Annotated in this window: 213 protein-coding genes, 1 tRNA gene, 1 other RNA gene, 3 riboswitches and 2 other annotated features (2 of these 220 cut by a window edge); of the genes, 173 read left to right on the top strand and 42 right to left on the bottom strand. The window is 27.8% G+C overall.

Annotated elements, in window-relative coordinates; all coding sequences use genetic code 11:
- The 14 genes from cobT to ACFYH6_RS13740 form a co-directional block, all read left to right on the top strand.
- Window positions 1-979, top strand: partial view of a nicotinate-nucleotide--dimethylbenzimidazole phosphoribosyltransferase gene (cobT, locus tag ACFYH6_RS13805; RefSeq protein ID WP_316342398.1) — the 3' portion only. Its footprint begins 125 nt before the window's first position; 979 of the gene's 1104 nt are visible here — the last part of the coding sequence; its start codon lies beyond the left edge, outside the window; the stop codon is at window positions 977-979.
- A 17-nt stretch (window positions 980-996) separates the two neighbouring features.
- Window positions 997-1548 carry a bifunctional adenosylcobinamide kinase/adenosylcobinamide-phosphate guanylyltransferase gene (locus tag ACFYH6_RS13800; RefSeq protein ID WP_316342397.1) on the top strand — a complete coding sequence of 184 codons (552 nt, stop codon included), beginning with the start codon at window positions 997-999 and terminating at the stop codon, window positions 1546-1548.
- Window positions 1545-2297 carry an adenosylcobinamide-GDP ribazoletransferase gene (locus ACFYH6_RS13795; protein ID WP_416178343.1) on the top strand — a complete coding sequence of 251 codons (753 nt, stop codon included), beginning with the start codon at window positions 1545-1547 and terminating at the stop codon, window positions 2295-2297. Before ACFYH6_RS13800 ends, ACFYH6_RS13795 begins: the two co-directional genes overlap by 4 nt.
- A 15-nt stretch (window positions 2298-2312) precedes the next feature.
- A complete protein-coding gene (locus ACFYH6_RS13790) occupies window positions 2313-2705 on the top strand; it encodes a bifunctional adenosylcobinamide kinase/adenosylcobinamide-phosphate guanylyltransferase (protein WP_416178344.1) in 393 nt (130 codons plus the stop codon).
- Window positions 2698-3309 (top strand): histidine phosphatase family protein, encoded by a 612-nt coding sequence (locus ACFYH6_RS13785; RefSeq protein ID WP_416178345.1) that lies wholly within the window; start codon window positions 2698-2700, stop codon window positions 3307-3309. The genes ACFYH6_RS13790 and ACFYH6_RS13785 overlap by 8 nt, the downstream gene beginning before the upstream one ends.
- A 17-nt stretch (window positions 3310-3326) precedes the next feature.
- On the top strand, window positions 3327-4268 hold the full coding sequence (locus tag ACFYH6_RS13780) for a cobalamin biosynthesis protein (RefSeq protein WP_416178346.1): 942 nt from the start codon (window positions 3327-3329) through the stop codon (window positions 4266-4268).
- Window positions 4269-5342, top strand: a complete 1074-nt coding sequence (gene cobD / locus ACFYH6_RS13775; protein ID WP_416178347.1) for a threonine-phosphate decarboxylase CobD — start codon at window positions 4269-4271, stop codon at window positions 5340-5342.
- A 54-nt stretch (window positions 5343-5396) separates the two neighbouring features.
- Window positions 5397-5577: riboswitch (cobalamin riboswitch) on the top strand.
- A 165-nt stretch (window positions 5578-5742) separates the two neighbouring features.
- Entirely contained in the window at window positions 5743-6660 is a 918-nt protein-coding gene (locus ACFYH6_RS13770) for an ABC transporter substrate-binding protein (protein WP_416178348.1), read from the top strand.
- The gene (locus tag ACFYH6_RS13765; RefSeq protein ID WP_416178349.1) at window positions 6647-7681 is read left to right on the top strand and encodes a FecCD family ABC transporter permease; all 1035 of its coding nucleotides are present in this window, start codon (window positions 6647-6649) and stop codon (window positions 7679-7681) included. The genes ACFYH6_RS13770 and ACFYH6_RS13765 overlap by 14 nt, the downstream gene beginning before the upstream one ends.
- An 8-nt stretch (window positions 7682-7689) precedes the next feature.
- Entirely contained in the window at window positions 7690-8445 is a 756-nt protein-coding gene (locus ACFYH6_RS13760; protein WP_416178350.1) for an ABC transporter ATP-binding protein, read from the top strand.
- Between the two features lie 3 nt (window positions 8446-8448).
- Window positions 8449-9114 carry a diphthine--ammonia ligase gene (locus ACFYH6_RS13755; RefSeq protein ID WP_416178351.1) on the top strand — a complete coding sequence of 222 codons (666 nt, stop codon included), beginning with the start codon at window positions 8449-8451 and terminating at the stop codon, window positions 9112-9114.
- Window positions 9107-10600 (top strand): cobyric acid synthase, encoded by a 1494-nt coding sequence (locus tag ACFYH6_RS13750; protein ID WP_416178352.1) that lies wholly within the window; start codon window positions 9107-9109, stop codon window positions 10598-10600. Before ACFYH6_RS13755 ends, ACFYH6_RS13750 begins: the two co-directional genes overlap by 8 nt.
- 112 nt (window positions 10601-10712) lie before the next feature.
- Window positions 10713-11420 (top strand): phosphatase PAP2 family protein, encoded by a 708-nt coding sequence (locus ACFYH6_RS13745; protein WP_416178353.1) that lies wholly within the window; start codon window positions 10713-10715, stop codon window positions 11418-11420.
- Window positions 11421-11621: 201 nt separating this feature from the next.
- The gene (locus ACFYH6_RS13740; RefSeq protein WP_316342385.1) at window positions 11622-12170 is read left to right on the top strand and encodes an NADH peroxidase; all 549 of its coding nucleotides are present in this window, start codon (window positions 11622-11624) and stop codon (window positions 12168-12170) included.
- A gap of 40 nt (window positions 12171-12210) precedes the next feature.
- On the opposite strand, the gene ACFYH6_RS13735 is transcribed toward ACFYH6_RS13740, so the two are convergent.
- Window positions 12211-12684, bottom strand: coding sequence for a DMT family transporter (locus tag ACFYH6_RS13735; protein ID WP_316342384.1), 474 nt, complete (start codon window positions 12682-12684; stop codon window positions 12211-12213).
- A 16-nt stretch (window positions 12685-12700) separates the two neighbouring features.
- Entirely contained in the window at window positions 12701-13123 is a 423-nt protein-coding gene (locus ACFYH6_RS13730) for a DMT family transporter (RefSeq protein ID WP_416178354.1), read from the bottom strand.
- A 257-nt stretch (window positions 13124-13380) separates the two neighbouring features.
- On the opposite strand from ACFYH6_RS13730, the gene yeiL reads away from it, so the two are divergent.
- The 3 genes from yeiL to trmB all read left to right on the top strand — a co-directional run bounded on the left by yeiL (window position 13381) and on the right by trmB (window position 15567).
- The gene (gene yeiL, locus ACFYH6_RS13725) at window positions 13381-14067 is read left to right on the top strand and encodes a transcriptional regulator YeiL (RefSeq protein ID WP_416178355.1); all 687 of its coding nucleotides are present in this window, start codon (window positions 13381-13383) and stop codon (window positions 14065-14067) included.
- Window positions 14068-14160: 93 nt separating this feature from the next.
- On the top strand, window positions 14161-14808 hold the full coding sequence (locus ACFYH6_RS13720; RefSeq protein WP_416178356.1) for a hypothetical protein: 648 nt from the start codon (window positions 14161-14163) through the stop codon (window positions 14806-14808).
- A gap of 105 nt (window positions 14809-14913) precedes the next feature.
- A complete protein-coding gene (trmB, locus tag ACFYH6_RS13715; protein WP_316342380.1) occupies window positions 14914-15567 on the top strand; it encodes a tRNA (guanosine(46)-N7)-methyltransferase TrmB in 654 nt (217 codons plus the stop codon).
- A gap of 28 nt (window positions 15568-15595) precedes the next feature.
- Here trmB and ACFYH6_RS13710 read toward each other — a convergent pair whose 3' ends face one another.
- On the bottom strand, window positions 15596-16882 hold the full coding sequence (locus ACFYH6_RS13710) for an aminotransferase class V-fold PLP-dependent enzyme (RefSeq protein ID WP_416178357.1): 1287 nt from the start codon (window positions 16880-16882) through the stop codon (window positions 15596-15598).
- 142 nt (window positions 16883-17024) lie between these two features.
- Here ACFYH6_RS13710 and ACFYH6_RS13705 point away from each other — a divergent pair, with 142 nt between their 5' ends.
- On the top strand, window positions 17025-18059 hold the full coding sequence (locus ACFYH6_RS13705; RefSeq protein ID WP_416178358.1) for a hypothetical protein: 1035 nt from the start codon (window positions 17025-17027) through the stop codon (window positions 18057-18059).
- 2 nt (window positions 18060-18061) lie between these two features.
- Window positions 18062-18688 (top strand): DUF4397 domain-containing protein, encoded by a 627-nt coding sequence (locus ACFYH6_RS13700; protein WP_316342377.1) that lies wholly within the window; start codon window positions 18062-18064, stop codon window positions 18686-18688.
- 249 nt (window positions 18689-18937) lie between these two features.
- On the opposite strand, the gene zupT is transcribed toward ACFYH6_RS13700, so the two are convergent.
- Window positions 18938-19714, bottom strand: coding sequence for a zinc transporter ZupT (zupT, locus tag ACFYH6_RS13695; protein WP_416178359.1), 777 nt, complete (start codon window positions 19712-19714; stop codon window positions 18938-18940).
- Window positions 19715-19837: 123 nt separating this feature from the next.
- On the opposite strand from zupT, the gene ACFYH6_RS13690 reads away from it, so the two are divergent.
- The 4 genes from ACFYH6_RS13690 to ACFYH6_RS13675 all read left to right on the top strand — a co-directional run bounded on the left by ACFYH6_RS13690 (window position 19838) and on the right by ACFYH6_RS13675 (window position 23097).
- Window positions 19838-20662, top strand: a complete 825-nt coding sequence (locus ACFYH6_RS13690) for an alpha/beta hydrolase (RefSeq protein ID WP_416178360.1) — start codon at window positions 19838-19840, stop codon at window positions 20660-20662.
- On the top strand, window positions 20650-21672 hold the full coding sequence (locus ACFYH6_RS13685; protein ID WP_416178361.1) for an acyltransferase family protein: 1023 nt from the start codon (window positions 20650-20652) through the stop codon (window positions 21670-21672). The genes ACFYH6_RS13690 and ACFYH6_RS13685 overlap by 13 nt, the downstream gene beginning before the upstream one ends.
- A gap of 179 nt (window positions 21673-21851) precedes the next feature.
- Entirely contained in the window at window positions 21852-22358 is a 507-nt protein-coding gene (locus ACFYH6_RS13680) for a hypothetical protein (protein WP_316342373.1), read from the top strand.
- A 217-nt stretch (window positions 22359-22575) separates the two neighbouring features.
- Window positions 22576-23097, top strand: coding sequence for an ECF transporter S component (locus ACFYH6_RS13675; RefSeq protein ID WP_316342372.1), 522 nt, complete (start codon window positions 22576-22578; stop codon window positions 23095-23097).
- Between the two features lie 282 nt (window positions 23098-23379).
- On the opposite strand, the gene ACFYH6_RS13670 is transcribed toward ACFYH6_RS13675, so the two are convergent.
- Complete coding sequence (locus tag ACFYH6_RS13670) at window positions 23380-23901, bottom strand: dihydrofolate reductase family protein (protein WP_416178362.1); 522 nt, start codon at window positions 23899-23901, stop codon at window positions 23380-23382.
- A gap of 154 nt (window positions 23902-24055) precedes the next feature.
- Between ACFYH6_RS13670 and ACFYH6_RS13665 the strand changes: the two genes are divergently transcribed.
- From ACFYH6_RS13665 to ACFYH6_RS13650, 4 genes are all read left to right on the top strand, one after another.
- Window positions 24056-24541 carry a GNAT family N-acetyltransferase gene (locus ACFYH6_RS13665; RefSeq protein ID WP_416178363.1) on the top strand — a complete coding sequence of 162 codons (486 nt, stop codon included), beginning with the start codon at window positions 24056-24058 and terminating at the stop codon, window positions 24539-24541.
- 153 nt (window positions 24542-24694) lie between these two features.
- On the top strand, window positions 24695-25543 hold the full coding sequence (locus ACFYH6_RS13660) for a patatin family protein (protein WP_316342368.1): 849 nt from the start codon (window positions 24695-24697) through the stop codon (window positions 25541-25543).
- 18 nt (window positions 25544-25561) lie between these two features.
- Window positions 25562-26728 carry an exonuclease SbcCD subunit D gene (locus tag ACFYH6_RS13655; protein ID WP_416178364.1) on the top strand — a complete coding sequence of 389 codons (1167 nt, stop codon included), beginning with the start codon at window positions 25562-25564 and terminating at the stop codon, window positions 26726-26728.
- Window positions 26729-29860 (top strand): AAA family ATPase, encoded by a 3132-nt coding sequence (locus tag ACFYH6_RS13650; protein ID WP_416178365.1) that lies wholly within the window; start codon window positions 26729-26731, stop codon window positions 29858-29860. It begins immediately after the preceding gene.
- 105 nt (window positions 29861-29965) lie between these two features.
- Here the strand turns inward: ACFYH6_RS13650 and ACFYH6_RS13645 are convergent, their stop codons facing one another.
- A complete protein-coding gene (locus tag ACFYH6_RS13645; RefSeq protein WP_416178366.1) occupies window positions 29966-30859 on the bottom strand; it encodes an AraC family transcriptional regulator in 894 nt (297 codons plus the stop codon).
- A gap of 137 nt (window positions 30860-30996) precedes the next feature.
- On the opposite strand from ACFYH6_RS13645, the gene ACFYH6_RS13640 reads away from it, so the two are divergent.
- The 8 genes from ACFYH6_RS13640 to ACFYH6_RS13605 all read left to right on the top strand — a co-directional run bounded on the left by ACFYH6_RS13640 (window position 30997) and on the right by ACFYH6_RS13605 (window position 40191).
- Window positions 30997-32337, top strand: a complete 1341-nt coding sequence (locus tag ACFYH6_RS13640) for an MATE family efflux transporter (RefSeq protein WP_416178367.1) — start codon at window positions 30997-30999, stop codon at window positions 32335-32337.
- Window positions 32338-32578: 241 nt separating this feature from the next.
- A complete protein-coding gene (gene hcp, locus ACFYH6_RS13635) occupies window positions 32579-34219 on the top strand; it encodes a hydroxylamine reductase (RefSeq protein WP_416178368.1) in 1641 nt (546 codons plus the stop codon).
- Between the two features lie 151 nt (window positions 34220-34370).
- A complete protein-coding gene (locus ACFYH6_RS13630; protein WP_316342362.1) occupies window positions 34371-35039 on the top strand; it encodes a Crp/Fnr family transcriptional regulator in 669 nt (222 codons plus the stop codon).
- Between the two features lie 188 nt (window positions 35040-35227).
- Window positions 35228-36655 carry an NAD(P)/FAD-dependent oxidoreductase gene (locus tag ACFYH6_RS13625; RefSeq protein ID WP_416178369.1) on the top strand — a complete coding sequence of 476 codons (1428 nt, stop codon included), beginning with the start codon at window positions 35228-35230 and terminating at the stop codon, window positions 36653-36655.
- Between the two features lie 10 nt (window positions 36656-36665).
- Complete coding sequence (locus ACFYH6_RS13620) at window positions 36666-37919, top strand: NAD(P)/FAD-dependent oxidoreductase (RefSeq protein ID WP_416178370.1); 1254 nt, start codon at window positions 36666-36668, stop codon at window positions 37917-37919.
- Window positions 37920-37931: 12 nt separating this feature from the next.
- A complete protein-coding gene (locus ACFYH6_RS13615; RefSeq protein WP_416178371.1) occupies window positions 37932-38285 on the top strand; it encodes a DUF1667 domain-containing protein in 354 nt (117 codons plus the stop codon).
- Window positions 38286-38543: 258 nt separating this feature from the next.
- Window positions 38544-38813, top strand: a complete 270-nt coding sequence (locus tag ACFYH6_RS13610) for an ACT domain-containing protein (RefSeq protein ID WP_316342358.1) — start codon at window positions 38544-38546, stop codon at window positions 38811-38813.
- A gap of 22 nt (window positions 38814-38835) precedes the next feature.
- A complete protein-coding gene (locus ACFYH6_RS13605) occupies window positions 38836-40191 on the top strand; it encodes a PFL family protein (RefSeq protein WP_316342357.1) in 1356 nt (451 codons plus the stop codon).
- Window positions 40192-40387: 196 nt separating this feature from the next.
- On the opposite strand, the gene ACFYH6_RS13600 is transcribed toward ACFYH6_RS13605, so the two are convergent.
- Window positions 40388-40714, bottom strand: coding sequence for a hypothetical protein (locus ACFYH6_RS13600; RefSeq protein ID WP_416178372.1), 327 nt, complete (start codon window positions 40712-40714; stop codon window positions 40388-40390).
- Window positions 40715-41266: 552 nt separating this feature from the next.
- Between ACFYH6_RS13600 and ACFYH6_RS13595 the strand changes: the two genes are divergently transcribed.
- Entirely contained in the window at window positions 41267-42517 is a 1251-nt protein-coding gene (locus ACFYH6_RS13595) for a hypothetical protein (protein ID WP_416178373.1), read from the top strand.
- A gap of 153 nt (window positions 42518-42670) precedes the next feature.
- On the opposite strand, the gene ACFYH6_RS13590 is transcribed toward ACFYH6_RS13595, so the two are convergent.
- Window positions 42671-43306, bottom strand: a complete 636-nt coding sequence (locus tag ACFYH6_RS13590; RefSeq protein WP_416178374.1) for a TrkA C-terminal domain-containing protein — start codon at window positions 43304-43306, stop codon at window positions 42671-42673.
- A gap of 253 nt (window positions 43307-43559) precedes the next feature.
- Here ACFYH6_RS13590 and helD point away from each other — a divergent pair, with 253 nt between their 5' ends.
- From helD to holA, 12 genes are all read left to right on the top strand, one after another.
- Window positions 43560-45845 carry an RNA polymerase recycling motor HelD gene (gene helD / locus ACFYH6_RS13585; protein ID WP_416178375.1) on the top strand — a complete coding sequence of 762 codons (2286 nt, stop codon included), beginning with the start codon at window positions 43560-43562 and terminating at the stop codon, window positions 45843-45845.
- Between the two features lie 133 nt (window positions 45846-45978).
- Complete coding sequence (locus tag ACFYH6_RS13580) at window positions 45979-47151, top strand: FprA family A-type flavoprotein (protein ID WP_416178376.1); 1173 nt, start codon at window positions 45979-45981, stop codon at window positions 47149-47151.
- 316 nt (window positions 47152-47467) lie between these two features.
- Window positions 47468-49762, top strand: coding sequence for an AAA family ATPase (locus ACFYH6_RS13575; protein WP_416178377.1), 2295 nt, complete (start codon window positions 47468-47470; stop codon window positions 49760-49762).
- 168 nt (window positions 49763-49930) lie between these two features.
- Window positions 49931-50266 (top strand): anti-sigma F factor antagonist, encoded by a 336-nt coding sequence (gene spoIIAA, locus ACFYH6_RS13570; RefSeq protein WP_316343522.1) that lies wholly within the window; start codon window positions 49931-49933, stop codon window positions 50264-50266.
- A gap of 13 nt (window positions 50267-50279) precedes the next feature.
- On the top strand, window positions 50280-50711 hold the full coding sequence (gene spoIIAB / locus ACFYH6_RS13565) for an anti-sigma F factor (protein WP_316343523.1): 432 nt from the start codon (window positions 50280-50282) through the stop codon (window positions 50709-50711).
- Window positions 50712-50720: 9 nt separating this feature from the next.
- The gene (sigF, locus tag ACFYH6_RS13560) at window positions 50721-51476 is read left to right on the top strand and encodes an RNA polymerase sporulation sigma factor SigF (protein ID WP_316343524.1); all 756 of its coding nucleotides are present in this window, start codon (window positions 50721-50723) and stop codon (window positions 51474-51476) included.
- 228 nt (window positions 51477-51704) lie between these two features.
- Complete coding sequence (gene spoVAC, locus ACFYH6_RS13555) at window positions 51705-52175, top strand: stage V sporulation protein AC (protein WP_316343525.1); 471 nt, start codon at window positions 51705-51707, stop codon at window positions 52173-52175.
- Between the two features lie 14 nt (window positions 52176-52189).
- The gene (gene spoVAD / locus ACFYH6_RS13550; protein WP_416178378.1) at window positions 52190-53209 is read left to right on the top strand and encodes a stage V sporulation protein AD; all 1020 of its coding nucleotides are present in this window, start codon (window positions 52190-52192) and stop codon (window positions 53207-53209) included.
- Between the two features lie 15 nt (window positions 53210-53224).
- Complete coding sequence (gene spoVAE, locus ACFYH6_RS13545) at window positions 53225-53578, top strand: stage V sporulation protein AE (RefSeq protein ID WP_316343527.1); 354 nt, start codon at window positions 53225-53227, stop codon at window positions 53576-53578.
- Between the two features lie 113 nt (window positions 53579-53691).
- Complete coding sequence (locus ACFYH6_RS13540) at window positions 53692-56187, top strand: hypothetical protein (RefSeq protein ID WP_416178379.1); 2496 nt, start codon at window positions 53692-53694, stop codon at window positions 56185-56187.
- A 23-nt stretch (window positions 56188-56210) separates the two neighbouring features.
- The gene (locus tag ACFYH6_RS13535) at window positions 56211-57899 is read left to right on the top strand and encodes a ComEC/Rec2 family competence protein (RefSeq protein ID WP_416246463.1); all 1689 of its coding nucleotides are present in this window, start codon (window positions 56211-56213) and stop codon (window positions 57897-57899) included.
- A gap of 15 nt (window positions 57900-57914) precedes the next feature.
- On the top strand, window positions 57915-58946 hold the full coding sequence (gene holA, locus ACFYH6_RS13530) for a DNA polymerase III subunit delta (protein ID WP_316343530.1): 1032 nt from the start codon (window positions 57915-57917) through the stop codon (window positions 58944-58946).
- A gap of 109 nt (window positions 58947-59055) precedes the next feature.
- On the opposite strand, the gene rpsT is transcribed toward holA, so the two are convergent.
- On the bottom strand, window positions 59056-59319 hold the full coding sequence (rpsT, locus tag ACFYH6_RS13525) for a 30S ribosomal protein S20 (protein ID WP_191748197.1): 264 nt from the start codon (window positions 59317-59319) through the stop codon (window positions 59056-59058).
- A gap of 176 nt (window positions 59320-59495) precedes the next feature.
- Between rpsT and gpr the strand changes: the two genes are divergently transcribed.
- The 4 genes from gpr to lepA all read left to right on the top strand — a co-directional run bounded on the left by gpr (window position 59496) and on the right by lepA (window position 64086).
- Complete coding sequence (gene gpr / locus ACFYH6_RS13520; protein WP_316343531.1) at window positions 59496-60470, top strand: GPR endopeptidase; 975 nt, start codon at window positions 59496-59498, stop codon at window positions 60468-60470.
- A 71-nt stretch (window positions 60471-60541) separates the two neighbouring features.
- Window positions 60542-61654: a stage II sporulation protein P gene (locus ACFYH6_RS13515; RefSeq protein ID WP_316343532.1), complete on the top strand. Its 1113-nt coding sequence runs from the start codon at window positions 60542-60544 to the stop codon at window positions 61652-61654.
- A 65-nt stretch (window positions 61655-61719) separates the two neighbouring features.
- On the top strand, window positions 61720-62157 hold the full coding sequence (locus tag ACFYH6_RS13510) for a hypothetical protein (protein WP_316343533.1): 438 nt from the start codon (window positions 61720-61722) through the stop codon (window positions 62155-62157).
- A gap of 120 nt (window positions 62158-62277) precedes the next feature.
- Window positions 62278-64086 (top strand): translation elongation factor 4, encoded by a 1809-nt coding sequence (gene lepA / locus ACFYH6_RS13505; RefSeq protein ID WP_316343534.1) that lies wholly within the window; start codon window positions 62278-62280, stop codon window positions 64084-64086.
- Between the two features lie 146 nt (window positions 64087-64232).
- Here the strand turns inward: lepA and ACFYH6_RS13500 are convergent, their stop codons facing one another.
- Window positions 64233-65141 (bottom strand): patatin-like phospholipase family protein, encoded by a 909-nt coding sequence (locus ACFYH6_RS13500; RefSeq protein WP_416178381.1) that lies wholly within the window; start codon window positions 65139-65141, stop codon window positions 64233-64235.
- Between the two features lie 130 nt (window positions 65142-65271).
- Here ACFYH6_RS13500 and ACFYH6_RS13495 point away from each other — a divergent pair, with 130 nt between their 5' ends.
- The 23 genes from ACFYH6_RS13495 (at window position 65272) to ppdK (ending at window position 89652) form a co-directional block, all read left to right on the top strand.
- Window positions 65272-65541 carry a hypothetical protein gene (locus ACFYH6_RS13495; protein WP_416178382.1) on the top strand — a complete coding sequence of 90 codons (270 nt, stop codon included), beginning with the start codon at window positions 65272-65274 and terminating at the stop codon, window positions 65539-65541.
- Window positions 65542-65753: 212 nt separating this feature from the next.
- Window positions 65754-66890, top strand: a complete 1137-nt coding sequence (gene hemW / locus ACFYH6_RS13490) for a radical SAM family heme chaperone HemW (protein WP_316343539.1) — start codon at window positions 65754-65756, stop codon at window positions 66888-66890.
- Between the two features lie 185 nt (window positions 66891-67075).
- Window positions 67076-68107 (top strand): heat-inducible transcriptional repressor HrcA, encoded by a 1032-nt coding sequence (gene hrcA, locus ACFYH6_RS13485; protein ID WP_416178383.1) that lies wholly within the window; start codon window positions 67076-67078, stop codon window positions 68105-68107.
- Between the two features lie 16 nt (window positions 68108-68123).
- Window positions 68124-68777: a nucleotide exchange factor GrpE gene (gene grpE, locus ACFYH6_RS13480; RefSeq protein WP_416178384.1), complete on the top strand. Its 654-nt coding sequence runs from the start codon at window positions 68124-68126 to the stop codon at window positions 68775-68777.
- Window positions 68778-68835: 58 nt separating this feature from the next.
- Window positions 68836-70692 (top strand): molecular chaperone DnaK, encoded by a 1857-nt coding sequence (dnaK, locus tag ACFYH6_RS13475; RefSeq protein WP_416178385.1) that lies wholly within the window; start codon window positions 68836-68838, stop codon window positions 70690-70692.
- A 91-nt stretch (window positions 70693-70783) separates the two neighbouring features.
- Window positions 70784-71923, top strand: coding sequence for a molecular chaperone DnaJ (gene dnaJ, locus ACFYH6_RS13470; protein ID WP_316343542.1), 1140 nt, complete (start codon window positions 70784-70786; stop codon window positions 71921-71923).
- A gap of 196 nt (window positions 71924-72119) precedes the next feature.
- Window positions 72120-73670 carry a nitrite/sulfite reductase gene (locus ACFYH6_RS13465; RefSeq protein ID WP_416178386.1) on the top strand — a complete coding sequence of 517 codons (1551 nt, stop codon included), beginning with the start codon at window positions 72120-72122 and terminating at the stop codon, window positions 73668-73670.
- Between the two features lie 150 nt (window positions 73671-73820).
- Complete coding sequence (gene tpx, locus ACFYH6_RS13460) at window positions 73821-74318, top strand: thiol peroxidase (RefSeq protein ID WP_316345165.1); 498 nt, start codon at window positions 73821-73823, stop codon at window positions 74316-74318.
- Window positions 74319-74562: 244 nt separating this feature from the next.
- On the top strand, window positions 74563-75504 hold the full coding sequence (gene prmA / locus ACFYH6_RS13455) for a 50S ribosomal protein L11 methyltransferase (RefSeq protein ID WP_316345166.1): 942 nt from the start codon (window positions 74563-74565) through the stop codon (window positions 75502-75504).
- A gap of 18 nt (window positions 75505-75522) precedes the next feature.
- Window positions 75523-76278, top strand: coding sequence for a 16S rRNA (uracil(1498)-N(3))-methyltransferase (locus ACFYH6_RS13450; protein WP_316345168.1), 756 nt, complete (start codon window positions 75523-75525; stop codon window positions 76276-76278).
- A complete protein-coding gene (mtaB, locus tag ACFYH6_RS13445) occupies window positions 76278-77582 on the top strand; it encodes a tRNA (N(6)-L-threonylcarbamoyladenosine(37)-C(2))-methylthiotransferase MtaB (RefSeq protein ID WP_416178387.1) in 1305 nt (434 codons plus the stop codon). Before ACFYH6_RS13450 ends, mtaB begins: the two co-directional genes overlap by 1 nt.
- A 153-nt stretch (window positions 77583-77735) precedes the next feature.
- Window positions 77736-78077 carry a histidine triad nucleotide-binding protein gene (locus ACFYH6_RS13440; protein WP_316345171.1) on the top strand — a complete coding sequence of 114 codons (342 nt, stop codon included), beginning with the start codon at window positions 77736-77738 and terminating at the stop codon, window positions 78075-78077.
- A 118-nt stretch (window positions 78078-78195) separates the two neighbouring features.
- Window positions 78196-78372: a 30S ribosomal protein S21 gene (gene rpsU, locus ACFYH6_RS13435; RefSeq protein ID WP_003441547.1), complete on the top strand. Its 177-nt coding sequence runs from the start codon at window positions 78196-78198 to the stop codon at window positions 78370-78372.
- Between the two features lie 438 nt (window positions 78373-78810).
- Window positions 78811-79089, top strand: coding sequence for a sporulation protein YqfC (gene yqfC, locus ACFYH6_RS13430; protein ID WP_316343842.1), 279 nt, complete (start codon window positions 78811-78813; stop codon window positions 79087-79089).
- Window position 79090: 1 nt separating this feature from the next.
- Window positions 79091-80230, top strand: a complete 1140-nt coding sequence (gene yqfD, locus ACFYH6_RS13425) for a sporulation protein YqfD (RefSeq protein ID WP_416178388.1) — start codon at window positions 79091-79093, stop codon at window positions 80228-80230.
- 26 nt (window positions 80231-80256) lie between these two features.
- A complete protein-coding gene (locus tag ACFYH6_RS13420) occupies window positions 80257-82323 on the top strand; it encodes an HDIG domain-containing metalloprotein (protein WP_316343840.1) in 2067 nt (688 codons plus the stop codon).
- 184 nt (window positions 82324-82507) lie between these two features.
- Window positions 82508-83008 (top strand): rRNA maturation RNase YbeY, encoded by a 501-nt coding sequence (gene ybeY, locus ACFYH6_RS13415; protein ID WP_316343839.1) that lies wholly within the window; start codon window positions 82508-82510, stop codon window positions 83006-83008.
- Window positions 83009-83029: 21 nt separating this feature from the next.
- The gene (locus ACFYH6_RS13410; RefSeq protein ID WP_416178389.1) at window positions 83030-83731 is read left to right on the top strand and encodes a diacylglycerol kinase; all 702 of its coding nucleotides are present in this window, start codon (window positions 83030-83032) and stop codon (window positions 83729-83731) included.
- Between the two features lie 120 nt (window positions 83732-83851).
- On the top strand, window positions 83852-84745 hold the full coding sequence (gene era, locus ACFYH6_RS13405) for a GTPase Era (protein ID WP_316343837.1): 894 nt from the start codon (window positions 83852-83854) through the stop codon (window positions 84743-84745).
- A gap of 4 nt (window positions 84746-84749) precedes the next feature.
- On the top strand, window positions 84750-85499 hold the full coding sequence (recO, locus tag ACFYH6_RS13400) for a DNA repair protein RecO (protein WP_316343836.1): 750 nt from the start codon (window positions 84750-84752) through the stop codon (window positions 85497-85499).
- Window positions 85500-85501: 2 nt separating this feature from the next.
- A complete protein-coding gene (locus tag ACFYH6_RS13395) occupies window positions 85502-86128 on the top strand; it encodes a DUF4342 domain-containing protein (RefSeq protein WP_316343843.1) in 627 nt (208 codons plus the stop codon).
- Window positions 86129-86308: 180 nt separating this feature from the next.
- Complete coding sequence (locus tag ACFYH6_RS13390; RefSeq protein WP_316343835.1) at window positions 86309-86947, top strand: helix-turn-helix transcriptional regulator; 639 nt, start codon at window positions 86309-86311, stop codon at window positions 86945-86947.
- Window positions 86948-87021: 74 nt separating this feature from the next.
- Window positions 87022-89652 carry a pyruvate, phosphate dikinase gene (ppdK, locus tag ACFYH6_RS13385; RefSeq protein ID WP_316343834.1) on the top strand — a complete coding sequence of 877 codons (2631 nt, stop codon included), beginning with the start codon at window positions 87022-87024 and terminating at the stop codon, window positions 89650-89652.
- Window positions 89653-89813: 161 nt separating this feature from the next.
- Here the strand turns inward: ppdK and ACFYH6_RS13380 are convergent, their stop codons facing one another.
- On the bottom strand, window positions 89814-90875 hold the full coding sequence (locus tag ACFYH6_RS13380; RefSeq protein ID WP_316343833.1) for a CotS family spore coat protein: 1062 nt from the start codon (window positions 90873-90875) through the stop codon (window positions 89814-89816).
- A gap of 144 nt (window positions 90876-91019) precedes the next feature.
- On the opposite strand from ACFYH6_RS13380, the gene ACFYH6_RS13375 reads away from it, so the two are divergent.
- The 13 genes from ACFYH6_RS13375 to ACFYH6_RS13315 all read left to right on the top strand — a co-directional run bounded on the left by ACFYH6_RS13375 (window position 91020) and on the right by ACFYH6_RS13315 (window position 104320).
- A complete protein-coding gene (locus ACFYH6_RS13375) occupies window positions 91020-92051 on the top strand; it encodes a deoxyguanosinetriphosphate triphosphohydrolase (RefSeq protein ID WP_316343832.1) in 1032 nt (343 codons plus the stop codon).
- A gap of 174 nt (window positions 92052-92225) precedes the next feature.
- Window positions 92226-93983, top strand: coding sequence for a DNA primase (gene dnaG, locus ACFYH6_RS13370; RefSeq protein WP_316343831.1), 1758 nt, complete (start codon window positions 92226-92228; stop codon window positions 93981-93983).
- 45 nt (window positions 93984-94028) lie between these two features.
- Complete coding sequence (gene rpoD, locus ACFYH6_RS13365; protein WP_316343830.1) at window positions 94029-95135, top strand: RNA polymerase sigma factor RpoD; 1107 nt, start codon at window positions 94029-94031, stop codon at window positions 95133-95135.
- 44 nt (window positions 95136-95179) lie between these two features.
- Window positions 95180-95872: a tRNA (adenine(22)-N(1))-methyltransferase gene (locus ACFYH6_RS13360; RefSeq protein WP_416178390.1), complete on the top strand. Its 693-nt coding sequence runs from the start codon at window positions 95180-95182 to the stop codon at window positions 95870-95872.
- 12 nt (window positions 95873-95884) lie between these two features.
- Window positions 95885-96676, top strand: a complete 792-nt coding sequence (locus tag ACFYH6_RS13355) for a Nif3-like dinuclear metal center hexameric protein (RefSeq protein ID WP_416178391.1) — start codon at window positions 95885-95887, stop codon at window positions 96674-96676.
- A 194-nt stretch (window positions 96677-96870) separates the two neighbouring features.
- Window positions 96871-97122 (top strand): hypothetical protein, encoded by a 252-nt coding sequence (locus ACFYH6_RS13350; protein ID WP_316343827.1) that lies wholly within the window; start codon window positions 96871-96873, stop codon window positions 97120-97122.
- 54 nt (window positions 97123-97176) lie between these two features.
- An RNA gene (gene rnpB / locus ACFYH6_RS13345) (RNase P RNA component class A) lies at window positions 97177-97591 on the top strand.
- A gap of 607 nt (window positions 97592-98198) precedes the next feature.
- A complete protein-coding gene (locus tag ACFYH6_RS13340) occupies window positions 98199-98480 on the top strand; it encodes a hypothetical protein (protein WP_316345469.1) in 282 nt (93 codons plus the stop codon).
- A 301-nt stretch (window positions 98481-98781) separates the two neighbouring features.
- The gene (locus tag ACFYH6_RS13335; protein ID WP_416178392.1) at window positions 98782-99825 is read left to right on the top strand and encodes an NADH:flavin oxidoreductase/NADH oxidase; all 1044 of its coding nucleotides are present in this window, start codon (window positions 98782-98784) and stop codon (window positions 99823-99825) included.
- A gap of 9 nt (window positions 99826-99834) precedes the next feature.
- On the top strand, window positions 99835-100170 hold the full coding sequence (locus tag ACFYH6_RS13330; protein ID WP_416178393.1) for a DUF1653 domain-containing protein: 336 nt from the start codon (window positions 99835-99837) through the stop codon (window positions 100168-100170).
- Window positions 100171-100406: 236 nt separating this feature from the next.
- Window positions 100407-101165 carry a class B sortase gene (gene srtB / locus ACFYH6_RS13325; protein ID WP_416178394.1) on the top strand — a complete coding sequence of 253 codons (759 nt, stop codon included), beginning with the start codon at window positions 100407-100409 and terminating at the stop codon, window positions 101163-101165.
- 150 nt (window positions 101166-101315) lie between these two features.
- Window positions 101316-102101: an ion channel gene (locus tag ACFYH6_RS13320; RefSeq protein WP_416178395.1), complete on the top strand. Its 786-nt coding sequence runs from the start codon at window positions 101316-101318 to the stop codon at window positions 102099-102101.
- Window positions 102102-102166: 65 nt separating this feature from the next.
- Window positions 102167-104320, top strand: coding sequence for a YhgE/Pip family protein (locus ACFYH6_RS13315; RefSeq protein WP_416178396.1), 2154 nt, complete (start codon window positions 102167-102169; stop codon window positions 104318-104320).
- 225 nt (window positions 104321-104545) lie between these two features.
- Here the strand turns inward: ACFYH6_RS13315 and treR are convergent, their stop codons facing one another.
- On the bottom strand, window positions 104546-105259 hold the full coding sequence (gene treR / locus ACFYH6_RS13310) for a trehalose operon repressor (RefSeq protein ID WP_416178397.1): 714 nt from the start codon (window positions 105257-105259) through the stop codon (window positions 104546-104548).
- Between the two features lie 177 nt (window positions 105260-105436).
- Between treR and treP the strand changes: the two genes are divergently transcribed.
- Window positions 105437-106873 (top strand): PTS system trehalose-specific EIIBC component, encoded by a 1437-nt coding sequence (treP, locus tag ACFYH6_RS13305; RefSeq protein ID WP_416178398.1) that lies wholly within the window; start codon window positions 105437-105439, stop codon window positions 106871-106873.
- A 54-nt stretch (window positions 106874-106927) separates the two neighbouring features.
- On the top strand, window positions 106928-108592 hold the full coding sequence (treC, locus tag ACFYH6_RS13300; protein WP_416178399.1) for an alpha,alpha-phosphotrehalase: 1665 nt from the start codon (window positions 106928-106930) through the stop codon (window positions 108590-108592).
- Between the two features lie 83 nt (window positions 108593-108675).
- Here the strand turns inward: treC and ACFYH6_RS13295 are convergent, their stop codons facing one another.
- Entirely contained in the window at window positions 108676-109197 is a 522-nt protein-coding gene (locus ACFYH6_RS13295) for a hypothetical protein (protein WP_416178400.1), read from the bottom strand.
- Between the two features lie 115 nt (window positions 109198-109312).
- On the opposite strand from ACFYH6_RS13295, the gene ACFYH6_RS13290 reads away from it, so the two are divergent.
- Window positions 109313-109398: transfer RNA gene (locus ACFYH6_RS13290), tRNA-Leu, on the top strand.
- Between the two features lie 111 nt (window positions 109399-109509).
- Here the strand turns inward: ACFYH6_RS13290 and ACFYH6_RS13285 are convergent.
- Window positions 109510-110595 (bottom strand): serine hydrolase domain-containing protein, encoded by a 1086-nt coding sequence (locus tag ACFYH6_RS13285; protein ID WP_416178401.1) that lies wholly within the window; start codon window positions 110593-110595, stop codon window positions 109510-109512.
- Window positions 110596-110945: 350 nt separating this feature from the next.
- Between ACFYH6_RS13285 and ACFYH6_RS13280 the strand changes: the two genes are divergently transcribed.
- Entirely contained in the window at window positions 110946-111089 is a 144-nt protein-coding gene (locus tag ACFYH6_RS13280) for a MerR family DNA-binding transcriptional regulator (RefSeq protein ID WP_416178402.1), read from the top strand.
- Between the two features lie 25 nt (window positions 111090-111114).
- The gene (locus ACFYH6_RS13275; protein ID WP_416178403.1) at window positions 111115-111735 is read left to right on the top strand and encodes an L-2-amino-thiazoline-4-carboxylic acid hydrolase; all 621 of its coding nucleotides are present in this window, start codon (window positions 111115-111117) and stop codon (window positions 111733-111735) included.
- A gap of 115 nt (window positions 111736-111850) precedes the next feature.
- Here ACFYH6_RS13275 and ACFYH6_RS13270 read toward each other — a convergent pair whose 3' ends face one another.
- Window positions 111851-112372 carry a DUF3592 domain-containing protein gene (locus ACFYH6_RS13270; protein ID WP_416178404.1) on the bottom strand — a complete coding sequence of 174 codons (522 nt, stop codon included), beginning with the start codon at window positions 112370-112372 and terminating at the stop codon, window positions 111851-111853.
- 257 nt (window positions 112373-112629) lie between these two features.
- Between ACFYH6_RS13270 and ACFYH6_RS13265 the strand changes: the two genes are divergently transcribed.
- The 9 genes from ACFYH6_RS13265 (at window position 112630) to leuA (ending at window position 121572) form a co-directional block, all read left to right on the top strand.
- Window positions 112630-113568: a DUF561 domain-containing protein gene (locus ACFYH6_RS13265; RefSeq protein ID WP_416178405.1), complete on the top strand. Its 939-nt coding sequence runs from the start codon at window positions 112630-112632 to the stop codon at window positions 113566-113568.
- Window positions 113569-113844: 276 nt separating this feature from the next.
- Window positions 113845-114315: a YbaK/EbsC family protein gene (locus ACFYH6_RS13260; RefSeq protein ID WP_416178406.1), complete on the top strand. Its 471-nt coding sequence runs from the start codon at window positions 113845-113847 to the stop codon at window positions 114313-114315.
- A gap of 110 nt (window positions 114316-114425) precedes the next feature.
- A complete protein-coding gene (locus ACFYH6_RS13255; RefSeq protein WP_416178407.1) occupies window positions 114426-114911 on the top strand; it encodes a hypothetical protein in 486 nt (161 codons plus the stop codon).
- Window positions 114912-115087: 176 nt separating this feature from the next.
- Window positions 115088-115984: a helix-turn-helix transcriptional regulator gene (locus ACFYH6_RS13250; protein WP_416178408.1), complete on the top strand. Its 897-nt coding sequence runs from the start codon at window positions 115088-115090 to the stop codon at window positions 115982-115984.
- A 70-nt stretch (window positions 115985-116054) separates the two neighbouring features.
- Window positions 116055-116708, top strand: a complete 654-nt coding sequence (locus ACFYH6_RS13245; RefSeq protein WP_416178409.1) for a GyrI-like domain-containing protein — start codon at window positions 116055-116057, stop codon at window positions 116706-116708.
- Between the two features lie 88 nt (window positions 116709-116796).
- On the top strand, window positions 116797-117687 hold the full coding sequence (locus ACFYH6_RS13240) for a radical SAM protein (RefSeq protein ID WP_416178410.1): 891 nt from the start codon (window positions 116797-116799) through the stop codon (window positions 117685-117687).
- 211 nt (window positions 117688-117898) lie between these two features.
- On the top strand, window positions 117899-118531 hold the full coding sequence (ppaX, locus tag ACFYH6_RS13235) for a pyrophosphatase PpaX (protein ID WP_316344648.1): 633 nt from the start codon (window positions 117899-117901) through the stop codon (window positions 118529-118531).
- An 18-nt stretch (window positions 118532-118549) separates the two neighbouring features.
- Window positions 118550-119509 carry a D-2-hydroxyacid dehydrogenase gene (locus tag ACFYH6_RS13230; protein WP_416178411.1) on the top strand — a complete coding sequence of 320 codons (960 nt, stop codon included), beginning with the start codon at window positions 118550-118552 and terminating at the stop codon, window positions 119507-119509.
- A 120-nt stretch (window positions 119510-119629) separates the two neighbouring features.
- Window positions 119630-119827, top strand: a binding site (T-box leader).
- Between the two features lie 71 nt (window positions 119828-119898).
- Window positions 119899-121572 carry a 2-isopropylmalate synthase gene (gene leuA / locus ACFYH6_RS13225; protein WP_416178412.1) on the top strand — a complete coding sequence of 558 codons (1674 nt, stop codon included), beginning with the start codon at window positions 119899-119901 and terminating at the stop codon, window positions 121570-121572.
- Window positions 121573-121615: 43 nt separating this feature from the next.
- Here leuA and aspD read toward each other — a convergent pair whose 3' ends face one another.
- Window positions 121616-123274, bottom strand: coding sequence for an aspartate 4-decarboxylase (gene aspD / locus ACFYH6_RS13220; RefSeq protein WP_416178413.1), 1659 nt, complete (start codon window positions 123272-123274; stop codon window positions 121616-121618).
- 323 nt (window positions 123275-123597) lie between these two features.
- A riboswitch (glycine riboswitch) is annotated at window positions 123598-123698 on the top strand.
- A 73-nt stretch (window positions 123699-123771) separates the two neighbouring features.
- On the opposite strand from aspD, the gene ACFYH6_RS13215 reads away from it, so the two are divergent.
- Complete coding sequence (locus tag ACFYH6_RS13215; RefSeq protein ID WP_416178414.1) at window positions 123772-125154, top strand: alanine/glycine:cation symporter family protein; 1383 nt, start codon at window positions 123772-123774, stop codon at window positions 125152-125154.
- 152 nt (window positions 125155-125306) lie between these two features.
- Entirely contained in the window at window positions 125307-126272 is a 966-nt protein-coding gene (locus ACFYH6_RS13210; RefSeq protein ID WP_416178415.1) for a glycoside hydrolase family 73 protein, read from the top strand.
- A gap of 213 nt (window positions 126273-126485) precedes the next feature.
- Here the strand turns inward: ACFYH6_RS13210 and ACFYH6_RS13205 are convergent, their stop codons facing one another.
- On the bottom strand, window positions 126486-126755 hold the full coding sequence (locus ACFYH6_RS13205) for an acylphosphatase (RefSeq protein WP_316344824.1): 270 nt from the start codon (window positions 126753-126755) through the stop codon (window positions 126486-126488).
- Window positions 126756-126892: 137 nt separating this feature from the next.
- Here ACFYH6_RS13205 and ndk point away from each other — a divergent pair, with 137 nt between their 5' ends.
- Entirely contained in the window at window positions 126893-127303 is a 411-nt protein-coding gene (ndk, locus tag ACFYH6_RS13200) for a nucleoside-diphosphate kinase (RefSeq protein ID WP_416178416.1), read from the top strand.
- Between the two features lie 61 nt (window positions 127304-127364).
- Here ndk and ACFYH6_RS13195 read toward each other — a convergent pair whose 3' ends face one another.
- From ACFYH6_RS13195 to ACFYH6_RS13175, 5 genes are read right to left on the bottom strand one after another with little or no spacing between them, the layout of a single operon-like run.
- Window positions 127365-128426 carry a spermidine/putrescine ABC transporter substrate-binding protein gene (locus ACFYH6_RS13195; protein WP_316344826.1) on the bottom strand — a complete coding sequence of 354 codons (1062 nt, stop codon included), beginning with the start codon at window positions 128424-128426 and terminating at the stop codon, window positions 127365-127367.
- Window positions 128413-129222 carry an ABC transporter permease gene (locus ACFYH6_RS13190; RefSeq protein ID WP_316344827.1) on the bottom strand — a complete coding sequence of 270 codons (810 nt, stop codon included), beginning with the start codon at window positions 129220-129222 and terminating at the stop codon, window positions 128413-128415. The genes ACFYH6_RS13195 and ACFYH6_RS13190 overlap by 14 nt, the downstream gene beginning before the upstream one ends.
- Window positions 129216-130070: an ABC transporter permease gene (locus ACFYH6_RS13185; protein ID WP_316344829.1), complete on the bottom strand. Its 855-nt coding sequence runs from the start codon at window positions 130068-130070 to the stop codon at window positions 129216-129218. The genes ACFYH6_RS13190 and ACFYH6_RS13185 overlap by 7 nt, the downstream gene beginning before the upstream one ends.
- Window positions 130063-131112 (bottom strand): spermidine/putrescine ABC transporter ATP-binding protein, encoded by a 1050-nt coding sequence (potA, locus tag ACFYH6_RS13180; protein ID WP_316344831.1) that lies wholly within the window; start codon window positions 131110-131112, stop codon window positions 130063-130065. Before potA ends, ACFYH6_RS13185 begins: the two co-directional genes overlap by 8 nt.
- Before the next feature lie 23 nt (window positions 131113-131135).
- Window positions 131136-131675 (bottom strand): XRE family transcriptional regulator, encoded by a 540-nt coding sequence (locus tag ACFYH6_RS13175; protein ID WP_316344832.1) that lies wholly within the window; start codon window positions 131673-131675, stop codon window positions 131136-131138.
- A 452-nt stretch (window positions 131676-132127) separates the two neighbouring features.
- Here ACFYH6_RS13175 and ACFYH6_RS13170 point away from each other — a divergent pair, with 452 nt between their 5' ends.
- Window positions 132128-133207 carry a GNAT family N-acetyltransferase gene (locus ACFYH6_RS13170; protein ID WP_316344833.1) on the top strand — a complete coding sequence of 360 codons (1080 nt, stop codon included), beginning with the start codon at window positions 132128-132130 and terminating at the stop codon, window positions 133205-133207.
- Between the two features lie 91 nt (window positions 133208-133298).
- Window positions 133299-134012: a pyruvate formate-lyase-activating protein gene (gene pflA, locus ACFYH6_RS13165; protein WP_316344834.1), complete on the top strand. Its 714-nt coding sequence runs from the start codon at window positions 133299-133301 to the stop codon at window positions 134010-134012.
- A gap of 221 nt (window positions 134013-134233) precedes the next feature.
- Here pflA and ACFYH6_RS13160 read toward each other — a convergent pair whose 3' ends face one another.
- Together ACFYH6_RS13160 and rocF are read right to left on the bottom strand one after the other, a co-directional pair.
- On the bottom strand, window positions 134234-134860 hold the full coding sequence (locus ACFYH6_RS13160) for a 3'-5' exonuclease (protein ID WP_316344836.1): 627 nt from the start codon (window positions 134858-134860) through the stop codon (window positions 134234-134236).
- A 206-nt stretch (window positions 134861-135066) separates the two neighbouring features.
- Window positions 135067-135972, bottom strand: coding sequence for an arginase (gene rocF, locus ACFYH6_RS13155; RefSeq protein ID WP_316345679.1), 906 nt, complete (start codon window positions 135970-135972; stop codon window positions 135067-135069).
- A gap of 332 nt (window positions 135973-136304) precedes the next feature.
- Here rocF and ACFYH6_RS13150 point away from each other — a divergent pair, with 332 nt between their 5' ends.
- Window positions 136305-137033: an alpha/beta family hydrolase gene (locus ACFYH6_RS13150; RefSeq protein ID WP_416178417.1), complete on the top strand. Its 729-nt coding sequence runs from the start codon at window positions 136305-136307 to the stop codon at window positions 137031-137033.
- Between the two features lie 67 nt (window positions 137034-137100).
- On the opposite strand, the gene ACFYH6_RS13145 is transcribed toward ACFYH6_RS13150, so the two are convergent.
- Window positions 137101-137718 (bottom strand): hypothetical protein, encoded by a 618-nt coding sequence (locus ACFYH6_RS13145; protein ID WP_416178418.1) that lies wholly within the window; start codon window positions 137716-137718, stop codon window positions 137101-137103.
- A gap of 225 nt (window positions 137719-137943) precedes the next feature.
- On the opposite strand from ACFYH6_RS13145, the gene ACFYH6_RS13140 reads away from it, so the two are divergent.
- A complete protein-coding gene (locus tag ACFYH6_RS13140; protein WP_416178419.1) occupies window positions 137944-139365 on the top strand; it encodes an LCP family protein in 1422 nt (473 codons plus the stop codon).
- Between the two features lie 106 nt (window positions 139366-139471).
- The gene (locus tag ACFYH6_RS13135; protein WP_316344636.1) at window positions 139472-140116 is read left to right on the top strand and encodes a site-2 protease family protein; all 645 of its coding nucleotides are present in this window, start codon (window positions 139472-139474) and stop codon (window positions 140114-140116) included.
- A gap of 56 nt (window positions 140117-140172) precedes the next feature.
- On the opposite strand, the gene ACFYH6_RS13130 is transcribed toward ACFYH6_RS13135, so the two are convergent.
- Complete coding sequence (locus tag ACFYH6_RS13130; protein ID WP_316344635.1) at window positions 140173-141681, bottom strand: Ppx/GppA phosphatase family protein; 1509 nt, start codon at window positions 141679-141681, stop codon at window positions 140173-140175.
- 144 nt (window positions 141682-141825) lie between these two features.
- Window positions 141826-142027 (top strand) — a binding site (T-box leader).
- Window positions 142028-142161: 134 nt separating this feature from the next.
- Here ACFYH6_RS13130 and argS point away from each other — a divergent pair.
- Window positions 142162-143853, top strand: coding sequence for an arginine--tRNA ligase (gene argS, locus ACFYH6_RS13125; protein WP_316344634.1), 1692 nt, complete (start codon window positions 142162-142164; stop codon window positions 143851-143853).
- 216 nt (window positions 143854-144069) lie between these two features.
- Window positions 144070-145122, top strand: coding sequence for an AI-2E family transporter (locus ACFYH6_RS13120; RefSeq protein ID WP_416178420.1), 1053 nt, complete (start codon window positions 144070-144072; stop codon window positions 145120-145122).
- Between the two features lie 26 nt (window positions 145123-145148).
- On the opposite strand, the gene ACFYH6_RS13115 is transcribed toward ACFYH6_RS13120, so the two are convergent.
- Window positions 145149-145322, bottom strand: a complete 174-nt coding sequence (locus ACFYH6_RS13115) for a FeoB-associated Cys-rich membrane protein (protein ID WP_316344632.1) — start codon at window positions 145320-145322, stop codon at window positions 145149-145151.
- A gap of 377 nt (window positions 145323-145699) precedes the next feature.
- Between ACFYH6_RS13115 and ACFYH6_RS13110 the strand changes: the two genes are divergently transcribed.
- Entirely contained in the window at window positions 145700-146491 is a 792-nt protein-coding gene (locus tag ACFYH6_RS13110) for a ribonuclease H-like domain-containing protein (RefSeq protein ID WP_416178421.1), read from the top strand.
- Between the two features lie 73 nt (window positions 146492-146564).
- On the opposite strand, the gene ACFYH6_RS13105 is transcribed toward ACFYH6_RS13110, so the two are convergent.
- Complete coding sequence (locus ACFYH6_RS13105) at window positions 146565-147437, bottom strand: ComEC/Rec2 family competence protein (RefSeq protein ID WP_416178422.1); 873 nt, start codon at window positions 147435-147437, stop codon at window positions 146565-146567.
- Window positions 147438-147586: 149 nt separating this feature from the next.
- On the opposite strand from ACFYH6_RS13105, the gene ACFYH6_RS13100 reads away from it, so the two are divergent.
- Window positions 147587-148294: a lysophospholipid acyltransferase family protein gene (locus ACFYH6_RS13100; RefSeq protein WP_316345417.1), complete on the top strand. Its 708-nt coding sequence runs from the start codon at window positions 147587-147589 to the stop codon at window positions 148292-148294.
- Between the two features lie 357 nt (window positions 148295-148651).
- The gene (locus tag ACFYH6_RS13095; protein WP_416178423.1) at window positions 148652-150400 is read left to right on the top strand and encodes a phosphoenolpyruvate carboxykinase; all 1749 of its coding nucleotides are present in this window, start codon (window positions 148652-148654) and stop codon (window positions 150398-150400) included.
- A gap of 134 nt (window positions 150401-150534) precedes the next feature.
- On the opposite strand, the gene ACFYH6_RS13090 is transcribed toward ACFYH6_RS13095, so the two are convergent.
- Together ACFYH6_RS13090 and ACFYH6_RS13085 are read right to left on the bottom strand one after the other, a co-directional pair.
- Window positions 150535-150744: a DUF378 domain-containing protein gene (locus ACFYH6_RS13090; protein WP_316345414.1), complete on the bottom strand. Its 210-nt coding sequence runs from the start codon at window positions 150742-150744 to the stop codon at window positions 150535-150537.
- A 60-nt stretch (window positions 150745-150804) separates the two neighbouring features.
- Complete coding sequence (locus ACFYH6_RS13085; RefSeq protein ID WP_316345418.1) at window positions 150805-151272, bottom strand: Lrp/AsnC ligand binding domain-containing protein; 468 nt, start codon at window positions 151270-151272, stop codon at window positions 150805-150807.
- 238 nt (window positions 151273-151510) lie between these two features.
- On the opposite strand from ACFYH6_RS13085, the gene ACFYH6_RS13080 reads away from it, so the two are divergent.
- Window positions 151511-151846 (top strand): hypothetical protein, encoded by a 336-nt coding sequence (locus ACFYH6_RS13080; RefSeq protein WP_416178424.1) that lies wholly within the window; start codon window positions 151511-151513, stop codon window positions 151844-151846.
- A gap of 64 nt (window positions 151847-151910) precedes the next feature.
- On the opposite strand, the gene ACFYH6_RS13075 is transcribed toward ACFYH6_RS13080, so the two are convergent.
- Complete coding sequence (locus tag ACFYH6_RS13075; protein ID WP_416178425.1) at window positions 151911-152924, bottom strand: histidinol phosphatase; 1014 nt, start codon at window positions 152922-152924, stop codon at window positions 151911-151913.
- Window positions 152925-153045: 121 nt separating this feature from the next.
- Between ACFYH6_RS13075 and ACFYH6_RS13070 the strand changes: the two genes are divergently transcribed.
- Both ACFYH6_RS13070 and ACFYH6_RS13065 read left to right on the top strand, forming a co-directional pair.
- Complete coding sequence (locus tag ACFYH6_RS13070) at window positions 153046-153546, top strand: gamma carbonic anhydrase family protein (RefSeq protein WP_316344997.1); 501 nt, start codon at window positions 153046-153048, stop codon at window positions 153544-153546.
- A 14-nt stretch (window positions 153547-153560) separates the two neighbouring features.
- Window positions 153561-154403 carry a S1 RNA-binding domain-containing protein gene (locus ACFYH6_RS13065; RefSeq protein WP_416178426.1) on the top strand — a complete coding sequence of 281 codons (843 nt, stop codon included), beginning with the start codon at window positions 153561-153563 and terminating at the stop codon, window positions 154401-154403.
- A 272-nt stretch (window positions 154404-154675) separates the two neighbouring features.
- On the opposite strand, the gene ACFYH6_RS13060 is transcribed toward ACFYH6_RS13065, so the two are convergent.
- Window positions 154676-156115: a DDE-type integrase/transposase/recombinase gene (locus tag ACFYH6_RS13060; RefSeq protein ID WP_416180558.1), complete on the bottom strand. Its 1440-nt coding sequence runs from the start codon at window positions 156113-156115 to the stop codon at window positions 154676-154678.
- Window positions 156116-156291: 176 nt separating this feature from the next.
- Here ACFYH6_RS13060 and ACFYH6_RS13055 point away from each other — a divergent pair, with 176 nt between their 5' ends.
- Genes ACFYH6_RS13055 through ACFYH6_RS13045 form a run of 3 tightly spaced genes read left to right on the top strand, consistent with a single transcriptional unit; the run spans window position 156292 to window position 158475 of the window.
- Window positions 156292-157098 carry an amino acid ABC transporter substrate-binding protein gene (locus ACFYH6_RS13055; RefSeq protein WP_416178835.1) on the top strand — a complete coding sequence of 269 codons (807 nt, stop codon included), beginning with the start codon at window positions 156292-156294 and terminating at the stop codon, window positions 157096-157098.
- A 29-nt stretch (window positions 157099-157127) separates the two neighbouring features.
- A complete protein-coding gene (locus ACFYH6_RS13050) occupies window positions 157128-157769 on the top strand; it encodes an amino acid ABC transporter permease (RefSeq protein WP_416178840.1) in 642 nt (213 codons plus the stop codon).
- A gap of 10 nt (window positions 157770-157779) precedes the next feature.
- Window positions 157780-158475 carry an amino acid ABC transporter ATP-binding protein gene (locus tag ACFYH6_RS13045; protein ID WP_316344993.1) on the top strand — a complete coding sequence of 232 codons (696 nt, stop codon included), beginning with the start codon at window positions 157780-157782 and terminating at the stop codon, window positions 158473-158475.
- Between the two features lie 108 nt (window positions 158476-158583).
- Here the strand turns inward: ACFYH6_RS13045 and ACFYH6_RS13040 are convergent, their stop codons facing one another.
- Window positions 158584-161214, bottom strand: a complete 2631-nt coding sequence (locus tag ACFYH6_RS13040; protein ID WP_416178834.1) for a calcium-translocating P-type ATPase, PMCA-type — start codon at window positions 161212-161214, stop codon at window positions 158584-158586.
- 140 nt (window positions 161215-161354) lie between these two features.
- Here ACFYH6_RS13040 and ACFYH6_RS13035 point away from each other — a divergent pair, with 140 nt between their 5' ends.
- From ACFYH6_RS13035 to ACFYH6_RS13015, 5 genes are all read left to right on the top strand, one after another.
- On the top strand, window positions 161355-161777 hold the full coding sequence (locus ACFYH6_RS13035) for a YaaR family protein (RefSeq protein ID WP_316345120.1): 423 nt from the start codon (window positions 161355-161357) through the stop codon (window positions 161775-161777).
- A gap of 81 nt (window positions 161778-161858) precedes the next feature.
- Window positions 161859-163571: an ABC transporter ATP-binding protein gene (locus ACFYH6_RS13030; RefSeq protein ID WP_316345118.1), complete on the top strand. Its 1713-nt coding sequence runs from the start codon at window positions 161859-161861 to the stop codon at window positions 163569-163571.
- Between the two features lie 110 nt (window positions 163572-163681).
- Complete coding sequence (trxA, locus tag ACFYH6_RS13025) at window positions 163682-163996, top strand: thioredoxin (RefSeq protein WP_316345116.1); 315 nt, start codon at window positions 163682-163684, stop codon at window positions 163994-163996.
- A gap of 13 nt (window positions 163997-164009) precedes the next feature.
- Complete coding sequence (locus tag ACFYH6_RS13020; protein ID WP_316345115.1) at window positions 164010-164876, top strand: NAD(P)/FAD-dependent oxidoreductase; 867 nt, start codon at window positions 164010-164012, stop codon at window positions 164874-164876.
- Between the two features lie 146 nt (window positions 164877-165022).
- Window positions 165023-166759 (top strand): oleate hydratase, encoded by a 1737-nt coding sequence (locus tag ACFYH6_RS13015; protein WP_416178833.1) that lies wholly within the window; start codon window positions 165023-165025, stop codon window positions 166757-166759.
- 192 nt (window positions 166760-166951) lie between these two features.
- On the opposite strand, the gene ACFYH6_RS13010 is transcribed toward ACFYH6_RS13015, so the two are convergent.
- The 4 genes from ACFYH6_RS13010 to uxuA form a co-directional block, all read right to left on the bottom strand.
- The gene (locus ACFYH6_RS13010; RefSeq protein WP_416178832.1) at window positions 166952-167773 is read right to left on the bottom strand and encodes a VanW family protein; all 822 of its coding nucleotides are present in this window, start codon (window positions 167771-167773) and stop codon (window positions 166952-166954) included.
- A gap of 83 nt (window positions 167774-167856) precedes the next feature.
- Window positions 167857-169260, bottom strand: a complete 1404-nt coding sequence (gene uxaC / locus ACFYH6_RS13005; RefSeq protein WP_416178831.1) for a glucuronate isomerase — start codon at window positions 169258-169260, stop codon at window positions 167857-167859.
- A gap of 10 nt (window positions 169261-169270) precedes the next feature.
- Complete coding sequence (locus ACFYH6_RS13000) at window positions 169271-170881, bottom strand: mannitol dehydrogenase family protein (protein ID WP_416178830.1); 1611 nt, start codon at window positions 170879-170881, stop codon at window positions 169271-169273.
- A 1-nt stretch (window position 170882) separates the two neighbouring features.
- Complete coding sequence (uxuA, locus tag ACFYH6_RS12995) at window positions 170883-171950, bottom strand: mannonate dehydratase (RefSeq protein ID WP_416178829.1); 1068 nt, start codon at window positions 171948-171950, stop codon at window positions 170883-170885.
- 133 nt (window positions 171951-172083) lie between these two features.
- On the opposite strand from uxuA, the gene ACFYH6_RS12990 reads away from it, so the two are divergent.
- Window positions 172084-172956 carry a helix-turn-helix domain-containing protein gene (locus tag ACFYH6_RS12990; RefSeq protein WP_416178828.1) on the top strand — a complete coding sequence of 291 codons (873 nt, stop codon included), beginning with the start codon at window positions 172084-172086 and terminating at the stop codon, window positions 172954-172956.
- 115 nt (window positions 172957-173071) lie between these two features.
- Here the strand turns inward: ACFYH6_RS12990 and ACFYH6_RS12985 are convergent, their stop codons facing one another.
- Window positions 173072-174130, bottom strand: coding sequence for an NAD(P)H-dependent flavin oxidoreductase (locus tag ACFYH6_RS12985; RefSeq protein WP_416178827.1), 1059 nt, complete (start codon window positions 174128-174130; stop codon window positions 173072-173074).
- A 182-nt stretch (window positions 174131-174312) separates the two neighbouring features.
- Between ACFYH6_RS12985 and ACFYH6_RS12980 the strand changes: the two genes are divergently transcribed.
- From ACFYH6_RS12980 to ACFYH6_RS12925, 12 genes are all read left to right on the top strand, one after another.
- Window positions 174313-174864, top strand: a complete 552-nt coding sequence (locus ACFYH6_RS12980; protein ID WP_416178826.1) for a biotin transporter BioY — start codon at window positions 174313-174315, stop codon at window positions 174862-174864.
- Window positions 174865-174932: 68 nt separating this feature from the next.
- On the top strand, window positions 174933-175910 hold the full coding sequence (locus ACFYH6_RS12975) for a beta-ketoacyl-ACP synthase III (protein WP_416178825.1): 978 nt from the start codon (window positions 174933-174935) through the stop codon (window positions 175908-175910).
- Between the two features lie 12 nt (window positions 175911-175922).
- The gene (acpP, locus tag ACFYH6_RS12970) at window positions 175923-176144 is read left to right on the top strand and encodes an acyl carrier protein (RefSeq protein WP_416178824.1); all 222 of its coding nucleotides are present in this window, start codon (window positions 175923-175925) and stop codon (window positions 176142-176144) included.
- Window positions 176145-176180: 36 nt separating this feature from the next.
- On the top strand, window positions 176181-177107 hold the full coding sequence (fabK, locus tag ACFYH6_RS12965; RefSeq protein ID WP_416178823.1) for an enoyl-[acyl-carrier-protein] reductase FabK: 927 nt from the start codon (window positions 176181-176183) through the stop codon (window positions 177105-177107).
- A 13-nt stretch (window positions 177108-177120) separates the two neighbouring features.
- A complete protein-coding gene (fabD, locus tag ACFYH6_RS12960) occupies window positions 177121-178077 on the top strand; it encodes an ACP S-malonyltransferase (RefSeq protein WP_416178822.1) in 957 nt (318 codons plus the stop codon).
- Complete coding sequence (fabG, locus tag ACFYH6_RS12955) at window positions 178067-178810, top strand: 3-oxoacyl-[acyl-carrier-protein] reductase (protein ID WP_316344012.1); 744 nt, start codon at window positions 178067-178069, stop codon at window positions 178808-178810. The genes fabD and fabG overlap by 11 nt, the downstream gene beginning before the upstream one ends.
- Before the next feature lie 14 nt (window positions 178811-178824).
- The gene (fabF, locus tag ACFYH6_RS12950; RefSeq protein ID WP_416178821.1) at window positions 178825-180066 is read left to right on the top strand and encodes a beta-ketoacyl-ACP synthase II; all 1242 of its coding nucleotides are present in this window, start codon (window positions 178825-178827) and stop codon (window positions 180064-180066) included.
- 1 nt (window position 180067) lies between these two features.
- Window positions 180068-180559: an acetyl-CoA carboxylase biotin carboxyl carrier protein gene (gene accB, locus ACFYH6_RS12945; RefSeq protein WP_316344010.1), complete on the top strand. Its 492-nt coding sequence runs from the start codon at window positions 180068-180070 to the stop codon at window positions 180557-180559.
- Window positions 180560-180985, top strand: coding sequence for a 3-hydroxyacyl-ACP dehydratase FabZ (gene fabZ, locus ACFYH6_RS12940; protein WP_416178820.1), 426 nt, complete (start codon window positions 180560-180562; stop codon window positions 180983-180985).
- A gap of 15 nt (window positions 180986-181000) precedes the next feature.
- Window positions 181001-182344 carry an acetyl-CoA carboxylase biotin carboxylase subunit gene (locus tag ACFYH6_RS12935; RefSeq protein WP_416178819.1) on the top strand — a complete coding sequence of 448 codons (1344 nt, stop codon included), beginning with the start codon at window positions 181001-181003 and terminating at the stop codon, window positions 182342-182344.
- 13 nt (window positions 182345-182357) lie between these two features.
- Window positions 182358-183215, top strand: a complete 858-nt coding sequence (gene accD / locus ACFYH6_RS12930) for an acetyl-CoA carboxylase, carboxyltransferase subunit beta (RefSeq protein WP_416178818.1) — start codon at window positions 182358-182360, stop codon at window positions 183213-183215.
- A gap of 2 nt (window positions 183216-183217) precedes the next feature.
- Entirely contained in the window at window positions 183218-184009 is a 792-nt protein-coding gene (locus ACFYH6_RS12925) for an acetyl-CoA carboxylase carboxyltransferase subunit alpha (protein WP_416178817.1), read from the top strand.
- Window positions 184010-184145: 136 nt separating this feature from the next.
- Here the strand turns inward: ACFYH6_RS12925 and ACFYH6_RS12920 are convergent, their stop codons facing one another.
- Window positions 184146-184910, bottom strand: coding sequence for a biotin--[acetyl-CoA-carboxylase] ligase (locus ACFYH6_RS12920; RefSeq protein ID WP_416178816.1), 765 nt, complete (start codon window positions 184908-184910; stop codon window positions 184146-184148).
- Window positions 184911-185088: 178 nt separating this feature from the next.
- On the opposite strand from ACFYH6_RS12920, the gene ACFYH6_RS12915 reads away from it, so the two are divergent.
- The 27 genes from ACFYH6_RS12915 (at window position 185089) to ACFYH6_RS12785 (ending at window position 220337) form a co-directional block, all read left to right on the top strand.
- A complete protein-coding gene (locus ACFYH6_RS12915) occupies window positions 185089-185583 on the top strand; it encodes a deoxycytidylate deaminase (RefSeq protein ID WP_291708172.1) in 495 nt (164 codons plus the stop codon).
- A gap of 153 nt (window positions 185584-185736) precedes the next feature.
- Window positions 185737-186432: a response regulator transcription factor gene (locus ACFYH6_RS12910; protein WP_416178815.1), complete on the top strand. Its 696-nt coding sequence runs from the start codon at window positions 185737-185739 to the stop codon at window positions 186430-186432.
- Window positions 186419-187867, top strand: coding sequence for an ATP-binding protein (locus tag ACFYH6_RS12905; protein ID WP_416178814.1), 1449 nt, complete (start codon window positions 186419-186421; stop codon window positions 187865-187867). The genes ACFYH6_RS12910 and ACFYH6_RS12905 overlap by 14 nt, the downstream gene beginning before the upstream one ends.
- A gap of 43 nt (window positions 187868-187910) precedes the next feature.
- Window positions 187911-189155, top strand: a complete 1245-nt coding sequence (locus ACFYH6_RS12900; RefSeq protein WP_416178813.1) for a hypothetical protein — start codon at window positions 187911-187913, stop codon at window positions 189153-189155.
- A 186-nt stretch (window positions 189156-189341) separates the two neighbouring features.
- Window positions 189342-190745, top strand: coding sequence for an APC family permease (locus ACFYH6_RS12895; protein WP_416178812.1), 1404 nt, complete (start codon window positions 189342-189344; stop codon window positions 190743-190745).
- Between the two features lie 326 nt (window positions 190746-191071).
- The gene (locus ACFYH6_RS12890; RefSeq protein WP_416178811.1) at window positions 191072-191719 is read left to right on the top strand and encodes a YitT family protein; all 648 of its coding nucleotides are present in this window, start codon (window positions 191072-191074) and stop codon (window positions 191717-191719) included.
- Window positions 191720-191894: 175 nt separating this feature from the next.
- Complete coding sequence (locus ACFYH6_RS12885; protein WP_416178810.1) at window positions 191895-193601, top strand: LytS/YhcK type 5TM receptor domain-containing protein; 1707 nt, start codon at window positions 191895-191897, stop codon at window positions 193599-193601.
- Window positions 193582-194310: a LytTR family DNA-binding domain-containing protein gene (locus ACFYH6_RS12880; protein ID WP_316345153.1), complete on the top strand. Its 729-nt coding sequence runs from the start codon at window positions 193582-193584 to the stop codon at window positions 194308-194310. The genes ACFYH6_RS12885 and ACFYH6_RS12880 overlap by 20 nt, the downstream gene beginning before the upstream one ends.
- A 166-nt stretch (window positions 194311-194476) precedes the next feature.
- Window positions 194477-195898, top strand: a complete 1422-nt coding sequence (locus ACFYH6_RS12875) for a carbon starvation protein A (RefSeq protein WP_416178809.1) — start codon at window positions 194477-194479, stop codon at window positions 195896-195898.
- A 359-nt stretch (window positions 195899-196257) separates the two neighbouring features.
- Window positions 196258-197475: a flagellin lysine-N-methylase gene (gene fliB, locus ACFYH6_RS12870; RefSeq protein ID WP_416178808.1), complete on the top strand. Its 1218-nt coding sequence runs from the start codon at window positions 196258-196260 to the stop codon at window positions 197473-197475.
- Between the two features lie 181 nt (window positions 197476-197656).
- Entirely contained in the window at window positions 197657-198406 is a 750-nt protein-coding gene (locus ACFYH6_RS12865; RefSeq protein ID WP_416178807.1) for a TatD family hydrolase, read from the top strand.
- A gap of 155 nt (window positions 198407-198561) precedes the next feature.
- Window positions 198562-198669, top strand: a riboswitch (TPP riboswitch).
- Window positions 198670-198793: 124 nt separating this feature from the next.
- On the top strand, window positions 198794-199084 hold the full coding sequence (locus ACFYH6_RS12860) for an MTH1187 family thiamine-binding protein (RefSeq protein ID WP_416178806.1): 291 nt from the start codon (window positions 198794-198796) through the stop codon (window positions 199082-199084).
- Window positions 199056-199838, top strand: a complete 783-nt coding sequence (locus ACFYH6_RS12855; RefSeq protein WP_416178805.1) for an ABC transporter permease — start codon at window positions 199056-199058, stop codon at window positions 199836-199838. Before ACFYH6_RS12860 ends, ACFYH6_RS12855 begins: the two co-directional genes overlap by 29 nt.
- A 15-nt stretch (window positions 199839-199853) precedes the next feature.
- Window positions 199854-200858, top strand: a complete 1005-nt coding sequence (locus ACFYH6_RS12850; protein ID WP_416178804.1) for an ABC transporter substrate-binding protein — start codon at window positions 199854-199856, stop codon at window positions 200856-200858.
- Window positions 200839-201561 carry an ABC transporter ATP-binding protein gene (locus ACFYH6_RS12845; protein ID WP_316343488.1) on the top strand — a complete coding sequence of 241 codons (723 nt, stop codon included), beginning with the start codon at window positions 200839-200841 and terminating at the stop codon, window positions 201559-201561. The genes ACFYH6_RS12850 and ACFYH6_RS12845 overlap by 20 nt, the downstream gene beginning before the upstream one ends.
- A gap of 277 nt (window positions 201562-201838) precedes the next feature.
- Entirely contained in the window at window positions 201839-202504 is a 666-nt protein-coding gene (locus ACFYH6_RS12840) for a deoxynucleoside kinase (protein ID WP_416178803.1), read from the top strand.
- A gap of 250 nt (window positions 202505-202754) precedes the next feature.
- Window positions 202755-204050 (top strand): MFS transporter, encoded by a 1296-nt coding sequence (locus ACFYH6_RS12835; RefSeq protein ID WP_416178802.1) that lies wholly within the window; start codon window positions 202755-202757, stop codon window positions 204048-204050.
- A 203-nt stretch (window positions 204051-204253) separates the two neighbouring features.
- Window positions 204254-206353, top strand: a complete 2100-nt coding sequence (locus ACFYH6_RS12830) for an alpha-glucuronidase family glycosyl hydrolase (RefSeq protein ID WP_416178801.1) — start codon at window positions 204254-204256, stop codon at window positions 206351-206353.
- A gap of 144 nt (window positions 206354-206497) precedes the next feature.
- A complete protein-coding gene (locus ACFYH6_RS12825; RefSeq protein WP_416178800.1) occupies window positions 206498-208186 on the top strand; it encodes a sugar ABC transporter substrate-binding protein in 1689 nt (562 codons plus the stop codon).
- Between the two features lie 68 nt (window positions 208187-208254).
- Window positions 208255-209214: an ABC transporter permease gene (locus ACFYH6_RS12820; RefSeq protein WP_416178799.1), complete on the top strand. Its 960-nt coding sequence runs from the start codon at window positions 208255-208257 to the stop codon at window positions 209212-209214.
- Window positions 209215-209226: 12 nt separating this feature from the next.
- Entirely contained in the window at window positions 209227-210129 is a 903-nt protein-coding gene (locus tag ACFYH6_RS12815) for a carbohydrate ABC transporter permease (RefSeq protein WP_416178798.1), read from the top strand.
- Window positions 210129-211241, top strand: a complete 1113-nt coding sequence (locus ACFYH6_RS12810; protein ID WP_416178797.1) for a glycosyl hydrolase family 8 — start codon at window positions 210129-210131, stop codon at window positions 211239-211241. Before ACFYH6_RS12815 ends, ACFYH6_RS12810 begins: the two co-directional genes overlap by 1 nt.
- A gap of 22 nt (window positions 211242-211263) precedes the next feature.
- On the top strand, window positions 211264-212811 hold the full coding sequence (locus ACFYH6_RS12805; RefSeq protein WP_416178796.1) for a glycoside hydrolase family 43 protein: 1548 nt from the start codon (window positions 211264-211266) through the stop codon (window positions 212809-212811).
- A 20-nt stretch (window positions 212812-212831) separates the two neighbouring features.
- Entirely contained in the window at window positions 212832-214697 is a 1866-nt protein-coding gene (locus tag ACFYH6_RS12800; protein WP_416178795.1) for a sialate O-acetylesterase, read from the top strand.
- Between the two features lie 66 nt (window positions 214698-214763).
- The gene (locus tag ACFYH6_RS12795) at window positions 214764-216554 is read left to right on the top strand and encodes a sensor histidine kinase (protein WP_416178794.1); all 1791 of its coding nucleotides are present in this window, start codon (window positions 214764-214766) and stop codon (window positions 216552-216554) included.
- Complete coding sequence (locus tag ACFYH6_RS12790; protein ID WP_416178793.1) at window positions 216551-218146, top strand: response regulator transcription factor; 1596 nt, start codon at window positions 216551-216553, stop codon at window positions 218144-218146. The genes ACFYH6_RS12795 and ACFYH6_RS12790 overlap by 4 nt, the downstream gene beginning before the upstream one ends.
- 61 nt (window positions 218147-218207) lie before the next feature.
- Window positions 218208-220337, top strand: a complete 2130-nt coding sequence (locus tag ACFYH6_RS12785) for a glycoside hydrolase family 3 C-terminal domain-containing protein (RefSeq protein ID WP_416178792.1) — start codon at window positions 218208-218210, stop codon at window positions 220335-220337.
- Between the two features lie 117 nt (window positions 220338-220454).
- On the opposite strand, the gene ACFYH6_RS12780 is transcribed toward ACFYH6_RS12785, so the two are convergent.
- Window positions 220455-222359: an NAD(+) synthase gene (locus ACFYH6_RS12780; RefSeq protein ID WP_416178791.1), complete on the bottom strand. Its 1905-nt coding sequence runs from the start codon at window positions 222357-222359 to the stop codon at window positions 220455-220457.
- Window positions 222360-222639: 280 nt separating this feature from the next.
- Between ACFYH6_RS12780 and ACFYH6_RS12775 the strand changes: the two genes are divergently transcribed.
- From ACFYH6_RS12775 to ACFYH6_RS12750, 6 genes are all read left to right on the top strand, one after another.
- Window positions 222640-223071 carry an NfeD family protein gene (locus ACFYH6_RS12775; protein WP_416178790.1) on the top strand — a complete coding sequence of 144 codons (432 nt, stop codon included), beginning with the start codon at window positions 222640-222642 and terminating at the stop codon, window positions 223069-223071.
- Window positions 223072-224028: an SPFH domain-containing protein gene (locus ACFYH6_RS12770; RefSeq protein ID WP_416178789.1), complete on the top strand. Its 957-nt coding sequence runs from the start codon at window positions 223072-223074 to the stop codon at window positions 224026-224028.
- Between the two features lie 175 nt (window positions 224029-224203).
- Window positions 224204-225031 carry a hypothetical protein gene (locus ACFYH6_RS12765; protein WP_416178788.1) on the top strand — a complete coding sequence of 276 codons (828 nt, stop codon included), beginning with the start codon at window positions 224204-224206 and terminating at the stop codon, window positions 225029-225031.
- A 65-nt stretch (window positions 225032-225096) separates the two neighbouring features.
- Window positions 225097-226014: an amidase domain-containing protein gene (locus ACFYH6_RS12760; protein WP_416178787.1), complete on the top strand. Its 918-nt coding sequence runs from the start codon at window positions 225097-225099 to the stop codon at window positions 226012-226014.
- Between the two features lie 246 nt (window positions 226015-226260).
- Window positions 226261-226716: an IS200/IS605 family transposase gene (gene tnpA, locus ACFYH6_RS12755; RefSeq protein ID WP_416178786.1), complete on the top strand. Its 456-nt coding sequence runs from the start codon at window positions 226261-226263 to the stop codon at window positions 226714-226716.
- Window positions 226717-226998: 282 nt separating this feature from the next.
- Window positions 226999-227154 (top strand): zinc-ribbon domain-containing protein, encoded by a 156-nt coding sequence (locus ACFYH6_RS12750; protein WP_316343507.1) that lies wholly within the window; start codon window positions 226999-227001, stop codon window positions 227152-227154.
- A gap of 38 nt (window positions 227155-227192) precedes the next feature.
- Here the strand turns inward: ACFYH6_RS12750 and ACFYH6_RS12745 are convergent, their stop codons facing one another.
- Window positions 227193-227384 (bottom strand): hypothetical protein, encoded by a 192-nt coding sequence (locus ACFYH6_RS12745; protein ID WP_316343508.1) that lies wholly within the window; start codon window positions 227382-227384, stop codon window positions 227193-227195.
- A gap of 14 nt (window positions 227385-227398) precedes the next feature.
- The gene (locus ACFYH6_RS12740) at window positions 227399-227587 is read right to left on the bottom strand and encodes a hypothetical protein (protein ID WP_316343509.1); all 189 of its coding nucleotides are present in this window, start codon (window positions 227585-227587) and stop codon (window positions 227399-227401) included.
- 302 nt (window positions 227588-227889) lie between these two features.
- Here ACFYH6_RS12740 and ACFYH6_RS12735 point away from each other — a divergent pair, with 302 nt between their 5' ends.
- A protein-coding gene (locus ACFYH6_RS12735; protein ID WP_416178785.1) for a phosphoribosylformylglycinamidine synthase crosses the window boundary here: on the top strand, window positions 227890-230686 show its 5' portion. The gene runs 947 nt beyond the window's last position; the window shows 2797 of its 3744 coding nt (coding positions 1-2797); its start codon is at window positions 227890-227892; the stop codon falls past the right edge of the window.

The following is a 230686-nucleotide window of genomic DNA, read 5'->3' as shown; positions in this document are numbered from 1 at the left end:
TGAAGATTTAGCTATTAAGTTGTCTGGAATTACTGGTAAAGTAAAAAATAAAATAGATAAAAAATGTATAATAATATTATCTTCTGATAATGGAGTAGTGGAAGAAGGAGTTGCATCATCTCCACAATATGTGACATTAGCACAAACTATTAATTTTTCTAAAGGCCTTACTGGTGTTGCAGTTTTAGCAAAGGAAAATAATACAGATTTAATTGTTGTAGATATTGGAGTTAATTGTGAAGGAGAAATTCCAGGAGCAATTAATAATAAGATTAGAAAAGGTACATATAATATAGCAAAGGGAGCTGCTATGAGTTATGAAGAAGCTTTAAAGGCTATTTATATAGGAATTGATTTAGTAAGAGATGCTAAGAAAAAAGGATATGACATCTTAGGGGTTGGAGAAATGGGCATTGGCAATACTACTACAAGTAGTGCAGTTTTAGCTTCCATAGTAGATTGTGAAATAGACGAAGTGGTTGGTAAGGGAGCTGGTCTTACAGATGAAGCTTTCATACTTAAGAAAAAGGTAGTAAAGAAGGCAATAGAGATAAATAAGCCAAATAGAGAAGATCCAATAGATGTAATTGCTAAGGTTGGAGGCTTTGATTTAGCTGGAATGGTAGGAGTTTATTTAGGAGCAGCTTATTATAAGCTTCCTATTGTAATAGATGGATTTATTTCAGTAGTAGCAGCCTTAGTAGCAACTAAATTATGCGATAATGTTAAAGATTATTTAATTCCATCACATCTTTCAAAAGAAATAGGCTATAGTATTGCTATGGATAATATAGGCCTTGAGCCAATGTTAAATTTAGATATGAGACTAGGGGAAGGGAGTGGTTGCCCCATAGCCTTTTCAATAGTTAATTATGCTTGTGCTATGATGAATAATATGGCTACCTTTGCTGAAGCGGAAATAGATCCAAGCTATTTGGAGAACATTAAAGATAAAAAAAATTATATTGTTGATAAATAGAAAAAGGGTTGAATAAAATGATTATATTATTAGTTGGTGGTTCTAAAAGTGGAAAATCTATGGCAGCTCAAGGTTATGCAAAAAAGTTGGAAAATAAAGAAGGAATATTATATTATCTTGCAACTATGAAGCCTTCTGACCTAGAGGATAACAGTAGAATAGAAAGACATTTGTTAGATAGAGAAGGCTTTGGATTTACAACTATAGAAAAAGATAGGGATTTAAAGGATATAGTGTATAAATTAAATAATAAAGATACTATTTTATTAGATAGTATTACTTCTTTAGTTACTAACGAGATGTTTTGTGAAGGTAATTTTATACAGAATATAAGTGAAAAGATATTTGAAGATATAGCTTTTATAAGTAAAAAGGTAGAAAATTTAATAATAGTTACTGATTATTTATTTAGTGATGGAATTATTTATGATAATTATACAGAAACCTTTAGAAAGGAAATAGGAAGGCTAAATATTAATTTAGCAAAGTTTTCAGATATTGTTATTGAATGTAGCTTCAATAATGAAATAATACATAAAGGTAGAGAGTTGGTAGGAATGTTAAAATGAAGAATTTAATTAATGGTTTTATAATGGCTTTAAGCATGTTTACGATATTACCAGTACCATATAAAGCATGGAAGGATGATGCAGTTAGGCATATGATGAAGTTATACCCTTTAGTTGGTATGGTTGTTGGACTTATAAATTATATAGTATTTAGACTTACAGAGTATTTTAACCTTTCCATTATTTTAATATCAGCTATAACAATGGTTATACCTTTTGTTATAACAGGAATGTTACATTTAGATGGGTTTATGGATGTAAGTGATGCATTATTGTCTAGAAGGGATAAGCAGGAAAAGGTAAGAATTCTTAAAGATCCTAATACTGGGGCATTTTCGGTTATTTCCCTTGGAATATTATTTATAATTGATTTTGCTGCTACCTATACTTTAGTAGAAAATAAATCTAACATAATTGGAATTATTATCATACCTATTATATCAAGAAGTCTAATGGGGCTTATGTTACTAAAAAAAGAAGCTATGAAGGAAAGTTCATTAGGCTCTTATTTTAAAAAGGGAACTGGAAAAGTTGATATATTAATTTTATATATATTTTTAATAATATCTTCAGGCTTATTTATGCTATTAGGAATAAAGTTTATCCTAGTACCTTTAGCAATGATAATTATTGCTATTCTTTCTGTAGAGAAAAGTATTAGGGAACTTGGAGGAATGTCAGGGGATATTGCTGGCTATGGACTAGTACTAAGTGAAGTATTAGGAATATTTGTCTTATCGATTATTTAGTTAGGAGTGATAGCTTTGATTTTAATTTTCGGAGGAGCTTATAATGGAAAATTAAGTTTTGTGAAAGAAAAGTTTAATATTACAGAAGATGAAATATACACAATAAATGATGAATTAAATAACATGGATATAGATTTCACTAAAAGTGTAATTAATGGATTTCATAAATTTATATATAAGCTTTCTTTAAAAGGAATTGATGCCACAGAGTATATGATGAAAAATAAGGAACTTTTTAAAGATAAAATAATTATATGTGATGATATTTCCCAGGGAATAGTTCCTTTAAAAAGGGAAGATAGAATGTGGAGAGAAAATACAGGAAAGTGTCTCCAATATATAAGTAAGACTTCTAAAACTGTTTATAGGGTTTTCTGTGGAATAGCAATGGTGCTTAAAGATGAGTAAGATTGAAGTAATATTAATAAGGCATGGAAAAACCATTGCTAATGAAAAAAGGTTATATTGCGGTAAAACAGATTTATCATTAAGCGACAATGGAATAGAAGAATTAAAAAAATTAAAGGAAAGCCTTAATTATCCAAAATGTGATAAATACTATACTAGTGGAGCTAAGAGAGCAAATGAAACCTTTAAGATTCTTTATGGAAATAATGATTTTATAGAATTAAGAGGTTTCTTTGAATATGACTTTGGAGAGTTTGAAATGAAATCCTATGAGGACTTAAAGGAAGATGAAAGATATATAGAGTGGATAACAGATAAGTCAGGAGAAATAAGGTGTCCTAAGGGTGAAAGTAAGAATGCTTATAAAAAAAGGATAAGAGAGCAGTTTATATCTTTTATTAAAGATATAAATAATAAGAAAATCAATTCAGCTTTATTGATTTCCCATGGGGGAACTATAGGTACAATATTAGAAGAATTTCATGATAACAGTAAAAACTTTTATACTTGGCAACCTAGCTTTGGACAAGGATATAAAATTACAGTAGAGTTTTTAAATAATAAATTTGAAATTACAAAAGTTGAAGATATAAAGAAGATATAAAGGTTAGGAAGAAGAAAATGAAGGAATTAACTATAGGTTTTTTATTAGATTTATTAATAGGAGATCCACAAAACCCCTTTCATCCAATTAGATTTATAGGGAGCTTATGCAGTAGTTTGGAAAAATTATTTAGAAAGATACTAAATAATTACTTAAAAATTGCAGGTTTATTAACTTGGATTTTTTCTGTAGCAATAGTTTATATTATAAGTTTTTTAATTCTAAAGTTAAGCTTTAATATTAATCATATTTTAGGTACTGCTATTAGTGGAATTATGATTTACTTCACAATTTCAGCTAAGGCTTTAAAGGTAGAAGGCTTAAAAGTTATAAAATTTTTATTGAAAGATGATTTAGAAGGGGCAAGAAAACAACTTTCATATATAGTTGGAAGAGATACTAATTCATTAGATACAGAAGGAATATTAAGAGCAGTAGTTGAAACTATAGCAGAAAATATGTCAGATGGTGTTGTAGCACCATTATTTTATGCTGGATTGTTTGGAGCTCCCTTTGCTTTTGTATATAAAGCTGTTAATACTATGGATTCTATCTTTGGATATAAAAATGATAAGTACAAGGATTTCGGTTATTTTCCAGCTAAATTAGATGATATATTTAATTACATACCAGCTAGACTTACAGGATATTTAATAATACTTTCATCCTACATATTAAAGTTAGATTATAAAAATTCTTATGAAATATACTCTAGAGATAAATATAATCATAGTAGTCCAAATAGTGCCCATCCTGAAGCAGCTGTAGCAGGAGCTCTAGGATTAAAGCTAGGAGGAGCAAATTATTATTTTGGTAAATTAGTAGAAAAGCCAACTATAGGAGATAATATAAAAAATATTGATATTTCAGATGTTTATAAAACTAATAATATATTGTATTTAGTTACAATCTTAAGCTATTTAGTTGCTGTTGTATTAAATTTAATTGGAGGATTTTAAATGAGTAAGGTAGTTCATGGTGGAAATATAGATGAGATATCTAGAAATTTTAATTTAGATAAAAGTAAGCTTATTGATTTTTCTGCTAATATAAATCCTTTAGGAATTAATACTAGAGTTAAAGACATAATAATAAAGTCTTTAGATGAAGTTGAAAAATATCCTGATATTACATATTTTAATTTGAAATCAGCAATAAGTGAATTTGAAGGCGTAGAAAACAAAAATTTAATTTTAGGAAATGGAGCTGCAGAAGTTATTTTTAATTTAGTTAGAGCTGTAAAGCCTAAAAAGGTATTATTACCTGCACCTACTTTTGGAGAATATGAGGAAGCAGCCTTAAGTGTAAATAGTGTAATTAAATATTATCACTTAAAAGAGGGGAAAAATTGGATTATTGACGAAGAAATAAATAGTTACATAAATGATGATATAGACATGGTTTTTATTTGTAATCCCAATAATCCTACAGGAACTCTTACTAGTAAAGAAACAATTATAAATATAATTAAAAAAGCAAAATTTACCAATACAATTGTTGCAGTAGATGAATCCTTTTTAGATTTTATAAAGGAAGAAGAAAATTATTCAGCAATTAGATTGATAAAAGAATATGATAATCTTTTTATAATTAAATCTATGACTAAACTATTTGCAATACCAGGTATAAGAATAGGATATGGTATTTCTAGCAATGAAGATATTCTAAATAAAATAGAAGCTCTTTCAGTTCCATGGAATATTAATGTTTTGGCAGAGAAGGCAGCAATATATTCTTTGAAGGAAAAAGAATATATTGAGAGGACTATTTCATATATTGAAGAGGAAAAGAATTACTTATATAATGAGCTAAATAGCTTTCAGGATATAAAAGTTTTTAAGCCATCTGTTAACTTTATAATGTTTAAAATGAAAAGAGAAATTGATTTAAAATTAGAACTTATGAAGAGAAATATAATTATAAGAAGCTGTAGTAACTATGAGGGATTAAGTGATAAGTATTATAGAGTTGCTGTAAGAAAAAGAGAGGAAAATGAAAAGTTAATTCAAGCACTAAAAGATGTTATAAAATAGAATATTATAATTGACATATTATATGATTAATAATATAATTCTAAATGAAATTTAAGCTATATAACTATATAAGGTGCTTTTTTAAAAGCTTAATAGGGAATCAGGTATAATCCTGAGCTACCCCAGTAACCGTGATATGGACGAAATCTATTTAAGCCACTGCTTTATGTAGCGGGAAGGCTAGAGAGTAGGATGAAATTAAGCCGGGAGACCTGCCTTTTATGGGAAAACTATTATCTTCTGAGGGTGGGATAATGGGAATACTATTATATTTTTGAGTTAGTTTTATAATTCAAAATTATAATAAAGGTATTTTAGGGCATACTCTTGGTGTGTCTTTTTTTTATTTTGTAATAAGAATTACAAAATAGCCCTAATAAAATAATTAGGAGGATTTATTATGAAAAAAAGAAGTAGAATTCTTTCATTAGTCTTTGCAATGATGTTTTCTTTAGCATTATTTGCAGGGTGTAGTAATACTACAAAAACTATGACAGATAGGGAAGGAAATGAATTTACCTTGCCTAATAAGGTGGAGAAAATAATATCAACAGCACCATCTAATACAGAAGTATTAGTTGCTTTAGGCCTTTCTGATAAACTTGTTGCTATTGATAAGTATTCAGTAGATGTTGAGGGTGTAAATACAGATTTACCACAAATTGATTTTAGAAACCCAGATGCAGAAACATTGATTTCTTTAGAACCAGATATGATTATAGCATCAGGACATAATAAAGCTGGTGAAGAAGATCCATTTAAATTAGTTAAGGAAGCTGGAATACCAGTAGTATATATTCCAAGTAGTGATAGTATAGATGGAATTTATGGTGATATAGAGTTTATTGCTGAAATAACTAAAACTGAAAAGCAAGGAAAAGAAATAATTGAAAATATGAAAAAGGAAGTTGAAGAAATAAAGGCAATAGGAGAAAAAATAACTGATAAGAAAAAAGTATATTTTGAAATTGGTTCAACTCCTACTTTATATAGCTTTGGTAAGGATACTTTCTTAAATGAAATGATTGAAATAATTGGAGCAGAAAATATATTTGCAAATGAAATGTCTTGGATATCACCTACACCAGAATCAGTTATAGCTGCAAATCCAGACGTAATATTTACAAATGTTCCAGATCAAAATGGAGTAAAATCTGTTGATGAAATTAAGAGCCGTGAAGGATGGGATAGTTTAAATGCAGTTAAAGAAGGTAATATCTATAGTGTGGATAAAAATACTTCTTCAAGACCTTCACAAAATGTTATTAAGGCATTAAAGGAAATGGCTAAGGCTATTTATCCAAATGAATATAAATAGAGATAAAAAAATTAAGTCATTGCTGATACTATCAGTGCCATTAGTATTTTTAATAATTTGTATTGGAACTTCCATTGGAAGTTCCAATATTAGCATTATGGATATTATATCAATAATTGCACATAAATTATTCAATATTAATTTAATGGAAGGCATTGAAGCGAAGGATGTTGCAATAATATGGAGTATTAGATTACCAAGAGTTTTATTAGCTTTTTGCATTGGTGGAGCTTTAGCAGCAAGTGGAGCAGTAGTTCAATCCGTATTAAAAAATCCGTTAGCTTCCCCATATACATTAGGAGTATCATCAGGAGCTTCGCTAGGCGTAGGACTTTTAATTGTTTCAGGAATAACTATCCCTTTCCTTGGAAATTTTTCACTACCCCTAGTAGGATTTTTATGTAGTTTAATTACAATGATTATAGTTCTAGCCTTTGCTAGTAAGGTTGATAAAAAGCTATCTAATACAACTATTATTTTAACTGGAATGGTATTTTCATTATTCTTTAATGCTGCTTTAACAACATTAACAGCCTTATTTACAAAGAAAATGGAAGCTATAACTATGTGGCAAATGGGATCATTTTCTATGAGAGGATGGAGTTACCTTAAAGCTGGAATTCCATTTTTCTTAATTGGAATAATAGGAGTTATGTCTTTTGTTAAAGAAATGGATATTTTGACTTTCGGAGAAGAAGAAGCTAAATCTATAGGAGTAGAAGCAGAAAGGGTAAAAAAATTTCTTTTCATTTTTGTAGCAATACTAACAGGTGCTGCTGTGTCCATAAGTGGAACTATAGGATTTGTAGATTTAATTGCACCTCATATAGTAAGAAAGGTTTTTGGCTCAAAACATGCCTATGTTATTCCAATGTCAGTGGTTTTTGGTGGTTGTCTTATGATAATTACGGATTTAATAGCAAGAACTATTATAGTTCCATCTGAATTACCAGTAGGTGCAGTAACTGCAATGATAGGGGCACCATTCTTTGCATACCTATATTTTAAAAAGTCAAAGTAGGTGATTAAATGTTAGAAGTTAAAAATATATATTGTGGTTATAATGGAGAAGATGTAGTAAAAAACGTTAGCTTTAAAGTGAATAGAGGAGAAAATATTTGCATAGTTGGACCTAATGGATGTGGGAAAAGCACCCTTTTAAAAGCTATAGCAAATTTACTTTCTTTTAAAGGAGAAATACTACTAGATGGGAAGGACACTAAATTATTAAAAAGAAAAGATTTAGCTACAAAAGTTTCTTTAATGACTCAAAGTTCAAACATATTATTTCCCTATAGCATATATGAAACAGTTGCTTTAGGAAGATATGCTCATTTAAATGGTGTATTTTCTAAATTAGGTAAGAATGATGAAGAAATAATAAATAATAGTTTAGAGAAAGTTGGGATTTTAGATATTAAGGATAAGCTTATAAGTGAATTATCTGGTGGTCAGCTTCAAAGAGTTTTTTTAGCTAGAGCATTTGCTCAAGATCCAGATGTAATTCTATTAGATGAGCCGACTAATCACTTAGATTTAAGATATCAAATAGAAATATTAGAATATTTAAAGCTTTGGGCAAAGGAAAATAATAAAATAGTTGTTGCAGTATTACATGATTTAAACTTAGTCCAAAACTTTGGAGACAAGGTTTTAATGCTTAAAGATGGTACTCTTATTAATAATGGGGATACTAGAGAAGTATTAAATGGAAGAGACTTAGAAGAAGTTTACGGAATAGATATAAAGTCATTTATGTTAAGAACTTTAAATAAATGGAGGTAAATTATGAGTAAAAAGTTTGTTATGTCATATAGCTGTGGAAAGGATAGTACATTAGCATTATATAGAATGATAAAAAATGGCCATAAGCCAGTTGCTTTACTTATTACTGTAGATAAAAAGGTATTAAGGTCTTGGTTCCATGGTGTTCCTCAGGATCTATTAGAAGAGGTTTCAAAATCTTTAAATATACCATTATTATTAGTAAAGTGTGAAGGTGAAGAATATAAATATGCTTTTAATAAGGCACTTAAGAAAGCTAAAAATGAGCTAGGAGCAGAAGCTTGTGTATTTGGAGATATAGATTTAGAAGCCCACAGAGTTTGGTGTACAGATAGATGCAATGAAGCTAATATGGAAGCAATTTTCCCATTATGGCTTGAAAATAGAGAAAAGTTAACTTATGAATTTATAGATAGTGGATTTAAGACAGTAATTAAAAATGTAAGATTAGATGTATTATCAACAGAATTCCTAGGTAAAGTATTAACTAAAGAAGTTGTTTCAGATATAGTGGCAGCAGGTTCAGATGCTTGTGGAGAAAATGGAGAATATCATACCTTTGCTTTTGATGGACCTTTATTTAAGTATCCAATTAAATTTAAAGAAAATGGGATTATTACAAATGAAACTCATGGATTTTTAGATATAGTAGGTATTATTAATGAGTAAAAGTATAATGTTTCTTGGAACAGCTTCTTCAGTTGGTAAGAGTACTATAGCAACAGCATTTTGTAGATATTTCAAAAATGAAGGAATGAAGGTTGCACCCTTTAAAGCTCTAAATATTTCTTTAAACTCCTATGTAACTGAAGAGGGCCTTGAAATGGGAAGAGCACAAGTTGTTCAAGCTGATGCTTGTGAAATAAAACCAAGAGCCTGGATGAATCCAGTATTACTAAAACCTAGTGGCAATATGAAAACACAAGTTATTGTAAATGGAAAAGTAAAATGCAATATTGATTCATATAAATATAGGGAGCTTAACAAGGAGTTAAAAGAAGTAGTTAAAGATACTTACGAAGAAATAGCGAAAGAGTATGAGTTAATAGTTTTAGAAGGCTCTGGAAGTTGTGCTGAAATAAATTTAAAGGAAAGCGATATTGCAAATATGCATATGGCAAAGGCAAGTGATTCTCCAGTAATTTTAGTAGCAGATATAGACAGGGGGGGAGTATTTGCCTCTGTAGTAGGAACTATAATGCTTTTAGATGAAGAAGAAAGAAATAGAGTAAAGGGCATTATAATTAATAAATTTAGAGGAAATATGGAATCTTTTAAACCTGCAATGAAACAGCTAGAAGAAATTATAAATATTCCAGTACTTGGAGCAATGCCTTACTTTAATTTAGATATAGAAGATGAAGATAGTGTTACTGAAAGAATATCTAATAAGATTAGTAATTGCAAAGGGATAGACATAGTTGTTATTAGATTGCCTTATATGTCTAATTTTACAGATTTTAATTCTTTAAGCAGATTAGAGAATGTTTCAATAAGATATGTAGATAAAGTACAGGAAATTGGAGACCCTCATTTAGTAATAATTCCAGGAAGTAAAAATACTATTGATGATATTAGATTCCTAAAGGAAAAGGGATTATATAGCAAGATAGTATCTTTAGAAGAAAAGGGAACTATAATTTTAGGAATCTGTGGTGGATATCAGATGATGGGAAATTATATTATAGATGATTTAGGTGTTGAAGGAGAAAAAAGAGTTGAAGGTGGGTTTGGGTTTTTACCTACTACAACTAATTTTAATAAAGATAAAATAACTAAGCAATCCTCTGGAAGAATTGTTTCAAATATTATAGAAGAGATTAATAATGTTGAAGTTTCAGGGTATGAAATCCACAATGGAGAAACTATAGTAAATAATCCTAATAATATATTTATTAAATTAAGTAATGGAGAAGTTGCAGGAGCCATAAATGACAAAGGAAATGCAATGGGTACATACTTGCATGGAATTTTTGATAATGGGGATTTTATTAAGCGTTTTATTAAAACCTTGATAATTAAAAATAATATTGAAGAGGACTATAATGAAGTTAGTACATATAGAGAGTACAAGCTTAATGAACTAGATAAGTTATCAAAGGTATTAGAGGAAAATATAGATATGGTAAAAGTTAAAGAAATTCTTAAGATATAAAGGAAAGCTTATAAATTCCTTAAAAATAAAAAAAATTAGCACAATATAATTATTATATTGTAAAATATATGTATTAGAGAAAAATAAATAAGACATAAAATGGGGTGGTTTTATGAGAAACTTTATTAAAAATATTATCTTTAAGTATAATATAAATGAAATAAAGTGGCTAGATTTAGCTTGGTTTATTATTTTGCCAATAATAAATATTAATTATATAATAGCGGGAGCACTAGCTAAGAGTGGTAAAGATCTATCATTAACTCTAGATAAAGAAATACCATATGTATCTGCATTTATTTTCCCATATATATATTGGTATGCTTTTATTTTCTTGGGATTAGTATTTATTTTATCAAAAGATAGAAAAAGGTATTTAAGATCTCTTATGGTGATTTATATAAGTATGTGTATTTGTTATTTATTCTATTATTTTTATCCAGTGGAGATATCAAGACCTATAATTTCTAATAATACATTACCTAATAGATTAGTTAATTTAATATATGAAGCTGATAGACCCTTTAATTGTTTTCCTTCAATTCACGTATTAAACACATATATTATTATTAGGTTTACAAAGATTAAAGATAATAAATCATGGTTTATTTATACAAGTATAATAGGTATATTAATAATTTTATCTACATTATTTATAAAACAACATTTTATTCTAGATGGAGTTGCAGCTATTATTATTGCTGAAATTGTTATTTTTGCAACTAAAAGAATAGAGGACAAGTATATAGAAAGAGCTTTAAATTTACCTTATAAAATTGCAACTAGAATAAAAAAGAAAATAGACATACCTATCAATTAAAATAAAAATTAAATAAATTTAATATATGTAATATATAAAAGATAGGAGTAGTTCAATATGCTTACTCCTATCTTTTACATTTTTATTATGAAATTATTAAAAAAATTATATAGAGTATTTACAAATAATAATCACTATTATATAATAAAAGCACCGAAAAAATAAATTATATAAATTGAATAATCTAGGAGGAGTTCATTAATGAAAAAATTCGTTTGTACAGTATGTGGATATGTATATGAAGGAGAAATGGCACCAGCACAATGCCCAATATGTAAGGCTGGATCAGACAAGTTTGTAGAACAAACAGGAGATTTAGCTTGGGCTGATGAACATAGAGTTGGAGTTGCTAAAGATGTAGATCCAAGAATTATGGAAGGATTACAAGCTAACTTTATGGGAGAATGTACAGAAGTAGGAATGTACTTAGCAATGTCAAGACAAGCTGATAGAGAAGGATTCCCAGAAGTTGCAGAAGCATATAAGAGAATAGCATTTGAAGAAGCAGAACATGCTGCAAAGTTTGCTGAATTAATTGGAGAAGTAGTAGTTGCTGATACAAAAGCTAACTTACAAGCTAGAGTAGATGCAGAACACGGTGCTTGCCAAGGTAAGAAAGATTTAGCTACATTAGCTAAACAATTAAACTTAGATGCTATACATGACACAGTACATGAAATGTGTAAAGATGAAGCTAGACATGGACAAGCATTCAAGGGATTACTTGATAGATATTTTGGACAAAACTAATATTTAAATATTCAAAGGAACTGTAAAAGCAGTTCCTTTTTTATGAATTAACACTCTTAGTTTCTATTAAGAGATTATTTTTCTTATCTACAAGCATATTATAGGATAATCCTAATAGTATTAATATTCCACCTAATATTTTCCCTATGGAAATTTTATTATAAGAATAGTAATCTATTATAATTCCTATAGAAAGTTGTCCTATAAATACTAATAAAGATAAAGAAAAATTAGATACTTTAGGAGTAGTGTAGTTTGAAAGTAGAACAACTAATATTCCTATAGCCCCACCTAAATAGGAGTAAAAAGGTAGACTTGAATAATTGGTATTTTGTATGTTTAAGTATTCTTTGCTTATTAAAAAGAAAATAAAAGCCACAATTAATCCTGTTAGGTAATTTATATAAGTTCCTTGCAGAGTTCCTATTTCATCAGCAATTCTAGAATTGAAAATCCTTGAAATTACTACGGAAACACCAGCTAATATAGCTATTAATATATATAAATAAAACATAAATACTATCCTCCTTTTAGTAAATAGTCATTACAACTATTCCTAATATAATTAATAATAATCCTAAGATCTTTTCTTTTTTAAAACTTATCTTCTGCATTTTAATTAGTCCAAAACTATCTATAATAATTGAAGAAATAGTTTGTCCTAATAAGCCTAGTGAAATAGTTAATGCTGCTCCAAGAGCACTAAAACTTATATTGTTAAATAAAACAGTAAATACTCCTATTATTCCGGCACTATATAATATTAATGGAATATCTTTACTAAAGCTAATTTTATATTTTTTTAATGTTAAAATTAAAGTCAATATAAGAAATCCTAAAATATGAATTACTAAAATCGATGAGTAATTACCTAAATGTTTTGATAAAACTCCATTTAGGCTAATCATTATAGTTATTAATATTCCAGTAAAAAAGGATAAGAAATTATACATGATGTTCCTCCAAAGCTTTTTATTTTCTAGGAATTTATAAAAATATTACCCTTTGAATAATTTTTTATAAATTCCTTTCCTTCCGTGTATGAGGATATAGATATTATATTCTGGCGACTTGGAGCCTGCGACGGAGCAAGGAATATAATATCTGTATCCTTTTTTATATTAATTTAACATATAAGAATTAAATTCTATTATGACATATGTCATAATGAGTATATAATATAGTAATAAAATTTAATAATGAGGTTAATATGAATATAATTAAAGATTTAAAACTAATAGAAAAATATATCACTATTCACAATATAGAGAATTTATTTACTTCATATATCAAAGAAAACTTAGAACTTCTTTTCTTTGATAAAAGAGAATTAATATTTAAAGAGGGAGATGAAATAGAATATTTAATGTTCTTTGTTGAGGGAAGAGCAAAGGTTTATATGACACTTGAAAATGGTAAGTTGCTATTATTAGATTTCTATAAAGAATTAGATACCTTAGGAGATTTAGAACTGGTAACTAATGACTTGTCAACCTGTAATGTAGAAGCAATAGAACCTTGTGTATGTATAGGGATACCAATAAAATTAATTAGAAATGTTCATATTAAAGATGTTAATTTGCTTAATTTTTTATGTAATTCTCTTGGAGAAAAATTAAAGAGATCCTCTAGAAATGCAAGTATTAATTTACTATATCCATTAGAAAATAGATTAGCTAGCTATATTATTTCTACTGTTGTAAAAGAAGAAAATAAGTATTTTAAATTTGATGATACCTTAACAATTATTTCAGAGCTTTTAGGAACTAGTTATAGACACTTATTAAGAACATTGAATAGATTCTGTGATAAGAATATATTAAAAAGAAATAAAGAGTCATACATTATCTTAGATTACAAGAAATTGAAAAGTCTTTCTGCTGATATATATAGATGATTAATTAACATATATTTTACATAATCTATATTTTTATATATTTTGCATATGATATAATAGAGAATGTTAATTTTAATGAAAAGAGGAAAACATATGAAGATAAAGAAGATATCAACACTTTTAGTTGGGATAATTTTAACAGTGGGATTAGCAGGATGTACAACAACTGGTAGTAATTTACCAGAAGGTGATGTTAAGGTAGTTAATCAAGAAATTCAAGGAGTAGTTGAATTAATATTAAAATCAGCAGACTATGGAAATGATAAAAGTACTGTTGCATCTATGGTATTACCTAAGGATTCTGAATATAATATAAATTTATCAATGGAAAAATACTTAAATGGAGAATTAGTAGAAACTAAGGAAATTGCTAATTATAGCACATCCAACATAGAGAAAGATTCAATTATTCATATAGTAATAAATACAGCCAAAACTAATGATGGTGAAGCCGATAAATCAATATATTCTATTGCAGAAATAGATTCAGAAAATACTAAGGATAGTAAAAATCCAGAATATAAAACAACTAAATATTATGGAGAAGCCATAGATTTTGATTCAAAATCTTCAGTTGCAAAAATAGGAAAAGCTTTAGATGAAGATGTTACCTTAGTTGGATTAGTGAAGTTTAAAGAAGATGATGCTGAAAAGTCTACAATTAATCTAGAAACATATAAGGATGAAGTAAGTAAATATTCTGAAGTTACCATAGTAAATGCAAAGGTAAATAAAAAATAATAACATTAGTATTTATGCAAATCATTCCATAGAAAAAATTAAATTTGATATAATGAATGTAAATTTGTATAATTGTTATGAATTAGAGTAAATGGAGTGAATAAGATGAGACTAAGAAAAAAGCCATGGGCTAGACCTGAATTAGAAGCATGTAATTTTTTTATAGTAAATCCAAGTGAATATAAAGGTAAATGGAGAGATTCATTTAATAATGACAATCCTATATATTTAGAACTAGGATGTGGAAAGGGAACTTTCGTAGCTGTTCATGGATCAGAAAATCCAAATATAAATTATGTAGCTATAGATATTAAGGATGAAGTATTAGTACTTGCAAAGAGAAATATTGAAAAAGCATATGATGAAAAAGGTTTAGAAGTAAACAATTTAAAGTTAATGGCACAAGAGATATTCTTAATTAATGATGTTTTTAGTAAAGAAGATATAGTTGATAGAATATATATTAACTTCTGTAATCCTTGGCCAAAGGAAAGACATAAGAAAAGAAGACTAACATATCCAACTCAACTAGAAAAGTATAAGGAATTTTTATCTAAGGAAGGTAGAATATACTTTAAAACTGATGATGATGAGCTATTTGAAGAATCTTTAGTATATTTTAAAGAATCAGGATTTGAGATAGAGTACATAACTTATGATTTACATAAAAGCGACTTTGTTGGAAATGTTAGAACAGAACATGAAAATATGTTTAGTGAACAAGGTATTAAAATTAAATTTTTAATAGCAAAGAGATAAAGAATAAGGAGCTGTTTTCACAGCTCCTTTATTTACTTAATTTACATATTAATTCTATAGTGTTTAAGAATATATCTATTTCCTTTAGAGAATTATATACTCCAAAGCTAGCTCTAACCATTCCAGGCATTTTGCAAGTAGTATCAACTAAATGTCTTCCTGATTCTTCAGATTTTACATTTAATAGTCTTTTTACATATGGATGAGCACAAAAAGCTCCTTGTCTTACTGCTATAGCTCTTAAGCTAGCTAATAGTTTTGCAGATTCTGCATGATAAATATCTTTAATATTAAATACAACTATACCAAGTCTATCATCTATATTTATATTATCAGCATAAGAAATAACATTCTTTATTGAATTAAGACCTTTTATAGTATGCTCTAATAATATTTTTTCATTTTTTTCAATTACATCATAACCTATATTTTCTAATTCCTTCATTGCCTGAACTAAGGCAATAGAACCAAAGAAATTAGGGCTACCAGCTTCATCTTTTTCAGGAGGTGTTAATAGTATTTCTGAATCATCTAAAACAGATTTTACTGTACCTCCACCTTTTAGATCAGAGTTTAATCTTTCAAAATCTTCTTTTAACCCAATAATTGCTCCACTACCAAAGGGTGCATACATTTTGTGAGCAGAAAAGACTAAATAGTCAATGTTATTTTTACTAAAGTCTATTTTTTTATGAGCTACAATTTGAGCACCATCTATTATTAGTTTTGCATTATAATTATGAACAAGATTAGATAAATAAGATAAATTATTTATATAACCTGTAACATTTGAGGCTGCAGTAATAGTGACATATTTAACTAAACCCTTATTTTTATCCAATAAGTATTCTAGTTCATCTAGTTTTAGTCTACCATTTTCATCTACTTCAATATATTTTAAATTGCATTTTCCTCGCCAAGGTAAGTCATTAGAATGATGTTCCATTCTGGTTGTAATAACTATATTACTTTTATCTTCAATCAATATATTTGATAATCTATTTATACCTTCTGTAGTATTATTTACAAAGATTACAGTATATTTTTCTTTAGAAGCATTAAAGAAATCTAAAATATAATCTCTTGATTCAGCAAAAATTTTAGTTGAATACTCTGATTTTTGGCCAAGGCCTCTACCTATTGCACCATATAATTCACAAGCTTTTGTAATTCTATCAAGAACACTTTTAAATACTGGAGTTGTAGCTGCATTATCAAGATTAATTGCTATTATTTTATTGTTATCAATAATTGGTACCTTCTTATCAAGGCCTATAAATAAATGTCTAAAAGAATTATTTGTTAAATCATTCATAGCAAAACCTCCTTTTCTATAATATTCAGTTAAGTATAGTAAGGTGATAAGAAACTAATAAAGTTTGGTCTATTGCAAATAAAAAGAACATATATAAAAATATAGCGTATAATTATAATGAAATATTTTTTGGAGGAAATATATGTATTATAACAATATGAATGGAAATGAAGAAGATTTAAAGTTCATACCATTAAATATAACTGAACCATTCAGAGAAAAAGATTCAACATGGTTTCCTATTATAGATATGGCATTACCTGCATTTAATGAAATTCCAAATAGTTTTGCATTAAAATTTATTACACCTATGGATAATTCTAATTTACAAGGAAATACTTTAAAGACTTTAGATTATATTCAAAATGATAATTCTAATTTACAAAATAATAATCAAGCAGCAAAGAAATTTGAAAAAGATTTTAATCTAGAGTACCCATCAGAAACCTTAAGTGAAGAATTGTTTTCCTATAATAAGGAGGATAAATGTAAAAAAGGGACTAGCAATACAAATAACGAAAATAACAATGCAACAAATATGCAAAAAACTAATAATAAAATGAATAAGTTTAATGAAATTAGCAATTTAAATGTAAGTAATAATTCTAGCGGAATGAATAATCCAAATACAATGAACAATCCTAATTGGATGAATAATCCAAATACAATGAACAATTTAAATTGGATAAATAATAATAATGAGACAAATAATCCGAACATGTTGAATAATCCAAATGAAATGAATAATTCGAATTCAGTAAGTCACCCTAATACAATGAATAATCCTAATGGAATGAATAATCCAGGTGCAGTAAATTATCCTAATACAATGAATAATTTAAATGGAATGAATAATCCAAATGCAACTAATAATCCAAATGGAATGCAAAATACGAATATGAAATCAATGATTAATAATAGAAATTATATGGAAGAGCCAATTCATATGGAGCTTTTAAGGAATTTAAGCTTTGGAGATTATTTAACTAAATCTTATAGAGGTGAAGAAGATAATAATTTAGATAAAGTAGATATGATTTATGGATCTATCAAAAATGATAATTCTATAATGGATACTTTTAAGGCCTATAATATTCCTAAACCTATTTATCAGTTAATCACTAAAAAAATAATTAAAATAACTTTAGATGATGAAAATTGTAAAAAGGGGGAATAGTAATGTTATTTCGTCAAAACTTACCTAATTTACAAAGTAAAATAAGATTTATTCATGCAGTTCCGTCAGCACCTACAGTGGATGTTTACTTAAGTGGAATGCCAATGGGAAAGGATTTAGCATTTTCAGATATAACATGTTATGAAAATATTGCACCTGGTACTTATGAATTACAATTGTATAAGCCAGGTACTTATGATAAACCATTAATAACTAAAGATGTAGATATTATGCCTAATAGTAGTTCCACTACCAGCATAGTAACATTAGGTGGAGATTTGGATATTTTCACATTAAATGATGCAAGTGTTAAGGATAAAGTGAAAATTGGAAGCTGCTTTCTAAGATTTATTCATTTATCTCCAAATGCACCATTAATATCCTTATCATTAGTTAATGATATAATTCTTTTTAATAATGTTGAATATTTAGAAACTACAGGATATTATCCACTTTCACCAGCAATATATGACTTTAAGGTTACCTTTTCATCATTTTCAGAATTGTTTAAATATATTAATGATAGAAAGCTTACCAACGGAAAATTTTATACTATATATATTATAGGTTTATTAAATAGAGAACCTAAATTAGGTTATCTTCTTGTGGAAGATGGAAGAGACAGTTAGGGAATGAAGAGTTAATAATGAAATAATTAAAGAATGAAAAAGTAAAAGAATTAAAGAAGAAACTCTTTTGGGAGTTTCTAAAATAGATACTTTTTAGTAATTTGTTTCAAATTACATCAAAAATGATACATTTTTAATTTGAGCTGTTTACGACAGCTCCTTTTCTTTTGCTTTAGATAAATAAATATCATATTGCGATGATTTGGAGTTTTTACGAGGTCGCAACGAATATGATATTTATTTAATCTCTTAATGTGAATACATATGGCTTAATATAATCGTTATGATGCCTAAAAAAATAGAGAAAAGGTAGGTCTTATGATATTTATATTCCCTTGCAGTTGGGATTAGTTCTCCAAAGGATATATATAGCATTATTCCTGCTACTAAGGCAAAGGTTATAGCTAAAATTATTTCATTAATATAGGGTCTTAAAAATAGAAAAGCAATAAAAGCACCTAGGGGTTCAGCAAGACCTGAATAAAAGGTATATTTAAAAGCTTTAGCTTTACTATTTGTAGAGTAATAAATAGGCATTGCTATAGAAATACCTTCAGGGATATTATGAAGAGCAATAGCAAGGGCAATAGAAATCCCTAAAGAGGTATTTTCGTAGCCTGAAACAAAGGTAGCAATCCCTTCTGGAAAGTTATGTATCATTAATGCAATCATTGATACAAATCCAACTCTATAAAGTTTATCAGGATTTGAAGTTTTAAAATTTGTAGGATTATCTGGTATAAATTTATCAATAAGTAAAGCAATGATGACTCCAGAAATTAAAAAAAATAAAGCTAGGAAAACTCCTTTCAAATTGCCACGATACTTTCTCAAGGTTTCTTCAGCTGAAGCAAATAAATCTGTAAAGGATACAGTTATCATAACACCTGCTGAAAAAGATAAGGCAAAGGTTATTAATTTTTTGTTCTGTATTTTAGAAAAGAATAATATAAATGCACCTATTACAGTAGATAGTCCTGCAATTAGGGATAATATTAACGGTATAAAAGATTGACTATGTATCATAAAATTCTCCTAAAAAGCACTTAATATATTATTAAATATATTAAGTGGAATTAATACTATGCAAAATTAATGAAATTTTATAATATATAATTAATGAGATTATGTGATTTGGAGAAAAAAAGTATGTTTCGTTATAGGATAGAAGAGAAGTTTGCTATGATTCCCATAGTAATTAAAGCCTTTATGATTAATTTGTTAAGTAGGAAAAATAATTTTAAAACATATAAATATGGTGATAACATTAAACAATATTATAGAGTTTTTGAAGGGGAGGAAAATAAGCCAACAATATTATTTATTCATGGTGGAGGATGGTGGCATGGAAGTCCCAAAACATCTAGCTGCATTGGAAAATATTTTAATGATTTAGGGTATACAGTTGTTATTCCTGCATATAGATTAGTACCATTATATAAATACCCCACACAAATTAATGATGTTTTTCAGGCTTTAAAAGATTATATATCTAAAAGGAAAAATGTTAATGATATCTTTGTTATGGGATTTTCTGCAGGAGGAGAATTATCTGTAAACTTAGTATTTAATTTAGAAAAGCAAAGTGAATTTAATATAAATAAAGATATTTTTAAGGGCTTAATAACTATATCAGGAGTTTTAGACTTTGATAAATGCACTTCTAAACATTCAAGAACTTTAATAGATAATTATATAGGTTATGAGAATAATGCAGAAATAATTAATCCAATTAATTTAATTAATAAAGATATAAGTATAGATGTTCTTTGTATTCATGGGAATAAAGATCCATTAATAAATATAGAAAACTCTATTAGTTTTGTTGATAGAGTAAAAAGTTTTAATGGAAATGCTAAATTATTTATAATACATGGAAAGTACCATTCAGATATAATCTCTTTATTCTTAAATAAAGGAGAAAAAGAATCTAAGAAAATATTAGGTTTTATAGAAAAAGTATGGAAAAAATAAGGGATAGAAATTATTTAGTAGATAATTTAAAAGTAATATTAATTTTCTTTGTAGTGTTTGGACATGTAATTGAGTACTATATTAAAGATAATATTGAATTAAGAATAATATATATTTTTATCTATACATTTCATATGCCACTTTTTGTTTTTATATCAGGGTATCTATCTAAGAATTTTTATAGGATGAAAAGAAAAGCAGTAGAGAAATTACTAATACCTTATATAATATTTAATATGATCTGGTATACAGCAGTTTATATTGGAACTAAAAGATTTATGTTTTCTGTTATATCTCCAGGATGGACATTATGGTATTTGCTAAGTTTGTTTTTTTGGAGAATTTCACTAAAATACTTAGTTAGATTTAAGTATGTTCTTATATTAAGTTTCTTAGTTGGAGCACTAGTAGGAGTTATACCTAGTATTGGGAGTATATTATCCATATCAAGAACTATTGTATTTTTACCTTTTTTCCTTTTAGGGTATTATACTAAAAAAGAGCATTTAGATAAGATAAGTAATTTTAATAAGTTACTATCTATTTTAGGAATAATTATTTTTTTATTCTTTGCTATATATGTAGTTAAGATGGATCTGTTTGATTATAAGTTTTTATATTACTCTTATTCTTTTAAGGCATTAGATGTTTCATTATTAAGAGGAATTCTTTTTAGGATTATTTTATATATTTTTTCAATAATATTTAGCATTTGTGTTATATCATTAGTTCCAAAGAAAAAGAAATCATATACTAATTTAGGAAAGGCCACTATGAATATATATGTATTTCATATATATCTAGTAATGTTAGTTTATTTCTTTATACCTAAGTGGAATATTGGAATAATTCCCAATATAATAGTTCTATTAAGTCCATTTCTTATAATTTATCTTTTATCTCGCAAAAGAACTAATAAAGTATATGAAGGAATATTTTTTCCAGTAAATGCTAGCATTGATACTGGGAAAAAAACTTATAAAAAGTATAAAAAAAATAAGAAAACATAACTTATTAAGGATAAATTTGAAATTTACACTTGAAAAAATTAAGTTTAATAATATATAATGATAGATATTATATCAGCGCGTATAATTGTTCAGCGTAAAATCCATGGGGATTTTACGCTTTTTTTATTATATTTATGGTATAAATGAAAAAAATTTTAAATTAACAAAGGAGAGAAAAAATGGAGTTTTATATGAAATTACCAAGAAATAAGAAAGAGTTCGTACTATTTATGGCGGTTGTTTCTATTATATCAGTAAATATTATCGCACCACTAATTACATGCTTCGAAATAGGATTTAATATGGGGGTATGGATGGATGTTTATAAAATAATGCCATTTATATGGATAAGCGTAATAATACTTGTATTACTAACACATAAACCAGCAAGTTATCTTACTGAAAAAATAGTTAGCAAAGAGGATAGTTTTAATTCACATATAGTAATTAATATTTTATGCACAGTCTTTCTTATGTCGATATTTTTAACTGTAGTAGGAACATGGATAGGAAGTAGGCATATAAGTCTTGAGCCAATAACAATGTTTTTCTATAAATGGCCAAGAAATTTTGCCATTTCTCTTGGAGTAGAATTGTTAATAGCTCAACCTATAGCAAGGTTTGTAATGTTAAAATTACATAATAGACAAGATGAAAAAGAAGATTTATCTTATCAAACTGAATAATTTATAAAGATTTTTACTATGAAGAGGCTGTAGAAAAATTAAAAATTAATAATGAAAAATGTAAAGTTAAGGGTCAGACTCCTTTCAGAGTTTATAAAATAAATAAATATCTTACCTATAAAAGTAAAATAATTATACAAAACTTTGAAAATAAATATTTACAAGTGAATATATAATTATTATACTAGTGTATATACACTAGATAGGGGGATTTTATATGGATATCAGTAATAAAATTAGAAAAATGGTATTTGCAGCTGTATTAACAGCTATAGCAATAATTATTCCTACTCAATTTGGCTTTTTAAGAATAACACTTGGACCATTTACAGCAACTATTGGGTCTCATATTCCAATGTTTTTAGCAATGTTAATATCACCATCAGTTGCAGTAGTTGTAGGGGTAGGATCAGCATTAGGATTCTTTATAACCACTCCATTAGTTGTGGCTGCAAGAGCATCAATGCACATAATAGTAGGATATGTTGGTGCATTAATAATTAGTAAAGATAAGAATTTAAAAAAGGCAATTGCTTTTACTGCACCTATACATGGAATTTTAGAAGGACTGATAGTTATTCCTTTTGGTTTTTCTGTTTATCAATTTGTAGTGGTGGTTGCTATTGGTACTATTCTTCATCATTTTGTAGATGGAGCTATATCTTATGCATTAGCTAATGCTTTAGCAAAAGCAAGAAGAAAAGATCTTTATGAAGTATTTACAAGTGAAGTAGTTTAATATATATTAAGAAATAAAATCACTAAGATAACTATTAAATACATACTTATCTTAGTGATTTATTTTATTTTCTAGGAATTTATAAAAATATTACCCTATGAATAATTTTTAAGTGATACCCTAAATCTTTGATTTAGTTTGGTAGAACTTATACCTTCGAATGAATATGAGAAGGTATTTCATTTATAAATTCCCTTCCGTCATTATATGAGGATATAGATATTATATTATGGCGACTTGGAGCCTGCGAGGTCGCAAAGAATATAATATCTATATCCTTTTTTATCGCTTTGAATATTTCATTATTACTATGCCATCTTCAATATAATATGAAGTAAGATTTAAATCTATTTTAGGGTTATTATCTAAAAATAACTTTCTTCCTTTACCTAAGATAGTAGGTATTATTCCTATAATATATTCATCAATTATATTATCTTTAATGAAGTTATCAATAAGAATTCCACCACCAAATAAGTATATATTTTTACCTGAATTTTTTAAATCAAGTATAGTCTTACATATATCTCCATTTATAAAATGGAAGTTATCATAGTCATCTATTTCTTCTGAAGTTGCAATATATACTTCTTTTTCTTTATAGTCTTCATGAAAGCCTTGAAAACAGCAGTTTTTCCCCATAACTACAACATCAATATCTTCTACAAATCCTTCGAAATCATATTTGGTTTCTGTATTAAGAGAAGAGTTACCATCTCCAACAATCCATTCAAAGCTACCATCTTCTTCAGCTATATAACCATCTAAACTCATTGCTAAGTTTAATATTATTTTTCCAATCATATTATTTTACTCCTTAAATTTATATTATTCATAATATTTATAAAAGAATTATATCATTAAATTTCTTTTTATAGTTTTTTATTTATTGTAAGTAGACAAGTAAAATATAAGAAGCTTATAATTTATATAAAATAAATAATATTGGGGGCTTAAAATGATTAGAAAAATGGAGTATAAAGATATAGATAAAGTTTTATCTATATTAGCTGAAGCAATAGTAGAAGGAAATTCAACATTTAAAAGAAAAGTTCCAACAGTTGATGATTGGGATAAAGGTCATATTCATGAGTGTAGATTTGTAAAAGTCATTAATGATGAAGTAGTAGGCTGGGTAGCCTTATCTAAGGGAAAGTCAACATCACCTGCTTATGATGGGGTTTGTGAGGTAAGCATTTATATATCTTCAAAAAACAGGGGGCAAGGTATAGGTGATGAACTTTTAAAGGCTGTTATTAAAGAAAGTGAGAATAATGGTTATTGGCTATTAGAAAGTATAATTTTCTCTGATAACACTGCTAGTATAAATTTACATATAAAAAATGGTTTTGAAGTAATTGGCAGAAGAAAATCAATAGCAAGGGATATATTTGGTAACTGGAGAGATGTAACACTTTTAGATAGAAGAAGTGATTATTATTAAAAAGGTAGGTGCAAGCTTACCTTTTTCTTCCATAAAAAATATGGAAAAGTTTTAGAATAAGTAATATATAGATAATAGTTATTTAAAAATTAAAATGATATAATTTTAAGATAATGGATATAATTACAATACATAAGATTTGGAGGAATAAATATGAATAACACATCACTTATCCTTGAAGGTGGGGGGATGAGAGGAGTTTACTCTGCTGGAGTTTTAGATTTACTTTTAGATAAGAATATAAACATTAATTATTGTATAGGCGTATCAGCAGGAGCTTGTAATTGTGTTTCTTATATTTCTAAACAAAGAAAAAGAAATTATAGAGTTAACATAAATTATATTAATGATAAAAGATACCTAAGTTTTAGTAATTTAATTAAAACTGGATCAGCCTTCGGAATGAATATGCTTTTTAACATAATACCTAATGAATTAGAGCCTTTTGATCATGAAGCTTTTATATCTTCAGGAACAAAGTTTTTAGTTGGATCTACTAATTGTGATACTGGATTACCTGAATTTTATAATATAAAGGATTTTAATAAAGATGGATACGATGCTTTAAAGGCATCTATATCACTTCCTTTAGTTGCAAAAGTAATAGAGTATGATAATAAGAAACTTATGGATGGTGGAATTGCAGCACCTATTCCAATTCAAAAAGCAATAGAAGATGGCATGGAAAAACATGTGGTTATACTAACTCAACATAAAGGTTATAGAAAAAGCAAATCAAAGATTATGCCTATAATAAAAAGAAAATATAAAAATTATAAAGGACTTATAGATGCAATGGAAAACAGATATAAGCATTATAATGATACTTTAGATTTACTAGATAAATTAGAAAAAGAGGGAAAATGCTTTATTATTAGACCTAGTATACCTTTAGAAGTAAGCAGATTTGAAAGAGATAAAAATAAGCTTGAAGCCATATATAACAGAGGATATGAGGATGCAAAAGCACTTGCAGATGATCTTATTAAGTTTTTAAATTAAATTCCTGGAGGTAAAATTATGAGAATATTTCATATGGCTGATTGGCATATAGGAAAGCTTGTTAATGGTTTCTATATGACAGAAGATCAAGAATATATTATTGAAGAATTATGTAAAGCAATTGAAGAAAAAAGACCAGATGTATTAGTAATAGCTGGAGATTTATATGATAGGTCTGTACCACCAGTACAGGCGGTGGAGCTATTAAATAAATCTTTAATAAGAATAGTGAAAGATTTAAATACTAAGGTAATAGCTTTAGCAGGAAATCATGATAGTAATGAAAGAATAGAATTTGCAAGTTCACTTTTAGCAAATAGTGGGCTTTATATATTTGGAAATTTAAAAAGAAAAATAGAGAAAGTAACTTTAGAAGATGAAAATGGAAAAGTGAATTTTTATCCAATTCCTTATGCAGATGTTCCATATGTTAGAGATTTATTTGAAGATGAAAATATAAAAAATTATGATTTAGCCATGGAAAGGATAATATCTGAAATATCAAAGGACTTTAATGAAAATGAACGTAATATAGCTATAGCTCATGGATATGTTACAGGTATAAAAGATGATGGCTTTGAGAAATTAGAAGAAAGCGACTCTGAAAAACCTTTGTCTATAGGTGGAACTGAATATATTAACTCTAAACATTTTAATATATTTAATTATACTGCTCTTGGACATTTACATGGACCACAAAAGATAGGTAGTGACAAAATAAGATACTCTGGTTCCCTTATGAAATATTCTTTCTCTGAGGTTAATCAACGAAAAGGAATTACAATAGTAGATTTAGATGCAAATGGAGAAGTTAACATTGAAATTTATGACTTAAAACCTAAGAGAGATTTTAGAGAAAAGAAGGGGACTTTAGAAGAAATATTAAGTGGATATAACCCAGAAGAAAACAATGAAGACTATTTAAAGGTTATATTAAGTGATAAGGGCGAATTATTAGATCCTATGGCTAAGCTTAGAGCTATTTATCCAAATGTTATGGAATTATCAAGAGAAGAGCGAGTAGTAAGAGAAGGTAGTAGAAGAATAGCTAATAATATAAAGGAAAAATCAAAGCTAGCATTATTTGAAGGCTTTTATAAAGATATAATGGATGAAGAATGTACTGAAGAAGAACTAGATATTATGAAACGAGTTATGGAAGCTGCAGAAAGGGGAGAAGAGTAAATGAAAATAAAAAAATTAGTTATTTCAGCCTTTGGACCCTATGCAGATATACAAGTATTAGATTTTGAAAAGTATCTTGATGATAAGAATATGTTTGTTATAACAGGTAATACTGGGGCAGGTAAAACCACAATATTTGATGCTATAAACTATGCGTTATATGGAGAAGCTAGTGGCAGTGATAGGGAAGGGAAATCACTAAGAAGTGATTTTGCAGATCCAACAACGCCAACAGAAGTTGAGCTTTGGTTTTCCCTAAGAGATAAAGACTATTATATAAAAAGATCACCTCAATACTTTAGGGCAAAGCAAAAAGGTGAGGGCTTTACTGAAAGTAAGCCAACGGCAGAAATTAAATTAAAAGATAAGACTATATCTGGCCCTAAGGAAGTCACTAAATTAGTTGAAGAAATATTAGGTATAACTTGTGATCAATTTAAACAACTTGTAATGATTCCCCAGGGAGAATTTAAAAAATTATTAAATTCTGATAGTGATAAGAAGGAAGAGATATTTAGAAAGATATTTGGAACTAAGATTTTTTCAGATATTCAACAAAATATAAAAAATGAAGCAAATAACCTAAAAAAATCCATAGAAATAGTACAAAGAGATAGAGAAAATAAGATTAGATCCTTTACTTTAAGAAATGATGATGAAGGATTAAATAATCTTATAAATAATAAGGATTTAAATATTAGCTTAATATTAGATAAGTTTAATGATTCTATAAAGAAGGATAAAGAAGAGGAAGAAGAACTAAAAATAAAGCTAGATAAAGTAAATAATGAAATTAATAGCATTTCTAAAAATTTAACCTTAGCTAAGGAAACAAACAAGAAGTTAGAGGATCTTAAAAAATATAAAGATGAATTTGACAATCTAATCTTATTAAAAGATCAGTATAAGAATAAAGAAGAAAAATTAAAATTAGCGAAAAAGGCACAAACAGCATTATCCTTTGAAGAAAAATATGAAGAAAAGAAAAGGTATCTTAATAAGTCAAAAGAAGCTTTAAAAATAAGTGAAGAAAATTTAATAAGATATAAAGAAGATTTAGAAAAGGCAGAATTAAAATTTAAAGAAGAAGTTAATAAAGAGCCTTTAAAAAATCAATTAAATAAAAAGCTAGATGAAATTGAAAAATTAAAAGAAAAATCCTTAAATTATTCAAATAATAAAGAAAAATTAGAGCTTCTTAAAGTACAATCTAAAAGTATTAGTGAAAGAATTACAATCATTAATAATAGCATAGAGAAAAATTCAAATGAATTAAAGGTACTTTCTGATGAATTAGAAAGTATAGCAAAACTAAAGGAAGAAGTTAATAAGCTAAAAATTAATGAAATTAATTATATTAGTAAGGGCGAGAAGTTAAATAAACTTTTTGTATCTTTAGATAAATGTAGAAAAGAAGTTTCAAGACATGAAAAGGGAAGTAGCTTCTATGAAAAAGCTAATAAGGACTACTTAGATAAGAAGGAAGTTTATGAAAAGTTAGAGGATATTTTTAGAAGAAATGTAGCAGGAATATTAGCAAAGGATTTAAAGGAAGGGGAACCATGCCCAGTTTGTGGTTCAACTAACCATCCATCCTTAGCTCATATTGATGTGGATAGTATAAATGAAGAAGCTGTAAAAGAAGCAAAATTAAAGTCAGAAGAAGCTTATAATACTAGAGAAAAGTATTATAGAGAGTTAACTAAAATTAAGGCGGAAATAGATTCTTTAAAAAATGATTATATTAAGCCTTTATTTGTTGAAATTTATAATGAAGATAATATTGAAGATTTAAATTATTCCATAGAAAAAGTTAATAACAGCATAAAAGTAATTAATGAAGAATTAAATTTATTAATTAATAAGAAAACTAGCATGGAAAAAGAAATTTCAAAAGAAATCGAAAAGAATAAAAGAAAGAAAGAAATTGAAATTGCTAATGAAAATTTAACAGCAGAATTAAAGGATAAGAATAATGAACTAGTTATTAAAGAAGGGGAATTTAAGTCTCAAGAAGCAAATTTAGAAAATATAATTAAGGAATTTAATGGAGAAATTAAAACCATAGATACTTTAGAAAAGGAAGAACTTAATATTAATAAAGAATTAGATAATATTAAAGAAAGTTATAATAAAGCTGAGAAGTATTTTAATGATGTAAAAACTATTTTTGATAAAGAAAATGGAAACAAAAATTCTTTAGAAGCTATGGTTAAAACTTCAGAAGAAGAATTAAATATTGCATTGGATAACTTTAAAAATAAAGTTATTGAATTAGGTTTTGAAGGATATAAAGATTATTCTGATAGTAGGCTTACAGAGGAAGAAGTAGATTTACTTGAGAATAGTATAAATCAATATAATATGAAGCTTTCTAATTCAGAGAAAATATATAATATTTCATTTGAAGGCTGTAAGGACTTAAAATTTGTAGATGTGTATTCTATTGAAGAAGAATTAAAACTAAAAAATGAAGATAAGATAATATTAGAAGAAAAGGAAAAGGAAATTTATTTAAGGGTAAATCAAAATGGTAAAATACTTGAGGATTGCAAAAGCTTCAATAAATCAATAGAAGCAGATGAAAAGAAATATAGTAATGTTGGAAAGCTAGCAAAGATAATTAATGGAGATAATCCTAGAAAAATTAGCTTTGAACGATATGTTTTAGCTGCATATTTTGAAGATATTATAACTGCTGCAAATTTAAGATTTTCTCAAATGACCTGTAATAGATTTGTACTTTTAAGAAAAGAGGAACTTGGAGATAAGAGAAAAGGACAAGGGTTAGATCTTCAAGTATTTGATAATTATACAGGAAAATCTAGGGATGTAAAAACTTTATCTGGAGGGGAATCCTTTAAAGCATCTCTTTCAATGGCATTAGGATTAGCAGATGTAGTACAAAGCTATTCAGGTGGAATACAATTAGATACTATGTTTATAGATGAAGGCTTTGGTACATTAGATCCAGAATCTTTAGATGCTGCTATAGAATGTCTAATAGAACTTCAAGGAGATGGAAGAGTAGTTGGAGTTATATCTCATGTACAAGAGTTAAAAGATAGAATAGAAGTGAAATTAGAAGTATCTTCAACAAATAAAGGAAGTAAAGCTGAATTTAAAGCTTAATATAACTCTATAATTAATAAGATTTAACATAGAAGAGGATAGATATTATATTCTGCTAACTTGGAATTTACCAAGTGGAAAGAAAGATAGTACCTACCTCTTTTTCTATAATACAAGAGAATTCTTTCTGAACTTATTTGGAGAGGTAGACATATATTTTTTAAAGGTTTTTATAAAATATGATACATCCCCGAAACCAACTTCATAAGCTATTTCTGTAATTGATAGACTTGTATTAGATAAAAGTAATGCTGCTTTTTGAATTCTAAAGTGATTTATGTATTGTGTACAAGTTTTGCTTGTTTCATTTTTAAAGAATCTTAAGAAATGATATTCACTATATTGAGCTATATCAGCTAATTCTTTAATTGAAATAGGTTTTTTGTAATTAGTTTGTATATATTTAATTACTTCCTTTAGCTTTTCAACTTTAATTAAATCATTATAATGCTCTTTTTCTATATCTATAGTTATATGATTTTCATTAAATAGCCTATAAAAAATATTAAAAAGAAATGATTTTATAGATAGTTGATAACCGTAATTTTTAGAATTAAAGCTATCAATTAGTTGCCTAAAGGAATTAATTATAGAGCTATATCCACTATCTTTATAAGTGATTATATTCTTAAATAGCAATTTGTTTTCAATTATTGGATTAATAAAGCTAATTTGAGAGTAGTCTAGGGTAGTCCCCTCAATAAGAGAAAGACTAAAAACAAGAGCTATATAAGATATTTTAGAATCCCTTAATCCAGCCATATAATGAATGGAGCCTTTAGGAATGACTATAAAATCTCCTGATGAAATAGTGAAAGTTTTAAAATCTATATGAATTTCTGAATTACCATCAATAATATATATAAATTCCATTTCGTCGTGCCAATGGGAATAAGAATCCGCTGAACTTTGGGATTCTATATTGTAAACTTGTAAGGGTAACTGGATGTTTCCATGGCTAACCTGCTCTTTAAGTTTTAAATAACTTGTATTATCCATTTTTTATAAACTCCTTTATTATTAGCAAAATACTTATATTTATAAGCAATTTTCAACGAGAATAATAGCTATATTAACAGTATAATACAAAGGAAAATAAATATCATTATGAATATACATTTTTGTGTGGAGGATTTATGGATATAAAAGTTAAAAATGATCTGAAAAAAATAACATGGCCATTATTTATTGAAATTGCCTTGTTTTCTCTTTTAGGTAGTGTAGATACTATAATGCTTGGAAAGTATTCTGACAATGCAGTAGCAGCTGTTGGAGTATCTAACCAAATAATTTGGATGTTTAATCTTCTTTTTGTAATAATAACTGCAGGAACATCTATTTTAATTGCTCAACATTTAGGTGCTAAAAGTGAGAAAGAAACTATAATTCAAGTTTCAGGAATATCAATTGGTATTAATCTTATAGTTGGAATTATTGTAAGTGCTTTAATGTTCTTAGGTGGAAGTTCTATTTTGAAGTTTTTAAATACTCCTGCTGAAATAATTGAATATGGACGTCAATATTTATATATAGTTGGGGGATTTTTATTCTTTCAATCTATAATGATGACTTTTACGGCTATATTAAGAGCCCATAGCTTAACAAAGATATGTATGAAAGTAACTATAACAATTAATATAATTAATATTGCACTAAATTATATTTTAATATTTGGAAAGCTAGGATTTCCAGTAATGGGAGTTGCAGGGGCAGCTATGGCAACTACTATAAGTAAGGCTGTAGGAGTAATAATTTTAGGTAAAATAACCTTTAATTTAATATTTAAGAAAGCATCTATTAATATGTTTAGGCCATTTCCTAAAGAACAATTTTTAAATATATTAAAAATAGGAATCCCTTCAGCAGCAGAAAATATTTCATATAATTTTTCACAAATAGTTGTAACTAGTTTTATAAACTTATTAGGCCCTAATAGTATGGCAACTAAGAGTTACATAGGAACAATAGTTTGTTTTAGTTTCATTTTTGCTTCAGCAATTGGACAAGGCGGAGGTATAATGATAGGTAGATTTATAGGAAATAAAGATGAAGATAATGCCTATAAGTTATGTATGTATACTATAAAAAAAGCAGTACTAGTATCTATAGTTATAAGCCTTATAATTTCAGTAGTAGGACGAGGAGTAATTGGTATTTTAACTAACAATGAAGAGATAATAGCTATTGCATCCATTATATTTATAATAGAAATTTTCTTGGAACCAGGTAGATGCACTAATCTTGTTGGAATAAATGGACTAAGGGCTGCAGGAGACGTAAGATTTCCAGTATATATAGGTGTATTTTCAATGTGGACATTTGGAGTAGGATTATCATATATACTTGGAATAAGATTTGGACTAGGATTAGTAGGGGCTTGGATTGGATTTGCAGTTGATGAATGCTTTAGAGCTATCCTTGTAGTAATAAGATGGAAAAGTGGCAAATGGAGAGGAAAGTCCTTTATCAAGAATTAAATATTAAATACTAAAGTCTTTTAAAAATAATAATCAGCTATTTTTAAAAGACTTTTTTTGTTTCTAAATTATAAAGTTTAATCTTTTATTTATAGAGTTTATATATTGATAAATTAATGGGAATAAAAAATAAATATATTTTTCATTCAAACGTAACTAATGTTACCGAGATAATTGATTAATATAAATATAATATAGCCATAAGATAAATAATTAATTAAAAACAAGGGGGATTTATCATATGGAAAATAAAATGTTTTGCTTTCAATGTCAAGAAACAGCAGGATGTACTGGATGTACTAAGTTTGGGGTTTGTGGAAAATCACCAGAATTAGCAAGAATGCAAGATTTATTAGTATATACAACAAAAGGATTATCAGAAGTAACTACAAGACTTAGAAAAGAAGGAAAAGAGATTTCAAAAGAAATAAATCATTTTATTACATTAAACTTATTTACAACTATAACTAATGCTAACTTTGATGATGAAATATTCTACGAAAGAGTAAGAAGAGTTTTAGAAATAAAGGAAGAGTTATTAAATAAATTATCAAATAAAGATGGATTATCAGAAGCTGCATTATGGACAGCTACTACAAGAGAAGAATATGATGCTAAATCTACAGAAGTTGGTGTATTAGCAACTAAGGATGAAGATATTAGAAGTTTAAGAGAACTTATAACTTATGGATTAAAAGGATTATCTGCTTATATGAAACATGCAAATGAATTAAGCTATGATAATGAAGAAATAAGCGCATTTATGCAAGAAACTTTAGCTAAATTATTAAATGATAATTTAACTGCTGATGAATTAGTTGCCTTAACTTTAGAAACTGGTAAGGTTGGGGTAGATGGTATGGCTCTACTTGATAGTGCAAATACTGGAACTTATGGACATCCAGAGATGACAAAGGTTAATATAGGAGTTAGAAACAACCCAGGAATATTAGTTTCAGGTCATGACTTAAAGGATTTAGAACAATTATTAGAGCAAACAGAAGGAACAGGAGTAGATGTTTATACTCACTCAGAAATGTTACCAGCTCACTACTACCCAGCATTTAAGAAATATGATCACTTTGTAGGAAACTACGGAAATGCATGGTGGAAGCAAAAAGAAGAATTTGAAAGCTTCAATGGACCAATTTTAATGACTACTAACTGTATAGTACCACCAAAGGATAGCTATAAAGATAGAGTTTTCACAACTGGAGCAGCAGGATTCCCAGGATGTAAGCATATAGATGGAATAGATGGACAAACTAAAGATTTCTCAGAAATAATTGAACTTGCTAAAACATGCAAGGCTCCAACAGAAATAGAAAAGGGAGAAATCATTGGAGGATTTGCTCATAATCAAGTATTTGCTTTAGCAGATAAGGTTGTAGATGCTGTTAAATCAGGAGCTATTAAGAAGTTCTTTGTTATGGCAGGATGTGACGGAAGAGCTAAGTCAAGAAATTACTACACAGACTTTGCAAAGGCACTTCCAAAGGATACTGTAATATTAACAGCAGGATGTGCTAAATATAAATATAATAAATTAGATTTAGGTGATATTGGTGGAATTCCAAGAGTTTTAGATGCAGGACAATGTAATGATTCATATTCATTAGCATTAATAGCATTAAAGCTTAAAGAAGTATTCGAATTACAAGATATAAATGAATTACCAATAGCATTTAATATTGCATGGTATGAGCAAAAAGCTGTAATAGTATTACTATCATTATTATACCTTGGAGTTAAGAATATCCACTTAGGACCTACATTGCCAGCATTCCTTTCACCAAATGTTGCTAAAGTATTAGTTGAAAACTTTGGTATTGGTGGAATAACTAATGTTGAAGATGATATAAAAATGTTTATGGAAATGTAATTTGAATTTTTATAAAAATTTAATAATAATTTTTAACTAGGGGCTGTTGCGACAGCCCCTTTTATTTGCTATTATATGATATAAAATATAGAACCTAATATAAGTATAAATAAAATTCTTTATTTAAAGGCAAAAAGAAGGGAATAAATAGATGATTGAAGTTTTAAAAAATACATGTTTTTTTAAGGGTATTTCATATGAGGAAATAGAGAGTATTTTAAAAAGTGAACTTTATTTAGTAAGGGATTATAAGAAAAATGAAGTTATAGCTAATCAAGGAGAAAAGTGTAATAGCTTATCAGTAATTCTTGAGGGAAAGGCTGTAATACAAACAATATATGAAAATGGGAAAGTATTAACATTATCTAATTTTAATGTAAGCGATGTGTTTGCAGAAGCCCTTTTATTTTCAAAGGATAAAGAATATCCTGCAACAGTAATGGCTCTTGAAAATTGTAAAATATTATCTTTTCCAAGAAACAGTGTTTTAGGAATAATGCAAAAAAATACTAAGTTTGCTGAAAATATGTTAGAACTTTTATCTCAGAAAATAGTTATTTTAAATAGAAAAATTAATCTTATAGAGTTAGATTCTATTAGAAGAAAAATATGTAAGTTACTATTAGATAATTATAAGAGAAATAATACCTATGTATATAAAATAGAGTCTAAGAAAGAACTTGCTGAAGAATTAGGAATTCCAAGACCTTCACTTTCAAGGGAATTAATAAAAATGAAGGGTATGGGATTAATAGATTTTAATTTAAAAGAGATTAAAATTATTGATCTTGAATCCTTAGAAGATGAATTTTTCTTATAAAATAAATAATTTAAAACTATATACAGATTATTAAATATATGTTAGAATTATACTATAATTTATTTAATGTGCTGAGAGATTTAGAGATAAGCATGAGGATAAGGAGTACTCCTATTTTTATGCTTTTTTTGTCGTGTAAAAAGCAAATAATAAGGGGAATATAAATAATATTTTAGGGAGGTAATAATATGTATGACGTTATAATAATAGGAGCTGGGGTAATTGGAGCATCTATTTTTAGAGAATTAACTAAGTTTAATTTAAAGATTGCTATTTTAGAAAAAGAAAATGATGTAGCAATGGGGACTACAAAAGCAAATTCAGCAATAATTCATGCTGGATATGACCCAGAGTATGGAACGTTAATGGCTAAGTACAATGTTATTGGAAATGAAATGTTTGAAGGTTTATGCAAGGAGTTATCAGTACCTTTTACTAGAAATGGATCCTTAGTGCTTGCTTTTGATGAAAACGATATGAAAGTAATAAAACATTTATATGATAATGGAGTTAAAAATAATGTAAAAGGATTAACAATATTAACTAATGAAGAGGTTTTAAAACTTGAACCAAATATAAATGATAATATTTATGGAGCTTTATATGCACCAACTGGTGGAATTGTTGGACCTTTTGAGTATACTATTGCGTTAGTTGAAAATGGAGTTAAAAATGGTGGAGAAGTTAGGCTTAATTCTGAAGTAGTATCAATAACAAAGGCTGATGTATTTACAATTAAGTTAAAAAGTAGTGAAGAAATAAAGACTAAATATGTTATAAATGCAGCTGGAGTTTATGCAGACAAAATTCATAATATGATTTGTGAAGAAAGCTTTAAGATAACTCCGATTAGAGGAGAATATTATGTGTTAGATAAAGATGAAGGAAAGAATTTTAAAAATACTATTTTCCAATGTCCATCAAAGCTTGGTAAGGGAGTTTTAGTTGCTCCAACTGTTCATGGAAATTTAATTGTTGGACCTAATGCAGAGGAACTAGATGAAAAGGATTCTTTAAAAACTACAGCTGAAGCTTTAGATTTTATTAGAGCCACTGCAATAAAGACAACAAATAAGGTTAATTTCAGAAATGCAATTAGAAATTTTGCAGGATTAAGAGCAGATGCTGATAAAGGTGATTTTATTATAGAAGAAAATGATAAAGTAAAAGGATTTATTGATGTTTCAGGAATTAAGTCTCCAGGGCTATCAGCTGCACCAGCTATTGCAATTGATGTAGTTGAAATGTTAAAAAATTCTGGCTTAAACTTAGTTAAAAATAATAATTTTAATCCATATAGAAAACAAATTAGATTTATGGAATTATCTACAGATGAAAAGAAAGAAATTATTAAAGAAAATAAGAATTATGGCAGAATAATATGTAGATGTGAGGAAATTACAGAAGGAGAAATAGTAGATGCCATTAATAGAGCCTTTGGACATATTTCTTTAGATGGAATAAAGAGAAGATGCAGACCAGGAATGGGAAGGTGCCAAGGAGGATTTTGCGGCCCTCGTGTTCAAGAAATAATTGCAAGAGAATTAAATATACCACTTGAAAGTATAGAACTAGAAAAAGACGGTTCATATATATTAACTGGAAAGTCAAGGTAGGAGGGGTATTATGATATATGATTTAATAGTAGTTGGAGGGGGACCAGCTGGACTTGCAGCTGCATATGAAGCCTTTTCAAATGGAGTAAATAATATTTTAATTATAGAAAGAGATAAAGAACTTGGAGGAATACTAAATCAATGTATTCATAATGGATTTGGTCTTCATACCTTTAAAGAAGAATTAACTGGACCAGAATATGCAAATAGATTTATTAAGCTTGTACAAGATACAAATATTGAAATAAAATTAGATACTATGGTTTTAGAAATAGAAGAAGATAAAAAAATTCATGCTATTAACACTGAAGATGGATATATGATTTTAGAAGCAAAATCTATTATTTTGGCTATGGGTTGTAGAGAGAGAACTAGAGGAGCTATTGGTATTCCTGGAGATAGACCTTCTGGAATATTTACTGCAGGAGCAGCACAAAGATATATTAATATTGAAGGATATATGCCAGGGAAAGAAGTAGTTATTTTAGGTTCTGGTGATATTGGATTAATTATGGCTAGAAGAATGACCTTAGAAGGAGCAAAGGTTAAGGCAGTAGTTGAACTTATGCCTTATTCAAATGGATTAAATAGAAATATTGTTCAATGTTTAAATGATTATGATATTCCACTTTATTTATCTCATACAGTAACAGATATTATTGGAGATAAGAGAATAGAAAAAGTAATTATTTCAAAGGTTGATGAAAATAGAAAGCCTATTAAAGGAAGTGAAATAGAATTTTCCTGTGATACCTTATTATTATCAGTAGGGTTAATACCAGAAAATGAATTATCTAAAAAAGTAGGTGTTAATTTAGATAATAGAACAAGTGGATTAATTGTAACAGAAAGTATGGAAACTAACATTGATGGTATTTTTGCTTGTGGTAATGTAGTTCATGTGCATGATTTAGTGGACTTTGTTACAGAAGAAGCTAAACGTGCTGGAAAGGCAGTTGCAAAATATTTAGGAAATTCATTAGAAAAGAAAAATTATATTAATATTAGAAATGCAAATGGAATTAGTTACACAGTACCTCAAAAGATATCTGCCAATGACATAGATGATAATTTAACTATTTTTATGAGAGTTAATAATGTTTATAAGGATATGATTATAAAAGTTATGTCAGGAGATAAAGTAGTTAGAAAATTAAAGAAGAAGCATCTAGCTCCAGCTGAAATGGAAAGAGTAGTAATTAATAAAGAATTATTAAAGGACTTAAATGAAGATATAATAATATCTTTAGAGGAAGTAAATTAAGGGGGGAGCAAAGTGGAAAAAGAATTAATTTGTATATGTTGTCCTATGGGATGTCATCTAAAAGTAAATATAGAAGAAAATAAAGTAAGTGGCAATGGATGTAATAGAGGAGTTGATTATGGATTAAATGAAGTTACTAATCCAGTTAGAGTAGTAACAACAACTATCAAAGTTAATAATGCTGAACTTTCTGTACTTCCTGTAAAGACTAAAGGAGAAATTCCTAAGGGATTAATATTTAAATGTATGGAAGAATTAAAGAAGTTAGAAGTAGATGCACCTGTAAAAATAGGAGATGTAGTTTTATCAAATATTTTAGATACAGGAATAGACATTGTAAGTTGTAGAGATTTAAAAAAAATTTAATAAAACACTTAGAATATAAAACTAATTTTAAATTATAAAATAATATTTCAAATTCATTATAAATTGAAATATTTCATTCACTTTAAAGTGTATCTAATAATTTTACTATGGCTTGAAGTTAATACAAGATCATGGTGAAATTCATAGATACACTTTTTATTTAGTAAAATTATATGTGTTTGACAACATTTAACACTAAGTATAAAATTATATTAACTTTTTGGGTAAAATAAAAAAATAAGGTAGGAGTTGAAGATTATGAAGGCTATTTTAACAGTAATAGGAAGAGATAAGGTTGGTATTATTGCAGGAGTTAGCGGTGAATTATTAAAGTTAAACATCAATATTTTAGATGTTAATCAAACTATAATGGACAAGTATTTTACAATGATAATGATGTTAGACTTAAAGGAATCTAATTCAAGCTTTGATATAATAAAGAGTTCCTTAGTATCCAAAGGTGAAGAATTAGGTGTTAAAGTTAAAATTCAAAGAGAAGAAATATTTAATTCTATGCACACTTTATAATTGAAGGATAGGGAGGATAGATATGAATAGTAATAATATATTAGAAACTATAAAAATGATAGAAGAAGAAAAACTTGATATTAGAACTATAACTATGGGAATTTCTTTATTAGATTGTATAGATTCAGATGGAGATAAAGCTAGAGAAAAAATTTATAATAAAATTGTTAGTAGTGCTAAAGACCTTGTGAAAGTTGGTAAGGAAATTGAAAATGAGTTTGGAATTCCAATAGTGAATAAGAGGGTATCAGTTACTCCAATTTCTATAATTGCTGGTGCTACAGATGACAAGGATTATGTGAAATTTGCACAAACCTTAGATAAGGCAGCAGAAACATTAGGTGTAGATTTTATTGGCGGTTTTTCAGCACTAGTTCAAAAGGGATATACTAAAGGTGATAAAATACTTATTAACTCAATTCCAGAAGCTTTAGCAAAGACAACTAAGGTTTGTTCATCTGTAAATGTGGGATCCTCTAGAAGTGGAATTAATATGGATGCTGTAAGAGAAATGGGAGAAATAATTAAAAAAACAGCTGAATATACTAAAGAAACTAAGGGCTTTGGATGTGCTAAACTAGTAGTATTCTGTAATGCTGTTGAAGATAATCCTTTTATGGCAGGAGCCTTCCATGGTGTAGGAGAAGCTGATAAAGTAATAAGTGTTGGCGTAAGCGGACCAGGAGTTGTTCAAAGAGCTTTGGAAAAAGTAAAAGGGGAATCCTTTGATGTAGTTGCAGAAACTATTAAGAAAACAGCATTTAAAATCACTAGAATGGGGCAATTAGTAGCAAAAGAAGCTTCAGAAAGATTAGGAGTGACCTTTGGAATAGTAGATTTATCATTAGCGCCAACTCCAGCAGTAGGAGATTCAGTTGCACATATATTAGAAGAAATGGGTCTAGAAGTAGTTGGAACTCATGGAACTACAGCAGCACTAGCTTTATTAAATGATGCAGTTAAAAAAGGTGGAGTAATGGCATGTAGTCATGTAGGCGGTTTAAGTGGAGCATTTATACCAGTTTCTGAAGATGCAGGTATGATAGATGCTGTATTAAAGGGCTCATTAAATTTAGAAAAATTAGAAGCTATGACTGCAATATGTTCAGTAGGATTAGACATGATTGCAGTTCCAGGAGATACGAGCGCAGAAACAATAGCAGCAATGATAGCAGATGAATCAGCAATAGGTATGATAAATAATAAAACTACAGCTGTAAGAATTATTCCAGCACCTGGATGTAAAGTTGGAGATATGGTGGAATTTGGGGGATTATTAGGAACTGCTCCAGTAATGCCTGTAAATAAATATTCATCTTCATTGTTCATCCAAAGAGGAGGAAGGATACCAGCACCAATTCATTCATTCAAAAATTAATGAAGGAATTAAAAAATGAAAGAATTAATGGTGTTGTGCTATGCAAAACTTAAAATATATTTATATGAAGAGGCTTTAATTTAAGGCTCTGTTTTAAACTGATGTTGATAATGGAAAGTATAAAAGTGGATAAATTTATTTATCCACTTTTAATTAGCAATAGTTTAAATTTATTCACTAAATTGAAATTGGTTTTTCATTTTTCTACTCTTTTATAAATTGTTCCATCCCAAGAAGAATAAACTGCTATATATTCATAATTGGGATATTCCTTTATCTCATATATTTTTTTGCCATTATCCATCTTACAAATCAAAATATTTGAAATAGTATACTTCTCATTAGGACTGCCATAACAATACTCTTTTCCATTTAAATAAATTGATTCCAATTGTTGTACAGCCTCGTTTTTATAGCTTTTGTTATGTAAAACTCTATACCCAAATAAAGTTATAATCAAAATTATAACGATTCCTCCCAAAAGTAATATACTTATATTCGGTCTTCTATCTTCTCTATCCAAAACAATCCCCCTACAAATTTCTATTTATCGCCAATTTCATATTACTAATTACGTATTATAATACAGTTGCATAATAGTATATTTTTATTATACATTTATATGGAATATAATTCCATAAGGAATAAAAACAATATACCATTGTTGAAAAAAGTTAATAATTATCAACATTAAATAAAACAGAGCCTAATTTAAAAATCTTTTAAGGATTTTTACCATAATTTTTTCATTCCTTCATTCTTTCATTTTTCATTCATTTTGCTTCGCAAAATACACCTATGGTGTATAATATAAATGGAAGAATTATCAAAAGAGAAGACAGTTAATAGTGTTTTCTCTTTTATTATTTTAGGGGGAATTTATGAGGTGTGTTGTAATACATGGAAGTCCAAGGAGAGGTAATTCTTGGAGGGTATTAAATATTGCAAAAGAGGAATTGAAGAAAATATAGTTGGACTTTTTAAAAGGGCTATAGGTAATGTAGCTTATAATTTAATTGGTAGTAAAGTTAAGAATTAATAAAGTTAATATAACATTAGACTTGGGGGATTAAAAATGGATTTTATAAACTCTATATATTTAAAGTGTAGTGAACAATGGTGGAAGTCAGATAGAAATTTTAATTTAGATATGAAAAAATATACTAAGGAAGAAAAGAAAAATAAAGAAAAAAACTTAGATAAATATATAGACTTAATAATTAAAAAATTAAATGAATTTCCTGAAGAAGATACTAAAAAGGAAAAATGGGAAAATGAATTTAATTATATAATTGATAGTTTTATTGAAAGTGAAAAAGAAACCTTTAAGCTTGGAATAATAAATAAAGGCATTAAGGAGGACTTTTTTAATAGTACTAAAAGCTTTATAAGAGAGGCGAAAAAATTTAATAAAAGCTTAAGTTATATGGATATAGGGCAAGCAATGAGAAATGTTTGGATAGTAAATATACTTCAAGCAGCCTTTGGAGAAAAGGTAAGATTGTCTAAAGCTATCTTTGGTTATAGTATGCTATATCCATATACGGATAACTATTTGGATAATACAGATATAAATAATATAGAAAAGAAAAATTTCAATAATAATTTAAAGAGACGATTAAAGGGAGAAATCATAAAAGTTGAAAACTACTATGAAGAATCTGTTTATAAATTAGTTAGCAAAATAGAAGAGGATTTTGAAAGAGACAATTATTGCGAATTATACGAAGCTTTGCTTTCCATTCATGAAGGGCAAATAAAGAGTTTAAAACAGCAAGAAGTTATTACTATTCCCTATGAAGAAGATATTTTAGGAATATCCATTGAAAAGGGGGGGGCATCAGTTTTAGTAGATGGCTTTTTAACAAAAGGTAAAATAAATAAAGAGGAAATATCCTTTTGCATTTTTTATGGATTTATGCTTCAATTAGCAGATGATTTACAAGATATTAAAGCTGATATAGATAATAGTCATACAACAATTATGTCCCAATTAGCACCCAAATATAATTTAGATAATATAGTAAATAAATTAATTAATTTTACAGTTAGTCTTTTAGAAGAAGAAAGCTGTTTTAAGGGAGAAAATATACCAGAATTAAAGGAACTTATAAAAACAAATTGCATAATGCTAATATTATTTTCAGTGATATTAAGTAAGGAGTTTTTTTCAGCTCAATATATAAAGGATATAAATGAATATTTACCATTCTCAATAAAATATATTGAAAATATTAAATTTAAAGTAAGAAAAAAGTTTAAGAAAATAGAATTTGAAGATGCAATTAATTATATATTAGAAAGGAGCTGTCGCAACAGCTCCTAAATTAAAAATGTAGAATGTAAAATGTAGAATTATTGATGTAATTCCAAAGGAATTACTAAAAAGATATATATTTTAGAAACTCCTAAGGGAGTTTCTTCTTTAATTTTACATTTTTCATTATTCATTTTACATTGTGCGACAGCTCCTATTTTTTTACTTGGAAGATAAAGGTAAAGAAATATAATCTTTAACTGTTTCTATAACAGAATCTTCGCCAACATAAACTATTATGTCATTTGAATTAATTTTAAAGTAGGGTCCTGGGGATAAAAATAAATCTCCATCTCTCTTAACAGCAATTATAGTAGCTTTAGTATTATGCCAAAAATTAAGTTCACCAATGCTTTTTCCAACAGCAAAGCTATCTTTTTCAACTATACTTTCAAAAGGAATTATAGATCCTACATTTCTTAATTGAGTAGCAAATTGAATTACGCTATTGATATTTTTTTCTAATTTATCATCAATTTCTTTTCTTTGCTTTATTAATTCAAAAGTTTCATTATTTAAATATGTAAAGTCAGTTTTAGTTTTAAATTTATTTAAAAACTCTTTAGCAGAATTCTTATCATTTATTATAATTCCGCTTTTTTCATTAATTGTAACAACATTCATGTCCTTTAGAAGGGCTAAGGATCTCCTAATTGTTTCAGGAGATACATTATAAATACTAACTAAAGTTGTACGACCGGTTATTTTTTCTCCTTCTACAAATTGGTTATTAACAATTCTATGAGCTATGTCAACAGCTATTTTTATGTAGTTAGGTGTTTTAGTTTGTTTATACAATTTTATCCGCTCCTTTATATACAAATTCTAACATATAATATTAGAAAGTGAAATCCTTATTTATTTTACAATTAATATAAAATATTAAAAATAAAAGAATAAGAACTACTTTTAAAGCAGATAATTTTAATATATGAACAGATAGGAAATACAACTATAATTTACTAGTTTATTGCATTAAACTGCTATTTAATTGAATTTAGATATAACTTATTCTATAATTAATTTAATAGTTTTAATAAGAGGTATTTGTATGAAGAAAGAAGGTTTATTTTTAGAAAAAGAAATTCTTGAAGAAAAAAGGAAAAAAATCAATGAAGAGCTTTTAGAGAAGAAAAGAAGCTTCGAAGTTATAGATAAAAAATTAAAGCTTTTAACCAAGGAATCAAGAGGAAGTTATAACGAAGAAAAAGAAACCACTGAAAAAATTTATTCGGTTCTTAAAAAAGATATTAGTAGCTATGAAGAAGCAATTAAGGCACCATACTTTGGAAGAGTAGATTTTAGAGAAAAGAAATCACAAGAAGAAAGTATATATATTGGTAAACAATCCGTAAGTTCAAGTCAAGATGGAGAAGAAATAGTAGTAGATTGGAGAACTCCAGTAGCAGATCTTTATTATAGTGGGACTGGAGGATACGCATATTATAAGTCCCCAAATGGAATAATAGAAGGTAACTTATCTTTAAAAAGAAAATTCTTGTTTAAGGAAGACTCCCTAGAAGATATATTTGATGAAGGCATAAATGAAATTATTATTAAGAGTGGATTAGAAGAAGATGAGCTAGTGGATGAATTCTTAAAGATTAATCTAGAAGAAAGTAGAGGTAAGAAGTTAAAGGAAGTAGTAGCTACTATTCAAAAGGAGCAAAATGACATAATTAGATGGCCAAAGAATTTACCTATAATAGTTCAGGGGTCAGCAGGTTCAGGCAAAACTACCGTAGCATTACATAGATTAGCATACTTAATTTATCGATATTCAGATAGTATTAAGGGAAAAGATATATTAGTTTTAGCTCCAAATAAGTTATTTTTAGATTATATATCAGACATATTGCCTAATCTTGGTGTAGGGGAAGTTAATCAAACTACATTCCAAGACTTAGCACTTAAGCACTTAAAAATTAAATCTAAAATTAAGGGCAAAGATGAGAAGCTAAAGGATATTATTGAGGCTGATAATATAGAGAAATGTAACTATGTTGTTAATTCATCTAAGATTAAAGGAACTTTAACTTTTAAAAGTATAATAGATAGATATTTAGCTTTATTAGAAGGTGCTTCATTAGATATAAATGATATTACTGTAGAGGATTATATTTTATTTGGTAAAAGAGAAATAATGAGGCTTTATTTAAAAGATTTAAAAAGCTATCCAATTAATAAAAGAAAAGATGAAATAAAGAGATATTTATCATTAAAGTTAAAAGAAAAGATTCAATTACTTTGCTTACAAGTAGATTTAGATTGGGATATAAAGATTAAGGAAGTAAAAAGAGAATTAGAAGATTGCAATGAAAGAAGAGAAAAGCTTATAAAAATATACTCAGAAAGAGATGAAATAAAAAATAATATAATAAATAATTCTAAAAAAATTATGAATGAGTATTTTAAAAATTGGAGAGGTATAACTTCAAAAGATATTTATTATGACTTATTCAGAAATGAAGAATATTTTGAAATTGCTACTTTAGGGAAAATTCCTAGTGATCTTGCAAAGTTTATGAAGGAAGAATTAGAACATAACAATGAAAAGGGTATAATAGATGAAGATGATTTAGCTCCACTTATGTATATAAATATATTGCTAGAAGGTGTTGCTGAAAAAGATAAATATTCACATATTGTAGTGGATGAAGCACAAGATTATAATCCTTTTCAAATTTATTTGGTAAATAGATTAACTAAGGGAAACTCTCTAACTTTAGTTGGGGATATAGCACAAGGAATTTATTATTATAAAGGACTTAAAACTTGGGATGATATAGTTGATAGAGTTTTTGAAGGTAAGGCTACATATATACAATTAACCCAAAGTTATAGATCAACAGTTGAAATAATTGATTTTGCTAATGAGGCTTTAATTTCGCAAAATTTAAACTTGAAAAATGCCAAACCAGTTTTAAGACATGGAGATGCTCCAAAGATAGTAAAATGTAGTTCAGATAAAGAGGCTGCTATAAAAATAAAAGATATTGTTGAGGAAATTATTAATAATGGTAAAAATAGTATAGCTATTATAACTAAAACCTTAGAGGAAGGTAAAAAGTTAGAAAAAATTATAAAGAAGGAAACTAATTTGAAACTTTCATTAATAAAAGGAAGTGAAAAAGAGAATACTGATGATATAATTATCATTCCATCTTATTTAACTAAAGGATTAGAATTTGATGCAACTATAGTATATAATCCAAGTGATAAAAATTATAATGACAATATTTTAGATAAAAGACTTTTATATGTTTCTTTAACAAGAGCCCTACATTATGAATATATTATACAAATTAATGAACTAACGAAATTGATTAAATCTTAATAATATTTAATAAAAGGTAAAGTTATAGAAAAATATATACAATATACACATTTTGTAATTGTTTGATAAATAAGATTATGATAAAATGTTACCAAGAAATGAACTAATAGATTAGTATTGTGGAGGCAACTATATGGTACAAGAAAAATTAAAAGACAATATTTATTGGGTAGGAGTTAAGGATCCTAATTTAAAGGTCTTTGATATAATAATGGAAACAAAAAAAGGAACAACCTATAATTCCTATGTTATTAAGGATGAAAAAGTAGCAGTAATAGACACAGTAAAAACAGGTTTTTATGACGAATTTAAGGAAAATTTAGTATCAGTTATTGGAGACAAAAAAGTTGACTATATTATAGTTCAACATACAGAATTAGATCATAGTGGTTCTTTAATTAATTTAATAAAAGATTACCCTGAAGTTACTATAGTTGGTTCAAAGGCAGCCATAATATATTTAAAGAATATCTTAAATAGAGAATTTAAATATATTGAAGCTAAAGAAGAAATTAAGCTTGGAGAAGTTACTCTGCAGTTTATACCTGCTCCCAATTTACATTGGCCAGACACTATGTTTACTTATGTAAAAGAAAGAAAATTACTATTTACATGTGATTTTACAGGCTCTCATTATTGTCCTAAGGGTGGAATAATGTCAAGTTTAGATGAGGATTATTTTGCTGAAATGAAATATTATTTTGAATGTATAATGGGACCATTTAAGAAATTTGTGTTAATGGGACTTGATAAGATTAAGAATTTAGAAATTGTGTGTATTGCTACAAGCCATGGACCAGTGCATATGGATAATATAGATAAAATATTAGATCTATATAAAGAATGGGCAACTGAAGAAGAAATAGATGAAAAAAGAATAGAAATATTCTATATTTCTGCTTATGGAAATACAGAAGAAATGGCTAAATTCTTAAAAGAAAAAATAGAAGCAAAAGGGTATGTAGCTAATTTAACAGAAATTACTGAAAACCCATTAGAAGAAAGTATAGCTAAGCTAGAAAGAGCAAAGGGTTTTATGATTGGATCACCTACAATAAATCAAGATGCTGTTAAACCTGCTTGGGATTTATTATCATTAGTTAGTCCAATAATTAATAGAGGAAAAGTTGCTATGTCTTTTGGTTCTTATGGATGGAGTGGCGAAGGTGTAAAAATGCTTACATCAAGACTTAAGGATTTAAAGCTTAAAGTAGTAGAACCAGGATTATCATTTTGTTTTGTACCATCAGATGAAGAATATAAAAAAGCTGAAGAAGCAATTGAAAAATTTTTAAGTTTAATGTAATACAAAGTAATATTAATAAAATTTAAAAATTCATAAATAAACTTTTTAAGAAATGAAAATAAATTTAAACATTTTAATCTAGAGCTATTTAAAAGCATTGAAAAACTTTATGTTTTTCAATGCTTTTTTTATACAGCTGATTTTTTGTAATTAGTTAATATCTGCATTCATATAATTTATAGTATTTATAAAAATGAATTTATTTTTAAAATTAATCCCTAAACCTATGATGTTAGAATATCTATATAATAAATAATTAAAAAAAGGGGGGAAACTGCTTCTTAAAAATTGCTAGTCAATTTGAAGGTGGGAATATATGAAACAAGAATTAACTCCTCAAGAGGTGAAATTTAACTTTAAGTTTAAGGAAAATAAAGAAAACGGCAGTGTGACAATGATACCCGAAATAGATGGAGAGTATGAAAAGATAGGAAGAGCCCTTGGTATAAATAGAGAGGGATATAATATTTATCTAATAGATTCATTTTCAAAGGATAAACTAACAAAACTTCAAGCCTATATAAAGGAGCAGTATAAATACAAATCACCTCCTAAAGATATTTGTTATGTTGTTTTAGAGGATTATAAAAAACCAGAAGTTTTATTTATATCTAATGGCAATGGTAATAAATTAGTAAAGGCAGTTGAAGGGATACGCAATAATTATATTGAGTTAGTTGAAGAGTTTTATAATTCTTCTAAAGAAGATGAAAAAGATGAATTAATTGAAGAAATACAAAGTAAAAGAAATTCTTATATAAGTGAATTAATGGAAATGGCTAAAAAAGAAAATTTTGAGGTGAAAGTTACTAATAAAGGATTTGCTTTTATACCATTAATAAATGGAAAAGTTATAAGTGAAAGAGAATATGATAATTTAGATAAAGAAAAAAAAGAAGTAATAGTGGCAAAAGCAACTGTACTAAAAAAGAAAGCAGAAGTAGTTTTAGTTAAAATTAAGGATATAGAAGTAAAGTCTATAAGTAAGTTAAAAGAAGTTTATAGTGATTTTTTAACGAAAGAAATGGAAGATTATAAAGACGAAATACTTTTTGAATTTATAGATGATGATAATGCATACGAGTATTTAGAAAAACTATTTACTCTTATGGAAAAGGATATAATAGAATGCTATACCATGGATATAGATGAGGATGAAGAAAAGTTATATGAAGTAATAAATAGATACGATATTCATTTATTAGTTGACAATAGTAAGACTTATCATCCACCAGTTATATATGAGGAAGATCCTAGTACAAATAATTTAATGGGATTTCTAGAATATGAAAATCATAATGGAGTTTATACAACAGATATAAATTTAATTAATTCAGGTTCTTTATTGAAGGCTAATGGAGGGTGTTTAATAGTACGAATGAATACATTAGCCAGTAATGGATATTCCTATTATCATTTAAAGAAAGCATTAATGACTAATAAGGTAACCTATGATGCATCAAAATCATATTTGGATATAATTTCCATTAATACTCTGAAGCCACAACCTATACCTATAGATGTTAAGGTTATTTTAATTGGAGATATGGAAACCTATGATACATTGTATAGCTTAGATGAAGATTTTAGTAAGCTATTTCCATTAAGAGCTGAGTTTTATCCAATAGTGGATGTTAATAAAAATGCTGTGAATTATATAAAATCTGCCGTGGACAATAAAATAAAAGTAAATGGCCTTATGCAAATATCAGAAAAAGGAATAAATGAAATTATTAAATATTTATCTAGAAGTGCAAGTAGAAAAACAAAAATTAATATAGATATTGCAGAAATAGATAAAGTTATTATTCTTGCCAATTATAATGCTAAAAAAAGAAATAGTTTATTAATTGAAGATGAGGATATAATAAATGTTGTATATTATAAAGAAAGAATTGAAGAAGAGTATGATAAGCTTTATAAAGAAAGTAAGATTATACTATCAGTTACTGGAGAAAAAATAGGAGTAATTAATGGATTATCGGTATTAGATACTGGATATCATTCTTTTGGAAAGCCTGTAAGAATAACTTGCGTTGCTCATAAGGGAACAGGTAAAATAATTGATATCCATAAAGAAAGTAAATTAAGTGGTAAAATTCATGAAAAATCCGTTAATATTATTAAAGGATTAATTAGTAATATTATTAATTCCTATGAAGACATTCCAGTAGATTTTTATTTGAATTTTGAGCAGTCCTATGGAATTATTGATGGTGATAGTGCTTCTGTAGCTGAAGTTATATGTATTTTATCTGCATTGACAAAGAGGCCTATTAATCAGAGTATTTCTGTTACTGGCTCCATTAATCAGTTAGGGGAAGTTCAAGCTATAGGTGGAGTAAATGAAAAGATAGAAGGATTTTTTAAGGTATGTAAATTTATAGATGATTATAAAGAAAAGGGAGTATTAATACCTTCTTCTAATAAAGATGAATTAATCTTAATGCCAGAAGTAGAGAAGGCTATAGAAGATGGTGACTTTCATATATATGTTATGAATACTTTAGATGATGCAATAGAAACCTTAATTTTAAAAGAAGAAGAAACAATTGAAGATTTCTATTTTAATTTAAAAGAAGAAATTAAAAAATATAATAATATAAAATAATTAATAAAAAAAGAGTTAATATTATATTAATATTAATTCTTTTTTTGTATTAATTCATAATTATGTTTGACTATAAATAAACTAATATGTTAAAATTATGGAAAAAGAAGGAAATTTTACTGGGTGAAGGAGGTGCTCTCTAAAGTAATTTACTTTAGAGAAATTTATATGTATCTTAAATTTGAGAAACGAGATGATACTCTTATAATTAGGCTTATGGGGGAGTTAGATCATCATAGTGCAGAGGAAGTTAGGGTTAAGATAGATGATAGAATTGATAGAGATAACATAAGAAAAGTTATATTAAACTTTAGTGGGGTTACTTTTATGGACAGCTCTGGAATTGGAGTTGTTATAGGTAGATATAAAAAAATGCAAAATAGAAATGGAAAACTATGCGTGGCAGAAATAAATAGAACAGTAAATAAAGTTTTCGAAATTTCGGGTATGTATAAGATAATAGATGTTTATGGAAATATTGATGAAGCCATAGTGAATATTTAATGGAGGGTTTAAAATGGTTGATAATAAAATTAGTATTGAATTAATGAGCAAATCCGAAAATGAAGGTTTTGCAAGAGTAGCAGTAGCTGCTTTTGTTTCTCAGTTAGACCCAACGGTTGAAGAATTGACAGATGTAAAAACAGCTGTTTCAGAAGCTGTAACAAATTCTATAATACATGGTTATGAAAATAAAAAAGAGGGTATAATCAAAATAGAGGCAAGTATTACTGGAAATGAAATAACCATAATAATTGAAGACTATGGCAAGGGAATAAATAATATAGAACAAGCGATGGAACCATTATATACTTCTAAACCAGAATTAGAAAGGTCTGGAATGGGCTTTACTGTTATGGAAACCTTTATGGATAACTTAGAAGTCTTTAGTGAATATGGAAAAGGTACAAAAGTTATTATGAAGAAGAAATTTAATACAGTAAGTTAGGTGAATTAGATGGAAAATGGAAATATAAGAAAAGAGGTGTATAATTACGAAGAAAATTCAAAATTAATACCTCTGGCTAAAGCAGGTAATCAAGAGGCCATGAATAAGGTTATTGAAATGAATTTACCTCTTGTATCTTCTATTAGTAAAAAGTTCTTAAATAGAGGATACGATTATGAAGATATATTTCAAATAGGATCTATTGGTTTAGTTAAGGCTATTAATAATTTTGATGATAAGTTTAATGTTAAGTTTTCTACTTATGCAGTTCCTATGATTATAGGAGAAATTAAAAGATTTATAAGAGATGATGGAATAATTAAGGTTAGTAGAAATGTAAAAAGCTTAGCTAGAAAACTTCATTTTGATAAAGAAGAATTAACTAAGAAGTTAGATAGAGAACCAACAATAGAAGAATTATCAGAGTATTCACATATTGATAAAGAAGAAATTTTATTTGCCATAGAGTCCTCAGTTAATATGCAATATCTTTATGATATTATTCACCAAGATGATGGAGCTCCTGTTTTACTTATAGATAAATTAAGTGAAAAGGGAGAAGATGATAGTGACATGATAAATAGAATTGCACTTAAAGAAGCATTAAGAAGTTTAGATAGTAAGTCAAGACAAATTATTATGCTTAGGTATTTTAAAGATAAAACCCAAGTGCAAGTTGCTAAGATGCTTGGAATTAGCCAAGTTCAAGTTTCAAGAATAGAAAAAAAGGTTTTAGGATTAATGAAAGAAAAATTACAGGAATAAATGTTCATTTTAAAAGCCTTTTATTATTTAGAAATTTATAAAAAAAGATTTTGTAAATTTCTTTTGAGAATTAAGAGAAAATATATAATGTTAATTTCACTGATAAAGTTAAAAGTGATAGTTAGCATTATATTTTTTCTCTATTTTTTTATATTGAAAAAAGTACCAGTGTTGATTTTATATAAAGAGGAATAATAAATTAAGAGAATTATAGAAAGGAGTATTCTTATGTCTAAAAATAAAAGACCAAGTGAGCAACAAATATTACAAAGATTTAAAATTATTGCTAACCAGACTAATCCAAAACCTAAAATAGCTAGAAATTGTGTAAGAGCTTTTTTAGTGGGAGGAGGAATTTGTACTATAGCTCAATTCTTTCAAGAAATGTTAATTAAATATGGATTTCAAGAAGATGATGTTAAGATGTTGCTACCAATTATTATGGTATTTTTAGGAGCATTATTAACTGGTGTTGGTATATATGATAAAATTGCTTCTTATGGTGGAGCAGGAACAGTAGTACCAATTACAGGTTTTTCAAATGCTATAGTTGCTCCAGCTATTGAATTTAAAAAAGAAGGATTTATTTTTGGAGTTGCAGCTAAGATGTTTACGATAGCAGGACCTGTTCTAGTGTATGGAATAGGAAGTTCAGTTATTATAGGAATAATTTATTATGTAATTAAATTATTCATGTGAGAAAGGTAATAGTTATGAGTAAAACAAAAAAAATTGGAAAGCAAACAGTTAGGTTATTAAATCCTCCTAAGATTGTAGCAACCTATTCTATAGTTGGACCAAAGGAAGGAGAAGGACCTTTAGGAAGTTATTTCGATGAAATATTAAATGATGATTTATATGGTAAAGAAAGTTTTGAAAAGGCAGAAAGTGAAATGCTATATACAGCTATAACTTCTGCTATAAGTAGGGCAAAAATAGAAGAAGAAGATGTAGATTATTTATTTGCTGGAGATTTACTGAATCAATTAGCATCATCCTCCTTTGCAGCAAGAGAATTAAATATTCCTTTTTTTGGATTATATGGTGCTTGCTCAACTATGTCAGAATCTTTAAGCGTAGCATCAATGATGCTAGATGGAGGTTTTGGAGAATATGTAGTAGCAGCAACATCATCACATTTTAGTTCAGCTGAAAGGCAATTTAGATTTCCTTTAGAATATGGAGCACAAAGAAGCCCATTAGCTCAATGGACAGTTACAGGTGCAGGAGCTATGGTGCTTGCTAAAGAAGGGAATTTTCCAGAAGTAACCTATATTACAACTGGAGTTGTAAAGGATTATGGAATTAAAGATCCTAATAATATGGGGGCAGCAATGGCTCCAGCAGCAGTTGATACAATAGCTATGCATTTTAAGGATACTGGAAGAAATCCAAATTACTATGATGCTGTAATTACAGGGGATTTAGGAAAAGTGGGAAAGGAGATAACCTGTAAATTATTATTGGAGTATGGTTATGATATTAGAAGTAATTATTTTGATTGTGGAGATATGATATTTGATGATAATATTCAAAAAACAGATTCTGGTGGAAGTGGCTGTGGATGTTCTGCAGTAGTGGCATCAGGATATTTCTATAAAAAGATGATAAGAAAAGAAATTAAAAGTATCTTATTAGTATCTACTGGAGCTCTTATGAGTACCACATCATCTCTTCAAGGAGAAAGCATTCCTGGAATTGCTCATGCTGTTGCAATTGAGTTTAATAATTAGTAAGGAGAAGATATTATGACATATATTAGTGCTTTTATAGTAGGCGGTATTATTTGTGTTATAGGGCAAATACTTATGGATACAACTAAATTAACTCCAGCAAGGATATTAGTGATTTTTGTTACTTTAGGAACAATATTAGGTGCCTTTGGAATATATGATAAAATAATTGAAATTGGAGGAGCTGGTGCCAGTATTCCATTGCCTGGCTTTGGTAATTCTTTAGCCAAAGGTGCTATAAAAGCTGTAGAAGAGAAAGGATTAATTGGTGCTTTTACTGGTGGTATAACAGGTACAGCAGCTGGAATTACAGCTGCAATATTCTTTGGATATACTATGGCTTTGATATTTAATCCAAAGACAAAATGATAATGTATATTTGAAATGGTGAAATAGTACTTTTAAAAAATAACCTAACAATTTATACTATAAATGTTAGGTTATTGTTATTTAATTCGAAAATTTAAATAGGGAGGGGTTTTATGGAGAAGTATTACAACAAATCTTGGATTAAAGTAGTAGAAGAACTTAATAGCGATATTAATAAAGGCCTTTATGAATATGATTGTAGTATAAGAAGAGAAATTGAAAATAATAAAATTAATTTACCTTATTCTAGAGGGATATTTAAATTATTATTAGAGCTAGTAAAACAAAAATATCTAATTATTTACTTAATATTTATCATATTATTTCTATTAAATGAATTTTACATAATGGGAGCCATTATAGCTATTTTATTATTTAGTAATTTAGCAATAAAGTTACATAGTGAAATAAAGAAGGAAAAGGAAATTGAACTTTTACAAAATCTAAATACTTCACAAGTTTTAGTTTTAAGAGAAGGTATTGAAAGATTAGTTGAAGCAGAAGAGTTAGTAAAAGGAGATATAATCTTTTTTAGAAAAAATTCTATAATAGCTGCAGATATTAGAATTATAGAAAGTGAAAACCTTAAAGTAGATGAAAGGGGAGTTACTGGAGATAATTTTATAAAAGAAAAGGATTCAATAAAAATAGATTATACTGTGGAGTCTATTAGTGAAATTTCTAATATGATATTTAGAGGATCTATAGTTAAAGAAGGTTCAGGTAAGGGAATAGTTGTAGAAGTAGGAGGAAATACACAGCTTGGAAAGTTAGTTAATGTTATTAGTAATACTAATAATAAAAGTAATTTTCTTATAAAAAATATTGAAAATAATATAATGAAGGTGGTTTTATGTTTATTATTGGTACAAGCTATCTTAGTTTTAGTTCTTCCAGGGAAAATAACAAATAAAAATGAACTTTTAGCGCAAGGGATATTTTCAGTTATTTCAATAGTGTTTCCATTTATTTTCCTATATTATAATAAAGCCTTTAGGAAAAAAGTTTTAGTGGAAGATAATATAGAATTAAATAATACTTCTGCTATATCTTTAGTAAATGATGTGAAAATATTCTTTATGGATAAGATAGGTAATATAAGTAAGAAGGAACTTTTTGTAGATAAGATATATACAAATGAACAAATATATTTATCAAATAAGATAGATATAGCTGATATAAATATAAAGAGGCTTATAGATATAGCTATATTGTGCAATAACTCTAAATATAATATAGATAATAAATATATAAAAGGCAGTATATTTGAAATAGCCTATGTTAAGTTTGGTGAAGAAAATTCTATTAATAAACAGAGATTAGAGGGATTAAATAGAAGAAAGTTTGAACTTATTAATTCTTCAGATAGGGGAATGGCCACTACTTTAAATAAGAATAGAAAAGGATATAGATCAAATTCAAGAGGAAATTTAGACAGAATTTTAAGCTGTTGTACTCATATTTTAATCAATGGTATTGAAAGAGAAATAACCTCTGAAGATATAATGAAAATTAAACTTGCAGATTTAAGTTTTTCAAAGGAAGGTTTGTTAACAGAAGCTTTTGCATATAGAAGTTTCAATTATGAACCATCAAAATATGAAAATGTAGAAAGCAATTTAGTTTTTGTAGGAATTATAGCTTTAGAAAATCCATTAGTAGATGATGTGTTAGATGATATTAATACAATTATAGATTCTGGAGTTTTACCTATAATATTTACAGAGGAATCTACTATATCGGCAGAAACTTTTGGAAGAAAAATTGGTTTAATTTCTAGTGAAGATCAAATAGTATCTGGTATTGATTTAGAATCATTGAATGAAGAGGAATTAATAAAAATAGTATCTAAGGTTAGAATTTATTGTAAGGTTAATCCAGAGATTAGAAATAAAATTATATCATTATACAATAATGATGGCTATGGATTTATTGCTGAAGGAAAAAATTTAGCTGACTTGTCTATAGTAAGTCTAGCCAATATTGGAATAGTAAAAGGAAAGGTTTCAATGTTATTAAGAAGAATAGGAGATGTTTACACTGAAAAAAGTAGTATAAAAACATTTTTTAACTTAAAAAATAGAGAAAGTGAAATTAAAGAAGCAGTTAAAGCTGGATTAAGCATATATGCTATTATTACTTTAGCGGAAATAATATATTTAAATTTCCAATATTATTTCATAAATGGAAACTTAACTAAAGAATATTATATTATTTTAATGAATTTACTTTTAATAACGCCTGTAATTTTACTAAATATATTGTGTGAAAATAATTCATATAAGGGTAAAAAGGTAGTTATAAAGGGTATCTTATTTGCTTTACTTCCAATAGTAGCAGCATACTTTATAAAAAATAGCTTTGATATAATAGGATTCTTATTTATTGGTGGTATTACTATCATAGATACTATTATTAACTGCAATATTTTTACTAAAAACAACTTAAAATATATAAAACTTTTAATAGTGATACTTTTAATATATGTTTTATCATTAACATTATTAATTATGTTATTAGGATTTAAGTTTGATTTAGTTATTTTAATAATAGTTGGGTGGATTTTATTTATTTTTGCTATAGCAGACTTAATTATAAAAAAATGGTAAGACTTTAAAATGAGGTGTTGCCATTGAAGTTAAATAATAAAGAAAATATACTACTTTACATATTCTTAGTTTTTATATTATCAAGTTGTATATTTTTACTTTTCTATAAAGAAAAATGGCTAGCGATACTATTTGTTAGCTGTTTTTTTATTTATCTTATTTTCTTAAAAAGATTAGAATTAGCTATAATATTGGCTATATTTTTCCTAATACCAATAATAAATAATTTTTTATACTATAATTTAAATACTAATTCTAATGAAGAAATAAGAATAGTTTCACTAAATAGCTATGGAGGAATAGGTGAAATTAAGGGCAGAAAGGTATACTTATCAGGGAATTTTCAAGATATTAAACTAGGCGATAAAATATTAGCTAAGATAGAATTTAGAAAGGATATTAATATTGAAAGAGGGATATTAGGAGAAGTAAAGGTAGAAGAATATGAAAAGTTAAATTTAGATTTAAAGGGTAAAATTTATAGGATTAGAGAAGAAATTTTTAATAAATTAAAAGAAAAGTTAGGAAGTAGAAGATCAGCTTTAATAACATCTATATCCTTTGGATATACAGAGTTTTTAGATAGAGAAGATGAAAGTACAATGAAGAATTTAGGGGTATTGCATGCTGTATCTGTATCAGGACTTCATATGGTTATAGTATATTCTTTACTTAAAAAAGTTTTAGGGAATAAAATAGCACCTATTGTCTCCATTATGTATGTAATTTTTACTGGAGCAGCTATATCAACTGTAAGATCCTATATAATGTTATTATGCTTAAGTTTAGCAGTACCTTTTAGAAGAAGTTACAATCCTTTAGCAGGTCTATCATTAGCTGGGACTATATTAATTTTATATAAGCCATATAGTATTTTCGAAGTGGGATTTCAACTAAGTTTTTTATCAACTCTTGGAATAATTTTATTTAATAAGAAATTTAATAAAAATTTATATAGATTACCTAAGTTCTTAAGAGAGGGGACAGCTATTAGTTTATCCTCTCAAGTATTTACTTTTCCTTTTTTAATATTATACTTTAGAGAATTTTCATTAGGATTTCTAGTAGGGAATTTAATACTTATGCCATTAATAAATGCAATTGTAATTTTAGGAAACATTTTAGCATTAACAATAAATTTTGAAGTTATATTTAATTATCTCGCTTTTCTTGCCTATTATGCCACCTTATCTATAGATATAATTTCAGAGAAGCTACTTAGTATTTTACCAAGTATACTATTCTTAAATGAAATAATATCAGTAATCTATATAATACTATTAATTACTATTTATTTTTATAGAAAGGGATATAAAAGGGTTATTTATTTTCCAACAATAATATTATTTTATTTATTTATTAACTTTTATAGTCCATATCCAAAGCTTCAGTATTATAGGGATGGAGTATTATTGATTAGCTACAAGGGGGAAAGAAGCTTAGTTGCTACCAAGAAAGGTGTAGATTTAAAAAAGTATAAATTTATTTCATTATCTAATAGTGAATATAAAAATTTTAAAAAGGTAAAATTAAATAACACTATTGAGATAGAAAAACTAAACAAAAATATTTTAATAAGAAATAAAATAAACAGATATTTAATAAAGCTTTCTAGTGAGAAATATAATGAAAATTATGATATAATAGACTGCAAATATAGTAATTATGTAAAAATTGTTTTATTTAAAAATAAAGTTTTAGTAATTAATTAAGAAAGGTAGATTGCTTTGATAGATTTTGATGTACTAGAAGGTGAAGTTAAGAAGGGGAAAATTGACAATTCTTATATCTTTTGTGGATTAGATGAAGAACTAATTAAGGAAGGAATAAACTTAATTGTTAATACTACTATTGATAAATCCCTACTTGATTTAAATTATATAAGATTAGATGGATTAACAACAACCTTTGATGATATTATGAATGCTTGTGAAACTATGCCTTTTATGGGTGATAAAAAGGTAGTTGTTGTATATAGAGCAGGTTTCTTAAAGGATAAAAGTGATGCTGCAGGCACAAAGCTTTACAATGATATACTTAAATATTTAAAAGACTTGCCCACCTATACAGTTCTTATAATGTATTATTTATTTAATGATAAAAGAGATACTCCTAAGAAAAGTAATAAATTAAAATCTTTAGAAAAGGTTTCTAAGGTAGTATACTTTGATAAATTAAAAAAGGATAGATATTATAAAAAGGTAGAAGAGGTATTTAAAGAAAAGGGAAAAGAAATAGGAAAAGTTGAGTTAAGATATTTTGCAGAAAAAGTGCAAAATAACTTTGATATAATTAGAAGAGAAGCGGATAAGCTTATTTCATATGCAGAAAATAGAGCTATAAATAAATTTGATATAGATAAGTTAATTGCAAATTCTAGTGAAGATGATATTTTTGATTTAGTAGATTTTATTTCTCAAAAGAAGGTAGAAAAAACTTTAGATTTACTTTATGATTTATTATCTAAAAGTGATCAACATATGCTTATTATTTCTAACATAGAAAATAATTTTAAAAGGCTTTATGAAATTAAAGTTATGGTTCAAAGTGGAGCAAATGCCAATGATATTTCATCTAAATTTAAACTTCCAACCTTTGTCTGTGAAAAGTTAATTAATCAATCTAGCAAATTTTCTATAAAACAGCTTCAAAAAATAATGGAAATATGTTTACAAACTGAAAATAAAATTAAAACATCAGGTGTAGATAAGAATATGGAAATGGAGCTAATGATATTTAACATATTTATGACTAAGTAAATATAAATGAAGAATAAAGAATGTAAAATGAAAAATTGATGAAAAAACTCCTATAGGAGTTTTTCTAATAAAATAATAGCCGATCCATTTGGATCGGCTTCTTATTTGATTACGCCATAGCGTTTAACTTTGCAGCTAATCTTGATTTCTTTCTAGCTACCATGTTCTTGTGACATACTCCTTTTTGAGCTGCCATATCTAAAGCTTTAACAGCCTTAGGGAAAAGAACCTTAGCTTCTTCTACGTTGTTTGCAGCAACAGCTACTTCAAATTTCTTTACAGCAGTTTTTAAAGCTGATTTAATCATTCTGTTTTGAGCAGTTTTTGCTTCAGTTACTTTAATTCTCTTTTTTGCTGATTTAATATTTGCCATTCTAAATTCACCCCCTTAATAATTTTATTAGGGTCTCTTTGCAGTTTTGGGGAAATCTGCGTTCGAGTTCGTTTTTAACATACTAGATTATATCATTGAAAGTTTAGAAGTTCAAGTATTAAATTGAAACATTAAGGAAAAATAAAAGAGATAATAGTTTTTTTGGAGGTATTTTTATGATTAATGTAAGAACAGATTTAGCCATAGAAGCTAGAGATATGTACACTGAAGAAAATAAAAGGGAGCTTGATGGAGTTATTGTAGATGAAGAAAAAGAGGGGGATATAAAAATAACTACTGTAAGTATAGAAAGTGATGAGGCTGGTAAAGAATTGGGAAAGCCTAAAGGTAATTATATAACAATAGATTTCCCAGAATTTACTCATTATGATGGTGAATCTATGGATAATGTTTCAAAGGTTGTGGATAATGTTTTAACTAGATTAGTAAATATGCCTGAAGAAAAAACAGCATTAGTTGTAGGACTTGGAAATTGGAATGTAACTCCAGATTCATTAGGCCCAAAGGTAACTGAAAAAATTATGGTTACTAGACATTTAAAGCAAGTTATGCCAGAGGCTATAGATGATTCAGTAAGACCAGTTTGTTGTATATCCCCTGGGGTTCTTGGAATAACTGGAATAGAAACTGGGGAAATAATAAAATCATTAGTAGATAGAATAAAACCTGATTTAGTTATATGTATTGATGCTCTTGGCTCAAGAAAGCTTGAAAGAGTAAATAGAACTATACAAATTAGTGATACAGGTATATCTCCAGGAGCAGGTGTTGGAAATCATAGAATGAAGATAAATGAAGAGTCTTTAGGTGTGAAGGTAGTAGCTATTGGAGTTCCTACGGTAGTTCATGCAGCAACTATAGCAAATGATACTATAGATCTTGTTCTAGATGGCCTTATTAGTAAGGCTGAAAAAGGAAAAGAATTTTATAATATGCTAAAGTCAGTAGATAAGCTTGAAAAAAGCCAATTAATAAAAGAGGTATTAGATCCATATGTAGGAGATTTAATGGTTACACCAAAGGATGTTGATGCTGTAATTGAATCCTTAGCAAAAATAATTGCAAATGGTATTAATATGGCAATTCAACCCAATTTAGATATGGAAGATATAAATAAGTTTATGAATTAAAAAAATATTTTTATATTTATTAATAATTATGTAACTCTCTAAATATATTTATTAGAGGAAGGGGGAGTTGCATGTATTCATTAAGACAAGGTTCACCTAATAATAAGAGGGCAAGAAGAAATGGAAAGTTAGGTATTAACAGTAAGAATTTTAGTATGGGATATTTAATTATTATAGTAGCTTGTATAATATTTGTTATAAGAGCAATTAATGTAGTAAATAACTACAATGATCCAGGCGGATATGCATATGTTCAAATGCTTAACTTTTCTATGCCAGTAGTAAAAACTGCAGTTTATGATGAAGGGGCATATGTAGAAAATAATCTTTCTTTAAAAAATGTGGCCTTAGAAGCTGTGGGAATAAGAGGTATAAATGCATATAATATAGTAGGGAAGGAAGTAAGCTTATTTAGCAAAATGTTTGGAGGTGCTGGAGTAGCATCATCAATAAATAAATTAACACCATTCTCATTAAAAACAGAAAGTATAGCTAAGATGACGGATGAAGAAATTGCTGAATTAAACAAGGTAAGCGCAGCCTATGATCCAAGTTTAAAAAAGCCTTTAAATAATTCAAAACCAGAAGTGTTAATATTCCATACTCATACAACAGAAAATTATTCAGAAAGGGAAAAATTAACTACAGATACTGATTTTAATGTATCTGGAGTTGGTGATGTTTTAGCTAAAGAACTTGAAGAAGGTTATGGAATATCTGTTATTCATGATAAAACTAATCATAGTGTTGTTTATGACGATGCATATAGTAGATCTAATGAAACTTTAAAAAAATATTTAAATGAATATGGGGATTTTAAAGTTATAATAGACCTTCATAGAGATGGAGTAGATAGTGCTAAAGCAGATAGATTAAAAGACGTATATACAGTTAATATGAATAATGAAAGTTTAGCAAAAATGATGTTTGTTACTGCTGAAAATAGTAGTAGATATCCTGCAAACAAGGAATTTGTTGATAAGATGTATAATACTGCAGTTAGATTATTTCCTGACTTAATTAGAGAAACTTATGTATGGAGTCCAGGAGCTTTTGCTAATAATTATAGCTTAAGTGATAATCTTATACTTATAGAAGTAGGATCAAATGTAAATACAGCACAAGAAGCAAAATTAACCAGTAAGTATATTGCAAGGATAATAGCAGAGAATTTAAATAAGTAAAATATGAATAAAAATTGATTTTTATGAGCATCCTTTAGATAGTAAAAATACTAGGGGGTGCTTTTTTGATTAATAAAAAAGTTCTAATAGGAACATTAATTTTTTTTATAATAATAATATTAGGCAGTGTACAAGTTAATATTATTAACACCAAAGCTTTATCACCTGTGGGTAATGGTGATGATAATTATGAATTAGTTAAAGAGGAATTCGGTAAGGATTTTGAAGAGTTTATTAAGGATGATGCAGAAGTAAAGATTTATACTCCTAAGGATAAAAATGAAAATACTACAGTAAAAGTGTATAACAAGGAATTCATAATAAATATGAATAATAAAATAACAGAAAAATTTTATGATGTTGGTGGATTTTTATATAATGGATTTAATAGTATAATAGATAAAATAAATGGTAAAATAAAGACTAATGAAGTCAATACTGAAAGTGGAGATTTAGATAAGATAATAGATGATTTTTTACAAGATAAGAATAATAGTAATTAACACATATTAACAACTTCATATTTATATTGACACACAACCTAGGCATTATGATATAATTTACCTTGAAAATTATAATGGGGGTGAAGTGACTATTTGCTTATTTAAGCAATAGTTTAATATATGAGTAGTAATAGACAAGAAAGAATTAGAAATTTTTCTATAGTAGCCCATATAGATCATGGTAAGTCAACCCTAGCTGATAGATTATTGGAAGCCACAGGAACTCTTACCCAAAGAGAAATGGAAGAACAAATACTTGATAATATGGAAATAGAGAGAGAAAGAGGTATAACTATTAAGTCTCAAGCAGCAAGACTTATTTATAGAAGACCTGATGGAGAGGAGTATATATTAAATTTAATTGATACTCCAGGACACGTAGATTTTACATATGAAGTTTCAAGAAGCTTAGCTGCATGTGAAGGAGCTGTATTAGTAGTAGATGCAACTCAAGGGGTTCAAGCACAAACACTAGCAAACTGCTATTTAGCTTTAAATAATGATTTGGAAATTGCACCAGTTATAAATAAAGTGGATTTACAATCTGCAAGACCAGATGAAGTTAAACAAGAAATTGAAGATATTATAGGGATAGAAGCAGAAGATGCACCATTGATTTCTGCAAAAACTGGTTTAAATATTGCAGATGTTTTAGAGACTGTAGTAGAAAAGGTACCAGCACCTAATGGAGATGAAGATGCACCACTTAAAGCCTTAATATTTGACTCTTATTATGATAGTTATAAGGGTGTTGTTTCTTATGTTAGAATTTTTGATGGTGTTGTAAAACCAGGTACAAAAATTAAGTTAATGGCAACAAATAAAATTTGTGAAGTAACTGAAGTTGGTGTATTTACACCTAAGGCACTTCCAATTAATGAATTAAGAGCAGGGGATGTTGGATATATTGCAGCTTCAATAAAAAATGTAAGAGATGCAAGAGTAGGTGACACTATTACTGAAGCAGATAGACCAACAGCAGAGGCATTACCAGGATATAAACCTGCAGTACCAATGGTTTATTCAGGTATTTATCCAGTTGATGGAGCAAAATATCAAGAACTAAAAGATGCATTAGAAAAGCTTCAAATAAATGATGCTGCTTTAAGCTTTGAACCAGAAACATCAATAGCTTTAGGCTTTGGATTTAGATGTGGATTCTTAGGATTATTACATATGGAAATAATTCAAGAAAGAATAGAGAGAGAATTTAATTTAGATATTATTACAACTGCACCGTCAGTTATTTATAAAGTAATAAAAACTAATGGAGAAGTAATAGAACTTACAAACCCAACTAATCTTCCAGAAGCTACAGAAATAGAATATATGGAAGAACCAATAGTTAAGGCAAGCATAATAGCTCCTTCAGATTATGTTGGTGCTGTAATGGAATTATGTCAAGAAAGAAGAGGAACCTTCATTGATATGCAATATTTAGAAGAAACAAGAGTTTCTATTAATTATGATATTCCATTAAATGAAATTGTTTATGATTTCTTTGATACATTAAAATCTAGAACTAGAGGATATGCTTCATTAGATTATGAATTTAAGGGATATACTCAAACCGAATTAGTTAAGCTTGATATTATGTTAAATGGTGATGTTGTAGATGCTTTATCTATGATAGTTCCAAGAGAAAAAGCTTATGAAAAGGGAAGAGGTATAGCAGAAAAACTTAAAGAAATAATACCAAGACAAATGTTTGAAGTGCCAATTCAAGCAGCAGTAGGATCTAAAATAATAGCTAGAGAAACAGTAAAAGCTATGAGAAAAGACGTACTTGCAAAATGTTATGGTGGAGATATTTCAAGAAAGAAAAAGCTGTTAGAAAAGCAAAAAGAAGGAAAGAAGAGAATGAGACAGGTTGGCTCAGTTGAAATTCCTCAAGAAGCATTTATGGCAGTATTAAAAGTGGATAAATAATTTATAATAAAAAATGCTAAGTCAATTTGACTTAGCATTTTTTATTAGATAACTATAAGAATAAGGTGGTAATATTATTTTATATAAACAAATAATGCTTATATAATTTATTATATATCAAAAAAATACAAATGCTACTTAAATATTCACTTGAAGTAAAAATTATTTAAATATTTTATTAAATTTGATAAATCACAGTTTTTACCTATATTCTTTAAATAATGAATCAATTTATAATCATCTAAATCTATAAATTTTGGCACCTGCGGATTTATTCTAAAGTAATTTTCTTTTAAGAATTCTTTGCAATATAAGTCTTCTAAGTTAGACATACCATCCATTAATAAAGCTAGTAATGGGGATTTCATCTTTGCAAAGGGATGAAATGACCATTGAAGTATTCCCCATTTATGAGTCTTACCTATTATTCTTTCAGGGCTGTCTCCTGTACCAATAGATAAAAGTAATATATCTTCTTTTCTATACTTAGGTAAAGAAGATAAAGTTGTGGCAATAGAAATGGCAGTAGGAGAATTAGCTACTACTCCACCATCTATATAGTTTTTATAGGATGGAAAATATGTAGGAGCAGCACAGCTAGCTAAAATAGCATCTCTAGCAAGAATATAACTTGTATTATTCTTAGATAAGTTGTTAAAAAACACAGGTTTCCAGGATTTTGTATGTTCATCTCCTAAGTAAAAGGCTGGAATAAATATATATTTTTTAAAATCATTTATTTTGAATTTATCATCAAAATAATTTGAGATAAATCTTTTTAATAAGGTATTGTTAAACTTTGGCTTTATAATATTAAAATTATAATTAGAAAAAATCTGTCCAGAAACTTCTCTAGAATATAATTTCTCTAATTCCTCTATAGGAACACCTTTAGCTAAGAGTGCGGCAATTATAGAGCCTGTAGAAGTTCCAGCAAAGAGATCAATTTCATTTAAAAAGTTTGGATATTTAGCTATTATTCTAGATAGAATTTCAACACTTAAAGCACCTTTAATTCCACCACCATCAAAGGAAAGTATTTTAAATTTTTTCATATATTACTCCATAAATAAATTACTTATATATAATATTCAAAAGTTTTTTTATTGATATAAATATTAAGTAATTAAATTTTGATTTTTGAAATATATTAAAATGTAAAGTAAATTTAGTGAGGTGGATAATATGTTGGAGGTAAATAATAGAGATTTAAAAAAGAAGGGGAAAAGCTTAAGAAATAAAGGGATAATTACTGGAATGTTAAAAAGAAAAAATGGACAAGTATATAATATTCAAATGAATGGAAATGATTTAGATACATTAGTAGCTAGAAGTGGATTGAATTTAAGCTTACCAATAAGGTTTCAGGGAGATTTAATAAATACTAGAATAGATATAGTACAAAGAGATGTTATATATCACAATATTATAAATGTAGATTTACGAGAAGTATGAGATGGTGCTTCGCACCAATGAAAAATGTAAAATGAAGAATGAAGGTTGAAACTCCTTTAGGAGTTTCTAAAATAAATATAATTACATCTAAGTTTTAAAAGGGGCTATTTAAATAGCCCTTTTTCACGTGTATTTAAGCTTTATATTTTGAATTTTGAATTAGTTCTGTATAATAGGGATAAGAGAATTTTATTAAAGAAAGAGTTGATAATATGGAAAAGAAAAAAGAATTATCTCTTTATATACATATACCATTTTGTAAGCAGAAATGTTTTTATTGTGATTTTCCTTCTTATGCATCTATAGATTACTTAAGAGAAGATTATGTTGATGCATTATGTAAGGAGATAGAGGATAAAGGAAGTAAGTATATTATAAAAAGTATATTTATAGGTGGTGGAACACCATCTTATCTTGAAACTAAGGAAATAGTTAAGGTTTTAAATTCTATAAAAAAACTTCAGCTTATGGAAGGCATGGAATTTACTATGGAGTGTAATCCAGGAGCTTTAGAAGAAGAAAAATTAACAGCTATGTTAAATGGCGGAGTAAATAGAATAAGTATGGGACTACAAGCAGTACAAAATTCATTGCTTAAGGATATAGGAAGAATTCATAGTTTTAAGCAATTTGAAGAAAACTTTAATTTAGCAAGAAAAGTTGGATTTAAAAATATAAATGTAGATTTAATGTTTGGACTTCCTAATCAAAAAGTTGATGAATGGAAAGAATCTTTAGAGGTAATTGCTAAGTTAAATCCAGAGCATATTTCTGCCTATAGTTTAATTATTGAAGAAGGAACAGCTTTTTATAAACTTTGGGAAAGAAATAAATTGATTTTACCTTCAGAAGATGATGAAAGAACTATGTATGAAATAACCAAAAGTATATTAACTAAGCATGGATATCATCAATATGAAATATCTAATTATGCAAAGGCAGGTTTTGAATGCTATCATAATAAGGTTTATTGGAAATGTGAGGAGTACTTAGGACTTGGATCAGCATCCACATCATTTATAGATGGGAAAAGAATTAAAAATATAGAAAATGTAAAAAAATACATAGATAGAATTAATTCTGGAGAAGAAGTTTGGGAAGAAATAACAGAAAATACAATTGAAGATAGTATGGAAGAGTTCGTATTTATGGGGTTAAGAATTCTTAGTGGGATAAGTTTAAATGAATTTAAAAAAAGATTTGGGGTAAATATTGAAAGTATATATAAGGATGTTATTGAGAAAAATATTAATAGAAAATTATTAGTCTTAGAGAATGATACATTAAGGTTAACTGAGCAAGGAATAGAGTTATCTAATTCTGTAATGAGTGATTTTATATTAACTTAAATGTATTAGAAAAATAAAGAAATTATTAGAAAAACAAAGAAAATAAAAAATAAATTAATAAAGTTAAATGAGATTATTTATTTTGTGCCTAAATAAAATTGACAAAAAACTTAATAAGGAATATATTGATATTGTAGTCATTAGCACTCGATGATATTGAGTGCTAACAGATAGAGGTGATATTAATGGCTATTGATGAAAGAAAAATAAAAATACTTCAGGCTATCATTAATGACTATATTATGACTGGTGAGCCAGTAGGATCAAGGACAATAGCTAAAAGATATGATTTAGGAGTAGGATCAGCTACTATTAGAAATGAAATGGCTGATTTAGAAGAAATGGGGTATTTAGAACAACCTCATACTTCGGCAGGTAGGATACCTTCCAATAAAGGTTATAGATTATATGTAGATAAACTAATGGATACTGGAAGGTTAACTAAGGATGAGGAATTAAAAATTAAAGAGTATTTAATTAATTCTGCAATGTACGAAGTAGATAAAATAGTTAAAGAAGCTTGCTCGCTTCTTTCAGAATTAACAAACTTAACTACAGTAGTACAGACTCCTTCTGTAAGAAGTAGTTATATTAAATCTATTCAATTGCTTCCTATCGATAATCATAATTTGGTTTCTGTAATAGTTGCAGATAGTGGAGTTATTAAAAATCACAGAATAAGAGTTAATAATATGCCACAGCCTGAGACTATTCAAAAGATTAATAATGTTTTAAATAGTAGGCTTAGAAATTTAACTATTGAAGAAATTAATTTAGAAGTTATAAATAACCTAAAACATGAATTGCAAGGTTTTGATGAAGTATTTAATGGAATTCTTCCTGCTTTATATGAAACATTAAAAGAGTCTAATAATACAGAGGTTTTTGTTGAAGGAACAACTAATATTTTTAATTATCCTGAGTACAATAATATTGAAAAAGCAAAAGAAATTTTATCTCTAATAAATGATAAGGATAATTTGCTAGATTTAATTGAACCAGGTAATGATATTACAATTAGAATAGGAGAAGAAAATTTCTTTCCTGAAGCAAAGGATTGTTCTATTATATCAGCTGAATATTCTGTAGATGGTAGACCTATAGGAAAGATTGGATTAATTGGACCAAAAAGAATTAATTATTCAAGGGTTATAGCAATTATGAATGAAGTTATGAAGGAACTTAATAAAAGTTTAAAAAATCAAATTATAGAATAAGAGATGAGGTGTTTTTGTGGAGGATATTAAGGAAACATTAGATAACCAAAATAATTCAGAAGACGCTACTAATGTTAATGACAATGTTGACACTGAAAAAAGCGAAGAAGCAAATTTAGATATGGAAGCAGATTCAATTAATTCTTCAAATGATTCTACTGAGGATTCTTCAGAAGATATAGTGGAAGAAAATAATGATAAGGAAAATGAATTAGATGCTATGCGTAAGTTAAAGGATGAAAATAAAAGATTGACAAATGAAGCAGAAACTTTAAAGGAAAGATTACTTAGATTAACTGCAGAATATGACAATTATAGAAAAAGAACTTCTAAAGAAAAAGAAGGAATATACACAGATGCTTGTACAGATGTGTTAAAAGAAATGATTCCAGTACTTGATAATTTAGAAAGAGCTATATCAGTTGAAGGAAATGTTGAAGATATTAAAAAAGGAATTGAAATGACTATAAAAGGTTTTAAAACATCTTTCGAAAAACTAGGTGTAGAAGAAATTGATGCTACAGGAGAATTCGATCCAAATTATCATCAAGCAGTAATGCATATTGAAGATGAGAACTTAGGTGCAAATTCAGTAGCAGAAGTATTCCAAAAGGGATATAAAAGAGGCGACAAGGTAATTAGATATACAGTAGTAAAGGTAGCTAATTAAATTTAAGACATATTAACTAAATTTTAATATAGAAGATATATTTAGGAGGAAATAGATTATGGGAAAAATTATAGGAATTGACTTAGGAACTACTAACTCATGTGTAGCTGTAATGGAAGGTGGAGAACCAGTTGTAATCAGCAACTCAGAAGGTGCAAGAACTACCCCATCAGTAGTTTCATTCCAAGCAAATGGAGAAAGATTAGTAGGACAAATCGCAAAAAGACAAGCAATTACTAATCCAGATAAGACAGTAATATCAATAAAGAGACATATGGGAACAAATTATAAAGTTACTATAGATGGTAAAGAACATTCACCACAAGAAATATCAGCAATGGTACTTCAAAAAATTAAAGCAGATGCAGAAAGCTATTTAGGAGAAAGTGTAACTCAAGCAGTTATAACAGTGCCAGCTTACTTTAATGATTCTCAAAGACAAGCAACTAAGGATGCAGGAAGAATTGCAGGCTTAGAAGTTTTAAGAATTATAAACGAACCAACAGCTGCTGCTTTAGCTTATGGATTAGACAAGATGGATACTAACCAAAAGATATTTGTTTATGACTTAGGTGGTGGTACTTTTGACGTATCTATACTAGAATTAGGTGATGGAGTATTTGAAGTTCTATCAACAAATGGTGATACTAAGCTAGGTGGAGATGACTTTGATGAAAAAATCATGCATTATATAGCTGATACATTTAAGGCTGAAAATGGAATAGATTTAAGAAATGATAAGATGGCTCTTCAAAGATTAAAAGAAGCTGCTGAAAAAGCAAAGATTGAATTATCTTCATCAATGCAAACTAACATAAACTTACCATTTATAACAGCAGATGCCACAGGTCCAAAGCACATTGATATGAACTTAAGTAGAGCTAAATTTAATGAAATTACTCATGACTTAGTTCAAAGAACAATTGAGCCAATGAAGAAAGCATTATCAGATGCAGGTCTTTCATTAAGCGATATAGATAAAGTAATATTAGTTGGTGGATCTACAAGAATTCCAGCAGTAGTAGATGCTGTTAAGAACTTTACTGGAAAAGAACCTTCAAAGGGAATTAACCCAGATGAATGTGTAGCAATTGGTGCTGCTATTCAAGCAGGTGTATTAACTGGAGAAGTTAAGGATGTATTATTATTAGATGTAACTCCATTAACATTAGGTATTGAAACATTAGGTGGAGTAGCTACACCACTTATTGAAAGAAATACTACAATTCCAACTAAGAAGAGTCAAACATTCTCAACTGCAGCAGATGGTCAAACATCAGTTGAAATTCACGTAGTTCAAGGTGAAAGACAAATGGCAGCAGATAATAAGACTTTAGGAAGATTTACTTTATCTGGAATAGCTCCAGCACCAAGAGGAATTCCTCAAATCGAAGTAACATTTGATATAGATGCTAATGGACTAGTTAAAGTATCAGCAGTAGATAAGGCAACTAATAAAGAAGCAAATATTACTATAACAGCATCAACTAACTTAAGTGAAGAAGAAGTAGAAAAGGCTGTTAAGGAAGCAGAAAAATTTGCTGAAGAAGATAAGAAGAGAAAAGAAAAAATAGAAGTTAAAAATAATGCTGATCAAGTAGCATACCAAACAGCTAAAGCTTTAGAAGAATTAGGTGATAAGGTATCAGCAGATGATAAGGCTAAGGTTCAAGCAAAATTAGATGAATTAAATAAAGTTAAAGATGGAGAAGATCTTGAAGCTATAAAGAATGCTATGGAAGAATTAAATAAAGAATTCTATGCTATTTCATCTAAGATGTATGCAGATGCTAATCCAAATGGAGCAGAAGGTGCAGGTTTTGATCCAAACAATATGGGTGGAGCAGGAACTAACAGCACTCCAAATGATGATAATGTAGTAGATGCAGATTTTGAAGTGAAAGACGATAAATAGTTGTAACCTATTAGTCTAATATATATAATATAGGAGGGAAGACAAAAGTCGTCTTCCCTTTTATAAAGTTTAAAAATGGTGGTGAAAATAGATGGCAAATAAGGACTATTACGCAGCCCTTGGACTTGAAAAAGGAGCATCAGAAGCAGATATAAAGAAGGCCTTTAGAAAGTTAGCTATAAAATATCATCCTGATAAAAATCAAGGTAATAAGGAAGCTGAAAATAAATTCAAAGAAATAAATGAAGCTTATCAAGTGCTTTCAGACCCAGATAAGAAAGCAAAATATGATATGTATGGAACAGTTGACTTTGATGGTAGTGGTTTTGGATCAGGTGGATTCGGTGGCTTTGATTTTTCTGATATGGGCGGATTTGGTGATATATTTGAAAGTTTCTTCGGCGGCGGAGGCGGCGGCGGAAGAAGAAGAAATGGACCTCAAAGAGGTTCAGATTTAGAATATACAATTAATCTGACTTTCGAAGAAGCTGTTTTTGGTGTTGAAAAGGAAATATCAATAGATAGAAGTGAAAATTGTGAAACTTGTAAAGGAAGTGGAGCAAAAGAAGGTACATCAAAGAAAACATGTCCAACATGTAATGGTCAAGGACAAGTAAGAGTACAAAGACAAACTCCTTTAGGAAGCTTTGTAAGTACATCAACTTGTAATACCTGTGGTGGTACTGGAACAGTTATAGAAGAACCATGTACATCTTGTCATGGAAGAGGTCATGTTAGAAAGACTAGAAAAATTAAAGTTAATATACCAGCAGGTGTTGATACTGGAAATGTTATGCCTTTAAGAGGACAAGGAAATCATGGAACTAATGATGGACCTCCAGGAGATTTATATGTAAGAATTAATGTAGCGCCTTCAAAGAAATTTGTAAGAAAAGGAAATGATATATATATAGACACTCATATTTCTATGGGAAAAGCTGCTTTAGGAACAGAGATTACTGTGGCAACTGTAGATGGAGATGTTAAATATACTATTCCTGCAGGAACTCAATCAGGTACATTATTTAGATTAAAAGGAAAAGGAGTACCTAGGGTCAATTCATCAGGAAGAGGAGACCAATATGTAAAAGTAATAGTAGATATTCCTAAGACTTTAAATGAAAAGCAAAAGGATGCATTAAAAGCATTTATGGAAGCTTGTGGAGAAAATGTAGGAGAAGGAACATCACATAAAAAAGGCTTAAAAGATTTATTTAAAAAAGAGAATTAGCAGATGCTAATTCTCTTTTTTATTTATAATAATTATATTTAAATATAATAAAAATTAGTAATTCGAGCAAAATATATAATAAAATGAATGTTTACCAATAGGTAATTCTTATGATTATTATAAGAATATCAAATGATAACATATAATTTTTAATGATATAATTTAATTTGGAAGAAATTTGTTAAGAGGTGGTAAAATGGAAAGATTAAAAGAAGTTTTATATGGAGAAATAGAGGGATTTAGAGAAAAGGGTCATAAGTTTGTTAATGGAGAAATAAATTTAATGCAATTTAAACATTCTTCAGGTGGTTTTGGAGTGTATTCTCATAAAGGTGGAAAAGAATTTATGATAAGACTTAGAATTCCATCAGGAATAACAAATATAAGTGAAATGTATAAAGTTTATGATTTTGCTAAAAAATATGGTCTTGATAAAATTCACTTAACAACTCGTCAAGCTATTCAATTACACGGTCTTAATATAGATGAGATATGTGATTTAATGAAGGAAGCTCTAGATAATGATATTTATACAAGAGGAGCAGGTGGAAATTATCCAAGAAATGTTGCTATGTCTCCATTATCAGGAGTTGATGAAAAAGAGGCTTTTGATGTCACCCCTTATGCAATGGCTTCTGGGAACTATTTCTTAGAGAGAATTACAACATATAAACTACCAAGAAAACTTAAAGTATCTTTTTCAAGTGGAGCAGAGGACGAAGCCCATTGTACAGTTCAAGATTTAGGCTTTGTGGCAGTAAATAAAGATGGAAAAGAATACTTTGAGGTTTATTTAGGAGGAGGATTAGGACAAAATCCTAAAAAAGCTGTTAAATACAAAGAGTTAATTGATCCAAAAGATGTTTTATTCTATATTGAAGCTATGGTTAGAATGTTTATAGCAGAAGGAGATTATGAAAATAGAAATAGAGCTCGTGTAAGATATATATTAGATAGAATGGGAGAAGAAGAATTCTTAAATTGCTATAAGAAACATGTAGATGAAGTTAAAGAAACAGAAGACTTAAAGATTACTGTAAGCAATAAAGTTTATAATAAAAAAGGAATAGAAATTGAAATAGATAATCCTAGATTGTTTAAGCAAAAGCAAAAGGGCTTATATAGTGTATACTTACATCCAATTGGAGGACAATGGCTAATTAATGATTTGAAGAGTGTATTAGATTTAATTAGTAAATTTGAAGATGTAGAAATTAGATTAGCTATGTCAGAAGGTGTATATTTTAGAAATCTAAATGGAAATGAAGCTAAAGAATTATTAGAATTAACTGAAAAAATGGGAGCTAAAACTAAATTTGAACAAAGTGTATCCTGTATTGGAGTGCCAATTTGTCAAATAGGATTATGCAATAGTCAAGGAACCTTACATTCAGTTTTAGATTATTTTAAGGAAAATAATTATAGATTAGATATATTACCTAAAATGCATTTTTCAGGTTGTCAAAATTCTTGTGGAGTTCATCAAATAGCATCTATAGGATTTACTGGAAAGAAAAAAAGAGTTGGAGATAAAGTAGATGAGTGCTTTACATTACATGTTGGAGGAGCTTATGGAGTAGGTGACACCAAACTAGGAGTTGCCTTAGGAGATATACCAGCTGTAAAAATACCAGAATTTTTATCAGAACTTTCTACTGAAGTAGAAAAGAACAAATTATCATTCGATGACTATTTAATTGAAAAAGAGGAAGAATTTAAAGCATTAGTTGATAAATATCAAGTATAAACCATTACATTACTTATCCTAAGTTAAAATAACAACATTTAAAAATAATAAATATTTACAGATAGTTATTATTAGGTATATAATAAAAGTATATGAATAATGATTATTGTTAAAATAATAAATATTATTTTAATTTAGGAGGAAGATAAAATGAAAATGGTTAAGTTTCAAGGAGCACCAGTTACTTTAGAAGGCAATACTTTAGAAGTTGGTAGCAAATTACCAGAGTTTACAGTATCTACAAATGATTTAGCAGATTTCACTGAAAAAGATTCAAAGGGTGTAAGAGTATTTTTAACAGTACCATCAATAGATACACCAGTTTGTGATACAGAAGTAAAAACTTTTAATGAAAAAATTGATTCAATAGATGGAGTAACTTGTTATACAATTTCAATGGATTTACCTTTTGCTCAAGCTAGATGGTGTGCATTAGGAGATGTTGAAAATGTTAAAACTCTTTCAGATTATAAATATAGAAGCTTCGGAATTGCTACAGGAACATATGCTAAGGAATTAGGTTTATTAACAAGAGCATCATTTGTAGTTGATTCAGATAACAATGTAACATTTGTTGAATATTTAGATGAAATCACAGATCAACCAAGTTATGATGTGATTTTAGAAGCAGCTAAGGCAGCTAAGTAATTAATAACATTTTAATTAATATAGTTAAATAATTTTTGTGGTAAAAATAAGATGCTGAATATGTCAGTATCTTATTTTTTTATAATTAAATATATTTATAAAGTATTACCATATGAATTATATTTTTACCATAATATTAAATTAATTTCTATTAAGTAAACTTTTTAAGTTAATACCTAGACAGAAAGTTAACATAAGTGTAAAATAATAAATTAGTCAAATATCTTTGAAAGGACTGATTTTAATGGAAGGAACATGGATTGAAATTAGAGTTATAACGAAAAGTGAAGCTTTAGAACCAGTTTCAGGAATTTTTTATGGATTAGATTGTAAAGGGGTTGCAATTGAAGATCCAAATGACATATTAGAAAGAGAACAAGGACCACTTACTTGGGATTTTGCAGATATAAATGTATTAGAACATAAAGGAGAAGTAGCTGTAGTTAAAGCGTATTTTTCTGAAGAAGATAATATCCAAGAAATCTTAGAATATATTAATGAAAAAATGAGAGAATTAAAGGAAATAGGTATAGATACTGGATTAGCTAAAGTTGAAAGTGAAAAAATGCACGAAGAAGATTGGGCTAATAACTGGAAAAAATATTATAAGCCTACTAAAATTGGGGAAAGAATAGTAGTAAAGCCTATTTGGGAAGAATATGAAGCTAAAGATGATGAATTAGTATTAGCACTTGATCCAGGAATGGCTTTTGGAACAGGAACTCATGAAACAACAAGAATGTGCATTCAAGCTTTAGATAAGTACGTAAAACAAGATAGTACTGTTTTTGATGTGGGATGTGGTTCTGGAATACTTGCAATTGCTGCTGCAAAATTAGGTGCAAAAAAGGCAATAGGAGTAGATTTAGATCCAGTTGCAGTAGAGTCTGCAAATGAAAATGTAGGGTTAAATAATTTAGATAATATAGAAATATTATATGGAAATTTAGTAGATGTTATAGAGGGGAAGGCAGATATAGTAGTTGCCAATATAATTGCCGAAGTAATTTGTATATTAACAGAAGATGTTAAAAGAGTATTAAAGACAGATGGATACTTTATAACTTCTGGAATCATTCATGATAGGGTTGATATGGTTACTAATAAGCTTGAAGAAACAGGATTTGAAGTAGTAGAAATAAACAAAGATGGGGAATGGAACTGCATAGTTGCCAAATTAAAATAGTTTTAAGGAGATCGATGTATGCATAAATTTTTTACTCCTAAAGAAAATTTTATAGAAAGAACAGCAAAAATTTTAGGTGATGATGTAAAACATTTATATAAAGTATTAAGGCTAAATGAAGGGGATAAAATAGTCTTAAATAATTGTGATGGAGATGAATTTTTAGCAAAAATAAGAACTATTACAAAGCAAGAGGTAATTGTTGATATAGAAGAACAACTTGAAATAAATAATGAAAGTGAAGTAAAAATATATTTATTTCAAGGGTTGCCAAAGGCTCAAAAAATGGATTTAATAGTTCAAAAGGGAACAGAACTAGGTGTAAGTGAATTTATTCCAACTATTACTGAAAGAGTAGATATAAAGTTAAAGGGTGAATTCAAAAAATTAGATAGACTTAATAGAATAGCATTAGAAGCTGCAAAACAAAGCAAGAGAACTGTTATACCAAAGGTTTCTGAACCTGTTACCTTTGAAGAAGCCTTAGAAGCTATGAAAAACTTAGATTTAGTTATAGTTCCTTATGAAAATGCTGAAAATTTCGGGATAAAAACATTATTTAATGATAAAAGTATTGACACATCTAAAATAAAAACAGTTGGAATATTAGTAGGTCCAGAAGGTGGATTTGAATTAAGTGAAATAAATGAACTAAAAGAAAATGGTGCTTATATAGTAACTTTAGGAAGTAGAATACTTAGAACAGAAACAGCTGGTTTTGTTGCTACTTCATTAGTTCAATATGAGCTAGGAGATTTAGGAGGAAATAAATAATGAAAGTTGCATTTTCTACTCTTGGGTGTAGAGTTAACGTATATGAATCAGAAGCTATGGCTGAAAAATTTATAAGAGAAGGCTATGAAGTTGTAGAAGCAAACGAAAAAGCAGACGTATATGTAATAAATACATGTACTGTTACTAATATGGGTGATAAAAAGTCTAGACAAATAATAAGTAGAGCAAGAAGACTAAATGAGAATTCTATAATTGCTGTTGTAGGCTGTTATTCGCAAATAGCACCAAAAGAAGTATCAAATATACCTGGAGTTGATGTAGTGTTAGGTACAAGAAACAAGGGGGATGTGGTTTATTATGTTAATAAGGCCAGAGAAGAAGGTAAATCACAAGTCCATGTTGAAGGTGTACTTAAAAACAAGAAATTTGAAGAATTAAATATAGAAGAGTATCAAGATAAGACTAGAGCCTTTTTAAAAATTCAAGACGGTTGTAATAGATTCTGTACATATTGCATAATACCTTATTCAAGAGGATCAGTATGCTCAAAGGATCCTAAAAAGGTAATAGAGGAAGTAAATAAGCTAGCAGAACATGGCTTTAAAGAAATTATACTATCAGGAATACATACAGCATCCTATGGATTAGATTTAGAAGGTAATGTAAATCTTATAGATATAATTGAGGAAATAGAAAAGGTAGAAGGCATAGAAAGAATTAGAATAGGGTCAATAGAGCCTGCATTCTTTACTCCAGAAGTAATAGAAAAAATGAAGGGCTTTAAAAAACTTTGCCCTCACTTCCATTTATCATTGCAAAGTGGATGTGATGCAACACTTAAAAGAATGAATAGAAGATATACTGCTGAAGAATACGCAGCAAGTGTTGAACTATTAAGAGAAACAATGCCTGATGTTTCTATTACTACAGACGTAATAGTAGGATTCCCAGGAGAAACAGAAGAAGAATTCAATGAAACTTATAAATTCTTAGAAAAAATAAAACTTACTAAAACTCATGTATTTAAATATAGTCCTAGAAAAGGAACTAGAGCAGCTGATATGGGAGACCAAATAGATGGTACCATAAAAGAAAAGAGAAGTAAGCTTTTAATTGAATTAAGCAATAAAAATGAAAAAGAATTTATAGAAAAGTTTATAGGAAAAGAAATGGATGCCCTAATAGAAACAGAAGTAAAAGGGAAAGATGGGGTATATGAAGGCTATACAAGAAACTATATAAAGGTACACGTCCCTTGCACATGTGCCGATGTTACTGGTAAAATAGTAGATATAGAAATAGAAAAAGCAGAAAATGAATATGGAATAGCAAAACTGTTATAATAATGCATAGTGCATAATGCGTAATGCATAATTAAGGAAATAATTCAGGCAAACTGAATTATAATAAAAAAAGAAACTCAGCTAGCGGAGTTTCCACAATAATTATCCATTATGCATTATCCATTACCAATTAGTGTGAAGGGTGGTGATTTTATGAGTTGTATTTTTTGTAAAATAGTAAATGGAGAAATTCCTAGTAAAAAGATATATGAAGACGATAAAGTCTTGGCTTTTCATGATATAAGTCCAGAGGCTCCTGTTCATTTTTTAGTAATACCTAAGGACCATATTCAAAGTGTTAATGATTTAACTGAGAAAAATTCAGAGATTATTTCACACATTTTCTTAGTAATTAATAAATTAGTAAGAGAACTAAATGTTAATGAAACAGGATATAGAATAGTAAATAACTGTGGTAAAGATGGAGGCCAAAGCGTAGATCATATGCATTTCCATGTACTAGGTCAAAGAGATTTGAAATGGCCACCAGGCTAAAATGTTTATAGCAAATAGTTGACTTTAGAGGCCACCTATTGTATAATATAGCGTGTGTTATTAAGCCCGTAGCTGAGTTAAATTAATTAATTTGAGCTAGCGGAGGGAGGGATAATAGATGTCAGAAATAAAAGTTGGAGAAAACGAAACACTTGAAAGTGCATTAAGAAGATTCAAGAGAAAATGCGCTAGAGCAGGAGTTCTTTCAGAAGTTAGAAAGAGAGAACACTATGAAAAGCCAAGCGTGAAAAGAAAGAAAAAATCAGAAGCTGCTAGAAAGAGAAAATTCAAGTAGAATAATTTTGATTTAATTTTCAATGTAACTTAATTAATTAAGTAAGCTATTATTGGAGGCTATATTAATCCAATAAGTCTAAGTGTATTTTAAATACATTAAGGTTGAGGACTATAGTTTATATGTTTATCAAAAAAAGTGTAATAATGATTATACTTGAATTGAGGGAATAAATAAGATTTTGGTATAAATCTTATTAAGTACCTTCCTCAGCAGTAAAAAAAATAAAAAGATAATTATTAAAGAAACAGCTACACCATTGGTGTTAATAACATTTATAACTGCAAAGTTATGGAAAAGTCAATTTTATAAGATTAATATTAGTTGATAAATAAAAGCAAAAGGAATTTATTCCTTTTGCTTTTTGCTTTCTTGAAGTAATTTTCTATATATTTTAATCATAGAGTACTATGAGAAAAAATATAAGGAGATAAGATTATGAAAGAAAGAATAGAAAAAACTAGAGAAATATTAGCAGAAAAATTAGATTTGCCTAAGGATGTAATGTTAAATCTTCCTAAGATAACTATTGTTGGTGACAATGAAATTACTATAGAAAATCATAAAGGGATAATATTATTTGAAAGAACCATAATTAAAATAAATACAAAAGTAAAAATTGTTAATATTGAAGGAGAAGATTTTGAAATATTATATATTGGAGATTCAACAATAACAATTAGTGGTAAATTTAAATCAATTCGTTATGAGGTGTAGTATGGCAACAGGAGTATTTGAAAGTGGTAGAGTTATAGTTGAAATTAACATATTAAGACCAGAGAAACTTTTGAACATATTGTGGAGCGAAGCTATTAATATTATTAATGTGAAGAGAATTGATGCTGCTACTATAAGGATAACTATAGATTATAGTGACTATAAAGATGTTATAGTTATTGTTAAAAAATTAAATGGCAAATGTAAAATAATAGGCAGTAAAGGAAGGTTATTTCTAATAGGAAAATTAAAGGGTAAATTTTTCTTAAGTATTGGGGGAGGAATATTTATTATTTTACTTTTATATTTTTCAACCTTCGTATGGAGTATAGAAATTACTACAAAGCAAAATGTATCTCCCTATGAAATAAGACAACAACTGTATTCTTTAGGAATTAAACCTGGAATAAGGAAAAAATCAATAGATTTTAAAGAAATAGAGAAAAAGTTAGAAAGTATTAATTCTGATATACTTTGGCTTAGGGCAAGGGTAGAAGGATCTACATTAAAAATATCTATTGAAGAAAAGGTAAATCCGCCAAAAATAAAAGAAAGAAAATATGGTAATTTAATTGCAAGGATGGATGGAGAAGTTAGTAGGGTTTATGCATTTTCAGGTAGGGCAACTGTACATGCTGGAGAATATGTACATGCTGGAGATGTAATAATTGAAGGAATAAATGGAAAAGAAGAAGAACCTTATGAGGTTATACCAGATGGAGTTGTAATGGCAAATACTTTTTATGAAAAAAGTATGGTGGCGCAAATAAATGGAAGTGAAATGAAAAGAACTGGAGAAAAAGATAGTGATATATATTTATCTTTTTTCGGGAAAAAAATTTATCTTAAAAAAGCTATAAAAGATTTTCAAGAGTATGATAAAATAGAGGAAAGTAAAAAAATAATCAACAAAGTAAATTATTATGAAAAGAAGGAATTTCCAATAGAATTATCAAAAGAGGAAGTAATAAATAATTCTGTTAATGTTTTAGAAGAATCCCTTTATAATAGTTTGACAAGAGAAGCCAAAATTGTTGATAAAATAGTTACTACCAAGGAGAATTCAAGTGAAGATGTAGTAGTTAATGTAGTTTTTATAGTTGAACAAAATATTGTTAATAATGAACCAGTGGATTATTAAAGGTATGTAGTTAAAGGAGGATAAATTTGTTTTTAAAGAAAGATAAGAAGAATGATAATAAAGGATACAAAAGAGTTCTAATATACATAATAGTATTTTTAGTTACTTATATAATGTTATTAACTACAATTTCACCAAAGAAACATAACTTATCTGTTGGAGATATAGCCACTGTAGATATTAAGGCGCCAATAGATACTGTAGATGAGATAGCAACAAAAGAAAAAATAGAAGAAGCTATAGCTAAAGCTAAGGAAGATAAACAATATACGGTTAAAAGTGAAATTAAGACTCAAGCTATTGATAATATAAATAAATTATTTAATAAACTAGCAACAGAAATTTCTTCAACAAAAGATGCCAAAGAAAAGCTTACAGAAATAAAGAAAATTGATGCTTTTAGATTAACAGATGAAGAATACAATATATTACTATCTATAGATGCATCAAAGATTTCTGATATTCAAAATAAAACATTACAAGCCTTAGAAAAAGCTTATAAAAACAATATTGGAGAAAACGACTATGAAGCATTACAAAATGCAAGGGATTTAGCAAGTGAAGAACTTATTAGCTATAATTTAGACAGAAACTTGGAAGATACTTTGAAAAGTATTTTATATTCACAAATTAAGGCCAATTTCTTTATAGATACAGAGAAAATGGAGGAAAATATAAAAGAAGCACAAAAAAACGTACAAAAGGAAATAATAAAGAAAAATCAAATTATAGTTAAGGAAGGAGAACCTGTAACTGAAAGACAAATTGAAATATTAAATGAACTTGGATTACTAAATAGTGGATTAACAAAAAGCTATTTATCATCATTTATTGCGTTGGCAATTTTAGTTGCAGTAATTTTATATATTGAATATAGTTATATTTCTAGGGAAAGAGCAGATATATTTAAAAGCAATAAGTTTATAATACTAATAAGTAGTATAAATGTAATCACTCTGATGTTATCTTTAAGTTTAAATATAATATCACCATATTTAATCCCTATTGCTTGTGGGGCAATGATTATGACTATATTGATAGAATATAAGGTATCACTTATTGTTAATTTATTGAACCTAGTATTTGTTTCGATAATTGTGGGATTTAACCCATCTATTATAATTTTATTTGCAGTAGCTATAGTTTTAGGATCAACTGCAGTTAAAAAGGTTCAACAAAGAAATGATATTATTTATGCAACTTTATATATAGCTGTTGTAGCATCTATATTAACATTAACTGTTGGTATGATTTCATCAAGTAATTTAAAAGAGAATCTTATTCAAACAGGCTTTACTATTATTTCAGTAATGATAGCTGGAATATTATCAGTGGGACTACTACCATTTTATGAATCAATTTTTGATGTAGTTACTAATATAAAATTATTAGAATTATCTAATCCAAATCAACCTCTTATGAAAAAATTATTAATGGAGGCTCCTGGTACATACCATCATAGTATGATGGTGGCTAATTTAGCAGAAGCAGCAACAGAGGTTGTTGGGGGGAATCCGGTAATAGCAAGAGTTGGAGCATATTATCATGATATTGGTAAAACTAAAAGACCTTACTTTTTTGGAGAAAATCAAATAGGTAAAGAAAATCCTCATGATAGGATTACACCAAACTTAAGTACATTAATTATTCTATCTCATACTAAAGATGGTATAGAAATGGCTAAGGAACATAAAATTCCAAAGATTATTCAAGATATAATAGTACAACATCATGGGACAACTTTAGTTAAATATTTTTACTATAAAGTTAAGAATTCAGCGGAAAATCCTGATGATGTTAAAGAAGAAGATTTTAGATATACAGGCCCTATTCCTGATACTAAGGAATCTGGAATATTAATGCTTGCAGATAGTGTGGAAGCATCTGTGAGATCAATACCAGAACCAACTAAAGATAAAATTGAAAATATGGTAAATAATATAATTAATGATAAAATTAATAGCAACCAATTAATTAATTGTGATTTAACATTAAAAGATATTGAGTTAATTAGACAAAGCTTTTTAAAGACCTTAGATGGAATATATCATCATAGAATAGAATATCCAACTGAGAAAAAGGTAAATAATTAGTGAAGTTTCTTTAAGTAGCTTTATATAAAAATTTAAAATTATTGATGTAATTTGAATAAGATTAATAAATTTATATCTATTTTGAAACTCCTTAAGGAGTTTCTTCTTTAATTACTTTTATAATTCATTTTATATCAATAGATAAATGATTTATTTATGAATTTACATTAAAAGGAGAAAAAATATGTTATATACAGAAAACAAACAAGATAAAATAGAAGTAAGTGATGAGTTTATAAATAATATTTTAAATGTCTGTGATTTTGCTTTAAAAGAAGAAGGAGTAGATGTTGAATATCAAATATCCTTATTATTTGTTGATAATGATGAAATAAGAGAAATAAATAATGAAACTAGAGGGATTGATAGAGAAACAGACGTACTATCCTTTCCTATGTTAGATTTTGAAGAAAATAAGGTTTATAAGGATATGTATTTAGACTTTGATTTTGATGAAACCTATAAGGATGGAAATGAATTAGTTCTTGGTGATATGGTTTTATCATTAGAAAAAGCTTTAGAGCAAAGTAAGGAATACGGACATTCTTATGAAAGAGAAGTAAGTTATTTAGTAGTTCATTCAATTTTACATTTGCTAGGTTATGACCATATGATAGAAGAAGATAAAAATAAGATGAGAAAAAGGGAAGAAGAAATCTTAAATAAATTAGATATTAGAAGATAATACTATATATGGGAGGGGATTATGAAGATAAAGAAGCTAGTTGAAAGCTTTAATTATGCAGTAACCGGAATTATTCAAACCATTAGAAGTCAAAGAAATATGAAGATTCATATATTTGCAGCTTTATGTGTACTCATAGCTTGCTTTGTAATAGATATATCAAAGGTTGAATTTCTTATATTAGCAATTACAATTACTATGGTATTAGCTGCAGAAGTAGTAAATACTGCAATTGAGGCCACTATAGATATGTCTACTAATCACTATCATCCACTAGCTAAAATAGCTAAAAATGCAGCTGCAGGAGCTGTATTAATTACTGCAATGAATGCTTTAGTTGTAGGATATATTATATTTTGGGATAAGATTTCTTTAATTTCATATGATGTTATTCATAAAATGAAAGAGTCAGAGCCTTACATGGTGTTAATTGCATTGGTAGTTGTAATTATAGTAACCCTGATAGTAAAATCTTATTTTGGAGAGGGTACGCCATTAAGAGGAGGTATGCCAAGTGGACATAGTGCATTATCCTTTTCAATAGCAACTGCTATATCATTAATTACAGAAGAACCTATATGTATAATGCTTAGCTATTTAATGGCAGTAATAACAGCTCAAAGCAGAGTAGATTCAAATATTCATTCAGTTTTTGAAGTTATTGTAGGAGCTTTATTTGGAACTTTATTAACATTATTTATATTTACTATTTTTAAAATTTAATTAAAATGATGATAAAATCTTATAACAATGCTATAATTTATTAAAGGTAAATTATAATAGAGATTTATCTTAAATATCCTAAGTAAGTGCTACTTACGGTGGATTAAACTAGGAGGAAAAATGTTTAAATCAGGATTTGTAACAATTGTTGGTAGACCGAATGTTGGAAAATCGACTTTATTAAATGAAATAATGGGTGAAAAACTTTCTATAGTATCAAATAAACCTCAAACAACTAGAAATAATATTCAAACTATATTAACTGGAGAAGATCATCAAATAGTATTCGTTGATACTCCAGGAATACATAAGCCAAAGCATAAGCTAGGTGAATATATGGTTAATTCAGCTAAGGATTCAATAAAGGAAGTTGATCTTGTATTATTTTTAATAAACCCTGACGAAGAGATAGGAAGAGGAGATAAGTTTATAATTGAGACTTTAAAAAATCAAAAAGCACCAGTATTTTTAGTGGTAAATAAAATAGATGAATTTACTCAAGATAGGGTTGCTCAAACTCTTCAAATGTATTCTCAAGAAATGGACTTCAAAGAAATAATTCCTATATCAGCTTTAAAAGGAAAAAATGTAGATAAATTAATTAGTTTAATGGTAGATGCTATGCCAGAAGGTCCTAAATATTATCCAGATGATATGATAACTGATGTTCAAGAAAGATTTGTAGTATCAGAAATTATAAGAGAAAAGGCTTTAAGAACATTAAGAGAAGAAATACCTCATGGTATAGCAGTAGATATAATTCAAATGAAACAAAGTCCTAGTGGCACTTGGCATATTGAAGTAGATATGCTTTGCGAAAAAGATTCTCATAAAGGAATAATAATAGGGAAAAATGGTCAATGCTTAAAGAAAATAGGGGAATCAGCTAGATATGAAATAGAAAGATTCCTACATGAAAAAGTTAATTTGAAAATATGGGTAAAGGTTAGAAAAGAGTGGAGAGATAATCAAAACCTATTAAAGGAACTAGGATATAAAAAGGTAAAGAAATAAGGGGATGATTTTTCTGTCACTACATAAGGTGAATGCTGTAGTTATAAAAACTATGGAATTTAAAGAAAATGATAAATTAGTATGGCTATACACAGATAAATTTGGAAAGATAACAGCTATAGCAAAGGGAGCTAGGAAAAGCAAAAACAAACTATTTTCTATTACATTACCTTTATGCTATGGGGAATATGTGTTATTTAAAGGCAAAAATTTATATAATTTACAAGAAGGTAAAATAACAAGTTCTTTCCAAGGGTTATTAGATAATTTAGATAAGCTGACTTATTCATCTTATATTTGCGAACTAATAGATATATGTGTTGAAGAAGGAGAGATAAATAACCATTTATTTAAGAGCTTTTTAACTTGTATGTATTTGTTAAATACAGATGTACTTGATTATGAAATGTTAATAAGATCCTTTGAATTAAAGCTATTAAAAGAAACAGGATATGATTTGAATTTAGATTCATGCGTAAAATGTGGCAAAAAAATATCTGTATCTAATTATATATCCCTTTCTAATTATGGTGGTGTCTGTGAGGAATGCTCTAAAGAACATGGTATTTATATTTCTAAACCAGCATATAATTCAATAAAGTTTTTACTTAAGACACCTATGGATAAGATATACAAACTAAATATAAATGATGATGTTAAAAAAGATATAAGAAAGATAACTACTTTCATAATATCTTCAAATTATTCTAAAAAACCAAAAAGTTTAGAAATGTTAAATTATATAAGGGAGTGATTATTATGGAAATAACTTTAGAAAAAGTAGATCAAGTAAGAGAAAGAACAGGCGTTACTTATGCAGAAGCTAAATATGCACTTGAGGTATCTAATGGAGATGTACTAGAAGCAATTATATACATTGAAAATATAAAAGAACAAGATGCAGAAGTAAACAATAAATTTAAAGCTGAAAGTATGGACGAATTTAAGAATTGGCTTAAGGACTTAATTAATAAAGGTAATGTAACTAGAATTAGAATAAGTAAAGATGAAAAGGAAATAGTAGATGTACCTGTTAATGCTGGTATAGCTGCAGGTGTAATTGCTATTATATTCCCAGCAATTTTAGCTTTTGTAGTAATTGCAGGAGTAGTAACACAAATAAAAATTGAAATAACTAAAGCTGATGGTACTGTTGAAGTAGTTAATAAGTATATAAGCAAGGCTGTAGAAGATATAAAGGATGCAGCTAGTGGTGTAGCAGAAAAAGTAAAAAATAAAGTTGATGAAGTTAAAAAGGATAGATTTTCTTCAGATGATTATAACGTAAATACTGATAAATCTAACGATGAAAAGAAGACAGATGATAATTCCTTTACATATACTGTTAAATTTGACGAAGATGAGGAAAATAGCGTAAAATAGAGATAAACAGTATTAAAACAAGAATAAAATTAAAGCAATGGAAATATTCAGCTAATATGGGTGATTATTCAGAAAATTAAGCATAGTCAAACTTTTATAAAATGATATAATTAGTATGTAAATATCACACTAATCAAAATTATCTGAATATTTCCTATAAACCTAGAAAGAGGGATAAATTTGAAATTATCAGAAAGGCAAGAAGAAATAGTAAGGATAGTTAAAAAAGGACAGCCTGTAACTAGTGAAGCATTAGCTGAAAGGCTTGGAGTAACTAGAGCGGCTTTAAGAGCAGATTTAGCTATTTTAACTATGATAGGAATACTAGATGCTAAGCCGAAGGTTGGTTATGTATATTTAGGAGAAGCTCAGAATACTAGGGTTTTAGAAAATATATCTAAGGTCTTAGCTGGAGAGATAATGTCAAAACCAGTTACGGTTAGTGAAGAAACTACAGTATATGATGCAATCGTATTCTTATTCTTAAATGATGTAGGCACTTTATTCATAGAAAGTGATGGTGTCTTAGTTGGTGCTGTTTCTAGAAAAGACTTTTTAAAAAATGCTATTGGAGGAACAGATATAAATAAAGTTCCAGTTGGAGTAATAATGACAAGAATGCCAAACATAATTTGTGGGTATGCAGATGATAGTGCTTATGATTTGGCAAAAAAAATTATTGAACATGAAATAGATAGTATTCCAATAGTTGAAAAAATAGAAACTTCATCAAAAGAAAAAGTAAAACTAAAGATTATTGGTAAAATTTCAAAAACTAATATAACAAAACTTTTTGTTAAATTAGGAGAGGGTAATTAAATTTAAATGGGTAGCTACAGTATAAACATACTGTTAGTATATATATCAATTCGATTGAACGGAGGAGTATTGAGATGGAGAAAAAGAAGTACGTTTACCTTTTTAATGAAGGAAATGGGTCAATGAAAAACCTTCTAGGAGGTAAAGGAGCAAATTTATCAGAAATGATTCTACTAGGAATCCCTGTACCACAAGGATTCACAGTTACAACAGAAGCTTGTAATAAATATTACGAGGATGGAAAAGTAATTGCACCAGAAATTATTGAAGAAATTCATCAAAAAATATCTGATTTAGAGGAACTAACAGGCAAAGAATTTGGAAGCTTAACTAAGCCCCTATTAGTATCAGTAAGATCAGGTGCTAGGGTATCAATGCCAGGTATGATGGATACAGTTTTAAATCTTGGTCTAAATGATAAATCAGTTGTTGCTATGGCAGATTTAACAAACAATCCAAGATTTGCTTACGATTCATATAGAAGATTCATTCAAATGTTCTCTGATGTTGTTATGAATATCGAAAAGAGATTATTTGAAAATCTAATAGATGAGATGAAAGAAGAAAAAGGCGTTGAATTTGATACAGATTTAACTGCTGATGATTTAAAGGTTTTAGTTGAAAGATATAAAGCTCTTTATAAAAAGGAGAAGGGGGAAGAATTCCCACAAGATCCTAAAACTCAATTAATTGAAGCTATAACAGCTGTATTTAGATCATGGAATAATCCAAGAGCTATAGTTTATAGAAGATTAAATGATATTCCAGGTGAATGGGGTACAGCAGTAAACGTTCAAGAGATGGTATTTGGTAATAAGGGAGAAACTTCAGGAACAGGTGTTGTATTCTCAAGAGACCCTGCAACTGGAGAAAATGTAATATATGGTGAGTACTTAATGAATGCTCAAGGAGAAGATGTTGTTGCTGGTATAAGAACACCACTTCCAATATCAAGATTAGAGGAGCAAAATCCAGCTATATACAAACAATTTACAGATATAGTTCATACATTAGAGCATCACTACAGAGATATGCAAGATATGGAAATAACAATTGAAGAAGGTAAGCTATATTTCTTACAAACAAGAAATGGTAAGAGAACAGCTCAAGCTGCTTTAAAAATAGCTGTTGATTTAGTTGAAGAAGGAATGTTAACTAAAGAACAAGCAATTTTAAAAGTTGAACCAAATCAATTAGATTCATTACTTCACCCAGCTTTCCATACTGAAGATTTAAAGAGAGCTGAACCAATAGCTAAGGGACTTCCAGCATCTCCAGGAGCTGCATGTGGTAAAATTGCATTTACTGCAGAAGAAGCTAAGGAAAGACATGAAAAGGGAGAAAGCGTTGTTTTAGTAAGACTTGAAACTTCACCAGAAGACATTGAAGGTATGATAGCTGCAGAAGGTATATTAACTGTAAGAGGTGGTATGACATCTCATGCTGCAGTTGTTGCTAGAGGTATGGGAACTTGCTGTGTTGCTGGATGTGGAACATTAAAAGTTAATGAAAGTACTAAAACATTAGAAGTTAACGGAAAAGTTTATACTGATAATGATTATATATCTATAGATGGATCAACTGGTAATGTATATGGAGAAGCTGTTGCTACAGTAACACCAGAAATATCAGGACACTTTGCAACATTTATGGCATGGGCAGATGAAATAAGAAAATTAAAGGTTAGAACTAATGCGGACTCTCCAAGAGATACAATTCAAGCAGTTGAATTTGGAGCAGAAGGTATTGGATTATGTAGAACTGAGCATATGTTCTTCGCTGAAGATAGAATTATGGCAGTTAGAGAAATGATAGTTGCTAAAAATGAAGAACAAAGAAGAAAAGCTCTTGAAAAATTACTTCCAATGCAAAGAGAAGACTTTATTGGTATCTATGAAGCTTTAGAAGGAATGCCAGCAACTATAAGATTCTTAGATCCACCACTACATGAATTCTTACCTCATAATGATGAAGATATTGATGCATTAGCTAAGGAGCTTGGAATAACTTTTGAAGAATTAAAGTCAACAGTTAATGAATTACATGAATTCAATCCAATGATGGGTCATAGAGGATGTAGATTAGCGGTTTCTTATCCAGAAATAGCTGAAATGCAAACTAGAGCAGTAATAGAAGCTGCAATAGAGGTTAAAAATAATAAGGGTTATGATGTAGTTCCAGAAATAATGATTCCACTTGTTGGAGAAGTAAAAGAATTAAAATATGTTAAAGATACAGTGGTTAAGACTGCAGAAGCTGTAATGGCAGAAAAGGGAGTTAAATTAGAATACAAAATAGGTACTATGATTGAAATCCCAAGAGCTGCATTAACAGCAGATCAAATTGCTAAGGAAGCAGATTTCTTCTCATTTGGTACAAATGACTTAACACAAATGACATTTGGATTCTCAAGAGACGATGCTGCTAAGTTCTTAGGAAGCTACTATGAAAATAAAATTTACGAACAAGATCCATTTGCTAAGTTAGACCAAGTTGGAGTTGGGCAATTAGTTAAAATGGCAGCTGAAAAAGGAAGATCTGTTAAGAGTGACCTTAAGCTAGGAATATGCGGAGAGCATGGTGGAGATCCATCATCAGTAGAATTCTGCCATAACATAGGTTTAGACTATGTATCATGTTCACCATTTAGAGTTCCAATTGCTAGATTAGCTGCTGCACAAGCACAAGTTAAAAATAAAAGATAATAATTAAAAAAGCTACCCCAGGGTAGCTTTTTTTAATGCATAATTATGGATGTAATTCGTTCTGAATTACTAAAAGATATATATTTTAGAAACTCCTAATGGAGTTTCTTCTTTAATTTTACATTTTACATTATTCATTTTACATTGTGCCATAGCACATTTTATATTTTAACGTTATAGTAACGTCTAAAGGTATTTATTAGTTCATAGGTAAAATCTAATTGATTCTTACTTTTATGAAGACCTTTGTCCATTAAAGAAATAAAGGAATTCTTATTGCATTTTCGAATATTTTTATAATAATCCCTAGATAATTTCCAAAACTTCTGTGGAAAAGCAATATAAGCTATGATGAACTTTAAATCAGAATCTGTTAATTCATTTTCAGTAATATATGAATCAAGTACCTCTAAGGTTAAATTAATTTGCCAATTGGTATTTTCTCTTTTTAATAATCTTCTTAAAAAATAGGATATATCTCGAGCTGAAAAGTCCATTTTACATTTATCAAAATCAATTAAAGAAATTTCATTGTTAGAAATTAAAATATTTTTATTTACATAATCTCCATGGCAAAGAGAACGTGATAAATTATCTAAATCAATTGATGAAGAAACCTCAAAGGATAATTTGGCAAGTTCTAAGTTATCTTCTATATTGTCTAAAAATAATTTTGAAAATCTATCATTATATCTATGAGCATTATTAATACTTAGTAATAATTGATTAAAATGTTTTGATATGGATTCACTATAATTTTCAAAGCCTTCTCTATTTGCACTTCCATCTATAGGTGAAAAGTTTCTGGAATATTTATGTAATTTTCCAAGAGTTTTAGAAGATAAAATGACATGATTTTTATTATCAAAATCACATTTTTCTCCATTAAGCCAAGGAGTTAAAATGAATAGCATGTCCTTATATTTTACATATCGACTGCCAGTAATAGTTGGAAGTAATTTAGGAACATTAATTCCGTTTCTATAGCACCACTCCATAGTTGAATATACGTATAAAAGATTTTCTTCATTATAATATACTTTCTTTAAGCAATAGGTTTGGTCACTATGCTCTATTTTATAAACAGCTCTTTGTTTTTCGGTATTTTTAAACTTAACATTAATAACAGAAGAATTTTCTAAGTTATAGTAAATTAATATATTATTCTTTAATTCATCTATTGGAAGTAATTCATCATTTATATTTAGCAGCAAGCTTTCCATTATTCTCTCCTTTATAATTACTTATTATTAAGATATTACTTAAAAAAAGAAAATATTCTAGGTATTAAATATATTACTTATAAATATGTTTAAATAGAGGAAAATAGAGAAAAATATAGAATATGTTATAAAGAGGTGAGATAGATGAATGTAAGAGAAAAAATGGAAGATATTGAAAGGTTGACATTAATTTCTCAAGCACAATTTAGTAGTAAAACACTAGGAAGAAAAATTGAAGAAGAAAGTGATCCAATGAGAACTTGTTTTATGGTAGATAGAGATAGGATAATTCACAGTAAATCCTTTAGACGTTTAAAGCATAAGACACAAGTTTATATAAAAACCTTTGGTGACCATTATAGAACAAGATTAACTCATACATTAGAAGTATCTCAAATAGCAAGGACAATAGGACTAGGCATAGGTTTAAATGAGCAATTAATAGAAGCAATTGCAGTAGGACATGACTTAGGGCATGCAGCCTTTGCTCATAATGGAGAAGAAGTGTTAAATTCATTTTTAGATGAAGGATTTAGGCATAATGAGCAAAGTGTTAGAGTAGTAGAAAAGTTAGAAAAGAACGGAAAAGGCTTAAATCTATCAGCGGAAGTAATAGATGGAATATTACATCATAGCGGTTTAAGTAATAACAATAATAATAAAGCTAAAACTTTAGAAGGAAGGGTTCTTAAAGTAAGTGATAAAATAGCCTATTTAAATCACGATATAGATGATTCAATAAGAGCAGGACTTTTAAGTGAAGATATATTACCTAAGGAAGTAAAAAAGGTATTAGGAGACACACATTCAAAGAGAATAAAGACTTTAGTCACAGATGTAGTAGTAAATACTAGCGAAGCTATAAAAAACAATGAGGTTGATATAGTATTTAGTAATGAAGTTTGGGAAGCTATGACAGAATTAAGAAGATTTATGTTTAAAAATGTATATCTAGGGGATATTTTAAAGGTGGAAAGAAATAAGGCGAAATTTGTACTAGAAAATTTAATTGAGCATTATTATACTCATGTAGATGAGCTACCGGAACTATATAGGGAAATAGCAGAAAAAGAAGGGATAAAAAGAGCTGTTGCAGACTATATATCAGGAATGAGCGATGATTATTGTTTAAATACCTTTAATTCTATATTTGTTCCTAAATTAGTAATATATTAATGTTCAGGATAAAATAATTTTTAAAGAATGAAGGAATTTTAACTGTGATAAAGAATATAAATAAAGAAGATTTAATAAAAAAAATAAAAAAATTTTTTTTAAAGAAGGATTTCTATAAAAAATGTCGAATTAAATATAAGTTGACGAAAATTAATAGTAAGGAGGTGAATCTCCTTGCAGATTTCTGAAGAGATTCTAGAGAAAATTAAAGAAGAAAATGACATCGTTGATGTTATATCTGAATCAGTTAGGCTGAAAAAAACTGGAAGAAGCTTTTCAGGGCTATGTCCATTTCATAATGAAAAATCACCTTCCTTTTCTGTTTCACAAGAAAAACAAATTTACAAATGTTTTGGCTGTGGTGAATCAGGAAATATAATTACTTTTGTTATGAAAAACAAAAATATGAATTTTATAGATGCCGTAAAATATTTAGCAGATAGGGCTAACATAATATTAGAAGATGAAACTAGAGTAAATCCAACTGCAAAAAAGAAAGAATTACTTTATAAAGTAAATGTAGAAGCGGGTAGGTTTTTTTACTCAAATTTAAGATCTGATAAGATAGCCATGGAATATTTTTTAAATAGAGGAATAAGGCAAGAAACTATAAAAAGATTTGGACTCGGATACGCAAAGGATAGTTGGAACAGCTTATTGTTTCATCTTAAAAAACAAGGCTTTAGTGAAGATATATTATTAGAAGCGGGATTAGTTTTAACTTCACAAAAAACTGGTAATAAATACGATAGATTTAGAAATAGAGTAATGTTTCCAGTTTTTGACTATAGAGGAAAGGTAATAGGTTTTGGAGGAAGAGTTTTAGATGATTCTAAACCTAAATATTTAAATTCTCCAGAAACTTTAGTTTTTCAAAAAGGAACTAATTTATATGGGTTAAACTTTGCTATCAAAAGTAATATGAAGGAAAGATACTTCATTATGGTAGAAGGATATATGGACTTAATTACCTTGCATCAATATGGAATTACTAATGTAGTAGCTTCATTAGGTACAGCATTAACTGTAAATCAAGCAAGGTTATTAAAGCGATATGCAGATAAGGTAATAATATCTTATGATGCAGATATAGCTGGGCAAACAGCTACTCTTAGGGGATTAGAAATACTAAAGGATGCAGGCTTTGATGTAAGAGTATTAAGCATTCCACAAGGTAAGGATCCTGATGAGTATGTAAGAAGCAATGGGAAAGATGCATTTATTAAATTAATAAATGAAGCAGAAGGATTAGTAGAATACAGAATAAAAAAAGCTGGAGAAAACATAAATTTCAAAGATAGTAATGACTTAATAAAATATGGGAAAAAAGTTACGGAAATTTTAGCAAAAGTAAATCCAGTAGAAAAAGATATTTATATTAAAAAAATATCTGAAAATACAGGTATAAGAGAACAAGCTTTGTATGATTTATTATCGAGAGAAATGACAAAAAATATTCAGAATCAAGAATTTATGAATAATAAGGAAGAAAATGGAACAAAATTATATAAGGAGCCTGCTTTTGTAAAGGCTGAAAGATCCTTATTGAAATTATGTTTTAATGAAGAATATCTTGATTATATTGTTAATTTAATAAGCCAAGATGAGTTAATTCTTCCAGAACATAAAGAGATTTTTGCTATCATTAAAGATGCTAAAAAGGGAAATATAAATAATATAGAAAACTTTTTAGAATCCAAATGTACAAATATAAAAACTCTTGAGGAAATTGTTAAAATAAATGAACAACAAGTCCTTATTGGTAAAGATAATAAAAGGTTAATTCAGGATTTAATAAAACAGATAGATAGTTATAAGTTAAACGAAAGATTGAAAGAATTAAAACAAAGACAAAAGCTTTTAGAATCACAGGGAAAGATTGAAGAATCAATACAAATTGCTATTGAATTAAATAATTTGATGAGAAGCTAAAGAGAGGTGTAGGTACAGTTGGCAATAACGGAAGGAGGTCAAAATATGTTGGATGAAAAAACAAAAGCTAAGCAAGTTAAAAAGGAAAATGAAGATAGAAGTAATAAAATGAATATAGTTAAGAACTTGCTTGATAAAGGGAAGAAAAGTGGTACTTTAACATATAAAGAAATACTGGATGAACTTGAAAATATAGATTTAGGTCCAGAACAAATAGAAAAGATTTATGAAGTGTTAGAGTCTATGGGAATAGAAGTTATAGGTGAACCAAGTGGCGAAGAAGAAGTAGAAGAAGAATTAGATTTAACTATTCCAGAAGGTATTGCTATTGATGACCCAGTTAGAATGTACTTAAAAGAAATAGGAAAAGTTCCTCTATTATCATCAGAAGAAGAAATAGAGTTAGCAAATAGAATTGAACAAGGTGACCAAAGAGCTAAAAAGAAATTAGCAGAAGCTAACTTAAGATTAGTTGTAAGTATAGCTAAAAGATATGTTGGTAGAGGAATGTTATTCTTAGACCTTATTCAAGAAGGAAACTTAGGTTTAATTAAAGCTGTAGAAAAGTTTGATTACAGAAAGGGCTTTAAATTCTCAACTTATGCTACATGGTGGATAAGACAGGCAATTACAAGAGCAATTGCTGACCAAGCGAGAACTATTAGAATACCAGTTCATATGGTAGAAACTATAAATAAATTAATAAGAGTTCAAAGACAATTATTACAAGAATTAGGTAGAGATCCATTCCCAGAAGAAATTTCAAAAGTAATGGATTTACCAGTAGATAAGGTTAGAGAAATTCAAAAAATTGCTCAAGAGCCAGTATCTTTAGAAACACCTATAGGTGAAGAAGAAGATTCACATTTAGGAGATTTTATACCAGATGATGATGCTTTAGCACCTGCAGAAGCAGCTGCATTTACAATGCTTAAGGAACAACTAATAAATGTCTTAGATACTTTAACTCCAAGGGAAGAAAAAGTACTAAGATTAAGATTTGGTTTAGACGATGGTAGAGCAAGAACTCTAGAAGAAGTTGGTAAAGAATTCAACGTAACTAGAGAGAGAATAAGACAAATTGAAGCTAAGGCACTTAGAAAATTAAGACACCCTTCAAGAAGTAAAAAATTAAAGGATTATTTAGATTAGCACCTACTGGTGCTAATTTTAATTTAGCAAGGAGAAAGAAATATATGGAACTAAGCAAAAGATTAAATTTTATAATTAATAATATTGATAAAACATCAGTTTTAGCAGATATAGGAACTGACCATGGTTATATCCCTTTATATGCTACACAAAATGGTATATGTGACAAGGCTATAGCCATAGATATAAATAAAGATCCTTTAGATAAGGCAAGACTTAACGCTATTTTAGAGGGAGCAGGAGATGAATTAGAATTCAGACTTGGAGATGGATTAAATCCTCTAGAAAAAGATGAAGTGGAAGCAGTTATTATTGCTGGTATGGGTGGAAACTTAATTAGAGACATACTTGAAGAAAGCATTGATAAAGTAACTTCTTTAAATTACTTAATACTAGTTCCTGCACAAAATCCAGAAGTATTAAGAGAATATCTTTATAATAATGATTATGAAATAATATCTGAGAATCTTTGTGAAGAAGATGGGATATATTATGAATTATTTAAAGTTAGAAAAAAAGAAGGAGAATCAATGGGGTTAGATTCAATATATTATGAAATAAGCCCTAAATTATTAATGCAAAAGCATCCATTAATGAAGGATTATTTAAATTCAAAAGTAGATAATTATAAAAAAATACTTAGTTTTATAACAGAAAGTACTGTAAGTGCAAGAGATAGAAGGACAGCAGTAGAAGAAAAAATAAATATAATTTCAAATATGATTAATTATTTATAAGGAAGATTTATTATGAAGAGGGTAAAAGATATTATTGAAATAATGGAGGATTTTGCTCCAGTTAATTTAAAAGAAGACTTTGATAATGTAGGGTTAATGGTTGGTGATAAAGAAAAAGAAGTTAAAAAAATTCTTTTAGCTTTAGATTGTACTTTAGAAGTAATTGAAGAAGCAAAGGAAAAGAATGTAGATTTAATAATTACTCATCATCCCTTATTATTTAGAAAGCCAAGCACTATAACTACTGATACTTTAGTTGGTAAAAAAATTATAGAGCTTATTAAAAATGATATAAGTCTATACTCTAGTCATACGAATTTAGATTCAGCTAGTGGTGGTTTAAATGAAACTATAGTAAATATCTTAGGATATGAATCTAAAGAACTTATTGAAGTAAATAAGAATGCCAGAAATGCAAATGAAGGGCTAGGTAGATTTATTAGATTAGATAAAGAAATATCCTTAGAAGATTTAATAAGAGAAGTTAAAGAAAAATTAAACATAAGTGGATTAAAGGTAGTTAAGGCTTCAGAAAAAGTGAAAAATATTGCTGTAATTAATGGTAGTGGAAGTGACTTTTTCAATATAGCTTATAAAAAAGGTGCTGATTGTATAATAACAGGAGATACTACTTACCACTTTGCAAGTGATTACAAGGAAATGGGAGTTTCTATAATAGATACAGGACATTTCTTATCTGAATGGATAGTTTTCTTAGAAGTAATAAATAAACTGAAAGATAAGCTTAAAGAAGTAGAAATTATTATTTCTAAACATAGTGAAGATCCATATACTTTTGCATAATTAATTTATTTAAACTAAATTACAAATAAAGACAAACTTTTTCTAAGATTGTAAAAGAAATTTCTTTTTATATATTTTAAAATAGCTGTGGACTAAAATTTATTCCACAGCTATTTTAAATTTGTTTTTTATTATAACTATTTATAACTATAACACATAGAATAATAACAGGATAACAATTTAGGAGATGTGTTATGAGTAAATCTTATTATAAAAAGAAGAAAGGATCATGGACAAAAGTATTCCAAGATGGGATTAAGGATATATTTGATGGAATAGGGAAAAATATTAGTTCAGGAGGACCAATATTTTTTAAAAATTGTATTAACCCAGGTGCAAGGTTAGTAATATTTATACTTTTAATATTGACTCTTTTACTCTCAGGAATAGGATTTTATACTTGGATTATTCTACTTATGTTAGTGTTAATACTTCAATTTGTTTAAAATGTTAAAAAATTCATTTGTATTATTTATAAAGTTATGATAATATAAGTTTTGCGAGTAAGACATGCAATCGCTGCTAGACTTAGATCTAGGAGAGGAAAGTCGGAGCTCCATAGGGCAGGGTGCTGGATAACGTCCAGTCAAGGCGACTTGAAGGAAAGTGCAACAGAGATATACCGCCTTAAGTAAGAAGGAATACATTCTAATAAATTAGAATGTATAAGTTCCACTAGCCAAATCATAGATTTGGAGTGTCACTTAAGGTAAGGGTGGAAAGGCGAGGTAAGAGCTCACCAGCATCATGGTGACATGATGGCTATGTAAACCCCACCTGGAGCAAGGTCGAATAGGGAAACATTTAGGAGTTGCCCGCTCCGTTTCTGGGTGTACCGCTTGAGCTTATTGGTAACAATAAGCCTAGATAGATGATTGCTTAATACAGAACTCCGCTTATGGCTTGTCTCGTACATGAGAAACACTAGGTTAACGCCTAGTGTTTTTCTTTTTTTTATAATAGATATAAGTACATAAGAAATTATATATGTAAAAAATGGTTAAAAATTGAATAGAAATAGTTGACTATATGTATGTTTAAAAATAAAATATAATTATGGCTTGTTAAAATATAGATAAATCCACCCATATATTTAACAGGCTATTAAAATCTACTATTAATAGATAAACACCTAGTATATTTAATATTAGGTGTTTTTCTATTAAAGAAAAGTCAGAATATGAATAAAATTTATTTTTACGTGGAATAATAATTTCATTGAAAAAATAGAGGTGAAAAAGATGTTATTTATTATACTGACAGCATGGTTATTTGGAGTAGCACTTATTTTAGTATTTTTTAAAGGAGCTAGTAAAAAAGAAAAAAATATATAAATTGATACTAATGTAAATAAAATAGAATATAAATTATTAATGAGAACTCTAGAGATAGAGTTCTTTTAATTATAAAATAAAAGTTATTTTTATAATTAAGGTTACAAATATTCTCTTCCGTAAATATGATGTATATATGAATATGTCTAAGATATGTAAGTATAGTTAATTTAGGAAGGGATATTAGTATGGAAAATTTGTTTACTATATTAATAGTTGCGTTAATAGCTGAAAGTGTATGGGAAACATTAAAAATGATTTGGCAACAAGGTAAGATATGTATAGATAGAATAGGAGCCTTAATTGTATCTTTAGTTATTTGTTTTGGGGTAAAGCTAGATATATTAACATTGCTTGAAATTAAAAGTACAATACCTTATTTAGGAATAGTATTAACTTCTATTTTAATATCTAGAGGATCTAATTTTATCCATGACTTATTGGTGAAGTTAGGACAAGGTAAATCTTAATAGAAGATATAATATTAAGGATTAGCTAAAAACTAATCCTTTTATTTCGGTATCTTTTTATAATATTAAATATAACAATGCCAGGTAGAAAAGCAGTATGTAAAAAATCTACCTGGCAAAAATAATTAACTACTAAATATATGATAAAGTAAAGACAAGTTTTGTGTCAAACTAATATTTTTTATTAGAATAATGATTTTAATTCATTAATAGGTATTATTAATGAATATTAACTACTTGAATTATAAAGTTAGGATAATTATACTAAAATTATAGAATAATATAAGAAAGGTGATTTTTTATGAAAGATTTATTTACCCCTTATGAAATTAAAGGGCTTAAATTAAAAAATAGAATAGTTCTACCTCCAATGTGCCAATATTCTGTAGAAAAGAAGGATGGAATAGCTACAGATTGGCATTTCGTTCATTATGTAAGTAGAGCAGTAGGGGGAGCAGGTTTAATTATTATTGAAATGACAGACGTTGAACCTGATGGACGTATTAGTGATTATGATTTAGGATTATGGTGTGATGAACAAATAGAGCCTTTAAAGAGGATTGTTGATGAATGTCATAAATATGGAGCAAAGGTAGCTATACAAATTGCTCATGCTGGCAGAAAGGCAGAAGATGCAGAAGTTCCAGTGGCACCTTCAGCAATAGCCTTTGATTCAACTTATAAAACTCCAAGAGAGTTAACTACTGAAGAAGTAAAGGAAATGGTTGAGAAGTTTAGAATGTCAACTAGACGTGCTATAAAGGCTGGATTTGATGCCATTGAAATTCATGGAGCACATGGTTACTTAATACATCAATTCCATTCACCATTAACAAATAAAAGAAATGATGAATATGGAAAAGATTTAACTAAATTTGGGGTAGACATAATAAAAGCTGCTAAAAGTGAAATGCCAGAAGATATGCCATTATTAATGAGACTTTCTGCTGTTGAGTATGTAGAAGGTGGATATGGCATAGAAACTTCAACTAAGCTGGCTAAGGCTTATAAAGAAGCTGGAGTGGATGTATTCCATATAAGCTCTGGAGGAGAAGGCCCAATTGGATCAAATGGAGCTCCAGGAAGCAATGCAGGTTATCAAGTGCCATTTGCTAGAGCAATAAAAGAAAACCTAGATATTGATGTAATTGCAGTAGGTAAATTAGATGAGCCAGAACTTGCAAATTCAGTAATAGGGAATGAAGAAGCTGACTTAGTAGCCATAGGAAGAGCAATGCTTAGAAATCCTTATTGGACATTTGACGCTGCTATTAAGTTAAAAAAGAAAACACAAATTCCAAAACAATATACAAGAGCTTTCACTAGAAATATACAAGAGGAATAGGTGATATTAATGAGAAGTATAAAGTATCCTGCAATTTATAAACATTTTAAAAATAATTATTATGCTGTAATGTCTGTAAGTAAAAAAATTAAAGATGAAGTTATAGATAATAATAAAATCTTATTACAAGGCTATCATACAGAACTAAATAAATTAATAAATATCTATAAAATAGGAGATTTATATTATCATGATAATGTATTCGAAGATAGTTTAGTTTTATATAAAGCTCTTTATGATGATAAAGGTATTTATGCTAGACCTATAGATATGTTTTTAAGCGAAGTGGATAGGAATAAATATCCAGATGTAGAGCAAAAATATAGATTTGAATTATTTAATTAGTTATAGGAAACTGTCATTTTAAAATGATAGTTTCTTTTTTTATTATAAAGAATAAAATTGATGTAATATAATTAAAAAAAATAAATTATATATAAAAAAGAGAAGAAAAATGTAATTTTGGTATTATTATGATAAAATATATATTAAATGTGGTATAAAAATAATTATAAATAAGATGAATATTGATATTTATGATTTATATTATGGAGGAGTAGTTTATGATGAGGGGGAAATGGATGAATAAGCTTATTAGAAAAATAGTTTCGTTAATTTTATTAATTATATTTATATTTTCAACATACAATCTTTATAAAATATTCAATGAATATAAGAAAAATAAAGATGTATATAATGATATTAGTGAAATAGTTGTAAATAAAGAAAAAGAAACAAAAGAAGATGTTGATTCCAATATTAATAATATTTTTATAGGAAGCAAGGAGTATGTTGAACTAAAAGCAATAAATGAAGACTATTTATTTTGGCTATATATACCTGATACTAATATAAATTATCCAGTTGTTAAGGCTGATAATAATGAAGAATACTTATATAAGAACTTTAAAGGAGAAAGCAACAGTGGTGGATGCCTTTTTCTTGATTCAAGAAATCTATCAGAAGAAGATGACAATGTAATAATACATGGGCATAATATGAAGGATAAAAGTATGTTTGGTACACTTCCAAAGTTGTTAACCTCTGAATATTTAAATGAAAACAAAAAGATATATATATATTTAGAAAATAAAATTTTAGAATATGAAATCTTTTCTGTTTATGTTAATTCTGGAGAGTATAATCCATATATCACTAACTTTAATAGTGATGAAGAGTATTATGAATATATAAATAATGAAATAAGTAAATCATATTTTAACTTAGAATATATTGATAATGGTAAAAGAAATATATTAACCTTATCAACATGTACAAATGCTACGGGAGAAGAGAGAACAATAGTAAATGCTAAATTAGTGTCAATACACATTAATTAATAAATAATATCTAATTAAATGGAGCTGCTATGACAGCTCTTTATTTTTTGTGGATTTTTATAGATTATTTTTCTTTAATAGAATAGTTTATCATTTTTCATAAAGTTACTTTATAAAATATAAGTAGATAATTAAGTAAGGAGGCTTTATATGAAGAATAAAACTCTATATGAGGTATTTATTGGACTACTAGCTTTAATGGGAATAATAATGATAATTTTAGAATTGATGTATAAGCTTCCTACAATGGTAGTAGAAAGCTTTTACTATATTAACTTAATTATTACTATTATTTTTCTTATAGATTACTTAATACGGTTTATTGCTTCAAATAAAAAGCTTAGATTTATATTTAATAATTTTATAGATATATTATCTGCATTTCCTATTATCTTAATTAAAGAGGTTATTTTTAGCTTAAATTTAGGAAGTACAATAGATATTAACACAGAGCTTAAACTTATAAAACTAATAATTTTATTTATTTTAGCTATAAAATTTAAGAATAAAATTAGAGAAGCTATAAAGGTGAATAAATTCAATTATTTGTTAATTATAACAACAATAATAATAGTATTAGGAGCTGTAGTAATATCTTTGATAGAGGAAATGTCATTTTTAGATGCCATATGGTGGAGTCTTGTAACATTCACTACTGTAGGCTATGGAGATATACTGATTACTACTAAAATAGGAAGAATAGTTGCAATTCTTCTAATGATTTTTGGTATAGGCTTTATAGGGGTAACAACAAGTACTATCGCGGCTTACATAGTAAACAAAGATATACAAAAGGGTAATAAAAGAAATTTTAAAGATGAAACTATTGAATTTATTAAAATAAAAATAGATGATTTAGATAATCTTTCAGATGAAGAGCTTGATAATATATATAAGACATTACGAGTACTTAAAGAAAATAGAAAAAATCACTAATAATTTTAATGATTTAAGAAGAGAATAAATATAGAACTAAAGATAAGCCTTATATGGAGGATAATATGGAAAATATAGTAAAAATATTTGCGAGAGATATTAAAAGTATAATAAAAAATTGGGTTGCCTTAATTATTATTCTAGGGCTTATGATATTACCATCTTTATATGCATGGTTTAATATTAGAGCAAGCTGGGATCCTTATGGAAATACAGGAGGAATAAAGGTTGCAATTGTTAATAATGATAAGGGAGGAAATCTTCAAGATAAATTTATTAATGTAGGAGATGAACTTGTAACTAAGCTTAAAGAGAATACTAGCTTAGGCTGGGAATTTGTTTCTGAAGAAGAAGGAAATAATGGAGTTCATAAGGGAAAGTATTATGCAACAATAATAATACCAGAGGAATTCACAAGTGAAACCTTATCAATAATTAATAATAATATAAAAAGACCTACTTTAATATATAGGGTAAATGAAAAAAGTAATGCAATTGCTCCTAAAATTACTGACAAAGGAATTACTACTATAAAATCCCAAGTTGATAGCAATATTATTGAGACAGTAGACGGATTAATTTTTATGGTATTTAATGAGATGGGAGTAAGTATTGAAGGATCAAAGGATAAAATATTAAAGCTAATAAATGGAGTTATTGACTTAAACAACAAAGTTCCAGAAATAGAGAATATAATAAATGAAATATATAATGGAAGTTCTAGTGCAGAAAATTTAATTTCTAAAGCTAAGGAGAATTTACCATTATTACAAGATACATTAAATTCTAGTAATAGCTTGCTAGTTGATACTAAAAATGCCTTAGAAAAGTCTAAGGGAGCATTAGGCGATGTAGCACCAGTTATTAAGTCAGACTTAGAAGTTATAAATAGAGAGCTTAGCAACTTAGAAGGCCTTATTAATACTGTAATCAACATAAATATAGATAAAAATTCAATTTTAAATGGTCTTGATAATATTAGCATTAAACTTGGTGATATTAATAGTAAAATTAATGGAATAATAAAATCCTTAGAGCCTTTGTCTAAATTTAATAATAACTTAAAAGAAATAATAAATGAATTAAATGCAGTCAGCACAAAATTAAATTCTGCTATAGATATAATTAGTAAAATAAGTGATACAGTTAATAATGCAAGTCCAGTTGATAAAAGTAAACTTCAAGAAATTAAATCATTAATAGAAGCTAATAGAAATATAATAGCAAATATATTAAATAATTATGATTCTTTATATATACCTGCTATAAATAAAGCCATAGATCAATTGACTAATATATCTGATAATTCTATTACCTTATTAAATGAAGCAAAATCAGCAATTCCAGATATAGAAAGTTTATTAAATAGTTTAGACAATGCATTAAAGCTTGGTAAGGGGGATATAGAGAAATTAAATAATGAAATGCCTAAGATTAAAGTAAGCTTAAGCAATATTTCTTCAAAATTATCTTCAATAAATAAAGATGAGGCAATAGATAAGTTATTATCTTTATTAAAAAATGATTGGGAAGCAGTTAGCAATTTTTTAGGAAGTCCTGTTGAGATAAAGGAAGAAGTATTATTTCCTATACCTAATTATGGATCAGCAATGTCTCCATTTTATTCAACCCTTGCTTTATGGGTAGGAGCATTAATTCTAGTTTCTTTATTAACTACAGAGCCTCATGGTTTTAAGGAAGAAATTACATTTAAACCTTATGAAAAGTACTTTGGAAAGTTCCTAACCTTTGGATTTATAGGAATATGCCAAACATTAATTTTGACATTAGGAGATATTTTCTTATTGAAATGTTATGTATTAAACAAAGGGCTATTTATAGGTGTAAGCCTTTTAAGTAGTATAATATTTATATTAATAGTATATACCTTAGTATCAATATTTGGTAATGTTGGAAAAGCGATATCTGTTATACTTTTAGTTATACAAGTGGCTGGTGCTGGAGGAACATTCCCAGTAGAAGTAATGCCAAGTTTCTTTAAAAAAGTAAATCCATTATTACCTTTTACATATTCAATTTCAGCCATGAGAGAAGCAGTTGCTGGAATTGTTAAATCAAACTTAACTAGGGATATAATTATGCTTTTATGTTATGGAGTAATATTTATCTTAATAGGGTTATTCTTAAAGGGGCCTATTAATAAAGCAAGTAAGAAATTTATCGAAAAGTTAAATGAAAGTGGGCTTATAGGACACTGAAGTAATGCATAATGCGTAATGGATAATGCATAATTTAGGAGAAAACTCCTTTCGGAGTTTTTAAGAATGAAGAATGAAAAATTAAGAATGTAGAATTAAGGAAGGAACTCCTTCGGCGTTCCCAAGATAAATGATTCATAATGCATAATTAGTGGAAAATGAAAAAATGAGAGAATGAAAAAATGAAAGAATTATAAAAGGAATTCGGGTTTAACCGAATTCCTTTTATAATCTCTTTGCATAGGTAGAGAAGGTAAATTTATCTGGTCTATGTCTAGATTCTGTATATTCAAATAGTGTTCCATCCTCTAAATAAACATAATTTTTTATGATAGCCACTAAGTTATATCCTTTAAGATTAAGGAGTTTTTTATCTAGGTTTGTTACTTCTTCTACAGAAACTATTTTTTGGGCTCCTACAATTTTTAAATTAATATTATTTTCTAGGTAATCGTAAATTGAATTACTTGCAATATCTTCTGTTAGATTTTTAATTACATCTTTTAAAAAGTAATTTATATCTAATATATTTTCTTCTCCATCTATGATTCTAGTCCTTTCTACATAGAAGACTTTTGAGCCTAATGCAAAACCAGTTTTATTTGAAAGTTTAGCATCAATTATAATTTCTTTAAAACAATGAACTTTAGTTGAGTAACTTATATTATTATTTAAAGAAGCTTCTTTAAAGCTTTGTAATCCACCTACTAAAAATTTGAATTGTTGTTTTTCTAAAACGAAAACACCTTTTCCATGGACACTTGCAACTAATCCTTCAAAAGACAATTGATTTATTGCTCTTCGTACTGTATTTCTACTAACATCAAATAAAGAGGTTAATTCATGTTCAGAAGGTAATTTTTCTCCAGCCTTATATTCATCATTTAATATTTTGTTTTTTATATATTCGTATATTTCTGTATATTTCACCATTTTCATTTAAGCTAAAATCTCCTTTGGACCTTGTTATATAGTATATTATAGCATTAAAGATAAAAATAAAATAGAAAAGAAAGATAAACTTGTTTAAACAACAATTGACATACTTGTTTAAACAAGTTATAATGAAATCGTAAACAAATATGTATTATAAATGGGTATTAAGGGGGAATAGAGATGGTAACTTATAAACAAGAAGCTTTAGACTTACTAGAACTTATAGGAGGAAAAGAAAATATTGCAAGTGCTAGTCATTGTGTAACAAGACTAAGATTTGTTTTAAAGGACGAAAAAGTTGCAAAGGCAAAGGCAAAGGAAATTGAAAATTTACCAAGTGTCAAAGGAACTTTTATTAATGCAGGTCAGTTCCAAGTTATAATTGGAAATAATGTACAAGCCTTTTATAATGATTTAGTTGAAGTAGCAGGGCTAAAAGTAGAGTCAAAAGAAGAAGTTAAAAAAGCAGCTCAAAAAAATATGTCTTTAGTTCAAAGAACCATTGCTGGTCTTGCTGAAATATTTATTCCTATTTTACCAGCAATTATTACTGGAGGTCTTATTTTAGGATTTAGAAATGTTATTGGTGATTTAGCTATATTTGGAGATGGAACACAAACTTTAACAGCATTACATCCGATTTTAGCGGAAATTCATAGTTTCTTATGGGTATTAGGAGAAGCTATATTTCATTTCTTGCCAGTTGCGGTAACTTGGTCAACAGTTAAGAAATTTGGAGGCTCAGAAATTCTTGGTATAGTTCTTGGAATTACATTAGTATCACCACAATTATTAAATGCATATGGATATGCAGAAGCAGTACAAAATGGAGCTGTTCCTTTTTGGAATTTTGGATGGTTTACAATAGATAAAGTTGGATATCAAGCTCAAGTAATACCAGCAATATTATCTGGTATTGTATTGGCAAAAATTGAACTTAAACTAAAAAAATATATACCAGATGTTTTGAAGATGATTGTTATACCATTTACAACTCTTTTAATTACAGTTTTATTATCTTATATAATAATTGGACCAATTTCAAGAGAACTTGGCAATTATATTGCAACTATTTTTAACTATTTACTAACAGGACCTTTTAAGATATTTGGAGCTATAATTTTTGGACTAGCTTATGCACCATTAGTTATTACTGGTCTACATCATACATTTATTGCAGTAGATTTACAATTAATTGCAAATGGTGGAACTATGATATGGCCACTTATAGCTTTAAGTAATATTGCTCAAGGAGCCTCAGCAGTAGCCATATTAATAATATATAAAAAGAATGCTAGAATAAAATCTATAGCAGCATCAGCAGGGATATCTGCATGGCTAGGTGTTACTGAACCTGCAATGTTTGGAATCAACTTAAAATATAAATTCCCATTTATAGCAGCTATAATTGGTTCAGCATCTGCAGCAGTAATTTCAATACTATCAGGAGTATTAGCTAATTCTATTGGTATAGGTGGATTACCTGGATTCTTGGCAATTCAACCTAAGTATTGGATTCCATTTATAATATCAATGGCAGTAGCTGTTGTAGTTCCAATAGTATTGACATTTATATTGAATAAAAAGTTTGGAGCAAATGTTGAAGAAATAGAATAATAAATTAGTGCTGCTTTATAATAATGAAAAATGTAAAATTAAGAGGTGAATAGAATGAAGAAAAATGATTGGTGGAAATCATCAGTGGTTTATCAAATTTATCCTAAAAGTTTTAAGGATAGCAATGGAGATGGATTTGGAGATTTAGTTGGAATAATAGAAAAACTAGATTACTTAAAGGATTTAGGTGTGAAAGTTTTATGGCTTACGCCTATATATGTTTCACCTCAGAATGACAATGGATATGACATAGCAGATTATTATAATATAGATCCTATGTTTGGAAATATGAAGGACTTTAAAAGGCTATTAAAGGAAACTCATAATAGAGGTATGAAACTTATTTTAGATATGGTTGTAAATCATACATCTACTGAACATCATTGGTTTAAGGAAGCGATTAAAGACATTAATAGTCCATATCATGACTTTTATATTTGGAGAGATGAACCTAATAATTGGAGATCTAAGTTTGGGGGATCAACTTGGGAATATGTTGAAAGCCTAGATAAATACTATCTTCACTTATTTGATAAGACACAAGCAGATTTAAATTGGGAAAATCCTAAACTAAGAGAAGAAATATTTAAAATGATGAGGTATTGGCTAGATATGGGGGTTGATGGATTTAGATTAGATGTTATTAATCTTTTATCCAAGGATACTAGATTTTTAGATGATGATTTTAAATCTTCAACTAGAGATGGTAGAAGATTTTATACAGATGGACCCAAAATACATGAGTATTTAAATCTGATGAATAAGGAAGTTTTTTCAAACTATAAAGATATTATGACAGTAGGAGAAATGTCTTCTACCACAATAGAAAATTGTATAAAATATACTAAGCCAGAAAATGAAGAACTTAATATGACTTTTAATTTTCATCACTTAAAGGTAGATTATCCAGCAGGAGATAAGTGGACTTTAGCACCTTTTGATTTTAATATGTTAAAGAAATTATTATTTCAGTGGCAAATAGAAATGGAAAAGGGAAATGGTTGGAATGCATTATTTTGGTGTAATCATGATCAACCAAGAATAGTATCTAGATTTGGAAATGATACTTTGTATAGAGAAGAATCAGCAAAGATGCTTGCAACTGCATTACATTTAATGAGAGGAACTCCCTATGTTTATCAAGGTGAAGAGATAGGAATGACTAATCCAAATTTTAATGATATTAAGGATTATAGAGATGTAGAATCATTAAATGCTTATAAGATATTACTAGAAAAAGGAATAGATAAAGATGAGGTCTTAAATATATTAAAAGGCAGATCTAGAGATAATTCTAGAACTCCTATGCAATGGAATGATATGAAAGAGGCTGGTTTTACAAGTGGAATCCCTTGGATAAAAGTATCAGATAATTTTAATAAAATTAATGTTGAAGCAGAGATAGCTAATGATAATTCAATATTAAATTATTATAAGAAATTGATAGAGATAAGAAAAAAAAATAAAATAGTATCAGAAGGTAAGTTTATACCTATACTAGAAGAACATTCAAAAATTCTAGCTTTTATTAGAGAGTTAAATGGAAAGAAAATATTAGTTGCCTGCAATTTTTATGGAGAAAAAATCATGGCATCATTGGAGTGCATAGAAAACTTAAATGTTAATACTTTGTTAAGTAATTCAGAAGATAATAAAATACAGGAAGAAAATTTATTTTTAGAACCTTATGGAGCAATAGTGTTGGAATTGAAGGATTAAAGAATGAAAGAATGAAGGAACTTTTTAATGGATTCCTTCATTCTTTTATTTTAAAGTATGTAAATAATTATTAGTTTGTAGTTTTAATCTTGTAAAATATCTTTTATAATTAAATCTATTTCAGAGATTTCTTTATCTGTGTATGTAATAATGTCATAATCATAAGAATAATTATCAAGAGCTCTTTCTGTTGAATGATTATTTTGCTCAGATGTTAAATTATTCTTATAATCAACTCTAGTTATATGTATAGATATTGTTTTACCTATATTTTTTAAACATTCTATTTCTCTTGGGAATCTTGCATCTGGAATGATAGCAATATCAAAATCATCTTTAACTAGGCTAAGTATTCTAAGTAGCTCATTGATTACGAAGAATTCATCTTGAGCTCTCATTTTGTCACCTAATTTTTGAAGTATATCTCTTCCAACTTCGTCTTTAAGGCCATTCCAATTATAAACTTGGGTAGCAACCATTTTTAAATAATCGGCATAATGAATAATAAATACTTTTTTTCCTTTTGCCTCAAGAATATTTTTTAGCTTATTTGCAAGTGTGTCTTTACCATGTCCAGCAGGGCCAGAAATTGATATGCATTTCATTAATAGCTTCTCCTTTTCTTTTGATTTTCTAACTTTCTCTAAAGATTATAACATAATATAGTTATTATATATTGAAAAAAATAATATAATAAATTAAAATATATATTATATATTTGCAGATGTGGCGGAATGGCAGACGCATCATCTTGAGGGGGTGACGGGGGAATCCTCGTGCGGGTTCAAGTCCCGCCATCTGCACCATAGACAGGAATTTGTTAAAATTTTTTCGTCTTTGAGTTATAGAAATCAATTGGAAAATTGATTTCTTTATATTTTCAGAGAAGAATCGTTATTAGAAGGAGTATTGCTTACTTAATTGTAATTTAGTTCCTTCATTATTTTTGCACCTATAGCAGTCATTGGTATTTTTTTATAAGGAGAGATATTAGAAAGAATAACTACTCCAATATTTTTTTCTTTATTAAATGCAATATAACTATTAAAATTACTGGTTCCTCCATTATGCCAAATAATATCATTTTTTTCATCAATAATCCAAGCCATTCCTATTTTATCCATATTTATATTCATTTTCTCATATATAAAATTATTATAATTTATTTCTTTTAATTCTTTGCTAGCATTATTTATATAATCTGTATTAGAATTCATATAGAGCTCTAAATATTTTGACATATCATCTATATTAGATATAATTGCTCCGGCTGGAATATATCCATCATCTTGCTTCCAATTCCAATAATCTTTTAAATTTCCAGTGCAAGTAGCAACTTTTGTATTTTCAAGATTTAAATCTTTGACAATGAAATCATTCATTAGAGTAACAAAGTCTTTGTTATAAACTTTTTCTAAAACAAGTCCTATAACAGATATGCCAAAATTTGAATATTCAAATTTATAATCTTTATCCTCCAAATCAATATTTTTCACTGTGTTAAATATATTTTCTTTACTAATACCATAAAAATCATTATCTTCATTAAACTTATTATTTATCATTTGTTTATCAAAATAATAGGATTTATAACCAGAGGTATGAGTTATAAGTCTTTCTATTGTAGGATAATACTTATCTTCATCAAGCTCTAAATATTCACTAATAGAATCAGTAATGTTAATTTTGTTTTCACTTATAGCCCTTGAAAGCAATAGAGATACGAAAGTTTTACTAATTGAGCCAATTTCATAATCATATTTTGTGTATTTTTCTTCTTTTCCATCTTCACCATAAACTCTATAATCGATTGTTCCATCTTTTATTATACCAACGGAAATTTTAGTATTATCATCATTTTTAGTTACATATTTTATCATATCATTTGAACTCATTTTTTCTAATTTACTTAATTGATAAATTTTGTAGATAAATATCGCTATTCCAATGAAAATAACTATTCCTAATAATATTAAAATAACCTTTAAAATTATTTTTTTCACTCCAATTCAACTCCAATTTAAATTATTATTTAGTAATTAGTAATCATTATAATTATATTACTGATTTTTTACTATCAGTATTTACTTGGGGATTTTTATTACCTACATTTACTTGTTCTTATGTTTCTTTCTGAGCATTACTTTTATTGATATTTACTAAAAAATAAACTCCAGTTCCTAGTGCTACAACAATAAAAATAATAACTCAAATTTTTAATTTTTTCTTTTGATGAATAAATTCATGAATTTTAAATTGTATTTACTGAAAATTCCTTTTTTAGTATAATTATATTATAAATGTCGTGTGTAACACTCGGTCAATACTTAAATTATAATTTGTATGAAATTTTATGTATTCAATGAAAGAAACTTGTGCAAAAACAGGACTTAGTTATGACACAATAAAGTTTTATTGTAATGAGGGACTTATTTCTAATGTAAAAAGAGATAAAAATAATTATAGAGTTTTTGATGTTTATAAAGATAAGAAATAGTAATTTATTGAAAGGAAATGATAGTATGAATTATTATCTTATGCCAATGTTAATATGGAATGTATTTGCAAAAAGTTTTCGTAATAATTTATGGATATTTGATATAGATGATCCTAAGAAATTAATTAAATCTGCAAAGTTAAAATATCAAGAAATAATCGGGGGAATTCCAAAGTTTGAAAAGAATGATGTTCTTTTAGTTAATATTCTTAGTGCAGCTCAACTTGCAGCAATTTATCTTTCATTACCAGAAAAAGCTGATGTAAAAGTAGTTGAAAAATTTTATAGTAAGTCAATGAATGATAATAAAATAATGATGATTATTTTAAAAAATACTAAGAATTTTACAAAAAAATATCAAAAAAATCAATTAAAACAGTCTATAAAAAGTAATAAGGCAACAAACCCATACACATGGAGATACAAATTCTATTATGGAAAAAATATAGACAGTTTTGATGCTATCTTTGATAAATGTGGAATATGCGATTTATTCAAAAAGCTAGGAATATTTGATATAGTTCCTGCATTATGTGCATATGATTATGAAATGGCGAAATATACTAATACGATTTTTTCGAGAGAAACTACAATTGCAAGTGGTGGAGAAGTATGTGATTGTCACTACAAAAAGCAAATTGAATAAAAGAGCATATATATGAAATTTCAAAAGTATACAAATAGTTAGTGAGTATGGGCTGTTGCAACAGCCCATATTTTTACTTGATGTAATATACTATAAATATATTAGGTTATTTTATTTATATTGGATTATTTGGTAAAAATATTAAAATAACAAATGACAAAATAATAAATAGTATACTTACTATTAAAAATATCTTTATGGAAGGATTTTTTGTAAACCTTAAAACATAACTCTCTTTTGGATTGCTTGGATTATAATAAACGGGTAATTCAGTTCCTATTGGAAATTTATCTATTAATATATTTCTTGAAACATGAATATTTTTATTAATAACTAAATTAGTGTCTAAAAAGTTATTTTCAATATCTGGAGTTATATTTTTAAAAGATGATGATTTAGTAATAATCCAACCATATTTTAAACGTTGATTATAGGCGATGTCATTTACAATATATTCAATAATGGGAAAGTATACACCTTTATTACCCAGCAATGTGTATTTAACAACTTTTCCAATAACAATTTGAGTAGATCTTTCTAAAGTATGTTTGTCCCTATTTTTAAGAAATAATGATAACACTAATAAAACTAGTCCATCAATAAAAAAAATCAGAAATAATAAAATGTTTACTTTCATAAGTTCTACCTACCTTTCTATAATAAATTTAAAATATAGTTATAAAGTTCCATATATTAGTTAAATAGATATTATCATATTATGAAATATAATTAAAATAAATATATTTAAAATAAAAAATAATAATTTAAACAGGGAATAAAAATTAATATGTGATATAATAAATACAAAATGATAACAATTACATAAGGTTAGTATTAATAGAATTTTGCAGTATAATTTTTTATTAATATTTTATGTACTAAGGAGGAAGATAAATGGATTTATTAAACTTATTGGGAATTAAGTATCCAATAATTCAAGGTGCTATGGCACAAATAGCTACAGCTGATTTAGCTGCAGCTGTATCAAATGCTGGAGGATTAGGTGTTATTGCTAGTGGTGGTTTTACTACAGATAGAATAAGAGAAGAAATAAGAAAATGTAAAAAGTTAACGGACAAGCCTTTTGGCGTAAATGTAATGCTTATGCACCCAGAAAAAGAAGAAATAGCAAGAATTGTTGTTGAAGAAAAGGTAAAAGTAGTTACAACTGGAGCTGGAACACCAGCGCCATATATGAATATGTGGAAGGAAGCAGGAATAATTGTTATACCAGTAATACCAAATGTAAAGATTGCAAAGAAAATGGAAGGCATAGGTGCTGATGCACTTATAGCAGAGGGTACAGAAGCAGGCGGACATGTTGGAGAAAGTACTACTTTAGCTCTTGTTCCTCAAATAGTTGATGCTGTAAATATTCCTGTAGTAGCAGCAGGAGGAATAGCTGATGGAAGAGGGGTAGTAGCAGCTCTTGCATTAGGTGCAAAAGGAGTTCAAGTAGGGACAAGGTTTATAGCAACAAATGAGTGCGAAGTTCATGAAAATTTTAAAAATGCAGTTATAGAATGTGGAGATGCAGATACGGTAGTTACAGGAAGAAGTTTAGGAGCACCAGTTAGAGGTATAAAGAATCCTATGACAATAAAGTTTTTAGAGTTAGAAAAAAGAGGTGCTAGTAGGGATGAGTTTGAAGAATTAGGAACAGGTGCACTAAGAAAAGCAGCTATAGATGGTGATATAGAATATGGTTCTGTAATGACAGGACAAATATCTGGTCTAATAAATAAAATTACATCTGTAGAAGAAGCTATAGAATCTATGATGTCAGAGGCCAATGAAGTTTTGAAAGCCTTAGGGAAGATAAAGCTTAGATAAGTATTAATTAAGAATTATAGTATACAGAAGATATGGAGTTAATTAATTAGCTCCATATCTTTTTATTAATTAAATAAGTATTTACTAGCAATTACAACTTTATGGAAATTATATTATAATTAATAATATAATTATATAAAAAATATGAGTAATTAACATGGAATTAAATATAAAGAAAATAAATTATGATGAAGCCAAAGAAATTTCAAAATGAATTTATAGTGAACCATATGGAATATATAGTATGGATGAAAAGGAACGAAGGAGGGAAGAATTATGTCATTAGTGAAAACAAGAGAATACTTAGAAAAATTTGAATTAGAAAATAGAATTATGGAATTTTCTGTTTCATCTGCTACAGTAGAAGAAGCAGCTAAAGCAATAAATTGTAAAGAGGGAGAAATAGCCAAAACATTATCATTTATTGTAGATAATAAGCCGATATTAATAGTTGTTGCAGGAGATTCTAAAATAGATAATAGTAAATATAAAGCAGAATTTTCTACAAAGGCAAAGATGATACCCTATGAGAATGTTGAAGAATTAATAGGACATGTAGTAGGTGGTGTTTGCCCATTTGGAGTGAAGGATGGTGTAACTATCTATTTAGATAATTCATTAAAAAGATTTGAAATACTATATCCTGCTTGTGGAAGTACTAATAGTGCAATAAAATTAACAGTTGATGAATTGGAAAAAATATCTAATTATAAAAAATGGGTAGATGTTTGTAAATACATAGAATAATAAATTAATTAGTGTTTTGGAGCAAATATATTGTAATTTGAATAAAAGGGATATTTTTCAAATTATATATTAGTTAACAATAATTTTGATAAAATAGTTAAGGAGAGTAAATGGGTTATTTTGGATTTTCTTATATTGGCTTGATTTATTTATTTATGCTTTTTATTCCAAACATAATTTGGACAAAAAATATGCCTAAAGGGTATAACGAGATAGTGAAAGATGAAAATAGAATACTGTTGCTATTTGAAAGAGTTGGTCAAGTTGCTGTAACTTGTTTAGCAGTAATATTTAAAGATTTTAATATTAATAATTTAGCTATATGGAGCCTTTGGTTAATTGCATCTTTTATTATTATGTTACTTTATGAAGTTTGTTGGGTAAGATATTTTAAAAGTAATCATACTTTAGAAGATTTTTATGGAAGCTTTATTGGAATTCCAGTTCCACTTGCAAGCCTACCCATAATGGGATTCTTATTATTGGGTATATATGGTAAGGTCATATGGATGGTTATAGCTGTAGTAATTCTCGGAATTGGTCATATAGGTATACATTTGCAGCACCTTAATTATATTAAGGATAATAGCAGATGATTTTATCATTATATTTATAATATAATATTTAATATAGAAGGAATTAAAAGTTGAATTTTCTAGACTGCATTTCTAACAGGCAATTATAGAGTGTAGTCTTTTTAATATATTAGAAAGGATAGAACTTTTATATGTCCACTTTTTTTATATAAATAAATTACGATTTGGGTGATAATATGAAGGGAAATAGACTATTTGAAATAATATATATTTTACTAGATAAAAAGAATGTTAAAGCAAAAGAGTTAGCAGAACATTTTGAAGTATCACAAAGGACTATTTATAGAGATATAGAAGATTTATCTCAGGCTGGGGTTCCTATTTATATGACTAAAGGTAAAGGTGGAGGAATAAGTCTTTTATCTGACTTTATATTAAATAAAACAGTTTTATCACAAGAAGAAAAGAAAGAAATATTAACAGCTATTCAAGGTATTAATGCTGTTAACCAAAATGAGTTTAGTGGAGCATTATCTAAATTAAATTCATTTTTAGGAGGTAATAATGAAAATTGGATAGAAGTTGATTTTTCTAATTGGGATAAAAATAATGATTTAGGAGATAAATTTACTAATATAAAGAATTCTATAATAAATAAAAATATATTATCCTTTGAGTACTATAATTCAAAGGGAGAACTAGATAAGCGTAGTGTTGAGCCATTAAAACTTGTTTTTAAGGGACAAGGATGGTATTTATATGCGTATTGTAGAAGAAAAGAAGATAATAGATTTTTTAAGCTTACAAGAATGAATAATATAACAATTTCAGATGAAAAGTTTAGTAGAAGTGCTCCTAATAAGGTGTTCTTAGAAAGGGATATAGGATATTCCAATGAATTGGTACACCTTAAAATAAAAGTTAATAAGAAACTAGGATTTAGGGTATATGATGAGTTCCAAAGCTTTTCTTTAGATGATAATGGTGATTTTGTAATTAATCTAGACTTTCCATTATGTGACTGGTTATATGGATATTTAATGTCTTTTGGAGATAATATTGAAGTTCTCGAACCGTTACATATAAGAGAAGAAATGAAAAAAAGATTAACAGCAGCTTTAAATAAATATTAATATGACAGACTGATGTCATATTAAAGATTATATAATATAATTATAACAAGGATGTGAAAGGAGAATTATAATGAATAAATTAGATTATAAAAAAGAATTTAAAGATTTGTATTTACCTAAAACACAACCTATGGAAATAATTGTTCCTAAGATGAATTTTATTATGGTAGATGGAAAAGGGAATCCAAATGATGAAGATGGAGAATATAAGAAAGCAGTTGAATTATTATATGCACTATCATATACAATTAAAATGAGTAAGGATATTAAAAAAGAACTAGCTAATTACTTTGATTATGTAGTGCCACCTCTTGAAGGCTTATGGTGGTTAGAAGATGATGATATGGATTTTAGTAAAAAACACAAATATATTTGGACTTCTATGATACGTCAACCAGAATTTGTTACTAAGGAGGTTTTTGAACTAGCTTGTAATGAAGTTGAAAAGAAAAAACCACACATAGATATAAGCAAGGCAAGGTTTGAAGTTTTTGATGAGGGCTTATGTGTTCAATGTATGCATATTGGGCCATTTGATCAAGAGAAGGTAACTACTGAAAAAATTGATAAATACATTATAGAAAATAATTTAATTAATGATATTAGTGGAATTAATGAAGAGGGTAAAGTTAGAAGACACCATGAAATTTACTTATCAGATCCTAGAAAAATAAAAGTAGAAAGAATGAAAACTGTTATAAGACATCCTGTTAGGAGGTATTAATAATGGAATTTATAACAAATGAAATATTATCTGAAAGTAAGTTTAATAAATTTATTAAGGAAAAAGCCCTTATTTAGGAGAGATATGTATGGAGCTTATACCAGCAAAAAGTATTATATCAGGATATAGAGAAAATAATAATTGGTTTGGAACTAATTATAATATGAATATATATAAGGGATGCTGTCATGGGTGTATATATTGTGATAGTAGAAGCGATTGTTATGGTATAGATAATTTCGATATTGTTAGAGCTAAAGAAAATTCCTTAGAGATAATAAGAAGAGAATTAAAATCTAAGAGAAAAAAAGGTGTTATAGGAACAGGGGCTATGAGTGATCCTTATAATCCTTTTGAAAAGAAGTTTTCTTTAACAGGGACTGCATTAGAAAGTATTGATAGCAATGGATTTGGAGTAGCTATTGCAACTAAAAGTGATTTAATAGTAAGGGATATTGATATTTTAAAAAGGATTAAAAATCACTCTCCAGTACTTTGTAAAATTACAATTACAACATCAGATGATGAGCTATGTAAAATAATTGAACCCAATGTAGTAGTTACATCTAAAAGATTCCAAGCAATAAAAAAATTATCTGATGAAGATATATACACAGGAATATTATTAATGCCTATATTACCTTTTATAAATGATACTGAAGAAAATATAATAAGTATTGTAAGATTAGCAAAAGAAAATGGAGCAAAATTTATTTATCCTGCTTTTGGAGTTACTTTAAGATATAATCAAAGAGATTACTTTTTTAAGATGCTAGATAAATCCTTCCCTGGAATTAAAGAAAAATATATTGAAAACTTTGGGAATAATTATATGTGTAATAGCCCTAATGCAAGAAAGCTATATAATACCTTTGCTAAGGAATGTAAAAGACTAGGATTACTTTATAAAATGAATGATATAATTAATGGCTACAAAGAAGGATATAATAATGAGCAACTAAGCTTATTTCATATGTAGTTTATAAATTTATATAAGTATATTTAATTAAAATTTATTATAGAAGATAGATGTTATATTTTTTTTACTATGTAGATTTTCTATGGAGAAGGAATATAATGTCTATTTTTTATTTTTTATAATAAGTTGATTTTGTACAAGCATATTTTATATGTTATTATAAATATAAAGTTTATTACAAATGATTAAAAACTTGACTTTAGGAGGCAATATGATTAAGGCAGTATTATTTGATTTAGATGGAACATTATTAGATACAAATGAATTAATATATAATTCATTTGATAAAACTTTTAAAGATAAATTAGGAATTGAATTAAAAAGAGAAGAAATTTTAGATTTCTTTGGAAGACCTTTAGGAGAGCCCTTTAAAAAACATGCAAAGGAAGAAGCAGTTGATGAATTAGTTGCTTATTATAGAAAACATAATGAAGATACTCATGACAGTATGTGTTTTGCATTTAATGGGGTAAAGGAACTTTTAGAGGGATTAAAGGAAAAGGGAATAAAGACAGGAATAGTAACTTCTAAGAGAGCAGAACTTGCTATTAGAGGAATGAAGATAGCTGGAATTCATGATTATATGGATGTAATTATAACACCAGAATCTACAGAACTTCATAAGCCAAATCCAGAGCCAGCTTTAAAAGCTTGTATTGACTTAGGTGTTGAGCCTAGTGAAGCTATTATGGTAGGTGATAGTATTTATGATATATATTGTGGTAAATCAGCAGGTTGTAAAACTTGTGGAGTAAACTATACTTTTATTGGATTAGATACCTTAAAATCTTCTAATCCAGATTATTTAATAGATAGACCAGAAGATATTTTAAATTTAATATAAATATTTGGAGGGGTAGATATGAAAAAAATAGTTATTTTAGATGGAAAGACTTTAGGTGATTTAGAATTTGATGAATTAAAGTCCTTTGGAGAGGTGGTTTATTATGACACAACTATGCCAGAAGAAGTTGCTGAAAGAATAGAAGATGCTCATATAGTATTGACTAATAAAGTTGTGTTAAATGAAGACAATTTAAAGGGAACAAAAAACTTAGAGTTAATATGTGAAACTGCTACAGGATTTAATAATATAGACATAGTTTATGCAAAAAATAATAATATTGCAGTAACTAATGTAGCTGGATATTCTACTAATACTGTAGCTCAGCATACCTTTGCAACGGTTTTATCTCTATATGATAAACTATTTTATTATGATGAATTTGTAAAGTCAGGTGAATATGCAAATAGTGGTCTATTTACTGATGTAAGCAAGCCTTTCTATGAGTTAGAAGGTAAAACATGGGGGATTATAGGATTAGGAGCCATAGGAAGAAGAGTGGCAACCATAGCAGAAGCTTTTGGCATTAATGTTATTTATTATTCTACTTCAGGAAAAAATTCAAATTCTCATTACAAAAGAGTTGAATTTGATGAATTACTTAAAGCTTCAGACATAATTTCTATTCATGCACCATTAAATGATAATACTCAAGGTTTAATAGATTATGACGCACTTGAAAAAATGAAAGATACAGCTATATTAGTTAATATGGGAAGAGGTCCTATAGTTATTGAGAAGGATCTTGCTAAGGCAATAGATGAAGAATTAATAGCAGGTGCTGCACTAGATGTTTTTGAAGTGGAACCTATAAAATCAGATAATCCTTTAGTTAATGTTAATAATAAGGATAGATTAATTTTAACTCCTCATATAGCTTGGGCAAGCGTAGAAGCTAGAAATAGATTATTTAAAGAAGTAATATTAAATATAAAAGCATTCTATAATGGAGAAGTTAGAGGCAGAGTAGAATTATAAAATTATATATAGAAGTATTTGACAAGATATAAATAATATAGTATATTACTATATAAATTTAATAAAAAAGGATTTATAAAAGATATTTATAAGGAATCTTTAAATAAATTCTTAAATAATAAAAATGCTTAGAATGAGAGTAGTAAAAAGTACGAGATATTAAAGAGAGTAGGGTGCGGTGAGAGCCTACATATAATCGCTTTTGAACTCGCTCAGGAGCTACAAGACTGAATGGGGAAAGTAGGTCTTGTCGGTATTATATACCGTTAAAATAAGTAAGTTAAAAACTTGGATGGTACCGCGTAAATCGCTCCAATTATTGGAGGATTTATGCGGCTTTTTATTTCCTATTTAAGTAGAATTATAATAATAAGCAAGGGGGCATTTAAATGAATTACAAAAAGTATAAAAAGTTTCAAACTATTAAGTTAAGTGAAAGAACATGGCCAGATAAGGAAATTGAAAAAGCACCTATTTGGTGTAGTGTTGATCTAAGAGATGGTAACCAAGCTTTAATTAATCCAATGACTGTAGAAGAGAAAATAAAGATGTTTAATCTTTTAGTAGAACTAGGATTTAAAGAAATTGAAATAGGATTTCCTTCAGCTTCACAAATAGAATTCGATTTTTTAAGAAAGCTAGTTGATGATAATTTAATACCAGATGGAGTTAAGGTACAAGTTTTAACTCAGGCAAGACCACATTTAATTGAAAGAACTTTTGAAGCTTTAGAGGGGGTTAAAGAAGCAATACTCCATATTTATAATTCTACATCAGTACTTCAAAGAGATGTTGTATTTAATATGAGTAAAGAGGAAATTAAAGAAATTGCAGTAGAAGGAACTAAGTTAGTAAAGGAATATGCTAAAGATTTTAATGGAAAAATATATTTAGAATATTCGCCTGAAAGTTTTACAGGTACAGAAGTAGATTATGCTTTAGAAGTCTGTGAAGCAGTATTAGATACTTGGAGTGCAACTAATGAAGAAAAAATCATTATTAATTTACCTTCCACAGTGGAAATGGATAGTCCGAATGTTTTTGCAGATCAAATAGAATGGATGAGTACACATTTTTCTAATAGGGAAAGAGTTATTCTAAGTGTTCACCCCCATAATGATAGGGGAACTGGAGTTGCAGCAGCTGAATTGGCTATGCTAGCAGGAGCTGATAGGGTTGAAGGAACATTATTTGGTAACGGAGAGAGAACTGGGAATGTAGATATTATAAATCTAGCTTATAATATGTTTTCACATGGTGTTGATCCAAAGCTTAAGCTTGAAGATATTAATAGAATAATAGATATATATGAAAAATGTTGTAAGATACCTGTTCACATAAGGCACCCTTATGCTGGGGAATTAGTGTTTACTGCTTTTTCAGGATCCCATCAAGATGCAATTAATAAGGGTATGAAAAAGTATATGGAAAGAAATAATCAATATTGGGAAGTACCATATTTACCTATAGATCCTAGAGATTTAGGAAGAGAATATGAAGCTTTAGTTAGAATAAATAGTCAATCTGGTAAAGGTGGCATAGCTTTTGTACTTGAAAGCCATTATGGATATAAGATGCCTAAGAGGATGCATAAGGAGTTTGGAGGAATAATCCAAGGAATAACAGAAAGAATAGGTGAAATATCTCCAAAGGTAATAATGGAGAAGTTTACTGAAGAATACTTAGAAGTAAAGGGACCATTCAAATTAATTAAATTCAAAATAGAAGATAATGAGAATCAAGAAAATAACCAAGAAAATACTTCAATAAATATTAAGTTCTTATATAAAGGTGAAGAAAAGAATTTTGCAGCTAAAGGAAATGGACCAATAGATTCTTTAAAGAAGGCTTTAGTAAATAGTAAATTAGTAGATACTACTATTTTAGATTACGCAGAACATTCTCTTGGTGAAGGCTCTGAAGCTAAGGCAGCTGCTTATGTTGAAATGAAGAGACTAGATAATTCCAATACTACCTTCGGTGTAGGAGTAGATAATAATATTACTTTAGCATCTATAAAAGCTGTATTTAGTGCTATAAACAGACTATATAAAGAGATGTAGAATGAAGAATTAAATTGGAGCTGTTTTAACAGCTCCAATTTAATTACAGTGCTTTTTCAATTAGGTTAGCTTTTGTCCAAGTACTCTTTTGCCATTCAAGATGTAGTTCACTTAAAACAGTTCTCAAAACTTTTCCAATAATATAGTAGAAATTATCATTTAAATTAGCTAATGATATTCTAAAAGACCATTCAGAAGAAGCAAAGCCATCTCCATTTAATAAAACCACAGAATAATTTCTAGCTAAATCATAAAGTATATCGAAAGGAGTATAATTTTCAGAAATATAATTAGAGAAATCTTCATTATACTTATTTTTAGCCCAATCTATAATATTAATTTCGGTATAATAAGAAGCATCCATAGGATTTTCATCAAGGTTTAACTCTAAGCCTTCAAATAATATTGATTTACGTCTTTTACATATTTCCATAGTTAATTCTTTATAATTATTTTTTATATCAACAAGAGCTGATCCACAGAATAATGCCATTTGAACTTGTTGAGGGGTAGAAAGTCCTGCTGTATGATTTAATGCAACTTGTCTACTATCTGCAACTAATCTATCTATAAATGGAACTTCTTCTGGATTTAAATTCATATGTTTATATCTACTATTTAATTTATCTTTTTCTTCAAAGGATAGATTTTTAATTTTATCATTATATATATTATTTTTATTAAGTAGTATAGTACCAAGTCTCCAGCCTGTTACACCAAAGTATTTAGATAAAGAGTAAACACCTATAGTATTATAAGGCAGATATGAGATTATTGATTTAAAATCTCTAATAAAAGTACAATAAACATCATCTGTTATAATCATTAAATTAGGATTATGATTTTTAACAACATTTATCAAATTATTAATAGTTGATTCATTTAAAGCAATAGAAGCTGGATTATTAGGATTTACTATAAATAATGCCTTTATGTCTTTATCTTTAAGTTTCTCTAATTCTTCTAATGGGTATTGGAAAGTTGGAATGTTATTTTCATCTAATTCATTTGCATGGATTCTAATAACATTAAAATCATATTCAGGTAAATGTGGTATTTCTAAATAAGGGGTAAAAATTGGTGTCATTAATGCTATTTTATCCCCTTTATGTAATAGATTATTTACAGTTAAAGAGTCAAAGATATAGCACATTGCAGCTGTTCCACCTTCAACAGCAAAAACATCAAATTCATTATTATAGTTATTATCACCGCATAACTCTTTTAATAAGTATTTATTAACTATTTGTTCTATATGTAGAAGCATTCTATCTGGAAAAGGATAGTTATCACCTATAATTCCATCACATATTTCAAATAAAAAGTCATCATTGTTAAAATTAAATTCATTTATACAATAGTCAATTATATCTTTTAAAAGTTTTATTCCTGGAAGATTAATATTTTCAGTATAATATTTTAAAAATCTATTATAAATTCCATCTTTTTTTACCATTCCTGCTAAATTTTCAATGCTTAAAGTTCCTTGGCATTCTAGAACAGCAAATTGTCCTAAAGTGAAAAAAGCTTGTCTAGGAGTTGCAGAAATCCAATTAGGGTTTCCTCTGCCAGCATCTAAAACAGTTCCATTGAATTTTTCTTTATTCATATTAGCCAAGCTTATTAGTTTATCTTTAAATTCAAAAGGACTTATTTTTCCGTAAAGTTTTTTTAAGTAGTCCTTGTTTAACATTGTGTCCATTGTGGTCTCCTTTTCCATTTAATCGTCTATTATATAGTATATAACTAGAAAATAAAAAAGCAATGATTTCTTGCAAAATTTGCAATAAGTGAAATAATTACTTCATAGATTGAGAAATCAAAAAATTACAATAATTAAAAAGAAGTCAAATTGATAAATTATCAATAAATATATAAAAAAATTATGAAAATACTTCTTGAATTAAAAAATAAATACGTATATAATAAAAATAAAAATTAATAATGTTCGGTTGAAGGTAGTGGGAGAGCGATTTTTAATAATCCACCGAAGAAGTAAATCTTTCAGGTATTAGGACCGCTATTGGACGAACCTCTGGAGAGACTCTATATAAGAGCACCGAAGGAGCAAGGTAGCTTAGTTTTAAGCTATTGAAACTCTCAGGTAAAAGGACAGGGGATATGATAGGGCTATAGTTTTATTATTATAGCTTTACTATCTATTCTCCTCCATAAAATATATTTTAAGGGGGATTTTTTATGTTAAACAAAATTCAATCTATTTTAAATGCTATAAACAGCATTATATGGGGACCACCATTACTTATACTATTAGTAGGAACAGGAATCTATTTAACATGGAGGCTTAAATTACTTCAAGTATTTAGATTACCATTAGCATTCAAGTATATTTTTTGTAAAGAAGATGATGATAATGAAAATGCTAAAGGGGATGTATCAAGCTATGGGGCCTTATGTACAGCATTGTCAGCTACTATAGGTACAGGGAATATAGTAGGGGTTGCAACAGCAATTACAGCTGGAGGACCTGGGGCGTTATTTTGGATGTGGTTTGCAGCTTTTTTTGGAATGGCAACAAAATATGCTGAAGGCTTACTTGCAATTAAATATAGAGAAGTAGATGAAAATGGGCAAATGGCTGGAGGACCAATGTATTATATAAAGAATGGTCTAGGCTTAAATTGGTTAGCAAAATTATTTGCCATATTTGGAGTAGGAGTTGCCTTACTTGGTATAGGAACATTTGGACAAGTTAAATCTATTGCAGATGCTGCACAAATAGGATTTAATATACCAGTATGGGTTACAACAGTAGTAATTACAGTAATAGTTGCTTTGATAACATTGGGTGGAATAAAAAGGATAGCAAGTGTTTCTGAAATGGTAGTTCCTTTTATGGCAACTTTATATATTATTGGAGCATTATTAGTATTATTTTTAAATTATGATAAAATACCTGCAGCACTTTTATTAATAATAGAAAGTGCATTTAATCCTAAGGCTGCTTTAGGAGGGGCTACAGGAATTACAGTATCAATTGCTATGCAAAGAGGAATAGGAAGAGGAATATTCTCTAATGAATCTGGTCTTGGAAGTGCCCCAATAGCTGCTGCAGCAGCAAAGACAAATTCACCGGTAAGACAAGGATTAATTTCAATGACAGGAACATTTTTAGATACTATAATTGTTTGTACTATGACAGGAATAGTAATTGTTTTAACTGGAAGCTATGGTAGTGGCTTAGAAGGAGCAGCTTTAACAACTTCAGCTTTTGAATCAGGGTTACCAATAGCAGTAATAGGAAAATATATAGTTAATATAGGGCTTATGTTCTTTGCATTTACAACTATTATAGGGTGGAATTATTATGGTGAAAGATGTATTCAGTATTTATTGGGAATAAAGGGAATAAAGCCATATAAAATATTATTTATATCATTAGTTGGAGTTGGACCATTTTTACCATTAGAAATGATTTTTATAATAGCAGACATAGTAAATGGACTTATGGCTTTTCCAAACTTAGTAGGCTTAATAGGACTTAGAAAAGTAGTTGTAGAAGAAACAGAGAAATATTTTGAAGAATTAAAAGAAAGTGAAGAAGAATCATTAATTGCATAAGTATTTCCTTTATTATAGATGGAGATAGATATTATATTATTGCGACTTGGATTTTACCAGGTCGCAAATTTTTTATTAAAATAATGTTAATAAGATTTATAAATTAATAATATTATTATAATATATTATTAAGTAAACTTGGAGGTGAAGTTTTGCAATATAAAGGGACTTATAGAGGTGTGAATAATGTAAAAAGAGTGGCTTTTCGTAAAAGGAAGAAAAGAATGGGCTTATCTTTAGTGTTTATAATAATTTTTATACTTACTACTGTTGTAGCTACTTTTAAATTTTTAAGTAAGTTTGAAAATAGTATTTCTTTATCTAATGAAGAAATTAAAAGTTATATAGATATAACTGATGAATTAAGTAAAGTTGGATATCAATTAAATTGGCAGGAAGTAGCAGCAATTAATTCAGCTATAAATAATGGGAATTTTGAAATTAACAATGAAAATATTAATAATATATCAAATGCATTATTAAAGAAAGATAATGAAGGTAATATAGTTGGAATTAATTCCTTTAAAACTGCAATAAAGAATTTAAATTTAGATAGTGAAGCTTATAATCTTGCAAAAAGTAATTTAGAAAGATTAAAAAGTAATTATCTTAACGAAAAGTTAGTTAATGATAGAAATAAGTTGGGATTTATAGAGAGTATTTCTGGAGTTGCTTTAGATAATTATAAAAATTATGGGGTTTTACCTTCAATAACTATATCACAAGCAATTTTAGAATCAGGTTGGGGAGAATCTACATTGTCAGCTGAGTATAATAATCTTTTTGGAATTAAGGCTGACAGTAGGTGGAGTGGTAAGAAAGTAGAAATGGAAACTAAGGAAAACTATGATGATGTAATAGTAGGAGCTTTTAGAGCTTATGATAGCGTTAATTCTTCTATTAAAGACCATGGGAAATTCCTATCAGAAAATGAAAGATATGCAGCAAATGGATTATTTGACGGAAAAACATATATAGAACAGGCACAAGCACTAGAAAATGCAGGATACAGCACAGCAAAAGATGAAGAAGGAAACTTAATCTATGCAGATAAACTTATAAAAGTTATTCAAGAAAACAACTTAATGTTTTACGATACAAATGTAGAAAAAAAATAATAATATTTAGATTTCTAATTATGTTGACTTGGAGCCAGCGACGGAAAAACAATAAGAAAAGTTATAGTTTAATTATAATTAATGTATAAATAGCAAGTTTCATAATTCCGAACTTGAGAGGAATTATTACCTTTAGTTTCAATAATAAACATAGTATATTGCGGTGACTTGGAGCGAAGCGACGGAACAAGCAATATACTATGTTTATTATATTTATTTAATTTTAAATTTATTTTCATCTGGAACTATAGATATTTCCTTTTTAGAAAGTGATGTAACTTTAATAAAATAGTTGCCTTTGCTAATAAGGCTTATAAATTTTTGAATTGAACTTTCAGATCCTTGTACTTCCATATCTACCATTCCATTCGACATATTGTGAACCCAACCAGTTAAATTAAGGCTAGATGCATTCATTTGGCAATAATATCTAAATCCTACACCTTGAACTCTACCATCAACAACAATATAATATCTAGTCACTATATCACTCCTTATCTATTAATAAAAAAATTATACCATAATTTTAACAAAAAAAGTTAATATACTAAATTTATACTAATAAAATGTGTAAATAAATGGTATAATTTATAAGAGAGTTTATTATGGGAGGAAGAAGTATGGAAAAATCGCTAGTACTTATAAAACCAGATGCTGTTAAGAAGAATTTAATAGGAAAGATTATTAGTAAATACGAAGATAATAATCTAAAGGTTGTTGCCTTAAGAATGGAAAAGATTACTGAAGAATTTGCAAGTAGGCATTATAAAGAACATATAGGAAAGGATTTTTATGCTCCATTGTTGAAATTTATAACTAGTGGACCTTTGTGTGCCTTAGTTTTAGAAGGGGAAAATGCTATAGAAAGAATTAGAGAGATAAATGGTAGTACTGATCCTGAAAAGGCTAAAGAAGGTACTATTAGGAAAATCTTTTCAACTAATAAAACAGAAAATTGTGTTCATGCTTCAGATAGTTTAGAAAGCGCTGAAAGAGAAATAAAATTATGGTTTGGGAACAATATAAAATAAATATATTTGTAGTAATTTAAAAGAGCTGCTTAGGCAGCTCTTTTAATATGGGATATAAAATCTAATTAATTTTTACTTTTAGCCAAACATCATCATATAATTTAATGTTATTTCCTAAATCTTTAAATATAGCACATTTGTCTAAAACTTCTTCAGGTGGATAAACAGATTCATCCTCTTGTGTTTCTTTATCAAGAAGTTCATAAGCACCAGTATTAGGAGTAGCATAGCCTATATATTCAACATTTTCTTTTGCATTTTCTGGATCAGATAAGAAGTTTATAAATTCTTCTGCTTCTGTTTTATGTTTTGCTCCTTTAGGTATAACCATAACATCAAACCATTTATTAGAACCTTCTTTAGGAACAACATATTGAAGATTTAAATCTGGGGCTTCTTCTTGGATGTATATAGCATCTCCAGAATAAACAGTTGCAAAGATTGCTTCTCCATTTATCATCTTATCTTTTACTTCATCCATAACATAAGATTGAACTAAAGGTTTTTGCTTTATTAATTCATCTGCTGCAGCATCTAATTCATTTTTATCAATAGAATTAATTGAATATCCAAGTCTAACTAAAGATATTGCTAAGGTATCTCTTATAGAATCAAACATAAAAATTTCACCTTTATATTTTTCATTCCATAATATATCCCAGCTATCTACAACATCATCAACTCTATCAGCATCATAAATAATACCAATAGTTCCCCACATATATGGAACAGAATATTCATTGTTAGGATCATAAGGAAGATTTTTAAAATCTTCTCCAATATATTTATAGTTTGGAATGTTGTTAAAATCTATTTTTTCTAACATATCTTCCTTTTTCATTTTTTCAACCATATAATCAGATGGGAAGATTAAATCATATGTACCAGGGCTATTTTTAACCTTTTGATACATTATTTCGTTAGATTCATAAGTGTCATAAATAATATCTATTCCAGTTTCATCTTCAAATTTCTTTATTAAATCTTCATTTATATAATCACCATAGTTAAATACATTTAAAGTTCTTTTACCATTATCACTATTATTTTTACAGCCAACAAAAGCTGAAGAGATAAATATTAATGAAGATAATAGAGCTACAAACTTTTTAAGCTTTTTCAACTTTATCACCTCTTGTAAATTCCTTTCTATTAGCTATTAATAAAAGGGTTAATACCGTTACAAACATCAATGTAGAAAGGGCGTTAATTTCAGGTTTAATACCTCTTCTTGCCATAGCAAAAATTTCAATTGATAGATTGGTAACTCCTGGACCAGCAGTAAAGAAGCTTATAACAAAGTCATCAACTGACATAGTAAATGCCATTAGCATACCAGCAAAGATGCCAGGTTTAATTTGAGGCAATATTATCTTTCTTAAAGTGTAAGCAGGAGTAGCACCTAAGTCTAAAGCTGCTTCTTCTATATTTTCAGGTAATTGTCTAAGCTTAGGTAAAACTGCAAGTATTACATATGGTATATTAAATGTAATATGAGCAAGTAACATTGTAGTAAATCCAAAATCTAATTTAGTAAGAGGTCTTAAGAAGATAAATAAACTCATTAAGGCTATACCAGTTACTATATCAGGATTTAATACAGGTAAATAATTTATATTTAATAGTAGAGCTTTTTTAGGTCCCTTCATCTTATTAATTCCAATAGCTGCTAAGGTTCCGATTACTGTAGCAACTAAAGAAGAAATAATTGCAATAACTACTGTGAAGAAAAGGGCTTTTAATATATTTTCATTATTAAATAATTCAACATACCATTTTAAAGTAAAGCCAGACCATTTTCCCATAGTTTTTGAATCATTAAAAGAAAATATTATTAAGGCAGCAATAGGCATATATAAGAATATGAAAACTAATACTAAATAAAATCTTTTAATAAAATTTTCTAATGCTTTTACCATAATTGACCGCCTCCTTCTTTAGCTTCTGAGTTATCAAATAAGCTCATTACTGCCATACAGATTAAAATTATCGCCATCATAAAAATTGAAATTGATGAACCGAAGTTCCAATCACCCATTGTTGTAAATTGTTGTTCGATTAAGTTACCTAAAAGCATATATTGGCCACCACCTAGTAATCTTGAAATTACAAAGGTAGAAACTGCTGGCATAAATACCATTGTAATACCAGAAATTACTCCAGGCATACTTAAAGGAAGAATTACTTTCCTAAAAACTTGTTGTCTATTAGCACCTAAATCAGATGCTGCATTTAATAAGTCATTATCGATTTTAGTTAAAACAGTATAAATTGGTAGAACCATAAAAGGTAAGAAATTATATACCATACCTAATATTACGGCACCATCATTATATAGGAAATTAAAAGGTCCAAAGCCTAAAGAGCCAAGTATATTATTAATAAAACCATTTTTACCTAGTATAGGTAACCATGCATAAGTTCTAAGTAAGAAATTCATCCACATAGGAACAATAAATAGCATAATTAAAATGTTACCTTTTGAAGGTTTCATTTTTGAAATTATATAAGCTACAGGATAACCTAAAACTAAGCACCAAAAAGTAGATAGAAAAGCAAGCCATAAGCTTCTCTCAAAAACTTTAATATATTGTGGTTGAATTAGTCTTAAAAAATTCTCTGTTGAAAAAGAATAACTTCCATCAGGAGATGAAACTGTAAAGCCGAAGAATAATACTATTAATAAAGGAATTACAATAAATAAAGAACTCCAAAATACAAATGGATAAGCAGCTAGATTTTTTCTAGATGTTTTTGTCTTACTCATTGTCAGAAACCTTTCTCATTATATGAATATCTTCAGGATAAATATCTAAACCAATTATAGAATTTACTTCAGCATATTTTGTATTGTGTAAAATCCAAGTATTATTTCCTTCTTCAACTTCTATTTCGTAATGAACTCCTTTAAATATAATTGACTTTACAATTCCTTTTAACATTCCTTTTTCAGCAGATACAATTTTAATATCCTCAGGTCTAATAACAACATCAACTAATTCATTTTTATTAAACCCTTTATCAACACATTCAAAAATTCTATTACAGAATTCAACTTTACAATCTTCAAGCATTTTCCCATTTAATATATTACTTTCACCTATAAAATCAGCAACAAAAGCATTAGCAGGTTCATTATATATATCTTCTGGTGAACCCATTTGTTGAATTTTACCCTTATTCATTACTATAATTGTGTCAGACATAGTTAATGCCTCTTCTTGGTCATGAGTAACAAAAATAAAGGTAATTCCTAATCTTTGTTGGATTCTTTTTAGTTCTATTTGCATTTCTTTTCTAAGTTTTAAATCTAAAGCTCCTAAAGGCTCATCTAAAAGAAGTACTTCAGGTTCATTAACTAGTGCTCTAGCAATTGCAACTCTTTGTTGCTGACCACCACTTAAGGATTCAATTTTTCTTTTTTCGAAACCTTCTAAAGATACTAGTTTTAGCATTTCTTTTACTTTAGAATCTATTTCATTCTTTGGAGTTTTCTTTATCTTTAATCCAAAAGCTACATTATCATATACATTCATATGAGGGAATAATGCATACTTTTGGAAAACGGTGTTTACCTGTCTCTTATATGGAGGCAAGGATGAAATATCACTTCCATCAAATAAAATTTCACCTTGGTCTGCTTCTTCAAAGCCAGCAATTATTTTTAAAGTTGTGGTTTTTCCACATCCACTAGGGCCTAACAATGTTAAAAATTCATTCTTTTTAATGTTTAATGAAAGGTTGTCTAAAACACAGTTATCTTCAAAAGTTTTAGAAACACCTTTAATTTCTATAATATTTTGTTCCAAAATAAACACCTCTTTCTATAGATTTAAAATGATGGGGGAGTACTTATCCAAATTACTTTAGCTTGGGTCTTACCTGCATTTGAAATATAGTGATTTGATCTAGGTTTAAAATAGAAGCTTTCTCCCTTTTTTACTTTAAATTTCTTTTTACCTAAATGTAAAACAATAGTTCCAGATAATACATAACCAAATTCTTCACCTTCATGAGGTTCTTCTTCTATATATTGTCCATTAGGATCTAGAGTTATCATAATTGGTTCCATTTCATTTTTTTGAGCATTAGGTATAAGCCACATTAGCTTATATTTTAAGTCTTCATTTTCAGTTTCAAACATATCCTCGTATGTAAAAGTAACTTTTTCTTCGCTAGCATCACTGAAGAACTCTCTTAAATTAGTTCCTAAAATCTCTAATATATCTATTAAAGTTGCTATTGAAGGAGAAGTTAAATCATTTTCTACTTGTGATATAAAGCCTTTAGATAATTCACATCTATTAGCTAGTTCCTCTTGAGTTAATTGTTTTTCAATACGTAATCTACGTATTTTTTCACCGATTTCCACAATTACACCTTCCAAATTAATATTTTCTAATACTAAACCTTAGGTTTAAAATTACTAAACAAACAATAGTAATTATATATATATGCAAAGGAAAAATCAATATTTTTTTAGAAAAAAATAAAAAAATATTCTTGCTTAAATCATTGATATTATTGAGGTTAAGAAGAATATTTATAAAATAGTTTAATAAAACAACATTGAAAGTTTAGAAATACTAAATATTTTTCTGCACAGAATAATTGTTAGAAAATTCGTTGTTCTTTAGAATAATAGATATAGGCTATATAATGAAAAAATTAATTTATTTGAGGCAATTAGTATATATAATAAACTATTAATTTTTAATTACATAATCTGCATAGGCCTTTCTTCTTTCTTGATTAATGCATTAATTTATGAGATATTTAATAATATATCTACTTTAAGAAAAAGAAAAGATTATAGGTGATATAATGAGTGATAAAATTAATTTATATAGAAGGAATGGAAAGTTAATATATATTAAAATGCCTGAATTTAATGAATTAGCTTTTGTAGAGGAACTATGGGGAAATGAAAGAAATATGGGCGATTTTGGAAGTGCCTACTCTTTTCCAAAAGAAAAATGGGAAATGTTTTATAAAAAGATGATAAGCCCAACAGACGGGAAAAATTTTTATTGTCTAATTTATGATTTAGAGGATACTCCAATAGGGGAAGTAAGTTTTCATGGCTATAATTCAGCTACTAAGGTGGCAAGGATTAATATAAAAGTACACTATAAATATAGAAGAAAAGGTTATGGAGAAGAGGCTTTAAGACTATTGTTAGAATATTATTTCTTTGAGTTTGGAGGACAAGCTATTATAGATTCAGTAAAAACTGTGGAAAGTAAATCTTTATTAAAAAAAATTGGATTTGAAGAACTAAATAATATTAGAGATCAAAGAACTTATAAGTTAACTAAAAATAAGTTTATCAGTCGTAAAGTAAATGATAAGATTAAAATTGGAATTTTGTTATATAATAATGTTAATGTAGCAGAATATTCTTTGATTTTTAATATTTTTGATAAAGTTAACGAAATATTAAAAGAAGATTATTTCCATGTTTATTCAGTAGCTAATAGTGAGTCAGTTGAAATAAAGGATGGATCTATAGATATAAATTATAATATAAATTATAATAATGTATTACCTGATATTCTATTAATACCTGGTGGAAATGTATCTAAAGATGAAATGGATAATACTAAATTAGTAGAATATTTAAATCAGGTATACAGTCATTGCGATTATATAGCAACATTATCTAATGGAATATATTTTTTGATTAACTCAATAAATATGGAAGGTATCTCCATACCAAATTCTAAATATATAATAAATGGAGCTAATATAGCTAATAAAGATTTTGTTGATAATGGTAAGATAATGATTTCTTATAATTTAATAGGAAATATTAAATTGTGTATAAATATAATTAAGAAAATATCTGGCTATGAAATTTCTGATAAAGTAGCAAGAGAAATCGGCTTTCTAGACAATTATTAATTATTTACATTGGACAATTCATTGTATACACATTATAATAAATTAAGAAATTAAAGATGTTTTAATCGTGGAAAACAAAGGGGAAGATGTTATGATAAGCGGTAGAATTCATTCTATAGAAACTATGGGACTAGTAGATGGACCAGGAATAAGAGTTGTAGTATTTTTTCAAGGATGTAAATTAAGATGTTTATATTGTCATAATCCTGATACTTGGAGTGATAATGAAGGTACTGAATACAGCAGTGAAGACCTACTTAAGAAAATAAAAAGATTTAAGAGCTATTTTCAAGCATCAAATGGAGGGGTTACTTTCTCAGGGGGAGACCCGCTTAGGCAACCAGAATTTCTTTTAGAAGTTTTAAAAGGTTGTAAGGAAGAGGGGATACATACTTGTCTTGATACCTCTGGAGTTGGTTTCGGAGATTATGATGAAATACTTAAATATACAGATTTAGTTCTATATGATGTAAAACATCTAACTGAAGAAGGTTATTTAGATATGACTGGAAGCAAGATTCATGAAACAAATAAATTTATAGAAGCTGTGAAAAGAGCAAACACTAAATTGTGGATAAGGCAAGTAGTTGTACCAGGTAGAACTGATAGTGAAGCTTATATGAAAAGTTTAAGAAAATTTGTTGACTCTTTAAAAAATGTTGAAAAAGTTGAATTACTACCATATCATTTGTTAGGTGTAAGTAAATATGAAAATATGAAGATAAGATATAGATTAGATGGAGTTCCAGCTATGGATAAGGATCTTTGCAAGGAGCTTAAAGATAAGTATTTTAGTGAATATTAATATATAAGGAGACAAATATCATATTATTGCTACTTGGAGTTTACCAGGAAGTATAGAATATGATATTTATCTTCTTTTTATTTTTTAGGAATTTATAAAAATATTACCCGATTAATAATTTTTTATAAATTCCTTTCCTTAAGTATATGAGGATATAGATATTATATTCTGGCGACTTGGAGCCTGCGACGGAGCAAAGAATATAATATCTATATCCTTTTTTATTTAAGTAATTTTGTAAAGTATCCAGGTGGAATTAATCCTTTTTTCATTCCTTGAATTACTGTTAAGTAAGTTGCAGCAGTATCAAATCTAGCATCATGATAGTTACCACTTCCTTCAAAAAGTTCATTTGCCTTATTTGCAATTTGTTCTTCTGTAATTCCTAAGAAGTCTATAACTTCTGAAAGTTTTGGGTTTTTAACTAATCCTGAAGGATTAATTATATTGCATATAGATTTATAGTAGGCCATAGTACAGAAGGTATTTTTAGGCTCCCAAGTAGTATCTATAAGACCAGCTTCCCATAACTGTTGTAATTCATGTTTTAAAAATTTTATATCGAATTGAACATTGTGACCTATGATGAAATCTGCATCAAAGAAGTCAGGCATAAATTCATGAACAAATTCTATAAATTCATTTCCATCAGAAAGTTCATAAAGCTTTTCTAAAGAAAAACCATGAATAGCTTGAGCACCTTCATCCATAGTATCTACAGTAAAGAAAAAGTTTTTACCTGTAGTTTTTTGTGGCTTAGTTGAAGCATCTACTATTATATAGCTTAACTGACAAATGTTTCCCGGTTTTATGCTTGTAGTTTCTGTATCGAAAAATAATAGCTTCATTATATCCTCCTAAATTTTACTTAATATATACTTATAATAAATACTCTAAAATTAGTATATTTATATTAATATTAAATTAAAGATAATTAAAGTAAAAAATACAAATTAATTTTTACAACTAATATAATAACATAAAAATTTAATAAATCAAAAAGAGACTGTTTAAGCAGCCTCTAATTTTACATTGTGCCATAGCACTATATATATTACTTTCCTTCAAAGGATTTGGAAATAACCTTTAATAATTCAAGACAAGTTTCTAAAGTCCTTTTATTATTATCTAGTACTGGATTAAATTCTACAAAATCCATAGACCTAACTAAAGAAGTATTTATTATAGTTTCTATTACTTCTTTTCCTTCAGAGAAGGATAAACCATCTTCTACTGGTGTTCCAGTACCAGGTACATATGCTGGATCTAAGCTATCAATATCGAAACTAAAGTGAATATTTTTAACATTATTTTTATTTAAAGCTTCTAACAATTCTTTTAATACTGTTTTTATGCCCTTTGTTTTAATATCTTTCATGGTCCATACATTTAGATTGTTTTCTTTAATTAACTCAAGTTCACCTAAATCTAAGTCTCTACAACCTAATAAAAATACATTTTCAGGTTTAACCTTTTGTCCAGGAAAATAAAGATTAGTTAAAGCTTCATAACCAATTCCCATAGAGCTTGCTAAAGGCATTCCGTGAATGTTTCCTGATGGGGAAGTTTCAGGTGTATTTATATCACCATGAGCATCCACCCAAACAACTGCAAGATCTTCCTTGAAAAATTTACTTGAGCCTGCAAGGCTTCCAATTGCTAATGCATGATCTCCACCTATTGTTAGTGGAAGATAAGAATTTTTTAGGGAATCATAAACTTTATCAGCTAGTCCAATATTTGATCTTACAACTTCATCTAAATACTTCATTTTTGCGTTTGCTGCGTATTTATCATTTGAAGAAACATTTTTTACATGAACTTCGCCCATATCACAGACTTCATGGCTTTTATTAAAGATATCTAGAAGGTTGTTCTCTCTTAAAATTTTTGGCCCTTTTTCTACTCCAGGATTATCACATCCATAGAATAAAGGCATATCAATAATACTAATATTCATAAAACAAACCTCCAAAATGAATAAATTTTTTAGGGCAATAAATATATATTAATAGCTTAAAGTAAATATGTAAATAAAAAAATAAATTTTCTGTCAAAAATTTATTTTTTTTATGAATATTTAATAAAAATTAAAAATTACATATTATATTAATATAATATTTGTCTGAAAATGTGAAAATTCGTAATAATATTTCCATGATTATTTTATTTTACTTATTTACTTCTAAAATTACTAATAAATATTATAATTAATTTATAGATAAAATCTACAAATTAAACTAAAAAGTTATTACAATACATATGTTAATAATAAATACAAAGGAGTTAATAATGAAAAAAAATAGAGCTTTAAAAAGTATAATAATTATTTTAAGTATTTTATTAATAGGAACAACATTCTTCATATTATGGGCAAACAATAATTATAAACCTACTGCTGAAGCTATGTCTATATTAAAGAATGAAGATACAATAGATATAAGTGAAGATGAGTTCATAACTTTTATACCTAAGAATAAGGAGATAAATAAAGGATTTATATTTTATCCAGGGGGAAAGGTTAGTGAAGAGGCCTATTCTTTACTAGCAAAAGGAATAGCTGATGAAGGGTATTTAGTTGTTATAGTACCAATGCCACTAGATTTAGCTGTATTTTCTCCTAATAAAGCAGAAAAGGTTGTGGAAAAATATAGTGATATTGATGTTTGGGCTATTGGTGGACATTCCTTAGGTGGAGTAATGGCTAGTAAGTTTGCAAGTGAGAATAATAATATAAAAGGATTGGCACTATATGCTTCTTATCCTAGTGGAGATGAGCTTAAAGATAAAGAGATAGAAGTAGTAAGTATATACGGCAGCGAAGATGGAGTTGCTGATTTAGAGAAAATAAGAAATGCTAATTTACCTAAAAATAGTACTTTCTTTGAAATTAAAGGCGGAAATCATGCTCAATTTGGAAGTTATGGTGAGCAAGAAGGTGACAATAAAGCTACAATAAGTTCAGAAGAACAAATTAAGGAAGCAGTAGATATAACAGTTAAAATGCTAGAGAAATTATAAAAAATACACCTCAAAATGTTGGATATTTTTTCTAACATTTGGGGGTGCATTTAATTATAACAACAATTTATGATATCATTTCACTAAGTTTTTGTAAAGCTTCATCTTTTGAATCAAAAGAAAATTTATGCTCTTTTATATAGTTTTGATCTTTTTCTGGAAGATGACTAATTGGTTTAGAATCTGTATATACTTTTTTTTCAGATTCAATGATATTTCCGTCTTTATCAGTTTTAAATATAGAAATATATCCATTATCTTCTCCTAAGTAATATTTATCAGCTTCAAATTTATCGCTTTTTACTTCTTTATCGCGACTATATGTAAGCTTTTTTTCATCTTTTTCAATGAGTTTATAGCCATCTTTAGATAGTTCTTTTGAGAATTCTTCTTCAGTTAATTTTTCTTTTAAGTTTAATTTTTTCTTTATGTTAATGAAATTATCTACCATATCTACATTATCTTTAGTTTTTAAGGTTATAAAAATATCATCATTTAAATATTCATTATTTGAAAATACATTTTCATTTTGTTCTTCTGGTTTATTAGGTTTAGTTAAATAATCAGTAATAAAATAGCTTGCACAAAAAGCAATAGCAAGTAATGTAACTATAGTAACTAAAATTGCTGATTTTTGTTTTTTATTTAAATTTTCTTTTGAAGAATTATTATTCATATTATCCATGTTTATCACTCCTTGCTTAGATTATTGACAGGAATTAGAAAAATTAAACATAAATTAACTAAAAATATTTTAAATTGGGTATTATAATAAGGTAGAAATAAAAAGATATAATATTGTTATTATTTTGTAATGAAAATTTATTTTAATTTTTGTATAATAGAGAAGATGCTATTGAGGATTGTATGATAATAAGTATATAATAGGAAGGTAAAGGGAGGATTATGAATGAGTGAAAATGAATCATTAAAGAAAATAAAAGCTAAGAAAAAAAATAAGAAACGTAAGAAGAAAATTATATTGTTTTCTACTTTAGGGGTACTAGCTATTTTAATTGCAGTAGTGTTAGGATATTATAATCAAATTAGAAATAGAATTCTTATAAAACCTACAACTAAAGCTAATGAAGAGAAGAAAGTTGATTATGAAGAAGTTGAAGGAATTACAAATGTTTTATTAATAGGTACTGACGGTAGAACTGAAGATGAAGCCGCTAGAGCAGATTCTATAATTATTGCAACTTTAGATAATAACAATAAAAAAGTTAAGTTGACATCTATAATAAGAGATACTGTAGTAGATATTCCAGAGTATGGAGAAGATAAAATAAATGCTGCCTTTTTTTATGGATCTTCAGAGCTAAATGATGATGGAAAGCTAAGAGGATTTGAAGGCGGAGCAGATTTACTTATGGATACTATAGAAGACAACTTCAATATTCATTTAGATAAATATGTTATAGTTAATTTTTGGGGATTTGAAGAAATCATAGATGAGATTGGGGGAATTGAAGCAGATATAAAAGATTATGAAATAGATGAAGTTAATAAATATATAGGTGAATCTACCGGAGTAAATTCTCCGCCAATAACAGAAACAGGATTACAAACTTTAAATGGCCAACAAGCTCTTTCTTATGCAAGAATAAGATATGTAGGAAATGGTGGTTTTGAAAGAAGTGAAAGACAAAGTAAAGTTTTATTCCAAATTGCTAATAAGTTAAAAGAAGTAAATCCTTTAAAATATGTATCTATTGCTAATACATTATCAAAACAAGTAAAAACAAATATGGATATACCAGAAGCCTTAAATTTAGCATATACAATATATAAATTACCTTCTTTAGATTTTGAACAATTACAAATACCACAAACAGAACTTATTGCAAGAGATAATTTATATAAAGATAGAGGTTGGTGTTTACTTATAGATCTTGAACAAAGTGCAAAGATAATGCATGATTTTATATTTAATAATAAGCTGCCAAATCCAGATGAATTTGATTTGAATTCAGTAATAAATGTAGCAGCTGCTTATGATGCGAAAGAAGCTAGATATAATGCTTTATATAATATAAAACCAGAAGATTATGATGATAAGAATAAAGAGGAACAAACAACTCCAACACCACCGAAAACAGAAACAGAGAAACCAGTAACACCAGAAACAACACCAGAGACAAAGCCAACAACACCGGAGACAAAACCAACAACACCAGAGACAACTCCGGAAACAAAACCAGAAACAACTCCGGAGACAAAACCAACAACACCAGAAACAACACCAGAGACAAAGCCAACAACACCAGAAACAACTCCGGAAACAAAACCACAAACATCTGCAAATGCTGGGACTCAAGTAAATCCGTAATAGTTTATGATAACAAATAATAAAAGTGGAATGATATGTATGTACATTCCACTTTTTGTTAAATATATATGATATAATTTAAAAAAAGCCAATAAGGAGGACTAGAATGCAAAGTCAGATATTAATGAAGATAATAACAATCCCTGCAATACTAATTGCTTTTGTTGCACAGGGATATGCAAGAGCTAAAGTTGCTGATAATTTAGGGGATAAAACACCTAAGTTTAATGGAAGACTAACTTTAAATCCATTAGCACATATAGATTTAATTGGATTTATAATGATTATAATTGCAGGATTTGGGTGGACTAAACCAGTAGAAATTAATCCAAGTGCTTTTAAGAGAGGTTATAAGGATGAAATCAAGGTAACAATAGCAGGACCATTAGCTAACTTAATAGTGGCATTAATAGGAATGTTTATATTTCAAATATGGGGTAACATGGCATATGGTGTAGTATCAAATACAACATATTTTATTATAGGAATGATGTTAAATAGTGTTTGTACTGTGAATATAAGCTTATTTATATTTAACTTATTACCTATACCAGGACTTGCTGGTTTTGATTTATTTAGAGAACTTAGTCCTAAGAATTTTTATAAGTATGGAATTAAAATGTATGATTATCAAATGGTAATACTTATAGTTATTGTTCTATTGGGAAGCTATATTTTAACTTATCCTGTTAAACTTATATATAATTTATTTTCAATAATTGCTAGAGTAGTTCTAGGGATATTCTTTTAAAGAAAGGAGCTGTGGCCTTAGGGGGTAAAAAATCCGCTAGCCACAGCTCTTTATATTTATATTGGGTTAATAACTAAATCTTTTTTATAAACTTCTTTAAAGATTTCGCTAGCTCTTAAAGCTTGACGAATTTCAAAATCCACATCTATGTCAGAATATACATTTATAGTGACTGTTTCTTCATCAAAGGAAACATCGAGTTTTTTTACAGCTCCAACTAAACTTCTATCTAAGCCTTCAGCTATTTTAAGAAGAACACCAATATATTTAATGTTTTTTAAATCAAGTTGATTTATTATAGCTGAAAATGGTGATATTGGAGTTTGATAAGTATTAAATCTATGAGATGCAGCAATAGCAGCACTCATAAGAAGTTCTTTATGATTAAGACCATTAATTAAAGAATTCAAAATTATATAAAAGGAATGCTTATGATGTCCATGATAATTTATACTTGTTCCACAATCATGAAGCATTGATGAAGTTTTAATAATATTATAAAATTCATCGCCTAAATGATGTAGTGGCTTTAAAGCATTAAATAAATAATAGGTCATATTAAATACGTTTTTAGCATGATTTTTGTCTCCATTTAGTGTGTCTAATACTCCATTAATACTATAATCTAAAATATCATTTTCTAGTGAATAATTTTCCTTTATATATTCATATAGTATACCTTCACGTAAACCTCTTTTTGAAATAGTAATTTTACTACATTGGACCATATTAGAAATCTTTTTAAATATAGCAGTTCCGCCAACTACAATATCTGCAATTTCTGAATCTATTCCTTCAAGCTTTTGCCTTTGTTTGTAGTCCTTAGATTTTAATAAATTAAAAATTTCCTTAACATCAATATCAGTAAGTTCATAATTGTGAATTATCTCTAATGGATATCTTTTTCTTACTCTATCTATTTTACCGATATTTCTAATAATGGAAGCTATACCGATTATTGATTCAAATTTTGCTTCTTTAAGCCAATCAATATCTTCAAGTAAATCAGATAAATATTCAAAGGTGGCATTTAAAGCATTAGGTAGTATTCTATCTTTTAGGTCAAAGTTGTAACTTAAATTAACACTACCAATAGGCAAAGTTACACTTTTAATTATATTATTAGATTTAACCCAAGCTAAATGTGTATCAGTGCCTGCTACTTCAACTAAGAGAGAATTTTCTATGTACATACTTCTTTTTACACCTAAAAAGTTATAAAAAATTTCTTCTTCACAACTTAAAACTCTTATATCTATGTTTAGTTCATCTCTTATAAGTGGAAGTAATATATCCTTGTTTCTAGCATCTCTTAATGACTCAGTTGCTACAGCAAAAATTTTATTTACACCAGAAATTGTGCATAATGATTTATATGCTTTTAAAGTAGAAAGTATGGTAGTAAAATTATTATTACAAATACTATCATCCATAACCAAGTCATGACATAATCTGATTGATGTTTTAAGCTCATCAATTATTTTAAAATACCCATTGTTATTAATCTCAGTTAACATAAGCCTAAGAGAACTTGGACCTATGTCAATAATACCGATTCTATCCATAAATATCTCCTTAATTAAAAATTAAAAAACATCCAATATAAAATATTATAACATTTATAATAATAAAGTATAGAGAAGCTTTTGATTTTATATTGACAATAAATCTTTCATTTATGTATAATGTTGATATTATATAAGAATATATTAAAATCTATGAAAAGAAGAGTACTATATTTTAGTCTTTTTAGCGAGTAAGGGATGGTGTAAGCCTTATAAGATAGAATGATAGGAAGAGAGCCTTGGAGATAGCTACTGAAATTAAGTAGGATAGTTCGTTTGCTGCGTTAAAGCATTGAGTGGCATTTATTGCAATCAGAGTGGTACCGCGGATTTATTCGTCTCTTATTTATTTAAGAGACTTTTTTTATTTTCTGGGAAATAATAATAGATAATATATTTTAAAAGATATAAGCACTTTAGCTTTTCATTTATGAGATTTGAAAAATTAGAATTTGCTTAAAAACTGTAAGGAGGATACAAATGGATTATAAAAAGAAGGTTGCTGAAGTTATAAGTAAGCATGTGGATATGGATATTGAAAGTATTGAGAAATTGATAGAAATACCACCTAAAAGTGAAATGGGTGATTATGCATTTCCATGTTTTCAATTAGCAAAAGCTTTTAGAAAAGCTCCAAATATGATTTCAGAAGAATTAAAAGAAAAAATTGATGGTGAGGGATTCGAAAAAATAATTAATATAGGACCATATATTAATTTCTTCGTTGATAAAAGTGAGTTTAGTAAAAATACTATTAATAAAATTTTATCTGAAACTGAAAATTATGGATCAAGTGACATAGGAAATGGGAAAACTATATGCGTAGAATATTCATCACCTAATATAGCTAAGCCTTTCCATGTTGGACATTTGTTTACTACAGCAATAGGTAATTCACTTTATAAGTTATTTAAGAAGGAAGGCTATACTGTAGAGGGAATTAATCACTTAGGTGATTGGGGAACTCAATTTGGAAAGCTTATTTCTGCATATAAGAGATGGGGAAATGAAGAAGCATTAGAAAAGAATGCTATAGATGAGCTTTTAAGAATATATGTTAAATTCCACGATGAAGCAGAGAAAGATCCAGCATTAGAAGATGAAGGAAGAGCTTACTTTAAAGCCTTAGAACAAGGAGATAAAGAAGTAGAAGCTTTATGGAAGAGATTTAGAGATTTAAGTTTAAAAGAATTTGAAAGAATATATGAGATATTTGATGTTAAATTTGACTCATATGCTGGAGAAGCTTTTTATAATGATAAAATGGATGCAGTAGTTGAAGAATTAAAAGAAAAAAATCTTTTAGTTGAAAGTAATGGAGCTCAAGTAGTTATGCTAGATGAGTATAACATGCCACCATGTATAGTACTTAAAGGAGATGGAGCTTCAATATATGCAACAAGAGATTTAGCAGCTGCTATGTATAGAAAGAAAACCTATGATTTCTATAAGAGTATATATGTAGTTGGAACACCTCAAGCTTTACACTTTAAACAAGTATTTAAAGTTCTTGAACTTGCAGGTCATGAATGGGCTAAAGATTGTGTTCATGTAGGTTTTGGATTAGTTAAATTTGCAGATAGAAAGCTTTCAACAAGAAAAGGTGAAGTTATATTATTAGATGACTTAATAAAGGAATCTGTAGATAAGACTTTAGAAGTTATAAATGAAAAAAATCCTAATTTAGATAATAAAGAAGAAGTTGCAAAGAAAATAGGCGTTGGAGCAATAGTATTTACTTACCTAAAAAATTCAAGAGAAAAGGATATTGTATTTGATTGGAAGGAAATGCTTTCCTTTGAAGGAGAAACAGGTCCTTATGTACAATATTCTTATGCTAGAGCAAATAGTATATTAACAAGAGCTGGTGAATTAAAAGGCGTTGCAGATTATTCTAAACTAAATACTAAGGAAGAATTTGAATTAATTAAATCCTTAGAAGGCTTTGGAAAGCAAATTCATTTAGCAACAGAAAAGTTAGAACCTTCTATAATTACTAGATATGCTATAGAAGTTGCTAAGTTATTCAATAAGTTCTACAATGCACATTCTGTATTAAACTTAGAGGATGAAGGATTAAAAGAAGCTAGAATTAATTTAGTTAAAGCTACTTGTCAAGTAATTAAAAATTCATTAGCTTTAATTGGTATAGAGGTAGTAGATAAGATGTAAAATAGATATTGAGCTTACAGTTGATTATTGGTTAGCTGTAAGCTTAATTTTTAATTAACAACTTGTTAATTTTATAAAAATACACTAAAAACATACAAAAATACACTTAAAATATGATATATTATTAATAAAATTATAAGGAGAGTAGATAGTATTTTTAAAGATAATAAGTATAGAGATTTATTACTAATTGTTATTTTTGCTATAGCTATTGGATTGATTGGGTATAAATTGGTAGAGAATTATTATTATTTTTTTAAGATTATTAAAAAGCTATGGTCTTTATTATTACCTGTGGTTTATGGATTTATTATTGCATATATATTAAATCCATTGGTTAAGGTTATAAAGAAAAGAATGAAAGTAAAAGAAGGAATGGCTATATTATCTTCTTATCTATTATTAATAGTATTGATAATAGTAATATCTATATTCTTAATACCTAATATGATTAATAGTGCTATAGATATTACATCTAATATTCCTTTATATATTAAAGAAGCACAAGGATGGATAGATGGAATATTAAATATTAATTCAATACATGAAATTATAAATAATACAGATGCTATGAATAGCCTTAATGAATTAATCGCACAATTTGGAACCATGGCTATAACTTTATTAGAAGGGGCAATAGGATATATATTTGTTTTTTCAAGTCAGCTAGTAAAACTATTTCTAGGTTTACTAATTTCAATTTATGTATTGATTGATAAAGATAGAATTATTAGAGAGAGTAAAAAAATTGTTTTTTTAGTTTTTAAAGAAAAGAGAGCTAAGAAATTAATTGAGTCTGTTAGAATTTATCATAGGATGATAGGTGAATATATTGGCATTAAGGCAATAGATTCATCAATTATAGCTGTTATGGCACTAATCCTATTAACTATAGTGAAATCAGAATATGCATTTTTACTTGCTATTATAGTTGGCGTAACTAATATGATTCCTTACTTTGGTCCTTTTATAGGAGAAATAATTGGATTCTTATTTAATGTATTTGTATCACCAACTAAAGGAATAGTTGTATTCTTAGTTTTATTAGCACTTCAACTTTTTGATGGATGGTATTTAGATCCAAAACTTATAGGTGATAAGGTTGGAGTGAGACCTTTATATATTATAATAGCTGTTTTGATAGGTGGTGGCTTTTTTGGTGCTATAGGTATGCTTCTTGCATCTCCAACTGTAGCTACTTTAAAGATCTATTATGAAAGATTAATGAAGAAAAACCAAGAAATAATTAAAAATGCAGAAAAAATATAATATAAAGAAAAAATGCATGGCAATAGCTATGCATTTTTTTGCGTTTTTTCTATCTTTAGTATATTAGATTTATCTTCATACATTGGACAATGATCAGAACAACTTTTACAGCTGCAGCTACCTTTAGAAGATTTATGAAAGGTTTTAAATAATATATACGCTGCTAAAGAAACAATTGCTAAAGTGATTATTATTTCCATGAGAACACCTTCTTCTTATATTATTAAATTTGAGATGAGATACAATAAATAATTATTTAATATTTTAATTTGATATTTATTGGATTTCTTTTTAATACTGAAAATCATTATCATAGCTTAATAATATCAAAATGTTAAATAGCAGTCAATCATATAATTGTAGAGGATATTTTTTTATTATCTTAACTTTTAATTTTATGAACATAATATAAATTATATAATATTATGTAATATAAAGAGTTGTAATTATATAATATCTGTTATATGAGTAAAGTGCCTTAGAAATTTATTCTATATTCTTATAAAAGGTGGTATAATGTTATAAGATAAATTAAGGAATTAAAAGGTGATAATGATAAGGAAGAAAGAGTGGTAATGTGATTATTAGAGAGAATATAATAGAGGTAGACTCTATAAACAGAGAATTTATGCTTAAAACAGCTGATATAAGTAGGAAACCTGAAGAGCTTATTTTTTTTGACTTAGAACACTATGTTTATAAAAAGCCAAAATGCATAGGAGTCTTTGGAGCTTGTATATTTGAAAATGGTAAGCTATATGTAACACAATATATGATTGAAAATAAATACGAATCAATACAAATATTGGAATTAGCTAAAAAATACTTTTTAAAGATGAAAAATAAAGGAAAAAAGGCTATTGTCACCTTTTCTGGAAACAATGATTATACAGTAATTAATTATTTGTTCAAAAAATATGGAATAGAACTTAATTTTTCTAAGGAATTTGAAGATATAGATATTCAAAGAGAATATGAAAAAGAAATGAAGCATTCTATAGGCCTTAAGAATTTAGAAAAAGATTTTAATATCCACAGAGAAGGAGAAGTAATAAGTGGATCAAATCTTGCTAAAACCTTTAATAAAGTATTAAAAGATAAAGACTATATATTAAGGATGCCTAAGGAAAAAATAGAAACAATCCTTTTATACAATGAACAAGACGTAACTAACCTATATAATATATATATGCTTTGGAAATCTTACGTGAACAATAATAAAGAAAAAATTGAAGCTGATAATAAGCCAATTAAAGAAAAAGAACTAAAAGAGGAATTCTTAGATACTGTTAATGGTGAAATTATAGATATAAATGAAATTAATAAAGAAAAAATTTTAATTAACCAAGAAGATGCGGTAGGAGAATAAATATAAATTTATATATTAGTTTAAGAATTGTCTTCTTAAATGATAGATGCTCCTAAATATTTAGGAGCATCTATCATTTAAAAGAAGATTTCAATGTTTTTCCATCAGAAGTAATAATTATACTTCTATTAATATCGGTTCTATAAACTGTTGTGTTTTTAATTTTATCTAAGGTTTCTTTAGTTGGATGTCCATAACTGTTATTTTCCCCAACAGAGATTATTGTTATTTTAGGATTTACCTTGTCTAAAAAATTTTTGCTAGTTGAAGTAGAAGAGCCATGATGGGCAAGTTTTAATACATCACTTTTTAAATTAAAAGATTTATTAATAACCTCTGCTTCAACATTTTCTTCAGCATCTCCTGTAAATAAAAATGAGTTATTTCCGTAATAAATTTTAATAATAGGTGAGTAATTATTTAAGTTATCATAACTATCTAAATTGGGAGAGAAAACTTCAACTAAAGTATTTTCACCAAGATTTATAGTTTTATTGTTAGCTTTTAATATTTTAATTTTAATATTTTTTCTAGATAAAGCTTCTGCCATACCTTCAAAGGCAGTGGTATTACTTTCAACTTTAGGAGAATAAAAATTAAGTATTTTATAATTGGAAATAATGTAGCTCATATTTCCAATATGATCCTCATGGGGATGGGTAGCAATTACATAATCAAATTGAGGAATATAAATTGAATCTAAATAATTAGTTAATTTCTTTTTATCACTTTTGGGGCCTGAATCTATAAGTAAATTCTTATTATTGACTTGCACTAAAATAGCATCTCCTTGACCAACATCTATATAATGAATTTTAATTTCATTAGGATTAATAGAGTGGTTTTTCTTATATAGTAATTCTTTAAATAAAAAAATAGAAAGTATTATTAAAATTAGTATAAATACATTCTGAATTTTTTTTAGTAATTTAGCTTTTTTAATCATTTAATCTCCCTTATAAAAATAAAATTATATAAAAGATATTTATTATATACTTTTTATTATAGACATGACATAATAAAAATATAATTGAAGAAAGAAAATTTAGCACTTATAATATAATAAGGTAAAATATGATATAGGGAGTGGATTTTGTGAAGTTTTATAAAATTATAGCTTATGGATTTTATATGTTATTTATGCAGTGCAAAGCTATTAAACGTTGGTATATAGAAAAAACTAAAGGGGAGAAGGCTGCCATTGATTATAGTGGTAAAGTAGGTGAAGATTGGGCAAGATACACAATACATAAAGCATTAAATATGAATGTAACTGTTATTGGTAAAGAAAATATACCTGATGAACCATGCTGCTATATTGGAAATCATACAAGTATTTTAGATATACCATTATTAATTGATTCAGTTGGTAAATGTATGGGATTTGTAGCAAAAAAGGAAATGGTTAAAGCTCCAGTATTAGGATATTGGATGAAAAATTATAATTGTGTTCCCTTAGATAGAGAAAATGCTAGAGAGGCAATTAAAGTTATACGTGAAGGTGCAGAGAATATTAAAAAAGGATATAGTATGGCAATATTTCCTGAAGGTACAAGAAGTAAAGACGGAAAACTTAGAGAATTTAAGAAGGGAAGTTTAAAGCTTGCTACTATGGCTAAAGCACCTGTTGTTCCAGTTTCAATTAATGGGGCATATAGAGCTTATGAAATAGATAGAAAATTTAAACCCATAGATATCACTGTAACCTTTGGAGAACCTATATATACTGATAAGTTAAGTAGAGAAGAAGAAAAACAATTAATGGAAAAAGTTAGAGAAGTAGTATTAAAGAATCTTAATTAAAATACAATAAGGAGCTGTGCTTATGCAGCTCCTTTATATTTGCATAAATTTTGAATAAAATTTATAATTTAGCAAATAATTGTGAACGATAATATATTAAATAACATTTAATTTCGTTAATATATAAATTATTATGTAAATAATAATTAAAATTTTCGGAAAATTAATAAATTATAAAAAAATTTTTTATAAAAATTTCTGATTACGTTTACTTTTTGTATAAATATAAAAAACTAATAAATTTTATAAAAAATGAAAAAACATTCTGTTGAAACTTGCATATTATGTGTTATAATATAAAAAAACAACAGGAAAATGAAATTTTACAAAGAAGTATATTTCAAAAGGGGGCAAATCATGCGTAAAGAGTTTTCTATAAGTAATGATAAAGTATTAATTAATTTTACTGCAAAATATTGTAGTACATTTGAAGAATTGGTTGAAAGTCAAGGATTTTGTAAAACCATTGAAGTTTATTTGAAAAAATCAAAGAAAAAAGTTACATTAAGCTGGAGATATTTAAAAGAGAATTTAAAAACAGAAGATATAGATTTAATAACATCTAATTTAATAAAAATATTTAAATATTTTACGGTTATGAATGTTGAAGAAATAGTAGATGCAAATCCTAAATATAAAGATTTATTTTCAGATAAAGATAAGTTTATAGCTTTAATTGAAGATTTATATTTATTCTGGAGAACCTTAGAAAGATATACTATTATACACAGTAATAAATTACAATATGGATTATCAGCAGTTAGTTTTACACAAGCAAATTCATCTTTATCTAATTTAATATTAAAATTATACAGAAAGATTGAGAAGAATATATTAGGATATAAACCAAATGTATTTAGACAGATTCCAGTTGGTGGAAATGCTTCTATTATGGTGAATAAGGTATTATGGCCATTACCAAAAGGATATGAAGCATTAGAAGATGTTGAGTTTATTGACTGTATATTATTGGAAACTCCTTTTATAACATATCCTAAGAAAAATACAAGAAGCGGAATGTTTACAGAAGTAAATGAAAATCCATTAATGGATACTTTCTTAAATAAGGATCATTGGTTCTGTTATCCAGCTAAAGTAGGAGAATTAATTGCATTTATTTATTTCCATAGAGATTATATGCAACATGGAATAACATTATGTAATTTATTTGAAATGGCAAGATTAGAAGAGTATAGAGGTAAAAAACCAGATTTAGTTTATGTATTTGGTGCTACTGATGATAGTGGTAAAAAGAAAACTGTATTTTATGATGATAAAGAAAATGATATTATGGTTGGATATGTAAATCACTCAGAAGAAATAGATTACTTTGGATATATGAAGAAGATGACATTAACACTTCATAATTTAGTTATGATTAAGAGAGGATATTTACCAATACATGGGGCTATGGTTAATATCGAACTTAAAGATGGAAAAACAGCTAATGTAGTTATTATGGGTGATAGTGGAGCAGGTAAATCAGAAAGCTTAGAAGCATTTAGAACATTGAGTGAAGATTATATTAGCAATATGACAATTATATTTGATGATATGGGAACATTTAAAGAAATTGACGGAAAAATATATGGTTATGGAACAGAAATAGGTGCTTTTGTAAGATTAGATGATTTAGATCAAGGTTATGCTTTTAAAGAGATAGATAGAAGTATATTTATGAATCCAGATAAAATTAATGCAAGATTAGTAATGCCAGTTGCACCATATAAAGAAATTATTAAGGGGTATGAAGTAGATTTATTCCTATATGCAAATAACTATACAGAAGTTAAGGATGGAGATAACTCAATTGAATACTTTAAGACTCCAGAAGATGCAATAAAGGTATTTAAATCAGGTGCTAGAATGGCTAAAGGAACTACATCAGAAAAAGGATTAGTTGAAAGTTTCTTTGCAAATCCATTTGGACCAGCACAAAAGCAAGAAGAAACTAATATTTTAATAGAAAAATATTTTGATTCTATGTTTAATGGAACTGTTAAAGTTGGACAAATTAAGACTTGTTTAGCTTTAGAAGGAAAAGAAAAAGATGGTCCAAAAGAAGCAGCAATAGAGTTGTTTGATATTATTAAAAAAATGAAATAAATACTTAATAAAGCCTACTTTTAAAGTAGGCTTTATTAGGTATAAAATGTACTTATCATTAAAGTATTAGACTATAGATTTTGTCATATTAAAAAATATAAAGGGAGTAATTGATTACTCCCTTTATATCTATATTATTCTTCTGAATTAATATATCTGTTTTTCGCGAAAAATGAAAGTGAATATAGTCCAGCAATACCTACCAACGCATAGATTATTCTTTCTAAAGCAGGCATAAAGCCGAATAAGTTGTTAACTAGATTATATTGGAAAAATCCAATTAACCCCCAGTTAACAGCTCCAACAATAACTAAAATAAGAACAATTGAATCTAATACTTTCATATAAATCCTCCCTTTTATCGGTTATGAAAATAGTTTAACCAATAATATAGGATTTATACTTTATATAGTAATATTTCTGTCTATAGGTTGATTTAAAGAAATGATAGTATCAGTTCTTTGGATTCCAGAAATTGGATTAATTTTGTTTAATAATATGTTCTGAAGATCAGAAATATTTCTGCATACAACTTTTGCAAAAACACTATAAGTACCAGTAGTTAAATGTAACTCTACTACTTCTTTAATTTTTGATAATTCTTCAAAAACTAAATCATAAGAAGAGGTCTTGTCTATATATATTCCTACAAAACAACATACGTCATAACCAAGCTTAGGTAAATTTAATAGAATTCTCGTTCCCTTAATTATACCAAGCTCTTCCATTTTTTTCATTCTAACATGAATAGTACCACCACTAACATGACATATTCTAGCTATTTCTAAGTAAGGGGTTCTACAATCTTTTATTAATAATTCTAATATTTGATAATCTAATTCATCCAATTGATTAGTAAGGTTTATACTCATAAAATCACCTCATTTTAACATTTTTTAATTGCTTACTATATTTTATCAAATAATTATTTAAATTAGAAGGGTATTTTAATAAATTTAATAAAAATATTAATAATAATTAATATATTGCTAAAAGTTTACTCTAGAATAATATTTTGAAAATATAAAAATAAATAAATTTATTTATCTTGAAAATATAGGGTATTTCTTTTAATATATAATAAGAAGCTTTCAAAGGAGGAATTATGCTGTGGGCAACATATTATTTTATATAGTATACATTGCTATTACTATCGGATTAATGGTTTTATCATTCACATTTGGAAGAAAGTACGTATTTTCAAAGGTAAGAATAAACAAATGGATTCCATTAGGAATAGCAGTAGCTCTATTTTTAGTTCAATTATTTGTTAAATCAACAAATGTTTGGGTAACTATGCTATTTACTATAGTTATTCTTTGGTTCTTTATGTGGTTTATGGATATCCATAATACAGGTGGACCTAAGAAGAAAGAAAAGAAGATAGAAATTAGACCAAAGGCTAAGCCTAATAGAGTTAAACATTTAAAAAGTCAAGAAAAATAAACACTTTGAAAATAAATAAACATGGCATTCTGCAAAGTAATGTCATGTTTATTTATTTGTTTATTTAAATAATTTGGCTAGTTTTACCAATAAAAATTGGAGAGCTAAATGCTACTCTATTATCATCTTCTATTATTTTAATAATATACCAAGATTCATTATTTTCTTTCCTATGTTCATATAAATATTTAATACTATTTAAATTAATATTTTCAATAGCTCTTATAACTTTTCCATTATTACTTATTATTTGAAGTTCTTTAATCTTATACTTCATATCTTCGGCGAAAATCATAAACCTTATCTTAGAAGATGATATAAAAACTTCTTCTCCCATAAATTCATCGTTTATAGTAAAGTAAAATTTTAGATATCTAGATTCCGTTGAGTAAGTTCTTCGTTCTCTAAAAGCAGAAATTATATTTGAGGTTGATAGGTTATTACAAATACAAACTGTTAAATTTTCTGATTCACCTAAGTTAAGTGTATTATTTATACTATATTTACTTATAGCACCTAACATCCATCCTAAATCTAGGAAGTTGTAATAATATTTATCACTTTTTGGAATTTTATTATTAACCTCTACAGAAGTTATTATTTTATTTAGAACTTCATTATAAGGAAGTAGTTTGTTGTTTTTATTTATATAGTTAAAGGTTATAAAAGCATCTATGTTATTAAGCATCCATAATGCTAGGATTTTAAAATCTCCAATAATATTAGTAAAGAAGTTATTAGTGTTAATTATATTTATATCACCATATTGATTAGTACTACATTTAAACCCAACTAGAGGAATAAAGTCAGTATACTTTTTCCGAATTCTAGACGCATAAATTTTACTACCTTGAAATTTTGAGTATTTACTTTCCTTTATATATACTTCATCAGAAAGATAAGAGTTGTGATCTGTAGTAAACATGAAGTTTAATCCAAGTTTATATGCATATTCATAAGCATCTATAGGAGTAACTTTACCAGTTGAATAGACTGTATCATAATTTGCTATTCCATAGTAATACTTAATATTTGATTTATCAAAGTTATCTATATCCTTACTTTTTTTCCTTCCCAACTTAAGCCCCTTAAAATAAATTGTTATATTATATATATAGTATTTAATAAGTGCAAATAATGACAATAATATTAAGTAGTGATAAAATAACTTTAAATAAAATAATTTGGAGGGATGAAAAATGATTTTAGATTTTAAGGGAATTAAACCAGTGATAGATAAGACTTGCTATATTTCAGAAAGTGTTGATATAATAGGAGAAGTTGTTATAGAAAAGAATGCTAATATTTGGTTCGGAACTACTATAAGAGGTGATATGAGTAAAATTCATATTGGAGAAAATACTAATATTCAAGAAAACTCAGTTGTTCATGTAGATTTTGATTGCGAAACTAATATAGGTAAAAATGTAACTATAGGACATAGAGCGATTATTCATGGATGTACTATTGCTGATAATGTTTTAGTAGGTATGGGATCAATTATACTAAATGGAGCAAAAATAGGAAAGAATACTATTATAGGTGCTGGATCTTTAGTAACTCAATATAAGGAATTTGAAGAAGGCGTTCTTATTATGGGTAGTCCTGCTAAAGTAGTAAGAAAGCTTACAGAAGAAGAAATTGCACACATAGAACAATCTGCAATTAATTATGTAAAAATTAGTAGGGAATACTTATAAAATCAGGAGGAAAAATGGTTAACATAGGTAAATATAATTTATTAGAAGTTAAAAGAGAAAAAGAATTTGGATATTATTTAGGGGATGAAGGTAAAACAGATGTCCTATTACCTAAATCAATGTCAGAAGGAAAAGATATTAATGTTGGTGATAAATTAGAGGTTTTTGTTTATAGAGATTCAAAGGATAGACCAATTGCAACATTTAAAAAACCTTTAGTAACAGTTGGAGAAGTAGGATATTTAAAAGTAGTTTTTCAAACAGAATTTGGTGCTTTTGTAGATTTTGGATTAGACAGAGATATTTTTGTACCATTAAAGGAACAAAGATATAAATTACATACAGGAAGTAAATATTTATTTTATATTTATTTAGATAAAACAGATAGATTAGCTGCAACTACAGATGTTGAAGATTATATTTTAAATGCTACTGAAGAGGGCAAAGAATATAAGGTTGGAGAAGAAGTAATAGGTCAAGTATATGGAAAAACCGAAGGAGGAACAGTCCATATTGCTATTGATTCAAAGTATAGAGGATTAATTTTACCTAATGAATATTATACTGAAATTTATCCAGGAACTGAAATGAAATTAAGAGTAAAAAGAATATATGAAGATGGAGTAATTGGATTAACTCCAAGACAAACAAGATTAAGTGAAAGAGATAAAATTCAAGAAGATATATTAAAGTATTTAAAGAAGAATGGTGGATTTATGCCCTTTAATGATAAATCTAAACCAGAGGATATAAAAGCAACTTTTAATACTAGTAAGAATTACTTTAAAATGGCACTTGGTGGTTTAATGAAAGAAGGAAAGATAGTTCAAGAAAAAGAAGGAACTAGATTAAAATAATGAGGTAGCTTTAATAGCTACCTTTATTATTTTAAAAAATTAATATATCTATTGACTTTATTACTTTACTGTGATAAAGTAATAAATAAGAAAAGCGTAAGTGATAAATATTGATAGTGTAAAGTTTCGTATGAAAAGTAGAGTTAATTAAATTAGAGGAATAAATTTCAATTTATTCTTTAAAATTTAAAATTTACACCAAATTTAAGTATGACGAAAAGACCTTCGATGGCGGAGGCAAAAATTTAATCGATATGCGATTTTGTTATTTATCAAGAAGTTTTAGATTCTTGCATATGTAAAATAGTTTGTTGACCAAGTGAGATAAGTATTTGCCATTTAGCTGGCATATTATCAATACCATCTAGCGCAGGAATTTCGTTTAATGGCTTCCAATAATTATATGGGTGAGGTCTTAGAAAGTTATAATATGCAACCCAAAGACTAACCCCATAAAGAGCTCCATCTTCGCTACCATAACCACAGGTTATGCGATAAGAGGATTTAAAGGTTCTATTAAGACGTTCAACTATTTGTTTAATCCAACGATGTTCAGATGATACAGCGTCATCATTAGTAAGCCCAATAACTTGAATTAAATCAAAGTCTTTATTTTCTTCAAGTTCAAATTGTTGCTTCGCTAACGGATAGGCTGTATAGCCATCAGCAATGAATTTTAGAGCTTTACCAGGGAAGTTTTTAAACTTATAAAAAGCCATACGCATAGCTAGAATACAAGGGCCTACAGATCTTGTATCAGATACTTGATAGCCAAGAATTGATTTTTTACAAGCATCCATTACAAACCAAACATAATGCTTGATACCTTTAACTTTAATATAGGTTTCATCAGCAGAGAGTATTTTAGATGGTTTGTAATTAAATGTATCTACAAATGGCTTAATAACAGTAGCTGCTGTTAATGCGTATTTAGCTACCATTGTATGTGAAATATCTATTCCATGAACTTCTTTTAGTGCATTGGCAGTTTGTCTTGTAGAAAGCTTTAAATTAACATGATAAGTTAAGCAAAGCCCCATTATATGCGGATTAAACTTTTTAAAACTAAAGCCTGTAGCATACTTAGATATTCGATTTAAATCCATTTTGAAAAAGTTAATAGTAAACTCACGATATATGTAATGAAGCTTATATTTATACTTTTCAGATGGATCAATATCTTTAGGAATCTTTTTAAGATTCTTTTGATAATAGGAACATTTAGGATTAGTGCATTTATGTATCCTAAAGTGCTTACGTTGTTTTTGTTCCGTAAGCGTAGCTCCACAATATGGACAGATAAATACTAATGGCTTAGTAGCATAATTAGTTTCTTTAAATGTAAGACCACAAACTTTACATTGAAACTGTCCTTTACTACCATTGTTATCATAAATATATTCGTGAGGGGCACCACATTTAGGACATATAGTTTTTTCGGGAATAGACTTACCGTTTCGCCTTTGGACTGGTTTTACAGTTTTATTATATCTATGCTTGTAATAAGCTAAAAGTAATTTATAATCTACTTTTTCGAATTTAAGAATTTTAGGCAGCTTGTCTACTTTAAATTTTTGATATTCCGGGCTATTTGAGTCATCAAAGGCCATTTGTTTAAGTGGAATATGCTTTGAAATAAATAAAAGAAGTTGATAAATAATTTTAATTAAATATTGATTATATGCAAGTAAATAAGTTATAATTGAATCCATAATAACGACAACCTTTCGTGTTGATTTTGTGGTTTAGCGATTCAATTTTAACATGAAATTAGGGGGTCGTTGTTTTTTTATGCAAAAAAACTTTCGAAACCTTGATATATAAAGAAATTAAAAGAAAAATAGTGTAAAAAACTTTACACTAACTAAATATTAAGGGGGATGTAGATATGAATTTAAAGTTTAGGAGAAAATTATTATCATTAGTACTAATGTCAATATTATCTGTTACATTAATATCATGTGGAGAGAAAAAAAACGAAAGTTCTTTAGAAAAAGAAAAATTAGTACTTGGGTTTGATGATACCTTCGTACCAATGGGATTTAAAAATGAAAATGGTGAATATACAGGCTTTGATATAGATCTTGCCAAGGAAATTGAAAAGAAACTTGGTAAGGAAATAGAGTTTCAACCAATAGATTGGAGTATGAAGGAAACAGAGCTTAATAGTGGTAATATAGATTTTATTTGGAATGGATATAGCGTTACTGAAGAAAGAAAGGAAAAAGTCGAATTTTCAATTTCTTATTTAAACAATAGACAAGTTATAATAACTTTAGCAGATTCAAAGATTAATACTAAAGCTGATTTAAAAGGAGCTGTAGTTGGTGCACAAAATCAATCAAGTGCAGTTGATGCAATAGAAGCAGATGATGATATAATATCAACTTTCAAAGATGGTAAAGTGGTAACTTTTGATACTAATAATGAAGCTTTAATGGATTTGGAAGCAGGAAGATTAGATGCAGTTGTAGCAGACGAAATATTAGCCAAGTACTATATTAATCAAAGAGGGGCTGACAAGTATAAAGTACTAGATGAAGATTTTGGATCAGAATCTTATGCTGTAGGTATGAGAAAAGATGATAAAGAATTAGTGGAAGCTTTTAATAAGGCATTTAAAGAATTAATAGATGAAGGAAAAGCAGGAGAAATATCTAAAAAGTGGTTTGGAGAAGATATTATTGCTAAATAAAAATGCAGGAGGGGTTTGTTTTGGAACTAATAAATGAAATAATAGCTTTTTTTCCTCAAGTGATAGAAGGACTAAAGGTAACAATGGAAATTTTTTTTATAACATTAATACTATCAATACCTTTGGGAATCATAATTGCACTTGGAAGGTTATCTAAGGTTAAGGCAATTAAATCATTAACAGGAATATATGTATTAGTTTTAAGAGGCACACCTTTATTACTTCAAATATTATTTATATTTTTTGGATTACCATTAATAAATATAAATATTCCAAGATTCCCAGCAGCTATACTAGCAATGGTATTGAACTATGGAGCTTACTTTGGAGAAATATTTAGAGCAGGTATTTTATCAATAGATAAAGGACAATTTGAAGGAGCAGAAGTTCTTGGCTTAACTAAGAAGGATACCTTTTTTAGAATAATAATGCCACAAGCATTAAAGAGAATATTTCCACCAGTAGCAAATGAAGTAGTTACTTTAGTAAAGGATACAGCTTTAATATATGTTGTAGGTTTAGATGAATTGTTAAAAATTGCTAAGATAGCAGCTAATAGAATATCATCTATTATGCCTTTTGTAGTAGTAGCCATTGTATATTTAATTTTTAATGGACTAATAACAAAAATATTAGAATTAATAGAAAAAAAGTTTAATTATTATGAGTAGGAGGGACACTATGCTAAGAATTCAAGGATTAAAAAAGCAATTTGGAAATTCACAAGTTTTAAAGGGAATAGATTTAGAAGTTAATTCTGGAGAGGTAGTAGTAATAGTAGGACCTTCTGGTGGTGGAAAAACTACATTATTAAGATGTGTAAATGGGCTAGAGTATTGTGATAGTGGAACTATAGAAATAGATGAAAAATATTTATGTAACAATGGGGTATATGCTGATAAAAATAAATTTAATGAGGCAAGAAGAGAAATTGGATTAGTATTTCAAAACTTTAATCTCTTTCCTCACATGAATGTTTTAGAAAACCTAATAGAAGCACCTAAAAGAGTTTTAGGACAATCAGAAGAAATGGCAATAAAAAATGCAGAGGAAATTTTAAACTTTCTAGGTCTTAAAGATAAGATATATGAATATCCATATCAGCTATCAGGTGGTCAAAAACAAAGAGTTGCCATTGGTAGAGCATTAGCTTTAAATCCAAAACTTATGTGCTTTGATGAACCTACATCAGCTTTAGATCCAGGCTTAACTGGAGAAGTTTCAGAATTAATAAGATCTTTAGCTAAGGATGGTATGAGTATGTTAATTATAACCCATGATATGAGTTTTGCAGAAAAAGTTGCAGATAAGATTTATTCAATGAATAACGGAATATTAACAAGTGGGAATTTTTATAATGAAAAAATGAAAGAATGAAAAAATTAAGGTAGAAACTCCATGATGAGTTTCTACCTTAATTATATTGCTAGTAATTTATTTGAATTTACAGTAACTATACATTTAATATATTGTATTTGAAGCTGCTTAGTCAGCTTTTTTCTTATCACTAGCTCTAAAGAAAATTTTAACTATTTCATTAATTGCAAAAGGAATTAATGAAATTAATAATACTATTCCCCAATCTTTTAAATCAAGAGAGTATACTTTAAATATATCAGCTGTAAATGGGATAGTGATTATTGCAAATTGTATTGCTATGCCAAATATTAATGAAGCTATTAGCAACTTATTCTTAAATACACCAACTTGAAATAATGATTTAGTTTCATTTCTCATAGCAAGAGAATAGAAAAGTTGTGAAACACTAAGAACAACAAAAGCCATAGTTTGAGCATGTCTTAAGGAGTCAGGATATAAATATTCTCCTAATACAAATGCAAATAATGTGTTACCACCTATGAGTATTCCATTTAGAATTAATAAAATACCAGTTCTCCCAGAAAATAAACTTTCTTTAGGATTTCTAGGAGGTAAATCCATTACTCCTTTATCTCCAGGGTCAACACCTAAAGATAAGGCTGGGAAACTATCAGTTATTAAATTTACCCAAAGTATATGAATAGGTAAAAGAGGAGCAGGCCAATTCAATAGAATTGCAAAAAATAATGCAACTATTTCACCTAGATTACAGCTTAGAAGAAAGATTATTGATTTTTTTATATTATTGAAGATATTTCTTCCTTCTTCTACAGCTTTTACTATTGTTGTAAAGTTATCATCTGTTAACACCATATCTGCAGCACCTTTAGCAACATCAGTTCCAGTAATACCCATAGCAACACCGATGTCTGCCGCTTTTAAGGATGGGGCATCATTAACACCATCACCTGTCATTGAAACTATGTTTCCATAAGATTTAAAGGCTTTTACTATTTTCACTTTATGTTCTGGTGATACTCTTGCAAAAACTTTAAAATTATTAACAACCTTTGTAAATTCATCTTCAGAATAGCTATCTATTTCACTTCCAGACATAGCTTCAGAAATATCTTCTACAATTCCTAATTCCTTTGCTATAGCAACAGCAGTATTCTTATGATCTCCAGTTATCATTATGGTTCTAATACCAGCTTTTTTACTTAATTCTATAGAACCTTTTACTTCCTCTCTAGGAGGGTCAATCATTCCCATAAGACCAACAAATATGAGGTTATTTTCTAATTCATCTATTGGAACATGTTCATTATCTATAGGTTTATAAGCAAGGGCTAAAACTCTTAAGGCATCATCTGACATTAAGTTAGAAGCATCTAAGGTTTCAGATTTTTCCTTATTAGTGAATTCTTTTATTTCACCATTTGTTAGTATTTTACTTGAGATTTTTAGTATGCTATCTATAGCACCTTTAGTAAAAACATAATACTTGTTTTCATAAGAATTTACAGTAGTCATAAGTTTTCTATCAGAGTCAAAAGGGATTTCATTTACCCTTTTAAATTCTTTATTTAAATCATCTTTAAAAATGTTTATTTTATTACCAACATCTATTAATGCAACTTCAGTTGGATCTCCAGTTTGAACACCATCCTTTGATGTTGCATCGTTACATAATATCATTCCATGGGTCAAAAGTTTAGTTTCTTTATTTTTAATATCTATTGACTCTAAATTATATATTTGTCCATTTACGTAATATTTTTTTACTGTCATCTTATTAATAGTTAATGTACCTGTTTTATCTGAACAAATTATATTAACTGAACCTAGGGTTTCAACAGAAGCCAATTTTCTAATAATTGCATTTTCTTTAATCATTCTTTGTACACCAAGAGCTAATACTATTGCAACAATAGCTGGCAATCCTTCAGGAATAGCTGCTACTGCTAGACTTATAGAAGTCATAAACATTTCTAAAAGATCTCTTCCTTGGAATATTGATATTATAAACATTATTATTGAAATACCAACTGCGGCAAAGCCAAGTATTTTCCCAAGTTCAGCTAATTTCTTTTGAAGAGGTGTAATATTTTCGTCTTCATCATCAAGCATTTTAGCTATTTTACCTATTTCAGTATTCATTCCTGTATTAACCACTATTCCAGTACCTCTACCATAGGTTACTAAGGTAGACATAAATGCCATATTATGTTGGTCACCAATAGGAACATCTACATTTTCAGTAATGACATTAGAGTTTTTTTCAGAAGGCACAGACTCACCAGTAAAGGCTGATTCTTCAATTTTCAAGTTAGCAGATTCCACTATTCTTAAATCAGCAGGAATATATCTTCCAGCGTCAATAATTATAATATCTCCAACTACAACTTCTTCTGATGGAATTTCTATAATATTTCCATCTCTTTTCACAATAGCCCTTGGAGTTGACATACTTTTTAATGCTTCTAAAGCTTTTTCTGCCTTAGATTCTTGTATAACTCCTATAATGGCATTAATAAATATTACTATTAATATAATAATTGAATCACTAACTTCTCCAACTACAAAAGAAATAATAGCAGCAATTAATAAAATATAAATCATAATATCATTAATTTGAGCAAAGAAAAGTTGAAATATAGATTTTTTCTTTTTTCCTTCAATTTTGTTTAATCCATTTTTATCTAATCGTAGCTTGGCTTCCGAAGAGGAAAGACCATTTATTAAATTAGTGGATAATTCATTTACAATTTCTTTAGATTCTTTGTTAAACCACATTTAAAAACCTCCAAAATTTTAAAATATATTTATGAAAACCTATATAAATATATTGTATTTATTTTTATTAATAATAATACATATAAAAAGTGAGCTTAATAATTTTTAATGATATAATAACTAATGAGAGGGTGAATATTATGGAAATTGGAAGAATTAATAGAAAAAATATAGTTAGTCAAGATAGAAAAATAGTATCTGAAAAAAAGGATTTTTCCCAAAGTTTTAATCAAGCAAGAGATAGAAAATCAGAAGAGCAATTAAAGAAAATGATTGAGGATATTCATAAAAAAGGAAGTAGATTAGTAATTACTAAAACCTATGGAGATGTCCTTGCATATAAAAAAATAATTAAAGAGTATTTAGAATCTATTTTAAAATTTATGTATGATACTAAAAAAGATATTAGTTTTTGGCAAACACAGTATTTTATAACAGTGGATACAATAGATAAAAAATTAGAAGAATTAACAGAATCACTTTTAAAGGGTGAGATAGAAAATTTAAATGTTGCTGCATCTATAGATGAAATACAAGGCTTAATAGTTGATATTTATAGGTAATTTATAAGAGGTACTTGAAATAATTGCTAAATAAAGCTATTATTAAGTAATAATAATTTGTAGCAATATAGGAGGTTATAAATGGTAAAAAGATTTATTAGTTATTATAAGCCACATAAGAAATTATTTTTCTTAGACATATTAGTTGCTTTTTTAGCAGCAGCTTGTGATTTAGTTTATCCTATGATGACTAGAACATTAGTAAATGATAGTATTCCTAATAAAGATATTAGAATGCTTATTGTTTTTGCAATTACATTAATAATAATTTATTTAGTTAAAGCTGCATGTGGATACTTTATGCAATATTATGGACATGTTATGGGAGTTCATATGCAAGGAGATATGAGAAAGGATATGTTCTTACATTTGCAAAAGCTACCTAATACATATTTTGACAATCATAAAACTGGAGATTTAATGAGTAGAATGATTAATGATCTTATGGATATATCAGAACTAGCTCATCATGGACCAGAAGATTTATTTATTTCAGCTGTTATGCTTTTAGGATCATTTATAGTATTATGTACAATAAATATTCCATTAACTTTGATTATATTTGCATTTATTCCTTTTATAGTTTTCTTTACATGGAAGCAAAAAAATAGAATGCTTAATGCATTTATGGAAACTAGAGTAGAAACTTCAGCAGTAAATTCAAATCTTGAAAATTCACTTTCAGGGATTAGGATTACAAAAGCCTTTGTTTCACATGAATATGAAATAGACAAGTTCAAAAGAGGAAATAATAGATTTAAAGAGGCTAGATCTAGAGCTTATAAGGTTATGGCAGAATATGGAGCTGGAGTAGGATTTGGAATAGATATATTAGATTATATATCATTAATAGCTGGTGGAATATTTACTTATTTCAATTATATTAATTTAGGGGACTTTTTTGCATATTTATTATATATTAAGCTATTTACACAACCCATAAAGAAACTAGTAAGCTTTATGGAACAATATCAAAATGGTATGACTGGCTTTAAAAGGTTTATATCAATTATAGATGAAGATGTAGAAGAAGATGGTACTATAGAGCTAAAAAATGTTAAAGGTGATATAGAATTTAAAGATGTATACTTTAGCTATGAGGAAAAAAGTATATTAGAAGGTATTAATTTAAAAATTGAAGCAGGAAAGATGCTAGCATTAGTTGGTCCTTCTGGAGGCGGAAAAACTACTTTTTGTAATTTAATTCCAAGATTTTATGATGTAAGTAGTGGAGACATTACAATAGATAATAAAAGTATATATAAAATTACTTTAGAATCCTTAAGAGGAAATATAGGAATAGTTCAACAAGATGTTTTCTTATTTACAGGAACTATTAAAGAAAATATTTTATATGGTAATCATGAAGCTACTGATGAAGAAGTAATTATAGCAGCTAAAAGAGCTAATATACATAAATTTATAATGAGCTTACCAGATGGTTATGATACTTATATAGGTGAAAGAGGAGTTAAACTTTCTGGTGGACAAAAGCAAAGAATATCTATAGCTAGAGTATTTTTAAAGAATCCACCAATTTTAATTTTAGATGAAGCAACATCTGCTTTAGATAATACCACAGAATATATGATTCAAAAATCTTTAGAAGAGTTATGTAAAGGCAGAACTACAATAGTTGTTGCTCATAGGTTATCCACTATAAAAAATGCAGATGAAATATTGGTTTTAACAGATAAGGGAATAGAAGAAAAAGGAAGTCATGAAGAACTTCTTGAAAAAGATGGATTGTATAGGGAATTATACGAATCACAATTTTTAAATTTAAAGAAATAAAATTATAGATAATGGACAGAATACTATAGAGAATATTGACTAATTAAATAATAATATAGTAAAATTAATTTATTCATACCCCTTAGGGGTATATTAGGAGGTAGATTTATATGGTTCAACATGTATCAGAAGTAAATTTTAATGAAGTAGTTTTAAATTATGAAGGCGTTGTATTAGTTGATTTTTGGGCAACTTGGTGTGGCCCATGCAAAATGATTGCGCCAGTTGTTGAAGAAGTTTCTAAGGAAGTTAGCAATGCAAGATTTGTAAAAATTGATGTGGATGAAAATGAAAATCTAGCAAATAAATATCAAATTTCAAGTATTCCAACTTTAATGATATTTAAAAATGGTACTCCAGTTGATACTTTAGTAGGATTTATGCCAAAGGATTCTTTAAAGGAAGCTGTAATTAAGCATCTGTAATAGAGGTAGAATTTTGGATAAAAGATATGATATTGCTATTATCGGAAGTGGTCCAGCAGGAATATCAGCTGCATTAAATGCAAGAATAAGAAATAAAGATTTTATTATATTTGGCAATAAAAACTTAACGAATAAAATAGTTAAGGCCCCTAAAATAAATAATTATTTGGGATTTTATAATGTTACTGGAGAATTATTAAAAGAAAAATTTCAAGAGCATTTAAATGAAATGAATATTGAAATAATAGAGGAAAGAATAAATAGCATATATGCTATGGGGGAATATTTTGCTTTAATGGGAAATGATAAAACCTTTGAGGCAAAATCTATTATTATAGCTACTGGAATAGAATATACAAAACCTATTAAGGGAGAAGAAGAATTTTTAGGAAAAGGTGTAGGATATTGTGCAACTTGTGATGCACCTTTATACAAAAATAAAACTGTAACTATAATAGGTCATAATAAAGAAGCGGAAGATGAAACAAATTATGTTTCTGAAATTGCAGGAAAAGTATATTATGTTCCTATGTATAAGGGAAATTATAACTTAAATGATGGTGTAACATTAGTAGAAGATAAGCCTGAAGAAGTCATTGGAGATTTGAAAGTTAAGAAATTAATTTTAAAAAATAGTGAAATAGAAACTAATGCTGTGTTTATTTTAAAAGATTCAATTTCTCCAGGTCAGTTAGTTCCAGGTTTAAAAATGGAAGATGGTCATATTGCTGTAGATAGGTTAATGAAAACTAATATATCTGGTTGCTTTGCTGCAGGTGATTGTGTAGGAAAACCATATCAATATATAAAGTCAGCTGGAGAAGGCAATATAGCTTCTTTAAGTGCAGTAAAATATTTAGATGAGCTATCAAAAAAATAGTAAAAGAATACAGTACATAAGGTGCTGTATTCTTTTATACTATAACAAAATATTTAAAATGAAAATTTTCTAAATACTTTTATGATTTAATAAATTATAATTATAATAAAAGACATAATAGATAAGGAAAGTTGAGGAAGAGTGTTATGAGTAAAAAACAAAATAATAGTAAAGTAAATCCTTTACTAATTGTTGGAGCTATAGCAGGAGCAGCTGCTGTGGCAGCTGCTGCAAAGAAAATAAAAGATAATAAAGAAAAAAAAGAAGCCTTTGTAAGTTTTAGTGAAAGTTTTGAAGATAATCATGAAAAGGAAGCCTATTTTATTGGAGGAGGGCTAGCTTCATTAGCAGGAGCAGCATACTTAATAAGGGATTGTAATTTTGAAGGAGAAAATATTCATATAATTGAAGGCCTTAAGATTTTAGGTGGAAGTAATGATGGTGCTGGAAATTCTGTAAATGGATTTATTGCACGTGGTGGTAGAATGCTAAATGAAGAAACTTACGAGAATTTTTGGGAGTTACTTAAATCTATACCATCAATTGATATGCCTGGAATGAGTGTGACGGAAGAAATATTAAATTTTGATAAGTTACATCCAACTCATTCTCAAGCCCGTTTAATTGATAAGGATGGTAAAATAGTAGATGTAACTAAAATGGGATTTAATAGTGCTGATCGTTTAGCACTAGGAAAATTGATGATGATGCCAGAAGAAAAATTAGATGATTTAACTATAGAAGATTGGTTTAGACATACACCACATTTCTTTACTACAAATTTCTGGTATATGTGGCAAACTACCTTTGCTTTTCAAAAGTGGTCTAGTTTATTTGAATTTAAAAGATATATGGAGCGTATGATATTTGAATTTTCAAGAATTGAAACTTTAGAAGGAGTAACTCGTACACCTTATAACCAATATGAATCAGTTATACTTCCTTTAAAAGAGTATTTAGTTAGTAAAAATGTAGATTTTACTATAAATGCTACAGTTACAGATATTGATTTTAAACCAGGAGATGAAATAACAGCAACAGCAATTCATATAAAAGAGCTAGAAGGCGAAAGAATAATACAATTAAAAGATGATGATATATGTATTATGACTACTGGATGTATGACTGATAATGCAACTTTAGGAGATTTTAATACAGCACCAGAATATAAGGTAGAAAATCCTATGTCAGCAGAGCTTTGGGAGAAAGTTGCTAAGAAAAAGATTGGACTTGGTAATCCAACACCATTCTTTAAAAATCCAGATAACACTAATTGGGAAAGCTTTACTGTTACTTGTAAAGGAAATAAATTATTAAAGCTTATTGAGCAATTTTCAGGTAATATACCAGGAAGTGGAGCATTAATGACTTTTAAAGATTCAAGTTGGTTAATGAGCATAGTAGTAGCAGCACAACCACATTTTAAAAATCAACCAATGGATACTACTATTCTTTGGGGATATGGACTTTATACAGACAAAAAAGGTGATTATGTAAAGAAGCCAATGAAAGAATGTACAGGAAAAGAAATACTAACAGAACTTATATATCATCTTCACTTTGAAAATGATATCGATGAAATCATGAATTCAGTAGTAAATGTAATTCCTTGTATGATGCCATATGTAGATTCACAATTCCAACCAAGAAAAATTACAGATAGACCTAAAGTAGTTCCAGAAGGTTCAACTAACTTTGCTATGATTGGTCAATTCGTTGAGATTCCAGAAGACATGGTATTTACAGAAGAATACTCAGTACGTGCTGCAAGAATTGCTGTATACACACTACTAGGTGTAAAACATAAAGAAGTAATACCAGTAACACCATATAAAAAAGATCCAAAAGTTGTGCTAAAAGCCTTGAAAAAATCACTAAAATAAGCTGCATTTGCAGCTTATAAATGAAGAATGAAGAATGTAAAATAAAAAATTATTGAAGTAATTTGTACCAAATTACGCAAAATAAAAAACTCCCTAAGGAGTTTTCTTATCCGGATTTTTTAATTTTTTAATTTCTTCATTATTTTACTTCCTAAAACTCCGCAAGGAGTTTTTTCCTTAATTCTACATTCTTCATTTTACATTACTTAAGTATGGTTGGTACATCATAAAAGCATGATTTTCGCAAATGTATTCATCCTTTATTAATTCATTATGAAGGTTGTACACTTTTCTATAAATAACATTGTTTCTAATATAATGGCCAAAGAAGCCAGGGGTCATAGAGTGTTTTTTTTCATATATTTCATAACTATAGTTACAGGGCTCTGTAGCTCTCCATTCACCAACTAAGTATTTATCAGTAAGAAAGAGAATAAGCTGATATTTAGTATTTGTAGTGTTTTTGATTTCTAAATCTAAATAATTATAAAAACAAGTAGCTCCTGAACCAAAGGGTTGAGTTCTTTTTATATCTGGAAATACATCATGGCTATGTCTATATCTTTCTGTTACAGTTAAAGGTGTGTGAAGAGTCATCCAGTAAATTAAATTTGATAATTGACAAAGCCCTCCACCAACTCCAGGTTTAAAAGTACCATCAGGAGATAATACAACACCATCTTTATATCCTTTCCTGTAGCTTGGTTTTCCTATAGCCTTCCAATAAGAAAAGTATTCACCAGGATTAATTTCTAATCCATTAAGCTTTTTTAATGCTAGCTTTAAATTTTCAACTTTATTTTCTTGTAAATACATATCTACATCCTTTAGCTTTCTATAAAGAGGTGTTTTGTGTGTAAATACTAAATAGTTGAATTGGTTATTACTAATTTTTTTACTGTAAGATTTATTTGAAAAATACCATTGTATATATTTTTTACTTCTATAATAAGCTTTTCCCATAAATAATCTAAGGTTACTTCTTTTTATAGGCTTTTTTTCTGCATAGGCCATATAATGTTCCTCCCAAATATTGTATATACTATAAGTATATAAAATTATTAAATACATGTAAATATATGGAATCATTAAAGACCTTATATATTAAAATAGTTTTTAGAATTATAATAACAAATATTTTCTATTAGCTCTCCAAGATAATGAAAGTCAGCTGGATATTCACCATTATCTATAAGTGTTGCTACTTTGTTGCATAAAATTCTTCTAAAGTATTCATGCCTTGGGAAAGATAAAAAACTTCTAGAATCGGTAACCATACCAACAAAAGTAGAAAACATACCTGTAGATGATAATATATCTATATGATTTTCAATTCCTAATTTATTATCTGAAAACCACCATGGAGCTCCTAATTGAACTTTTCCCTTAATGCCATTATTATTACTTTGAAAATTACCACACATAGTAGAAAGCATTTCTAAGTCTCTTGGATTTAAACAGTATAATATTGTCTTTGGAAGCTCATTAGTAGTATCTAGGGAATTTAATAGTTCACTAAGAGCTTTAGCATAATTAAAATCATTTATACTATCGATTCCTGAATTAGCACCTACTTTTTTTAATATTCGAGTTGAATTATCTCGTAGAGCACCAATGTGCAATTGCATAGTTATATTATTCTTAAAATAATCATATCCTAGTTCTTTTAATATAAACCCTTTATATTTAGATACTTCAATAGGGGTTAGGCTTATTCCAGAAAGTTTTTTTTGAAAAATAGTATTAGCTTCCTTTTCTGTAGCTGATACAGAAAAGTTTTCTTCTATGCTATGATCACTTATAAAACAATCATTTTCTATAAAATATAAAAGTCTCTTTTTTAATGCATCTACTAAATGAGAAATATTTATTATTTCTTTTTTAGTTACTTCACTTAATTTTTGTATATAAATATTAAAATCTTCTTTTTCAATATCAATTGCTCTATCAGGACGGAAGGTTGGTAATACTTTTATTTGAAAATTTTCATCCTTAAGTTTCTTATGATATTCTAAGCTATCAATAGGATCATCTGTAGTGCATAGAACTTCTATATTTTGCATTTTAAGAAGATTACGAATTGAATACTTTTTAGAATTTAATTTTTTATTACATTCATCCCATATAGTAGTGGCAGTATTAGGAGATAATGGGGTATCAATTTCAAAGTAATTCTTAAGTTCAAGATGTGTCCAATGGTATAGAGGATTTCCAATTAAGTTTTGGACAGTTTCTGACCATGCTAGAAATTTATCATAAGCAGAAGAGTTACCAGTTATAGTATCCTCATTGATTCCATATGCACGCATAGCACGCCATTTATAATGATCTTCTTCAAGCCAAACTTCTGTAATGTTGTTATATATTTTATCCTCATATATATCCTTTGGATTTAAGTGGTTATGAAAATCTATAATTGGCATTTTACATGCAAAGTCTTTATATAATTTCTTTGAAGTTTCTGATTTTAATAAAAAATCCTCATTAATAAAAGCTTTCATAATAACCTCCTTATAGGTATTTTTCTAAGGTTCTTTTAACTGCTCCTATTTCAGATACCATTTCCCTAAAATAGTTACAAACAGTAGAAGCCATATTTATTTTATATAAATCTACTCCAAAGATTTTATTATCTTGAAGTATAGGCTTTAATATTTCTTCAAAGTTTTTATTATCACCAAGATTAATAGTAGACATAATTGAAGTTAATGATTTTAACATTGGATCAGGACTTAATTTAAAAGACTTCCCATTATCATCTATAGCCATAAGATATCTAAGCCATCCAGCAAAGACAAGGGGAATTAATTTCAAATCAGAAATCTTTAAGATAGTAGAATTACTATAAGCTTTTATTGTTTCACCAAAACGAATTGATAGTTTTTGAGAAGTATCTGTAGCTATTCGTTGTGGAGTATCAGGGATAAAAGGATTTGGAAGCCTTACATTTATAACAGTATCAATAAAATCCTTTGGATTTAATATACCTGGATTTACTACTACAGGAAGGCCCTCCTTATAACCTATAATTTCAACTAATTTTCTTAAATGGTTATTTTCCATTTCCTTAGAAATTGACTCATAATTAAGAAGGCATCCAAATATAGCAAGAGCTGTATGAAGGGGATTTAGACAAGTACATACCTTCATTTTTTCTATTTTTTCTACATTGGATCTTGTAGTAAATATAACACCAGCCTTTTCCAGTGGAGGACGACCGTTTGGAAAATTATCTTCTATAACTAAATATTCACATTCTTCAGCATTTACAAAGGGTGCTATAAAGGTATTTTTAGTTGTTACTATAGATTCAATTTCTTCAAATCCATCTTCTTTTAGTAGAGATTCTATAGAAGAGGCTGGGCGTGGTGTTATTTTATCAATCATAGTCCATGGAAAAGATACTTTGTCTTCATCATTAATATAATTAATAAATTCTTTTTCAACAAAGTTACCTTCAAGCCATTTATTAGCTAATTCTAATACAGAGTTATGAAATATACTCCCATTTCTTGAACAATTGTCCATACTTACCATAGCTAATGGCTTTTTTCCTGACTTATAACGAGTATATAGAAGAGATACTATTTTCCCAATATAACTTTCAGGCTTTTCTGGACCATTTTTTATATCCTTTAATATAGATGGGAGAGTAATACAATGTCCATCTACTAAACTATAGCCCTTTTCAGTAATTGTAAAAGTTGCCATTTGAAGAGAATCTTTTTGAAAGATTTCTTTTAATCTATTAAAATCATTTTCATTTTCTGTGTCCACTATTAATGATTCAGTTATGCTACCTATTATAGTTTTATTAATAGTTCCATTTGATTTTAATGTAACAAGAATGCTGTAATCATCATGTGGATTATTAATTTTTTCTATAATTTCATAGTCATAGCCTTCAGCAATTATAACACCAGTATCAATGATATTATCATTTAAAAGTTTTTGAACAATATTTGCTTGAAAAGCACGAAATATATTCCCTGCACCAAAATGAATCCATTTAGGATTTTCCTTTGAGTTTTCTATAATTTTGTATCTATCATAATTAGGAAGGTCATAACCTAATTTTTTTAAATTCTCACTATTAGATAGTCCATTTTCAGTTAACTTCATATTATTTGTCTCCTTTTATAATAGCTTCTAATAGACCATTTAAATAAGTAGCACCAAGTGCTCTATCATATAGACCATATCCAGGCATAGCAACTTCATCCCATATCATTCGACCATGATCTGGACGAACTGGACCATTAAATCCAATTTCATATAAAGCCTTCATTATTTCGTACATATCAAAGGAGCCATCAGAAGAAAGATGAGAGGCTTCTTCAAAATCAGTTGGTGAATTAAATCTTAAATTTCTAACATGGGCAAAGTGTATTCTTCCTTTTAGAGAACGAATTATATCAGGTAAATCATTTTTAGGATTAGTTCCATAGGAGCCAGAACAGAAAGTAACCCCATTATGTGGATCATTCACAGTATTTAAAACACGTAAAATATTTTCTTTATTAATGATAATACGAGGTAAACCAAATACGCTCCATGCAGGATCATCTGGATGTATTGCCATATTAATATTATATTTATTACATACAGGCATAATTTTCTTTAGAAAATATTCTAGATTTTCAAAGAGCTTTTCTTCATCTATCTCTTTGTATAATTCAAATAAATCTTTAATTTTTGACATTCGTTCAGGTTCCCATCCAGGTAGAACTGTTCCGTTTGAATCTCCAGAAATGTGATTAAACATATCTTCTGGGTTTAAGGAATCAATTACATCTTGATTATAAGCAAGAACTGTTGACCCATCACTTCTAACTCTAGCAAGTTCAGTACGAGTCCAATCAAAAATAGGCATAAAATTATAGCATACTAAATGGATATTTTCTTTTCCGAGATTTTCAAGGGTTTTTATATAATTATCAATATAAATATCTCTGTCTTTAGATCCAAGCTTAATGGAATCATGAATGTTAACACTTTCAATTCCAGATATATGAAGACCTTGAGATTCCACTTCATTTTTAAGTTCACTTATACGCTCTCTACTCCATACTTCTCCTGGAAGGGTATCATATAGGGTAGTTATAACCCCAGTAACTCCTGGAATTTGTTTAATTTGCTTTAATGTAACTGTATCAAATTTTGAACCAAACCATCTTAATGTCATTTCCATAATAAATCCTCCTTTAAAATACATATAATTATTTTTATTATTAAATATTCCTTTAAGAAATCCAATTGAATCTATTGTCATGAACATTGTAAAAGTTGCTTTTATATGGTAACTTTAATAAAAGGAGGGAATTATGAGAAAAAATTTAAAAACTGAGTTTACAAAGAGACAATATATGTTCTCAGAGGACTTTGAATTATATTATTACAGTGATTACAATCCAGCTAAGGTAGAGTTACATAGCCATAATTATTATGAGTTTTATTTATTTTTAGAGGGAGATATAGATATTTTTATTGATAAGAATAAATACAAGCTTCAAAGAGGAGATATGATTCTAGTTCCCCCTAAGGTTCAGCATTATCCAATTATTAATAGTAAGAGCTTATACAGTAGATTTGTATTTTGGATAAGTGAAGAATATTTTAATAAATTGTTAGGAATTTCAGAGGATTATGGATATTTAATAGATTTTGTAAAAGAAAAAAAGAAATATATATTTCATAATGATATAATTACTTTTAATACAATCCAATCTAAAATATTTCAACTAATAGAAGAGATGAATTCTAAAAGATTTGGAAGAGACACAAAAATATCAATTTGTGTAAATGATTTATTATTGTACTTAAATAGAATTGTTTATGAACAAAATAATTTATATTTACAGAAAGGCGAAATAGATTTATACCAAAATATTATAAATTATATAGAAGAGCATTTAGATGAAGAATTGCCTTTAGAAAGAGTAGCAAATGAGTTTTATTTAAATAAATATTATGTATGTCATTTATTTAAAAATAATACAGGTATTTCTATTCATAAGTACATTATTAAGAAAAGATTAGAAAAATGTAAAAATGCTATTTTAAGTAATATTTCCATTGGTGAAGCTTACTTAATGTTTGGATTTAAGGATTATTCAAGCTTTTATAGAGCCTTTAAAAAAGAGTACGGGGTATCACCAAATCAATTTAAAAATATATATAATATAAATAATTTTTAAATTGATTTAATGCATATAAAATAAACAATAAAATGTAAAATTATTTAGAAGTTTCTCATAAATTATCTAAATAATTTTACATTTTTTATTTAGAAGCTTGTAAAAGCTCCAATTTTTATTTTATATTCATAAGTTTATTAAGTATTTCTTCAACAAAAGATATTTTATTTATTCTATATGCATTTGCACCACAAAATACTAATCCATTTTCTACATCTCCTTTAACAGCCTTTATTAATGCGGAGCTAATGCAATAAGGAGTACTAGCAGGGTTACATGGAATTAAACAATTGTAGCATTTTGTTATTTTTACTTTTTGAGTTTTTAAGGTTTCTGTTAATTTATTTCTAATTGCTCTACCTGGCATACCTACTGGGCTTATAGTAAGCTCTATATCTTCTTTTTTACAATTTACAAAGGCATTTTTAAAGTTTATATGAGCATCGCATTCATGAGTTGCTACAAATTGAGTTGCTACTTGAACTCCACTAGCACCAAGATCTAAATATTTCATCATATCCTCATGAGTAAATACTCCTCCAGCCACAACAATTGGTATCTTTTTATTGAATTCTTTTTCAAAGTTTTTCACTTCTTCTATTACACTTTGAAGGTTTTTAGTAAAAGTATTTGTTTCATCATCTATTTTATCTTTTTTAAAGCCTAGATGCCCTCCAGCAAGAGGCCCTTCAACTATTACGGCATCAGCTGTTCTATTGAAATGCTTTTTCCAATAAGAAAGTACTATTCTTGCAGCTTTTGAAGAAGATACAATTGGGGCTATTTTTATTGAACTATCCTTTGTTATTTCTGGTAAGTTTAAGGGTAATCCAGCACCTGAAATTATCATATCTGCCCCTGCTTCTATAGCGGTTTTTACATATTCAATATAGTTGTTCATTGCTACCATAACATTAACAGCAATTATTCCGTTATTACTTATCTCCTTTGCTTTTTTTATATGTTTAGTTAAGCCTCTTATGTTAGCTGCCAACGTATTATTTTCAAAATCCTCCTCCAAATATCCTGGGTGAGCAGTTGATATTACACCTATTGCTCCATGTTTTGCAACATTTCCAGCAAGGTTTGATAGAGAAACACCAACACCCATGCCCCCTTGGATTATTGGAAGTTTAGCTACTAAATTTCCTATTTTTAATGGCTTTATATTCATAAAGTTACTCCTTTCATACTATAAAAATTACTTTGATTATCAAAATATAATTAATAGTATAGTCTAGTAATTTCAAAAATACAATAAAAATAAAAAATAATTTGAATATTGACAAAATAAAAAATTGGTATTATTATGATGTTAATATTTTGATAGTCAAAATATTTGAGGGAGGTGATATAATGAATCTAACTTTAGGGGATAAGGTATTAATAGCATTTTTTGCAGCTCTAACATCCATAGGAGCCTTTATTAGTATCCCTATACCCTATGTTCCATTTACAATGCAATTTTTCTTTAGTAGTATGAGTGGAATTATTTTAGGAGGGAAAAAGGGAGCATTATCCCAACTATTATATATTCTTATAGGACTTATAGGTATTCCTGTATTTACAAAGGGGGGAGGCCCTCAATATATATTTCAACCTACATTTGGATATTTAATTGGACTAATAATAGCAGCATATGTAATTGGTAAAGTAGTTGAAATAAAAAAGAATAGTTTTAAAAATTTACTTTTAGCAAATTTTTTGGGAATTACAGTTATTTATTTCATTGGAGTAATTTATTTTTATTTAATAAACAGATTCTATTTAGGCATGAATATAACTATAAGCTTAGCAATTTATAATGGATTTTTAATAACTCTTCCAGGAGATGTTATTAAATCAATAGTAACAGCTTTAGTTGGTACTAGGGTAGTTAATACAATAAGAATAAAGATGTCTGTTTAAAATAACAATTTGTTTTAAAGTAAATAGAATTCATTTAGAAATTTTTGGTTTACAGAAAGAGGCGTGGAATGAGAGGAGTTAGAATACTTGGAATTGGCCATTATTGTCCAGATAATATTATTACAAATAAGGATTTAGAGTCTATTGTTGAGACCACAGATGAGTGGATAGTAAAAAGAACTGGCATAAAAGAAAGAAGAATATCAACTGGGGAAGGAACTGTTGATTTAGCATATAAGGCAGCACTTAATGCTTTAACAAATAGTAAGTGTAGTAAGGAAGATATAGATTTAATAATCGTAGCTACTACTTCACCTGATAAACTAATGCCATCAACAGCATGTAGTATTCAAGGACTTTTAGGTTGCAAAAATGCAGCAGCCTTTGATATATCAGCAGCTTGTTCAGGCTTTGTATATTCTTTAATAATTGCCTCAGGATTAATAAAGACAACAGATAAAAAGAAGGCATTAATTATTGGCTCTGAGGTATTATCAAAGATAGTTGATTGGTCAGATAGAAATACATGTGTATTATTTGGTGACGGAGCAGGTGCAGCAGTAATAGAATTATGTGAACATGAAGACTCAATTATAAGTACTTGTTTTGGAGCAGATGGAAATTTAGGAGAAAAAACTTTAGTTGCATCGGAACTAAAATTAAAAACTCCTTTTTCTTTTGATAATTCAAATGAAAAGAGATATATAGAAATGAAGGGTGGAGAAGTTTTTAAATTTGCAGTATCTATTTTACCAGAAATAATTAAAGAATTATTAGATAAGGCAAATGAAGATATAAATGATATCAAGTATATTGTGCCACATCAAGCAAATTTAAGAATAATAGATGAAGCTGCTAGAAGATTACAAATAAATAGAGAAAAGTTTTATGTAAATGTAGATAGATATGGTAATACATCTGCAGCAAGTATACCAATAGTTTTAAGTGAACTATTAGATAAAAAGCTCATAAATAGAGGCGATAAAATAATATTAGCAGCTTTTGGTGGTGGATTAACCTGGGCTGGTGCATTAATTAAATTTTAGGAGGAATATAAAATGGTATTTGAAAAAATTAAGGAAATAGTTATGGATCAATTAGGAGTTAATGGAGAGGAAGTAAAATTAGAAACTAACTTTATTGAAGATTTAGGAGCTGATTCTCTAGATTTATTCCAAGTAGTTATGGAAATTGAAGATGCCTTTAATGTAAAGGTAGAAAATGTAGAAAAGATTAAAACTGTGGGGGATGCAGTTAAATATATTGAGAGTGTTGCATAAAGTATAGCTATATAAATTTATATTGGAGGAAAACTCATGGATAACAATATATGCAATTTGTTAAATATTAAGTATCCTATTTTTCAAGGTGGAATGGCATGGGTTTCAGATAGTTCTCTAGCAGCAGCCGTATCTAATGCTGGTGGTCTTGGAATAATTGCAGGTGCAAATGCTCCTGCAAATTTTGTAAGAGAGGAAATTAGAAAAGCTAAAGAACTAACTAATAAACCTTTTGGAGTTAATATAATGTTATTATCTGAAAATGCAGATGAATTATCAGATATTGTCATAGAAGAAGGAGTTAAAGTTGTAACTACTGGTGCTGGAAATCCAGGAAAGTATATTGAAAAGTGGAAAAATGCAGGGATAAGAATAATTCCAGTTGTTGCATCAGTAGCTTTAGCAAAAAGAATGGAAAAGGCTGGTGCTGATGCAATTATAGCAGAAGGCTGCGAAGCAGGAGGGCATATTGGAAAGCTAACTACTATGGTTTTAGTACCACAAGTAGCTGATGCTGTAAATATTCCTGTTATAGCCGCAGGCGGAATTGCAGATGGAAGAGGTGTTGCCGCTGCCTTTATACTTGGTGCAAAAGGTGTTCAATTAGGAACTAGATTTTTAGTAGCTAATGAATGTACAATTCATGATAACTATAAGCAAGCAGTAATAAATGCTAAAGATATAGATACTGTTGTTACAGGAAGAGCAACAGGACACCCTGTTCAAGTTATTAAAAATAAACTAGCAAGAAAATATATTAATATTGAAAAGGAAAATGTTTCATTAGAGAAAATGGAGGAATTAGGAAGAGGGGCATTAAGAAAAGCTGTAAAAGATGGGGATATGGAAAATGGATCAATTATGGCTGGACAAATTTCAGGACTTATAAAGAAAAGGCAAAGTGCTAGAGAGATTATTGAAGAAATCTTCCTTGAATATGAAAAAATTAATAATAGTTTTTAGGAGAGATAAAAATATGAAAATAGCATTTATTTTCTCAGGGCAAGGATCTCAATATATAGGTATGGGTAAGGAATTATATGATAATATTTTAGTTTCTAAAGAGGTTCTTGATAAAGCAAAGGATTTACTAGATTTTAATATTAAAGAATTAATCTTTAATGGTAAAAAAGAAGAGTTAGATATTACTGAAAACACTCAACCTGCAATTTTAGTTACATCTATTATGGCTATGAAGGCTTTAGAAGATAAAGGAATAAAACCATATGTAGTAGCAGGATTAAGTCTTGGAGAATATTCAGCATTAATTGCATCAAAATCTTTATCTTTTGAGGAAGCTATACCACTAATAAGAAAAAGAGGAAAGCTTATGCAAGAAGCAGTTCCAATAGGTGTTGGTGCCATGGCTGCAATTATAGGATTACCATTATCTAAATTGAATATAGCCATAAATGAAGCTAGCAAAATTGGAGTAGTAGAGATATCAAATTATAATACCAATAACCAAATAGTTATTGGTGGTGAAAAGCTAGCAGTTGAAAAAGCAAAAGAATTATCTTTAGAGATGGGTGCTAAAAGAGCAATTGAACTTAAGGTATCAGGACCTTTCCATACTTCTTTATTAGAAAGTGCTTCCATTAAGCTTAAAGAGGAATTAAATAAAATAAATTTTAATAATCCAGAAATTAAAATAATATCTAATGTTACAGCTGATATTATTGAAAATAAAGAAGAAATAAAAGAGTTACTTTGTAAGCAAATTAAATCTTCTGTTAGATGGTCTGAAAGTGTGGAAAAGATTATTAATATGGGAGTAGATACTTTTATAGAACTTGGACCTGGTAGAGTATTAAGTGGATTTATAAAGGAAATTAGTAGAGAAAAAGGTTTAAAACTTAATATCTTTAATGTTGAAGATATGAAATCTCTAAAAAAGACATTAGAAGGGATTGAGGTATTAGATGGTTGTTAATAAAAATGCAATAGTCACAGGTGGAACTAGAGGAATTGGAAGAGAAATAGCTAAGACTCTAGCTGAAAATGGAGCTAATATTGCAATTAATTATAGAAAATATAATGAAGAAATAGAGAATTTATTAGAAGAGTTAAGAACTTTAGGAGTTAGGGCATTAGCCATTAAATGTGATATTAGTAATGAAGATGAAGTTAATAATTTTATTAAAGAAGTAAAAGAGAATTTTGGAAGTGTTGATATATTAATAAATAATGCTGGAATAACAAAAGATGGACTATTATTAAGAATGAGTGAAAAGGACTTTAATGATGTTATTGATGTTAATTTAAAAGGAACTTTCAATATGACAAAGGCTGTATCATCAATAATGGTTAGGCAAAGATTTGGTAAAATAATTAATATTTCCTCTGTAGTTGGAGTAGCTGGAAATGCAGGTCAGTGTAATTATGCAGCATCTAAAGCTGGTGTAATAGGATTCTCAAAATCAATAGCAAGAGAACTAGCATCAAGAAATATAAATGTTAATGTAATAGCTCCTGGATATATTAATACAGATATGACAAAGGTTTTGCCAGAGAAAGTAAGGGAGGAAGTTTTAAAGACTATCCCTATGAAAAAAATAGGAGAACCAAAAGAAATAGCTAATTTAGTTTTATTCTTATCATCAGATTTATCAAATTATATAACAGGGCAAGTGATAAATGTAGATGGTGGAATGGTTATGCATTAAAGGAGAGAATTAGTATGAAAAGAAGAGTTGTAGTTACAGGATTAGGAGCTATAACACCAATTGGTAATTCTATTGATAGCTTTTGGAATTCTGTAAAGGAAGGAAAAAATGGAATAGATAATATTAAATGTTTTGATACAACAGATTTTAAAGTAAAGGTAGCAGCAGAAGTAAAAGACTTTAATGCAGAGGATTTTCTAGGGAAAAAGGATGCCAAAAGATTAGATAGATTTATACAATTTGCTTTAATAAGTGCAAAAGAGTGTATAAAAGATAGCAATATAGATTTGGACTCTGTTGATAGAGAAAGATTTGGAGTTATATTTGCATCTGGAATTGGTGGCCTTATTACAATAGAAAATCAAATGACAAATTTAATCAATAGAGGTCCTAGCAGAGTATCACCCCTTGCGATTCCAACTATTATTTCTAATATGGCTGCTGGAGCAATTGCTATAGAATTTGGTATTCAAGGAAGCTGTTTAAGTATTACTACTGCTTGTGCATCATCAACACATTGTATAGGAGAGGCTTATAGAAGTATAAAGGATGGATATTTAGATAGAGCTATAGTAGGTGGAACAGAAGCTTCAATTTGTAAATTTGGTATTTCAGGATTTCAATCTATGACTGCTCTTAGTAAAAGTGAAGATATTAATAGAGCATCTATTCCTTTTGATAAGGATAGAAATGGTTTTGTAATGGGTGAAGGTGCAGGTGCTTTAATATTAGAAGATTTAGATAGTGCCTTATCTAGAGGAGCAAAAATATATGGTGAAGTAGTTGGATATGGAACTACCTGTGATGCCTATCATATTACATCTCCAAAATTAGATGGAGATGGAGCTTATAGAGCTATGAGAGATGCTATAAGAGATGCAAATATATCTCCAGATGAAATTGGATATATAAATGTACATGGAACTTCAACAGAAATAAATGATAAAGTCGAAACAGTAGCAATTAAAAGAGCTTTTTCTGAAGCAGCAAAAAAAGTATATGTAAGTTCTACTAAATCTATGACAGGGCATTTACTTGGAGCAGCTGGTGCAGTTGAAGCAATAATTTCAATTAAGGCATTAGAGGAAGGCTTTATACCTGCAAATATAAATTATTTAAATCCAGATGAAGAATGTGATTTGAATTTAGTTGCTAATAATGGGAAAAGTGAAGATATAAATTATGCTATGTCAAACTCCTTAGGATTTGGTGGCCATAATGGAACTATAATATTGAAAAAGTGGAGAGGAAAATAAGATGTTAACTTATGAACAAATTAAAGATTTAATAAAATCAATTGATTGCTCTTCTCTTAGGGTCTTTGAATTAGAAGATCAAGATTTTAAATTAAAGTTAAGTAAGAATGAAGAAAGTTTAAAAAGTAATATAGAAGATAATAATTTAGTAAATGAATCAGAAGCTAAAGTTGGTTCATCTAAAGTAAAGAGAAATTTAGTTAATAATATGGAAGAAACAAATAGTAATGATGCTAATATTAACTCAAATGAAGTTCTTTATAATATAGTTAAATCTCCTTTAGTTGGAACTTACTACTCTTGTGGAACTCCTGGAGGAAAGGCTTATGTTAAAAAGGGTGATTATATTAAAAAAGGGGATGTTCTTTGTATAGTAGAAGCCATGAAGATAATGAATGAAATAACTTCTGAATTTGATGGCGAAATAGTTGAAGTATTAAGAAGTGATGAAGACATAGTAGAATATGGAATGGAATTATTTAAAATAAAGTAGGTGAAGGCTTTGGATATAAAAGAAATAATGGAAATAATACCCCATAGATATCCCTTTTTATTAATAGATAAAGTAGAAGAATTAGAAAATAATAAAATAGTTGCTATAAAAAATGTTACTATGAATGAATATTTTTTCCAAGGACATTTTCCAACAGAGCCAGTAATGCCAGGTGTTTTAATTATAGAAGCTTTGGCTCAAACTGGAGCAGTAGCATTACTTAAAAGAGAAGAATTTAAAGGGAAAATAGCTTATTTTGGTGGAATAAATAATGCTAAATTTAGAAAAAAGGTAGTTCCAGGTGATATTTTGAAATTAGAAGTTGAACTAACTAAAATTAGAGGTATAGCAGGAATTGGCAAGGGAATTGCCTATGTTGATGGCAAAAAGGTATGTGAGGCAGAGCTAACTTTTATGGTTGGTTAATAAAGAGGTGTTTTAATGATTAGAAAGGTATTAATAGCTAATAGAGGAGAAATAGCAGTAAGAGTAATAAGGGCTTGCAAAGAACTTGGAATAAAAACAGTAGCCATTTACTCAGAAGCTGATAAGGATGCTATGCATACTCAGTTAGCAGATGAAGCTATCTGTGTTGGAAAACCTAAATCTAAGGAATCATATTTAAATGAAAGTAATATTATAAGTGCAGCAGTAATTACTAAATGCAATGCAATACATCCAGGTTTTGGATTTCTATCTGAAAACTCTGAATTTGCAGCAATATGTGAAGAATGCAATATAAAATTTATTGGACCTACTAGTAATACCATTGGAATAATGGGAGATAAGTCTAGGGCTAGAGAAATTATGAAAAATGCAGATGTTCCAATAATACCAGGAAGTAATGGAATAGTAAAAAGTCTAGATGATGCATATTTAGAAGCAGAAGAAATAGGATATCCAGTAATGATAAAAGCAGCTTTAGGTGGCGGTGGTAAAGGTATAAGAATAGTTTATACAAAAGGTGATATAGAAAATGCTTATTTTACTGCTAAAACTGAAGCTAAAGTAAATTTTGGAGATGATACCATTTATATTGAAAAATTTATAGAGAATCCTAGACATATTGAATTTCAAATTTTAGGAGATGAACATGGAAATATAGTTCATTTAGGAGAAAGAGACTGCACTGTTCAAAGAAGAAATCAAAAAGTATTAGAAGAAGCCCCATCAACTATTTTAAGTGAAAATCTTAGAAGTGAAATGGGTAAGGCAGCTATCAATGCTGCAAAAGCAGTTAATTATGTAAATGCTGGTACTATAGAATTTTTAGTAGATAAGCATGGAGATTTTTATTTTATGGAGATGAATACTAGAATACAAGTAGAGCATCCCATAACAGAGATGGTTACATCTATAGATATAGTAAAAGAACAAATAAATATAGCGAATGGAGAAAGCTTAAGTTTTTCTCAAGAGGATATTAAAATTAAAGGGCATGCTATTGAATGTAGAATAAATGCCGAAAATCCTAGTAAGGGATTTATCCCTTCTCCAGGAAATATAGAATTTTTAAATTTGCCTGGTGGTAATGGAATAAGAGTAGATACTGCAGTTTTTACAGGGTATACTATTCCACCAACTTATGATTCTATGATAGCAAAATTAATAGCTTATGGGAATAATAGAGAAGAGGCTATTAATAAGATGTTAAGAGCATTAGAGGAGTTTGTAATTGAAGGAATTGACAATAATATTGAATTTCAGATAGATATTTTAAATAATAATAAATTTCGCTTAGGAGACTATGATACTAGTTTTATAAGCAAAGAATACGATTTATAGTTGGTGAAAAAATATGGGGATTTTTAAAAAAAGACAATATGGAGTTATAAACATAACTAATTTAGAAGAAAAGGATATACCAGTAGTTCCAGATGGAACTTGGATAAAATGCAGCAATTGTGGTAAGATTTTATACAAAAAATCCTTAGAGGAAAATTATAATGTTTGTACTAATTGTAATTATCATTTTAGGCTTGGTAGTTATGAAAGAATTAATCAAATTTGTGATAAAGGAACCTTTAGGGAATTCAATAAATATATGAAGTCAAATAATCCAATGGATTTTCCAAACTATGAAGAGAAATTAAAGATAAATGAAGATAAAAGTGGTACTAATGAGGCAGTAGTAACTGGCCTGTGTGAAATAGGTGGAAATAAAGCAATTATTGCTGTTATGGATTCAAATTTTTTAATGGGAAGCATGGGAACGGTAGTAGGAGAAAAAATTACTATTGCAGTAGAAGAAGCTACAAAAAGAAGGCTACCTATAATTGTATTTACTGCTTCAGGTGGAGCAAGGATGCAGGAGGGAATATTATCCCTTATGCAAATGGCTAAAATTAGTAGCGCATTATCAAGACATAGTGATGCAGGATTACTTTATATAACTGTATTAACAGATCCAACAACAGGAGGAGTAACAGCAAGTTTTGCAATGCTTGGAGATATAATATTAGCAGAGCCAAAGGCTTTAATTGGCTTTGCAGGCAGAAGAGTAATTGAGGGAACTATAAAAGAAAAATTGCCAGAAGATTTTCAAAGTGCAGAATTTTTATTAGAACATGGATTTATAGATAATATTATTAAAAGAGAGAATTTAAAAATGGCTCTTTCAGCTCTTTTAAATTTTCATATAGTTAAGGAGGTGTAGTTGTGAAAGATATTAAGGCTTATGATAGATTAGTAATTGCAAGAATGATAGAAAGACCAACTGCACTAGATTATATAAGTAAAATATTTACTAATTTTTTTGAGTTACATGGAGATAGAATTTTTAGAGATGATAAATCTATTGTTGGTGGAATAGGTCTTCTAAATGGAAGACCTACAACTATAATAGGTATTCAAAAAGGGAAGGATCTAAAGGAAAATATGGAGAGAAACTTTGGATCTCCATACCCAGAAGGATATAGAAAAGCATTAAGATTAATGAAGCAAGCAGAAAAATTTAATAGACCAATTGTATGCTTTATAAATACTTCTGGAGCCTATTGTGGAATAGAAGCAGAAGAAAGAGGCCAAGGAGAAGCAATTGCAAGAAATTTAATGGAAATATCTAAAATTACGGTTCCTATAATTTCTATAATAATTGGAGAAGGTGGAAGTGGTGGAGCTATTGCATTATCCTGTGGTGATAGAGTTTGGATGCTAGAAAACTCAGTTTATTCAATATTATCACCTGAAGGCTTTGCTTCTATATTATTAAAGGATCCATCAAAATCAAAGGAAGTTGCAGAAATTATGGGAATAACCGCCTATGAGCTGTTAGAAAGAGGAATAATTGAAAAAATAATAAAAGAACCAAAGGGAGGAGCTCACAAAAATTTAGATTTAGTTGCTACTTCTATAAAGGATGAATTAATTAAAGAATTTAAAATTTTACTTAATAAACCTAAAGATATATTATTAGAAGAAAGATATCAAAGGTTCAGAAAGTTTCAATAAGTTTCAATAAGTTCGTAGAAAATATTATATTGCTTGTGACCTCGCAAGATCCAAGTCACTGCAAAAGTATATTTACACACCTTTGAAACTAAAGAAAAAACTTCTCAAAGCTTGGAGCTTTGAGAAGTTTTTTCCTTTACAATATAATCGATATTTCTCCTGAAATTATTTTCTCATTGGAGTTGTTTAGATTTTTAATTAAAAGAGCACCATCTTCTAAAATATCTATTGGGATAACTTTTCTTATAGAATTCTTGTATTCTAAGTTAACTTCTCTATTAAGTATTAGTGAATTATTTCTATATATTTTTAGAATTTTATCTTTATTTCCATTTATTAATGCATTATATTGTTTATAAAAATTTTCTAAGAATTTATTTAAAATTTCTTCCCTATGGAAATATTTCCCGGTTGAAATTAATAATGATGTTGCTTTGTTTTTTAACTCATCATTAAAATCACTTAATTCTAAATTAACATTTATGCCTACCCCAATAACTATATAGTCAACTTTATTATTTGAAATTTTCGATTCTGTTAGGATACCACATAGTTTTTTTGAATTTAGATAAATATCATTGGGCCATTTAATTTCAGTATTTATTCCAAAATCTAAAAAAGTATTATGTAAAGCTGTAGAAGTTAAAATTGTTAAGAAGTTTATATCCTTTAATTCTATAGAAGACTTTAATAGCATGGAAAACCAAAGTCCTTTTCCTTTAGGAGAAATCCAAGCTCTACCTTTCGTTCCTTTTCCATCACTTTGTGTATCACTTATTACTATAGTATCTTTAATAAAGCCCTTTTCACCTATTTTTTTGCAGAAGGTATTAGTGGAATTAATTGTATCTAGAAAAATAAAGTCTATATATTTATATTTTGATATGAATTCATTATTCATAGTATATTACCGCCATTTCATTTTTAAAAATAATATTTTAGTACTTATAGATATTTTAACCTTAGTGGTAAATGTTGTCTATGATATAAAGGTATTTAAATTGTGTAATATATAAGTTATAATATACTAAATAATTAGCTTAATTATAATATTCTAATTGCAATAAGGGGGCATTTAAGTGAAAAGAAGTGATTATATTTCTTGGGATGAATATTTTATGGGTGTTGCTATTTTAGCAGGGATGAGAAGTAAGGATCCTAGCACTCAAGTTGGTGCTTGTATAGTAGATAATGATAATAAGATATTAAGTCAAGGCTATAATGGATTGCCTAGAGGATGTTCAGATGATGAATTCCCTTGGAGTAGAGAAGGAAATATGCTTGAAACAAAATATCCTTATGTAGTTCATGCTGAACTAAATGCAATATTAAATAGTAGAGGGACTAATTTAGTAGGTTCAAAGATATATGTTGCTTTGTTTCCTTGTAATGAATGTGCAAAGGCAATAATTCAATCAGGAATTAAGGAAGTAGTTTATTTATCAGATAAATATTCTGATACAGATATTGTAAAAGCATCAAAGAGAATGTTTAATGCTGCTGGAGTTAAGATGACTAGATTAGAACCTAAAAATAAGAGAATAGAAATATCTTTTGATATAAATAATATTTAAAATTATTTGGAAGCTTGATGCTTCCTTTTTGTTTATAAATTTTAAATTAAAATGTATAATATATATAACTATTTACAACTTGGAAATAATTTGGTAAAGGTTATTAATATTTGTGTTATATTATGGATATAAGGAAAACTTTAGGAGAATAAGATGAGAGAAAAAATTTTAATTATAGAAGATGATAGAGATATAAGTGAAATACTTAGGTTTGCTTTAATTAAGGAAGGGTATAAGGTTAAAGTAAATCCTAATGGATTAGAAGCAGATGAGGAAATAAAAATATTTAAGCCTGATTTAATACTATTAGATATAATGCTAAATGATACAGATGGCTTTAGTGTATGTAGAAAAATCTCTAGTTACAAAATACCTATAATTATGCTTACAGCTAGAGTAGATATTATGGATAAAATATTGGGGTTAGAGCTAGGTGCAGATGATTATATAACTAAGCCATTTGATATAAGAGAAGTAGTTACAAGAATTAGAGTTTCACTTAGAAGAATAGATGAATTTAAGAAAATATCTGATTTAAAAGAAAGAAAGGAAATTATCATAGATAATATAGAAATAAATGAAAATCGCAGAAGTGTAAGTGTTTTAGGGAAAGAAGTTCAATTAAAACCCAAAGAGTTTGATTTACTTTTATTTTTATCAAAGAATCATAATAAGGTTTTTTCTAGAAATCAATTATTAGATTTAGTTTGGGGATATGATTATTTGGGGGATTCTAGAACTATAGATGTTCATATTACAAGGTTAAGACAAAAGTTAGGTGAGGAATTTCAAATAGAAACAATATTTGGTGTAGGGTATATGTTAAAGGTGAAAAATGTTAACAATTAGAAAAAAATATGGATTAGTTCTAGGAAGTGTCTTTATATTATCACTTATAACTTTTAATCTACTTTTAAATAAATTCTTTGATAAAAGCTTTAAAGAATTGGTAGTAAAGGATATGGAGGATGTTTATAAAATATCAAGAAAGAACTTAGAAGACTATACAGTTTTAAATAGCATTGATAAAAATAAAATGAATACTGAGGATTTTAATAGCAGAGTTATGAGTTTTATTGTTGAAAGAGTTAATAGTCAAGGGATTTTTTACAATATAAATGGTGAAGTTATATCTAATGGAATAAATAATGGACAAAGTATAGATTTAAATATTATAAAGGATTTACCACCATCCTTTGAAAATACTAAAAATAATAAAACAGTATTAGATATTATAAATAAAAATAGAAATGTACTGGGTAAGTTAAGTATTCCAATTTATAATGAGGAAAATCAAATTGGTGTATTAGTTTTAGTTAAAGATTATAGTAATGATTATTTAAGGAATCTAAATATAAAATCTATTATAAATATAATGGTTTCTATCTTATTTATTATAATTTTTATATGTATATATTTTTTATCATCATCAATTATTAAACCTATAATTAAATTGAAAGACAAGCTTTTAGAAATTAGTAAGGGAGATTATCCTGAAAAAATAAAGAGTATTTCTAAGGATGAAATAGGTGTACTTATAAATAGTTTTAATGATATGAATGAAAAGTTAAAGTTTAAGGATAATCAGGAAAAAAATATTTTTAGAAATATAACTCATGAATTAAAAACACCATTAACTAATATTTCAGGTTATGCACAGATCCTAATACAAGATGATTTTAACGATGAAGTATTTAAGAAAAAGGCTTTAAAAAGAATAATATCTGAAAGTAATAGAATGCATGAATTAGTTATGTCATTACTTAATATTTCAAAGCAGAGCAGTGATTTAGAAGAATATTCATTTCAAGAGGTTAACATAAAAAAAATTATTGATGATTTAATAAGCTTAAAGTCATTACAAATAAAAGAAAAGCAAGTAGATATAATTACAAACATTGAAGAAGTAAATATTAGAGGAAATAAACAATACTTAATAATATTATTTAGTAATTTAATAGATAATGGAATTAAATATTCATATGAAAAGAGCAATATAATAATTGAAACAAAAGAGGTTAATAACAATTTATATTTTTCAATTTTAAGTAAAGGAAAGAAGATTCCGTATGAGCTAAAAGATAAAATATTTGAACCCTTTGTAAAAGTAGAAGAAAAAGGATTTTCATCTAAGAATTCAAATGGATTGGGACTATATATTTGTAGGAATATTGTTTTGGGACATAAAGGAAATATTAATCTTATATTAAAGGATGATAAATCAAAATTTATTATAGAACTCCCTAAAAATTTACACGTTGGAAATAATTTAGAACAAGTTTAAAAATAAGACTTGGATAAAATTAAAGTATGAAAGGGGAGATAATATGAAAAATAAAAAGTTATTAATAGTTTTAATGCTTATTACATCAAGTATAATGACAAGCTGTACAAATAAAATTTCAAGTGAAGATAAGGTTATTGATAGTGTAATAATTGATGAAGATGCAAAATCAACAGCAAATAGTAATAATAAAATTAATATCACTAAAATAGCTACAACTGAGAATCTTGTAGGAGGTAGAAAAGGAGCAATATTAAGATCTGATGAAAAATTAATTGGGATCCAATATAGTGAATATTATGGAGATGGAGAAGATACAATTTATCAAACTCAATTTCCAAAGTTATATATTGATACTTTATCAATAGGAACAATTACAGATGAAATAAAAGATAATAGAAATGTAGTTACTTGGGAAAATAAAGAGATTAATGGACAATTGCTTACAGGGTATATGGGTACAGGGGAAAAAGTTAAAATTCTAAAGGATGATAAAGTATACAAATTAGATGAAAATTATAATTTGAAAGAATCTAAAGTGTATAAAAAATTAATAGAAGAGACTAATGGAGATATAAATAGGTTTGAGCAAAGCTATGATGAAAACTTAGATATTTATTATATGGATAATAGTAATGATAAACTATGGATAATTGACACAGTAAATGATAAATATTATGAGATAAATAGAAAAGAGATAGGCAATATTGAAAATAAACGATTAAATATTATAATGGAAGAAGGTGGTAAAATTTATGTTTCTTTAGTTGATACAGCAAATGAAGAAGTAAGCATTTTAGGCTATATTGAAAATAATAAATTAACAACGTTTTTTGATGAGGATAGTGAAATAAAGGTTAGAGTTACAGGAGATGTAGTATATAGTAATAATAATATACTTTTTTCAGGATATGTAGAAGATAGTTATGGTATTTGGAGTTACGATATAGAAACAAAGAAATTAGAAAAGCAAATACAATTAAAATATGATTATTCTTATTTCAAAATTAGTAAAGATAGAAATTTCATTGTAATTTCAAATATGGATACTGATTATATTGAAAATTATAATGTAAGCTTGGCACGAATAGATAATAATTTTAAAATATCTAATATTGAAGAACTAACTAATTCAATTTTACCTGATAGAAGTAGTAGCAATGGAATATCTGTAATAGCATGGAGTGATAATGAAAATAAATTTTATGTAAGTTATGTAAAAACAAAAAAAGTAGATGTTGGAGAAAAAATAGATGATGTTTATTATGAGATATATGAAGTTAAATAAAAATTGGGAATAAAATTACTGAAGATATGTTAGTAGTATTTGAGGATTTCCAATTCATTTATCAAGAATAAAGTAATAGATTTGATAAATATTAATAATAAAATGTATAAAAATAATGAAAAAAAACTACAATTATGATACTATCATAGTTGTAGTTTTTTATTTTATTAAAGTGAGGTTAAAATTATGCTAGAAAACGAAAGAAAAAAAATCATGTGGTATACTCTTGCACTAATGGCCTTTTCAGGTGTTTGGGGATTCGGTAATGTAATTAACGGTTTCTCTGAATATAATGGACTACAAGCAATTGTAGCTTGGTTAATTATTTTTGCAATATATTTTATACCATATGCATTAATGGTAGGAGAATTAGGATCAGCATTTAAAAGTCATGGAGGTGGAGTTAGTTCTTGGGTTGGAGAAACTATAGGGCCTAAGCTAGCATATTATGCAGGATGGACATATTGGATTGTACATATGCCGTACCTTTCTCAAAAACCCAATAGCTTTATGATTGCAACTAGTTGGGCTATATTCCAAGATAGTAGAATTAGTAAGATGAACACAGTATTACTACAAATAAGCTGTTTAGTTATATTTGTAATTGCTATGTACATTGCATCAAAGGGGCTAAATCCTTTAAAGAAATTATCTTCTTTAGCTGGAACTTCTATGTTTGTAATGTCTATGCTATTTATTTTATTAATGATGGCAGCACCAGCAATTACAAATGTTCAGTTAAATCAAATTGACTGGTCATTAAGTACATTTATGCCAAAGTTTGATATGGCCTTTTTCACAAGCCTATCAATATTAGTTTTTGCTGTTGGAGGATGTGAAAAAATATCACCATATGTAAATCAAATGAAGGATCCAGCAAAAGGTTTCTCAAAGGGAATGATAGCATTAGCTATTATGGTTGCAGTTACAGCAATACTTGGAACAATATCATTAGGAATGATGTTCGATTCAAATAATATTCCTAAGGACTTAATGACTAATGGGGCATATTATGCATTCCAAAAGTTAGGTGAGTATTATAGAGTAGGTAATTTATTTGTTATTGCTTATGCAATTACTAATATGATTGGACAATTTGCAGTTCTAATTATTTCAATTGATGCTCCATTGCGTATGTTACTTGATAGTGGAGATAGAAGATTTATTCCAGAAAAATTATTTGTAAGAAATAAAAATGGTGCATATACTAATGGATTTAAGTTGATTTTTGTTATAGTTTCTATATTAATCATAGTTCCAGCAATAGGAATTGGAAGTGTAGATGAATTAGTTAGATGGTTAGTAAAGTTAAATGCAGTATGTATGCCATTAAGATATTTATGGGTATTTGTAGCATATATAGCTTTAAAAAAGGTTGGAGGAAAATTCGAAAGAGAGTATTATTTTGTTAAGAATAGAACTTTAGGAATTATTTTAGGAGCTTGGTGTTTTGCTTTTACAGCTTTTGCTTGTATAGGGGGAATGTACTCAGAAGATGTATTCCAATTAGTACTAAATATTATAACTCCATTTATATTAATTGCATTAGGATTAATATTACCTTATATAGCTAAGAGAACAAACATATAATATAGTATAAGGGCTGTTTCAGTGATTTTATTAATTTGTGAAACAGCCCCTTTTTACTTTCTAACTATAGTAATAAATTCACTTTTTGCATAAAAATTCATATAGTTAGAAGTGTTATTTTTAATATTTTGCTTTAAAATTTATGAATTATATTTATAAATTATATAATTTATAAAAAAATATTTAAGAAATAGAGTTATTTGTGAAAAATTAATAAAATTTATAAAAATACTGTTATCTGAATAAAAAATCTGTTAATCTTGTTATGTTAATAATGATAAACTTTAGCTAAAAATACAGATAAGAATAAAGGTGAGGAAGAACAAATGACAAATGGAAAAGTTTTAGACGTTATGAAAGAATATACAATGATTACCCTTGGAGTAATACTTGTAGCTGTAGGATTACAGTATTTTTATTCACCAAATAATTTAGCAGCTGGTGGATTAAGTGGTATGTCTCTTATCATAAATCATTTTGTACCAGTACTTTCTGTTGGTATTACAATTTTTGTTGGAAATTTAATTTTATATGTTATAGCATTTTTTATAATTGGTGGAGATTTTGGTTTTAAAACAATATACGGCAGTGTTATGTTATCTGTTGTTATTGAAATATTAGATAGAGTATTTAAAGCTAGAGCCTTAACAAATAATTTATTAAGTGCAGTTTTAATTGGGGCTATACTAATATCATTAGGATTAGCAACTGCATTTTATTATAATGCTTCAACAGGTGGAACTGATATATTAGCGAAAATATTAAATAAGTATTCTACCTTTAATATAGGGATTTCATTATTATTTGTAGATATAGTAGTTACTATTTGTGGTGGAATTGTATTTGGGTTAGAAAAAGGAATATATTCATTATTAGCAGTTTTTATAACTGGGGTTTTAATAGACAAGTTTATACTTATTTTAACTAATTATAAGAATAAAAAAGAGAAAATTAGTGAAGCAGTATTAAATTAATATAGAGGTACTTAACCTTAAGAGTAATCTAAGGGTTAGGTACCTTTTATTAATTCTAATTTAATAATTAACTTTTACAGTCTATTTGAATATATAAATAATCAATTGAAAATGTTTTCAAAATACATTAATATTTAATATGTGGGATAAGTATATAAGTTTTGGAGAGGATAAAATGAATATAGAAATTATTAGGAGTATTATTTTAAGTATTGGGCTTCTTGTAGTAATTGCCCAGATTTTAGCTAGATTTAATAAAATAAAAGTATATCTTGTAAGTGAAAAACATACCGTAAAAGATCAGTTAGTTATGATTATAATTTTTAGTACAATAAGTATTTTATCAACTTATATGGGATATGGAGTAAAGGGAGCTTTAGCTAATACAAGAGTAATTGGAGTTATGGCAGGAGGATTTATAGGGGGACCAATAGTTGGAATAGGAACAGCAATAATAGCTGGTATACATAGATATACTATTGATATTAATGGATTTACTGCATTAGCATGTTGTATATCAACAATATTAGAAGGAATAATAGCTGTATTTTTTTCAAGTTATATTAAAAGACAAAAATATAGGGAAATTAATTTATATTTAATAACTTTTATGGCTGAAGTTCTTCAAATGATAGTAATACTTATAATTTCAAAACCCTTTGACATGGCCTTAGAATTAGTTAAAAGCATTGCATTTCCTATGGTATTTATTAATTCTTTTGGATTAGTTTTATTTATTGGTGTCTTTAAGCATATATTTATAGAGCAAGAGTACGAACTAGGGCAGAAAATGAGTTTAGCCTTTGATATAACAAAACTATGTTTGCCTGTTATTGAAAAAGGAGAATATAATGAAAAAAGTTGCGAAGAAATAGGAAAAATTATTTTAAAATTTTCAAAAAAACTAGGTTTAGTTTTTACAGATGCTGAAAAAGTAATTTATACTAAAGGAAAATTTTCAATAGATAATAAAAGTGATTTACCTGAAATAGCAAAAAAGGTACTAAAAGAAAAAGCAGTATGTCTAGAAGAGGAAAGCAAAGAAGGTGATGCTTTTTGTAAAGTATTAGATAATGCAGTGGCTATTGGAGCGCCTTTAATAAAAAATGGACAAGTGTTTGGATGCTTTATTATATTTACTGATAAATATAAGCTTTCCCTAGATCCAGAAATAAAATTTGCAGAAGGGCTTAGTTCATTTTTATCTACTAAATATGAATTATTAGAAGCAGAGAAACAAAGAGAGCTTATGCAAAAAGCAGAATTTCATGCATTACAATCACAAATAAACCCACATTTTATATTTAATTCTCTTAATACAATTAGTGCTTTTTGTAGAGAAAAACCTGGCAAGGCAAGAGAATTGTTAATTGATTTAGCAACTTACTTTAGAAATGCTATTCAAAATAAAGAGGGATTAGTAGATATAAATGAGGAAATGGATTATGTAAAAGCTTATTTGCAGTTAGAAAAAGCTAGATTTGAAGATCGATTAAGTATAGATATTCAAATGCAAGATAATTTAAAATGTAAAGTACCTTGTTTAATTTTACAACCTATAGTTGAAAATGCTGTTATTCATGGAGCAATGAAAAGAAAACAAGGGATAGTTAATATAATTATCAAAGAAGACAACAGTAATTTAAAAATATCTGTTATAGATAATGGATTTGGTATTCCTATAGAGATTATCAAAGGCTTAAATGAAAAGACAACATATGAAGGGAATATAGGATTAATAAATGTTCATAGAAGACTATGTTATCTTTACGGAAGGAATTATGGCTTAGATATAGCGACATCAAATGAAGGAACTAAAATAAATATATATATTCCAATGAGGGGAAAAGGGGATGTAAATCATGAAGGTTGCAATAATTGATGATGAAAAACCTGCAAGGAGTGAGTTGATTTTCTTAATAAAAGAAATTATTCCTAATGTAGTGATTTCTGAATTTTCTAATGGAGAAGAAGTTTTAGAGGCTATATCAAATGAAAGTTACGATTTATTTTGCATTGATATTAATTTAGGTGATATAAGTGGAACTACCTTGGCTAAAATGGTTAGAAAAGTTTTACCTTGTACTGAAATTGTATTTGCAACAGCTTATAATAATTATGCTGATAAAGCTTTTGAAGTAGAAGCAATGTATTATCTTTTGAAACCTTTCTCAGAAGCAAAAGTTAAACAGATGTTAGAGAGATATAATAATAAAAAATCTGAAAATAATAAGAAGAATATAGAAGAATTATTTACTAAAATTCCTTTATATTTAGATAAAAAGTTTATTATGATTGATATTGAAGATATTATTTATATTGAATCTGAAAATAGAGAGTGTATAGTTCACACTAAAAATGAAATATATAAAGATAGTAATACATTGAACTATTTTGAAGAAAGATTAGCTGATAAAGGCTTTTTTAGAATTCATAAAAGCTTTTTAATTAATCTTAAGTATATATCAGAAATTCATCCTTGGTTTAATAATACTTATTGTATAAAAGTTAATAGAGTTAAGGATGCTTTTTTACCTGTAAGTAGAAATAAAATTAAGGAGCTAAAAAGGATTTTGCATTTGAAACATTAAAATATACATTTTGTACATTAAAAATAGCAATTCACACCTTAAATAAACGTTTACATTAAGCGTCGTGATAAAATTAATGTGTAAATAATACTTTAAAAGATGAAAAATATTTTATCTTTTAAGGATAATTAGTTGCAAGAATTATATTTGAGAGGTGGAATTTTTAATGGTATCTTTTTTTATTTGTTTAGCAATTTTAATTGGTGGGTATGCTATTTATGGTAAGTACATTGAAAAAAACTTTGGGCCAGATGATAGAGAAACACCTGCAGTTACTTTGGCAGATGGAAGTGACTATGTAGTAATGCCTACATGGAGAATATTTCTTGTTCAACTATTGAATATAGCAGGTCTTGGACCTATTTATGGAGCTATAGCAGGGGCATTATGGGGCCCATCAGTATTTTTATGGATTACCTTTGGTACAATATTTGCAGGAGCTGTTCATGATTATTTATCAGGAATGATATCAATGCGTCATAAAGGTACTACAATTGGCGAGATTGTTGGAATATATTTAGGACCTTTTATGAAACAAGTTATGCGTATATTTTCAATAGTATTACTTGTACTTGTAGGAGTTAGCTTTACAACTGGACCAGCAGCACTTTTAGCTATGCTTACACCAAAAACACTAAATTTTACTTTTTGGTTAGTTGTAATACTTATTTATTATTTCCTTTCAACATTTTTACCTATTGATAAGGTTATTGGAAAGATTTACCCTGTATTTGGATTTAGTTTAATATTTATGGCATTAGGAGTAATTGGTGGAATTATATTTAAAGGATATGCAATCCCAGAAATAACCTTAGCTAATCTTCATCCATCTAAAACACCTATATGGCCTATGATGTTCGTATCAGTTGCTTGTGGAGCAATTTCTGGATTCCATGCAACACAATCACCATTAATGGCACGTTGTATGAAAACAGAAAAAGAAGGTAGAAAAATATTTTACGGAGCAATGGTTGCAGAAGGGGTTATAGCTCTTATATGGGCAGCTGCAGGTTGTGCTTTCTATGGTTCAACAGGGGGATTACAAAATGCAATTAAAGAATTAGGTGGACAAGGACCTGTTGTTTACGAGATTACTCATAAATTACTTGGAGGGGCAGGAGCAGTATTAGCAATGATAGGTGTTATTGCTTGCCCTATATCATCAGGAGATACAGCCTTTAGAAGTGCAAGACTTGTTATATCAGATTGGTTTAATATAGAACAAAAGAGTATTTCAAAGAGATTATTACTTACAGTTCCATTATTAGGTGTTGGAGCAATATTAACTCAAATGGATGTGCAAATGATTTGGAGGTACTTCTCATGGAGTAATCAAACATTAGCTATGTTTGCATTGTGGGCAGGAGCAGTTTATCTTTATAAAAATAAAAAGAATTCTTGGGTAGCTGCAGTACCAGCAACATTTATGTCTGCAGTAAGTTTAACTTATATTTTAATGGCACCTGAAGGATTTAAGCTTAGTAGTACAATTGCATATCCTGCAGGAATTGCTTTTGCAGCATTTTGCTTAGCTTTATTTATAAAAAGTAAAAATTCAAAATCAGAAGATATAGAAGTTGCAGCTTAAAATTGTTTTAAAAATATAAAGATAATAAGAATAATAAAATTTTTTAAATATAAAAGGCTTTCTAATTGAGTTTATTAACTTATTAGAAGGTCTTTTTTTGAACTTTATATTAATAAAAAGGATATCTTTAAAGAATAGTGATAATATATTGCTTTTTATATACTAAAGTTTAGGAATAGCAGTATGAGGATATTGTATTGAAATTCGATTTCTCACTATTCCTAGAAGGGTACATATAGGCTATTGGTTTTATTATTATACATAGAAGAAAAGGTATATCTGACAAATTTAAAATACTGTAGTAAAATAAGTATTTAATAGGAAAGTTTAAGTAATTAATTTGAAAAGGAAGTTATACTATGAGAGAAAAATATAAAATGAGATACCCAGAATATTTTAAAGAATTTAAGTGTATAGGTGGAAACTGCAAAGATAGCTGTTGTGTTGGTTGGGATATAGATATAGATAAGATTACCTTCAAACAATATTATAGAATTCAAGACAAAGAAATGAAAAGAATGTTTCAAAAAAATGTTCATAATAATGATTATTGTACAAGCTATGACATTGATTATGGAAAAATAAAATTAAAGGGTGATAAAAGGTGTCCTTTTTTGGATGAAGAAAATTATTGCATTATTTATTCTAAGATTGGCGAAGAATATCTTTCAAATGTTTGTACATCTTTTCCTAGAATAATTAATAAAATAGATGGATATTATGAAATGTCCCTTGATGTAGCCTGCCCTGAAGCGGCAAGAATTCTTTTATTAAAGGAAGAAGGAATCAAATTTAAAGAAAGTGAAGAAAACTTAGGAAAACATATAGTATCAAGTGAGATTGATACTAAATCTAAAAAATATAATAAGTCACCAATAAAGTATTTCAAAGAAATTAGAGACCTTAGTATTAGAATAATACAAAATAGAAAATTAAATTTAAGTGAAAGGCTTTATATATTAGGTGATTTTATAAATAAATTAGAGGATGAACTTAAATATAATTATGGTAATGTATCTAAATTTATTAAAAACTATGATATAAATTTAGGTAAGGATTGCTATGAAAAAAATAAATTAAATTGTCTTATTCAAATTGATTTTTTCAAAAAAATGTTAGAGTTTTTAAATGTATCTAAAAATGTGGATAGCGTTTCTTTTAAAGAATATACAAGGGAAATTATAGCTGGATTAAAGTTTGATGAAAATATTGAAATAAGTGAACATTCAGGATTATACATAAAAGCATTTGAAGATTATAATGAAAATTTTATTAATAATAGCTATATTTTTGAAAATTATTTAGTGAATTTCATATATAATAATATTTTCCCATTTTCTGAATCTAAATCAATATTTGATGGATATATTATGCTTTTAACAAGATATTCATTTATTAGATTTTATTTGGTTGGAAAATATCTATATAATAAACAGGAATCTAAAGAAAGTATAGTTGAATTTATTCAATCTTTCTCTAAAACTATAGAACATCATAAAAGCTATTTAATTGATTCATTAGAATATATAAAAGAAAAGGAATTTGATAATATAGAATTTGCTAAAGTACTTTTATAATAAATGAATTGCCACTGTTTCTCCAATTAAATTGAAGTATTCTAATTAAATAAATATAAATGATATAATATATATAATATATAAATTATTAAAGATATAAAAAATTATATATAAGAATATAAAAATAAATATATAGCAGAAATACTTATCTAAAGGTTTGTTTTTTTATTAAGGAGGATACATGTATATAGATTGTCATACACATTTAGATTTTTTTGAAAATAATATAGATAAGGCTATTGAAGATATAAATAAAAATAAAATATTAGTTTTAGCAAATAGTATGAATATAGAAAGCTATATTAAAAATAAAGAATACAGTAAGAAAAGTGAATTTATTAAACCTTGCTTTGGGATACATCCTTGGAAGGCTGCAGAGTATAGAGGAGATTTTCAGGCCCTTATTCCCTATATTGAGGAAAGTGAAATGATAGGTGAAATAGGTTTAGACTATCTTTGGGTAGAAGACAAAAGTACCTTTGAGACACAAAGAAGAGTGTTTAATTTTATACTTGAAGAAAGCATAAAGAGAAATAAAGTTATAAGTCTTCACACTAAAGATGCAGAAAAAGAAATATATGAGGCTCTTAAAAAATATAATTATAATAAAGCGATAATCCACTGGTATAGTGGTGGTATGAGCACTTTAGAAAAGCTTATTAAGCTTGGATGTTATTTTACTATTAGTGTAGATATGGGATATTCAGAAAAAACTTATGAAGTATTGAGTAAAATACCAATGGATAAATTACTTTTAGAAACTGATGGTCCAACTGCATTGGAATGGGTTAACGGAGATTATGGATATCCAAGTGAAATAATAAAAGTTTATGGAAAAGTAGCTAATTTTAAAGAGATTAAAATGGAAGAGTTATTGATTATTGTTGAAGAGAATCTAAAAAAGTTATTAAATAATGAGTTAAGAGTATGAAAAATTAATTGTTTATTCAAATACCATCATTAGTTGTTATATATGGATCAAGGAAAATAGAGTAATAATAACTACTAGATAATAGCTAAATAATAATTATTATTAATTACCTTGACATTAATAACCAAAATGAATAAAATGGATATATAAACTTAATAATTTAACTGGGGGGGCAGGGAACTGTCTGAGATAAAGTTGTGACCATTTTGACCCATAAACCTGATTTGGATAATGCCAACGTAGGGAGATTAGTATTGTTTCAATTACAAATTAAGCTATTGAGCAGCATTCTTATATTAGGATGCTGTTTTTTCTTTTAACCATATACTTTATCAGATTTAAGATAAATTATTTAAGTTAATTATAGAAAAAAAAGGAGGGAATTTTATGGAACTATGTAATGTAAGCCTTCAAGTGATACCTTCAGTAACTGAAGAAAGAATTTATCCTGTGGTGGACAAAGTTATTGAATATATTGCTTCTACTGGAGTGAAGTACGAAGTTGGAGCAATGGAAACTACAATGGAGGGAGAACTAGATGACTTACTAGAGATAGTGAAGAAGGCTCAAGATATATGTACAGAAGAAGGTGCATCAAGAGTATGTTCTATGGTTAAAATAGACTATAAAAAAGAAGGCGTGACTATGGATGAAAAAATCGAAAAATATAGGAAATAAACTTGCACCTATAATATTTATTATAATTTTATTAAGTTTATGGGAAGTTGTTGTTAGAGCAGGTGGTATAGAAAAATATATAATGCCAACACCTACAGATGTAATTAAGGTTTTAGTTAGTGACTTTAAAATTATGATACCACATATATTAGCGACATTATATGAAGGCTTTGTAGGTTTTTTAATTGCTATTGTGCTAGCTATAATATTAGCTGTAATTATGGATATGTTACCACTTATAAAGAAAGCACTTTATCCAGTTTTAGTAATATCACAAACTATACCAACCATTGCTTTGGCACCACTTTTTATTATATGGTTTGGTTTTGGATATTTACCAAAAATAATTGTTGTTGTAATTGTGTGCTTTTTCCCAATAGTAATAAGTATAGTGGATGGATTAGAAGGTGTAGATAAAGATTTAATAAATCACTTTAAATTAATGGGAGCATCTAAACTTAATATATTTATGCATTTAAAACTTCCTTATGGAATGATAAATTTCTTCTCAGGAATGAGAATTGCAGCAACTTATAGTATTATGGGGGCTGTAATTGGTGAATGGCTAGGAGGAGATAAGGGACTAGGTGTATATATGACTAGAGCAAGAAGTGCTTATGCCTTAGATAAGATGTTTGCAGCAATTGTTATTATAGTTATTATAAGTATGGCTATATTTGCTTTAGTTTCAATTATGGAAAAAGTTTTTACTCCTTGGAATAATGAAAAAAACAGTACAGAAAGAAAAAATTAATTGGAGGTGGAAATAGTGATAAAAAAGAAATTATTATCAGTAGTTTTAGCGTCAGTAGCAGCATTAACTTTATTTACAGGATGTAGTAATAATAAAGAAACTAGTAAAGATTTAGATTTACAAAAGGTTACATTAATATTGGATTGGACACCTAATACTAATCATACTGGGTTTTATGTAGCACAGGAAAAGGGATATTATAAAGATTTAGGTTTAGATGTTGAAATAATACAACCATCAGAAGGATCATCTCTTCAACTATTAGCAGCAGGTAAAGGAGATTTTGCAGTAAGTTATCAAGAAGATTTAACTTATGCTAGAACATCAGAGACTCCATTACCAGTTATGGCAATAGCAGCTATAATACAGCATAATACATCTGGCTTTGCATCACCTAAAGAAAAGGGGATAGCAACTGTAAAAGATTTTGAAAATAAAGTTTACGGTGGATGGGGAAGTCCATCAGAAGAAGCAATATTAAAGGCTGTTATGGAGAAAAACGGAGCTGATTTTACTAAATTAAAAATGGTAGATGCAGGTACAGAAGATTTCTTTATAGCAACTAAAAACAATTTAGACTTTGAATGGACCTTTGAAGCTTGGACAAATATTGAAGCAAAGCTTAGAGGTTTTGATATTAATTATATTCCAGTTAGAGATTTAGATCCAGCTTTAGATTATTATACTCCTATTATTGCTACAACTGAGGATACAGTTAATAATAAGAAGGATTTAGCTAAAAAGTTTATAGAAGCAACTACAAAAGGATATGAAGATGCAATAGCAAATCCAGAAGAAGCTGCTAAATTATTAGTAAGCAAGGTACCTGAAATAAGTGAAGAATTAGCAATAGAAAGTCAAAAATATCTAGCTGATAAGTATATGGAAGATACTAAGATCTGGGGAGAAATGAAGGATAGTGTATGGGATAACTATACTAAATTCTTGTACGATAATAAATTAATTAATAAGGAAATGAAAGCAAGCGAGGCTTATACAAATGAATTCTTATCAAAATAAGATTTTAATAAAAAATGTTTCTAAATCCTTTGATAACATGGAAATATTAAGGAATATTAATATTGAAGTTAATGAAGGAGAGCTAATTTCAATACTTGGACCTTCAGGAAGTGGGAAAAGTACTATATTTAATATATTAACTAATATTACTAGCAGTGATAATGGTGAGATTAATATAAATGGTGATATAAGCTATATGTATCAAAAGGATATGATGGTTCCCTGGAAGAAGGTAATAGATAATATAGGTATTCCGCTTATTTTTAAAGGTAAAAATAAGAAGGATTCTAGGGAAGAAGTAAAGAAACATATAAATGACTTTGGACTTAGTGGGTTTGAATATAAATATCCATCTCAATTATCAGGTGGCATGAAGCAAAGAGCTAATTTCTTAAAAACATATTTAACATCTAAAGACATTATGCTTTTAGATGAACCCTTTGGAGCATTAGATTCTATTACAAGAAGGAAGATGCAAAATTGGCTTTTAAATCTTACTAAAAAAATGAATACTACAATTTTATTTATAACTCATGATATAGAAGAGGCTATATTTCTTTCAGACAAAATATATGTTATATCTGAAAAACCGGCTGTAATAAAAAGTGAAATTAAAGTTAACTTACCTAAAGATAGAAATGAAAAAATTATTACTAGTGAAGAATTTATTAATATAAAGAAAGAAATATTAAATTTAATGTAGACTATAAATATAATTATTTTTAAGGAATTTATAAAGGATTAAACTATTCATAACCTTTTATAAATTCCTTTCCTTTTGTATATATGTAGAGATTATATTTTAATTACTTGAAAATTCCTATATTAAGGAAGGTATAATATTTATATAATTATACAATATATAGTGTTAATTTAAATTATGACACCATATTTAGTATAAATAATAAAAGTCAAGACTTGAAAGTGAATTTTTTATTATGTAATATAGAGAAAGACAAAAAGTAAAGGATAGGTGAAGCATGTTGATAGTTGTTGGAGGTATGATTGGACTTGGTAAAAGTTCTGTTGCTGAAATTCTAGGAAATCATTTTAATTCAGATGTATTTTATGAAAGTGTAGATGATAATCCTATATTGCCTTTATTCTATAGCGAAAGTGAAGAAGAAATTCAAAAAAGAAGATATCCATTTTTATTACAACTTTATTTTTTAAATACAAGATTTAAAAGTATAAAGGAAGCACTAGTAAACAATAATAATGTTTTAGATAGATCTATATATGAAGATTGGTATTTTGCTAAGAAAAATATGGAACTTGGAAGAATAAATGAGCTAGAAATGAAAATTTATGAAGACCTTTTACATAATATGTTAGAGGAATTAGAAGAATTACCAAAGAAGGCACCTGATGTTATGGTTTATTTAAAGGGATCTTTTGAAACAGTTTTAAATAGAATAGCATTAAGAGGAAGAGAATTTGAAATTGATGATAGCTTAAGAGAATATTATCATTTTTTATGGAAAGATTATGATAATTGGGTTCAAAATTGTTATAATGCATCTGAAGTATTAATTATAGACATGGATACTATGGATGTTGTAAATAATGAAGCTGATAAGATTAAGCTTATAGAATTAGTAGAACAAAAGCTAGGGGAAGTTAGAAAGGTTCAAGTAATAGCATAGTTATAGAATTAAGAATTGGAAGATTGCAAAGAAGCAATTATCTTATACTAACTAAAGGTGGATTCCATAGAATTCACCTTTTTTCATTATATGATTAAAATTTTAAATTGTATTTACAATATAACAATGTTACGATATAATAATAGCATATTAAAAGTATATTGGTTTTTTATTGGGGATTTATAAAACAATGTTACGATTAATAAAATTTATAATTAATACACATTTTATAGTGTGAAAAGGGGGAAAAATGAAATTTAAACTTTTAAAAGACAAAAATTTTTCACTTTTAATGTTCGGGAAAATTACATCTTTAATTGGTTCTAATATGCAAAGTTTTGCATTATCATTATTTGTTTTAAGTACAACAGGATCAGCAACTAAATTTGCATCTATCCTTGCAGTTACATTAATTCCAGGATTAATACTATCACCTATATCAGGAGTAATTGTAGATTGGTTCTATAGAAAAAATATATTGATATTTTTAGATTTAGCAAGCAGTATAGTGGTAAGTATATTTGCTATTATTTATTTCATTACTGGAGAAATGTCACTTATTAATATTTATATTTTAGTCATACTACTTTCTTTGATTTCTACATTAGATAATCCAACTCTTCAAACAATAATACCAACTATAACAAAAAAGGAAGAGTTAGTTGAAGCTAATGCATTAAATTCTTTGCTAATGGCAATTGGTAATGTAATTTCACCAGCTATTGCTGCATTTATTTATGGAAGTTTTGGATTAGAAGCTGTTTTTATAGTAAATGCTATTTCTTTTTATATTTCAGCTTTTTCAGAAGTATTTCTAGTTATACCTAGAAATATAAAGTCAAAAGGAAAATTATCTTTAAATAAATTTGCTAATGAGTTTAAGGATGGTATTAAGTTCATATTAAAGAAAAAAGATATTATAAATATAGTAAGTTTAGCTGTAATATTAAATTTTGCTTTAGGATCCTTTACAATTGGATCAGCATTTATAAGTAAAATTATATTAAAAGTATCTGACTTTCAATATGGTATGATAGATACTTTTGGAGTATTAGGTATGATTTTGGCAACTTTTATTGTAGGATGGTTTTCAAGGAAATATTCTATAGGTAAGAATATATATATAAGCTTAATGCTTGCATCAGTTTTTTTATCCCTTTATTCTATTGTAGCTTTAAAATCACTAGTAAATATTCAAGGTTCTATTGTTTATTTATATTTAATGATGCTCATAATTACATTTTTAATGTGTATGTTTATAGGCATTGCAAATACTTTTGTAAGTGCAGGACTTCAATCAATAGTTCCTTTAGACTTTTTAGGAAGAGTATCAACAGTAGTTTCAACTGGGTGTATGTTAGCATCTCCTTTAAGTAGTATGATTTATGGCTACCTTTTTGATAAAATAAATGTTTCTAGTATTTTTTTGATTTCTTCTGTAATTATGATAATTGCAATGCTATTATTTAAAAAATCATTGTACGAAGTTAACATTGAAGAAAAAGTTAACTTAAAAGAATGTGAAATAGATATAGAAGGAATTTAAATATATTTATAATAAAGATATCGTAGATTTTTATAATTTCTACGATGTTTTTTATTTTTAAAATTATTAGTATTTTTTCCTATAATATGTATTGTTGTTAATGAAAGTTTTAAATGATAAAATTTATTATAAATATCCATTAAAATTAAAATTTAAGTAAAAAATTAATAGAATTAGATTTCTATTTTATGAAGGAGATTTCAATGGTAGATAAAAATAATAATATGTATGGAGCATGGCTTACTTATAGAGAAATAAAAAATTGTAAGTATAAAGAATATCTAAAGAATATATATTTATCAACAAAATCTAGTGATATTATAAACAATGCACTATTAGAATTAGAAAAAGCAATAAAGTCTACTTCTCATGAAGAAATAGTGCAAAATATATATTTAAATGAAGAGGATATAAAAGAAAATAATTATATTAAACTTGGAATTGAAAAAAATGAAGTCTTAAAGGAAAATGGATACGAAATTAAAAAGATTTCTTTAGATAAGGATAAGGAATATATAAGTATTTTAGGTTATGATGAAAATGCTATTTTATATGGTGTATTTCATTTATTACGATTATTAGACCAAAATGAAGAAATATATGAAGCTTCAATAATAGAAAATCCAGAAAATAAATTAAGATTAATAAATCAGTGGGATAACATAGATGGAACAGTTGAAAGAGGCTTTGCTGGAAGTTCAATATTTTTTGAAAGTGTGAGAAATAAAGAAAAAATAAAAGAAATAATGAAAATTATTGGAATACCTGCTAGCAGTGATTTAATACGTGAAGCTTTTAATGATGAATATGGTTTAGCAGAAGATTTAGGAAGAATCAATGACTATGCTAGATTACTTGCATCTATAGGTATAAATGGAATTGTTGTAAATAATACCAATGTTCATAAAGAGGAAACTTATTTTATAGATAATAAGATAGATATGATAAAAACACTTAATGAAATTATGAGTAAGTGGGGAATAAAAGTATATATTAGTATTAATTTTGCAGCTCCTATTACTTTAAATGAATTAAGTACTGCAGATCCACTAGAAGAAGATGTAATTCAATGGTGGGAAAATAGAGCGAACTTTGTTTATAATTTAATTCCTAATTTAGGTGGATTTATGGTAAAGGCTGATTCAGAAGGAAGACCTGGTCCCTTTACTTATGGAAGAAATCATGCAGATGGTGCAAATATGTTAGGAAGAGCTCTAAAGCCTTATGGAGGAATAGTAATATGGAGATGCTTTGTTTATAATTGCAAACAGGATTGGCGTGATTATTCAACTGATAGAGCTAAGGCTGCTTATGATTGCTTTAATCCCTTAGATGGAGAATTCTTAGATAATGTATATTTACAAATTAAAAATGGACCAATGGATTTTCAAGTTAGAGAACCAATTTCACCTTTATTCGGAGCAATGGATAAAACCAATAAAATATTGGAACTTCAAATAACTCAAGAATATACAGGTCAACAAAAAGATATATGTTTCTTAGTACCATGGTGGAAAGAAATTTTAGAATTTAATACCTATGCTAATGGCGAAGCTAAAGAGGTACGAGAGAGAATAAATGGTATAGCTGCAATATCTAACATTGGAAATGATTTAAATTGGACTGGAAACTTTTTAGCCCAAGGAAATCTTTACGGTTATGGAAGATTAATATGGAATAGTAAAATAACAAGTGAAGAAATTGTAGATGAATGGATAAGACTTACCTTTGGAAATAATGAAAAAGTTGTAAATAATATTAGTTTTATTTTGTTAAATTCTTGGAAAACTTATGAAGATTATACTTCACCTTTAGGAGTTGGATGGATGGTTTCACCAGGGCATCATTATGGTCCAGATATTGATGGATATGAATATTCTCCGTGGGGTACCTATAATAGAGCAGATTGTAAGAGTATAGGAATAGATAGAACTATAAAAAGTGGTACAAAATATATAAATCAATATAATTCACCGTTAAAAGAAATTTATGAAAATATAAATAGATGCCCAGATGAATTATTACTATTTTTTCATAATGTAGACTACAATCATTTGTTGAAAAGTGGTAAAACTGTAATTCAGCATATATATGATTCGCATTTTGAAGGTTATTCCTTAGTTGAAATATTTTTAGAAAAATTAGATGAAATAAAAAATGATTTAAATAAAGAAATATATAGTAATATTAGAATTAAATTAATAGAGCAATTATCTAATGCTAGGGAATGGAGAGATAGAGTAAATACTTATTTTTATAGAATGTCAGGTATAGAAGATAATAAAAATAGGAAAATATATTAATCTATAGTTTTTCTTATTTTTTTCTATAATTTGAATGGTTGTTATTTAAATGGTAAATGTTAGAATTTAGTTAATAGATTTAAATCTTAAAAATAATTGTATGCATGCAATGTAAACGAAAACAATATGAGGGGATTTGAAAAAATGAGAAGAAAAAGGTTATTAGGTTTAGTTTTAACTTCAATGGTAGCTTTAAGCGTTTTCGCAGGATGTTCTAAGGGAACAGACAAAGATTCAAATGTTAGTAAGGATGGTATAAAAGAATTTAGTGCTTTTTTTGCAACAGCAGGTAAAGAAGTTCCTGACAATAGACTTAAAAATGCTATAGCAGAAAAGATAGGAGCTAAAATTACTGAAACATGGCTTACAGGTCAAACTGCAAAGGAAAGAATAGGAGTAATGATAGCTGGTGGAGAGTATCCAGATTTTATTGATGGTGGAGATGGAACACAAGCTTTAGTTGATGCAGGCGCTTTAGTAGCTTTAGATGAATATATGGATAAATATCCTAATATTAAAAATCTATGGTCAGAAAGCGACTGGGATAAGGTAAGAAAAGAAGATGGGCATATTTATTATATACCTCAATTTGGAAATGTAAAAGGTAAGGATATGACAACCAAGCACAATGACGAAGCTTTCTGGATTCAAAAAGCAGTGCTAAAGTGGGCTAATTATCCTACAATTAAGACTGTTGATGAGTATTTTGATTTAATTGAAAAATATAAAGCAGCAAATCCAGAAATAAATGGACAACCTACTATTGGATTTGAAATATTATCAGATGACTGGAGATATTTCTGCTTGGAAAATCCACCTCTATTCTTAGCTGGATATGCTAATGATGGTAAAGCAGCTATAGATCCAAAACCAGGTGATACAAATATAGATATAGACAAAATAACTGCAAAGAGTTATGACACTTTACCAGAAGCAAAAAGGTATTTTGAAAAGCTTAATGAAATGTTTAATAAAGGAATAATAGATCCAGAAACATTTACATCATCTTATGACCAATATATTTCTAAGCTTTCAACAGGTAGAGTTTTAGGAATGATAGATCAAGGATGGCAATTCCTAACTGCTGAAGCATCATTAGTACAACAAGGATTAGATGAAAGAACTTATGTACCTCTAGGATTAACTTTAGATCCAAATGTAAAATCTAACTATAGAAATAGAGCAGCAATAAACTCAGGTGGCGGACTTGGAATATCAGTAAACTGTAAAGATGTTGAAGGTGCTTTACAAGTAATTAATGATTTACTAAGTGATGAAGTAATGATATTAAGATACTGGGGAGAAAAAGATGTAGATTATAAGGTTGGAGATGACGGATTATTCTACAGAACAGAAGAACAAAGAGAGAATAACAGAAATCAAGACTGGGTTAATGAAAACCTATGCATGTACACATATATGCCACAATTTTCAGGATTATTAGCAGATGGTAAAAATTCAGTAAATCCAGGGCAACAACCAAAAGAATTCTATGATTCTTTAAAGCCAGTAGATAAAGAAATACTAGATGCTTATGGATTTACAAAATTTACAGACTTTATGCCAGAACCTGCTGAAAAGAATCAACCTTGGTTCCCAATTTACTCCTTTGCAGGTACTTTAACAGCAGAAACACCTGCTGGAATAGCAATGCAAAAAATGGATGAAATAAAGAAACAATGGCTTCCAAAGGTAGTTATGAGTGGCGGAAGTGATTTTGAATCAACTTGGAATGAATATCAAACTACTTTAACAACTCAAGCAGATGTAAAAGCTTATGAAGATGCTTTACTTAAAGAAGCTAAGAGAAGAGCAGAATTATTTAATAAATAAAAAATAGGGGAAGTATAAAAGCTTCCCCCTTATTTGAAATTAAGAAAATTAAGAAGGAGAGTTTTGGGATGCAATTAGAACTTAATAAGCCAACTTTAAAAGTAGAAAAAAAACCTAACAAAAATTTATGGAATACAATAAAGAAACAGAAAAGTCTAGTTTTAATGTCAATTCCATTTATAATATATGTATTAATTTTTTGCTATGCTCCTCTTTTAGGATGGGTAATGGCATTTCAGAATTTTAAGCCTGCAAAAGGCCTTTTTAATCAAGTATGGGTGGGACTAGATCAATTTAAATTTTTATTTGCAGACCCTACTTTTTTAAAAGTAATTAGAAATACTTTAGCTATGAGCTTAATAAACTTAACCTTAAGTTTTGTTTGCTCCATAGGCTTTGCATTATTATTAAATGAAGTAAAGAACATGTTATCTAAAAAATTTGTACAAACAGTATCATATTTACCACATTTCTTATCATGGATAATAGTAACAGGAATTGTTGCTGAAGTTTTATCACCTGAAACAGGAATAATTAATCAATTATTAGTTTGGTTTCATGTACTAGAAAAACCTATAAATTTCTTTGCAGAAACTAAATTTTTCTGGGGAATAGTAGGTGCAGCTAATGTATGGAAGGAAGTAGGCTGGGGAAGTATAATTTACTTAGCTGCTATAACTTCTATAAATCCAGATTTGTATGAAGCCGCAGAAATAGATGGAGCAGGAAGATTCCAAAAGATGCTACATGTAACCTTACCAGGAATAAAGCCTACTATATTTATATTATTATTAATAAATATAGGAAATATATTAAATGCTGGATTTGAAGTTCAATACTTACTAGGAAATGGGCTAATACAAGAAGTATCCCAAACTATAGATATATTTGTTCTAAAGTATGGAATAAGCCTTGGAAATTATTCTTTAGCCACTGCAGCTGGTATATTTAAAAGTGTAATAAGTATAGTATTAATATTCTTAGCTAATAAGTTTGCAAAATCAATGGGCGAAGAAAGATTATTCTAAGGGGGAGGACTTATGTTAAATATAAATTTAAAGAGAAAAAGTAAGAGCGATATAGTTTTCAATGTAATTTTATTCATATTTATGGCGTTATTTGTAGTAATAACTTTATACCCAATATTAAATACTCTAGCCATATCCTTTAATGATGGAATAGATTCAGTAAGAGGCGGGGTATATCTATGGCCTAGAATGTTTACACTAAAAAATTATCAAACTGTCTTTAGAAATCAAAACTTAATGCAAGCAGCTTTCATTTCAGTTTCAAGAACAGTAATTGCAACTGTTGTACAAGTATTTTTAACAGCTATGTTAGCTTATGTTTTAAGTAGAAAGGATTTTGTATTTAAAAAGCAAATATCATTTATTTATGTATTAACTATGTATGTTAATGGTGGAATGATTCCAAATTATATTTTAATTAAAGAATTAGGTTTATTAAATAACTTTCTAGTTTATATTTTACCAGGACTAGTTAGTGCTTTTAATATGATAGTAATTAGAACATATATAAACGGATTACCGGAGAGTTTAATAGAATCAGCAAAAATTGATGGAGCTGGAGAACTTAGAATTTTTATGCAAATAATACTTCCATTATGTAAGCCAGTTCTTGCAACAGTAGCTTTATTTATAGCAGTAGGTCAATGGAATTCTTGGTTTGATGCTATGTTATATGCATCTGGAAATCCTAAACTTACAACATTACAATATGAATTAATGAAACTTTTATCATCAGCAACCCAACAAGGTGGATCTGGAACAGCTGAAATGGTGAAAAATTCAGCTAATTTAGTAACACCAAAATCTCTTCGTGCTGCAATAACAATTGTTACAGCCTTCCCAATAGTATGTTTATATCCATTTTTACAAAAATACTTTGTATCTGGTTTAACTATTGGAGGTGTTAAGGAATAATGAGCATTAAAAATGAATATACAAATTTATTTTTAGAGTATGGATATTCCTTAGCTGATATAGAAAAAAGATTAGATGATATTTACGAAACTATTTTTTATAATGAAGAAGAGAAGTTCTATAAGATTTTAGATGAAAATACAGCTTGTTTTGTTGATACTGGAAATAATGATGCAAGGACAGAAGGTATGTCCTATGCAATGATGATGTGTGTCCAAAGAAACATGAAAAAGGAATTTGATTCATTATGGAATTTTTCTAAAAAATATATGTATCTTGAAGAGGGTATTAATGCAGGATACTTTGCATGGTCTGTAAGTACAGAAGGAGTTAAACTTTCAGATGGTCCAGCTCCAGATGGAGAAGAATATTTTGCTATGGCATTATTTTTTGCTTCTCATAGATGGGGAGATGGAGAAGGAATATATAACTATTCAAAGGAAGCTAAGGATTTATTATATACATGTATTCATAAAGGGGAAAATAATGATGGACCTCCTATGTGGGAACCAAAGAACAAATTAATAAAATTTGTTCCAGGTTTAAACTTTACAGATCCATCTTATCACTTACCTCATTTTTATGAGCTTTTCTCACTTTGGTGTTATGAAGAAGATAAGGAATATTGGAAAGAAGCTGCTAATAATAGTAGAGAATATTTAAAAAAAGCATGCCATCCAGTTACAGGGTTGGCACCAGAATATGCTCATTATAATGGAGAACCAGTTACAAGGGATAATAGACAAAGGTATTATAGTGATTCATATAGAGTTGCTGCTAATTTAGGCTTAGATTATGAATGGTTTAAGGGCTCAGAGTGGGAATGTGAGTGTGCTGATAATATACAAAGATTCTTCTGTGAAACAGTAAAGGGAAAAGAAGATTTAGTGTATGAAATAGATGGAGAAATTATAAATGAAAAAGCACTTCATCCAGTTGCAATTATTGCAACAAATGCAATGGCATCATTAGCAAGTAAGGGTAAATACAAAAAGGAATGTGTAGATAAGTTTTGGAATACGCCTTTAAGAAAAGGTGAAAGACGTTATTATGATAATTGCTTATATTTATTTGCTTTTCTAGCTTTAAGTGGTAATTATAAAATTTGGTAGTATAAGAAATGAGGGAAATAGAATGACTGTATTAATGAAAAACCCTATATTAAAAGGTTTTTATCCTGATCCATCAATATGTAGAGTAGGAGACAATTATTATCTTGTTAATTCTACTTTTTCCTACTTTCCTGGAATTCCAGTTTTTAAAAGTAAGGATTTAGTTAATTGGATGCAAATAGGAAATGTTATTGATAGGGAAAATCAAGTGAATTTTAAGGGAATAGAGCATTCTCAAGGAATATATGCACCTACAATCCGTTATAATAATGGAACATACTATTTAATTACAACTAATATTCCTCATGATGGAAATATTATATTTACGGCTAAAAGTCCAGAAGGACCATGGTCTGATCCTTATAGAATTGAAGGAGCGGAAGGAATCGACCCAAGTCTTTTCTTTGATGATGATGGAAAAGCTTATTATATAGGAACAAGACCTAATAGAAATGGTGCAAAATATAATGGTGATTGGTATATATGGATTCAAGAAATAGATTTAGTAAATATGAAGCTAATAGGGGAAAGTCATGAGCTTTGGAATGGAGCCATGAGAAATGTTATTTGGCCAGAAGGACCTCATTTATATAAGATAGAAGGCTATTATTATTTAATGATAGCCGAGGGGGGAACTGGCCCAGATCATTGTATTACTATTGCAAGAAGCAAATCCATTTATGGAGAATACGAAAATAATCCTAAGAATCCAATAATTACACATAGGCATTTAGGAAAAGATTATTCTATTAAGCATGTAGGACATGGTGATTTAGTAAGTACTGAAGAGGGTGAATGGTTTATTGTAATGCTTGCTAGTAGGCAAGTTGATGAATATTGTAATATAGGAAGAGAAACATTTTTGGCTAAGGTAGATTGGGAAGACGGATGGCCAATTATTAATAAAGGAAAGGGAATATTACAATTAGAACAAGAAATTTCAACTAATGAATTTAAATTAGAGAACAAAGAAAAATGTTATCATTTCTATGGAGATAAATTAGATGAAAGATTTTTATTTTTAAGAAATCCAAGTAGTAATTTATATTCTTTAAAAGATAGAAAAGGTGCATTAAGATTGTATTTGAAAGAAGAAAATATAAATGAATTAGGAAATCCTGCATATCTAGGAGTGAGACAAGAAGAATATAAGTTTTTAGTATCAACAATGATGGAATTTAATCATAAAAAAGAATATGAGAGTGCAGGTCTAGCAATAATTCAAAACAATATCTATAATTTAAGATTTGAGTATTCTATGATAAACAAAGATAAAGTTCTTAGAATTGTTGCATGTAGAGAGGGTAGAGAAGAAGTAGTAAATAAAGTATTCTTAGATAGTAGTAATGTAGCACTTAAAATAATTAGTAGAGATAACAATTTAGATTTCTATTATAGCACTGATGGTATAAAATATTATTTATTAGAAGAAGGTTTTGATACTAGATATTTAAGTACAGAAGTAGCAGGTGGATTTGTTGGCTGCACTATAGGTATGTTTGCAACAAGTAATGGAAATAGAAGTGAAAACTATGCTGATTTTTTATGGTTTGAATACAGTAATATATAATTAAGAAAGGATATATGGCTATGAAGGGTATTGAGTTATCTAGTATATTAAGTAGTGGGATGGTTCTTCAACGTGGAGACAAGACTAAAATTTATGGAAAAGCAGAGAATAATATAAAAATAGAAGTAGAATTTTTAAATGAGAAATATGAAACAACTTCAGACAATGAAGGAAATTGGTCAGTTTTACTATGTAATTTAGAAGCTGGTGGACCATATACAATGACTATAAGAGGTAACGAAGAGTTAATTGTTGATGATATTTTAATTGGAGATGTATGGTTATGTAGTGGGCAATCTAATATGGAATTACCAATAGAAAGAGTAATGGATTTGTATGAAAATGAATTAGAAGATTGCTATAATAACAATATAAGACAATTTTTAGCTAGCAAGAATAATAACCTTCAAGGAAAACAAGAAGATTTAGAAGATGGAAATTGGAAGGCTGTAACTAAGGAGTCTGTGCTAGAGTTTAGTGCAGTGGGATATTTTTTTGCAAAGGAATTATATAATAGATATAAAGTTCCAATAGGATTAATTTCAACTGCTGTTGGAGGAACTCCTATAGATTCTTGGATTAGTGAAGAAGGACTAAAAAGTTTTCATAGATTTGATGAATTAATTACAAATTGCAAGGATAGTAACTATGTAAAAAGCAAACAAAAAGAAGATGATGACAGAATAAATTCTTGGTTTATAGAGAGAGACTTAAAGGACGAAGGAATAAATAAGTGGAACTTAGAAGACTTAGATGATGAAAATTGGGATGAATTTGTAATTCCAGGGATGTGGAGAGATACAGTTTTAAATAATTTAAATGGAACAGTATGGTTTAGAAAAGAATTTTATGTACCTAAAGATTTATCAACAAGAGAAGCTAATCTTTATTTAGGAAATATTTTAGATGCTGATGAAGCATATATAAATGGAACTTTAGTTGGAAGAACTGAATATAGATATCCACCTAGAAAATATTTTGTAAATAAGGATATTTTAAAAGAAGGAAAGAATGTAATAGCATTAAGAGTTACAAGTTGTACAAGTATAGGTGGCTTTATTGGAGATAAGCCATACAAGTTAGTATTTGATAATGAAGAAATTGAATTATCAGGTGGATGGAAATATAAGATAGGTTGTGAAATGAAGGCTAATTTTGATAGAACTCACTTTGAATATATGCCTACTGGTTTCTATAACTCTGCTATTTATCCATTAAGGAATTATGCAATATCAGGGGTATTATGGTACCAAGGAGAGTCTAATACAGGATATCCAGATGATTATGAAGATTTATTTGAAGTCTTAGTAAAAGAGTGGAGAAATAATTGGAATATAGGAGATTTTCCTTTTCTATATGTGCAATTAGCTAATTATTCTGATCCATCAAATCCTTCAAAGGATATTGATTGGGCTAGATTAAGAGAAGCACAAAGGAGAGGATTAAATATATCTAATACTGGTATGGCTGTTATAATGGATATTGGAGAAAATAATGAGCTTCATCCATTTAATAAGAAAGAAGTTGGAAGAAGATTAGCTTTATTAGCTATTAATAAATATTATGGTGAAGATATAGTCTGTAATGGACCATTATATAAAGAAATGAAGAAGAAAAATAGTAAAATAAATATATATTTCCATAATAATAAAAGTGAATTACTAAGTATAAGAGGTGATTTAAATAACTTTGAAATATGTGGAGAAGACAATATATATTACAAAGCTAGTGGTAATATAAAAGAAGATTATATAGAAGTTTGGAGTAAGAAAGTTGATAATCCTAAAGCTGTAAGATATGCATATAAAAATGGACCAAAGGATATAAATTTATATAATAAAGAAGGATTACCAGCTTCACCATTTACTACAGAAGAAGTCTTTTAAATTATTTTATATTTAGAATTCTATAAATAATAATCTGATTATAGTATAAGGATAAAGGGTAAGAAAATGAAGAGTAGATATTCATTAAATAATTATAGTATTAAATATAAATTGATTATAATTTATATTTTTTGTGTACTAGTTCCCATGATTATTACAAATAGTTTAATGCTGTATACAGTAAGAAGTAATGAGAAAAAGGAGCAAAGAATAAATATTGATCATGTAGTAGATAGGGTAACTTTTAATTTAAATGCTGTTATAGAAGAATGTATGATGCTAAGTAATCATATAAATTCGGATGAAGATTTAAATAATATAATAACAAGCGAGTATAAATTTCCAGTTGATTACTATGATAAATATTATAACTTATTAAAGAATACTGCAATAAAAGATTACTATAATCCTCAACATATATATAGAATTAATATTTTTGTTGATAATGATACTATAATAAACAGTGCAAATATATCTAAATTAACATCAGAAGTAAAAGATAAAGAATGGTATAAGCAATATCATAGAAATAATGAAAGTAATACTATAACAGTTGAATATGATGAAGAAAGGAAAATTTTTGCAGACAATAAAGCCTGTAGAATTATTAGCATTGTAAGAAAATTAGATTATTTTAAAGATGGAAGAGAAAAAATCGTTAAAATTGATATAAATTACGAAGCCTTATTAAGTAATATATTAAATGAGCAAATGAATGAGAGTTTATATATAGTAAGTGATGATTTAATATTATTATCTAATAAGGGGATATATTCTTCTAAAGAAGATTTTAAAAAAATTGACATCATAAATATGGATAACGTTTTGGTTCATGAAAAAATAAAATTAAAAGAATCAAAAAATGATTGGGATATTATTTTTACAGATGAAAAAGAAAGTTTATTTTTAAATCTAAAAGATTCAAGAAAACTATTTTACTTATTAATTATTTTCAATTTAATTTTACCAACAATCATAATAAGTTTAATTTCTAGGTCTCTAGAAAATAGAGTTAAACTTATTAATACTTATTTAGGCAAAGTAGAAAACGAAGAGTTTTATGTAATAGAAAGTATAGATGGAAATGACGAAATCAGTAGTTTAATGAAAAGCTATAACTTAATGGTTTTAAAGATTAAAGAATTAATAGAAGTAGTTTTTAAAGAAGATGCAGAGAAAAAAATTCTGCAACTATCAAAAAAACAAGCTGAATTAAAAGCATTACAAAGTCAGATTAACCCTCACTTTATGTTTAATACTTTAGAAACTATAAGAATGAGAAGTCTTATTAAAAAAGAAGATGAGACAGCTGAAATAATAGAGAAGCTTTCTATTCTTCTTAGAAGAACAATAAATTGGGGTAATGATAATATCACAATTGAAGAAGAAATGATGTTTGTCAATAACTACATCGATATTCAAAAGTATAGATTTGGAGATAAGTTATCTTATAATTACTATATTAGCGAAGAATGTAAAAATTATACAGTACCTAAGTTATCCTTAGTTACCTTTGTTGAGAATTCTTGTGTTCATGGAATAGAAAGAATATCTTATAATGCTGGTATTAGTGTCTCTATTTTTAGTGATGAAGATTACTTATATATGGAGATTTCTGATACTGGGGAGGGAATAACAAAGGAAATATTAGATAAGATAAGAAATAGTATAGATAATTTTAATTTTGATTCATTAAATGAAGAAAAGAGTATAGGTATTTTTAATGCTTATTTAAGAATGAAGATGTACTTTAATAATAATATAAGTTTTGAAATTGATAGTGAAGAGGGTGAAGGAACAGACATTACAATAAAAATATCTATAGATGAATTTCAAAAAAGGGAGAGAATATTATGATTAAAACTTTAATAGTAGATGATGAACCTTTTATAAGACAAGGGCTAAGGGTTTTAATTGATTGGGAAAAATATGGATATGAAATTGTAGATGAAGCTGAAAATGGAATAAAAGCTATAGAAAAAATCAAAGAAAAGGAAATTGATTTAGTAATAACAGATATAAAGATGCCAGAAATGGATGGTCTTGAACTTATAAAATATGTATCTGAGAATATAAAAAGAAAAATAAATTATATAGTTTTAAGCGGATATTGTGAATTTGAATATGCTAGAAAAGCAATAAAGTATAATGTGCAAGATTATATATTAAAACCAATACAAAGAGAGGAGCTTATTAGCTCACTAGGGAAAATACAAGAAAAATATATTGAAGTGAATCTGGAAAATGAAGAAAGAGAAAATAATGAAAAAATTATTTATGCTAAATATATAAGTGATTTAATCTCTGGAAGATATGATAAAAAAAGTGTTAATTATATAAAACAAAAACTTTATCATAAAAGTGAAATTAGGTATATAAATATAGAGGTTAACTATAATGATGATAAATGCTTAAATATGTCTAATGAAGAAAAAAGACTAGGACAGCATAAATTATATAAAAAAATATTAGAGTGGTTAGATAAAGATTCTTATAATGCTATATTTGATGTTACTAATGACAAAGATTGCTATGATGTTGGATTTATATATGAAAAGAGATTATCAAGAGAGAAATGCCTTAATGAAAAAGATTATATATCAAATCTAATTAATTATATAAGGGAAGGATATAAGTATGATTTTTTCATTTATATAGGACAAAGTGTTAATAGAATTGAAGATCTAGAAATATCATATAAATCAGCTATTATAGCAAAAATGCTTTCAAACTTTTCTATGGATAGCAAGATATTATACTATGATGATGTTATGAATAATCCTAAAACATATACCATTGAAAAAAAGTATATGGATAACTTAATTAGAGCAATTGAGGAAAATTCTACAGAAGATATAATGAGTTGCGTAGATAATTTTTATAATAGTTTTAAAAATCACTATATTGATTTAGAAATTATATCAATAAATATTAACTACTTATTATGCAATCTTATAAGTATAGCTAAGAATATAGATGAAAACGTTAATCAAGAGCAAATAGCCCAATATATAAGTTTAGGTATATTTAGCGGAAATATGAGTAGAGGAAGTGCTAAGCATTTAAAACAATTTTCTATAGAATTTTCAAATTACTTAGTACAGCTCAGACAAAATAATTCTCAGGGAATATTAGATCATATTAATAAAGAGATATCAGAGCATTATATGGATAAGTTAAGCTTAAAAACATTGGGAGAAAAATATTATATTAATAGTGCATATTTAGGACAAGTATTTAAGAAACAATATAATATGAGTTTTAAGGATTATTTAAATGCTTATAGAATTGATAGAGCTGAAGAATTATTAATGAATAGCAATGATAAAATATATAAAATTTCAGAACAAGTAGGCTATAACAATACTGATTACTTTATAAATAAGTTTGTACAGCTAAAAGGAAAGACCCCTCTGCAGTATAGAAAAAAGAAAAAAGTTGAAGTTTAGAATTGAAATTTTTTTATATATATCACTTTGAAGATATATATAAGAAAATAGGAGAAATGGTATGAAAAAAGGTAACAGAATAACTCATAAAGAAGCTTTAGAAAAAGCAAAAGAATTAGTAGGAAAAATGACATTACAAGAAAAGGCATCACAATTAACTTATAATGCAGCACCAATAGATCATTTAAATATTCCAAGATATAATTGGTGGAATGAGGGTTTACATGGAGTAGCTAGAGCTGGTACAGCAACTATATTTCCACAAGCAATTGGACTAGCTGCCATCTTTGATGATAAATTATTAGAGGAAATAGCAGGTGTTATTTCTACAGAAGCACGTGCAAAATATAATGAAAATTCTAAAAAAGATGATAGAGATATTTATAAGGGAATAACATTATGGTCACCCAATATTAATATATTTAGAGATCCTAGATGGGGACGTGGGCATGAAACATATGGAGAAGATCCATATTTAACTTCTAGACTTGGTGTTGCATTTATTAATGGACTTCAAGGAGATGGAAAGTATTTAAAGACAGCTGCTTGTGCAAAGCACTTTGCAGTTCATAGTGGTCCAGAAGCTTTGAGGCATGAATTTAATGCAGTTGTAAATGATAAAGATTTATATGAAACATATTTACCAGCTTTTGAAGCAGCAGTAAAAGAAGCTGATGTAGAATCTGTAATGGGAGCTTATAACCGTACAAATGGAGAGCCTTGTTGCGGAAGTAAATTGTTATTAAAGGATATATTAAGAGAAAGTTGGGACTTTAAAGGAAATGTAGTTTCAGATTGCTGGGCAATAGCAGATTTTCATTTATATCATAATGTAACAAGCACAGCTATAGAATCAGCAGCATTAGCTATTAAAAATGGATGTGATTTAAATTGTGGTAATATATATCTTCAATTATTACTAGCATATAAAGAAGGTTTAGTTACAGAAGAAGATATAACAATAGCAGCAGAAAGATTAATGGCCACAAGAATTAGACTTGGAATGTTTGATGAAGATTGCGAATTTGATAATATACCTTATGAAGTAAATGACTGTAAGGAACATAATGAATTATCATTAGAAGCTTCAAGAAAATCTATAGTACTATTGAAGAATAATGGCATATTACCATTAAATAGAGACAAATTAAAATCTATTGCAGTAATAGGGCCAAATGCAAATAGTGAAATAATGCTTAAAGGAAATTATTCAGGAACTGCTTCAAAATATATTACAATTTTAGAGGGTATTCATGAAGTTGCGGGAGATGATATTAGAGTATATTATTCAGAAGGATGTCATTTATATAAAAATAGTATTTCAGGATTGTCTGAGGCTGATGATAGGTTAGCAGAAGCTATAACTGTTGCAGAGAGAGCTGATGTTGCTATACTTTGTTTAGGTTTAGATCCAACTATTGAAGGAGAACAAGGAGATGCAGGAAATAGTGAAGCAGCAGGAGATAAATCAAGTTTAAATTTACCAGGAAGGCAACAAAAGTTATTAGAAAAAATTATTGATACAGGAACTCCTGTAATATTAATAGTTGGTGGAGGCAGTGCATTAACTTTTAATGGTGCAGAAGAAAAATGTGCAGCTATATTAGATGTTTGGTATCCAGGAAGTCGTGGAGGAAGAGCACTATCTGATTTATTATTTGGAAAGTATTCACCAAGTGGTAAATTGCCAGTAACCTTCTATAAAAATACAGAAGATCTTCCAGAGTTTACTGATTACTCAATGAAGGGAAGAACCTATAGATATGTTGAATCAGAAGTCTTATATCCATTTGGTTATGGATTAACTTACTCAAAGGTAGAATTAAACAATTTACATTTAGAAGAAATTAATAATGATTTTGAAACTATTAATGTAAGCATAGACATCAAAAATGCTGGAGACTATGATACCGATGAAGTAGTTCAATGCTATTTAAAAGACTTAGAATCTAAATACGCAGTTTTACACCATAGCCTAGTTGGATTTAAACGCATAAATTTAAGAAAAGGCGAAAGTAAAACTGTGAACTTTAAACTGAGAAGAAGAGAGTTTGAAGTAGTAAATGATGAAGGAAATAGAATACTAGACAGCAAAAGATTTAAACTCTTTGTTGGTATATCACAACCGGATGAAAGAAGCATAGAATTAACCGAAACTATACCTCTAGAAAAAATAATTGAATTACAATAATTTAGAAAAACTAAATAACCTATTATTAAAATAATAATTTCATTTAACTCAATTTATGTTTATAAAAAGAATCACGATATTAGCAGTGCCGAAGCATATCGTGATTCTTTTTATTATTTACTTAAAAGAGTTAAATGAGGCATCGGAAGGCATTCGCCAATCACCACGAGGACTAAGTGAAATACTACCTACCTTTGGACCATCTGGTAATGCACTTCTTTTAAATTGTTGAGTGAAAAATCTATAAATAAATTTATCTAGCCATTTTTGAATATCTTCTTTACTATAATCATTTTTAAAGGCTTCTTCTGCTAAAAACTTAATTCTTTCTTTAGAAGAACCATTTTTTATAAAATGATATAAGAAGAAATCATGCAATTCATAAGGACCAACTATATCTTCTGTCTTTTGAGAAATTTCTCCCTTATCATCTTTTGGAAGTAACTCAGGACTAACAGGGGTATCTAATATATCTAATAATGTTTCAGAAACCTCATTAGAAGATTCCTTTTCAGCTACATATCTAACTAAATATCTAACTAGAGTTTTTGGAATAGATGGATTAACAGAATACATACTCATATGGTCTCCATTATAAGTACACCATCCAAGGGCAAGCTCTGAAAGATCTCCAGTTCCAATAAGTAAGCCACCTTCTTTATTAGCTAAGTCCATAAGTATTTGAGTTCTTTCCCTTGCTTGAACATTTTCATAAGTTACATCATGTATTTCTTTATCGTGACCTATATCTTCAAAGTGTTGCAGAGCTGCTTTTACTATATTAATTTCTCTTAAATCACAACCAAGTTCCTTACATAAAGTTAAAGCATTATTATATGTTCTATCTGTAGTACCAAAACCAGGCATTGTTATTGTAACTATATTTTTATTATCAATACCTAAAAGCTTAAAGGTTTTTACAACTACAAGTAATGCTAAAGTAGAATCTAGACCTCCAGATATACCTATAACTGCTTTTTTCAGGTTAGTATGCTCCATTCTTTTAGCTAGAGCAGCAGCTTGAATACTAAATATTTCTTTACATCTTTCTTCTCTTTGCTTAGCATTAGCAGGAACAAAAGGATGTTTATCTATATATCTATCAAAATTGCTTAATTTATTTTCTTTATAGTTAAAATTAATTACATTTGCATCAAAAGGAAGAATTCTTGAAGCATCTCTAAAACTTATATTTTTAAGTCTTTCACTATTTAGTCTAAATACATCTATAAATGAATAAATCACTTCATTATCCCTTTGAAATCTTTCATTTTCTTTAAGCATAGTTCCATTTTCAGCAATTAACATATGTCCACTAAATAATAGGTCTGTTGTAGATTCATGAACTCCAGCAGAAGAATAAATATAAGCAGACATACATCTAGCACTTTGATTTGAAATTAAGGATTCTCTATAATCCTTTTTACTTACTAATTCATTAGAAGCAGATAAATTTCCTATAATATTTGCACCTAATAGGGAAAGATAAGAACTTGGAGGAATAGTAACCCAAAGATCTTCACAAACTTCAAATCCAAAGGAATACTTTCCAGAATTAAAAATTAAGTTAGTTCCAAAAGGAACATCTTTTTCAAAATCAAAATCAACCTTTTCATCTATTATTCCAAGGCCTTCACTAAACCAACGTTTTTCGTAGAATTCACTATAATTTGGAATATATGATTTGGGAACTATTCCAAGTAATTTTCCATTAAATATTATGTAAGCACAGTTAAATAATGAATTCTTAAAGGTCAAAGGAGCACCTACAGCTATTAGCATATCTAAGTTCGAACTTTTTTCTATTATTTTAGAAATAGCAAAATTAGCTTTTTCTAGAAGATTATATTGCATAAATAAATCTCCGCAACTATAAGAAGTAACACATAGCTCTGGAAATACAATTGCCTTAGCTTCATTTTTATATGCATCCTCAAGGCATAGAAGGATATTTTCTAAATTATATTCAACATCTGCAACACGTGTAATAGGACATGCAGCAGCAACTTTTATAAAGTCCATAAAATCTCTCCAATCTAAATATTAATAATAATATTTTAACTCTTTTTAGATAATAAATTCAAAACCAACTATTTAAATAATAAAAGGAAAACTATAGAAAATCAATGATAACAGAAGAAAAGAAATAAAAACTACAAATAAAGAGTTATAATTACCATATAAAAAGATAAAATAAATATTGTAAAGGGTTAAAAAGTATAATATAATAGAAATATAAATCAATTAATTCCAAATTTTTTCTAAAAAATGATATAATAATATTAAAAGGAGGGGGAAGAGTATGAGTGCAGTAATTTTTTGGATTATTATTGCAGCGGTAGCAATTATAATAGATATAGCGACAAGTAACTTTCTATTTGCTTGGTTTACTATAGGAGCAATTGCAGCTATGATAGCAGATCTTTTTGGTATAAGCTTTGGTGTTCAAGTTATTATTTTCTTAGTAATTAATTTAATAACAGTATCATTTGGTTATCCTTGGGCAAAAAAGAAATTCAAAAAATCAGTTAAAAGAACACCTTTGATGGAAGAAACCTACATTGGAAGACGAATGAAAGCAGAGGAAGACATAATAGAAAGAGCAAAAGTTAAAGTGGATGGAATTTATTGGACTGTAGTAAATACGGGAGAAAAAATTAAATCTGGAGAAAACTTTAAGATAATAGGTATTGAGGGGATTAAGTTAATTATAAAAAAAGAGGAGGAAATTTAAATGGATAGAATAATAGGACTTGTTATAGCAGGAGTATTAATATTTTTTGTTTTAATTATAATTTTATCATCAATAAAGATTGTAAATACAGGATACTTATATGTAGTGGAAAGATTTGGTCAATACCATAAAACATTAGAACCAGGATGGCATTTTATGATTCCATTTGTAGACTTTGTTAGAAAAAAGGTTTCAACAAAGCAACAAATTTTAGATGTACCACCACAATCAGTTATTACTAAGGACAATGTTAAAATATCAGTTGACAACGTTATTTTCTATAAGCTTTTAAATGCAAAAGATGCAGTATATAATATAGAAGATTTTAGATCAGGTATAGTATATTCAGCAACAACTAATATGAGAAATATTTTAGGTAATATGAGCTTAGATGAAATTTTATCAGGTAGAGATAAGATTAACCAAGATCTTTTAAGTATAATAGATGAAGTTACTGATGCATATGGAATAAAGATACTATCAGTTGAAATTAAGAATATAATTCCACCAACAGAAATTCAAGAAGCAATGGAAAAGCAAATGAAGGCTGAGAGAAATAAAAGAGCTATGATTCTTGAAGCAGAAGGACAAAGACAATCTCAAATTGAAAAGGCTGAAGGGGAAAAGAGATCTAAGATACTTGCAGCAGAAGCTGAAAAGGAAGCTAACATCAGAAGAGCTGAAGGTTTAAAAGAATCTCAATTACTTGAAGCAGAAGGTAAGGCAAAGGCAATAGAAGAAATTAGTATTGCAGAAGCAGAAGCTATAAGAAAGGTTAATACAGCAATATTAGAATCTGGAACTAACGAAACTGTTATAGCATTAAAGCAAGTTGAAGCTCTTAAGGAAATGGCTAATAACCCAGCTAATAAGCTTATATTACCAAATGAAACATTATCTTCCCTTGGAAGTATAGCTGCAATTGGAGAAATGTTAAAAGGAAACAAGGAAGTTTAATAAATATTTTATATGGAGCTATTTAATTAGCTCCATATTAAAATTCAAATCATTGATGTAATTTTAAAAAATTACTAAAAATATTCATTTGATATGCTCCTTAAGGAGTTTTTTCTTTGAATTTATATTATATTAGAATTTTAAAATATATATTTTATGGGAAAGGGATGAGAGTATGTATAAGTATAGGAAACATTTAAGAGGAACATTTTTAAATTATTTTATTGCATTAGTTATATTTGCAAGCTTTGTCTTTTTAAGTACTTATGCCATTATAATGTCAGAAGTATCACAGATTAGTCCAATAGACCTTTTGGTTGTATTTTTTATAATACTATGTATATTTATAGTATTACTTTTAGAATTAACCCTAATATATTATTTATTTTTGAGAAGGTTTAAATATATTAATGTGACATTAACTGAAGAAGCAGTAATATATAATAAGAAAAATAAGAAAATAATAATACCTTATGATGACATCGTATCTATAAGTTATCCATCTATTAAATATGCTGGAGGCTGGATGAAAATTAAGTATAGTAAGGGAAAAATTCGATTAACTGTAGCCCTTGAAAATATAGGGGATTTTATGTATCAGTTAAAAGAAATATTAGATAAGAATGGGAAAAGTAGCGTATACAATGAAAAGAAGAGCTTTAGCTTCTTTAAAACAGCATCTTTTGCTGATGAAAGTTGGGAAAGAATAGATGAAAATATTAAGTTTATTGTAGCTATGGAATATTTATCGCTGATAATAACTATTTTATTTGCATATTTAGGCGTATTTAATAATAGTTCTACTGGTATTGCAGTAAGTATATTTGCACCTATTCTTGGATATCTTATTTCTGAAATAATTATAGGTATAATGGCTCGTAAAAGAATAGTTAATAGAGAATTTAAAATTATACCTAGAGACCCAAGTAAAGAGAAAAAGATTATGAGAATATCTGTTATAATATCTACTATATTATTTATACTACTAATGATTTCAATTTAAGTGTTATAAATTTAATTTTATTTCAAAAGATATAATATATTGAAATTTATATGGAGAAATAAAATATGAAAATTATAACGAGAAATATAAAAATAAAATTATTAATAATAGTTTTGACTTTAATATTAACTAAAATTAGTTATAACAACTATGCTTTAGCAAATGTTAAAGATAATGACTATAATAGGGAATTAGCTAGAGAATATGCACTTAAATGGGCAACTTCTCATAATAAAGATTATTATAACTATATCAATGATGGAGGTGATTGTACTAATTTTGTTTCTCAAGTTTTAAGAGCTGGAGGGATGGAGTTTATAGGCAATAAGAAAAATGCAACAAGTATTAATTCTTGGTTTTATTACTCAGCTGATTTACCTAATAGAACCTCCACATGGACTTCAGCAAAGGCTTTCAATTTGCACTTTGGAAAAGAGTTTAAAAGGGCATATAAATATAGAGAATATACAATTGATGATGCCTTAAGAAATTGGAATAATATTAATTCTAGCATTTACATAGGAGATATAGTTCAATATTCTCGACCTAACAATATAGCTTTTCATTCTCAAGCAATTACAGATATATTAGATAATGAAACTATATACTTTAGTCAACATTCTAATACCATTGAGAATTTCTATAAGAATGGCAATTTAAAGTATTATTTATTAGGAAAACCTAATGATTATAATTTTTTAATATATAATATTAAAGAAGAAAAAAATATGAACTATGAAATGAGAAAGAATCCAATAACAATAGAAGAAGATTATAATAATGAGTTAAGAATTGCTTTAGAAATTGTTAAATTAAGTCTTGAAGATACAAGGTTTGATAATAAAGATTATAGAAACATAGATACAGAGAATTTTATAAATAAAATGAAAAATAAAATTACAGGTATTGAGTTAGAGATGAATATGAGGTCTAAGTCTTCTAGAGAATTACTAGAATTATTAATGGATAGAAATGAAATATAAAAATAATATTTTAATTTTTTAGAATATTAAATGATAAATTTGATAAGAATAAAAATGACCCTAAAGGGTTACGTAGGTTTCTTTTGCTGGTAGTTTTAAACTACCAGTATTTTTGTATTTAGAATACCCCGCGTTAGACGTGGGGTTCAAAAGAGCTTATAGCTTTGGGCACAATAAAAAAACTCCTTCTGATATAATAAAAATGCGGTCTGGCAACTGCATTAATATCAGAAGGAGGACATTCAAATGAATGATGTACATAGTTTATCACATACGAAGTGGAACTGCAAATATCATATAGTATTTGCACCGAAATATAGAAGAAAAGTATTTTATGAAGAAAAAAGATTAGAGGTAGGAGCAATATTAAGACAATTGTGCAATTGGAAAGGGGTAAATATAATAGAAGCAGAAGTATGTATCGATCATGTACATATGCTTGTAGAAATACCACATAAAATGAGTGTATCAAGCTTTATGGGATATTTAAAGGGAAAAAGTAGTTTGATGATATTTGAAAAGTGGGGAAATATTAAATATAAATATAGAAATAGGGAGTTTTGGTGCAGAGGATATTACGTTGATACAGTTGGAAAAAATACAAAAAAGATAAGAGAATATATAGCACATCAATTGGAAGAAGATAAATTGTCAGAGCAATTAACGATGGAATATGCAGACCCGTTTACGGGTGCCAAGTAAACTAATAGCATGTGCCAGGCCGAACATACGCCTTTAGGCGTGGCTAGTAAAAAAGGGCTATGCCCGAAAATGCAAAACCACCGGCTAGGCCGGTGGATTTTTATTTGCTTTTTTTTAAAATATATTTAAATTTTTATGGATTTATAGAATAAAATATGATATTATAGAAAAGTAGTCAATTTGACTAAAAATATTTTATTTAAAGATTTTTGATAGATAATGATATTCTCCGTTATAGAGATTAATATTACTATAATAGTCTTTAAAATGGAGGGTTTAAAAATGGAAGATAAGAAGATATTATGTAAAGATTGTGGATCAGAATTCGTATTCACAGTTGGAGAACAAGAATTCTACAAAGAAAAAGGATTTGACAACGAACCAGTAAGATGTCCTGCTTGTAGAAAAGCTAGAAAAGCTCAAAACAACAGAAGATAGTTAATTAGACTGTAGGGTGACCTACAGTCTTTATTATTTTACTTATATCCATAAGTAGAAGTTCTAGTTGCATTTATTGCTTTATTTACATTAGCTAATGTATTTTGTAATAATTGTCTATTCTCTTCTTTTTCAACAGTATCAATAGCATCATTTAACAATTCTTGAGCATGATTTATACTACTTAATGCTTCTTTTAACTCATCTTTAGCATTAGGTCTATGTCCCATACAAAACACTCCTTTTAATCTTTATATTTTCTAATAGCATCTTGAGCAGCATCAACAGCACTACTTACAGCTTTAAGGGCTTCATGAATCTCATTTCTGTTATAAGATTCTTCTGAATTTAAGTAGGCAGTATTTAAATGATTCTCACAATTACAAAGTTCTTTTAGTGTAAGATTTAAATTCTCTTTTGCATTTCTATTCATAATTAACACCACCTTTTTAATGTCTTTATTAGTATTAGCAAAAAAATAAAATAAATAGCAACAATAAATAAATTTTTAAAGTTAAAAGTAGGGAAAAAGGAAACAATACATACAAGGAAAACAAGAGTGAAAAAAGAATAATGTTCGTAATATAACGAATTATTTTATAAAATAAAAGGATAATGTTGACATATATCTACTAAAATGCTAATCTTAAAGTGGGAATTACGAAAAATAAAATGTACATACAAAATAATGTTCGTATAAATCAATTCTATTAACTTTGGGGGGTATAAAGATTCATGTTGAGATGTATATTTGTGAAAAAAAAGGATGAGTATGATGTAGAGGGGAAAAGCTTATTAGAAGATTTTAAAAATAACTTAGGAATAAATACATTAAATTCAGTAAAGCTAATTAATAAATATACATTAGGAGAAGTTAAAGAAGAAGATTATAAAAAAGCTCTTCATACTATTTTTTCAGAAAGAACAGTTGATGAACTATATGAAAATAATATTGAAATAGGAGAAGAGGAAATTGCCTTCGCAGTTGAGTATTTACCAGGTCAATATGATCAAAGAGCAGATTCAGCTTCGGAATGCTATTCTATATTAACTTCTGGAGATAAGATAGAAGTTAAGTGGACAAAAATCATAGTATTAAATGGTAATTTATCAGAGTCTGAAGTGGATAAAATAAAAAAATATTATATAAATCCAGTAGATTCAAGAGAAGTTAAAATAGATAATTTAGAATTATATTCTACTCTTCCAAAGCCAAAGGATGTAGAAGTATTAAATGGATTTAGAGATAAAAATGACATAGAAATAGAAAAGCTACATGAAGAAATGGGCTTAGCAATGAGCTTAGAAGATCTTAAGCTTATAAGAAATTATTTCAAACAAGAAGAAAGAGATCCAAGTATTACTGAAATAAGAGTTATAGATACTTATTGGTCAGATCATTGTAGACATACTACCTTTTCTACAGCAATAGAAAGTGTAAATATTGAAGAAGGTCTTTACACATCACCAATAGTAAAGTCATATGAGGAATATTTAAAATCAAGGGACTTTGTATATGGAGAAACAGATAGAGATGAAACTCTTATGGATATAGCAGTTATTACTATGAAGGAAATGAGAAAAAAAGGTCTTTTAGAAGATTTAGATATTTCAGATGAAATAAATGCTTGTTCAATAAAAGTAAATATTGAAACTGATAAGGGAAATGAAGAGTACTTAGTAATGTTTAAGAACGAAACTCATAATCATCCTACAGAAATTGAACCTTTTGGTGGAGCTGCTACATGCCTTGGGGGAGCTATTAGAGATCCTTTATCAGGAAGAACTTATGTATATCAAGCAATGAGAGTTACTGGATGTGCTGATCCAACAGTTAGTATTGAAAAAACATTAAAAGGAAAACTTCCACAAAGAACTATAACCTTAGGAGCTGCTCATGGATATAGCTCTTATGGAAATCAAATAGGTCTTTCTACTGGTCAAGTTTCAGAAATATATCATCCAAATTATGTTGCAAAAAGAATGGAAGTAGGAGCAGTAATAGCAGCAGCACCTATAGAAAATGTAGTTAGAGAAGAACCTAAAGCTGGTGATATTGTAATTCTATTAGGAGGAAGAACTGGTAGGGATGGCTTAGGTGGAGCAACAGGATCTTCCAAGGAACATACTGAAGATTCTATAAATGAATGTGGGGCAGAAGTTCAAAAGGGAAATCCAGTAATAGAGAGAAAAATCCAAAGACTTTTTAGAAATAAAGAAGTAACTACAATGATAAAAAGATGTAATGACTTTGGAGCTGGTGGAGTATCGGTAGCAATTGGAGAATTAACAAGAGGTCTAGATATTGATTTAGACAAGGTTCCAAAGAAATATGAAGGCTTAGATGGAACTGAAATTGCAATTTCTGAATCTCAAGAGAGAATGGCAGTTGTTATATCCAGTGATAATAAAGAAAAATTTATTGAATTATCCAATAAAGAAAATTTAGAAGCAGTACAAGTAGCTGTTGTTACTGATTCTGATAGACTTAAGATGTTCTGGAGAGGTAAAAATATAGTAGATTTAAAAAGAGAATTTTTAGATACAAATGGGGCAAGACAAGTAACTAATGTAAAAGTTAAATCACCAGAAAAATATCCATTCACTATTAATGATAATTTGAATGTAAAAGAAGAATGGATTAATACGCTGAAAAAATTAAATGTTTCATCACAACAAGGACTTGTAGAAAGATTTGATTCCACTATTGGAGCAGGCACAGTACTTATGCCCTTTGGAGGAAAGTATCAAAAAACACCAGCAGAAGGAATGGCAGCAAAGATTCCAGTATTAAAGGGAGAAAGCAAAGATGCAACATTAATGACATACGGATTTAATCCTGAAATGGGAATGTGGAGTCCATACCATATGGCATATTATTCAGTAATTGAAGCTATAACAAAGCTTTCAGCTATGGGTGGGAATTATAAAAAGGCAAGACTTACACTTCAAGAGTATTTTGAGAGATTAGGAAAAAATGAAATTAAGTGGGGAAAACCATTTGCAGCTTTACTTGGGGCATATCAAGCACAAATGGATTTAGGAATACCAGCTATTGGAGGCAAGGATTCTATGTCAGGTACCTTTGGGGATTTAGATGTACCTCCATCACTAGTAGCCTTTGCTGTAGATGTGGAAAAGGCAAAAGATATAATTTCTCCAGAATTTAAAAATGCTGATTCAAAAATAGTTTTATTAATTGCAGAGAAAAATGAAGAGATGACATTAAAGGTTAAAGGCTTTAAAAATAACTTAGAAAGACTTTATAAGTTAATTAAAGAAGGAAAAGTTATTTCAGCATCATCAATTAAATTTGGTGGTATAGCAGAAGCTTTAACTAAGATGTCTTTAGGGAATAGAATTGGGGTAGAAATTGAAAATTTAAACAAGGAAGAACTATTTGGCTTTAACTATGGTAGTTTAGTTTTAGAAGTTAAAAATGAAGTTGATATAGATAAGGAATTTAAGGATTGCGCTTATAAAGCAATAGGTAAAACAATTAAAAATGGGGCTATAATTTTTAAAAAATATG

Origin of the sequence: Clostridium sp. HCS.1, assembly GCF_047900555.1 — a bacterium.
Lineage (GTDB): Bacteria > Bacillota > Clostridia > Clostridiales > Clostridiaceae > Clostridium.
The sequence above is the reverse complement of the archived record's forward strand: the minus strand, read 5'-3'. Positions and strand labels throughout refer to the sequence as shown.

Coding starts and splice junctions, on each gene's coding strand:
- ACFYH6_RS13800 (WP_316342397.1), top strand. CDS start 997: ATGATTATATTATTAGTTGGTGGTTCTAAAAGTGGAAAATCTATGGCA.
- ACFYH6_RS13795 (WP_416178343.1), top strand. CDS start 1,545: ATGAAGAATTTAATTAATGGTTTTATAATGGCTTTAAGCATGTTTACG.
- ACFYH6_RS13785 (WP_416178345.1), top strand. CDS start 2,698: ATGAGTAAGATTGAAGTAATATTAATAAGGCATGGAAAAACCATTGCT.
- ACFYH6_RS13780 (WP_416178346.1), top strand. CDS start 3,327: ATGAAGGAATTAACTATAGGTTTTTTATTAGATTTATTAATAGGAGAT.
- cobD (WP_416178347.1), top strand. CDS start 4,269: ATGAGTAAGGTAGTTCATGGTGGAAATATAGATGAGATATCTAGAAAT.
- ACFYH6_RS13770 (WP_416178348.1), top strand. CDS start 5,743: ATGAAAAAAAGAAGTAGAATTCTTTCATTAGTCTTTGCAATGATGTTT.
- ACFYH6_RS13765 (WP_416178349.1), top strand. CDS start 6,647: ATGAATATAAATAGAGATAAAAAAATTAAGTCATTGCTGATACTATCA.
- ACFYH6_RS13760 (WP_416178350.1), top strand. CDS start 7,690: ATGTTAGAAGTTAAAAATATATATTGTGGTTATAATGGAGAAGATGTA.
- ACFYH6_RS13755 (WP_416178351.1), top strand. CDS start 8,449: ATGAGTAAAAAGTTTGTTATGTCATATAGCTGTGGAAAGGATAGTACA.
- ACFYH6_RS13750 (WP_416178352.1), top strand. CDS start 9,107: ATGAGTAAAAGTATAATGTTTCTTGGAACAGCTTCTTCAGTTGGTAAG.
- ACFYH6_RS13745 (WP_416178353.1), top strand. CDS start 10,713: ATGAGAAACTTTATTAAAAATATTATCTTTAAGTATAATATAAATGAA.
- ACFYH6_RS13740 (WP_316342385.1), top strand. CDS start 11,622: ATGAAAAAATTCGTTTGTACAGTATGTGGATATGTATATGAAGGAGAA.
- ACFYH6_RS13735 (WP_316342384.1), bottom strand. CDS start 12,684: ATGTTTTATTTATATATATTAATAGCTATATTAGCTGGTGTTTCCGTA.
- ACFYH6_RS13730 (WP_416178354.1), bottom strand. CDS start 13,123: ATGTATAATTTCTTATCCTTTTTTACTGGAATATTAATAACTATAATG.
- yeiL (WP_416178355.1), top strand. CDS start 13,381: ATGAATATAATTAAAGATTTAAAACTAATAGAAAAATATATCACTATT.
- ACFYH6_RS13720 (WP_416178356.1), top strand. CDS start 14,161: ATGAAGATAAAGAAGATATCAACACTTTTAGTTGGGATAATTTTAACA.
- trmB (WP_316342380.1), top strand. CDS start 14,914: ATGAGACTAAGAAAAAAGCCATGGGCTAGACCTGAATTAGAAGCATGT.
- ACFYH6_RS13710 (WP_416178357.1), bottom strand. CDS start 16,882: ATGAATGATTTAACAAATAATTCTTTTAGACATTTATTTATAGGCCTT.
- ACFYH6_RS13705 (WP_416178358.1), top strand. CDS start 17,025: ATGTATTATAACAATATGAATGGAAATGAAGAAGATTTAAAGTTCATA.
- ACFYH6_RS13700 (WP_316342377.1), top strand. CDS start 18,062: ATGTTATTTCGTCAAAACTTACCTAATTTACAAAGTAAAATAAGATTT.
- zupT (WP_416178359.1), bottom strand. CDS start 19,714: ATGATACATAGTCAATCTTTTATACCGTTAATATTATCCCTAATTGCA.
- ACFYH6_RS13690 (WP_416178360.1), top strand. CDS start 19,838: ATGTTTCGTTATAGGATAGAAGAGAAGTTTGCTATGATTCCCATAGTA.
- ACFYH6_RS13685 (WP_416178361.1), top strand. CDS start 20,650: ATGGAAAAAATAAGGGATAGAAATTATTTAGTAGATAATTTAAAAGTA.
- ACFYH6_RS13680 (WP_316342373.1), top strand. CDS start 21,852: ATGGAGTTTTATATGAAATTACCAAGAAATAAGAAAGAGTTCGTACTA.
- ACFYH6_RS13675 (WP_316342372.1), top strand. CDS start 22,576: ATGGATATCAGTAATAAAATTAGAAAAATGGTATTTGCAGCTGTATTA.
- ACFYH6_RS13670 (WP_416178362.1), bottom strand. CDS start 23,901: ATGATTGGAAAAATAATATTAAACTTAGCAATGAGTTTAGATGGTTAT.
- ACFYH6_RS13665 (WP_416178363.1), top strand. CDS start 24,056: ATGATTAGAAAAATGGAGTATAAAGATATAGATAAAGTTTTATCTATA.
- ACFYH6_RS13660 (WP_316342368.1), top strand. CDS start 24,695: ATGAATAACACATCACTTATCCTTGAAGGTGGGGGGATGAGAGGAGTT.
- ACFYH6_RS13655 (WP_416178364.1), top strand. CDS start 25,562: ATGAGAATATTTCATATGGCTGATTGGCATATAGGAAAGCTTGTTAAT.
- ACFYH6_RS13650 (WP_416178365.1), top strand. CDS start 26,729: ATGAAAATAAAAAAATTAGTTATTTCAGCCTTTGGACCCTATGCAGAT.
- ACFYH6_RS13645 (WP_416178366.1), bottom strand. CDS start 30,859: ATGGATAATACAAGTTATTTAAAACTTAAAGAGCAGGTTAGCCATGGA.
- ACFYH6_RS13640 (WP_416178367.1), top strand. CDS start 30,997: ATGGATATAAAAGTTAAAAATGATCTGAAAAAAATAACATGGCCATTA.
- hcp (WP_416178368.1), top strand. CDS start 32,579: ATGGAAAATAAAATGTTTTGCTTTCAATGTCAAGAAACAGCAGGATGT.
- ACFYH6_RS13630 (WP_316342362.1), top strand. CDS start 34,371: ATGATTGAAGTTTTAAAAAATACATGTTTTTTTAAGGGTATTTCATAT.
- ACFYH6_RS13625 (WP_416178369.1), top strand. CDS start 35,228: ATGTATGACGTTATAATAATAGGAGCTGGGGTAATTGGAGCATCTATT.
- ACFYH6_RS13620 (WP_416178370.1), top strand. CDS start 36,666: ATGATATATGATTTAATAGTAGTTGGAGGGGGACCAGCTGGACTTGCA.
- ACFYH6_RS13610 (WP_316342358.1), top strand. CDS start 38,544: ATGAAGGCTATTTTAACAGTAATAGGAAGAGATAAGGTTGGTATTATT.
- ACFYH6_RS13605 (WP_316342357.1), top strand. CDS start 38,836: ATGAATAGTAATAATATATTAGAAACTATAAAAATGATAGAAGAAGAA.
- ACFYH6_RS13595 (WP_416178373.1), top strand. CDS start 41,267: ATGGATTTTATAAACTCTATATATTTAAAGTGTAGTGAACAATGGTGG.
- helD (WP_416178375.1), top strand. CDS start 43,560: ATGAAGAAAGAAGGTTTATTTTTAGAAAAAGAAATTCTTGAAGAAAAA.
- ACFYH6_RS13580 (WP_416178376.1), top strand. CDS start 45,979: ATGGTACAAGAAAAATTAAAAGACAATATTTATTGGGTAGGAGTTAAG.
- ACFYH6_RS13575 (WP_416178377.1), top strand. CDS start 47,468: ATGAAACAAGAATTAACTCCTCAAGAGGTGAAATTTAACTTTAAGTTT.
- spoIIAA (WP_316343522.1), top strand. CDS start 49,931: ATGTATCTTAAATTTGAGAAACGAGATGATACTCTTATAATTAGGCTT.
- spoIIAB (WP_316343523.1), top strand. CDS start 50,280: ATGGTTGATAATAAAATTAGTATTGAATTAATGAGCAAATCCGAAAAT.
- sigF (WP_316343524.1), top strand. CDS start 50,721: ATGGAAAATGGAAATATAAGAAAAGAGGTGTATAATTACGAAGAAAAT.
- spoVAC (WP_316343525.1), top strand. CDS start 51,705: ATGTCTAAAAATAAAAGACCAAGTGAGCAACAAATATTACAAAGATTT.
- spoVAD (WP_416178378.1), top strand. CDS start 52,190: ATGAGTAAAACAAAAAAAATTGGAAAGCAAACAGTTAGGTTATTAAAT.
- spoVAE (WP_316343527.1), top strand. CDS start 53,225: ATGACATATATTAGTGCTTTTATAGTAGGCGGTATTATTTGTGTTATA.
- ACFYH6_RS13540 (WP_416178379.1), top strand. CDS start 53,692: ATGGAGAAGTATTACAACAAATCTTGGATTAAAGTAGTAGAAGAACTT.
- rpsT (WP_191748197.1), bottom strand. CDS start 59,319: ATGGCAAATATTAAATCAGCAAAAAAGAGAATTAAAGTAACTGAAGCA.
- gpr (WP_316343531.1), top strand. CDS start 59,496: ATGATTAATGTAAGAACAGATTTAGCCATAGAAGCTAGAGATATGTAC.
- ACFYH6_RS13515 (WP_316343532.1), top strand. CDS start 60,542: ATGTATTCATTAAGACAAGGTTCACCTAATAATAAGAGGGCAAGAAGA.
- lepA (WP_316343534.1), top strand. CDS start 62,278: ATGAGTAGTAATAGACAAGAAAGAATTAGAAATTTTTCTATAGTAGCC.
- ACFYH6_RS13500 (WP_416178381.1), bottom strand. CDS start 65,141: ATGAAAAAATTTAAAATACTTTCCTTTGATGGTGGTGGAATTAAAGGT.
- ACFYH6_RS13495 (WP_416178382.1), top strand. CDS start 65,272: ATGTTGGAGGTAAATAATAGAGATTTAAAAAAGAAGGGGAAAAGCTTA.
- hemW (WP_316343539.1), top strand. CDS start 65,754: ATGGAAAAGAAAAAAGAATTATCTCTTTATATACATATACCATTTTGT.
- hrcA (WP_416178383.1), top strand. CDS start 67,076: ATGGCTATTGATGAAAGAAAAATAAAAATACTTCAGGCTATCATTAAT.
- dnaK (WP_416178385.1), top strand. CDS start 68,836: ATGGGAAAAATTATAGGAATTGACTTAGGAACTACTAACTCATGTGTA.
- dnaJ (WP_316343542.1), top strand. CDS start 70,784: ATGGCAAATAAGGACTATTACGCAGCCCTTGGACTTGAAAAAGGAGCA.
- ACFYH6_RS13465 (WP_416178386.1), top strand. CDS start 72,120: ATGGAAAGATTAAAAGAAGTTTTATATGGAGAAATAGAGGGATTTAGA.
- tpx (WP_316345165.1), top strand. CDS start 73,821: ATGAAAATGGTTAAGTTTCAAGGAGCACCAGTTACTTTAGAAGGCAAT.
- prmA (WP_316345166.1), top strand. CDS start 74,563: ATGGAAGGAACATGGATTGAAATTAGAGTTATAACGAAAAGTGAAGCT.
- ACFYH6_RS13450 (WP_316345168.1), top strand. CDS start 75,523: ATGCATAAATTTTTTACTCCTAAAGAAAATTTTATAGAAAGAACAGCA.
- mtaB (WP_416178387.1), top strand. CDS start 76,278: ATGAAAGTTGCATTTTCTACTCTTGGGTGTAGAGTTAACGTATATGAA.
- ACFYH6_RS13440 (WP_316345171.1), top strand. CDS start 77,736: ATGAGTTGTATTTTTTGTAAAATAGTAAATGGAGAAATTCCTAGTAAA.
- rpsU (WP_003441547.1), top strand. CDS start 78,196: ATGTCAGAAATAAAAGTTGGAGAAAACGAAACACTTGAAAGTGCATTA.
- yqfC (WP_316343842.1), top strand. CDS start 78,811: ATGAAAGAAAGAATAGAAAAAACTAGAGAAATATTAGCAGAAAAATTA.
- yqfD (WP_416178388.1), top strand. CDS start 79,091: ATGGCAACAGGAGTATTTGAAAGTGGTAGAGTTATAGTTGAAATTAAC.
- ybeY (WP_316343839.1), top strand. CDS start 82,508: ATGTTATATACAGAAAACAAACAAGATAAAATAGAAGTAAGTGATGAG.
- ACFYH6_RS13410 (WP_416178389.1), top strand. CDS start 83,030: ATGAAGATAAAGAAGCTAGTTGAAAGCTTTAATTATGCAGTAACCGGA.
- era (WP_316343837.1), top strand. CDS start 83,852: ATGTTTAAATCAGGATTTGTAACAATTGTTGGTAGACCGAATGTTGGA.
- recO (WP_316343836.1), top strand. CDS start 84,750: ATGATTTTTCTGTCACTACATAAGGTGAATGCTGTAGTTATAAAAACT.
- ppdK (WP_316343834.1), top strand. CDS start 87,022: ATGGAGAAAAAGAAGTACGTTTACCTTTTTAATGAAGGAAATGGGTCA.
- ACFYH6_RS13380 (WP_316343833.1), bottom strand. CDS start 90,875: ATGGAAAGCTTGCTGCTAAATATAAATGATGAATTACTTCCAATAGAT.
- ACFYH6_RS13375 (WP_316343832.1), top strand. CDS start 91,020: ATGAATGTAAGAGAAAAAATGGAAGATATTGAAAGGTTGACATTAATT.
- rpoD (WP_316343830.1), top strand. CDS start 94,029: ATGTTGGATGAAAAAACAAAAGCTAAGCAAGTTAAAAAGGAAAATGAA.
- ACFYH6_RS13360 (WP_416178390.1), top strand. CDS start 95,180: ATGGAACTAAGCAAAAGATTAAATTTTATAATTAATAATATTGATAAA.
- ACFYH6_RS13355 (WP_416178391.1), top strand. CDS start 95,885: ATGAAGAGGGTAAAAGATATTATTGAAATAATGGAGGATTTTGCTCCA.
- ACFYH6_RS13350 (WP_316343827.1), top strand. CDS start 96,871: ATGAGTAAATCTTATTATAAAAAGAAGAAAGGATCATGGACAAAAGTA.
- ACFYH6_RS13340 (WP_316345469.1), top strand. CDS start 98,199: ATGGAAAATTTGTTTACTATATTAATAGTTGCGTTAATAGCTGAAAGT.
- ACFYH6_RS13335 (WP_416178392.1), top strand. CDS start 98,782: ATGAAAGATTTATTTACCCCTTATGAAATTAAAGGGCTTAAATTAAAA.
- ACFYH6_RS13330 (WP_416178393.1), top strand. CDS start 99,835: ATGAGAAGTATAAAGTATCCTGCAATTTATAAACATTTTAAAAATAAT.
- srtB (WP_416178394.1), top strand. CDS start 100,407: ATGAATAAGCTTATTAGAAAAATAGTTTCGTTAATTTTATTAATTATA.
- ACFYH6_RS13320 (WP_416178395.1), top strand. CDS start 101,316: ATGAAGAATAAAACTCTATATGAGGTATTTATTGGACTACTAGCTTTA.
- ACFYH6_RS13315 (WP_416178396.1), top strand. CDS start 102,167: ATGGAAAATATAGTAAAAATATTTGCGAGAGATATTAAAAGTATAATA.
- treR (WP_416178397.1), bottom strand. CDS start 105,259: ATGAAAATGGTGAAATATACAGAAATATACGAATATATAAAAAACAAA.
- treP (WP_416178398.1), top strand. CDS start 105,437: ATGGTAACTTATAAACAAGAAGCTTTAGACTTACTAGAACTTATAGGA.
- treC (WP_416178399.1), top strand. CDS start 106,928: ATGAAGAAAAATGATTGGTGGAAATCATCAGTGGTTTATCAAATTTAT.
- ACFYH6_RS13295 (WP_416178400.1), bottom strand. CDS start 109,197: ATGAAATGCATATCAATTTCTGGCCCTGCTGGACATGGTAAAGACACA.
- ACFYH6_RS13280 (WP_416178402.1), top strand. CDS start 110,946: ATGTATTCAATGAAAGAAACTTGTGCAAAAACAGGACTTAGTTATGAC.
- ACFYH6_RS13275 (WP_416178403.1), top strand. CDS start 111,115: ATGAATTATTATCTTATGCCAATGTTAATATGGAATGTATTTGCAAAA.
- ACFYH6_RS13270 (WP_416178404.1), bottom strand. CDS start 112,372: ATGAAAGTAAACATTTTATTATTTCTGATTTTTTTTATTGATGGACTA.
- ACFYH6_RS13265 (WP_416178405.1), top strand. CDS start 112,630: ATGGATTTATTAAACTTATTGGGAATTAAGTATCCAATAATTCAAGGT.
- ACFYH6_RS13260 (WP_416178406.1), top strand. CDS start 113,845: ATGTCATTAGTGAAAACAAGAGAATACTTAGAAAAATTTGAATTAGAA.
- ACFYH6_RS13255 (WP_416178407.1), top strand. CDS start 114,426: ATGGGTTATTTTGGATTTTCTTATATTGGCTTGATTTATTTATTTATG.
- ACFYH6_RS13250 (WP_416178408.1), top strand. CDS start 115,088: ATGAAGGGAAATAGACTATTTGAAATAATATATATTTTACTAGATAAA.
- ACFYH6_RS13245 (WP_416178409.1), top strand. CDS start 116,055: ATGAATAAATTAGATTATAAAAAAGAATTTAAAGATTTGTATTTACCT.
- ACFYH6_RS13240 (WP_416178410.1), top strand. CDS start 116,797: ATGGAGCTTATACCAGCAAAAAGTATTATATCAGGATATAGAGAAAAT.
- ppaX (WP_316344648.1), top strand. CDS start 117,899: ATGATTAAGGCAGTATTATTTGATTTAGATGGAACATTATTAGATACA.
- ACFYH6_RS13230 (WP_416178411.1), top strand. CDS start 118,550: ATGAAAAAAATAGTTATTTTAGATGGAAAGACTTTAGGTGATTTAGAA.
- leuA (WP_416178412.1), top strand. CDS start 119,899: ATGAATTACAAAAAGTATAAAAAGTTTCAAACTATTAAGTTAAGTGAA.
- aspD (WP_416178413.1), bottom strand. CDS start 123,274: ATGGACACAATGTTAAACAAGGACTACTTAAAAAAACTTTACGGAAAA.
- ACFYH6_RS13215 (WP_416178414.1), top strand. CDS start 123,772: ATGTTAAACAAAATTCAATCTATTTTAAATGCTATAAACAGCATTATA.
- ndk (WP_416178416.1), top strand. CDS start 126,893: ATGGAAAAATCGCTAGTACTTATAAAACCAGATGCTGTTAAGAAGAAT.
- ACFYH6_RS13190 (WP_316344827.1), bottom strand. CDS start 129,222: ATGGTAAAAGCATTAGAAAATTTTATTAAAAGATTTTATTTAGTATTA.
- ACFYH6_RS13185 (WP_316344829.1), bottom strand. CDS start 130,070: ATGAGTAAGACAAAAACATCTAGAAAAAATCTAGCTGCTTATCCATTT.
- ACFYH6_RS13170 (WP_316344833.1), top strand. CDS start 132,128: ATGAGTGATAAAATTAATTTATATAGAAGGAATGGAAAGTTAATATAT.
- pflA (WP_316344834.1), top strand. CDS start 133,299: ATGATAAGCGGTAGAATTCATTCTATAGAAACTATGGGACTAGTAGAT.
- ACFYH6_RS13160 (WP_316344836.1), bottom strand. CDS start 134,860: ATGAAGCTATTATTTTTCGATACAGAAACTACAAGCATAAAACCGGGA.
- rocF (WP_316345679.1), bottom strand. CDS start 135,972: ATGAATATTAGTATTATTGATATGCCTTTATTCTATGGATGTGATAAT.
- ACFYH6_RS13150 (WP_416178417.1), top strand. CDS start 136,305: ATGAAAAAAAATAGAGCTTTAAAAAGTATAATAATTATTTTAAGTATT.
- ACFYH6_RS13145 (WP_416178418.1), bottom strand. CDS start 137,718: ATGGATAATATGAATAATAATTCTTCAAAAGAAAATTTAAATAAAAAA.
- ACFYH6_RS13140 (WP_416178419.1), top strand. CDS start 137,944: ATGAGTGAAAATGAATCATTAAAGAAAATAAAAGCTAAGAAAAAAAAT.
- ACFYH6_RS13135 (WP_316344636.1), top strand. CDS start 139,472: ATGCAAAGTCAGATATTAATGAAGATAATAACAATCCCTGCAATACTA.
- ACFYH6_RS13130 (WP_316344635.1), bottom strand. CDS start 141,681: ATGGATAGAATCGGTATTATTGACATAGGTCCAAGTTCTCTTAGGCTT.
- argS (WP_316344634.1), top strand. CDS start 142,162: ATGGATTATAAAAAGAAGGTTGCTGAAGTTATAAGTAAGCATGTGGAT.
- ACFYH6_RS13115 (WP_316344632.1), bottom strand. CDS start 145,322: ATGGAAATAATAATCACTTTAGCAATTGTTTCTTTAGCAGCGTATATA.
- ACFYH6_RS13105 (WP_416178422.1), bottom strand. CDS start 147,437: ATGATTAAAAAAGCTAAATTACTAAAAAAAATTCAGAATGTATTTATA.
- ACFYH6_RS13095 (WP_416178423.1), top strand. CDS start 148,652: ATGCGTAAAGAGTTTTCTATAAGTAATGATAAAGTATTAATTAATTTT.
- ACFYH6_RS13090 (WP_316345414.1), bottom strand. CDS start 150,744: ATGAAAGTATTAGATTCAATTGTTCTTATTTTAGTTATTGTTGGAGCT.
- ACFYH6_RS13085 (WP_316345418.1), bottom strand. CDS start 151,272: ATGAGTATAAACCTTACTAATCAATTGGATGAATTAGATTATCAAATA.
- ACFYH6_RS13070 (WP_316344997.1), top strand. CDS start 153,046: ATGATTTTAGATTTTAAGGGAATTAAACCAGTGATAGATAAGACTTGC.
- ACFYH6_RS13065 (WP_416178426.1), top strand. CDS start 153,561: ATGGTTAACATAGGTAAATATAATTTATTAGAAGTTAAAAGAGAAAAA.
- ACFYH6_RS13060 (WP_416180558.1), bottom strand. CDS start 156,115: ATGGATTCAATTATAACTTATTTACTTGCATATAATCAATATTTAATT.
- ACFYH6_RS13055 (WP_416178835.1), top strand. CDS start 156,292: ATGAATTTAAAGTTTAGGAGAAAATTATTATCATTAGTACTAATGTCA.
- ACFYH6_RS13045 (WP_316344993.1), top strand. CDS start 157,780: ATGCTAAGAATTCAAGGATTAAAAAAGCAATTTGGAAATTCACAAGTT.
- ACFYH6_RS13040 (WP_416178834.1), bottom strand. CDS start 161,214: ATGTGGTTTAACAAAGAATCTAAAGAAATTGTAAATGAATTATCCACT.
- ACFYH6_RS13035 (WP_316345120.1), top strand. CDS start 161,355: ATGGAAATTGGAAGAATTAATAGAAAAAATATAGTTAGTCAAGATAGA.
- ACFYH6_RS13030 (WP_316345118.1), top strand. CDS start 161,859: ATGGTAAAAAGATTTATTAGTTATTATAAGCCACATAAGAAATTATTT.
- trxA (WP_316345116.1), top strand. CDS start 163,682: ATGGTTCAACATGTATCAGAAGTAAATTTTAATGAAGTAGTTTTAAAT.
- ACFYH6_RS13015 (WP_416178833.1), top strand. CDS start 165,023: ATGAGTAAAAAACAAAATAATAGTAAAGTAAATCCTTTACTAATTGTT.
- ACFYH6_RS13010 (WP_416178832.1), bottom strand. CDS start 167,773: ATGGCCTATGCAGAAAAAAAGCCTATAAAAAGAAGTAACCTTAGATTA.
- uxaC (WP_416178831.1), bottom strand. CDS start 169,260: ATGAAAGCTTTTATTAATGAGGATTTTTTATTAAAATCAGAAACTTCA.
- ACFYH6_RS13000 (WP_416178830.1), bottom strand. CDS start 170,881: ATGAAGTTAACTGAAAATGGACTATCTAATAGTGAGAATTTAAAAAAA.
- uxuA (WP_416178829.1), bottom strand. CDS start 171,950: ATGGAAATGACATTAAGATGGTTTGGTTCAAAATTTGATACAGTTACA.
- ACFYH6_RS12990 (WP_416178828.1), top strand. CDS start 172,084: ATGAGAAAAAATTTAAAAACTGAGTTTACAAAGAGACAATATATGTTC.
- ACFYH6_RS12985 (WP_416178827.1), bottom strand. CDS start 174,130: ATGAATATAAAGCCATTAAAAATAGGAAATTTAGTAGCTAAACTTCCA.
- ACFYH6_RS12980 (WP_416178826.1), top strand. CDS start 174,313: ATGAATCTAACTTTAGGGGATAAGGTATTAATAGCATTTTTTGCAGCT.
- ACFYH6_RS12975 (WP_416178825.1), top strand. CDS start 174,933: ATGAGAGGAGTTAGAATACTTGGAATTGGCCATTATTGTCCAGATAAT.
- acpP (WP_416178824.1), top strand. CDS start 175,923: ATGGTATTTGAAAAAATTAAGGAAATAGTTATGGATCAATTAGGAGTT.
- fabK (WP_416178823.1), top strand. CDS start 176,181: ATGGATAACAATATATGCAATTTGTTAAATATTAAGTATCCTATTTTT.
- fabD (WP_416178822.1), top strand. CDS start 177,121: ATGAAAATAGCATTTATTTTCTCAGGGCAAGGATCTCAATATATAGGT.
- fabG (WP_316344012.1), top strand. CDS start 178,067: ATGGTTGTTAATAAAAATGCAATAGTCACAGGTGGAACTAGAGGAATT.
- fabF (WP_416178821.1), top strand. CDS start 178,825: ATGAAAAGAAGAGTTGTAGTTACAGGATTAGGAGCTATAACACCAATT.
- accB (WP_316344010.1), top strand. CDS start 180,068: ATGTTAACTTATGAACAAATTAAAGATTTAATAAAATCAATTGATTGC.
- ACFYH6_RS12935 (WP_416178819.1), top strand. CDS start 181,001: ATGATTAGAAAGGTATTAATAGCTAATAGAGGAGAAATAGCAGTAAGA.
- accD (WP_416178818.1), top strand. CDS start 182,358: ATGGGGATTTTTAAAAAAAGACAATATGGAGTTATAAACATAACTAAT.
- ACFYH6_RS12920 (WP_416178816.1), bottom strand. CDS start 184,910: ATGAATAATGAATTCATATCAAAATATAAATATATAGACTTTATTTTT.
- ACFYH6_RS12910 (WP_416178815.1), top strand. CDS start 185,737: ATGAGAGAAAAAATTTTAATTATAGAAGATGATAGAGATATAAGTGAA.
- ACFYH6_RS12905 (WP_416178814.1), top strand. CDS start 186,419: ATGTTAACAATTAGAAAAAAATATGGATTAGTTCTAGGAAGTGTCTTT.
- ACFYH6_RS12900 (WP_416178813.1), top strand. CDS start 187,911: ATGAAAAATAAAAAGTTATTAATAGTTTTAATGCTTATTACATCAAGT.
- ACFYH6_RS12895 (WP_416178812.1), top strand. CDS start 189,342: ATGCTAGAAAACGAAAGAAAAAAAATCATGTGGTATACTCTTGCACTA.
- ACFYH6_RS12890 (WP_416178811.1), top strand. CDS start 191,072: ATGACAAATGGAAAAGTTTTAGACGTTATGAAAGAATATACAATGATT.
- ACFYH6_RS12885 (WP_416178810.1), top strand. CDS start 191,895: ATGAATATAGAAATTATTAGGAGTATTATTTTAAGTATTGGGCTTCTT.
- ACFYH6_RS12880 (WP_316345153.1), top strand. CDS start 193,582: ATGAAGGTTGCAATAATTGATGATGAAAAACCTGCAAGGAGTGAGTTG.
- ACFYH6_RS12875 (WP_416178809.1), top strand. CDS start 194,477: ATGGTATCTTTTTTTATTTGTTTAGCAATTTTAATTGGTGGGTATGCT.
- fliB (WP_416178808.1), top strand. CDS start 196,258: ATGAGAGAAAAATATAAAATGAGATACCCAGAATATTTTAAAGAATTT.
- ACFYH6_RS12865 (WP_416178807.1), top strand. CDS start 197,657: ATGTATATAGATTGTCATACACATTTAGATTTTTTTGAAAATAATATA.
- ACFYH6_RS12860 (WP_416178806.1), top strand. CDS start 198,794: ATGGAACTATGTAATGTAAGCCTTCAAGTGATACCTTCAGTAACTGAA.
- ACFYH6_RS12855 (WP_416178805.1), top strand. CDS start 199,056: ATGAAAAAATCGAAAAATATAGGAAATAAACTTGCACCTATAATATTT.
- ACFYH6_RS12845 (WP_316343488.1), top strand. CDS start 200,839: ATGAATTCTTATCAAAATAAGATTTTAATAAAAAATGTTTCTAAATCC.
- ACFYH6_RS12840 (WP_416178803.1), top strand. CDS start 201,839: ATGTTGATAGTTGTTGGAGGTATGATTGGACTTGGTAAAAGTTCTGTT.
- ACFYH6_RS12835 (WP_416178802.1), top strand. CDS start 202,755: ATGAAATTTAAACTTTTAAAAGACAAAAATTTTTCACTTTTAATGTTC.
- ACFYH6_RS12830 (WP_416178801.1), top strand. CDS start 204,254: ATGGTAGATAAAAATAATAATATGTATGGAGCATGGCTTACTTATAGA.
- ACFYH6_RS12825 (WP_416178800.1), top strand. CDS start 206,498: ATGAGAAGAAAAAGGTTATTAGGTTTAGTTTTAACTTCAATGGTAGCT.
- ACFYH6_RS12820 (WP_416178799.1), top strand. CDS start 208,255: ATGCAATTAGAACTTAATAAGCCAACTTTAAAAGTAGAAAAAAAACCT.
- ACFYH6_RS12815 (WP_416178798.1), top strand. CDS start 209,227: ATGTTAAATATAAATTTAAAGAGAAAAAGTAAGAGCGATATAGTTTTC.
- ACFYH6_RS12810 (WP_416178797.1), top strand. CDS start 210,129: ATGAGCATTAAAAATGAATATACAAATTTATTTTTAGAGTATGGATAT.
- ACFYH6_RS12805 (WP_416178796.1), top strand. CDS start 211,264: ATGACTGTATTAATGAAAAACCCTATATTAAAAGGTTTTTATCCTGAT.
- ACFYH6_RS12800 (WP_416178795.1), top strand. CDS start 212,832: ATGAAGGGTATTGAGTTATCTAGTATATTAAGTAGTGGGATGGTTCTT.
- ACFYH6_RS12795 (WP_416178794.1), top strand. CDS start 214,764: ATGAAGAGTAGATATTCATTAAATAATTATAGTATTAAATATAAATTG.
- ACFYH6_RS12790 (WP_416178793.1), top strand. CDS start 216,551: ATGATTAAAACTTTAATAGTAGATGATGAACCTTTTATAAGACAAGGG.
- ACFYH6_RS12785 (WP_416178792.1), top strand. CDS start 218,208: ATGAAAAAAGGTAACAGAATAACTCATAAAGAAGCTTTAGAAAAAGCA.
- ACFYH6_RS12780 (WP_416178791.1), bottom strand. CDS start 222,359: ATGGACTTTATAAAAGTTGCTGCTGCATGTCCTATTACACGTGTTGCA.
- ACFYH6_RS12775 (WP_416178790.1), top strand. CDS start 222,640: ATGAGTGCAGTAATTTTTTGGATTATTATTGCAGCGGTAGCAATTATA.
- ACFYH6_RS12770 (WP_416178789.1), top strand. CDS start 223,072: ATGGATAGAATAATAGGACTTGTTATAGCAGGAGTATTAATATTTTTT.
- ACFYH6_RS12765 (WP_416178788.1), top strand. CDS start 224,204: ATGTATAAGTATAGGAAACATTTAAGAGGAACATTTTTAAATTATTTT.
- ACFYH6_RS12760 (WP_416178787.1), top strand. CDS start 225,097: ATGAAAATTATAACGAGAAATATAAAAATAAAATTATTAATAATAGTT.
- tnpA (WP_416178786.1), top strand. CDS start 226,261: ATGAATGATGTACATAGTTTATCACATACGAAGTGGAACTGCAAATAT.
- ACFYH6_RS12750 (WP_316343507.1), top strand. CDS start 226,999: ATGGAAGATAAGAAGATATTATGTAAAGATTGTGGATCAGAATTCGTA.
- ACFYH6_RS12745 (WP_316343508.1), bottom strand. CDS start 227,384: ATGGGACATAGACCTAATGCTAAAGATGAGTTAAAAGAAGCATTAAGT.
- ACFYH6_RS12740 (WP_316343509.1), bottom strand. CDS start 227,587: ATGAATAGAAATGCAAAAGAGAATTTAAATCTTACACTAAAAGAACTT.